The organism is Catellatospora vulcania, from assembly GCF_009720385.1.
Taxonomy (GTDB): Bacteria; Actinomycetota; Actinomycetes; order Mycobacteriales; family Micromonosporaceae; genus Catellatospora; species Catellatospora vulcania.
This window is the reverse complement of record NZ_ML769301.1, coordinates 764,244-927,897: the sequence shown is the minus strand read 5'-3', so window position 1 is coordinate 927,897 and position 163,654 is coordinate 764,244. Positions and strand designations below refer to the sequence as shown.

161 protein-coding genes, 2 tRNA genes and 4 pseudogenes (1 of these 167 running past the window's edge) are annotated in these 163,654 nt (G+C 70.3%); 74 read left to right on the top strand and 93 right to left on the bottom strand.

Annotated features, from left to right (window positions below; all coding sequences use genetic code 11):
* Positions 1-596 precede the first annotated feature (596 nt).
* Together F6W97_RS04230 and F6W97_RS04225 are read left to right on the top strand one after the other, a co-directional pair.
* Positions 597-1,553, top strand: coding sequence for a hypothetical protein (locus F6W97_RS04230; RefSeq protein WP_155368736.1), 957 nt, complete (start codon positions 597-599; stop codon positions 1,551-1,553).
* A gap of 18 nt (positions 1,554-1,571) precedes the next feature.
* Positions 1,572-2,171 (top strand): SMI1/KNR4 family protein, encoded by a 600-nt coding sequence (locus tag F6W97_RS04225; protein ID WP_155368735.1) that lies wholly within the window; start codon positions 1,572-1,574, stop codon positions 2,169-2,171.
* Here the strand turns inward: F6W97_RS04225 and F6W97_RS04220 are convergent.
* Positions 2,063-2,440: a winged helix-turn-helix transcriptional regulator gene (locus F6W97_RS04220; protein WP_155368734.1), complete on the bottom strand. Its 378-nt coding sequence runs from the start codon at positions 2,438-2,440 to the stop codon at positions 2,063-2,065. The genes F6W97_RS04225 and F6W97_RS04220 overlap by 109 nt on opposite strands.
* A 193-nt stretch (positions 2,441-2,633) precedes the next feature.
* Between F6W97_RS04220 and F6W97_RS04215 the strand changes: the two genes are divergently transcribed.
* On the top strand, positions 2,634-3,617 hold the full coding sequence (locus F6W97_RS04215; protein WP_155368733.1) for an NADP-dependent oxidoreductase: 984 nt from the start codon (positions 2,634-2,636) through the stop codon (positions 3,615-3,617).
* Positions 3,618-4,097: 480 nt separating this feature from the next.
* Here the strand turns inward: F6W97_RS04215 and F6W97_RS04205 are convergent, their stop codons facing one another.
* The 4 genes from F6W97_RS04205 to F6W97_RS04190 all read right to left on the bottom strand — a co-directional run bounded on the left by F6W97_RS04205 (position 4,098) and on the right by F6W97_RS04190 (position 8,589).
* Positions 4,098-5,039 (bottom strand): oxidoreductase, encoded by a 942-nt coding sequence (locus tag F6W97_RS04205; protein WP_230686389.1) that lies wholly within the window; start codon positions 5,037-5,039, stop codon positions 4,098-4,100.
* 1 nt (position 5,040) lies between these two features.
* Positions 5,041-5,406: a nuclear transport factor 2 family protein gene (locus F6W97_RS04200; RefSeq protein WP_155368732.1), complete on the bottom strand. Its 366-nt coding sequence runs from the start codon at positions 5,404-5,406 to the stop codon at positions 5,041-5,043.
* Between the two features lie 575 nt (positions 5,407-5,981).
* The gene (locus F6W97_RS04195; protein ID WP_155368731.1) at positions 5,982-6,833 is read right to left on the bottom strand and encodes an alpha/beta fold hydrolase; all 852 of its coding nucleotides are present in this window, start codon (positions 6,831-6,833) and stop codon (positions 5,982-5,984) included.
* A gap of 256 nt (positions 6,834-7,089) precedes the next feature.
* The gene (locus F6W97_RS04190; protein WP_155368730.1) at positions 7,090-8,589 is read right to left on the bottom strand and encodes a GMC family oxidoreductase; all 1,500 of its coding nucleotides are present in this window, start codon (positions 8,587-8,589) and stop codon (positions 7,090-7,092) included.
* A 1,115-nt stretch (positions 8,590-9,704) separates the two neighbouring features.
* Between F6W97_RS04190 and F6W97_RS04185 the strand changes: the two genes are divergently transcribed.
* From F6W97_RS04185 to F6W97_RS04130, 12 genes are all read left to right on the top strand, one after another.
* Complete coding sequence (locus F6W97_RS04185; protein ID WP_155368729.1) at positions 9,705-10,709, top strand: HD-GYP domain-containing protein; 1,005 nt, start codon at positions 9,705-9,707, stop codon at positions 10,707-10,709.
* A gap of 154 nt (positions 10,710-10,863) precedes the next feature.
* Complete coding sequence (locus F6W97_RS04180; RefSeq protein ID WP_155368728.1) at positions 10,864-12,216, top strand: GGDEF domain-containing protein; 1,353 nt, start codon at positions 10,864-10,866, stop codon at positions 12,214-12,216.
* 408 nt (positions 12,217-12,624) lie between these two features.
* The gene (locus F6W97_RS04175; RefSeq protein ID WP_155368727.1) at positions 12,625-13,095 is read left to right on the top strand and encodes a MarR family winged helix-turn-helix transcriptional regulator; all 471 of its coding nucleotides are present in this window, start codon (positions 12,625-12,627) and stop codon (positions 13,093-13,095) included.
* 228 nt (positions 13,096-13,323) lie between these two features.
* Positions 13,324-14,412, top strand: coding sequence for a hypothetical protein (locus F6W97_RS04170; RefSeq protein WP_155368726.1), 1,089 nt, complete (start codon positions 13,324-13,326; stop codon positions 14,410-14,412).
* A 258-nt stretch (positions 14,413-14,670) separates the two neighbouring features.
* The gene (locus tag F6W97_RS39975; RefSeq protein WP_230686388.1) at positions 14,671-14,889 is read left to right on the top strand and encodes an Hsp20/alpha crystallin family protein; all 219 of its coding nucleotides are present in this window, start codon (positions 14,671-14,673) and stop codon (positions 14,887-14,889) included.
* Between the two features lie 165 nt (positions 14,890-15,054).
* Entirely contained in the window at positions 15,055-16,971 is a 1,917-nt protein-coding gene (gene dnaK, locus F6W97_RS04160; RefSeq protein ID WP_155368725.1) for a molecular chaperone DnaK, read from the top strand.
* A gap of 8 nt (positions 16,972-16,979) precedes the next feature.
* Complete coding sequence (locus tag F6W97_RS04155; protein WP_155368724.1) at positions 16,980-17,510, top strand: nucleotide exchange factor GrpE; 531 nt, start codon at positions 16,980-16,982, stop codon at positions 17,508-17,510.
* Between the two features lie 9 nt (positions 17,511-17,519).
* Complete coding sequence (locus tag F6W97_RS04150) at positions 17,520-18,539, top strand: DnaJ C-terminal domain-containing protein (protein ID WP_155368723.1); 1,020 nt, start codon at positions 17,520-17,522, stop codon at positions 18,537-18,539.
* On the top strand, positions 18,536-18,841 hold the full coding sequence (locus tag F6W97_RS04145; RefSeq protein WP_155368722.1) for a chaperone modulator CbpM: 306 nt from the start codon (positions 18,536-18,538) through the stop codon (positions 18,839-18,841). Before F6W97_RS04150 ends, F6W97_RS04145 begins: the two co-directional genes overlap by 4 nt.
* Complete coding sequence (clpB, locus tag F6W97_RS04140; RefSeq protein ID WP_155368721.1) at positions 18,832-21,495, top strand: ATP-dependent chaperone ClpB; 2,664 nt, start codon at positions 18,832-18,834, stop codon at positions 21,493-21,495. Before F6W97_RS04145 ends, clpB begins: the two co-directional genes overlap by 10 nt.
* Entirely contained in the window at positions 21,495-21,956 is a 462-nt protein-coding gene (gene trxA, locus F6W97_RS04135) for a thioredoxin (protein ID WP_155368720.1), read from the top strand. The genes clpB and trxA overlap by 1 nt, the downstream gene beginning before the upstream one ends.
* Before the next feature lie 48 nt (positions 21,957-22,004).
* Entirely contained in the window at positions 22,005-23,678 is a 1,674-nt protein-coding gene (locus F6W97_RS04130; RefSeq protein ID WP_155368719.1) for an FAD-dependent oxidoreductase, read from the top strand.
* A gap of 513 nt (positions 23,679-24,191) precedes the next feature.
* Here F6W97_RS04130 and F6W97_RS04125 read toward each other — a convergent pair.
* Entirely contained in the window at positions 24,192-24,434 is a 243-nt protein-coding gene (locus F6W97_RS04125; RefSeq protein ID WP_155368842.1) for a helix-turn-helix domain-containing protein, read from the bottom strand.
* A 563-nt stretch (positions 24,435-24,997) separates the two neighbouring features.
* Here F6W97_RS04125 and F6W97_RS04120 point away from each other — a divergent pair.
* A complete protein-coding gene (locus F6W97_RS04120; RefSeq protein WP_155368718.1) occupies positions 24,998-25,513 on the top strand; it encodes an STAS domain-containing protein in 516 nt (171 codons plus the stop codon).
* Between the two features lie 583 nt (positions 25,514-26,096).
* Here the strand turns inward: F6W97_RS04120 and F6W97_RS04115 are convergent.
* Positions 26,097-26,412 (bottom strand): annotated as a pseudogene (locus F6W97_RS04115) (MerR family transcriptional regulator).
* A 755-nt stretch (positions 26,413-27,167) separates the two neighbouring features.
* Here F6W97_RS04115 and F6W97_RS04110 point away from each other — a divergent pair.
* Together F6W97_RS04110 and F6W97_RS04105 are read left to right on the top strand one after the other, a co-directional pair.
* The gene (locus tag F6W97_RS04110) at positions 27,168-27,653 is read left to right on the top strand and encodes an Hsp20/alpha crystallin family protein (RefSeq protein ID WP_155368717.1); all 486 of its coding nucleotides are present in this window, start codon (positions 27,168-27,170) and stop codon (positions 27,651-27,653) included.
* Positions 27,654-27,797: 144 nt separating this feature from the next.
* Positions 27,798-28,151: a MerR family transcriptional regulator gene (locus tag F6W97_RS04105; protein ID WP_155368716.1), complete on the top strand. Its 354-nt coding sequence runs from the start codon at positions 27,798-27,800 to the stop codon at positions 28,149-28,151.
* Between the two features lie 333 nt (positions 28,152-28,484).
* Here the strand turns inward: F6W97_RS04105 and F6W97_RS04100 are convergent, their stop codons facing one another.
* From F6W97_RS04100 to F6W97_RS04085, 4 genes are all read right to left on the bottom strand, one after another.
* Entirely contained in the window at positions 28,485-28,940 is a 456-nt protein-coding gene (locus tag F6W97_RS04100; protein WP_155368715.1) for an ATP-binding protein, read from the bottom strand.
* On the bottom strand, positions 28,930-29,799 hold the full coding sequence (locus F6W97_RS04095; protein ID WP_196278964.1) for an MEDS domain-containing protein: 870 nt from the start codon (positions 29,797-29,799) through the stop codon (positions 28,930-28,932). Before F6W97_RS04095 ends, F6W97_RS04100 begins: the two co-directional genes overlap by 11 nt.
* A gap of 141 nt (positions 29,800-29,940) precedes the next feature.
* Positions 29,941-30,330 carry a suppressor of fused domain protein gene (locus F6W97_RS41500; protein WP_407924536.1) on the bottom strand — a complete coding sequence of 130 codons (390 nt, stop codon included), beginning with the start codon at positions 30,328-30,330 and terminating at the stop codon, positions 29,941-29,943.
* Positions 30,331-30,576: 246 nt separating this feature from the next.
* On the bottom strand, positions 30,577-31,173 hold the full coding sequence (locus F6W97_RS04085) for a TetR/AcrR family transcriptional regulator (RefSeq protein ID WP_155368713.1): 597 nt from the start codon (positions 31,171-31,173) through the stop codon (positions 30,577-30,579).
* A gap of 562 nt (positions 31,174-31,735) precedes the next feature.
* Here F6W97_RS04085 and F6W97_RS04080 point away from each other — a divergent pair.
* Positions 31,736-32,311 (top strand): hypothetical protein, encoded by a 576-nt coding sequence (locus F6W97_RS04080; RefSeq protein WP_155368712.1) that lies wholly within the window; start codon positions 31,736-31,738, stop codon positions 32,309-32,311.
* 623 nt (positions 32,312-32,934) lie between these two features.
* On the opposite strand, the gene F6W97_RS04070 is transcribed toward F6W97_RS04080, so the two are convergent.
* On the bottom strand, positions 32,935-33,438 hold the full coding sequence (locus F6W97_RS04070; RefSeq protein WP_155368710.1) for a DUF6326 family protein: 504 nt from the start codon (positions 33,436-33,438) through the stop codon (positions 32,935-32,937).
* 376 nt (positions 33,439-33,814) lie between these two features.
* Between F6W97_RS04070 and F6W97_RS04065 the strand changes: the two genes are divergently transcribed.
* The 3 genes from F6W97_RS04065 (at position 33,815) to F6W97_RS04055 (ending at position 36,745) form a co-directional block, all read left to right on the top strand.
* Complete coding sequence (locus tag F6W97_RS04065; protein WP_155368709.1) at positions 33,815-34,489, top strand: TetR/AcrR family transcriptional regulator; 675 nt, start codon at positions 33,815-33,817, stop codon at positions 34,487-34,489.
* A 471-nt stretch (positions 34,490-34,960) separates the two neighbouring features.
* The gene (locus tag F6W97_RS04060) at positions 34,961-35,404 is read left to right on the top strand and encodes a hypothetical protein (protein WP_155368708.1); all 444 of its coding nucleotides are present in this window, start codon (positions 34,961-34,963) and stop codon (positions 35,402-35,404) included.
* Positions 35,405-35,428: 24 nt separating this feature from the next.
* Entirely contained in the window at positions 35,429-36,745 is a 1,317-nt protein-coding gene (locus F6W97_RS04055) for a cytochrome P450 (protein WP_155368707.1), read from the top strand.
* Between the two features lie 175 nt (positions 36,746-36,920).
* Here the strand turns inward: F6W97_RS04055 and F6W97_RS04050 are convergent, their stop codons facing one another.
* On the bottom strand, positions 36,921-37,211 hold the full coding sequence (locus F6W97_RS04050) for a hypothetical protein (protein WP_155368706.1): 291 nt from the start codon (positions 37,209-37,211) through the stop codon (positions 36,921-36,923).
* A gap of 238 nt (positions 37,212-37,449) precedes the next feature.
* On the opposite strand from F6W97_RS04050, the gene F6W97_RS04045 reads away from it, so the two are divergent.
* On the top strand, positions 37,450-38,763 hold the full coding sequence (locus tag F6W97_RS04045) for a hypothetical protein (RefSeq protein ID WP_155368705.1): 1,314 nt from the start codon (positions 37,450-37,452) through the stop codon (positions 38,761-38,763).
* On the top strand, positions 38,760-39,467 hold the full coding sequence (locus F6W97_RS04040; RefSeq protein ID WP_155368704.1) for a hypothetical protein: 708 nt from the start codon (positions 38,760-38,762) through the stop codon (positions 39,465-39,467). Before F6W97_RS04045 ends, F6W97_RS04040 begins: the two co-directional genes overlap by 4 nt.
* Positions 39,468-39,473: 6 nt before the next feature.
* On the opposite strand, the gene F6W97_RS04035 is transcribed toward F6W97_RS04040, so the two are convergent.
* The 10 genes and pseudogenes from F6W97_RS04035 to F6W97_RS03990 form a co-directional block, all read right to left on the bottom strand.
* Complete coding sequence (locus tag F6W97_RS04035; protein ID WP_155368703.1) at positions 39,474-39,878, bottom strand: GNAT family N-acetyltransferase; 405 nt, start codon at positions 39,876-39,878, stop codon at positions 39,474-39,476.
* A 57-nt stretch (positions 39,879-39,935) separates the two neighbouring features.
* Positions 39,936-40,982, bottom strand: coding sequence for an aldo/keto reductase (locus tag F6W97_RS04030; protein ID WP_155368840.1), 1,047 nt, complete (start codon positions 40,980-40,982; stop codon positions 39,936-39,938).
* Positions 40,983-41,137: 155 nt separating this feature from the next.
* Positions 41,138-41,704 (bottom strand): annotated as a pseudogene (locus tag F6W97_RS41495) (Clp protease N-terminal domain-containing protein); the annotation flags it as partial.
* Positions 41,704-41,940: an HTH domain-containing protein gene (locus F6W97_RS04020; protein WP_155368701.1), complete on the bottom strand. Its 237-nt coding sequence runs from the start codon at positions 41,938-41,940 to the stop codon at positions 41,704-41,706. The pseudogene F6W97_RS41495 and the gene F6W97_RS04020, both read right to left, overlap by 1 nt.
* 159 nt (positions 41,941-42,099) lie before the next feature.
* Positions 42,100-43,155: a hypothetical protein gene (locus F6W97_RS04015; protein ID WP_155368700.1), complete on the bottom strand. Its 1,056-nt coding sequence runs from the start codon at positions 43,153-43,155 to the stop codon at positions 42,100-42,102.
* A complete protein-coding gene (locus tag F6W97_RS04010) occupies positions 43,152-43,757 on the bottom strand; it encodes a hypothetical protein (protein ID WP_155368699.1) in 606 nt (201 codons plus the stop codon). The genes F6W97_RS04015 and F6W97_RS04010 overlap by 4 nt, the downstream gene beginning before the upstream one ends.
* A 57-nt stretch (positions 43,758-43,814) precedes the next feature.
* Positions 43,815-43,887: transfer RNA gene (locus F6W97_RS04005), tRNA-Asp, on the bottom strand.
* Between the two features lie 19 nt (positions 43,888-43,906).
* Positions 43,907-43,979 (bottom strand) — tRNA-Trp (locus F6W97_RS04000).
* Positions 43,980-44,233: 254 nt separating this feature from the next.
* Positions 44,234-45,019, bottom strand: a complete 786-nt coding sequence (gene yaaA / locus F6W97_RS03995) for a peroxide stress protein YaaA (protein WP_155368698.1) — start codon at positions 45,017-45,019, stop codon at positions 44,234-44,236.
* Positions 45,020-45,069: 50 nt separating this feature from the next.
* A complete protein-coding gene (locus F6W97_RS03990) occupies positions 45,070-45,492 on the bottom strand; it encodes a DUF1801 domain-containing protein (RefSeq protein WP_155368697.1) in 423 nt (140 codons plus the stop codon).
* A gap of 79 nt (positions 45,493-45,571) precedes the next feature.
* On the opposite strand from F6W97_RS03990, the gene F6W97_RS03985 reads away from it, so the two are divergent.
* Together F6W97_RS03985 and F6W97_RS03980 are read left to right on the top strand one after the other, a co-directional pair.
* Positions 45,572-46,015: an NUDIX hydrolase gene (locus F6W97_RS03985; protein ID WP_155368696.1), complete on the top strand. Its 444-nt coding sequence runs from the start codon at positions 45,572-45,574 to the stop codon at positions 46,013-46,015.
* Positions 46,015-46,971 (top strand): DUF1152 domain-containing protein, encoded by a 957-nt coding sequence (locus F6W97_RS03980; RefSeq protein WP_155368695.1) that lies wholly within the window; start codon positions 46,015-46,017, stop codon positions 46,969-46,971. Before F6W97_RS03985 ends, F6W97_RS03980 begins: the two co-directional genes overlap by 1 nt.
* A gap of 50 nt (positions 46,972-47,021) precedes the next feature.
* Here the strand turns inward: F6W97_RS03980 and F6W97_RS03975 are convergent, their stop codons facing one another.
* Entirely contained in the window at positions 47,022-48,218 is a 1,197-nt protein-coding gene (locus F6W97_RS03975; protein ID WP_230686408.1) for an RNA-guided endonuclease InsQ/TnpB family protein, read from the bottom strand.
* 212 nt (positions 48,219-48,430) lie between these two features.
* On the opposite strand from F6W97_RS03975, the gene F6W97_RS03970 reads away from it, so the two are divergent.
* Together F6W97_RS03970 and F6W97_RS03965 are read left to right on the top strand one after the other, a co-directional pair.
* Complete coding sequence (locus F6W97_RS03970) at positions 48,431-48,685, top strand: hypothetical protein (RefSeq protein WP_155368693.1); 255 nt, start codon at positions 48,431-48,433, stop codon at positions 48,683-48,685.
* A 63-nt stretch (positions 48,686-48,748) separates the two neighbouring features.
* Positions 48,749-49,516 (top strand): alpha/beta fold hydrolase, encoded by a 768-nt coding sequence (locus F6W97_RS03965; RefSeq protein WP_155368692.1) that lies wholly within the window; start codon positions 48,749-48,751, stop codon positions 49,514-49,516.
* Between the two features lie 67 nt (positions 49,517-49,583).
* Here the strand turns inward: F6W97_RS03965 and F6W97_RS03960 are convergent, their stop codons facing one another.
* Positions 49,584-50,003 carry an HIT family protein gene (locus F6W97_RS03960; RefSeq protein ID WP_155368691.1) on the bottom strand — a complete coding sequence of 140 codons (420 nt, stop codon included), beginning with the start codon at positions 50,001-50,003 and terminating at the stop codon, positions 49,584-49,586.
* 42 nt (positions 50,004-50,045) lie between these two features.
* Here F6W97_RS03960 and F6W97_RS03955 point away from each other — a divergent pair, with 42 nt between their 5' ends.
* The gene (locus F6W97_RS03955) at positions 50,046-50,600 is read left to right on the top strand and encodes a YbaK/EbsC family protein (protein ID WP_155368690.1); all 555 of its coding nucleotides are present in this window, start codon (positions 50,046-50,048) and stop codon (positions 50,598-50,600) included.
* 4 nt (positions 50,601-50,604) lie between these two features.
* Here F6W97_RS03955 and F6W97_RS03950 read toward each other — a convergent pair whose 3' ends face one another.
* Complete coding sequence (locus F6W97_RS03950) at positions 50,605-51,321, bottom strand: hypothetical protein (protein WP_155368689.1); 717 nt, start codon at positions 51,319-51,321, stop codon at positions 50,605-50,607.
* A 158-nt stretch (positions 51,322-51,479) separates the two neighbouring features.
* Here F6W97_RS03950 and F6W97_RS03945 point away from each other — a divergent pair, with 158 nt between their 5' ends.
* The 3 genes from F6W97_RS03945 (at position 51,480) to F6W97_RS03935 (ending at position 54,051) form a co-directional block, all read left to right on the top strand.
* Complete coding sequence (locus F6W97_RS03945) at positions 51,480-51,929, top strand: DUF3307 domain-containing protein (protein WP_230686387.1); 450 nt, start codon at positions 51,480-51,482, stop codon at positions 51,927-51,929.
* A 189-nt stretch (positions 51,930-52,118) separates the two neighbouring features.
* Entirely contained in the window at positions 52,119-53,075 is a 957-nt protein-coding gene (locus F6W97_RS03940; RefSeq protein WP_155368688.1) for a phosphotransferase, read from the top strand.
* A gap of 52 nt (positions 53,076-53,127) precedes the next feature.
* Positions 53,128-54,051, top strand: coding sequence for a 2-hydroxyacid dehydrogenase (locus F6W97_RS03935; RefSeq protein ID WP_155368687.1), 924 nt, complete (start codon positions 53,128-53,130; stop codon positions 54,049-54,051).
* On the opposite strand, the gene F6W97_RS03930 is transcribed toward F6W97_RS03935, so the two are convergent.
* Entirely contained in the window at positions 54,045-54,272 is a 228-nt protein-coding gene (locus F6W97_RS03930) for a hypothetical protein (protein WP_155368686.1), read from the bottom strand. The genes F6W97_RS03935 and F6W97_RS03930 overlap by 7 nt on opposite strands.
* Positions 54,273-54,375: 103 nt before the next feature.
* Between F6W97_RS03930 and F6W97_RS03925 the strand changes: the two genes are divergently transcribed.
* Positions 54,376-55,404: a prenyltransferase gene (locus tag F6W97_RS03925; RefSeq protein ID WP_230686386.1), complete on the top strand. Its 1,029-nt coding sequence runs from the start codon at positions 54,376-54,378 to the stop codon at positions 55,402-55,404.
* An 85-nt stretch (positions 55,405-55,489) separates the two neighbouring features.
* Here F6W97_RS03925 and F6W97_RS03920 read toward each other — a convergent pair whose 3' ends face one another.
* From F6W97_RS03920 to F6W97_RS03910, 3 genes are read right to left on the bottom strand one after another with little or no spacing between them, the layout of a single operon-like run.
* Positions 55,490-56,236 (bottom strand): succinate dehydrogenase/fumarate reductase iron-sulfur subunit, encoded by a 747-nt coding sequence (locus F6W97_RS03920; protein WP_155368838.1) that lies wholly within the window; start codon positions 56,234-56,236, stop codon positions 55,490-55,492.
* Positions 56,237-56,247: 11 nt separating this feature from the next.
* A complete protein-coding gene (locus F6W97_RS03915; protein ID WP_196278962.1) occupies positions 56,248-58,188 on the bottom strand; it encodes a fumarate reductase/succinate dehydrogenase flavoprotein subunit in 1,941 nt (646 codons plus the stop codon).
* Positions 58,185-58,817 (bottom strand): succinate dehydrogenase cytochrome b subunit, encoded by a 633-nt coding sequence (locus F6W97_RS03910; protein ID WP_230686407.1) that lies wholly within the window; start codon positions 58,815-58,817, stop codon positions 58,185-58,187. Before F6W97_RS03910 ends, F6W97_RS03915 begins: the two co-directional genes overlap by 4 nt.
* 331 nt (positions 58,818-59,148) lie before the next feature.
* On the opposite strand from F6W97_RS03910, the gene F6W97_RS03905 reads away from it, so the two are divergent.
* Positions 59,149-60,078, top strand: a complete 930-nt coding sequence (locus tag F6W97_RS03905) for a LysR family transcriptional regulator (RefSeq protein ID WP_155368683.1) — start codon at positions 59,149-59,151, stop codon at positions 60,076-60,078.
* Positions 60,079-60,150: 72 nt separating this feature from the next.
* On the opposite strand, the gene F6W97_RS03900 is transcribed toward F6W97_RS03905, so the two are convergent.
* The 3 genes from F6W97_RS03900 to F6W97_RS03890 all read right to left on the bottom strand — a co-directional run bounded on the left by F6W97_RS03900 (position 60,151) and on the right by F6W97_RS03890 (position 62,612).
* Positions 60,151-60,963, bottom strand: coding sequence for a GNAT family N-acetyltransferase (locus F6W97_RS03900; protein ID WP_155368682.1), 813 nt, complete (start codon positions 60,961-60,963; stop codon positions 60,151-60,153).
* 161 nt (positions 60,964-61,124) lie between these two features.
* Positions 61,125-61,706, bottom strand: a complete 582-nt coding sequence (locus tag F6W97_RS03895) for a dihydrofolate reductase family protein (protein ID WP_155368681.1) — start codon at positions 61,704-61,706, stop codon at positions 61,125-61,127.
* A 66-nt stretch (positions 61,707-61,772) separates the two neighbouring features.
* Entirely contained in the window at positions 61,773-62,612 is an 840-nt protein-coding gene (locus F6W97_RS03890) for a helix-turn-helix domain-containing protein (RefSeq protein ID WP_155368680.1), read from the bottom strand.
* Positions 62,613-62,800: 188 nt separating this feature from the next.
* Between F6W97_RS03890 and F6W97_RS03885 the strand changes: the two genes are divergently transcribed.
* Positions 62,801-63,574, top strand: coding sequence for a hypothetical protein (locus F6W97_RS03885; protein WP_155368679.1), 774 nt, complete (start codon positions 62,801-62,803; stop codon positions 63,572-63,574).
* The gene (locus F6W97_RS03880; RefSeq protein ID WP_230686385.1) at positions 63,571-63,903 is read left to right on the top strand and encodes a winged helix-turn-helix domain-containing protein; all 333 of its coding nucleotides are present in this window, start codon (positions 63,571-63,573) and stop codon (positions 63,901-63,903) included. The genes F6W97_RS03885 and F6W97_RS03880 overlap by 4 nt, the downstream gene beginning before the upstream one ends.
* 83 nt (positions 63,904-63,986) lie before the next feature.
* On the opposite strand, the gene F6W97_RS03875 is transcribed toward F6W97_RS03880, so the two are convergent.
* The 5 genes from F6W97_RS03875 to F6W97_RS03855 form a co-directional block, all read right to left on the bottom strand.
* Entirely contained in the window at positions 63,987-64,637 is a 651-nt protein-coding gene (locus F6W97_RS03875; RefSeq protein WP_155368678.1) for a nucleotidyl transferase AbiEii/AbiGii toxin family protein, read from the bottom strand.
* A 10-nt stretch (positions 64,638-64,647) separates the two neighbouring features.
* On the bottom strand, positions 64,648-64,998 hold the full coding sequence (locus tag F6W97_RS03870) for a hypothetical protein (RefSeq protein WP_155368677.1): 351 nt from the start codon (positions 64,996-64,998) through the stop codon (positions 64,648-64,650).
* A gap of 252 nt (positions 64,999-65,250) precedes the next feature.
* Positions 65,251-66,183: a hypothetical protein gene (locus F6W97_RS03865; protein WP_155368676.1), complete on the bottom strand. Its 933-nt coding sequence runs from the start codon at positions 66,181-66,183 to the stop codon at positions 65,251-65,253.
* A 134-nt stretch (positions 66,184-66,317) separates the two neighbouring features.
* Positions 66,318-67,214: a pentapeptide repeat-containing protein gene (locus F6W97_RS03860; protein ID WP_155368675.1), complete on the bottom strand. Its 897-nt coding sequence runs from the start codon at positions 67,212-67,214 to the stop codon at positions 66,318-66,320.
* Positions 67,215-67,264: 50 nt separating this feature from the next.
* Positions 67,265-67,789 carry a DinB family protein gene (locus F6W97_RS03855; protein WP_155368674.1) on the bottom strand — a complete coding sequence of 175 codons (525 nt, stop codon included), beginning with the start codon at positions 67,787-67,789 and terminating at the stop codon, positions 67,265-67,267.
* A gap of 68 nt (positions 67,790-67,857) precedes the next feature.
* Between F6W97_RS03855 and F6W97_RS03850 the strand changes: the two genes are divergently transcribed.
* The gene (locus F6W97_RS03850; RefSeq protein WP_155368673.1) at positions 67,858-68,316 is read left to right on the top strand and encodes a GNAT family N-acetyltransferase; all 459 of its coding nucleotides are present in this window, start codon (positions 67,858-67,860) and stop codon (positions 68,314-68,316) included.
* On the opposite strand, the gene F6W97_RS03845 is transcribed toward F6W97_RS03850, so the two are convergent.
* Positions 68,276-68,860 (bottom strand): histidine phosphatase family protein, encoded by a 585-nt coding sequence (locus F6W97_RS03845; RefSeq protein ID WP_155368672.1) that lies wholly within the window; start codon positions 68,858-68,860, stop codon positions 68,276-68,278. The two genes, F6W97_RS03850 and F6W97_RS03845, sit on opposite strands and share 41 nt — an antisense overlap.
* A 96-nt stretch (positions 68,861-68,956) precedes the next feature.
* Here F6W97_RS03845 and F6W97_RS03840 point away from each other — a divergent pair, with 96 nt between their 5' ends.
* Positions 68,957-69,145, top strand: coding sequence for a DUF1918 domain-containing protein (locus F6W97_RS03840; protein WP_155368671.1), 189 nt, complete (start codon positions 68,957-68,959; stop codon positions 69,143-69,145).
* 114 nt (positions 69,146-69,259) lie between these two features.
* Here the strand turns inward: F6W97_RS03840 and F6W97_RS03835 are convergent, their stop codons facing one another.
* Genes F6W97_RS03835 through F6W97_RS03825 form a run of 3 tightly spaced genes read right to left on the bottom strand, consistent with a single transcriptional unit; the run spans position 69,260 to position 71,254 of the window.
* Positions 69,260-70,018: a MerR family transcriptional regulator gene (locus F6W97_RS03835; RefSeq protein ID WP_155368670.1), complete on the bottom strand. Its 759-nt coding sequence runs from the start codon at positions 70,016-70,018 to the stop codon at positions 69,260-69,262.
* Positions 70,019-70,067: 49 nt separating this feature from the next.
* Positions 70,068-70,940, bottom strand: coding sequence for a hypothetical protein (locus F6W97_RS03830; RefSeq protein ID WP_155368669.1), 873 nt, complete (start codon positions 70,938-70,940; stop codon positions 70,068-70,070).
* Entirely contained in the window at positions 70,940-71,254 is a 315-nt protein-coding gene (locus F6W97_RS03825) for a PadR family transcriptional regulator (protein ID WP_155368668.1), read from the bottom strand. Before F6W97_RS03825 ends, F6W97_RS03830 begins: the two co-directional genes overlap by 1 nt.
* A 109-nt stretch (positions 71,255-71,363) precedes the next feature.
* Between F6W97_RS03825 and F6W97_RS03820 the strand changes: the two genes are divergently transcribed.
* The 3 genes and pseudogenes from F6W97_RS03820 to F6W97_RS40450 all read left to right on the top strand — a co-directional run bounded on the left by F6W97_RS03820 (position 71,364) and on the right by F6W97_RS40450 (position 73,648).
* Positions 71,364-72,515 (top strand): MFS transporter, encoded by a 1,152-nt coding sequence (locus F6W97_RS03820; protein WP_155368667.1) that lies wholly within the window; start codon positions 71,364-71,366, stop codon positions 72,513-72,515.
* Between the two features lie 35 nt (positions 72,516-72,550).
* Positions 72,551-72,961, top strand: a pseudogene (locus F6W97_RS40455) (ASCH domain-containing protein); the annotation flags it as partial.
* Positions 72,953-73,648 (top strand): maleylpyruvate isomerase N-terminal domain-containing protein, encoded by a 696-nt coding sequence (locus F6W97_RS40450; protein ID WP_230686406.1) that lies wholly within the window; start codon positions 72,953-72,955, stop codon positions 73,646-73,648. The pseudogene F6W97_RS40455 and the gene F6W97_RS40450, both read left to right, overlap by 9 nt.
* Positions 73,649-73,896: 248 nt before the next feature.
* Here F6W97_RS40450 and F6W97_RS03810 read toward each other — a convergent pair whose 3' ends face one another.
* The 4 genes from F6W97_RS03810 to F6W97_RS03795 all read right to left on the bottom strand — a co-directional run bounded on the left by F6W97_RS03810 (position 73,897) and on the right by F6W97_RS03795 (position 78,651).
* Positions 73,897-75,045, bottom strand: a complete 1,149-nt coding sequence (locus F6W97_RS03810; RefSeq protein ID WP_155368665.1) for a lytic polysaccharide monooxygenase — start codon at positions 75,043-75,045, stop codon at positions 73,897-73,899.
* 234 nt (positions 75,046-75,279) lie between these two features.
* Entirely contained in the window at positions 75,280-75,852 is a 573-nt protein-coding gene (locus F6W97_RS03805) for a hypothetical protein (protein ID WP_155368664.1), read from the bottom strand.
* Positions 75,853-76,115: 263 nt separating this feature from the next.
* Complete coding sequence (locus F6W97_RS03800) at positions 76,116-77,330, bottom strand: cytochrome P450 (RefSeq protein ID WP_155368663.1); 1,215 nt, start codon at positions 77,328-77,330, stop codon at positions 76,116-76,118.
* Positions 77,331-77,505: 175 nt separating this feature from the next.
* On the bottom strand, positions 77,506-78,651 hold the full coding sequence (locus tag F6W97_RS03795; protein WP_155368662.1) for a cytochrome P450: 1,146 nt from the start codon (positions 78,649-78,651) through the stop codon (positions 77,506-77,508).
* Between the two features lie 422 nt (positions 78,652-79,073).
* Here F6W97_RS03795 and F6W97_RS03790 point away from each other — a divergent pair, with 422 nt between their 5' ends.
* From F6W97_RS03790 to F6W97_RS03780, 3 genes are all read left to right on the top strand, one after another.
* Positions 79,074-79,784, top strand: a complete 711-nt coding sequence (locus tag F6W97_RS03790) for a formylglycine-generating enzyme family protein (RefSeq protein ID WP_230686384.1) — start codon at positions 79,074-79,076, stop codon at positions 79,782-79,784.
* Positions 79,785-79,857: 73 nt separating this feature from the next.
* Complete coding sequence (locus F6W97_RS03785) at positions 79,858-80,262, top strand: DUF4180 domain-containing protein (RefSeq protein ID WP_230686383.1); 405 nt, start codon at positions 79,858-79,860, stop codon at positions 80,260-80,262.
* A 4-nt stretch (positions 80,263-80,266) separates the two neighbouring features.
* Positions 80,267-80,698, top strand: a complete 432-nt coding sequence (locus F6W97_RS03780) for a helix-turn-helix domain-containing protein (protein ID WP_155368661.1) — start codon at positions 80,267-80,269, stop codon at positions 80,696-80,698.
* A gap of 7 nt (positions 80,699-80,705) precedes the next feature.
* On the opposite strand, the gene F6W97_RS03775 is transcribed toward F6W97_RS03780, so the two are convergent.
* Together F6W97_RS03775 and F6W97_RS03770 are read right to left on the bottom strand one after the other, a co-directional pair.
* Positions 80,706-81,662 (bottom strand): XRE family transcriptional regulator, encoded by a 957-nt coding sequence (locus F6W97_RS03775; RefSeq protein WP_155368660.1) that lies wholly within the window; start codon positions 81,660-81,662, stop codon positions 80,706-80,708.
* A 13-nt stretch (positions 81,663-81,675) separates the two neighbouring features.
* Complete coding sequence (locus tag F6W97_RS03770; protein ID WP_155368659.1) at positions 81,676-83,166, bottom strand: peptide MFS transporter; 1,491 nt, start codon at positions 83,164-83,166, stop codon at positions 81,676-81,678.
* A gap of 184 nt (positions 83,167-83,350) precedes the next feature.
* Here F6W97_RS03770 and F6W97_RS03765 point away from each other — a divergent pair, with 184 nt between their 5' ends.
* Positions 83,351-83,689, top strand: coding sequence for an RNA polymerase-binding protein RbpA (locus tag F6W97_RS03765; RefSeq protein ID WP_155368658.1), 339 nt, complete (start codon positions 83,351-83,353; stop codon positions 83,687-83,689).
* Positions 83,690-83,736: 47 nt separating this feature from the next.
* Here F6W97_RS03765 and F6W97_RS03760 read toward each other — a convergent pair whose 3' ends face one another.
* The 9 genes from F6W97_RS03760 to kdd all read right to left on the bottom strand — a co-directional run bounded on the left by F6W97_RS03760 (position 83,737) and on the right by kdd (position 93,986).
* Entirely contained in the window at positions 83,737-84,255 is a 519-nt protein-coding gene (locus tag F6W97_RS03760; RefSeq protein WP_155368657.1) for an FxsA family protein, read from the bottom strand.
* A 34-nt stretch (positions 84,256-84,289) separates the two neighbouring features.
* On the bottom strand, positions 84,290-85,075 hold the full coding sequence (locus tag F6W97_RS03755; protein ID WP_230686382.1) for a polyprenol monophosphomannose synthase: 786 nt from the start codon (positions 85,073-85,075) through the stop codon (positions 84,290-84,292).
* Positions 85,076-85,089: 14 nt separating this feature from the next.
* Complete coding sequence (lnt, locus tag F6W97_RS03750) at positions 85,090-86,694, bottom strand: apolipoprotein N-acyltransferase (RefSeq protein WP_155368832.1); 1,605 nt, start codon at positions 86,692-86,694, stop codon at positions 85,090-85,092.
* 636 nt (positions 86,695-87,330) lie between these two features.
* A complete protein-coding gene (locus F6W97_RS03745) occupies positions 87,331-88,665 on the bottom strand; it encodes a glutamate mutase L (protein ID WP_155368656.1) in 1,335 nt (444 codons plus the stop codon).
* Positions 88,662-89,042 (bottom strand): 3-aminobutyryl-CoA ammonia lyase, encoded by a 381-nt coding sequence (kal, locus tag F6W97_RS03740; protein WP_155368655.1) that lies wholly within the window; start codon positions 89,040-89,042, stop codon positions 88,662-88,664. Before kal ends, F6W97_RS03745 begins: the two co-directional genes overlap by 4 nt.
* On the bottom strand, positions 89,039-89,800 hold the full coding sequence (gene kamE / locus F6W97_RS03735; protein WP_269059661.1) for a lysine 5,6-aminomutase subunit beta: 762 nt from the start codon (positions 89,798-89,800) through the stop codon (positions 89,039-89,041). The genes kal and kamE overlap by 4 nt, the downstream gene beginning before the upstream one ends.
* Entirely contained in the window at positions 89,797-91,386 is a 1,590-nt protein-coding gene (kamD, locus tag F6W97_RS03730) for a lysine 5,6-aminomutase subunit alpha (protein ID WP_155368654.1), read from the bottom strand. The genes kamE and kamD overlap by 4 nt, the downstream gene beginning before the upstream one ends.
* The gene (locus F6W97_RS03725; protein WP_155368653.1) at positions 91,373-92,917 is read right to left on the bottom strand and encodes an amidohydrolase; all 1,545 of its coding nucleotides are present in this window, start codon (positions 92,915-92,917) and stop codon (positions 91,373-91,375) included. The genes kamD and F6W97_RS03725 overlap by 14 nt, the downstream gene beginning before the upstream one ends.
* 4 nt (positions 92,918-92,921) lie before the next feature.
* Positions 92,922-93,986, bottom strand: coding sequence for an L-erythro-3,5-diaminohexanoate dehydrogenase (gene kdd / locus F6W97_RS03720; protein WP_155368652.1), 1,065 nt, complete (start codon positions 93,984-93,986; stop codon positions 92,922-92,924).
* Positions 93,987-94,138: 152 nt separating this feature from the next.
* Here kdd and F6W97_RS03715 point away from each other — a divergent pair, with 152 nt between their 5' ends.
* Positions 94,139-95,503, top strand: a complete 1,365-nt coding sequence (locus tag F6W97_RS03715; protein ID WP_155368651.1) for a KamA family radical SAM protein — start codon at positions 94,139-94,141, stop codon at positions 95,501-95,503.
* Positions 95,504-95,585: 82 nt separating this feature from the next.
* Here F6W97_RS03715 and F6W97_RS03710 read toward each other — a convergent pair whose 3' ends face one another.
* Positions 95,586-96,446 (bottom strand): methyltransferase domain-containing protein, encoded by an 861-nt coding sequence (locus F6W97_RS03710; RefSeq protein ID WP_155368650.1) that lies wholly within the window; start codon positions 96,444-96,446, stop codon positions 95,586-95,588.
* A gap of 168 nt (positions 96,447-96,614) precedes the next feature.
* On the opposite strand from F6W97_RS03710, the gene F6W97_RS03705 reads away from it, so the two are divergent.
* The 3 genes from F6W97_RS03705 to F6W97_RS03695 all read left to right on the top strand — a co-directional run bounded on the left by F6W97_RS03705 (position 96,615) and on the right by F6W97_RS03695 (position 100,119).
* Entirely contained in the window at positions 96,615-97,178 is a 564-nt protein-coding gene (locus F6W97_RS03705; protein ID WP_155368649.1) for a histidine phosphatase family protein, read from the top strand.
* 43 nt (positions 97,179-97,221) lie between these two features.
* Positions 97,222-98,154, top strand: a complete 933-nt coding sequence (locus F6W97_RS03700; protein WP_155368648.1) for a fructosamine kinase family protein — start codon at positions 97,222-97,224, stop codon at positions 98,152-98,154.
* A 213-nt stretch (positions 98,155-98,367) separates the two neighbouring features.
* Positions 98,368-100,119, top strand: coding sequence for an FG-GAP-like repeat-containing protein (locus F6W97_RS03695; RefSeq protein ID WP_196278960.1), 1,752 nt, complete (start codon positions 98,368-98,370; stop codon positions 100,117-100,119).
* A 47-nt stretch (positions 100,120-100,166) separates the two neighbouring features.
* Here the strand turns inward: F6W97_RS03695 and F6W97_RS03690 are convergent, their stop codons facing one another.
* Positions 100,167-100,673: a carboxymuconolactone decarboxylase family protein gene (locus F6W97_RS03690; RefSeq protein WP_155368646.1), complete on the bottom strand. Its 507-nt coding sequence runs from the start codon at positions 100,671-100,673 to the stop codon at positions 100,167-100,169.
* Between the two features lie 71 nt (positions 100,674-100,744).
* Positions 100,745-101,365, bottom strand: a complete 621-nt coding sequence (locus F6W97_RS03685) for a TetR/AcrR family transcriptional regulator (RefSeq protein ID WP_155368645.1) — start codon at positions 101,363-101,365, stop codon at positions 100,745-100,747.
* Between the two features lie 92 nt (positions 101,366-101,457).
* Here F6W97_RS03685 and F6W97_RS03680 point away from each other — a divergent pair, with 92 nt between their 5' ends.
* The 7 genes from F6W97_RS03680 to F6W97_RS03650 all read left to right on the top strand — a co-directional run bounded on the left by F6W97_RS03680 (position 101,458) and on the right by F6W97_RS03650 (position 106,545).
* On the top strand, positions 101,458-102,174 hold the full coding sequence (locus F6W97_RS03680) for an SDR family NAD(P)-dependent oxidoreductase (RefSeq protein ID WP_155368644.1): 717 nt from the start codon (positions 101,458-101,460) through the stop codon (positions 102,172-102,174).
* Positions 102,175-102,202: 28 nt separating this feature from the next.
* Positions 102,203-102,442 carry a tautomerase family protein gene (locus tag F6W97_RS03675; protein WP_155368643.1) on the top strand — a complete coding sequence of 80 codons (240 nt, stop codon included), beginning with the start codon at positions 102,203-102,205 and terminating at the stop codon, positions 102,440-102,442.
* Positions 102,443-102,609: 167 nt separating this feature from the next.
* On the top strand, positions 102,610-103,902 hold the full coding sequence (locus F6W97_RS03670) for a ferredoxin reductase family protein (protein ID WP_230686381.1): 1,293 nt from the start codon (positions 102,610-102,612) through the stop codon (positions 103,900-103,902).
* 3 nt (positions 103,903-103,905) lie between these two features.
* On the top strand, positions 103,906-104,337 hold the full coding sequence (locus tag F6W97_RS03665) for an FMN-binding protein (protein WP_155368642.1): 432 nt from the start codon (positions 103,906-103,908) through the stop codon (positions 104,335-104,337).
* The gene (locus F6W97_RS03660; protein WP_230686380.1) at positions 104,334-105,104 is read left to right on the top strand and encodes an FAD:protein FMN transferase; all 771 of its coding nucleotides are present in this window, start codon (positions 104,334-104,336) and stop codon (positions 105,102-105,104) included. The genes F6W97_RS03665 and F6W97_RS03660 overlap by 4 nt, the downstream gene beginning before the upstream one ends.
* Before the next feature lie 110 nt (positions 105,105-105,214).
* A complete protein-coding gene (locus F6W97_RS03655; RefSeq protein ID WP_155368641.1) occupies positions 105,215-105,829 on the top strand; it encodes a hypothetical protein in 615 nt (204 codons plus the stop codon).
* A gap of 98 nt (positions 105,830-105,927) precedes the next feature.
* Positions 105,928-106,545, top strand: coding sequence for a hypothetical protein (locus F6W97_RS03650; protein WP_155368640.1), 618 nt, complete (start codon positions 105,928-105,930; stop codon positions 106,543-106,545).
* Positions 106,546-106,550: 5 nt separating this feature from the next.
* On the opposite strand, the gene F6W97_RS03645 is transcribed toward F6W97_RS03650, so the two are convergent.
* The 4 genes from F6W97_RS03645 to F6W97_RS03630 form a co-directional block, all read right to left on the bottom strand.
* Complete coding sequence (locus F6W97_RS03645; protein WP_155368639.1) at positions 106,551-107,003, bottom strand: Lrp/AsnC family transcriptional regulator; 453 nt, start codon at positions 107,001-107,003, stop codon at positions 106,551-106,553.
* Between the two features lie 10 nt (positions 107,004-107,013).
* Positions 107,014-108,066: a zinc-dependent alcohol dehydrogenase family protein gene (locus F6W97_RS03640; RefSeq protein WP_155368638.1), complete on the bottom strand. Its 1,053-nt coding sequence runs from the start codon at positions 108,064-108,066 to the stop codon at positions 107,014-107,016.
* A gap of 75 nt (positions 108,067-108,141) precedes the next feature.
* Positions 108,142-109,131, bottom strand: coding sequence for a quinone oxidoreductase family protein (locus F6W97_RS03635; RefSeq protein ID WP_155368637.1), 990 nt, complete (start codon positions 109,129-109,131; stop codon positions 108,142-108,144).
* 88 nt (positions 109,132-109,219) lie between these two features.
* On the bottom strand, positions 109,220-109,582 hold the full coding sequence (locus tag F6W97_RS03630) for a VOC family protein (RefSeq protein WP_155368636.1): 363 nt from the start codon (positions 109,580-109,582) through the stop codon (positions 109,220-109,222).
* A gap of 147 nt (positions 109,583-109,729) precedes the next feature.
* On the opposite strand from F6W97_RS03630, the gene F6W97_RS03625 reads away from it, so the two are divergent.
* Positions 109,730-110,791, top strand: a complete 1,062-nt coding sequence (locus F6W97_RS03625) for a LacI family DNA-binding transcriptional regulator (protein WP_155368635.1) — start codon at positions 109,730-109,732, stop codon at positions 110,789-110,791.
* Positions 110,792-110,830: 39 nt separating this feature from the next.
* Here F6W97_RS03625 and F6W97_RS03620 read toward each other — a convergent pair whose 3' ends face one another.
* The 12 genes from F6W97_RS03620 to F6W97_RS03565 form a co-directional block, all read right to left on the bottom strand.
* On the bottom strand, positions 110,831-111,694 hold the full coding sequence (locus F6W97_RS03620; RefSeq protein WP_230686379.1) for an ATP-grasp domain-containing protein: 864 nt from the start codon (positions 111,692-111,694) through the stop codon (positions 110,831-110,833).
* Between the two features lie 94 nt (positions 111,695-111,788).
* Positions 111,789-112,805: a hypothetical protein gene (locus F6W97_RS03615; RefSeq protein WP_196278959.1), complete on the bottom strand. Its 1,017-nt coding sequence runs from the start codon at positions 112,803-112,805 to the stop codon at positions 111,789-111,791.
* A gap of 203 nt (positions 112,806-113,008) precedes the next feature.
* Entirely contained in the window at positions 113,009-114,013 is a 1,005-nt protein-coding gene (locus F6W97_RS03610; protein WP_155368633.1) for a hypothetical protein, read from the bottom strand.
* 195 nt (positions 114,014-114,208) lie between these two features.
* The gene (locus tag F6W97_RS03605) at positions 114,209-115,228 is read right to left on the bottom strand and encodes a hypothetical protein (RefSeq protein ID WP_155368632.1); all 1,020 of its coding nucleotides are present in this window, start codon (positions 115,226-115,228) and stop codon (positions 114,209-114,211) included.
* 217 nt (positions 115,229-115,445) lie between these two features.
* A complete protein-coding gene (locus F6W97_RS03600; protein ID WP_155368631.1) occupies positions 115,446-116,441 on the bottom strand; it encodes a hypothetical protein in 996 nt (331 codons plus the stop codon).
* Positions 116,442-116,528: 87 nt separating this feature from the next.
* A complete protein-coding gene (locus F6W97_RS03595; RefSeq protein WP_155368630.1) occupies positions 116,529-117,524 on the bottom strand; it encodes a hypothetical protein in 996 nt (331 codons plus the stop codon).
* Positions 117,525-117,658: 134 nt separating this feature from the next.
* Entirely contained in the window at positions 117,659-119,065 is a 1,407-nt protein-coding gene (locus tag F6W97_RS03590) for an aminopeptidase P family protein (protein WP_155368629.1), read from the bottom strand.
* Between the two features lie 48 nt (positions 119,066-119,113).
* Positions 119,114-119,395 (bottom strand): antibiotic biosynthesis monooxygenase family protein, encoded by a 282-nt coding sequence (locus F6W97_RS03585; RefSeq protein ID WP_155368628.1) that lies wholly within the window; start codon positions 119,393-119,395, stop codon positions 119,114-119,116.
* A complete protein-coding gene (locus F6W97_RS03580; RefSeq protein WP_230686378.1) occupies positions 119,395-119,844 on the bottom strand; it encodes an SRPBCC domain-containing protein in 450 nt (149 codons plus the stop codon). Before F6W97_RS03580 ends, F6W97_RS03585 begins: the two co-directional genes overlap by 1 nt.
* Complete coding sequence (locus F6W97_RS03575; protein WP_155368627.1) at positions 119,841-120,182, bottom strand: ArsR/SmtB family transcription factor; 342 nt, start codon at positions 120,180-120,182, stop codon at positions 119,841-119,843. Before F6W97_RS03575 ends, F6W97_RS03580 begins: the two co-directional genes overlap by 4 nt.
* A gap of 111 nt (positions 120,183-120,293) precedes the next feature.
* A complete protein-coding gene (locus tag F6W97_RS03570) occupies positions 120,294-120,863 on the bottom strand; it encodes a DUF4126 family protein (protein WP_155368626.1) in 570 nt (189 codons plus the stop codon).
* A gap of 105 nt (positions 120,864-120,968) precedes the next feature.
* Positions 120,969-122,183 carry an ROK family transcriptional regulator gene (locus F6W97_RS03565; protein ID WP_155368625.1) on the bottom strand — a complete coding sequence of 405 codons (1,215 nt, stop codon included), beginning with the start codon at positions 122,181-122,183 and terminating at the stop codon, positions 120,969-120,971.
* Positions 122,184-122,247: 64 nt separating this feature from the next.
* On the opposite strand from F6W97_RS03565, the gene xylA reads away from it, so the two are divergent.
* Complete coding sequence (xylA, locus tag F6W97_RS03560; protein WP_155368624.1) at positions 122,248-123,432, top strand: xylose isomerase; 1,185 nt, start codon at positions 122,248-122,250, stop codon at positions 123,430-123,432.
* 294 nt (positions 123,433-123,726) lie between these two features.
* Positions 123,727-124,965 (top strand): MFS transporter, encoded by a 1,239-nt coding sequence (locus F6W97_RS03555; protein ID WP_230686377.1) that lies wholly within the window; start codon positions 123,727-123,729, stop codon positions 124,963-124,965.
* A gap of 84 nt (positions 124,966-125,049) precedes the next feature.
* Here F6W97_RS03555 and F6W97_RS03550 read toward each other — a convergent pair whose 3' ends face one another.
* Positions 125,050-125,484 (bottom strand): DoxX family protein, encoded by a 435-nt coding sequence (locus F6W97_RS03550; RefSeq protein ID WP_155368623.1) that lies wholly within the window; start codon positions 125,482-125,484, stop codon positions 125,050-125,052.
* 203 nt (positions 125,485-125,687) lie between these two features.
* Between F6W97_RS03550 and F6W97_RS03545 the strand changes: the two genes are divergently transcribed.
* Entirely contained in the window at positions 125,688-126,209 is a 522-nt protein-coding gene (locus F6W97_RS03545; RefSeq protein ID WP_196278958.1) for a GNAT family N-acetyltransferase, read from the top strand.
* A 1-nt stretch (position 126,210) separates the two neighbouring features.
* Positions 126,211-126,423, top strand: a complete 213-nt coding sequence (locus tag F6W97_RS03540; protein ID WP_155368621.1) for a hypothetical protein — start codon at positions 126,211-126,213, stop codon at positions 126,421-126,423.
* Between the two features lies 1 nt (position 126,424).
* On the opposite strand, the gene F6W97_RS03535 is transcribed toward F6W97_RS03540, so the two are convergent.
* Both F6W97_RS03535 and F6W97_RS03530 read right to left on the bottom strand, forming a co-directional pair.
* Positions 126,425-127,672, bottom strand: coding sequence for an MFS transporter (locus tag F6W97_RS03535; RefSeq protein WP_155368620.1), 1,248 nt, complete (start codon positions 127,670-127,672; stop codon positions 126,425-126,427).
* Between the two features lie 21 nt (positions 127,673-127,693).
* Positions 127,694-128,266 (bottom strand): winged helix-turn-helix domain-containing protein, encoded by a 573-nt coding sequence (locus tag F6W97_RS03530; RefSeq protein ID WP_155368619.1) that lies wholly within the window; start codon positions 128,264-128,266, stop codon positions 127,694-127,696.
* A 264-nt stretch (positions 128,267-128,530) separates the two neighbouring features.
* Here F6W97_RS03530 and F6W97_RS03525 point away from each other — a divergent pair, with 264 nt between their 5' ends.
* Positions 128,531-131,131 carry a M4 family metallopeptidase gene (locus F6W97_RS03525; RefSeq protein ID WP_230686376.1) on the top strand — a complete coding sequence of 867 codons (2,601 nt, stop codon included), beginning with the start codon at positions 128,531-128,533 and terminating at the stop codon, positions 131,129-131,131.
* A 53-nt stretch (positions 131,132-131,184) separates the two neighbouring features.
* Here the strand turns inward: F6W97_RS03525 and F6W97_RS03520 are convergent, their stop codons facing one another.
* The gene (locus F6W97_RS03520) at positions 131,185-132,096 is read right to left on the bottom strand and encodes a UTP--glucose-1-phosphate uridylyltransferase (protein ID WP_155368618.1); all 912 of its coding nucleotides are present in this window, start codon (positions 132,094-132,096) and stop codon (positions 131,185-131,187) included.
* Positions 132,097-132,226: 130 nt separating this feature from the next.
* On the opposite strand from F6W97_RS03520, the gene F6W97_RS03515 reads away from it, so the two are divergent.
* The 3 genes and pseudogenes from F6W97_RS03515 to F6W97_RS40445 form a co-directional block, all read left to right on the top strand.
* On the top strand, positions 132,227-132,760 hold the full coding sequence (locus F6W97_RS03515) for a hypothetical protein (protein WP_155368617.1): 534 nt from the start codon (positions 132,227-132,229) through the stop codon (positions 132,758-132,760).
* A gap of 694 nt (positions 132,761-133,454) precedes the next feature.
* Positions 133,455-134,741 (top strand): ricin-type beta-trefoil lectin domain protein, encoded by a 1,287-nt coding sequence (locus F6W97_RS03510; protein WP_196278957.1) that lies wholly within the window; start codon positions 133,455-133,457, stop codon positions 134,739-134,741.
* A 90-nt stretch (positions 134,742-134,831) separates the two neighbouring features.
* A pseudogene (locus F6W97_RS40445) lies at positions 134,832-135,013 on the top strand (helix-turn-helix domain-containing protein); the annotation flags it as partial.
* Between the two features lie 776 nt (positions 135,014-135,789).
* Here F6W97_RS40445 and F6W97_RS03500 read toward each other — a convergent pair.
* Positions 135,790-136,629, bottom strand: a complete 840-nt coding sequence (locus tag F6W97_RS03500; protein WP_155368614.1) for an SDR family oxidoreductase — start codon at positions 136,627-136,629, stop codon at positions 135,790-135,792.
* Between the two features lie 179 nt (positions 136,630-136,808).
* Here F6W97_RS03500 and F6W97_RS03495 point away from each other — a divergent pair, with 179 nt between their 5' ends.
* From F6W97_RS03495 to F6W97_RS03485, 3 genes are all read left to right on the top strand, one after another.
* Entirely contained in the window at positions 136,809-137,687 is an 879-nt protein-coding gene (locus tag F6W97_RS03495; RefSeq protein ID WP_155368613.1) for a helix-turn-helix domain-containing protein, read from the top strand.
* 407 nt (positions 137,688-138,094) lie between these two features.
* On the top strand, positions 138,095-139,069 hold the full coding sequence (locus F6W97_RS03490) for a hypothetical protein (protein WP_155368612.1): 975 nt from the start codon (positions 138,095-138,097) through the stop codon (positions 139,067-139,069).
* 308 nt (positions 139,070-139,377) lie between these two features.
* On the top strand, positions 139,378-139,563 hold the full coding sequence (locus F6W97_RS03485; protein WP_155368611.1) for a hypothetical protein: 186 nt from the start codon (positions 139,378-139,380) through the stop codon (positions 139,561-139,563).
* Between the two features lie 115 nt (positions 139,564-139,678).
* Here the strand turns inward: F6W97_RS03485 and F6W97_RS03480 are convergent, their stop codons facing one another.
* The 3 genes from F6W97_RS03480 to F6W97_RS03470 all read right to left on the bottom strand — a co-directional run bounded on the left by F6W97_RS03480 (position 139,679) and on the right by F6W97_RS03470 (position 141,558).
* A complete protein-coding gene (locus F6W97_RS03480) occupies positions 139,679-140,335 on the bottom strand; it encodes a hypothetical protein (protein ID WP_196278956.1) in 657 nt (218 codons plus the stop codon).
* A gap of 98 nt (positions 140,336-140,433) precedes the next feature.
* On the bottom strand, positions 140,434-140,628 hold the full coding sequence (locus F6W97_RS03475; RefSeq protein WP_155368610.1) for a hypothetical protein: 195 nt from the start codon (positions 140,626-140,628) through the stop codon (positions 140,434-140,436).
* Between the two features lie 102 nt (positions 140,629-140,730).
* Positions 140,731-141,558: a hypothetical protein gene (locus F6W97_RS03470; protein WP_155368609.1), complete on the bottom strand. Its 828-nt coding sequence runs from the start codon at positions 141,556-141,558 to the stop codon at positions 140,731-140,733.
* A gap of 184 nt (positions 141,559-141,742) precedes the next feature.
* Here F6W97_RS03470 and F6W97_RS03465 point away from each other — a divergent pair, with 184 nt between their 5' ends.
* Positions 141,743-142,822, top strand: a complete 1,080-nt coding sequence (locus F6W97_RS03465; protein ID WP_155368608.1) for a glycoside hydrolase family 18 protein — start codon at positions 141,743-141,745, stop codon at positions 142,820-142,822.
* A gap of 79 nt (positions 142,823-142,901) precedes the next feature.
* On the opposite strand, the gene F6W97_RS03460 is transcribed toward F6W97_RS03465, so the two are convergent.
* Positions 142,902-145,397 carry an ATP-binding protein gene (locus F6W97_RS03460; protein WP_155368607.1) on the bottom strand — a complete coding sequence of 832 codons (2,496 nt, stop codon included), beginning with the start codon at positions 145,395-145,397 and terminating at the stop codon, positions 142,902-142,904.
* A gap of 381 nt (positions 145,398-145,778) precedes the next feature.
* On the opposite strand from F6W97_RS03460, the gene F6W97_RS03455 reads away from it, so the two are divergent.
* Both F6W97_RS03455 and F6W97_RS03450 read left to right on the top strand, forming a co-directional pair.
* Entirely contained in the window at positions 145,779-146,900 is a 1,122-nt protein-coding gene (locus F6W97_RS03455) for a trypsin-like serine peptidase (protein WP_155368606.1), read from the top strand.
* Between the two features lie 332 nt (positions 146,901-147,232).
* On the top strand, positions 147,233-148,234 hold the full coding sequence (locus F6W97_RS03450) for a LacI family DNA-binding transcriptional regulator (RefSeq protein WP_155368605.1): 1,002 nt from the start codon (positions 147,233-147,235) through the stop codon (positions 148,232-148,234).
* Here the strand turns inward: F6W97_RS03450 and F6W97_RS03445 are convergent.
* The 6 genes from F6W97_RS03445 to F6W97_RS03415 form a co-directional block, all read right to left on the bottom strand.
* Positions 148,231-150,408: a discoidin domain-containing protein gene (locus F6W97_RS03445; RefSeq protein ID WP_155368604.1), complete on the bottom strand. Its 2,178-nt coding sequence runs from the start codon at positions 150,406-150,408 to the stop codon at positions 148,231-148,233. The genes F6W97_RS03450 and F6W97_RS03445 overlap by 4 nt on opposite strands.
* Before the next feature lie 180 nt (positions 150,409-150,588).
* A complete protein-coding gene (locus F6W97_RS03440; protein WP_155368603.1) occupies positions 150,589-151,584 on the bottom strand; it encodes a DUF1996 domain-containing protein in 996 nt (331 codons plus the stop codon).
* A 173-nt stretch (positions 151,585-151,757) separates the two neighbouring features.
* Positions 151,758-152,066: a response regulator transcription factor gene (locus F6W97_RS03435; protein ID WP_230686375.1), complete on the bottom strand. Its 309-nt coding sequence runs from the start codon at positions 152,064-152,066 to the stop codon at positions 151,758-151,760.
* Positions 152,067-152,668: 602 nt separating this feature from the next.
* On the bottom strand, positions 152,669-153,496 hold the full coding sequence (locus F6W97_RS03430; protein ID WP_155368601.1) for a M23 family metallopeptidase: 828 nt from the start codon (positions 153,494-153,496) through the stop codon (positions 152,669-152,671).
* Positions 153,497-153,680: 184 nt separating this feature from the next.
* Entirely contained in the window at positions 153,681-154,961 is a 1,281-nt protein-coding gene (locus F6W97_RS40440) for an RICIN domain-containing protein (RefSeq protein WP_230686374.1), read from the bottom strand.
* A gap of 119 nt (positions 154,962-155,080) precedes the next feature.
* Positions 155,081-156,508 (bottom strand): RICIN domain-containing protein, encoded by a 1,428-nt coding sequence (locus F6W97_RS03415; protein WP_155368600.1) that lies wholly within the window; start codon positions 156,506-156,508, stop codon positions 155,081-155,083.
* 320 nt (positions 156,509-156,828) lie between these two features.
* Between F6W97_RS03415 and F6W97_RS39970 the strand changes: the two genes are divergently transcribed.
* The gene (locus tag F6W97_RS39970; protein ID WP_196278955.1) at positions 156,829-156,993 is read left to right on the top strand and encodes a hypothetical protein; all 165 of its coding nucleotides are present in this window, start codon (positions 156,829-156,831) and stop codon (positions 156,991-156,993) included.
* A 998-nt stretch (positions 156,994-157,991) separates the two neighbouring features.
* Here the strand turns inward: F6W97_RS39970 and F6W97_RS03410 are convergent.
* The gene (locus F6W97_RS03410; RefSeq protein WP_155368599.1) at positions 157,992-161,054 is read right to left on the bottom strand and encodes an AfsR/SARP family transcriptional regulator; all 3,063 of its coding nucleotides are present in this window, start codon (positions 161,052-161,054) and stop codon (positions 157,992-157,994) included.
* Between the two features lie 133 nt (positions 161,055-161,187).
* Here F6W97_RS03410 and F6W97_RS03405 point away from each other — a divergent pair, with 133 nt between their 5' ends.
* A complete protein-coding gene (locus tag F6W97_RS03405; protein WP_155368598.1) occupies positions 161,188-161,733 on the top strand; it encodes a TlpA family protein disulfide reductase in 546 nt (181 codons plus the stop codon).
* Positions 161,730-163,589, top strand: a complete 1,860-nt coding sequence (locus tag F6W97_RS03400; RefSeq protein ID WP_155368597.1) for an ABC transporter ATP-binding protein — start codon at positions 161,730-161,732, stop codon at positions 163,587-163,589. Before F6W97_RS03405 ends, F6W97_RS03400 begins: the two co-directional genes overlap by 4 nt.
* Here F6W97_RS03400 and F6W97_RS03395 read toward each other — a convergent pair.
* Positions 163,586-163,654 carry the end of an AfsR/SARP family transcriptional regulator gene (locus F6W97_RS03395; RefSeq protein WP_155368596.1) on the bottom strand. The gene runs 2,733 nt beyond the window's last position, so only the last 69 of its 2,802 coding nucleotides appear in the window; the start codon falls outside the window, past its right edge — the gene reads right to left on this strand; its stop codon occupies positions 163,586-163,588. The two genes, F6W97_RS03400 and F6W97_RS03395, sit on opposite strands and share 4 nt — an antisense overlap.

Below are 163,654 nucleotides of genomic sequence, written 5' to 3'. Positions count from 1 at the left end.
CCGGCCCCTTCGGGGCCGTCTCCCGCCCCTTCGGGCCGGAGTGGCTAGCCGGCGACCTAGCTGCCCAACACAGCTCGTTGGACAGTCGCACACGGCTCAGTCCTGGGCCGAACTCTCGCGCTGACCCCATTTCTAATTGTTGGATTACCTGTATTTGCAATCCAAAATAGGTCGGGAGTGGACAGCCGCTCCGGAAGTTCTAAAATTCCGGTCGCGGCGATTACCGGCAGCAGTCACGAGCCCACATTTGTGGGCACGCGAGATCAAGCGCTTCGTCGAAGACCCCGGATAAGTCGTTGCGACCACCGCTGCGATCCGCGCGAGATCCGCACCGTGTTCAACCTGCCCGGACGCATCACCGACCGGCCGCTACCCGTGACGGTGACGACCGCTGGCTCGCCGGATCCGACCGCGGGCGGCCACCTGGTCACCGACGCCGAGGTGGTCAGGGCTGGCCGATGCTGACGGCAACGAGGCGCGCGTCGCCACGTGGGTCGGCTCGCTCGATTCGGGATCATCGCGCAGCCATCGATGTGCGGAATCGGCGACGCCTGGCCCGGCGGCGCGATGTCGGCGGGTCGGGGCATGATGCGCGCGTGAACATCACGTGGGAACGCTGGACGGCGCTGGACGATGCCGAGGCCCAAGCGTTGGCGAGCCGGATCGCCGATCGGGTCAGCGCTGCCTCGGTCGAGGTCGGGCCACAGGAGTACGCGGGCCGCGCTGCCCGGACTGCCGTGTTCGACGTCGGCGGCGTCCCGTTCGCACTGGTCCCGGCACGGCAGGTCCAGGTCGGCTACGACGCGACCCGGTTCTCCCCCACTCCGGAGCAAGTCGACAGCTATCACGAATCGGCCGAGGCCCTCGGCCTGCCCGACGACATCCGGGCATACGTCGCCGAGCGCACGTCGCCGCCACGGACCGTGTCGGTGCCGACGCTGCTGGTCGCCGTCGAGGCGGTACAGGCGGGGTTGACCGCGATGCCCGTCGACGAGCCGACGGTCCTGCGCCGCGTTCACGAACTGCGGCAGACGGTCGCAGTCACCGGCTCGGCGATGCCGGAGCAGGTCGAGTGGGCCGGGTTCGGGCGGGCGCTGCTGGCGCCGGACGGTTCGGTGCGCGCCGCGTGGATGTACGACACCCCGTCCTACGACGACGAGGCCGCCCGGCTCGCAGCGCTCGGCCGACGGCTGCTGACTCCTGACGAGTGGGAGTACGCCTGTGGCGCCGGTGCGACGACCCTGTTCCGGTGGGGTGACACCTATCCCGGCGGCGGTGATCCGTGGTCGGCGCGCACCGGCCCGCACCGCGAGCCGAACCTGTTCGGCCTGACCATCGGGCAGGACCCGTACCGCGACGAGCGGACCGCCGACCCGGCCGTGATCTGTGGCGGCGACGGCGGATCCATGGTGTGCGGCGGTTCAGGCGAATTCGTCTCCTGGCTCACCGTCGCGACCGCCTACCGCGACGCCGAATACGCCCAGTTCGTCCAGGACGAGGCCGAGTACCTCGACCAGATGCTCGTCCGTCCCGCCATCCCGCTGCACGACTGACCAGCCCAGGAGGCTGACATGAGCACCGACTGGTCGGGCGTACGCGAACGCGTCGAAGCCCTGGGCCGCCATCCCCACCGCAACACGATCTTCGGCGCAGACGACCATCAGATGCGCCTGGATCCGCCTCTCACCGCCGACGAGCTCGCCGACCTGGAACATCGCCTCGGCGTGAGCCTGCCCGAGGACTACCGCACGTTCCTGACCCAGGTCTCGGCGGGCGGCGCCGGCCCGGCGTACGGCGTCTTCCCCGTGCGGCGCGACAACTCGGGCACATGGCGCTGGATCGGCGACGGCAGCAACATGACCAATCTTGACCTGGTCAAGGTGCCGTTCCTGGTGGACCGCCCCTACGGTGAGATCCTCGCCCGGCTGGACGACGAGCGCCCCGACGAGGAGAAATTCGACGACATCGAGGACTTCGACACCGCCATGGAGGAATGGCAGGAGCGGCTGTACGCGGTCTTCCTCGATCCGGGGTTCACCGGCGGCGCGATCTGCCTGGTCCACTACGGGTGCGCGCAACGTGCCTGGATGCCGACGGCGTTGTCGACCGCCCAGCAGGCGAGGTGTCGTACAGCGGCGAGCAGGCTGATGCCGCGCGGGGTGAGCGTGTAGTCGACGCGCAGGGGTCTGGTGTCGTGCAGGGTGCGGGTGACCAGTCCGTCGCGCTCCATGCCGCGCAGGGTGGCGCTCAGCATGCGCTGGGTGATCGGCTCGCTGAGCCGGCGGAGCTCGTTGAAGCGCTTCGTGGTGTGCCCCAGCTGGCAGATGACCACCACGGACCATTTGTCGCCGATGCGCTCCAGCACGTCTCGCACCAGCTCGCGGCCCTGACCGTAGTTCGCCAGTTCCCGTTCGCTGGTCGAGGTGGTCGGATGCGCCATGCGTACGAGTGTATGTCGTATACCAGGTCCCACCTGTCACTCGGTTGGTACCTCTGGCAATACCAGGGCACTTTGAAGTGCCTTCTTTCCGTTCTTGCCGGTATTGCAGACACTCGAAGTTCGGTACTGATCGGGTACCTGGTAGGTGATAGACACCACTTGTGAGCTGGAGCTACATCCTCGGAGGAAGATCATGAAAGCTGTAGGTCTGCACAAGTTCGGTGGGCCGGAGGTGCTGCGGCTCGTCGACGTACCGGAACCACACGCCGGCCCGGGCCAGGTCCGGATCCGGGTGCACGCTGCCGCAGTGAACCCGGCGGACATGCTGCTGCGCGACGGCACATGGGCCATGGAACTGGAAGGGGTGCCCGCACCCTATGTACCTGGGATGGACGTCGCGGGCGTGGTCGACGAGATCGGTCCAGACACCGACACCAGCCTGCGCACCGGCGATCCGGTGATGGCGATGCTGATGCCGTTCCTGCCCGCCGACGACGGCGCCGTCGACTACCGGGGCGGCGGCTACGTGCAGTACGCGGTCCTGTCGGCGAGCTCGGTGGTACGCGCACCGGACGGGTTCGGTCACGAGGCCGCGGCGACGCTGCCTATGAACGGCCTGACCGCGCTGCTGGCCTTCGACCAGCTGGGGCTGCCGCCCGGCTCGACCCTCGCCGTGATCGGGGCCGCCGGGGCGCTCGGCGGATACCTGGTCCAGCTGGCCGCCCACGCCGGGCTGACCGTGATCGCCGACGCCGCCCGGGCCGACGAGCAGCTCGTCGGCGAGCTCGGCGCGACCGAGGTCGTGCCCCGGGGACGCGGGGTCGTCGACAGTATCCGGGCACGGTATCCCGAGGGCGTGGACGCGGTCGCCGACGTGGCGCTGTTCGGGCCGCGGCTGCTCGACGCCGTCCGTGACGGCGGCACCTTCATCAGGTTCCGGCAGGCCGAGGAGCCCGGCGGCTATACCGCCGGAAGCACCCGCGGGATCAAGGTGCTGTCCCCGTTCGTGCCCGAGTACGACGGCCGCACCGACAAGCTCGACGAGATCCGCCGCCTCGCCGGTGCCGGCGTGCTCACGCCCCGGGTCGCCGAGGTCATGCCCGCAGCCCAGGCATCAGACGCCCACCGTCGGCTCGAGGCGGGTGGGGTACGCGGGCGGTTCGTCCTGACCTTCTGACAACAGTTCGGCGCGTGCCAAAGACGCGTTCGAAAGAGGAACAACCGTGTCTGCACACTTCACCGACAAGGTCATCCCGGTCACCGGCGCGACCTCCGGGATGGGCCGGGCAGTCGCCGAGCGGGTCACCGCCGAGGGCGCCAAGATGCGCGCCCGGCATGGCCTCCTACAGCCGCCGAGCACAGCGTCATCGGACTCACCCGTTCGGCCGCGCTCGACACGGCAGCGACAGTGGTCCGGATCAACGCGCTGGTGACCGGCGGCACCCCCGCACCCGCCACCGAGGCCATGACGGCTCGGGACAGCACTGAACGGGTCGCGGGCGAGGCGCTGTCGTGACCGCCCGATGTCAGCGGCGGGCACACCCGGCCGGTGGCATCACCCAGCGCGAGCAGAACCGCGGCGATTGCTGACTGAGCCAGCCGGTGATGGCGGCCCTGCTCCGTCGGAGCGTTTCAAACGTCCAGGTCCGCTGGACGGCTATACGGTGGCAGGGAAGTCGGCCCGACGTGACAGCGCTTCGGAGTTGCGGATGTCGGCCAGGTTCTCTTCGATCGTCTTCACCACGACGTCGAACGCGCCGCTGCCCAGAACCAGCCGGTGCGGCGGCGACGCCTGGGCCATGGCGGCGATGACCGCGCGAGCTCCGCGCTGCGGGTCGCCGGGCTGCTTGCCGTCCTGGTCGATCATCGCGCTGCGGACGTCCTGCAGCATCGGCTGGTACTCGGCGATGGTCTCATCGACGGCCTCGTCGGCGAAGCCCGCATAGGCCCTGGTCCGGAACGCCCCTGGCTCGACCGCCATCACCCGGATGCCCAGCGGCTCCACCTCGTTGCGCAGCACCTCGGTGACCGCCTCGACCGCGAATTTGGAGGCGCTGTAGTAGCCGAATCCGGTCACCCCGCGCAGCCCGGCCACGGAGGACATGTTGATGATCCATCCCCGGCGTCGGGCTCGCATGCCCGGCAGCACGGCACGCGTGACCGACAGCACCGCGAAGAAGTTCAGTTCGAACATCTGCCGCACGGCGTCGTCGGCCATGCCCTCGATGGACCCGTACCAGCCCCGGCCGGCGTTGTTCACCAGCACGTCGACGGCGCCGAAATGCCCTTCGGCAGCCCTTACGGAGTCGATCACCTGCTGGTCGTCGGTGACGTCCAGGGGAAGGACCAGCACCCGGTCGCCGTACGCCTGTGCCCACTCCTTCAGCCGCTCGACCCGCCGCGCGGTCAGCACCACGCGATCGCCGGCATCGAGTGCGGCCTCGGCGTAGGCCAAACCGAACCCACCCGGCGTGCCACCGGTGATGAACCATGTCCTCATGTCTTCCCCCACCATGATCATATTCCGATGGTGACCATCCGATGGCCGAAAACTGGATACGGACGCCGCCTCAGCAATACCGCAATCGTGTGAAAACACGCTACGGTGCGATATGCAGCGCCGCGATCAGCGGGCCACGCATCGTGAACCGGTAATGCAGGTCGACCACCCCACCGGGAAAGTCTCCTTCGAGATGCTGGACGACGTCGTAGTGCATCTCGTCGATCCTGCCGGCACCGGTGAGTTCGGCGGTGAACGTGTACTCGCTCGCCGAGCGGCCCAGCCAGGTCCGAATCTCCTCCAGACCACGATAGGTGTGCCCATCGTCGGCCACCACGGCATCCTGGGTGTAGCACACGATTGCGGCACTGACGTCGCGGGCTCGATGCGCGTCGAGGTAGGTGGTGAGTTGGGCCGGCAATGCCGACGAGGCGATCGGGGTTGCCCGACTCCAGTCCGTTTTCATACGACCACTGTCAGGTCTCCCGCAAGGAGAGGGTCAACTGGCGACTCCCGGAGCGCCGGAGCAGACTAGGGGCGTACGGGCGGCGGTGACGATCGGGGAGTTCGCGACGGTAACCCGCCTGAGCGTGCGGACGTTGCTCCGCTACCACAAGGCCGGGCTGTTGCAGGTCGAGATGCGGTCAGTGCCAGCCCCTCTCGTCGCCGCCGGGGACGGCCACGTCACGCTCGACCGTGTGATCGCGGGTACGACGCGGCCATGGCCGAGCTGGATGCGGCCTTCCGACCTGCCCAGCGCACCTGACCGCCCGGTGGGCACTACGCCAACGAGCTGCTCACCCACGGCGCGGTGTCGTGTGCGTCTTCCCACCGGTCCGTGACCCACGCGCGTCCGGCCGGATCGAGGTCGTCGAGCTCGCGCCGGCCGGCCCGGTCGTGGCCGTCCACCACGGGCCGCACGACGACATCGACCAACTCCCGCAGATGCGTGCTTCGCGCTTCTGCGGGAGCTTCGCCTTGCGAGCCGTACCGGGTGGACGGCCTCCCGGATACGAACGCTGCCGGCCCCACCGGCCAGGCCTACTTGGAGGCGCCGGCCGCTTCGATGATGAGGTCGGCGACCGCGCCGGGTTGGGAGACCGGGACGGCATGGGATGCCTTGACTTCCGCGGTCTTGGACTTGGCGCGTTCGGCCATGAACTTCTGGGCGGCCAGCGGGATCGCCCTGTCCTCGGTGGCCAGCAGCGCCCATGACGGAATGACCTTCCAGGCCGCCTCGACCGCCTTGCCCTCCAGCGCGGCAGTAGCGGCCGGACGCTGCGTGACCGCCATCAAGGCCGCGGTCGGTGCAGGGACGTCGGCCGCGAAGTGCTCCCGGAACGCCTCGCGCTTGACGTACAGGTCGGTGCCCTCGCCTCCGCCGGGCAGCGGGAACGGCACCGACTGCAGGTTCGCACCCAGCGTGTTGCCGGGGAATCTGTTGACCAACTCCGCAGTGGTCTCCCCGACATCCGGTGCCAGCGCTGTTATGTAGACCAGCGCTTTCACGTCCGGATCACCAGCGGCGGCGCTCGACATGACGGCCCCGCCGTAGGAGTGCCCAGCCAGCACGATGGGGCCTTGCACGCTGTTGAGCACACGGCGCAGATAAGCCGAGTCCGTCGCCAGGTCCCGCAGTGGGTTGGCCGGCGCCACCACCGGGTAACCCTCGGCCTGCAGACGCTCGATCACGCCGTTCCAGCTAGACGCGTCGGCGAACGCGCCGTGCACCAATACCACCGTCGGCTTGTCCTGCTGCTGAACGGGCTGAGGTTCTGCGGCGCCCGCCGACGTGGTGACAGAGTTGGCAATAACAGATGCGGTCACGGCGAGAGTCGCCACCAGCACACTGGCCGCGAGCCCCGACAAACGCGATTTCGGTGTGGGTTTCATGGTTCTCCTCCGAAAAGCTTGCGCTGCGCCAGCGGCCGACCCAAGACGCACTGGCGCCAGCGCGAGAGTTTGGTCGTGCAAGACATAAGAAGGTCCAAGGGCAACTTCAGGCACGTTGCGTGACCGCCACCGCATTGAACGAGTCGCCCCGACATCGGATGCCGCGCTGCGGACGCAATGCTACGCCCGTTACGGAAGTTATCTACCGATTTGGCGTGAGCGAGGGCCGTTCAGGGCACGGAAGCGCCCAGCCTGCTCAGCCCTCTGTCCGGATCAGCTCAGCGCCGCGCTCGGCGATCATGATGGTGGCGGCGTTGGTGTTCACGCTGACAAGTGTCGGCATCACCGACGCGTCGATGACGCGGAGGTTCTCGATGCCATGCACCCGTAGCTGCGGCGTGACCACGCATTGGTCGTCAGTGCCCATCTTGCAGCTTCCGGCCGGGTGGAAATAGGTTCCCGTTCCTGTACGGACATACTCCTCGACGCCGAGGTCGCTTCCTGGCAGCAGTTCCGGTCCGCGCCACGGATCGAATGCCGCACTCGCGGCGATGGTTCGCGCCTTCTCCACGCCCTCGGCCAGACGACGCCGATCGCTGAGATCGGCCAGATAGTTCGGATCGATCAGCGGGCTGCTGTCCGGATCACGGTTCGCCAGTCGGACGGATCCTCGACTGCGGGGCACGACGGACACGCCGAACGTGAAGCTGTCTGCCGGAGAGCCGAACGCCGCCAGGTAGTGGAACGGCACATGCATGAACATGATCTGCGCGTCAGGCCCGCCGACGGCCTCACTGCTGCGATACAGCAGCGAGGTCTCCGCGTGGTTGGCGTTGCCGGGCGGAATCTGCCGCGTGGACTCGAAGACCACACCGGTCAGCGGGTGGTCCTGCAGGTTCCTTCCGACGCCGGGAAGGTCGTGCACCACCTTGACGCCCGCCTGCCGCAGTTCGTCTGCCGGCCCTATCCCCGACAGCAGCAGCAGGCGTGGTGAGTCCACCGCACCGGACGACACGATCACCTCTCGGTTGGCGCGTACGTCGACAAGTTCGCAGTTGTGTCGCACGAGGACACCCGTACAGCGGCCATTGCGCACGAGCAGGCTTGTCGCGCGCGACTCGGTCCACACCGTGAGGTTCGAGCGACGTAGCGCCGGTCGCAGATACGCGACCGCGGTACTCTGCCGCTTTCCGAGGCAGATGGTCAGGTCATGCCAGCCGGCTCCTTCCTGCACCGCACCGTTGAAGTCGCCGGTGACCGGATGACCGGCCTGTGCGGCGGCATCCACGAAGACCTGCGAAAGCGGATTGGGCGTGGCCGACCTCTGGGGCAGCATCGGCCCGCGAAAGCCGCGATACCGCAGATCCCCGTCCGGCACCGTCTCCATTCGCTGGAAGTACGGCAGGACGTCGTCATACGCCCAACCGGGCGCGCCGCCATGAGCCCACGAGTCGAAGTCGTTGCGATGGCCACGCAGGTAGACCATGGCGTTGATCGAACTGCTTCCGCCCAGCGTTCGCCCACGAGGCCAGTTGTGCTCCAGACCGCCCATCGCGCTCTGCGGCACCGTCCGGTACGCATGATCGACTTCGGTGCCCCACAGGGCGGGCCACGCCGGCGGCACGTGGATCTCCGGGCGGGTGTCCGCGGGGCCGGTCTCCAACAGCAGGACGCTCACATCCGGCTGCTCAGACAGCCGTGCCGCCAGGACACAGCCTGCTGAACCGGCACCGACGATCACATAATCGAAATCCATGCTTCCTCCGATTCACGTTCCGGTAGCCAGCGCCCACCGCGCCTGGCAACGATTACGACCATGTAGCGGCGGCGGACCCAACTTTTGACGATCGCCCGGCACTCGACTCGGTTATCGCCCCAGAACAACCGACGCGGCTGCGGACGACTTCAGATGGGGCCCATTGAAAGCTAGCGCACCGATAGCTCGTGCACAAGGTTTCTCCGCCATCATGGTTGGTGACCCTGCCGCTGGCCCGCGCAGCGATGAGTCTTTGACGCGACCGAGATGCTCTCGGCCGCCACCGCCCGCCGAATCTGGTCGGAGGACGGGCACCGACTGTCAGCCTGAGTGCCCCGCAGTCCTGGACCTACCCTGCCCAATCCTGCAGCAGGCTGCCTTTCAATCAGTTGGCGTTGCCCATCCGCCTACTGTCGGGTCTCCCCCAGAGGGAGAGTCAAGTCCTGCTCCGGGAGGGCGCAGATTGCCATAAGCGGCCGGCCCGACGATCGGGGCGATGCGGCTGACCAATGCGGGCGCTGCACCGCGTCGCTGGCGAGCGGCCGGGAGTGTGGGTGGACCCGCACCCTGGACAAACTCCCGCCATCGCGCTTGATCGCCATTCGACAGCCCGGCGGGCCGGTGAGCACCGCAGCGGAGGAATATCTCGCCCACGTACATCGTTCCGTATGCGGAACGACAGGTGAAGGTCGACCAGCAGCTTGACGACTGAGCCGCCGTCGGCACGGTGCGCAAAGGGGACGTAGGTGGGATGAAATACCCAAGTTATGGCGGTCCGAAGCCGGACGACGTGCTCACCGAGCTGACCAGCGCCGACTTCCGGCCATCGGGAGAGCGACAGATCTCGGCGCCTTGACGACGCCTTCTGCACGGTCGAGCGCAACAGCCGCAGGGCCGGCTATACGGCCCGCCTGACCGAGCCCGCGAACCCATGCGATCGCCGGCCGAGCCGCGACTTGCACGCGGCGCGACCTGGGTGGGCAGCCCATCCCGAGTTCACATCAACAAGCCGAAATCCGACCAATTACCTTGTACACGAGGATTACGTGGGCTAGGTTTTTGCATTGAGGCGGGGCCGCTGGGCGAGCTCCCGCACACACCCCGAGGAGGAAGCCATGGGCAAGGTAGTGCAGCCGGCAGTCGTGATGGTGTTCGCCGAGTCGTCCACTTTGAGCGAAGCGGTCGACCGTCTGCGGCAAGAGGGCTGTCCGGTGGCCCCCGCGAACTGGAGTTGGGAAACAGCTTCAACTGCGGCGCATGTGCAGAGGCTCCTCGGCGGTATCGACGGTGCGATGGTCCTGGTTGGGCAATCCCGCCGCAGTGCGACGCGCCCCCACACGCATGGCGACCATTCGGCCGTCATGGCACTGGTGTGCATCGAAGTACCAGCTCTCCAGGTGGGACGGAACACCGAGGAACGGTGCGAGGAGTTGCCGGGCGAGACGCTCGACGCGAACCCGGCATCGGCGCGGACCGATCGCGCGACACCGGTCGACCCCGAGGACATGCTCCCGCAGGACCTGGTGTGGATGGCCGACGAGATCGATACCGTCCTGGGGGAACGCGAGCACGGCACCGCTGTCGCCCGATGGGCCGAACAGACCGCCGCGCGACTGGGTCTTGATCGCCGGACGCAGCTGCGCACGGCAGCCGCTGGACGCCTGCATGACGTGGGCAAGATTTGCGTCGACGAGTCGCTGCTGGCCAAGCCCGGCCGGCTCACCGCCGACGAGTGGGTCGAGATGCGCCGCCACCCGGACGAGGGTGCCCGGCTGCTCGTCAAGATGAACCGGCCGGATCTGGCTCCGCTGGTCGCGGCACACCACGAGCGGTATGACGGGACCGGTTATCCGCGCGGCCTGGCCGGTGCCGACATCCCGATCGAGGCACGGATCATCGCGGTGTGCGACGCCTGGGCCACGATGCGCGTTGACCGCCCGTATGCCCGGGCGCTCGGGGTCGGCAAAGCGCGCGAAGAGCTGGAGACGGGACGGGGCACGCAGTTCGATGCCCGCGCGGTCGACGCCTTTCTCGAACTTGTCGACGAGGGCGCCATCGACGAGCCGGCACTGCTGTCCGAGTACACCAGCCGGCAGTCGGCCGGGCGCGGACACTTCTGACGTCGTGCCCGGCTCTTGAGGAAGGAGGACCGCCGAAGTGACCGCAGCACCAGGACTCGTCGATGAAGTCGCCCAGTCCATACGCTCCTGTGAATCCGTCTACCGAACGTGCAACGCGGTGGTCGACGCTGTCAGCACCCACACGGGTGCCTCGGTGAACGTTCTGCTGACCAACACCAGCTACCTGCACCTCGGCGCGAGTAGCGGAGTCTGGCACGCGCCGCGGACAGTGCGCATCAACTACGGCATGGCCGGGCGGGTACTGACCACGGGACACACCGTCACCCGTCGCACCCCTGCCGGCGACCGCACCGATCCGCCCGCAGGCCGTCCAGCCGGCTCGATGATCTGTGCTCCGGTGCGCGGCACGCGCGATACCGTGATCGGCGTCATCATGGTCGAGTTCGACCTCGTGCTGACCGACCTCAGAGACTGGGAGTCAGCGCTGACGAGGATCGGCGTGCTCCTGGGCGCCCGAATCCACCAGCTGGGTGGCCCGTCCGAGCCGAGCCCGCCCCAGTGGCTGCTCAGCCACACCTTGAACATCGCCACCGCCAACGACCTCACGGAGCTGGCAAAACGCTTCTGCCGCGCGGCGGTCGACCTGTCCGGGCTGCGATGCGCAGTGACGCTCATCCGCAGGGCCGACGACCTCGTCGGCGGCGCTCCGCCGCTCGCCGTCCTGGCGGACCACTGCGGGTCGGGGTCACGGCGACTCGTCGACGCCATCGGCGCCCTTCCGCCGGAGAGCCTGTCCAAGTTGATGGATGCCGCGGCTCGCCAGCAGGCCGCGTACTCCCGGGGCGAGGTAGGCGTCGCCGACACCGACGGTTTCGAACCACTCGCCGACGTCGGCGTGCGCACCCTGGTCACTGCGACTCTGCCGGTGAACACGCGGCATCCCGACTTCGACGCCGTAACGCTGATCATGGATGAGCTCGCGGTTCAGCCACTGCCGGACACCGCGGTAATACTGGAACTCCTGATGATCAACGCCGTCGCGTCCTACGAGCGCATGTCCACGCAGCACACGCTGCAGACTCTGGCCGACTCCGACCCTCTCACCGGCCTGCGCCACCGACGCCCACTGGCTCGACAACTGGCCTCCAGCGCTCCGTCGTCCACGGCCGTGCTCGCGATGGACATCGACAACTTCAAGGCCATCAACGACACGTGGGGCCATGACGCCGGAGACCGTGCACTCACCGAGGTGGCCGACGCCATCCGCTTGGCGCTGCGCGAGGGCGACGAGGTGTTCCGCGTCGGCGGCGACGAGTTCGTCGCGGTACTGAACGTGGCCGGCCGGGACGAGGCTGTACAGGTCGCGGAACGGTTAGCGGCTGCGGTAGCCGACGGCGGCCGGACCATCAGTGTCGGGGTGACCCTACGGCGGCCGGAGGACGTGGAGACGACTCTCCGGCGCGCCGATGAGGAGTTGTACGCGGCAAAACGCGCCAAAGACCACCTCGGTCGTGGTCGGCCACTGTCCGCACGACGTGCCGGCTAGCAGGTCCGCTAATTCTTCGCGGATGGCACCCGGCCCGCGCAGAATCGTGGTGCTGATGGTCGCCAGACCGCCGCGCCGCTGCTGACCAGTCCAAGTTCACCGTCGCCCCGGCTCGGTCGAGATCGTCGAGCACGACCAGCCGGGCGTGACACGTCGCAATGTCGGCGAGCTGTTTTGCCCGACCGCGTCGCAACGCCGCGACCGCCGGTCGGCAGCGGGCCTGGCGTGGCCGACCGATTAACTTGTGCAAGAGTAAACCGTGGTAAAGTTAGTTGGTGCTGTGAATCGCCGCGACCGAAGCGAGGCCACGTGAGCCGGTTGCGAGCACCGTCGGTCGAGCCAGATACGGACGCAGGAGGTCACGTGACACAGTCACCAATACGCTCGAATGAGCCCGACTATGCCTCAATGCGGCTTGACGACCAGTTCTGTTTCGCGCTATACGCCGCCTCGCGCGCGGTGACCAGCGCCTATCGGGTTCTCCTCGAGCCAGTAGGGCTGACATATCCTCAGTATCTCGTGATGCTGGTTCTCTGGGAGCGCAAGAGCGTCGCTGTGAAGGACCTCATTTCCGCGCTCCAGTTGGAGTACGGCACCTTGACACCGTTGATCAAGCGGATGGAGACGAACGGGCTTATCACGCGTCGACGTCGAGGCGAGGACGAACGTGTTGTCGAAGTCGCACTCACGGCGAAAGGTGAAGCACTTCGGGAACGCATCCGTTGCGCGCCGACGACAATAGGTGACGCGTCGGGACTCACCCAAGAGGAGATCGCAATAACTCGGATGCTACTTCGTCGCCTCACCGCGAATGAGCTCGCCTTCGCAGCAGCGGCGGCAACCGACCCCGCTTCAGCCATCGTAAGTTCGCCGGAGTGATGAGACCCTCACCTTGCTGGGATGATCTGAGCCGTCCCTCGCCGGGCGGGGTTGGCTGTAGCATGACTGATCACCACCGAGTGACGGTCGCTCGTCGGATCGGGGCAGGTACAGGTGCGTGACCGCGCACCGTACCGGTGGCGACGCCTCTGTCGGGGGATGCACGATGACGACGGCAACCTTTAACGACTCGGCGGGGGCGACGAGCGCTTCGGCCGGTGACTTGAGATGACCGTGATCGGACTGGTCGCGTCACCGGGTCCGGCTGCCGACCTGGCACAGAAACTTCTGTCGGACCTTACCGGCCTGATCACTGTTCGGCTGCCGGACGGAGACTGGCAGATACGGCTGGCCGTGGACCGGCTGGTCGACGCCCCAGCAGACCTGAACCGGCTGGTCGACGCCGCCCGGCGCAGGCTGCTGGACGAAGGCTGGCAAATGGCCATCTGCATCACCGATCTGCCGTTGGCGACCCAGCGCCGGCCGGTGGTCGCCCACGCCAGTGCGACGCATGCTGTCGCTGTGCTGTCCCTGCCTGCGCTGGGCGCGGTGGGTGTGACCCGCCGGGCCGCGGACGCGATCGTGCGCCTGATCGAGGCGCTGCTCGGCGACGTCGACCCAGAGAACGCGGACCTCGATGATCGTGCCATCCGGCGGCGACGGGTGGCTCTGTACCGCCGGACGCGCGAGCTCAACGAGTTGCCGGTACCCGAAAGCGGCGCCGTCGGTCTGATCACTGGCGTACTGACAGGAAATCTGCGGCTCCTGCTGGGCATGCTGCGAGCCAACCGGCCGTGGCGACTGGTTTCGCGGCTGTCCCGGGCTCTGGTCGCGGCCCTGGCCGTCGACATCCTCGCGCTGGTGACGAGCGACATCTGGCGGCTGTCGAACGCGTTGGGGGCGGCGCGATTGACCATACTTACCGTCGGTTCGCTACTCGCGGTGGTACTGAGCCTGGTGCTCGGCGCCGGCCTCTGGGAGCGGGTGCCGCCCCGGGCTGCCGGTCCCGGGATTCGCCAACAGGTGGCTCTGTTCAACATCGTCACGATTCTCACCGTGGTCATCGGCGCGGTAGCGCTGTACGGCGAGCTGGTGGTGCTGACTGCGCTGGGGGTGTTCGTGATGGTTCCGGCCGATCTGATCGCCGCTGCCCTCGGTCATCCAGTCGGTATCAGTGACCAGGTGCGGCTGGCGTGGTTGGCCAGCTCTCTCGGCACACTCGGCGGGGCGCTGGGAGCCGGGTTGGAAAGCGACGAAGCTGTGCGTGAGGCTGCGTACCGTTATCAACCAGACAACGAGCTGTCCGCCGATCGTTGACCTCTTCGGCCGCTACAGCTTGTTCCAGCCCGCGGCCGTGTTGTAGAGGTAGGGGTAGCAGGTGCGCAGCATGTTTCCGCCCGTTGACGCCATGCGCAACCCGAAGCACCCGACACCAGCGCCTTCTACAGCACCGGATAGCGGGTGCGCAGGCGCGCATCAGCCGCCACGTCGGAGTTCGCGGCCTGGGCACCGATGCGCAGACCCGGTTCACCCACGGCCACGGCCACGGACCTGTACCGGTCCGGTGACCACTACGTGCTGCACCTCGACCTGCCCGGCATCGACCCGGGCACGCTGGACGCCAGCGTCGACGGCAGCACCCTGACGATCACCGCCCAGCGCAGCCTGCGCACGGTTCTCGCGTACCGGCCTGTGCGCGATTTTTCCGGAACATCCGGATCATGTTTTATCCCGCCCATGACGGGTAGTATGAGAATTTGGTTCACATTTGGCTTGGTCGCTCCGTCGGCATGACGGTGAGGGCTTAACCAGCAGTTGGTGCTGCCGGCCCTTTACGCGTTGAGGCCTCCCCGACCTCGATTCCAGAATTACTTTTTAGGAGCTTGCCCGTACTGCCGGGTGACGGTACTTGGCACCCGGCATCGTCTGGCACGCGTCCACGTCTGGCTGGTGATCAGCATGGCAAAAGCAGTCGGTATAGATCTCGGTACGACCAACTCGGTGATCGCGGTGTTCGAGAGCGGTCAGGCCACTGTCGTACCCAACGCCGAGGGCTCACGCACCACGCCTTCGGTCGTGGCGTTCACCGACGCCGGTGAACGCCTGGTCGGGCAGCTCGCCCGGCGGCAGGCGATCCTGAACCCCAAGGGCACGATCTACTCCGCGAAACGGTTCATCGGCCGGCACTTCGACGAGATCAGCTCCGAGGCCAAGGCCGTCACGTTCGACGTCGTGCCCGGCCCGGACGGCCTCGTACGCTTCGACGTCAAGGGCAAGATGTACTCCCCCGAGGAGATCAGCGCCCAGATCCTGCGCAAGCTCGTCGACGACGCGTCCAAGTTCCTCGGCGAGAAGGTCACCCAGGCCGTCATCACGGTGCCCGCGTACTTCAACGACGCCCAGCGCACCGCGACCAAGGACGCCGGCCGCATCGCCGGGCTCGACGTGCTGCGCATCATCAACGAGCCGACCGCCGCGGCGCTGGCGTACGGGCTGGACAAGAAGGGCCACGAGACGGTCCTGGTGTTCGATCTGGGCGGGGGCACGTTCGACGTGTCCGTCCTCGACGTCGGTGACAGCGTCGTGGAGGTACGCGCCACAGCGGGCGACTCGCACCTGGGTGGCGACGACTTCGACCGCCGCCTGGTCGACCACCTGGCCGACGAGTTCAAGAACGACAACGGCATCGACCTGCGCACCGACCCGCAGGCCCTGCAGCGGCTGTTCGAGGCCGCCGAGAAGGCCAAGGTCGAGCTGTCGTCGGTCACCCAGACCCAGGTCAGCCTCCCGTTCGTCACCGCCGACGCGTCCGGGCCCAAGCACCTGACCACCACCATCACCCGGTCGAAGTTCGAGGATCTCACCAAGGACCTGGTCCAGCGCTGCCTCGGGCCGGTCGAGCAGGCCATGGCCGATGCGAAGACCACCGCCAACGACCTCGACGAGGTCATCCTCGTCGGCGGGTCGACCCGCATTCCAGCCGTGCAGGCCCTGGTACGGCGGCTGACCGGCGGCAAGGACCCGAACATGAGCGTCAACCCCGACGAAGTCGTGGCGATGGGCGCGGCGATCCAGGCCGGGGTGCTCACCGGCGAGGGGCCGGACGTGCTGCTGCTCGACGTGATCCCGCTGTCGCTGGGCCTGGAGACGCTCGGCGGGCGGATGACCAAGGTCATCGAACGCAACACGACGATCCCGGTGCGGCGCAGCGAGACGTTCACGACCGCCGACGACAACCAGTCGGCGGTGGACATCGTCGTCCTGCAGGGCGAGCGGGAGCTGGCCGCCGACAACCGGGTGCTGGGGCGTTTCCGGCTGGAGAACATCCGGCCCGCGCCGCGCGGGGTTCCGCAGGTCGAGGTGACCTTCGACGTGGATGCCAACGGCATTCTCAACGTGTCCGCCAAGGACAAGGACACCGGTGTCGAGCAGGCCATCACCATCACCGACAGCGGCAACCTGGACCGCGGCGAGGTCGAGCGGATGGTCGCCGACGCTGAGGCGCACCGCGACGAGGACGTCCGCACTCGGCAGGTCATCGACACCCGCAACGAACTGGAATCGCTGACCTATCAGGTCGAGCACCGGCTCGCCGAGCTGGGCGAGTCGGCGCCCGCGCATGAGAAGGCGCGCGCGGAGTTGCTGATCGGCGACGCCCGCCAGGCCCTCAAGGAAGAGGCGCCGATGGACCGGCTGCGTTCGCTCATCGGCGATCTGCAGCAGGTGGCGCAGGGCCTGATGGCCCGGCCGTCGGCTCCGCCGCCCGGAGCGGACCAGGGCAGGCCGACCGGACCCGCCGCAGGGGCGCGGACCGGCGCAGGCCAGCCGGGCGCGAGCGACGACGACGTCATCGACGCCGAGTTCTCACCGAGCTGAGACACGCGATGACGCACGATCCTTCGCTCGCGCAGTCAGCGCCGCAAGCCGGCTCGGCGCCTGAGGCCTCGGCTGATCCCGAGGCCCCGGCGCCGGCCGAGACCGGCCCTTCGGCTGCCGAACTCGAACTGCAGGACCGCCTGCGCCGGGCACTGGCGGACCTGGACAACGTGCGCAAACGCTGCGAGCGGCAGCTCGCCCAGGAGCGGGCTGCCGAACGAGCGCGTGTCGCGGCGGTGTTCCTGCCCGTCGTCGACAATCTCGACCTCGCTCTCGACCATGCCGACAGCGATCCGGGCGCGGTGGTCGAGGGCGTGCGTGCGGTGCGCGACCAGGCTGTCGCGGTGCTGTCGGCGATGGGTTTCGCGCGCCGAGAGGAGACCGGCGTGCCCTTCGACCCGATGCGGCACGAGGCGGTGAGCGTCGTGCCCGGCGGCGACAACGACCCCGGCACGGTGCTGCACGTGGTCCGCCCCGGCTACGGCGACAGCGATCGCCAACTGCGCCCGGCTTCGGTCGTGGTCGCCGGAAACGGCTGAGGAGCAGCCATGGCGCGCGACTTCTACGAGGTGCTCGGCGTCTCCCGCAGCGCTTCCCCGGACGAGATCCAGCAGGCGTTTCGCAAGCTCGCCCGCAAGTACCACCCCGACGTGAACAAGAGCCCGGACGCCGAGGAGAGGTTCAAGGAGATCAACGAGGCCTACCAGGTGCTGCACGACCCGAAGCAGCGGACGCGTTATGACCGCTTCGGCGAGGACTTCCGCCGGGTCCCCGAGGGGTATGAGGACATGGCCGGCGCCGGCGCGGGTCCGGGTGGTTTCCGCGGCGGCGGGGGTGGCCGCGGCGGTTTCCCCGGCGCAGGCGGCTTCCGCGGGGGCGAGCAGGGCGAACCGTTCACCTGGACCTATCAGGGCGGCGGCGAGGACGTCGACATGGAGGACCTGCTCGGCGGGCTTTTCGGTGGTCGCGGTCGTGGCGCTGGACGTGCGGCCGGGCGTGGTGCGGGCCCGATTCCGGGTGCGGACCAGGAGGCCGAGCTGACGCTGACCGTCGAGGAGGCGTACCACGGCGGACCCCGCAAGATCACGCTGGCGGGACCGGACGGTCCCCGCAGCTACGACGTCAACATCCCGGCGGGCGTCAGCGACGGCCAGCGCATCCGCCTGGCCGGGCAGGGCGGCCAGGCACGTGGCAACGCCGGCGCCGGCGACCTGTATCTGGTCGTGCGGCTGGCGCCGCACCCGCGTTACCGGGTCGAGGGACATGACATCCACGTGCGGCTGCCGGTCACGCCGTGGGAGGCGGCGCTCGGCGCGACCGTCGCGCTGCGGACCCCAGGCGGGCAGGCGAAGGTGACCGTGCCGCCGGGCACCTCCAGCGGCCGCAGACTGCGGCTGCGCGGGCAGGGCATGCCGCGCCGGCGCGGCGAGCCCGGCGACCTCTACGCCGAAGTCCAGATCATGGTGCCCAAGCACCTGACCCCCCGCGAGCGGGACCTGTTCGAGGAGCTGTCGCGGGCCTCCGCCTTCGATCCCCGCCAGCCTGAGCGAGAGGGGGCACGGGTATGAGGACGTACGCGGTGGCAGTCCCGGCCAGGCTCAGCCTCGACCGCTTCGCCCGGCGTGCCGGGTTGCACCCGGCACTTGTGCAGCGCTTCGTGGCGCTGGGCCTCATCGACGCCTCCCGCGACGCCGAAGGCCGGCTGTGGTTCTCCCCGGGCGCCCTGAGTCGCGTCGGGCGGGTGCAACGACTGCACGCCGACCTGGCCCTGAACTACTGCGCGATCGGCCTGGTCATGGACCTGCTGGATCGCATCGACCAGCTGCAATCGGCCCTGCGGGCCCGGGGAGAGAGACCGTCATGGACATGAACAAGCTGACCCAGAAGTCTCAAGAAGCGCTACATGACGCCCAGACCGCCGCGCTGCGCCTCGGGCACACCGAGGTCGACGGCGAGCACCTGCTGTTGGCGCTGCTCGACCAGCCCGAAGGCCTCGTGCCCCGGCTGGTCACACAGACCGGTGCCGACCCGCAGCAGTTGCGTGCCGAGGTCGAGCAGGACCTGGCCAAACGGCCGAAGGTCAGCGGACCGGGCGCACAGCCCGGCCAAGTCTTCGTCACGCAGCGCCTGTCGCGGGTGCTCGACACCGCCGAGCGCGAGGCCAAACGGCTCAAGGACGAGTACGTGTCGACCGAGCACCTGCTGCTGGCCCTGGCCGACGAGGGTTCGGCGTCGGCGGCCGGACGCCGGCTCAAGGAGAACGGGGTCACCCGGGAGGCGTTCCTGGCCGCGCTGACCCAGATCCGCGGCAACCAGCGGGTGACCTCGGCGATGCCGGAGGTGACCTACGAGGCGCTGGAGAAGTACGGCCAGGACTTGGTGGCCGATGCCCGCAACGACCGCCTGGACCCGGTGATCGGCCGGGATGCCGAGATCCGCCGCGTGATCCAGATCCTGTCCCGCAAGACGAAGAACAACCCCGTCCTGATCGGCGACCCGGGCGTCGGCAAGACCGCGATCGTGGAGGGCCTGGCCCAGCGCATCGTGCGCGGCGACGTGCCCGAGGGACTGCGTGACAAGACCGTGTTCGCCCTCGACATGGGCTCGCTGATCGCCGGGGCCAAGTATCGCGGCGAGTTCGAGGAGCGGCTCAAGGCGGTGCTCAACGAGGTCCGCGCGGCCGAGGGCCGGATCCTGCTGTTCGTCGACGAGTTGCACACCGTCGTCGGGGCGGGCGGCGGCGCGGAGGGTGCGATGGACGCGGGAAACATGCTCAAGCCGATGCTGGCCCGCGGCGAGCTGCACATGATCGGCGCGACGACGGTGGACGAGTACCGCAAGCAGATCGAGAAGGACGCCGCCCTGGCCCGGCGCTTTCAGCAGGTCTTCGTCGACGAGCCGTCGGTCGAGGACACCATCTCGATCCTGCGCGGCCTGCGCGAACGCCTCGAAGTGTTCCACGGTGTGAAGATCCAGGACGCTTCCCTGGTCGCCGCCGCGACACTGTCCCATCGCTACATCACCGACCGGTTCCTACCCGATAAGGCGATCGACCTCGTCGACGAAGCCTGCGCCCGGCTGCGCACCGAGATCGACTCGATGCCCGCCGAACTCGACGAGATCACCCGCCGGGTCATGCGCCTGGAGATCGAGGAAGCGGCGCTGTCCAAGGAGACCGACCCGGCCAGCATCGCGCGCCTGGACCAGCTCCGCCGTGAACTCGCCGACCTGCGCGCCGAAGCCGACGCCAAACACGCCCAGTGGGAGCATGAGCGCCAAGCCATCCGCCGGGTGCAGGACATGCGCCAGGAACTCGAACAGCTGCGCCGCGAGGCCGAGCAGGCCGAGCGGACCTACGACCTCAACCGGGCCGCCGAGCTGCGCTACGGCCGCATCGCCGACCTGGAACGGCGCCTCGAAGCCGAGGAGCAGAAGCTCGCCGACCGCCAGCAGGGCCAACCGGGCCTGCTGCGGGAGATGGTCACCGAGGACGAGATCGCCGAGATCGTCTCGGCGTGGACCGGCATCCCCGTGTCGCGGCTGCAGGAGGGCGAGCGGCAGAAGCTGCTGCGACTGGACGAGATCCTGCACGAGCGCGTCATCGGCCAGGACGAGGCCGTCCAGGTCGTCGCCGACGCGATCATCCGGGCCCGGTCCGGCATCAAGGACCCGACCCGCCCGATCGGCTCGTTCATCTTCCTGGGCCCCACCGGCGTCGGCAAGACCGAACTGGCCAAGACCCTCGCCGCGGCGCTGTTCGACTCCGAGGACAACATCGTCCGGCTCGACATGAGCGAATACCAGGAGCGGCACACGGTCAGCCGACTCGTAGGCGCCCCACCGGGATACATCGGCTACGAGGAAGGCGGGCAGCTCACCGAGGCCGTACGCCGCAAGCCCTACTCCGTGGTGCTGTTCGACGAGATCGAAAAAGCGCACACCGACGTGTTCAACACGCTGCTGCAGGTGCTCGACGACGGCCGGATCACCGACTCGCAGGGCCGCACCGTCGACTTCCGCAACACCGTCATCATCATGACCTCCAACATCGGCGCCGAACACCTGCTCGAAGGCGCCACCGCCGACGGCGAGATCGACCCGGCGTCGCGCGCCAAGGTCATGGCCGAGCTGCAGGGCCATTTCCGGCCCGAGTTCCTCAACCGCGTCGACGACATCGTGCTGTTCCACCGCCTCACCCTGGCCCAGATCGAGAAGATCGTGGACCTGCAGTTCGACGAACTGCGCGACCGGCTGGCCGAACGGCGCATCACCCTGCAGGTCAGCGAGGACGCCCGCATACTCATCGCCGAGCACGGCTACGACCCTGTCTACGGCGCGCGGCCGCTGCGCCGCTACATCGCCCACGAGGTCGAGACCCGCATCGCCCGCGCCATCATCGCCGGCGACCTGGGCGAACAAGCCGTCATCCGGATCGACGCGCAGAACGGCGAGCTGACGGTCACGTTCGAGACCGCACCGGCCCGCGAGCAGCTGGCGCACGCCGGTGCCGGACCGGGGGCGTGATGACACAGGCACCGCAGGCCACCAGAGCCGAGGTCATCGCCTGCCCGCACTGCGGCAAGCGCAACCGGGTTCAAGCCGCCGCCGCGGGAGTGCCGCGCTGCGGCAACTGCCACCAGGCCCTGCCCTGGCTCACCCAGGCGACCGACGCCGACTTCCAGGACGTCGTGGCGCAATCGTCGCTGCCCGTGCTGGCCGACCTGTGGGCGCCCTGGTGCGGCCCGTGCCGGGTGGTCGCTCCCGGCGTGGAGCGGGCCGCGCAGACCTTCGCGGGACGGCTGAAGGCCGTCAAGATCAACGTTGATGAGTCGCCGCAGACGGCGGCCCGCTACCAGGCCCAGTCCATCCCGCTACTGCTCCTGCTCGACCACGGGCAGGTACGGGCCCGCCAGGTCGGCGCCGCCCCACCCGACGCACTGCTGCGCTGGGTCGAACAGGCGCTCGCCCAGCCTCCCGCCAACTGAACCCGGGTATGCCACCCGACTTCATCACCGTCAGAGAAGGTGACCAGAATGTCCGATCCCGTACAGGAGACACCGGACCGCTACGGAGCTTATCCGCGGCTGAGCGCCGAACAGATCGACGCGCTGGCCTCACGCGGGCAGCGCCACACCACCGACATCGGCGAAACCTTGTTCCACGAGGGTGATCCGAGCTACGACTTCTACGTCATCCTGTCCGGCGCCGTGGCACTGATCGAGGGATACGGTACCCCGGCCGAACGGGAGATCAGCGTGCACGGAACGAACCGCTTCCTCGGCGAACTCAGCCTCCTGGCGGGCCAGCCGGCGTTGCTGAGCGCCGTGGTCCGCGAACCCGGCGAGGTGCTCAGCATCCCGGTCGACGACGTACGCGCCCTGGTCGCCCACGACCCGACACTCGGCGACCTCATCCTGCGGGCATACATGATCCGACGCTCGCTGCTGATCGAGATGGGCGCCGGGATCCGGATCATCGGCTCGCGCTACTCCGCCGACGCGCGGCGGCTGCGCGACTTCGCCGCCCGCAATCGACTGCCCTACCGCTGGATCGACGTGGAACAGGACCCCACCGCCGAGACGCTGCTGCGCCAGCTCGGCGTCACCCCGCAGGAGACGCCGGTGGTCATCTGGCGCGGCCAGGAGGTGCTGCGCAACCCGTCCAACGACGAGCTCGCACGGGTCGTCGGGCTAGCCGAGCCGAGCATCACCGGCTCCGACTACGACGTGGTCGTGGTGGGCGCGGGCCCCGCCGGGCTGGCCGCAGGCGTGTACGCGGCTTCGGAGGGCCTGTCCGTCGTGGTCCTCGACGCGGTCGCCGCCGGCGGGCAGGCCTCCACCTCGTCGAGGATCGAGAACTACCTCGGCTTCCCGGGCGGGATCTCCGGCGGAGAGCTGGCCGAGAGGGCCACGCTGCAGGCCCGCAAGTTCGGCGCCCGGATAACCGTGCCCGCATCCGTCACGGCGCTGGAAGAACACGACGGGCTCCACCTGATACGGCTGGCCGACGGCACCGAGATCGCAACTCGGACCGTGCTGATCACCACCGGGGCCCGCTACCGCAAACTGCGGGTGCCCCGGCTGGCCGAGTTCGAGGGCACCAGCGTCTACTACGCGGCCACCGCCGCCGAGGCCCAGCTGTGCCGCGGCGACCAGGTGGCCGTGGTCGGCGGCGGCAACTCCGCCGGACAGGCGACCGTGTTCCTGGCCGGCCACGTGGCCCACGCCCACCTGATGATCATGCACGACGACCTGAGCCGGGACATGTCGCGCTATCTCGCCGACCGCATCACCGCACTGCCCAACGTGACCGTCCACACCAACACCGAGGTGTGCGACCTCGAGGGGAACGGCCGGCTGGAGGAGGTGGTCGTGGCCGACATGAAGACCGAACACAGCCAGCGCATACCGGCCACCGCCCTGTTCGTGTTCATCGGAGCCGAGCCGTGCACCACCTGGCTGGACAAACAGATCGCCGTCGACCACCACGGGTACGTGCTCACCGGCCCCGACGTGCCCGCCGACGCCGTCACCGACCCGCGCCAGGGCACACCCCGACGGCCGTACCTGCTGGAGACGAGCCGGCTCGGCGTCTTCGCCGCAGGCGACGTACGCAGCAGCTCCATCAAACGGGTCGCCTCCGCCGTCGGCGAGGGCGCCATGGCGATCCGGTTCGTCCACGAACATCTACGCCAACGCCAGGACTGAACAGACCCGACCGAGCAGGCATCGCCGCACAAAACGGCGCAGTGCACATACCAGCCGCAACCAGCAGGACGCGCGGCGGAGTTGGAGGGACACGGATGAGTGGACCCGTACCGGCACGGCGAGAGCGCCGACCTGCTGACCCGGTTCTTGCCGCGCTGGTCGTCGGCGGGCAGGAACCACTTGCCGCCCTGTACATCGGCCAGTTGCCATCCAATTTGATGCATTCGGCATCCCTGCAGGCATTACAGCGGTCGGGGTGCGCTCACTCCGGCCGCCCGCGTGTGACCCAACCCGCGCTGGGGCTATGCACATCACCACCTTATCCAGCGCGTTTGTCGCGGTTCGGATGCGCCGACAGGCACCGGCCACTCAACATGGTCAAGTCCGCCGGCCCGAACGCCATCCGCAAAACGCCTGGGCGCGGTGTCTTGATCCACGAGAGACGACTGCTGCGTCTGTCACCCACCGGCAGGTCGCGCTGCCCTCGTGACCTGCCGGTCGTGCCGTATGCGGTCAGGCTGGCTGCATGTGGTGGCGGGCTTCCTGGAGTTGGTCTTCCAAGTGGATGATGCGGCATGCCGCGTCGAGGGGGACGCCCTGGTCGACGAGTTTGCGGGCCCGTGCGGCCAGGCGCAGTTGGTGGCGGGTGTAGCGCCGATGTCCGGCGGCGGAACGTTGCGGGTCGATCAGCTTCACCTGGTCGAGGCTGCGCAGGAAACTGCGCGTCGTGCCGAGCATCTCCGCGGCCCGGCCCATGGTGTAGGCGGGGTAGTGCTCGTCGGTGAACTTGTCGTCAAGGCCCAATTCTCACCTCCATGACGAGGGCCCCGGCGCGGAAGCGCCGGGGCCCAGGGTTGCGGGTCGAACACCATCTCCCGACCGATGTCGGCTCGTCGTACGCACCGGCCGACCAGTGGCGGCACGAGGTGCGTGGATCGCATAAGCGTGACCGAAGACCCTGCAGGGTCCTGCAGTGTCCGCCCGACCAGATCAAGGTCGATCGCGGGCGATCCCGTGGTGTTGACGGCCCTCCCTTTCCTCTGCGTTCTCTGCCACTTGCCTTCTGGTATCACCCTTACGCGAGCTCCGACAATCTAGATACGCGTGCTTTGCACGGATCTGTACTGCCATGCGGGCGATGGCAGTACCCCTGTTCTGAGCCCGCGGTCCGGGCGGTCGTCCGCTTCTTTACGTAACCGCTGTTGATAGCAGAACTTTAATCATGTGAGGAAACTATGTCTAGTCTCGCCGAGGTAGATTTTTTAGAGTGTCGCTCGTAGCCTATTGATCCGTCAGCCTGCCTCGGAAGGACGGTCCGCGTGACACGACCGCACATCACCACGGACGTCGACGACAACGGCGTCGCCATCCTGGGCGTCAGCGGTGGCATCGGCACAGGCGCCGAACTCACCGCGGCCATCGCCGCGGTCCTCGACACCCACCGGGTCACACAACTGGTCATCGACCTGGTGCGGGTTTCGTCGCTTGCCCCGGCCGGCCTGGAAGCACTCCTGGGGGGACGGGCAACGGCCCTGCGGTCCGGTGCGGCCTTCCGGGTCATCCGCCCTCAGCACCCGGTGCGGCAGATCCTGGACGCCACCGGCACGTGCCAGCTGCTCACCCGCGGGCAGGCCGCAGCACCCGAGCCGGCCGGCCGGTGCACGACCGCGGCTTCACCGCCGGGATCGAGGACGGCTGCTCCGCCCGGCGCCGGCAGCCCGGAGCCGGGTCGAGCCGCCGGGGTGGCCAAGTCGTTGCGGCCTGCTGATGCCAGCCCTAGGCTTGCGGTCAGCACCGGCGGCGCGCTGCTCGCCGGCAGGCAGGAGCAACCGTGAACATGGTGCCTACCACCCCGCCAGTCCCGGACTCCCTCGCCGCACAGAACTCAACACATCGAGGTCCGGGCTGCACGTGGCCGACGGTCTGAGCATCCGGTTGCGCACCCTGGCCGGGACGCCGCACCTGGTGGTAGCGGGCGAGGTCGAGATCTCCACCGTCCACCTGCTGGCCTCGGTCGCCCGACGCGGTCATGAGGACCAGAGCCGCCATCGAGCCGACGCTGGACCTGACCGCAGTGACATTCATCGATGACGTCGGAGTCGCCGCCGTGAACACGTGCCGCCGCCAGGCGACCACACGGGGCCTGCGATTTCGAGTCATCAACCCCTCGGCCGCCGTGTGAGCGGCACTGAACACCCGAGACCGCCGGAAGGCGGTCGCCAAAACCCCGCGTCGCCTGACGCCTACCACAGCGCTGAACCCCGGCATGACCCGGCCGCGAGGCCGACGCCGCCGATCGCGGTAGACCGTCGCCACCACGGTCATAAGCGCCAAGTGTGGACAGGCGACAGCCGTGACTCCAGCGACAGCTCGACCTCTACTCACGACGTCGAGCCGCCGTGTGTCGACACCCGCCGCTCAGCGGTCACCGGGCAGGGGCCGGCCTTCGTCCTGGTAGCGCCGGTTGAGTTCGAGGGCTTCGGAGAGCTGGTCCTCCAGGATCACGATCCGGCACGCGGCCTCGACCGGGGTGCCCTGTCCGGTCACGCACCCGCGCGGCCGGCCGCAGCTGGTAGCGCGAGTAGCGGCGGTGGCCGCCGCCGGAACGGGACGCGACGAACAGGTCCCCTTCCAGCGAGCGCAGGAACGCCGGGGTCACGCCGAGCATCTCGGCGGCCCGCCCCGTCGTGTAGACGGGATAGTCGTCGTCGTCGAACTTGTCGGCTGAGGTCATAGGCGCCCTTCCTCGAAACGCAGGCAAGGATCCCGGCGCCCTGGGGGCGCCGGGATCCTTGGGGAGATCGAGTTACATACCATCGCCGGTCACGTGCACCGGCTCATCGTGTTCCCGAACCCACCAGCTGTCACGGGTATACGGGATCGCGTGGATACGACCGGGGACCACCTTCCGTTCGGGGTCTGCGGCCCGCCGACGGTCAAGCCCGGCGGGGATCCGATGGCACTACTCCTCTCGTCTTTACCTGGACAACCTGATCAACTGATGGTCCTGCGAACTGCGGTCCTACAGGGTCTTACAACTACTGGGCTTGGCATGACCCGATCCATGCGGCCCTTCGCCCGACTCGCAGTCTCGAAGCCCCTTTCACACACCTGACCTCGCGACCCGATCCCGTCGGGCGGTCCTGCTTCCTACGTCATGCGCCAGTTCGCCTGCCGCACTCGATAGATCTTCGTTAGCAACAATGGCAACTCTACACACGTCGAACCCAGATGTCTACTAGCGCCGCCACAGATTTTCGAAATCGGCGAGGTGGCACTGTCGGCCACCGTCCAGCCAGATCCGCGCGCAAAACTCGGCCGGCCAAACGGCACGGTCGGTCCAGCTGGGCAGTTCGACGGCACCACGCCGACACTCAGGCGGACCGCGACCATGAGACGCCGCTTCTCTCGTTGAAATCTGTCCTCGTCGCAATAGAATTTATGTCGTGCGGACATCCGATCCGCCTGACACCCGGAGGTGTGTTGATCATGATCATGCGTTTCGATCCGTTCCGTGACCTGGACCGGCTCGCCGGCGAGGCGTTCGGCGCGGCCCGGACTCCCGCGCTCATGCCCATGGACTGCCTGCGTACCGCGGACAGCATCGTGGTGCGCTTCGACATGCCGGGCATCGACGCCGACAGCCTGGACGTCTCCACCGAGAACAACACCTTGACCGTGCGCGGGGAACGCCACCGCCACGACCTCGACGACGTCACATACCTGGTCTCGGAACGGCCGTCGGGAACCTACCGCCGCCAGCTGGTACTCGGCGACGGGCTGAACCTCGAGCGGGTGCACGCCGACTACCACGACGGCGTCCTGACCCTGACCATCCCGGTCGCCGAAAAGGCCAAGCCCCGAAAGATCCAGATAACCCGAGGCGACGCGTCCACGGCGATCAGCACCCACGAGGGACGCCCCATGATCGGCGGCGAGGCGGCCAGCCGCGAGCCGGCCACCGCCACCGCATGACACGCATCCCGGCGGGGGGGGGGGGGGGGGGGGGGGGGCCGCCCCCCCCCCCCCCCCCCCCCCTGCCCGCGGGGGGGGGGGGGGGGGGGGGCCCCCCCCCCCCCCCCCCCCCCCCCCCCGGCCCAGCAGGCTACGGCGGCGGACATGACCGAACCCGCACGTACCGCCACCAACACCGGCTCACTGGACGACGCCGCCTTCCCCGCCGACGCCATGGGCCCGGCAGCGAAAGCTATCGGCGTGACACCGGGATTCCTACGAGCAGCCGAGACCGCAGGGCTGTTCGAATCGCACCGCTCCGAGGGCGGCCACCGGCGCTACAGCCGCGACGACCTGCGCCGCGCGGACCGTGCCCGCCACCTGGTCGACGAAGGCCTGCGGATGGACGCCGTGGTACGCATCATCGACCTCGAATACCAGCTGGCCGCCGCCTCCGCCATGATCGAGATCCTGCGGCAACGTCTCGACCGCCGGCAGAGCAGCCCTCCGGCCGACTGACTTTCCCGAATCGCGGTCTTTCGACGCCGGCACCGGTCGCAGCCAGGCCGTCGTGGTCGGCTCCTCCAAAGAGGTCACCGAGGAGATCCCCTACGCCCGCGACCCGCCCGGCATCGACCGGTTCCACATACGGCCCGCGCGATCGGGGCGAGCTGGCCCGCGGCCTGGTCGAGGAGTCGCGGCACCGCTACGCCACCGAGATCGCGCCGACCGTACGCCGCTAGACCTCCACCTCGGCCCGCACGGCCAACGACGTGGCCGTGCAGCACAACCGGCCGAGGCCGGCGTCCTTACGACCTCGGGCTCGGCCGTGCCGGGCGTCTGAACGTGGAGTCAGCGCTGAAATGGGATCACCGCGGTCACGGTGGCGCCCGCGGATCTGCCGCCGCCTGCGGTGATGTGCATGCTTTCGGCGAAGGTGCGCACCAGCCACAGGCCGCGGCTGCCGGGCGAACCGGGTTCCGGACGCACCTTGCCCTCTACACCCGCCGGGATTCCCGGACCTTCATCGGAGATACGGCAGTAGACGACGTCAGCCGCCGCCCACAACTGCAGGCGGCCCGACCCGCCGCCGTGACGTACAGCGTTGGTGGCCAGTTCATAGGCGACGAACACGAGCACCTCGACGCGGTCGGCGGGCACTCCGGCCTCGCTGGCGTGCGCCGCCACCGCCGAACGCAGACCGACCAGTTCGGTTTCGGTGAAGGGAAGTTCCAGCAGCAGCACTGCGTCGACCGGCAGGCTGTCCGGTGCCGCATGCTGCGACTGCCGGTGGGGCTCAGTCGTCATGGCGAACCGCTGTCATGGTCACCCCTGTCAGCTCACCCAGGCCGAGCGTGGCGAGGATCGCGAATGGCATGCCCGCGCAGCGGACATTCATACGCTGCGCGCCGGTCAGACCTAGCGCAGTCTGGACGATCACCCCAGCCGTCGCGGTGTCCATGAACCTCAAGTGGGTCAGGTTCACGTCGATGTGGTCGTCGAGTGCGAGGGCTTCGGCCAGTGCCCGGGTCAGCGGCTCGATCGTCCGGTAGTCGATCTCGCCGGCGACCCTGACGCCGGTCGGCACGTGTTGGCGGCAGATGCGCAGCAGGGCGTCGTGGTGGTAGGTGACTGCGGTGACGTTCATGCCGTGGTTGTCGGCTGCCGTGGCGAGGGTCAAGGTGTCGAAACACTGCCGGTCGTACTGGCACGCCGCGGTGGCGTTCTGCCCGGCGAGCATCCGGGTCAGCCGCGACTCGTACTCCATCAGCTCTGCGACACCGTTGACCGGGCGCAGCGCCCAGCACATGTCGCCGGTGACCCGCAGGCCGCTAAACCCCTCACGGTTGGCCTGGTCGATCTGATCCTGCCACCGGCCGATGGTGGCCGCCGGGTCGAACGAGCCCTGCGGTGCGAAGAACAGCCCGCTCGGCCCGACCTCCAGCTGCCCGGAGCGGGCCGCTGCGGCGATGCCCAGGCCGCGCCCGGCCAGTTCCTCGGCCAGAGCCGCCTCGCTGACGGACTCAGTCAGACACAGCACCTTCTGTCCCAGCCCCAGACCGTCGCGGACGAACGCCGCGACAATGTCCAGCCGCTCGTCGTGGTCGGAGAACGTCAGACAGGCATGATCACCTGGCTTCAGGTCCTCCACTGACGTACCGCTCACTGCCACTCCCTTACCCCGACACAGCGAGCACCACCGTAGCTTCCCCGGAGGGTTCAGCTCGCACTACCCAAGCTCTGGCCCAGCAAACCCCTGTTCAACGCGTTCGCCGGCACCGCCCGAGACTTTCGTGTTCAGTGACCGCTATCGCCCTTTTTCGCGGTGCGGGCGGCACCGACGCAGGGTTACGTTCCTACGCTTTCTCAGGATCTGGTGCCCGTGGTTACCGGGCCACTCGGCCTTGGTGATGGGCAGCAGCCATAGCGCTCGGATGTGCCCGCCGTCTGGCAGTGGGCAGTCCTCCAGGCTCGGACCCCACGGGTAGGGCAGGCTCACCAACAGGTGGTCGCAGGCGGAGCCGGGTACCCAGGGCCGTCCGACGGGCACGGTGTGGCCGTGGTCCAGCGCGAAACTGCCACCGGACGCGTGATAGAAGTACACCATTGCCAGCGTCTGGACGTGCCGGTCCGACGCCTCCGGCGCGGCCAGCACGAACTCCAGCGCGTGACCGTGATGCCGAGTGGCCTCCCACAGGCCGGCAAAGTGACGTAGATCCAGTCATACTCCCCCGGAGCCGGGCCCAGCCGGATCACGTGAAAGCTGGGGACGCACCGGTGGATCGGACCACTCGGCGCGCCCAGCACCACAGCCTCCCGCCCGGGACATCGAGCACGCAGATGCGTGAGGAGGTGCTCTGCCGAAAGCGTGAATGCATGATCCACCGCGACATCGTGCCACCGCTGGGTCTCGCCGCCGGCCGTCGATGACGGGCAACGCGATTCAGGCCGACGTGGTGCCGAGAACTGATGCGAACGCCTGAGTGAGCGAGTCGCAGAGCGACGCTGAGTCCCCCAGGCACCCGTTCACCATCGCGCCGTCGCGGAGGATCATGAGCTGACGCGCGACCGGTACCGGGGCCGTTGAGCCGGCGTCCGCGGCGATGCTCGCGAACTCGTCGAAGATCCACTGCCGATGCAGGTCGATGGCTGCGCGTACAGGATCCCCCGCGTCGGAGAACTCGGCGGCGGCGTTGATGAACGCGCATCCGCGAAAGCCCGGGTTGCCACTGGCCTCGCCGATGCCTGCCGCCAGGGCACCCAGCGTCGCGGCGGGATCGCCCGGCCGGCGCATGCTCTGCATCCAGGCGCGCTCATCCGCCGCCTGCTGCTCCAGGTAGGCGACGACGAGGTCGCCCTTGCTGGGGAAGTGGCGATAGAAGGTCACCTTCGTGATCCCCACCTGCTCGATGATGCGATCCGCGCTCGTCGCGCGGATCCCGTCCGCGTAGAACAGCTCGTTCGCCGCCGCGAGGATCCGCGCCCGCGTCGCCGTCCCCGCCCGGCCCCGGGATGTGCTCGCTGTCATCGCGGTCTGCATATCTCATCTCCGAATTCACAGGCGCGGTTTGCGCAGGTGTACGAGGTAGTCTACCTTAGGCAAGTAGACGAACTAGTAACTCTACTTATGCCGTCACCAACCGAGGGAGACACACCATGCCTCCAACGATCTACACCACCACGTCGACCGGCGAGGGCCGCGCCGCAAGACGTGCGGTCGCCGATGACGGCCTGCTCGACGTCATCCTCGCGATCCCCGCCTCGATAGCCGGCCCCGGCGGGCGACCAACCCCGAGCAGCTCTTCGCCACCGACGGGCCCCGTGCTTCCGCTCGGGCCTGAAGCTGGTCGCGGCGCAGAGCACTACCCCGATCCAGGATTCGACGGTCACCGCCGAGATCCCGATCGGCAAGACCCAGGAGGGCGTCCTCGCCCTGAGCGCCGCGCTGACCGCGCACATCGGCATCGCGCAGCAGGCCCCGGAGGCCCTTGCCGCCGGCAAGCACCAGGTACGCCCGTGCTCGAACGCGATCCGCGGCAACATCCCCGTCACCTCACCACCACCCGATTCGGCCTGAAGCCTCAATCCATCGGAGCAACGTCATGATCACCACTGAATCCACCATCGCGCCGGCCTACGGCCACTCGTTGCGCAGGCTGTATTTCACTCGCTTCGCCTTCGCCGTCATCTGGGTGGGGATCATGTTCGGCACCGTCGCGAAGGCCACCGAGCCGAGTGCGCTGCTGACGGTCCTCCTCGTCATCTACCCGCTCTTCGACGCCGGAGCCGTGCTCTGGCAGCTGCGCGCCGACCCGGACACCCGGCGGTCAAAGGCCGCAGAGTGGATCAACGTCGTGGTCAGTGCCGTGATCGCGATCGCGATCGGCGTCTCCTCGTCGATCGCCGTCCCCGCCGCCCTCTCGGTCTGGGGCGTGTGGGCGATCATCGCCGGTGTGCCACAGCTCATCGCCGCGATCCGCAACCGTCGCAACGGCGGCCAGGTCGCGCAGATGCTCTCGGGCGGCATCTCCGTACTCGCCGGCACCGGATTCCTCACCCAGGGGCTCCAGGGCAACGGCATGATCGCGGGCGTAGCCGGCTATGCCACGCTCGGCGCAATTTTCTTCCTCGTCTCGGCCATCCGACTGAGCGCGAAGCTGAAGAAGCAGCGGGCATGAGACGCCCTTGTCAACGTCCGGCTGTCGCGATGCGCAACTGCCATCCGGCCGATGCGGCGGCTGCCGACCCACATGACGCCGCCGGGTCTGGCGGCCGCGTCTGGGACGGGAGTGTCGAGTTGACGGCCGATCTTGGTTGTTGATGGGTCAGTTGTTGGCCGGCGTGAGGCCCTCGAAGGCGATCTGAAACGCATTGAGCGGCGCCTTCCAGCGCATGGTCCACCTGTGGCGGCCGTCGCTTGCTCCATATATCTGGATCGGGCACTCTGCTCGCAGTTCATTGCCGAGGCAAGAGCAGCACCGATCACGACTCCTCACTCGTGGAGATCTAATTTGTTACGAAAGCGGCAGATACATGATCTCCATGTATCTGCCGCGGGTTGTCGTCCGTGGATAGCAGTCACCGGCCTTTCGCCAGCCAGCTCGTCGGTAGACGGCCATCGCTGGCCGTTTGGCCTCGCTGACAGCACCTCGTGCCGCTCGGGCCGGTCGGCGTCCCATCACGGGCGTCGGCCACCGGCCGGTGAGCCGCCGCCGCGGACACCGGACCGTTGGTGAGCAGGTTCCCTGTGTATACCGCGACTGAGCTGGTCACGGTCGGCCGGGTGTCCGCGGCGGCGGCGTCACGCCGTGGGACTTTGCACGGATATCTGCTGTCGAAGGTCGGTCGTCGCGGGGCCGGCTGGGACGGCGGGGGTTCGAGGCCATTTCCAGGCGGAGCGCAGGATGAAGGCCAGGAGCAGCACCTCGATTCCGATGGAGAGGCCGTAGAAGGAGGCCCAGTCCCAGGACTCCCCTGCCGCGTTGACCACCGAGTAGGGGATGTAGAGCAATGCGAAGACGAGGTTCGTGGCGCGGTTCACCCGGGCGGGCAGCGTCATGGAGAGCATCACCATCAGGGCCGGGATCGCCACGGACGCGAGCATCATGGTCAACAACGTCGGGCTGATGTCGAACTCGAAGACGACGCCGCCGCGGAGGTTGTCGATGACGCCGGGCTTGTGGAGGTGGAAGTAGTCGACGTAGATGTAGAGGAACATGAAGCTGGTCCATGCGGCGGCGAGCTTGGCCTGCACAGGGATCGGCGGGTTGTCGAGCAGGTCCGGGGCTTTCTTTCGGATGGTCATCGGTTCTTCTTTCGAGAGGAGCGGTTCCTCCGCCGGAGTGGCGGCAGGGATGTACCGAGGCCGCGCCCACCTGGACGAGCCATCGCCTCGACCGGGCAGCGGTGGCCCGACCTCGGACGACTCGAGCGCTGAGGGCGGGCCGTAGCGGTGCTGGACGGTGGCCCGCATCGTCGCCGCCCCGGCCGGACTCGCCCCCGGGCACCAGGCGTGCTCGGGCATTCGATCGCTGTTCGATTCCCTCAGAAACCTCCTCACGTCTGAGCTACGACTCTCGCCGACTCGTACACCGTACGTCGTACAGTGTACGACGCTCGTACACTGTACGATGACCGTAGGCTGGACGATTGTCAAGCCATTCGAGCGAGCGAGGAGACCCGTGTCTGCGAGGGAACAACGCCAGGTCGCGTCAGACGCGGGGCTGAGCAAGCAACGGGTGGTAGTCGAGGCGATCCGGCTCGCCGACCGCGAGGGGGTCGACGGGCTGAGCATGCGCCGGTTGGCTGGCGAGCTCGGCGCGGGCGCGATGTCGCTCTACCACTACGTGGCGAACAAGGAGCAGTTGCTGGACGCCATGATCGACATCGTGTTCGAGGAGATCGAGCTCCCGCCCGAAGAAACCGACTGGCAGTCAGCGATGCGACGGCGGGCGGTATCCGCCCGGCAGGTTCTCGCAAGCCACCCGTGGGCGATCGGCCTGATGGAGTCGCGGACATCGCCGGGGCCCGCGAACCTCCGCCACCGCGAAGCGGTCACCGCCTGCCTGCGGAGGGCTGGTTTCACGGTGTTGACGGCGACGCACGCCAACTGGTTGCTCGACAGCTACGTCTACGGTTTCGCCCTGCAGGAAGCCAGCCTGCCGTTCGACACCGCCGATGAGTTCACGGGCATGACCGAGGAAGTCTTCTTGCCCCAGCTTCCACCTGACGAGTTCCCCTACCTCAACGAGTCCGCCGCGGCGCTCGTCGCTGCCGGCTACGACCCGGCGGAGGAGTTCATCTTCGGCCTCGACCTCATCCTGGCCGCCCTCGAGCCCCTGAGAGCCTCCGCGTAGCGACGCTCGCGAACCGTCGCGCGGCCCTCTGCACCACAGACTCCGCAGAAGACGCCGAAGTGCTCCGCTGGCCGGGCCCCACACGGCTGGCGCCGCAGCAGACGTCACCGTCTTGACGGAAGCCGGTAGACGAAGAAGGCGGCAAGATCGAGAGACGCTGAGCTTGTCACTGGGCTAGGTATAGGCGAAGCAAGTCAATTAGTCCACTTTGGCCTGACCGAGACCCGGGAAGCGTGATGCCCGTGTCGGCGACGGGACGAACCTTGAGGCAAGGGCACGGTCGTGTACGCCCTCGTCAAGTGTGTGGCCCACTCGGCCGCTTCTCCCGAACCGCGCTGTCGCCTCCTTCGACCACCCGCCGACGCACCACACGCACCGGCCCGGTTGGCAAGACGGGGACCGACGGCCGACTGCAACCCGGGGCGCTCACGAGAGTCCACTCTGTTGCAACGGCGCTGGTACGCTTCGCGTATGCGTGACCTGCATACGCTGCGCGAGGCACTTCCCGGCCAGTGGCGGGTCCTGGCGACGACCTTCCCGATGTGGCTGTCGGGGCGCCGGCTGCAACCGACGTTCCGGTACGGGCTGCTCCCAGGCGAACCGTTCGCGCTCAGCGACGAGGTCTCCTACCGCACCCGCAGGGGCGCGACGAAACGGATCGTCGGCGTCGACCGGTTCGACCCGTCCACCGGGGCGTTCACCTGGCGCGGGCGGGGTCTGCTGCGCGTGCTCAGCAGCAAGTGGCAGGTAGAGCACCTGAGCGACGACCGGAGCCTGGTCGTGCTCTCGTTCGCACGGTCCCTGGTCACCCCGGCGGGCCTGGACGTCATCGGACGGGGCAGCGGGGAGCACCCGAACGCCCGAGAACGCATCCCCGCAGAGGTCCTCGTTCCGAACCTGCACTGGCTTTCCTAGCAACCGTGCCGGAAGATTCCGTGCGTGACCGTAGGCCCACTGCCGCCGATCGCAGCGGGTGTTCCGTTGCTGAGCAACGCGTTGCGGATGATGGGAGACGTCCAGCAGTTCCTTGTGGACAGCTACCGGGATCTGGGCCCGGTGTTCCGGGTGCGGGCCCTGAACCAGTCCTTCGTCATCATGGCCGGCGCGGCAGCCAACCGCTTCCTGCTCGAACACGGCGAGAAGGTGTTCACCAGCGAGGAGAGCTTCGGCGGGCTCGACCGGGAGTTCGGCATGCGAGTCCACGTACTGCGCGGCCGCCCGCACCGGCATCTGCGCGGGCTGCTCGCCACCGGCCTCTCCCGCGACCTGCTCGCCGCCCGCTGGGAGCCCGTCGCCGCCGAGACCGAGCGGATCCTTGACGGCTGGGCGAACCGGCCCGCGCTGCCCGTGGTCGACGCGTGCCAGCGGCTCGCGGCGGCTCAGCTGTCCATCGCGTACACCGGGGCGAGTTCCGCCTCCCAGTTCGAGACGCTGCGATCGGCCTTCGAACTCGTCCTCGACGTCACCATCGCCGGGAAATGGCCGGCCGCGACACTGCAGTGGCCGGCCTACCGCAGGGCGCGGGCCGCGATCCACCAGTTCGCCCGCACTGCGCTCGCCGAGCGGGCGGCCAGGCCGCGACACGCGATCCCCGACCTGCTCGACCAGGCACTCGACGCGACCGACGAGCAGGGTGCACCGTACCCGCTCGACGTGCGGGCGGGGATGGCGTTGCAGGGCTACTTCGCAGGCGTCAACACGGTCGCCTACCTCTACAGTTTCATGATCGACGTGTTGCTGCGGAACCCAGCCGTGCTCGCGCGGGTCACCGACGAGGTCGATGCCGCACAGCGCGGCGGCCCGCTCGCCTTCGACCGGCTCCGCGAGCTACCTGCCCTGCACGGCCTGGTGATGGAGACGCTGCGGGTCCACCCGCCGGCGCCCGGCTCCGCCCGGACCGCGGCGCAGGCGTTCGACTTCGGCGGCTGCCGCATCGACCAGGGGCAGCGGGTTCTTGTCGCCACGTGCGTCACCCACCACCTGCCCGAGCACTTCCCCGACCCGCAGCGGTTCGACCTCGACCGGGACTTCGCAGCTGGGCGGAAGGCAGCGGTCTATGCGCCCTTCTCGGTGGGCGGCCACACCTGCCTCGGGGCAGGGATGACCCAGGTGCTGTCGGTGGCGACGGTCGCGATGCTGGTACGCAGGCTGCGCCTGTCTCCGACACGTCCGGGACAGCCCCTGCGGATAACCTCCACGCCCGGCCCGAACCCCGGCCGGCGCTTCAGAGTGTCCGCTTCGCGGCGCCAGCATTGAGGCCTCGAACGCGGCGGCCAGGTCCTCCTTGGCGGAGACAGGTCCAGGTGACCGACCTGCGGCCGGCTGCCACTGCCGACTCCGGCAGCCTGCCACGGCGCATAGCAAGTGACGGGCGAAGGTGCGCCTTCACCCCTCGCGCTTGAGGCCTTGCGCGCTCTGGGCATCTCCTCGGTCAGGTCAGCTCGTGGTGGAGGCCGCCTGGGTCGCCGTCGACGCGCTCCGCGGCCTGAAATTCGGCCATGCGCCGGATGCTGGCCTTGAAGCCAGGATCCTGTACGAGTTCGGCCAGGTCCACCCACGCCTCGACCTGCTCGGCGGAAGGATCGTCGGGCAGCTCCGGCATCGTCGTGCGCAGCATCGCCACGACCTCCGGGTTCGCCAACGCGTCGTCCTCCAGGTGCGGCAGGGGTGGCAGCTGCTCGGCGGCGATGAGTTCGTCGCGGGCGCCGCTGGTGGCACGCACAAGTCCTGTTCCTGTGTGTCGGCGCGGCCCTGTTCCCTCCCACCTGGGCCACAGCGCGCCGACACGACCGGCATCAGCGGCACACGTGTGGCAATTGTCGACGCGCTGTCGTCACCGCCACAATGGCCGTCGCCGCCGACCTCGGCATCGAACTGCCCTTACCCCCAGTCAGATCGTGGGTGGGCAGCGGGGTCTCGGTATGCGATCTGCGGTGTTGGAATCTGTATCGTGTCCAGCTGTGGGAGCCACTTACAAAGCAGCTCAGCTCGGGGCAGACACCCTCATGACGGACGGGGAACACATCCATCCGGTGCCTCCGGGCACGCTCGATCCCGGTATCGGGTCGGTGCTGAACCGGCTGGCCGGTCGCTTCAGTGACGAGGGCGTGGTCATGGTGGACGTGGAAGCCGCTCGCGCCATGCGACTTCCTACCACGCGTGAGGGGCTGGGAGCGGTCGCCGATGATCACGAGCTCTTGCGCGAGGCGAGGTCGGCGGGGTGGGAGGTGCGCAAGCTCGCGGACTGGACGACGTTTCGGCGGGAAGGGCTCACGCTGCGGGTCGGTATCCTGCCCGCGATCGAACCTGCTGCGTTCCCGCTTCTCGACCCCGACCCCCGTGACGGTATGGGCACGGTGACGTCGCTGGCGCTCTGGCACCGGGTCACGGGCAGCGCGTACCACGGCACTGCCGGCATCGCGGGCATCGCGATCATGAGCAAGGTGACGACGGTCGGGCCGAAGAAGCTCCAGCCGACATGGAAGCCCAAGATCGAGCTCGTGCCCGGGTTCGAGGACGATTTCCACGCCGATCACTTCCGCGCTCCCGCGTCGGGTATGAGGTTCGCGCACGCCTACGACGCGAACCGGGCGTACATCGCCGCCGCCGCCAATGTGATCGTCGCGCCGTGGCAGCTCAAGCCGGGCGGTACGACGTTCGATCCGAAGTTGGGCGGCTGGTGGCTCTGTGAGCTGTCGCCGTGGAACGACAAGCGTATGCCGGACCCGGCCGGATATTCGTCCGAGAAGGGCGCGCGTTGGATCTCGACGGCGACGGTGACATTGCTGCAGGACTTGACGGAGCAGGGTGTCTACGGCGGGGTGACGATCAAGGACAGTCGGGTTTCGCAGGGCCTGGAGTTGCTGCGTCCCTGGGCGTGGAAGATGCGTGACGCCTACGCGGCCGTGCCGAGCGTCGCCGAGGACAGCCGTGACGCCGAGCGGGTCACCAAGGCGCTCAAGGAGGCCGGACGTAAGACGCTCGGCATGCTCGCCAGTGAGACGAACTGGATCTACCGGCCGGACTGGTGGTTCTCGATCATCGCGATGGATCGTGCGAATCGGTGGCGCAAGATGTGGAAGACCGGTCGGGAGCAGGGCCGCTGGCCGCTCTGGATCGATGTCGACAACGTCTGGTACGCCTCGGACGACGAGGACGGTGTCGCAGCGGTTCCGGCGGGATGGGCGCTGGACCCTTCCGGGATGAAGCTCGGCGCGTACAAGCACAAGGCGACGCGTAAGAGTCGGGCAGCGGTAGAGAGTGGTGCGAAGTGAGCACTTTGGGCGACCGGCTGGTCAGCATGATGAGTGGCCGCGAGATCCGGCAGGCTCCGATGACCTTCCGGGAGAAGGCTGAGGAGCTGCGGCGTACCGCGGGGGTCGCGAAGGGGGCGAAGATGGCGGGGGTGGACCGGCGTACGTTCCAGCGCTGGTTCGAGAAGTGGAATGCGGGCAAGGATCCCAAGCCGCGCAAGCACACCCTCGACAAGCTGGACTTCGGTGTGCGACGGGTGTGGGCCGCCACGGCTCCCGCCGACGCCGCCGTGGTGCTCGCCGTCAAGGATCGCAACGACCCCGGCCGGGCGACGCGCACCATCACCGCGAAGCAGCTCAAGCTGTCGTCCGGCACCATGCACCGGGTTGCCGAGGTGTACGTCGCCACGGGTGATCCCGAGGCCGCCGCCGCCGCGTTCCTGGCGGGCGTGGACGACCGCTTCTACCGGCGGTGGCTCACGCCGCCCAGGGGTGACCGGGAGGGCGCCGAGTGGGGGCGCGCAGGGGTCAGCGAGGAGGCGGCGGGGCACGTGCCTGAGCCGCGGCGTGCCGGTGCCGAGGAGGAGTTCGCCGAGGTGGGCCTGGACGAGATCGCCGGGCCGGAGGTGCCGGAGACGGCGTACGACGAGTTCATGGACAGCATCTATGACGAGAGTGTCGCTCAGGTGCCCGACGAGGACGTGTACGGCGGGGATGTGCAGTAGCCCAGGTCAGGGCGTCGGGAGTGGGATCAGGCCGGCGGCGGTGGGCCGGAAGCCGCAGGCTTTGAAGTAGAAGTCGCGCAGGTGGTCCTCGAAGTCGACGTGGAGCCACTCGCAGCCGGCCGCGTCGGCCTGCCGGGCGGCCTCGGCGACCAGTTCGGTACCGACGCCGAGGCGGCGGGCGTCCACGGCGACGACGGTGTCCAGCACGAATGCGTGTCCGGATCCGTCCCATGCGACGTTGATCCAGCCGACGAGCCGCGCGCCGTCGCGGGCGTTCACCCAGCCGAGGCTGTGGCCGGTGACCTGGGCCCACCAGTCGTGGTCGGACGGTTCACGGTCGAATCCGTCGGCGTGCAGCCTCTCGACCTCGGTGTTGTCGAACTCGCCGCGCCAGGTGTAGGTGATGGTCATGGGTAGGGACGATAGGGCCGAGGGAGTCAGGCCGCTCCCCCGGCCCGTGCTGTGAGGTCAGGCGGCGGCGCGCTCGTGCTGGGGCCGGCGGCGCAGTGTGCTGTCGGCCAGCGCCGGCGGGCGCCAGGCGCCGTCGGGGCGGTACAGGTTCGTGCCGGGTGGGACGATCTCGTCGATGCGGTCCAGGGTCGCGTCGTCGAGCGCGAGGCCCGCGCCTTTGAGGGCGGTGTCGAGGTGGGCCATGGTGCGCGGGCCGATGATGGTCGAGGTGACCGCGGGGTGGGCCTGGGTGAACGCCAGCGCGAGTTCGGGCAGGGTGCGGCCGAGCTCGTCGGCCAGGGCGGCGAGCTGCTCGAGGGCGTCGTACTTGGCGGCGTTGGCGGGGATCGCGGGGTCGAACCGGTGTGGGGTGAGGGCGGCGCGGCCGGTGGTCAGGTCGACGGTGTCGCGGCGGATGCGGCCGGACAGGAAGCCGGAGGCGAGCGGGCTCCAGACGAGTACGCCCATGCCGTAGCGCTGGGCGACGGGCAGGATGTCGGTTTCGATGCCGCGGGCGAGCAGTGAGTACGGCGGTTGTTCGGTGCGGAAGCGGCTGACGGCGCGGCGCTGTGCGGCGTGGTGGGCTTCGACGAGTTCCTCGGCGGGGAAGGTGGAGCAGCCGTACGCGCGGATCTTGCCGGCGCGGACGAGGTCGTCGAGGGTGGCGAGGGTCTCCTCGATGTCGGTGGTGTGGTCGGGCCGGTGGATCTGGTAGAGGTCGATCCGGTCGGTGTCCAGGCGGCGCAGGCTGTCCTCGACGGCGGTGAGGATCCAGCGGCGGCTGTTGCCGCCCCGGTTGCGGCCCTCGCCCATCGGGAAGTGCACCTTGGTGGCGAGGACGACGTCGTCGCGGCGGCCGTGCAGGGCCTTGCCGACGATGGTCTCGGATTCGCCGGCGGAGTACATGTCGGCGGTGTCGACGAAGTTGACGCCGTGGTCGAGGGCGTGGTTGATGATGCGGGCGCAGTCGTCGTGGTCGGGGTTGCCGACGCTGCCGAACATCATGGTGCCGAGGCAGTACGTGCTGACCTCGATGCCGGTGCGGCCGAGTACGCGGTAGCGCATGGTGGTGCTCTCCCCTGGTCGTGACTTCCGCGGCGGGCGGTAGCCGATCATGGAAGCCACGCTAGGTGCTGGAGTGCGCTCCAGGTCAAGCCGGGAAGGGCCGGACGTTCCCGGCCCTTCCCGGGGGGTCATTTCTTGGCGGCGGTGATGGCGGCTTCGGTGCGGGTGCGCAGGTCGTTGAGGTCGATGCCGGCGTCGACCAGGATCTTCGCGGCCAGGCCGCGGCCCTCGCGGATGAGGCCGAGCAGGAGGTGTTCGGTGCCGATGTAGCCGTGGTGCAGGCGGAGCGCCTCGCGTAGGGCCAGTTCGAGGATGACCTTGGCTCGCGGGCTGAACGGGCGGTGTCCGCTGGTGCTGGGCTGTTTGCGGCGGCCGAACAGGCCGCGTTTGGGGACCGGGGCGGGCGGGTCGAGGGCGCCGGGGCCGAAGGTCCCCTCGAGTTTGGCGCGTACGGCTTCGAGGTCGATGCCGATGGCTTCGAGGGCGGCGGCGTCGGCCGGGCCGAGGGGTTCGGCGCTGTCGGTCAGCCGCGCGATGGCGGTGACGACCCGGTCGTGGCCGAGGCCTGCGGCTGTCAGCAGGTCGTACGGGATGCCGGTGGTGGGGTGCAGGAGTGCGAGCAGGAGGTGTTCGGTGCCGATGAGGCGGTGGCCGCACTGTCTGGCCTCGGTCTGTGCGCCTCTGACGACCTCGCGTGCCGCCGTCGTGAATCGTTCGAGCATCACTTCTCCCGTCGGTCCGGCCCGGGCCAGCGGCCGGCGTGTTTCTTGTGTACGGCCTGTCGGCTGACTTCGAGGGCGTCGGCGATCTCCTGCCAGGACCAGCCTGCCTTGCGTGCGTTGCCGACCTGCAGCATCTCGAGGGTTTCGAGCAGCCGGCGCAGGGCTAGCACCGCCCGTAGGCCGACCCCGGGGTCGGCGCTGCCGGCTGCGGCGGCGAGTTTTGTCGCGTCGCTCATGATGTCAATGTAGGTTGACACCGGGCCACTTGTCAACTCGCGTTGACAGCGAGCGGGCGGGCACAACGAACTGCGGGACGTCCCCCGAGGTGGGACGTCCCGCAGTTCGTGCCCGGCGGCGGCCGATGCATGGCAGGTAGGAGGCAGCCGCCGGGAGCTCTACCGCTCCAGCAGTTGCTCGTTGAAGTCGCGGTACTGCTGCACCGCCAGGCGCAGCTGCTCGGTGTCGGTGCCGGCGTCGCCGAACGCGGCGTCGAGCTCGCGCTGCCGGTCGGCCAGCGACTCCTGCAGCGTGCGCACCGCCTCACCGACCAGGTCGCGCAGCTCCGCGGCGACCGCGGGCGGGTCGTCGACGAACCGCAGCTGTGCGGCCTGCCACCGGGTACGCAGATCCTCCGCGGCCGCAGCCGGCCACAGCGACGCCGCTCCGACGATCGCACCGACGTCCGTGGGCTCGGTCACCGGCGGGTCGACCGCGTCCGGGCCACCCACGACCTGCACTTCGTCGTCGGTGGCCAGGTCCGCGGCATCGGTCGCCACGGGCTCGTCCACCTCGTCGTCGCCGGTGAGCTCCGCGGCGGCAGCCTCGTCGACGGTCGCGCCCGGCGTGGTCAGGTCGTCGACCGCCTGATCGGCCCGGGTGGGCTCGTCGGCGGGCGTGTCGTCCCGGGCCACGACTTCGTCGTCCAGCGGGTCGGCGATGGCGTCGTCGGCCGGCACATCCACGTCGGCCAGGTCGTCGAGCGTCCTGGTCTCGCTGTCGACCGGCTCGTCGTCGGCGACGGCCTGCGCGACCGTCTCGTCCTGGACATCGTCGCCGTGCGCGATCTCGTCGGCACGCTCGTCGGGATCCTCGCCGATCGCGGCCTCGGGGTGGACCGGGTCGTCGGTGGCGTCGGGCTCGGGGTCGGCTACGTCCTCCAGGGCCGGGGTCTCATCGTCGTCATCGCGGGGCGTGGCCACATTGTGGCTGCCCTCGGTGGTGCCGTCGAAGCCGTCGAGGTCCACCGGCTCGACCGGCTCACCGTCGCGTGCGTCGGCGTGGACGACGCCGTCCTGGTCGTGGCGGTGCTCCGCCTCGGTGGCCGGGTCCACGAGTTCGCCGTCGACAACGTCGTCGGAGCGGTCCTGGCGCGGCACGCCGTCGTAGCGGTCGCGGTCCTCGTCGGAGTCGACGAGACCCTGGTTGAACTGGGCTCTGGTGTCGTAGGTCATGCGTGGACCTCCTCGTCACGGCGCGGGGTGGGAGTGGTGGATGTCGAAGCGGGGGTCGACTCAGCGGGGACCGGGTCCTCGCCGAGCAGCTGGGAGACCAGCTCGCGGTAGCGGACCACCGCGATACGCAGGTCCTCGGTGGCGGCCTCGCCGCGGCTGTTGCGGTCGGCGATCTCCTTCGCCTCGCGGTACGAGGCAAGGGTCGCGGCGTGGTCGACGGACAGCTGGGCCAGCTGCTCCTCGTCGTCGTCTGCGGGGTAGCCGCGTGCCGCGATCAGGTCGCGGACCAGCTCGTCGGCCTCCCCCACCGCGTCGGCAGGGGCGTCGATGAAGTGCGACTGCAGCGCGTGCCAGCGGACCACGAAACGGGAGTGGTCTTCCGGGGTGAGCTCCTGCAGTTCCAGCTCGGCGTGGCGGCGCTCGCGCTCGCGAAGCTCCCGCTCGGCGTCGGTCCTGGTGTCGTGCTCGGCGACGGCGCGGTCGTACTCGGGCCCGAAGCGGCGGCGCAGCGACTGGCGGCGCATGGCCGTCCAGGCGACGTACGCACCGGCCGCGAGGACGGCGAGCACGACAAGCAACATGATGATCTGTCCGGTGTCCATCGAGGTACCTCCTTCGACGAGGAGATACCCCTTTTCACGGAGCTAAACCGTGACATGCGCCGGTGACGGGATTCGAACCCGCGGTCCCCCGCTCGACAGGCGGGTGCTCTCACCACTGAGCCACACCGGCAGCGTGTGAAGTTGTGTCGCACGGGCGGCAGGATTCGAACCTGCAACCTTCGGATTTGGAAGCCGAGGCTCTGGCCGTTGAGCTACACCCGCATGCGTAGAGATGAAGAAACCGCCCGTCCCCGGTGTTCCGGGGCGCGGGCGGCGTCGGCCGTTCGCGTGGCGCTCAGCGGCGCCGGTCACCCGGGGTCGGATCATCGGTGTCGTCCGTGGACCAGGATCGGGACACGGCACGGCAGGACCATCGCTGATCGGTGGTGTGCTGCGCTCGCATCGTCGTCCTCCTGTCCCTGTCCCGGTGGTGTGCATACCGTAGGCGGTGGCGATCGCCGGGCACAAAGGATTAATCAGAGTTCGGTGACGACCACGTCTAGCTGCCAGGGGCGGCCGGGTTTGGCGGGCGGCTGCTCCTCGACGGTGTGCTTGAGGTCGCGCAGGGCGGTGGCGAGTTCGGCCGGGGTGCGCGGAGCGCTGCCGTCGAGGAGCAGGTCGCGCACGATGCGGCCCTTGGTGGCCTTGTTGAAGTGGCTGACGACGGTGCGGGCGCCGTTGCGTTCGTGCAGCACCCGCACCGTGGCGGTGCGGGCGGCTACGTCGCCGCGCGGCGTCCACGCCGGGGTGTACATCGACGAGCGCAGGTCGAGGACGAGGCCGGTGCCCGCGGCCTCGGGCAGGGCCTGGGCCATCGCGTCGCGCCAGTGGGTGCTGAGCAGGCCGACGCCGGGCAGGCGGACGCCCATGGCGCAGCGGTACGGCGGGACGCGGTCGTCGACGCGCAGTGCGCCCCACAGGCCGGAGAAGATCAGCAGCGAGCGGCGGGCGCGGGTCTTCGCCGGGGCGGGCAGGTCCGCGAGGCCGAGGTTGTCGTAGAGGACCCCGGTGTAGAGGCGGCCTGCGGGCAGCGCTTTCGCGGTGCGCAGGGCGGCGTTGCGGGCGACCTCGCCGATCAGGCCGGGGCTGAGTCCGAGCACGTTCGCGGCGGCCGTGGTCTCGGCCGAGCACAGCGTCACCAGCGCGTCGAGGGCGCGCTCGCGGGCGGGGTGCAGGGCGGGCAGGGACAGCCCTGCCAGGTCGAGCGGTTTGCCGGAGCCGGCGTCGGCCTTGCCCTCCGAGGGCGGCAGCAGGATCAGCACCGGCTCACTGTAGGGGACCTGCCGGGCCGGTCCGGCGTCGGCACGGCCGGTCAGCTGTTGATCGTCTTGCCGTGGACCTGGGTGAACGCGCTCGCGATCAGCTCGCGCAGGGCGGCGGTGTCGACGTCGGCGAGCTTCTTGACGTACACGCAGGCTTTGCTGGTGGTGACGGGGCCGAGCCGGGTGAGCAGGTCGCCGTGCACGTCGAAGCCCTCGGTGACGTACAGGACCAGGGCCTGCTTGCGGGGAGAGAAGCCGACGGCGGGCCAGTCGCCCTGCTTGCCGGAGGCGTAGACGTAGCGGTACTGCCCGAAGCCGACGATGGCGCTGCCCCACATCACCGGCGGCTGACCGGTGACGTCCTCCATCAGCTCGCACAGCGCCTGGGCGTCGGCTCGCCGCCGGGCGTCGGCGACGCCGGCGAGGAACTCCTCGACGCTCGTGTCGTTTCTCGTCGTCTTGGGCTCGGCCATGCGGCCAGAGTATGCCGACGGTCCGACAGCCGCCGGTCGGGGACAGCGCGGGCGTGTCGACGCGAAGTAGGCTCGCCCCATGACCACCCGTATCGTGCTGACCGCTCTGGTGGGCCGCACCGGCGCCGTGCTGCTGAGGATGCGCGATGAGCAGTCCGCGGTGCGGGCCAACCGGTGGAGCCTGCCCGGTGGCGCGATCCGGGCCGGGGAGACCCCGGCCAATGCGGCCCGGCGGCACATCGCCGAGCAGACCGGTCTGCCGGTCGACGGCGAGCCGGCGCTGTTCTGGCACGGTTACCTGCCGGGCACCCAGACCGACGTGTACTTCTTCGCCGTGGGAACCCCTGCCTGGAACCATGACATCGTGGCGCAGGACGGGGTGATCGCCGAGTTCGTAGCAGGCGAGGACGTGCTCAGCGGGCGGGCGTTCACTCCGGCGTCCGGGTTCGTGCTGGGCCGGTTCCTGGAATCCACCGAGTATCTGACGCTGGCGGGCCGGTTCTTCCCGGCCGGTCCGGTCTGATGCCGTCGCTGCGTACGCCGGGGCTGTTCGAGGCGCTGGCCGGGTGCGAGCGCGTCCTGATCGCCGGGGCGGGGGGCGGTTTCGACGTGTACGCGGGCCTGCCGCTGGCCCTGCAACTGCAGGCCGACGGTGTGCAGGTGCAGCTGGCGAACCTGTCGTTCGCTGACCTGAACGCGCTGGACCCGCAGGTGTGGCTGGAGCCCGACGTCGCCGCGGTCGGCCCGACGACCAAAGGCCTGGACGACTACTTTCCCGAGCGGACCCTGGCGTTGTGGCTGGAGGTCAACGGGCTGCCCTCGACCGTGTACGCGTTCGCGCGGGTCGGGGTGCAGCCGCTACGGGCGGCGTACCGGGTGCTGGTCGAGCGGTGGAAACCGGACGCGATCGTGCTCGTCGACGGCGGCACCGACATCCTCATGCGCGGTGATGAGACCGGGCTGGGCACGCCTGAGGAGGACATGACCAGCCTCGCCGCCGTCGCCGCGCTGGACGTGCCGGTCAAGCTGGTCACCTGCCTCGGCTTCGGGATCGACGCCTATCACGGCGTCAACCACGTGCAGGTGCTGGAGAACCTTGCCGAACTCGACCGGGCCGGGGCGTACCTGGGGGCGCTGTCGATTCCGGGGCGGTCGCCGCAGGCGCGGGCGTACGTGGAGGCGGTCGTGCACGCGCGGGCGCTGACCCAGGGATGGCCGAGCATCGTCAACGGGCAGATCGCCGCGGCGCTGCAGGGGCTGCACGGCGACGTGCAGTTCACCCGCCGCACCGGTGGCAGCCGGCTGTTCGTGAATCCGCTGATGGCGGTGTACTTCACCGTCGACCTGGCGGGCCTGGCGGCGCGCAACCTGCTGCTGGACCGGATCGAGGGCACGCACCTGATGCGGCAGGTCAGCGCCGCGATCGAGGCGTTCCGCAACGAGACCGACACCAGGATCCCGCGCGTCTTCCCGCATTGACCGCCGACCGGCCAGGCCGGGTGCGCAATGTGGTTGACATCCTCCCCGCCCTAACGGACGGGGATTCCCTTGGTCGCCCTCGGGCTTTCCTGTTTCACCGACGACTGCCCCCTCCGAGAGGATCCTCGTTGGGGTCTTACACCGTCTCCGCAGGCTGTCACCGCCAGTCCGGCGGCCAGGATGTTGCGGGCCGCGTTGACGTCGCGGTCGTGGACGCTGCCGCAACGGCACGTCCACTCCCGCACGTCCAGCGGCATATGCTGGGCGAGTGCCCCGCATACCGAGCACAGCTTGGTCGACGGGAACCAGCGGTCGACGACGATCAGGTCGCGGCCGTGCCAGGCGGCTTTGTACTCCAGCATCCTGCGCAGCTGCCGCCACGCCGCGTCACTGATCGCCCGAGCGAGCCGGTGGTTTTTGACCATGTTGCGTACGGCCAGGTCCTCGATCACGATCGTTTGAGTATCACGAACGAGCCGAGTGGTCAGTTTGTGCAGGTGGTCACGGCGGCGGTCGGCGATCCGGGCATGGACACGGGCAACCTTCACCCGGGCTTTGGCCCGGTTGGCCGAGCCTTTCTGCTTGCGGGCGAGGTTCCGTTGCGCGCGGACCAGCCGCTGCCGGCCGGCGCGCTCGTACCGGGGGTTGGTGATCTTCTCGCCGGTGGACAGGGTGAGCAGGCTGTCGAGTCCGACGTCGATCCCGACCGTGCCGGTGGCGGGGGTCTGTTCGATGACGTCGTCGCAGAGAAGGGACACGAACCAGCGTCCGGCCGCATCCTGCGACACGGTCACCGTCGAGGGCGTACAACCCTGCGGCAGCGGCCGAGACCACACGATGTCGAGAGGTTCGCTCAACTTCGCCAGCAGCAGCGCGCCGTCACGCCACCGGAATGCGCTGGTGGTGTACTCGGCCGAGCGGCGCGAGCGTTTCTTGGACTTGAAGCTCGGGTGCTCGGCTCGTTTGGCCCAGAAGTTGGTGTACGCGGTCTGCAGGTGCCGCAGCGCCTGCTGCAGCGGCACGGACGACACCTCGTTAAGAAACGCCAGGTCGTCGGTCTTCTTCCACCCGGTGAGCAGCGCCGAGGTCGCGTGGTAGCCCACCCGCTCCTGGCGCTGGGTCCACGCCTGGGACCTGGCCTGCAACGCCAGGTTGTAGACCAGCCGGACGCACCCGAACGTCCGCGACAGCTGCGCGGCTTGGGCGTCGGTCGGGTAGAAGCGGTACTTGAAGGCCCGCTTCACCATCCTAGACACGGCCCAGATCCTAACAGGACACACGACGGACCTTGCGTCGTGTTGCGGGCCGACGCCGGTCCGCCTTGGCAGCGGATCGGGCGATGCCTGTCCTGCTGCGCGGGCGTTCCGTTTCCTCTCCGGCCTGAAGGCCGGAGTATCCACGGAAGAAAGCTGATGAATGAGGTATCGCACGGAGTCGATCGGGCGGTTAGGTTCTGTGCATGTCCGGGGACGCGCTGATGATCGGCATTATCGGAGTGCTGCTGGGGATCCTGGTCGGCCGCCGGTGGCTGAAGATGCAACAGGCCGGCGCCGGGTACAAGTCCGCCGTCGCCGGGGTGCCCAAGGCCAAGGCGGCAGTGAAGAGCGCCCGCAAGGCGTGGATGCTCGCCATGCGGGCCGCGATGCTGGCAGCGGTGCTGATGTTCGTTTACTTCCTGGCCACCACGACGGCGGTCTTCCAGTCCGCGCGGTGACCGGGCTCACTGGGGACCGAATTCGGAGGCGGCGTCTCGCCTTGATCACTAAGGTGGCCCGCGATGACACTTTCACATGACGTGGCCGGTGAAGGCCCGACGATTGTCCTGCTGCACTCCACGGTCTGCGATCGGCGCATGTGGGACCCGCAGCTGCCGGTCCTGACCGCGGCGGGTTACCGCGTGGTGCGGTGCGACCTGCGCGGCTTCGGGGAGTCGCCCATGCCGGACCGGCCCTACAACAACGCCGACGACGTCGCCGACCTGCTCGACGAACTCGGCATCGAGCGGGCGGCGCTGGTGGGGGCCTCCGGCGGTGGCCGGGTCGCGATCGAGTTCGCGGCGCGGCGGCCGGAGCGCACGACGGCGCTGGCCCTGCTGTGCACCGCGGTCGCCGACCACGAGCCCAGCGCGCAGCTCAGCGCGTACGGGCAGCAGGAGGACACGCTGCTCGAAGCGGGCGACGTCGCCGGGGCGACCGAACTCAACGTCACGGCGTGGGTCGGCCCGCACGGCGACGAGGCGACCCGGGAGCTGGTGCGCGTGATGCAGCGCCACGCGTTCGAGGTGCAGCTCGCGCCCGCGGAGGAGGAGCACGGGTCGATCAAGCACGACGTCGACCTGTCCGCGATCACCGCCCCGTGCCTGCTGGTGTCCGGCGAGCACGACTTCGCCGACTTCCACGACATCGCCCTGCGGTTGTCGAAGCAGATCGCCGGGTCCCGGCACGTGCACCTCGACTGGGCCGGGCACCTGCCGAGCATGGAGCGGCCCGAGGCGCTGAACCCGGTGCTGGTCGACTTCCTGCGGGAGACCGTTCCCGTCAGCTGAGACGAAGTCAGATGGAAGGGGTCGGCTGTGGCAGCCGGCCCCTTCGCCGTGCGGTCGTCGCGCGGCGTCAGGTCGCGGCGAGCGCGGCTGCGATCGCGTCGGCGGCCGAGCGGGCCTGGGCCTCGTCGGCGTACTTGGTGCGGGGCCAGAAGAAGCCGCGCAGGCCGTCGCCCTTGGTCCGGGGTACCACATGGGTGTGCAGGTGCGGCACACTCTGGCTGATCTTGTTGTTCAGCGCGACGAAGGTGCCCTGGGCCGACATCGCCGACTCGACGGCTCCCGCGATCCGCTGGACCTGCTGGAAGTAGCCGCCCACGGCTTCGGCGGGCAGGTCGTGCAGGGTCGGCACGTGGCCGCGCGGCACCACCAGCACGTGACCGGGGAACACCGGCCGGGTGTCCAGGAACGCCACGACCGTGTCGTCGGCGTGCACCAGGTACGCCGGTCGCGCGCCGGCCGCGATCTCGCAGAACAGACATCCCTCCATGGCAACGCCGAGCCTATCGGGTGCCTGGGTAGCATCGGTCCCATGTCTGCTGCACCGATCGGGAACTTCGAGGCGGCCTGGCCCGCCGTGGACCGTGCCGACCTCGTCGCCGCGCCCGTGGCCAAGGCCCTGGCCGGCTGGGCCGGCGCCGAGCCCGTCGAGTCGGTCCTGGTCGTCGACACCGACCCGGAGCTGGCCGACACCGGGAACTTCGGCGAGGCGTATCAGGTGGCCCCGGAGCTGTCGGCCAACTGCGTGGTGGTCGCCGCCAAGCGCGGGCAGGACGTGACCTACGCCGCATGCATGGTGCTGGCCAGCACCCGCGCCGACGTGAACGGCCTGGTCCGCAAGCACCTCGGGGCGCGCAAGGCGTCGTTCGCGCCGATGGACGAGGCAGTGTCGCTGACCGGGATGCAGTACGGCGGCATCACCCCGATCGGCTTGCCGGAGAGCTGGCCGGTGCTGGTGGACGCCGCCGTCGCGGACGCGCCGTACGTGGTGATCGGGTCCGGCAACAGGCGCGGGAAGCTCATCGTGCCGGGCAAGGTGCTGGCGAGCCTGCCCGGCGCGACGGTGCTGGAGGGCCTCGGCCTGTAGGCCGTCAGTTGGGCAGGGCGGCCAGCAGGCCCAGCAGCTCCCAGCGCTCCTGCTCGGTCAGCGCGGCGTAGATCGGCTCGTCGCGGCGGTTCGTGTCCTGCTCGATGGACACCCGCAGCGGGTCACCGGGTGCCAGCGCGCGCAACTGCTCCAGGGTCAGCCCGGCGGCGGCCCAGGCGGCCCGGTGCGCGTCGCCGCGGTGGTGACGCAGCGCACCCATCCGGGTGCTGACCTGCATCGCGTACGACGCGCCGGGCGGCTCGTACACCGGAGCCGCAGCGTGGAACGCCGGACCGCCGGTCGCCTCGCCGGCCTTGAGCACGACGGCGAGCAGCTCGGCCAACCGCGGCAGGGCGGCCGCGCCGGGCAGCATGCCGTTGAACGTCTGGCTCCAGTGCTCCTGCGCGGCGTCGGCGATCGCCTGCTGCATCGCCAGGGTGAAGTCGCGTCCGGAATCGGTCAGCGACCACGTGCCGGCCCCGTCGACGGCCATGACGCCCTGCGCCAGCTCGTCGGTCATGTCGGAGCCGTTGTAGGTGGTGGCCGCCGCGAACGCGGCCGCGGGCATGGGCCGGGCCAGCAGGCCGAAGTAGAAGCTGCCGTTGAAACCGGGGCGCACCCCGGTCTGGGCGACCAGTTCGCGTACGCGGTCGCGGGCGGCGGTGCGCATTCCGTTGTAGACGCGGTCGAGCGCGGGCCGGACGAGCGCGGCGTAGGACATGTGGACTCCCCGTGGTCGGCGGTGCTGAACCCGACACCCTACCGAGCGCCCCGGATGAGTTCCAGGCCACATTCCACGCTCACTCCGTAGCGCAGCACACATCGAAAGTGTCGGCTGGAACGCAGCGCGGCACGCCGTCGCGAGCCACCATGGAGAGCATGTCCTCCGTACCCGATCCGATGGTGGTGGCCCGCGCGGCCACCTTCGCCGTCGTGCTGCTCGTGCTGTACGTGGGGCACCAGCTCGGCGACCACGTCGCGCAGACCGACAAGCAGGCGGAGGGCAAGTCCGGGCCGGGCCGGCGCGGCTGGGCCGCGATGGCCGGGCACCTGGCCGGATACCACGTGACGATGGCCGTGCTGCTGGTCGGCACGACCGCGGTGCTGCGGCTGCCGCTGTCCGGCTGGGGCATCGCCGCGGGCCTGGCGTTCTCGGTGGCGACCCACGCGCTGCTGGACCGCCGCTGGCCGGTGCGGGCGCTGCTGCGGGCCACCGGGTCGCCGAACTTCGCCGAGCTGACCACCCCGGTCTGCGGCATGTACGCCGCCGACCAGGCCCTGCACCTGCTCGCCCTGCTCGTGTCGGCGCTGCTGATCGTGGCGGTCTAAAGCCTGTTTCATAACTCGTTAGAGTTGTGGAACAGCGCCCTTCTCGGGCGTCCGCTGCTCACCCCGGCTGGGGTGGGTGCGGTTCCTGCCTCGTCGGGGCTGGTTTCGCGCGCGCGTGTGCGCGGGCCAGAGACTTGCAGCCGGAATATCGCGGGCGGCGCAGGTCAGCGCGCCGGTAGCCTGCCGGGCATGAACAACACTGTGACACCCGACTGGGGCCAGGTCCTGGGCTGGATCGACGAGACGCTGGCGGGGGCCGGGCTGCGGGTCACCGGGCCGGTCGAGCAGACCCGGGTGCGGCCGTGGTCGGTGCTCGCCAAGGTGCCCGTCGGCGGGCGCACGGTGTGGTTCAAGGCCAACGGCCACTGCTCGACGTACGAGGCCCGGCTGCTCGACGCGCTCGGCCGGTGGGCCCCGGGACGGGTGCTCGAACCCATCGCGATCGACGGCGAGCGCGGCTGGTCGCTGCTGCCCGACGGCGGTAGGACGCTGCGCGAGACGGCCTCCGACGACCCGGTGCACTGGGAGGATCTGCTGGCCCGGCACGCCGACCTGCAGCGCGACCTCGTGCCGCGGGCGGCCGAGATGATCGCGTTGGGCGTGCCCGACATGACCGCGTCCCAGCTGCCTGGCCACTTCGCGGACCTGCTCGACGACCCGCTCGTCGGCGGTTCGCTGCCCGCCGAGCGGCTGGGCGCGTTGCGGGCGTACGTGCCGGAGTACCGGGTGCTCTGCGAGCGGGTCGCCGCGAGCGTGGTGCCGGTCTCGGTGCAGCACGACGACCTGCACGACGCGAACGTGCTGGTCGGCGACGGATACCGGTTCTTCGACTGGGGTGACGCGTCGGTGGCCCACCCGTTCGCGGTGCTGCTGATCGCGATGCGGGTCGCCGCGGACCGCTACGACCTCAAGCCCGGCGACCCGGTGCTGGCCCGGCTGCGTGACGCCTACCTGGAGCCGTGGACCGGGTACGGCACCCGGGCCGAGTTGGCCGCCGAGGTCGAGCCCGCTGTGCAGACCGCGAAGGTGAGCCGGGCGTTGTCCTGGCAGCGGTCCCTGGAGGGCGCCGAGGCCGGGCCGCTGGCCGAGTACGGCCCCGCCGTGCCCGGCTGGCTGGAGGAACTGCTGGCGCCCAACGTCCTCTGACCGGTTCGGCGAGAGCCGCCTGGCACCGGCCGGCGGCCGATAGCGTGGGACCGTGCGGATGTGGATCGCCCATGAGGCCGGTCGGGACTTGATGGGGCCGTTGCCGGACGGCGTCGACGTCGCGGTGCTGCCCGCCGCCGATGCTCCGCTGCCGGGCGACCCGGCCGGGGTCGAGTTCTGGGTGCCGCCCAACGTGGGCAGCCCAGGGCTCGTGGACCTGGCCGCGCCGATGACCGGCCTGAAGGTGGTCCAGCTGCTCTCGGCGGGCGCCGACGCGTGGATCGGGCGGCTGCGCGAGGGCGTGACGCTGTGCGACGCGCGCGGCGTGCACGACCCGAACGTCGCCGAGTGGGTGGTCGGCGCGATCATCGCCTCGGTGCGCCGCTTCGACTACTTCGCCCGCGCGCAGGCCGCGCACCGGTACGCCGAGGGCGAGGTCACGCCGACCGGCGAGCTGTCCGGCAGACACGTGCTGATCGTGGGTGCGGGCTCGATCGGCGCGGCCCTGGCGGCCCGGCTGGCCCCGTTCGACGTCCAGGTGACCAACGTGGCGCACACCGCCCGGGATGGCGTGCACGGCGTCGCCGACCTGCCGCGGCTGCTACCGGGGGCGGACGTGGTGGTGCTGCTGGTGCCGCTGACCGCGCAGACCGAACACCTGGTCGACGCGGCGTTCCTGGCCGCGATGCCCGACGGGGCGCTGCTGGTCAACGCGGCCCGGGGACGGGTGGCCGACGCCGCGGCGCTGACCGCGGAGCTGGCGAGCGGGCGGCTCAGCGCGGCCCTGGACGTGACCGACCCCGAGCCGCTGCCGCCCGACAGCCCGCTGTGGGACATGCCGAACGTGCTGCTGACACCGCACGTCGCGGGCGCGGTGCAGGGGACGGTGCCCCGGGCGTACCGGCTGGTCGGCGCCCAGGTGCGGCGCTACCTCGCCGGTGAACAGCTCGACAACGAGGTCCGCGGCGGCTACTGACCTGGCCGTGCGGGATCAGGCTGCCCGGTGCAGCTCGGTGAGCAGGGCTGGCGGCCGGGTCGAGCCCCGCCAGCGCGGCGCCGGCGTGCTCGGCCGAACGCGGCGTCGGCGGCCGGGCCGGCTTCCTCCGTGCCGAGGGCCGCGGCCAGCTCCAGCCGGTCGGCTAGGTCCCGGGCGCGCAGGTAGCAGTGCTCGGCGGCGGCGACGGCGGGAGCGGACATGGCCGCGACGACAGCCGATCAAGATCGCCGTGGCGCTCCCCGTTTCGACGCAGGCCGCGGCGGACCGTGTACCCGTGGCGGCCTGCGGCGGTACAGTCCGGCCGTGACGGCTGAGACTTCTTCGCTTCCGCTCAAGGCGCGCCTGGCGGCGTGGCGGTACGCGTTCCTCACCACGAACCCGCCCGAACAGGGCGTGGTGGACGGGGTGACCCGCTGGCTGGTGGTGACCCGGGCCGGGGTGCTGCCGATGACGCTGACGTCGGGTCTGATGGCGGTGCTGCTGGCGGCGGTGTCCGACGCCGCCGTCGACTGGCTGAACGTGACTCTGGCCGTGGTCGGCATCGTCGTCGCGCACCTGGCGAACAACCTGATGAACGACCTGGCGGACACCGAGGTCGGCAACGACACGGCGGACTACCCGCGGGCGCTGTACGCCCCGCATCCGATCCTGGCCGGGCTGGTCACCAAGAAGCAGCTGGTCGCGGGCATCCTGCTGTGCCAGGTCGTCGACCTCGCCATCATGGTCACGCTGGTGGTGCGGCAGGACTGGTGGATCGTGGCGTTCGCGGTCGGCGGGCTGTTCCTGTCGTACGCGTACACGGCGCCGCCGCTGCGGTTGAAGAAGATCGGCCTGGGCGAGCTGGACGTGCTGCTCACCTGGGGTCCGTTGATGGTCGGCGGGGTGTACTACGCGGGCACCGGCACGCTGCCGTGGCAGGTCCTGGCCGCTGCGACGGTGTACGCGCTGCTGCCGACGACGGTGCTGATGGCCAAGCATATCGACAAGCTGCCCTACGACGGGCCGGCGGGGACGAAGACGTTTCCGGTGCTGATCGGCGAGCGGGCCGCCAAGCGCCTGACCCAGGCCATGATGATCGCGTTCTACGTGGGCGTGGCCGGGCTGGTGGCGGCGCAGGCGCTGCCGTGGCCCGCGCTGCTCGTGGTGCTCGCGGTGCCGATGCTGGTCAAGGTGGTGCGGGCGTTCGACCAGCCGGTGCCCGCCGAGCCGCCGGCCGAGAACCCGGTGTGGCCGCTGTGGTGGGCGCCGATCGCGTTCCTGCATACGCGGCGGGCGGGTGGGTTGTTGCTGCTGGGGCTGCTGGGCTGGGCGATCTGGCTCGCGGTCCGCTGACCAGCGCCGCGCAGGCCGACAACGAAGGAAGGGCGCCTTCTTAACGGACGTCCGTTAAGAAGGCGCCCTTCCTTCGTTCAAGAACTCAGCTGGCGGCGCGGAGGGCCTGGCGGTAGTCCTTGTTGAGGCGGGAGATCGTCTCCAGGGGGATGCCCTTCGGGCAGACCGAGGTGCACTCGCCGGTGTTGGTGCAGCCGCCGAAGCCGGCCTCGTCATGTGCGTTGATCATGTCGATGACGCGGGTGTTGCGCTCCGGCTGGCCCTGCGGCATCAGGCCCAGGTGGGTGATCTTCGCGGCGGTGAACAGCATGCCCGAGCCGTTCGGGCACGCGGCGACGCAAGCCCCGCAGCCGATGCAGGTCGCGGCCTCGAAGGCGAGGTCTGCGTCGGCCTTGGGCACCGGGGTGGCGTGCGCGTCGGGCGCGGAGCCGGTCGGCGCGGAGATGTACCCGCCCGCCTGGATGATCTTGTCGAAGGCGCGGCGGTCCACGACCAGGTCCTTGACGACCGGGAACGCGGCGGCCCGCCACGGCTCGATGTCGATCGTCTGGCCGTCGGAGAAGTGCCGCATGTGCAGCTGGCAGGTGGTGGTCGCCTTCTCCGGGCCGTGCGGGATCCCGTTGATGACCAGGCTGCACATGCCGCAGATGCCCTCACGGCAGTCGTGGTCGAACGCGACCGGGTCCTCGCCGTCGAGGGTCAGCCGCTCGTTGAGCACGTCGAGCATCTCGAGGAACGACATGTCCGGGGAGACGTTCTGCAGCTGGTAGGTCACCATGCTGCCCTTGTCCGCCGCGTCGGCCTGCCGCCAGATGCGCAGCTTCAGGCTCATCAGCTTCTCGGTCACTTGTAGCTCCGCTGGCTCGGGTGTACGTAGTCGAAGGTCAGTTCCTCCTTGTGGAGGACCGGCAGGTCGCCGCCGAACTCCCAGGCCGCGACGTAGCTGAAGCGCTCGTCGTCGCGCTCGGCCTCGCCCTCCTCGGTCTGGCTCTCGGCGCGGAAGTGACCGCCGCAGGACTCCTCGCGGTGCAGCGCGTCGATGCACATCAGCTCGGCCAGCTCGAAGAAGTCGGCCACCCGGCCGGCCCGCTCCAGGGACTGGTTGAGGCCCTCGCCGTCGCCGGGCACCTTGGCCCGCTGCCAGAACTCGGCCTTCAGCTCGCGGATCTCGCTGATCGCCTTGCGCAGGCCGGCGTCGGTGCGCTCCATGCCGCAGTACTCCCACATGATGCGGCCCAGCTCGCGGTGGATGGAGTCGACGGTGCGGTCACCGTTGATCGACAGCAGCTTCTCGATACGGTCCTCGACCAGCTTGCGGGCCTCGGCAACCTCGGCGTTCTCGCCGTCGAGCTTCGGGAACGGGCCCGCGGCCAGGTAGTCGCCGATGGTGTTCGGGAGCACGAAGTAGCCGTCGGCCAGGCCCTGCATCAGCGCGGACGCGCCCAGGCGGTTGGCGCCGTGGTCGGAGAAGTTAGCCTCGCCGATCACGAACAGGCCGGGGATGGTCGACTGCAGGTCGTAGTCCACCCACAGGCCGCCCATGGTGTAGTGCACGGCCGGGTAGATGCGCATCGGCGTGGAGTACGGGTCCTCGCCGGTGATGCGCTCGTACATCTCGAACAGGTTGCCGTACTTGGCCTCCACCGCGTCGCGGCCCAGGCGGCCGATCGCGGCGGCGAAGTCCAGGTACACGCCCAGACCGCCGGGGCCGACGCCGCGGCCCTCGTCGCAGACGTTCTTCGCGGCCCGCGAGGCGATGTCACGCGGCACCAGGTTGCCGAACGCCGGGTAGATGCGCTCCAGGTAGTAGTCGCGCTCGTCCTCGGGGATGTCGGCCGGCACGCGGTCGTCGCCCTTGGCCTTGGGGACCCACACGCGGCCGTCGTTGCGCAGCGACTCCGACATCAGGGTCAGCTTGGACTGGTGGTCGCCGGAGACCGGGATACACGTCGGGTGGATCTGCGTGTAGCACGGGTTGGCGAACAGCGCGCCCTTGCGGTGCGCCCGCCAGGAGGCGGTGACGTTGCAGCCCTTGGCGTTGGTCGACAGGAAGAACACGTTGCCGTAGCCGCCGGAGGCCAGCACGACCGCATCGGCGAACTCGGTGCTGATCTCGCCGGTGACCAGGTCGCGCACCACGATGCCACGGGCCCGGCCGTCCACGATGATCAGTTCGAGCATCTCGTGCCGGTCGTGCATCGTCACCGTGCCGGCCGCGATCTGGCGTTCCAGCGCCTGGTACGCGCCGAGCAGCAGCTGCTGGCCCGTTTGGCCCCGGGCGTAGAAGGTGCGGGAGACCTGCGCGCCGCCGAAGGAGCGGGTGTCGAGCAGGCCGCCGTACTCGCGGGCGAACGGGACGCCCTGCGCCACGCACTGGTCGATGATCTGCGTGGAGATCTGCGCCAGGCGGTGCACGTTCGACTCGCGGCTGCGGAAGTCGCCGCCCTTGACGGTGTCGTAGAACAGCCGGTGCACCGAGTCGCCGTCGTTGCGGTAGTTCTTGGCCGCGTTGATGCCGCCCTGTGCCGCGATGGAGTGCGCGCGGCGCGGGGAGTCCTGGTAGCAGTACGACTTGACCTGGTAGCCCAGCTCGCCCAGGGTCGCCGCGGCCGAGCCGCCGGCCAGGCCGGTGCCGACCACGAGCACGGTGAGCTTGCGCTTGTTGGCCGGATTGACCAGCTTCGCGCCGAAGCGTCGCCGCTCCCAGCGGGTCTCGATCGGGCCGTCGGGCGCCTTGGTGTCGGCGACCGGGTCACCGAGGGTGTAGTAGTCCGTCATGGTCATTTCACCAACCCTGTGAGTACGGCGAACGGAACGACGAGGAAGCCCGCGCAGATCACGAAGGCGACGGCGAACGCGGTGCCCTGCAGCACGCGCTCGCGGCGGGCGTTGCTGACGCCGAGGGTCTGCAGCCCGCTCCAGATGCCGTGGCGCAGGTGGAACCCGAGGGTGACCACGGCCAGGACGTAGAAGGCGGTGACGTACCAGCGGCCGGGGGCGAAGCCCTGCACGATGGCCGCATTGGCCTGGCTGGTGTCGGCGACCGGGTTGAACGTGCGGGTGGTCAGGTCCAGGATGTGGTAGACCACGAACAGGAACACGATGACGCCGCCCCACCGCATGGTGCGCGCGGCGTAGCTGCCCTGCACCGGCTTGCGGTGGGCGTACTTGACCGGGCGGGCCTTGCGGGCGCGGATCGTCAGCACCGCGGCCGACCAGACGTGCAGGCCCAGGGCGACCAGCAGGCCGACCCGCTGGATCCAGAGGAAGCCCGAGTGCGGCAGCAGCGGAGCGCCGATCTCGCGCAGCCAGTGCGCGTAGTGGTCGAACGCCTCCGCGCCAAAGAAGATCTTGAGGTTGCCGATCATGTGCAAGAGCAGGAACAGCACGAGAACTGTTCCCGAGATCGCCATGATGACCTTGAGGCCGACCGTGGAACGGAAAAGTCCAGGTCGGGAGAGGGTCTGATTCGCTACTGCCACGCCTCGGAGGCTAGGGCGAAGTGGATCAGGCGTCCAATGCATGGGACCCGCTGAGTCGATAGCCTGGCGCTATCTGGAAACCAGCTGCACACCTGTACGCGCGCTGAAAGATCACGTTCAGCAGCGGCGACGTGGCCAGACCCACGCAACGCCTTGTGACCCATCCCTCAGCACGTGGTCAACCTCACTGCCAGCGCAAACGGACCTTTCCGGCAGTCGAGGGCATGGCAACGCCGATTCCGATAGCTCTAGCCTATAGAGCATGCAGCTGCAGCAGCTCAAGTACTTCGTCGCGGTCGCCGACACCCGGCACTTCACCCAGGCGGCCGAACAGGCCGGGGTGACCCAGCCGTCGCTGAGCAAGCAGATCCACGTGCTGGAGACCGAGCTGGGCGCGCCGCTGTTCACCCGCTCGCGCGGCAACATCATGCTCACCCCGGCCGGGGAGGCACTGCTGCCCCGTGCCCGGCGCATCCTCGCCGACGTCGAGACGGCGCGGCTGGAGGTCCAGGAGCTGATCGGGGTGCGGCGCGGGCGGCTGCGCCTGGGCGCCACGCCCAGCCTGTGCACCAGCCTGGTCGCGCCGGTGCTGCGGCGGTACCAGGAGGGCTACCCGGGCGTACGCCTGATGCTGGAGGAGGGCGGGTCGCAGGACCTGGTCGGCAAGCTCGCCCGCGGGGGCCTGGACCTGGCCCTGATCGTGCTGCCCGACCAGGGCACCGACCCGGCGCTGCGGGCCGAGCCGATCCTGCGCGAGAGCCTCGTCGTCGCGTCGTCGGCCATGCTGCCCGCGCCCACCGAGGCCGGGGCGCTGAGCCTGTCCGAGCTGGACGGCCAGCCGCTGGTCATGTTCCGGCCCGGCTACGACCTGCGCGACACCACCCTGGAGGCGTGCCGCCGCGCCGGCTTCACCCCGACCTTCGCGATCGAGGGCGGCGAGATGGACGCCGTGCTCGGCTTCGTCGAAGCGGGCCTCGGCGTGGCCCTGGTGCCTTCGCTGGTGCTGTCCGGCCGCACCCGGCTGCGGTCCACTCCGCTGGCCCCGCCCGGGGTGCAGCGCACCGTCGCGCTGGCCCATCGGCGGGACGTGACGCCCACGCATGCGGCGCGGGCGCTGCGGGAGGTGCTGCTGGCGTATGTGCACGAGGAGTCGGCCTGGTCCCGCCTGCCCACCGGCGTCGAACCCATCTGAGACGAAGGAAGGGCACCTTCTTATCGCCATGCGTTGTAGAAGGTGCCCTTCCCATCCTCGCGGAGCGGGTGGTCAGGCGGGAGGGTCGGCGATGCAGGCGGTGGCGACGCGGACGAAGCCCTGCCGCTCGTACACGCGGGCCACCTCCTCGGATGCCGCCGACAGGAACACGGTGGCCACGCCCTGTTCCAGCGCGTGCCGGGCGAGCAGCGCCGTGACCGCTCCGCCCAGGCCGCGGCGGCGCGCCGAGGGCAGCGTGGCCACCCCGGCGATCTCGGCGACGTCACCTGCGCGCTGGTAGATGCCGCTGGCCGCCGGTCCCTGATCGGGCAGCTCGGCGAGGGCGTTGGCGCGTACGCCGCTGCGGATGTCGGCGAGCTGCCGGGCGAGCGCGTCGGCGTCGGGCAGGGTCAGCGCGGCGTCTCGCTCGGCCGGCCCGGCGTCACCGGTCCCGGTGCCCGGGGAGCCGAAGCCGATGTGCGCCACGGCGGCGACGGCGGCCAGGTCCGCGGCGGCGTCCGGGGCGTCCGCGTCGATGATGCGGGCCGGGCCGGTGGCGGCGGAGAGCCGGGCGGGGTCGAGCACGAGCAGCGGGGCGCGCAGCACGGACAGGCCGGCGGCTTCGGCGAGCGGCAGCAGCTCGGGGGTGGTCTCGTGGACCCACTCGAACGCCTCGGGCACGTCGAGTTCGCGCTGGCGGGCGCGTACGGCGGCGATGTCGGCCGCGGTCGGGGGCGGACCGCTCAGCACCGGCCGGGCGTAGAAGGGGTACGGCGTGCCCTGCCGCAGGAACAGCTCGAGGCCGCCGTGGCGTTCCACGGCGGCCCGGTCGCGGGGCACGGCGTCGTAGAAGCGTTCCAGGCGGCTCAGTAGATCGTCGGTCACCGGCTGAGGCTAGTGGCCGGCACGCACCGCGTCGCGCGGATTACCCGGCGCCGGGGCACCGCTGACGGCAGTCGACAAAGGGGCTCCGCACCGTTGAGGTGTAGTCGCTGGTCGGATGGTGGCTGGCGCGTCGGTCCCGGGTAGGTGTCGGCTCAGTTCGGTCAACGGCGCACCCGATAGCGCAGGTGAAGCACCCGGTTGCCCTGAATCACCACGTCAGGATCCGCCAGCAGGTGCTGCGCGTGGACCGACCCGAAGTAGCGCTTGCCGGACCCGAACACGACGGGTACGACGTCCATGCGCACCTCGTCGATCAGGCCCGCGGCGAGCACCTGTCCACCGACGTCGCCCGCGGCGACCTCGACCATGCGGTCACCCGCGAGTTCCTGCGCCTTGGCCACGGCTGCCTCGACGCCGTCGACGAAGTGAAACGGCGCCTCGGGGTCCCAGCCCTCGGGCCTCGGCCGGTGCGTCACGACGACCACGTGGTCGATGCCGCCCGGAGGCTTCCCGTCCCAGCCGTCCGTCATGTCGAAGACGTGGCGACCGACGATCGTCGCCCCGATCTGATCCCAATACGGCCGGGTGTAGTCGTAGGACGTCTGCGACACCTTCAGCTCGCCGCTGTCGTCCAACGGGACGTCACCGCTGGACAACCAGTCGAACAGCGGTCCGGGCTGGTCGTTCTCGTCCGCTATGAAGCCGTCCACCGACACCGAGCTGTACATGACCACCTTGCCCATGGGGCCCTCCTTCGCTCCGGGGTGCCCCCAAGTTAGCGTGTCGGGTGCTGGCGCTCTTGTAAGAAATCAATCGGCCGGCAGCGGCCAGCCGTCCAGCGCGTGGCCGGGATGTTCACTCAGGAACCGCCGCCGGACTTCGACGTACCGGGTCGGCGTGAGCCCGGTGAACTCCCGGAACTCGTGGCCGAAGTGCGCCTGGTCGAAGTAGCCTGCGCCACCGGCGAGGTCGCCCCAGTCGATCGGTCCGGCGGGGTTGATCGCGAGCACGGTGGCGGCGAAGCGGTGGGTGCGGGCCAGCCGCTTCGGCGTGACGCCGATGAGCTCCTTGAACCGCTGCGCCAGATGAGTGCTGCTGACACCGGCTGCCACGGTCAGGTCGCCGATAGCCACCGCCCCGCTGGTCGCCGCGATGACACGGCTCGTATGGCGGACGAGCCCCAGGCCGGCGGTCTCGCACAGCCGTCCCATCAGCTCCTCCTCGAGCAGCGTCAGCATCTCGTGCGGTCCGTCCGCCGTGGCCAGCCGGTCGCGCAGCTCCGCAGTGGCGGGCCGGCCCCAGACCTGCTCCACCGTCACCGGCCGGTCACACAGCTCGGCCGCGGGCATCGGCAGGAAGGGCGCCAGTCCCCACGACTTGAAGTGCACGCCGACGGACCGGGTCCGGGGTGGGTAGCCGAACTCCAACGCGCGGGTGGGCACGGTGACCACGCAGCCGTCGGCGTACTCGGCCGTCTCGATGTCGGTGCCGGCGCGGATGCGGAACGGCGCCCCGAGGTTGACGATGAGAAAACCCCCGGGCATCGGCGGCAGCGTCAGCCGGGCGTACGGCGCCGCGCCCTCCAGGTAGTAGAGGTCGTCGATCAGCCCGTCCAGCGGCGGTCGCGGCACTCTGGACACGTACTCCATGCCCACAGCATCGCCGATGCCCACCGGCATCGCGCGCCGGGATGGTGCGGCCGCGCAGCGACTGGCGTCGAACCGGCGAGATCCCGACCACGGCAGCGCCACGGTCCCCGATAACGGGCAGCGTCCCTTGCGTGGACCGTGTACTTTGCATTACAAAGTTCTTGGCCACAGTTGAGGGGAGTTCGTCGATGACCACACCGACGGCCGCGTACCCGGAGCAGATGCTCGACGAGGTGCGCAGAGTCCGCGAGCAGGCCCGCAGGCAGGCGCACGCCGGAGCGTGGTTCCCGGTCGCCGCGCTGGCGGTGCTGCTGCTCGCCAGCATCAGCCTGTACGAGGTGCCGTTCGCGCAGGTCGACCAGCTGGCCGTCACCTCCCGGTGGGCGGGGCTGCCGGACGCGCAACGCAGCGAACAGGCCTCGTACCTGTTCTGGTTCATCGGCACGCCGCTCACCATCGCGCTGATCGGCGTCTGGTACCGCTGGCGCGCCCGCCGTGTAGGAGTCCGGGTGCCCTGGCGGTGGTTCGCGATCACCGCCATGGGCGCCCTGCTCGCGCTGGCCGTGCTCGCGGCCATGCCGATCGAGCGGCCCGAGGACGCGGACCTGGTCAAGTCCTACGTGGATGTTCCGGTTCTCGACCAGATCAGGCTCGGGCTGTTCACGCCGCTGATGCCGATCGCGCTAGCGATCGTGGTGCTCGGCTGGGCCGAGCGCAGCCGGGCCGTGGCACTGTCCGGCGTCTGGGTCGGCGCGATCACCTGGTGGCAGTGCTCGCAGGGCCTGGGGCAGCTGGCCGGCTGGCAGGCCTGGGCGCTCAGCGGGTTCGAGGGTCCGGCGATGGGCGGCCAGCTGACCCTGTTCGGGCTCAACCGCCCCGGACCGACGCTGATCCTGATCGCGCTGCCGCTGCTGGTCTTCGCCGCGGTGCGCGCTGTACGCACCCGCGGCGGGCTGCGGTGACCGGCGACGACACGACGCATCCGGCGCTGGCTCTGGACGAGACCGTCCACCAGCGCTTCCGGCTGGGCATCATGGCCGTGCTGGCCGAGACGGCCGAGTGCTCCTTCACGACGCTGCGCGACCAGCTCCAGCTCAGCGACGGCAACCTGAGCCGCCACCTGCGGGTGCTGGAGGAGGCCGGGCTGGTCGAGATCCGCAAGGGGTACGAGGGCCGCAAGCCCTGCACCTGGCTGAAACTGACCCGCCAGGGCGCGACCGCGCTCCGCCAGGAGATCGCCGCCCTGGAGCAGCTCGTCGCCCGCATCCGCAACCCCGAACCACCGCACTGACCCGGCGCCCGGCAGTGCGGGAAGTAAGGAAGGGCGCCTTCTCAACGGACGTCCGTTGAGAAGGCGCCCTTCCTCCGACTCGGTCAGGGGCGGGGCCAGTCGGCGAAGGCGGCGCGGACGGTGGCGCAGGCCTGCGGGGTCAGGCCGTAGAGGTGTTGCCAGACGTCGTCGGTGAGGCGGTCCAGGCGGGCCGTCGCGGCGGTGAAGTCCTCGTCGGACAGGGTCGGGTCGGCACGCAGGCCCAGCTCGACGAGCTGCTCGCGGGTGTAGTCGCGCAGCGCGCCCGCCACGTCGATGTAGTCGCGGGGCTCGGCCCGGGTCGCCAGCGCCGCGACCTTGCCGCCGAGGACGTCCTCGACGTGCAGCACCGGGCCGATGTCCATGACGACCGTGCCGCGGTTGCGGTCGAAGCGGGCCAGGGTCAGCCGCATCACCGCGTCGTCGCGCGTGATCTGGAACTCGACCAGCTCGTCGTCCAGGCCGCCGAACACCTCGCCCAGGTCGTCGCCGTACGTCGCGACGTCCAGCCCGGCCGCGCCCAGCGCCCGCGCCACCAGCGCACCGGCGGCGCGCACGCCGCCGTCCACGTCGGTGAACAGGTCCACGTCCTCGGTCGCGCGGTGCACTATGCCGTACAGGTTGAGCGCGTGCCCGCCGCCGAGGGCGAACCCGTGCGCCTGTGCCACGCCCAGCGCGATCCGCGCGACCTCGACCTGCAGTTCCTCGACCGTCATCGGCGCGCCGTCACCGGGCGGCGACGGAGGCGCGCAGCGCCGGGTGGCGCTCCTCCCAGGCCCGGCGCACCCCGCGGGGCAGGAACAGCTGCGGCCACAGCCGGACCAGGGTCGCCCCGTCGAGCCAGGCCCGCAGCTCCTCGACGGTGCTCGCCTCGCGCAGCACGGTCTCGTACAACCACTGCAGCAGGTGCGGGTTGTCCAACTCGACGCGGCGGTCGGCCTGCCAGAACAGGCGGTGCGGCAGGACGGCGACACCGGAGGTCGGGCCGTGCAGCGCGGACAGGTCCGGGGCCACCAGCGCACGCCGGCCCGGCCGCGCACTCGGGGGCGCGGCACTGCGGCGATCGCGGCGGTCCACACACTGAGGGTAGCGGCTGACATACCCGGCGGGACAGCCGTGCGCCCCTGACCTCGCCCGGCAGTGAAGGGCACGCCGGTGACCTGCTGCTATGCCGAGCACCGTCGCGTTCGCAGGCCCACGTGCCGGGCACGGGCAGGAGGCGTACGAGCCGAGGCCCCGCCCACGACATGCGTGGGCGGGGCCTCGGAGGTCACGGCAGGCGGTCGCGGCACACCCCTGGACCTGGACGGCCCGCCGTGACTGGTCGGGTCAGCGGCCGACCTGGGCGTCGGCCGACTCGGCCGCCTGGTCGGCGACGTGCTCCGCGGCACCACGCCAGTCGCTGGTCAGCTGTCGGGCACGGTCCTGGGCCCGGCTCGCGGACTCCTCGGCCCGCTGTGCGGCGCGCTTGGCGTCCTCGGCCTGCTCACGGGCCTGCGCTGCCGACTTCTGCGCCGAGCGGCGCGCCTCGGCCGCCCGCTTGCGGGCCTGCTTCGCGGAACGCTCCGCCGCCTGCTGGGCGGCCTTCGCACGAGCGGCGGCGTGGTCGCCCGTCGACGGCTGCGACAACCCCGGCACGGGCACGGTCCGCGTGGTCGCCGCCGCCTTCAGCGCGATCGCCGTGTACGCCGAGTGCGGCCCTCGGTGGTAGCCGATGTCACGCCCGCCAGCCTGCTCGGCGTTGACGGACGCGTAGAGCACGCCCTGGCGGCTGGCCGCCGTCAGCGCAGGCACCGTGGCGGTGCCGTCGGCGCGCAGGGCGACCTCGACCTGGCGTACGGCGACACCGGGGCGGGCCGGGTCGGTGAAGTGGTCGCGCTGGTCGGCGAAGGAGAACCGGACCACGGCCGGCGCGGTCAGCTCCCGGTCGGCACGCCGCATAACATCCCAGCGGGCCGGGTCGGCGAGGCTCACCCGCACCTGGAGGCGGTCGGTGACCGTCACCGCGACCCCGTCCCCGGCGACCACCGGGAACTGGCCGGCGCTGCGGCTCCACTGGAGCTGGTACGGCTCCAGGCCGCCGCCGCGCGGCCCGGCCGTCGTCGGCGCGAGCCAGTCACCGGCCGGGAGGGCGGCGGCGCTCATCGCGGCCGGCGCGGCGGCGGGCGCGGCGAGCGCGGGCGCGCCGTGCATCAGCAGCGGGGCGGCGACGGCGGCGCTGAGTGCGGCGAACGCGGCGACGCGGCGCGGGATGAAAGCCATCTGGGTACCTCCGAGTGTCCTCGTTCGGATGCCGGCGACCTCACACGATCACCGGGCCCCTTCACGATCACTCGGATCGGCGTACCCCCGCACCTGCCGAAAGGCATGAGGGGCACCCCCCGTCGGTCAGGAGTTCACCGGCGGCGGGGGCGGGCGCGCGACGGGCGGGCCGGGCTGACGGCGTCGCCGGTGGCCGTGTGCGTGGCGGGCCAGTGCGCGGGGCGGGTCAGCGTCGGCGGCAGCAGCGTGCCCAGGTCGCCGCGGGCCGCGTCGAGCTGCGACTGGAGCAGGTACAGGCAGCCGGTGAGGTCCGCGCCCCGCAGGTCGGCTCCGCGCAGGTCCGCGCCCAGCAGATCCGCCCCGCGCAGGTCCGCGCCCCGCAGGTCGGCCCCGAGCAGGTACGTCCCGCGCAGGCTCGCCCGGCGCAGATCGGCCGCGCGCAGGTCCGCGCCCAGCAGCTCGGCCCCGGACCGGTCGGGCCCGAGCCGCCCGGCCCGGCCGCGTACCGCCGCGCTGGTCTGGCGCAGCAGGTCGGCCGCCTCGCGGCGGCGCGCGTCGACATCGAGCGCGGCCAGCTCCGCGGGCGTGCCGAGGGTGAGCTGCGCGGTCTGCGCCAGCACCCGGGCCAGGTCCGCGCCCAGCGCCTGGCCGGGCCGCAGCGACACCGCCTCGTGCAGGTAGTACAGCAGCTCGTGCAGGTGCCGCATGACCGCGAACGAGGCGAACATGTCCCTCGCCGTCGCGGGCTCGGCACGCCAGTCCCGCCCGCCGAACGTCACCTGGGCGACCTGCTGTCCCGCGCCGAAGCAGTCGAACACGGTGCACCCGGCGAAACCGCGCTCGCGCAACCCGGTGTGGATGCCGCAGCGGAAGTCACCCTGCAGGTTCGGGCAGGCCGTACCGGCCGGTTTGTCGATCGCGAAGTCGCTGGAGCGGGCGAACGCGGGCGCGACGCAGCACAGCGCGAAGCAGCGCGAGCAGTCGGCGTGCAGGCGCTCGCGCCACGGCTCGGCGGGCGGGGCGCTGGACACGGTCGTGCCTCCTGAGCCGGTCGTTCAGTGATCGCTTCCGAGCCTAACCATCACTCGCCGGTGACGCCGTCGACGGCCTCGCGGATCAGGTCGGCGTGGCCGTTGTGGCGGGCGTACTCCTCGATCATGTGCAGGTACACCCAGCGCAGCGACATGGTCTCCTGGGTCCGCTCGTGCACGAAGGTGTCGTCCAGCGACGCCCCGGCGACGGCCTCGCGGCAGGCCTGCTGCTCCGCGGCGAGCGTGGCCAGGTCGGCCTCCGCGAAGGCCGGATCGGCCAGGTCGAACGAGGCCCCGCCCCGGCCGTCGGGGTGGGCGTACAGCGACGCGACCGCTTCGCCGCGGACCCGGCGGCGGAACCAGACCCGCTCCACGTCGGCCATGTGCCGGACCAGGCCGAGAAGGGTGAGCGTGGACGGCGCGACGGACGCCTCGTGCAACTGCGCGCCGGTGAGCCCGGCGCACTTGTGCAGCAGCGTGGCCCGGTGCCGGTCCAGGAATCCCTCCAGCAGGATGCGCTCGTCGGCGACGGGCGGCTCGTCGGTGCGGGTGATCTGCGGGGCGGTCCATGTCATGTGACGCATGATGCCTGTTTCGTCCCGGCTGAGCGGAACGGGGGTGGCGCCGGTAGGCTCCGGGACTTGTGATCGAGACCGAGCGGCTCGTGCTGCGCCCGTACACCCCGATTCTGGCGGCCCGGATCGCCGACGGCGCGCCGCGGGACCCGCGCTGGGCCGACGACTACCCGTTCGACGGTGACCAGAGCGCGGCCCGGATGTACCTGCAGGCGGGCGCGCCCGCCGGGCCGTGGGTGCCGTACACGATCGAGCTGCGGGCGACCGGCCTGGTCGTCGGCGGTGTCGGCTTCCACGGGACGCCCGACGGGTCGGGCACGGTCGAGATCGGGTACGGGCTGGCCGAGTCCGCCCGCGGCCACGGATACGCCGCGGAGGCGGCGTCGGCGCTGGTCGCGCTGGCGCAGCGGCTGGGCGCGCGGCAGGTCGTCGCGACGCTGGAGTACGACAACCAGCCCAGCGCGAACGTGCTGCGCCGGGCCGGCTTCACCGAGCAGAGCCCGCTGCACTGGGTCCGGTCGGCCTGAGCCAGCCGGCGGGCAGCGCGTACTCCCAGCCGGGCTGCCACGTGAACGGTGCGGTCACCTGCTCGGCGAGGTCCGCGCCCGCCAGCAGCGCCGGAAGGGCGTAGCGGGTGGCCGCGTGCGCCACCAGCAGCACCCGACGCCCGTCGTGGGTGCCGGCCAGCTCCTCCAGCAGGTCCGCCGTGCGCGCCGTCGCCTGCCGGTAGGACTCGCCACCGGGGAACGGCACGTCGATGCGGTGCGCCCGCTCGGCGTCCAGCCGGGCGACGGGCATGCCGTTGAGCTCGCCATAGTTGATCTCGCGTAGCCGCGGGTCCGTGCGCAGTTCGACGCCGGTGCTGCCGAACGCGATCCGCGCGGTCTGCACGGCCCGGCGCAGATCCGAGCTGACGACCAGGTCGAGGCGCTCGCCGCGGCGGCGTTCCCCCAACTCGGCCGCCCTACGCAGGCCCGTCGGGGACAGCTGCCCCGGCAGCCACCCGGTCGCGAAGCCGGCCTCGTTGTCCAGCGTCGGCGAGTGCGTCTCGTAAACCAGGGACACGGTCACGCCGGGGAGTCTGGCACAGCCGTATCGGTGCCGTCGTTGCGCGAAACGTGCATCTCACCCCGATTCCTCCGGACAATGGACGAGGAGGTGGAGACCATGAAGGCAAAGGTCGGCGACACCATCGTCGTCGAGGGCACCCACGTCGGAGACCACCGCAGGATCGGGGTGATCACCGCAGTGCCGCACGAGGACGGCAGCCCGCCGTACACGGTCCGCTGGGAGGACGACCAGCACGAAGGAATCCTCTACCCAGGCCCGGACACCCACATCAAAACCGGCGCCTGACCGGCTCGGTCAGTCAAGATCGCGACGATCTTGCGGGAACTGTTGAGGGTTCGCCCGATTCGGGCGTGTCGTACCCACGGTTCGCGCAAGATCGTCGCGATCTTGGTGGTCGGGTCAGGAGCGGGTGACGGCGTTGGCGTGGATGGCGTCGTGGAGGTATTGGGTCATGCCGGGTTTGATGGCTTCGTAGGTGGCGGTGAAGCGCTCGTCGGCGAGGTACATGTCGGCCAGGCCGGTCTGGATCTCGTAGCTGCACTCGTAGAACCAGCGGCTGATCAGCTGGCGGTGTTCTTCGGCCAGTTCCATGGCCTCGGGGCTGTCGGCGGGGGCGCCGGAGTCCATCAGCGCGGTGAAGCGGCGGCCCCAGTCTTCGTTCTCCTGCTTGTTACGCAGCCAGTCGTCCTTGGTGTAGCGGGCGGTGCGGCGGCTGGACTCCTTGTAGGCGTCCGTGCCGCCCCAGCGCTGCTCCGCCTCCTCGGTGTGGTCGTCGGGGTTGAAGTCGCCGAACACCTCGAAGCGTTCCTCGGGGGTCAGGTTGATGCCCACTTTCTTCGCCTCCATCGCGAACTCGATCGCGGTGACCATCTCCTGCATCCGCTTGATGCGCCCGGTCAGCAGCTCGTGCTGGCGGCGCAGGTGCGCCGTCGCGTCGGACTGCGGATCGTCGAGGATGGCCGCGATCTCTTCCAGCGAGAACTCGAGCTCCCGGTAGTACAGGATCTGCTGCAGCCGCTCCAGGTCCGCCTCGACGTACCGGCGGTAGCCGGTGGCCGAGCGCTCGCCGGGCGACAGCAGGCCGATCTCGTCGTAGTGGTGCAGCGTCCGGACGGTCACTCCGGCGAGTTCGGCGACCTTGCCCACGGTGTAAGCCACGGTTCTCTCCTTTCCGAGAACCAGGGTCGGGTCTTCCGCTACGTGAGAGTCAAGCCGATTCGGCCGCGGTTCGCGGCCTGGTCGCGGTGACGGTCACCACCGCGAGCAGAAAAACGGTGCACAGCGTCAGCATCTGGGGCAGCAGCTTGATCACGTCCTCGAGCTGCCGGTAGGCGTCGTCCACCAGACCCGGGTCCCAGCCGCTGATGCTGGACGCCCACCACAGCGGCGCGAAACGCCGCGGGGCGCGTTCGGCGGGCAGCGCGGCCAGCACGTACACCGCGGTGGCGGCGGCCGGCAGCAGCAGGCCGCCGGCCAGGCCGACGACCCAGGCGCCGGCGGGCCGCCCGCGCCGCAGCAGCACCCGCAGCGTGTACGCGAGCAGCGCGCCACCCGCGGTCCAGCACACGACCGCGGTCAGCGAGGCGCTCAGCACCTCGCCCATCGCCTGGCCGAGCCCTGGCACGGCGGCGATGGCGGCCACGCCCAGGCCCACCGCCACGGGCACGACGAACGCCACGGCGGGGATCGGCCGGATCCGCACCAGCCACCGGCCGAGCAGCCATGCCGGCGGAACCGCCAGCAGGGTCGCTGCCGCGTACATGTGGTCACCGAACTCGTACAGTCTCGCCTGGTTCGCCACCGCGATCATGGCCGAGATGAGCCCGAGCATCAGCAACCCCAGCGCGGGCGGAACGGCGATCAGCCTGAGCACGGTCCAGCCTGCGGCACGGGCCTGCGCCATGGTCATCGTCTCCGTTCGGTGGGTGAGCCGGTCGCGCAGTGCGCACCAGGCCGTGTCGGCCAGGTCCCGGCCGGGCCGGGGGCTGTCGTGCAGCAGTTCGGCGATCTCGTCGCCGTAGCGTTCCCGGACCGCGGGCGGGTAGAGCGCGAGCACCGCGCGGATGAGCAGCGCGCGCATCAGGCGACCGCCAGTCGTCGCAGACCGTTGGCGGCGAGGGCCTTCATGCGCTGCAGTTCGGCGTTGAGCGCGGCGCGTCCGGCGTCGGTCAGCCGGTAGGGCTTGCGGCGGTCGGCTTCCGGCAGCGCCTCGATGTAGCCGTGTTCCTCCAGTCGCCGGATCGCGCCGTAGAGGGTGCCGGGTCCGGGGCGGGATCCGGTGAGCTCGGCGATGTCGTCCTGCATGGCGTAGCCGTGCTTGGGCCCGGGGGCGAGGCTGATCAGGATGTGCAGCGCGGGTTCGGAGAACCTGCCGAGGTCGGCGAGACCGGCCATGAACGCTCCTCTACTACGTTCTGCGTAGCATCGCACGGCGTAGTAAAACGGTCAACGGGCGACCAACATCACGTATCGGGGCCGGCGGCCGTGCGCTTACCGTCACCTGATGGGGCAGCCGAACCGCTGGGTCATGCTCGGACTGGGCATGCTCGCCCAGGGCGCCTGCTACCTGCCGACCGGCGCGCTGATCCTGCTGGTGCCGGCGTTGCGCGCGCAGGGATTCGGGCTCGCCGACGTGGGACTGCTACTGGGCGCGCCGAGCGCCGGCATGGTGCTGGCCCTCATCGCCTGGGGCTGGTGCGCCGACACCTACGGCGAGCGCCTGACCATGACCGTCGGGCTGGTCCTCGCGGCGGCGACGCTGGCCGCGGCGGCGTACGCCACCGGCCTGGCGACGCTCGGCGTGGCGCTGACCCTGGCCGGGGCCGCGTGCGCGTCCGGCAACGCGGCCAGCGGCCGGGTGGTGCTCGGCTGGTTCCCGCCGGAGCGCCGCGGGTTCGCGATGGGACTGCGCCAGACCGCGCTGCCCGTCTCCGGCGCGCTGGCCGGGCTCGGCACGCCACTGGTCGCGCAGGCCCACGGCGTACGCGGGGTGCTGCTCGGCTGTGCGGCGGTATGCCTGGTGGCGGCGGTAGCGGTCGGCGTGCTCGTGGTCGATCCGCCCCGGCCGGAGCGGGCGGCGGTGGTCGCGGCGGTCTCGCCGTACCGGACGGCGAACCTGTGGCGCATCCACGGGGCGAGCCTGCTGCTGGTCGTCCCGCAGTTCACGACCAGTGTCTTCGCGGTCGCCTATCTGGTGGGCGAGCGGGGCTGGTCGGAGGTCGCGGCCGGGCAGGCGGCCGCTGTCGCGTACCTGCTCGGGGGTGCGGGACGGCTGGTGTGTGGGCGGTGGTCGGACGCGGTGGACAGCCGGTTGCGGCCGATGCGGCAGCTGGCCGTGGTCAACGCGGCCGTGGTGCTGCTGGTCGCCGCGGCGACGCAGGCCGGGTCGGCGCTGACCGCTCCGCTGCTGGTGCTGGCGGTCGCGGTGTCGATGAGCGGCAACGGCCTGTCCTACACCGCGGTGGCCGAACACGCCGGGCCGGTGTGGGCGGGTCGGGCCCTGGGCGCCCAGAACACGGTGCAGAACATCGGCGCGGCCCTCACCCCCGCCGCGCTCGGCCTGCTCATCGCCCCGGTCGGCTACGGTGCCGCGTTCGCCGTCGCGGGCGCGCTGGCCCTGTTCGCCGCACCGCTGACCCCGGCAGAACCCGGCTGACCCGACCGGTTCGGCGGTGAAACTAGGCTGGCGGCGTGGTCTATGACGCGCTGAGTGATTACGAGCTGGGATTTCCGGGGCCGCTGCGGGACAAGCTGGTGGCCGCCGTGCTGGACGGGCGCAAGACGTCCTCGACGGGGCTGCTGCTCGGGTACGAGTTCGACGCCGAGCCGCTGCCGGTGCCCGGACAGCGCTCGACGCTGATCGACTCCGACGGGCAGCCGGTCGCGATTCTGGAGGTCACCGAGGTGCGGCAGGTGCCGCTGGGGGAGATCGACCTCGCGCACGCGATCGACGAGGGCGAGGGCCACCACTCGGTCGCCGAGTGGCGTGCCGGGCACGAAGGCTTCTGGCACTCGGCCGAGATGCGCGGCTACCTGGGGCAGCCGGACTTCACCGTCGACGACGGCACGGTCGCGGTCGCCGAACGGTTCCGGGTGGCGTCACTGGTCCCGGACGCGGCCGTCGTCGGCGCGGCGGTCGCCGCCGAGTCGGCCGCGCTGGTCGCGGCACTGCGGGCGGCCCCGGTCGCGGACCTGGACCGGCCCACGTGCTGTCCGCCGTGGACGGTGCGCGGCGAGTTCGCCCACGCCGCGATCGCGCTGTCGCGCACCCTGGAGATGCTCGACGCACCGGCGCCGCCGGGGCCGCCGATCGACGCGGCGCGCTACTACTCCCCCGACGAGCGGTTCAGCCCGCCTGCCGACCGGCAGCGGGTGGACACCGCGCAGGAGTTCGCCGAGCAGCGCACCCCGGCGGTGCTGATCGACTGGTTCGAGCAGCTGGCCGCGCAGGTGGTGGCCCGGGTCGCCGGCACGCCGGGATCGCGGCTGGTCACCACGCGCCACGGCGACCCGATGCGGCTCACCGACTTCCAGGTCACCCGGGTGGTCGAGCTGGCCGTACACGGGCTGGACCTGGCCGACGCCCTCGGCGTCGCGCCGTGGCTCACCCCGCAGGCCGCCGGGGTCGTCGAAGGCCTGCTGTTCGGGCTGTCCGCGCCGCGGGCGGCCCGGGAACCGGGCGTGGACCGTGCCGCGTTACTGCGCCGCGCCACCGGGCGGACGGCTCTGTCGGCCGCCGAGCACACCCGGCTGCAGAAGCTGGGCATCACCTGGCTGACGTTGGGCTGACCTGACTCCATCACCGTCACTTCCCGGACGATGTGGGCCGGTTACTCCGGGCCGGCGCCTGTTCACCGGTCTGACGATCCCGGGAACCCGATCGCCCAGCTCGCGCTCGACGTCTTGCACCACGACGCCCGTACCGGCGCCGGCCCAGATCGAGAAGCAGACTCGGCGCGCGCACCATCTCGGTCAGCTCCACATGAAGGGCGGGTGCCCCTCTGATCAAGGGGCACCCGCCGTCCTACCACTGGTGGTTACGGACTGGAGCACGTGAGACTTGGCGGGGAGTTGCTTCCCGACCAGTTCCCGAGGAAGCCGAGCGATCTTGTACCGCTGGGAGCGATGGTCGCGTTGTGGGAGGCGTTGCGGAACGTCACCACGCTGCCGCTCTGGCTATAGGTGCTGTCCCACGACTGCGTGACCGTTTGCCCATTGGCGTATGTCGCTCTGACGGTCCAGCCGTTGACGGTGGTGCTGGAACTGTTGTTTCGCACCGTGATCGCGCCTTGGAATCCGTTGTTCCATTGGCCGACCTGCGAGTACGTCGCCGAACACGCTCCGCCGGGCGGAGGGGACGACGGCGGCGGGCTCGAGGGAGGCGGGCTCGACGGAGGCGGCGAACTCGGCGGTGGGTTCGACGGAGGCGGCGAGCTCGGCGGTGGCTGCGTCTGGTCGGGACCGACGCCGGTCACCTGGCCGTTGCCCCCGTCGAAGGTGATGTCGGAGCAGCTGAAGAAGTTCTCGTTGCTGTCCGAACGCACCCACCGGATGTACAGGACCGCCCGGCCGCTGCGGCCGGTCGGCAACTGGGCGTTCCAGTAGTAGTAGTTCAGCGCACCGGGTCCGCCGTTGGACGGCGGGTTGGTGACGCTCGAGAACTCCTGAAGGTCACTCCAGGCCAGCGGCGAACTGGGATTCCAGCCCTGACGGGTGATGGCCAGGTGGAACGTGCCCGGGTGGTGTGCCCAGTTACTGTGCCGGAACTGAATATTGGCCCCGGAGGTGAGGTGGGTCAACGGCCAGTCCGTGCGAGTCGCGTTGTAGGCGGTGAAGTTGTACGGCCCGCCGGACCCGCCGCTGCACAGCTGCCCGTCCGGGATGAAGCCGACTGTGCGGCCCCCGGCATCGGAGCGCAGCACCGCGAACCAGTTGTACAACGGTGTGGTGCCGCTCGGATCGGATGCGGTCTTGCTTCCCTCGATCGCGGCAGCACATGCCGGGTTGTAGGCGGCGATCGACCCGTTGGGCCGAAGCGCATCCTGATAGCACAGCCAGGTGCGGCTGCCTGGGAACATCGTTACGCCGTGGGCCTGCGCCGGAGAAGTATTGATCACTGCGAAGCCGACGCTCGCCGTGAACACCACTGCGGCCAAGCTTGCCAGGAGCTGGCGTCTGCGATTCACCCTGTCGTCCTTTCCTCTTTGACGGAGAGGCCGACGCCTGCCGAAGAACAAGGCGCACAGGAACATCGGCCTGCAGGGAGTTGCCGACGCATGCCATGCACCTCGGCGCACACGAAATCGACCTATGTGCGCCCGTTGCTCGGCTCCCGACCGGTCTGAAGAATCAGACACCCGCAGCTTGACATGACATCGCTCCCATGACAATGCCGCGCATCGATTTCCAGAGTCCAGCGACTACGCGGCCGCCTGTTCGTAGCGCGTACGCAGGCCGGCCAACCGGCCCCATTCGACGAATCTGGCGGCTGCCTTCTGCTCCAGTTCGTCGGGGATCATCGCCCACACGCGATCCGGATCCACGCCGGACTTCGCCGTCTGGACCGCCGGTGGATCGGTCAGTGTGATGACCGCTGGACCCGAGCTGCGGCTCGCATAGTCCCACGGGGTGCCGGGCTTGACCACCGCGCAGAAGTAGACGGCATAGATGCGCTCGACGTCCTCGATACGGTCGGCGGTCGACGGTTCCGTTCCGAACGGCTCGGCGGCGCACAGGACCTTGCCCCCGTGGTCCACAGCGTGCCCGCTGGGCTCGTAGAGCTCCAGCTCGGCCGGTGAGAGCTGTTCCAGCGCCGTTTGCGCCCGGGCGGCCAGTTGGTCCGGCAGGGGGTTGGGCTGCGCGGCGAGCAGACCGGCGAGAATCCCGACCGCGACCAGCTCAGGCAGGAGCCACCAACCTTGGCGTCGCAGAAAGAGCACGAGGCCATGCTCGCATTGATGGACGGCACTGTGCAATGGAGCGGCAAAGGGCACGGGGCTGACTCATCCACCAGCCGCGACAGCTCGACTTCGCCGGGAGGCGACCGCGGCCAGGAGGAGGCGTCCGGGCTGACCGGACGGCCACCCGGCGGCCGAACGTCCTGGTCGGCAGCGCAGCACTCGGCCTCGTGCGCCCGCTCTGTGGGCAGCGGACCCAGTGGCGCAAGCCGACGCGGCCACCGGCAAGCGGCCGCCCCAGCTGCCAGCAGCCCGGCACGACCTCTGAAGCACCTACGGCCGCACATGTCTGCCCGCCGTCAACGCCTTGGCGTGACCGTGCCGCGTAGATGGGCAGGTACGGCGACTGCGCGCAACGCGACGAACGGCACCGGGCCCGGAGTCGGCTCGATGCACAGCTCGGTGGTGACCAGGCGACAGAACGCCAGCAGCTGGATGAGGCCGAGCCCGGCCCCGACGCACGACTTCGGCGCGAGTCCGAAAGGGACGTAGGCGCCACCCGTCGACGGCCGACCGCCTGACCCCGGCAGCCAGCGGTCTGGGTCGAACTCGTCGGGTCGCTCCCAACGCCGCGCGTCGTGGTGCATCAGGTACGGGCTGACCAGGTACCGCTGCCCCACCGCGAGTGACAGCTCACCGACCGACACGGGGGTGCGGACCTGGCGAAGTAAAAGCAGCGGCGGGCTCCACATCCGCAGAGTCTCCTTGACGAAGCGCGACGTCAACGGCGCGGTGGTGGGCTGGTGCAGCGCGCCTGGCTCGAGCTCCGCGAGCTCCGCCGCGATGCGCTCGGCCCAGTCCGGGTTCTGCCGCAACGCAAGGCACAGGCAAGCGGCCACCGCACCCGGCGGCCCCGCGATCGCGGTCAGCAGCGCTGTCACGGCGTCGACCGCGCGACCGTAGCCGAGCACGGGCAGCAGGTCGACCAGCGGGTCGGCCAGGTCCGGACGCCGGGGACGGCGGCCGCTTGCCCGTTCGCGGAGCTCGGCGCGGACGGTCACACCCGCGGCGACCTCGGCCCAGGCCGTTCGCGCCCGGGCCGCGCGGCCGGGCGAGGTCGGCGGCGCGGACAGCTGGGTGAAGCCGATACGGACGTCACGTCGCAAGCGTTTGTGCGCGCGTTGGCCGAGGCCGCCCACGACGGTGGGCAGCAGCGCGAAGGTGCAGACCTCATGGGCGAAGTCGACCAGGTCGACGTCGTGGCCGGACCGCGCGCGGGCAAGATCGGCCATGCGCCGGTAGAGGGCGGCGACCTCGTCCGGGCCGCACAGCCGCCGCAGCACCGGCTGCCAGGCCGCGCGGATGCGCGACCAGGGCGCCGGGCCGCTTCGCCCCGCCAGCAGATCACCGAGCGGATCGCCCACATCCTGGTCGGCGAAGTTGGCGCGGTTGACGGCGGTGGCGAGGTCGGGGTCGAGGATGGCGACGGTTGTGGCGTCGACGTCGAAGACGTCACCCTCGGCGGCGTGGCGGCGGTGTAGCTGGTCGACCAGCCCGGACTCCTCCGGCGGCATCGTGCCTTCCTCACGGTGCGGTCGTGGACGGCGCACCAGGGGACGCGCCGTCCACGAGACTTCCTTCAGATGTGGTGGTAGAGAACCCACATGGTGGACGAACCATCGTGGGCGTGGCGGCGCTTTCGCAGGTGCAGGTGCAGTTTGATTGACTGGAACAGCCGACGCACAACAATCACCTCCTCTCACGGCGACGCGGGACAAGTCGGATGCGGTGCGGCGGCGGTGCCAGCGCCGGACCGACCTGCGGCTGGCGGCCGTCATCGCAGACGGTGACGGCGTATGCGGCGAGCAGTTGTGCCAGGACGTCGGCCACCAGCCCCGTGGCCACGGCGGCGCCGGTGCAGGCGTGGGTGCCCCAGCCGAAGGGCAGGAAGGCGCCGGGTACGCCGCCACGCCAGCGGTCCGGGCGGAAGTCATCCGGATCGGACCAGTGCCCGGGATGGCGCTGTACCAGGTAGGCGCACACATGGACGGTCTGGCCGGCTTCGACCCGTGCCGGCCCGAGGTCGTGCGCTCGCGCGGCGGGGCGGCCGAACAGCCAGGCGACTGGCCAGAGCCGCAAAGTTTCGCGCACCAGCGCCGACGGCGGCGCGTCGGCCTGGTCTGGATGGTGGCCGACCAGGTACAGCGCCCACGACAGCAGGAACCCGGTGGATCCGACGGTGGCGAACAGCAGGCTCAGGAAGACCTCGACGGCCTGGATCGGGTCGTAGTCCTCGGGCAGGGCCAGCGCCACGACGTCCAGTAGGTCGGTGGCGACGCGGGCCGGACGCCGGCGCCGCCGGGCTGTCTCGGCGGCCAGCGCCGCGTACGCCCGGTGCCGCAGCAGCGCCCGACGCAGTCGCCCGCGCCGGGCTCGCGCTCCCGCGAGGACCGCGTGCGTGACGACGTCGGCGACCACGGCGCGCACCGACGGGTCGGTGCCGGGACCGAGCAGCACGGGGCCGAGATGCTCGTGCAGGAGCCGGTTCGCGGCGTCGGGCATCACGGCTTCGGGTGCCAGGTGTACGCCGGCCAGCCGCGGCAGGTCGGCCGCGTGCGTTGTCAGGTATGCCGCCAGTAGGTCCCGTGCCTCGCGCGCGATCTGCTGCTGCAGCTCGCGGGGGCCCAGAAAGCCGGTCGCGGTGGCAAAGAAGTCGGAGTGCTCGGTGAAGTCGGCGCCGACGTTGGCGAGCACTGCCTTGGCCAGCACCGGGTCGGCGATGTGCAGACCCACCCCGGACACGATGAACGTATCTCCGATGCGGCGGTGCAGCTCGGTCAGCAGCGGCAGCAGTTCCGGGCCGGCCGGCGGGGCGCTGCGGGTGGTGTGCGGCATTCAACCTCCGGGGCCCGCAGCCGACGACCCGTCCATCGGAGCACAATAATCAATCTCCGTCAATGCGTGGCAACGAGTCGGCCTCCTGCTCGATCCGCCGAGGGCACGCGCCGGTGCCCCTGCGCGGCCGCCTAGCGGGGCTGTGACCGCGGTGGCGTCGGCTACGCAGGCGGACACCCGTTGGCGCGAACGGCCAGACTTGATCGACAGGCTCGGCCACCCGGTGCTTGCGCTTCCCCGCAGGAGGCGACGCCGTAGCCGCGCCACGCTCCCCCACCGCACCGAGACGAGATCTCCGCGCGTGGCGACGCTGCGGTTGTGCGGAAGGCCCTCGCCTTCCCTGCATTCCCACAATTCGCCTCACGAGGGTAATTTAGGGAGTGATACGCTACTAGTCGGCACTCAAATGAGAAGGGCGAGGAGTGTTAAGGAATACAACGCCGTCCGAGGCTCTCGTCGGCGACCTGATCCACATCCACGCGGGGCAGGTGGAGCTGCGCGATGAGGGCACCAGGCGGACCTGGTGGGCCGATGTCGCGCCATTCCGGCTTGCGGCGCACCCGGTGACCCAGGAGCTGTACGCGGCGCTCCGCGGGTGGCTGCCGCACAGCGAGGCCAACCCGACCGGCGGCCCGCAGGCGCGGGTGCCCGTGGTCGACGTGTCGTGGCTGGACGCCGTCCGGTTCTGCAACGAGCTTTCGGCGGCCACCGGGCGCGCGCCGTGTTACTCCCTCGGCGACGACCCGGACGGGCAGGATGTGACCTGGGACCGGCGGGCCGACGGATACCGGCTGCCGACGGAGGCCGAGTGGGAGTACGCCTGCCGCGCCGGGACCGCCGGCGAGCGCTACGGCGACCTCGATACGACCGCCTGGCACCGGGCCAACTCCGGCGGCGCCGCTCGTGAGGTCGCGACCAGGCAGCCGAACGGGTGGGGCCTGCACGACATGATCGGCAACGTGTGGGAGTGGTGCTGGGACGTCTACGACCCGCGCGTCTACGGCCCGTACCGCGTCTTCCGCGGCGGCGGCTGGCAGGACCTGCCGCGCGGGTTGCGGGCGTCGTGCCGCCGCCGCAGCCATCCCGCGTTCCACATCGACGACCTGGGCTTCCGCGTCGCGCGCTCACCATGACCGACCCGGTCACGCCGGACCTCGACGACCCTGCCGCCACGGCGGCCCACCGACCCCGACCACGGAGACGAGCATGTCCACCGTCCCCACCGCTCCCGACCGGCTCCTGACCTACGACGGCGGTACCATGCTCGTCCGCGACGGCGACGGCCTCCCGATCGCCTCGACGCAGGACGCGCTGGACCTGATCGGGGCCACCTACGGCCGCGCCGACACCGTGGCGGTGGCCGCGGAGGTGTTCGCCGACGGCTTCTTCACCCTCGGCACCGGCCTGGCCGGCGAGATCATGCAGAAGTTCGTCAACTACCGGCTCAGGTTCGTCGTCGTGGGCGACGTCTCGGCGCACCTGGCCCGCAGCAGCGCGCTGCGCGCGTTCGTGCGCGAATCCAACCGGGGACGGCACATCTGGTTCACCGCGGACCTCGACGAACTCGTGCGCCGCCTGAGCGGGGCGCAGGCCGCGGCCGGGAAGGAGTGACCCGATGTCGGAGCTGTACTCGGTCGAGCAGGTCGCCGAACGCCTTGGCCTGCATGTGAAGACCGTGCGCAACTACGTGCGCGAGGGCCGGCTCAAGGCGGTGCGCATCGGCAGGCAGTACCGCATCAGCAGCGCGGACCTCGCGGAGCTGACCGGCGGGACGGTGCCCGCCACCGCGCGCGAGCAGGCCCGGCGGACCCGCCACGTCGAGGTGTCCAGCGTCGTCTCCATCGACGCGATCTCCCGCACGGACGTCGACCGGCTGACCACGCTGGTCACCACCGCGGTCGGCGGGCGCCGCGACGACGATGACGGACCGGTCCGCGTGCAGGCGGTCTACGACGAGGAGCGCGCCCGGCTGCGCCTCATCCTGCTCGGCGGCGCGGCCACCACCGCCGAGCTCCTGCGCCTGATCGACGCCCTGCTGGAGTCCTGACCACAGGTCAACTGGCCAGGGCCGAGGCGGGGCGCTGGGCGAACCATTCGATCTGTTCACGCAGGTCGCGGGCTTCGGGCACGTCGGCGAAGCGGGAGTCGCGCAGGGCGTCGCCGACGCGGGCCACCCCGGCCATGACCTCGGCGGTGCGGCGGGGCAGGTCCAGTCGCAGCACCGGGCTGAGCGTGTCCCGGGCCGCAGCCGTGTCGCCGGCCCATACCCGGGTCAGTGCCAGCACGCAGCGCGCGCCCGCCTCGTCGCCGAAGGACCGCTGCTCCGGCGTGGCCGCGGCGTACAGGGCGATCGAGCGGGTGGCCTCGTGCACCGCGCGTTCCTGCTGTCCGGGCAGGCAGGCGTACGCGTCGGCGGCATAGTGGTGCTGGCGGGCCGGGGCGAACAGGAAGATCCCGCCGATCGCGTCGAGGTCGTCGTGGACATGGTGCTCGCGCATGTCGTCGGCGCGTACCAGGGCCAGCCGGGCGGGTTCGGCCGCGCCGAGCCGGGCCAGCGCCCGTGCCTGCGAGCTGGCCAGCCACGACGACACGGACCCGGTCTGCTCGGCGGCGATCCGCGCGCCGCAGTCGGCGAACGCGGCGGCCTCCTGCGGCCGTCCGGCAGAGTACGCCAGCAGGCTCTGCAGTCCCCGGCTCCACGCGCGCAGGCCGGTGTGGCCGATGTTGTCGGCGCACACGTAGCCCATCCGGGCCAGCGACATCGCCTGGTGCCCGCGGTCGAGGTCGTGGTGGGCCTTGGCGAGCATGGCCGCCACGAGGGCCGCCAGCAGGTAGAGGTCGTGCACGTGGTCAGGCACCGGGTCGTTCTCCAGCCGGCTGAAGACGCGTTCCTGGGTCTCCAGCAGCGGGCCGAACAGCTCGGTCACCGGGTCGCACAGGCACCGCCCGGCCAGGGCCGAGACCTCGTCACGCAGCTGCTCGACGGTGATGTTCGCGGCAAGGATGGTCATCGGAAGTCGCCTCTCAGTGCACGCCGGACATCAGGTCGCCGATCCGGCGGGCGCCGAACCAGAAGCAGACGCCCACGAGAATGGCGAGCACGCCCAGGCTGCCGTAGTACGCGGCGTCGGACAGCTTGGCGCTCAGCGGCGTCACCCAGGTGTTGAGGGCGTTGCCGGCCGCGGTGGCCAGGAACCACAGGCCCATCACCTGGCTGGCGTAGCGCAGCGGGGCGAGTTTGGTGGTGACGGACAGGCCGACCGGGGACAGCAGCAGCTCGGCGCAGGTCTGGATGAGGTACACCAGCACGATCCACCACGGCGAGATCAGGCCGCGCGCGGCGAGCGCCCCTGCGGTGCCCATCACCAGGAACGACAGGCCGATGCCGAGCAGTGCCAGGGAGAACTTGACCGGCGTGCCGGGCTGGCGGCGGTCCAGCTTGGTCCACATCCACGCGAACACGGGCGCGAGCAGCAGGATCAGCACCGGATTGACCGACTGGAACCAGGCCGTGGGGATCTCGAAGCTGCCCACCTGCCGGTCGACCTTCTCGTTGGTGAACAGGTTCACCAGGCTGCCCGCCTGGTCGTAGATCATCCAGAACAACGCCGCCCCGATGAAAATCCACACGTACGCGCTTACCCGGGAGCGCTCCTGGTGGGTCAGGGTCCGGTCGCGGAACATCATGACGAAGTACAGGGCGGGCACGGCCAGCGCCAGGACGGTGAGCGCGTTCTTGACGTGGTCGGCGTTGAAGGTGCCCGCCGCGATGTCGATCGCCAGCAGCACCGCCACGACGGCCACCACGATCGCGGAGATCTTCAGGATCTTGTTGCGTTCGTGGGTCTGCAGCGGCTTGTGCGCCTTGAGGCCGACGCCCTCCAGCCGGCGGTAGCCCACCAGGTACTGGATCACCGCGATGGTCATGCCGACCGCGGCGATGCCGAACGCCACATGCCAGTCCTGCCTGGCCGCGAAGATGCCGGTCAGCAGCGGGGCGAAGAAGGCGCCCAGGTTGATGCCGAGGTAGAACAGCGTGAAGCCGGCGTCACGGCGGGACTCGTGCATCTCCGGGTGCTTGTCGTAGAGCTCGCCGACCATGGCCGAGATGTTGGGCTTGAGCAGGCCGGTGCCGAGCACGATGAGCACGAGGCCGAGGTAGAACATGGACCTGGCGGAGAACGCCAGCGCGTAGTGGCCCAGCGCGATGATGACGCCGCCCCACAGCACGCTGCGGCGGGTGCCGAGGATCCGGTCGGCGATCCAGCCGCCGGGCAGGGCCGTGAAGTAGACCATCGAGACGTAGATGGAGTACAGCGAGGCGGCGGCGACGTCGTCCATGCCGAAGCCGCCGTCGGTCAGCTCCGCGGCCAGGAACAGGGTGAGGATGGCCCGCATGCCGTAGTAGCTGAACCGCTCCCACATCTCGGTGAGGAACAGCACGACCAGGCCACCGGGGTGGCCCAGCCAGGTTTTGACCGGTTTGCCCGATGCCGGCACCGCCGTGGTGGCCATCGTGTTACCCCCGGATGTGATGTACCCCGCAAAAAAGGTCCAATCGGACGGTATCGCAACGCTAGGGCACACATGAGACGCTCTGCGGAATCGGCGGAGGCAGCGGCGTGGGTCACGGCGGGGAATCGTCGGGGCGTCCAGGTCGTTGCATCACCCGGAAGCAATACGACTGTGAGGAGCCGACATGGGCGATCGGATGTTGCGGGGAAGCCGACTGGGGGCCGTGAGCTACGAGTCTGAGCGCAACACCGAACTCGCGCCCCGTCAGATGCGCGAGTTCCTCTGTGCCCAGGGCCACCGATTCGAGGTGCCGTTCGCCGTCGAGGCAGAGGTGCCGGGGACCTGGGAGTGCAAGTTCGACGGGAGCGTGGCGCGCCTGGTCGACGGCACCGAGCCCGAGCAGAAGAAGGTCAAGCCGCCGCGTACGCACTGGGACATGCTGCTGGAGCGGCGTTCCATGGCGGAGCTCGACGAGATCCTCAACGAGCGCCTGGCCGACGTGCGTACCCGACGCGGCCGCTGAACACACACGAAGGCGCCCTCCCGAGCCGGGAGGGCGCCTTCGTGCTGTCAGTCGACGATCTCGCCCTCGATGACCTCGGTCGGCCCTGCGGGACGGCCCGCCGCGGGCGGCGGTGACTGGTGCGGCTGGTGGTGCGGGTCGTGCGGCGTGCTGACCCGCACCCGCTTGGGCCCGAACACGCTGTTCGCGGCCGAGGCCGGGATGCGCTTCTCGGTCGCGGCGCGCACCCGCCCGCGGGCGAGCCGTCGCACCGGTGGGATCAGCAGCAGCAGCCCGACGGCCGCGGTGAGCAGCCCGGGGATGACCAGCAGTAGGGCCGCGATCAGCCCGACCACGCCGTCCACGGCCTGGTCGCCGCGGGCCTGCCCGGCTTGGCGCGCGTCGCGCAGCCGCCGCCAGGCCGACAGCCCCTCCTTGCGCAGCAGCAGCACGCCCAGCAGCATCAGGCCGACAGCGATCAGCAGCGTGAAGCCGATGCCGATCACCCGGCTGACGCCCCAGAAGACGACGAACTCCACCACGCCGAGCAGCAGCACGGCCAGCGGCACCCACCGCAGTCTGCGCATCCGGTCACCTCCAGCCGGTCCGGCCGGCACGGGATCACGGCCAGCGGTCACTCGGCTTGAACATACGCCGCACGCGCTCGCGGCGGGACTGGGCACCCCACACGGTGACCTTCCACAGCGCCTCCTTGATGATGGAGCCGCTCATCTTGGACACGCCGTGCTCGCGCTCGGCGAACGTGATCGGCACCTCCACGATGCGGAAGCCGTGCGAGTGCGTACGGTAGGTCAGCTCGACCTGGAAGCTGTAGCCGCGCGAGGTCACCGTCTCGACGTCGATCTTGCGCAGCACGGGCAGCCGGTAGGCGCGGTAGCCGCCGGTGGCGTCCTTGACGCCCATGCCCATGACGACCCGGGTGTAGAAGTTCGCGCCGCGCGACAGGATGAGCCGGCGCACCGGCCAGTTGACGACCTTGCCGCCGCGCACCCAGCGTGAGCCGATCACCGCGTCCGCGCCGCGCAGCGCGTCGAGCAGCCGGGGCAGCTCCTCCGGGGCGTGCGAGCCGTCGGCGTCCATCTCGACCACGGCGTCGTAGCCGTGCTCGTGGGCCCAGTCGAAGCCCGCGATGTACGCCGCGCCCAGGCCCTGCTTGCCGGGCCGGTGCAGCACCTTGATGTGGTCGTCGGCGGCGGCCATCTCGTCGGCGATGGCGCCGGTGCCGTCGGGGCTGTTGTCGTCGGCGATCAGGATGTCGACGTCGGGCGTGGCCCGGCGCACCCGGGGCACGATCAGGCGGACGTTCTCCGACTCGTTGTACGTCGGGATGATCACCAGTACCCGGCCCACGCCGGGATACCCGATCTCCGCCTCGTTGCCGCTCACCGGGACCTCCACATTTATGCCGATCCTGCCTGTCCAGTGTCCTCCACCGGGGTGGCCCGACGCCTGCGCGCCACGCCCGCGGTGATCAGCAGCGCCACGGCGGCCAGCGTCAGCAGGTACTCCGGCCACGGGCCGAGGTCCGTCGCCGGCGTGGTGCCGGAGCCGAGGCGCAGGTCGCGCACGATCACCGCGTCGGTGTTGAAACCAGTAGCATCATGCACATTTCCGTCGGCAGTTACAAATCCGGACACACCGACAGTCGAGGCCATCAGGCTGTCCCGGCCGTGCTCGACGGCCCGCAGCCGCACCATGGCCATCTGCTGCATCGCCTCGGACTCGTCGAACGTCGCGTTGTTCGTCTGCACCGCGAGCAGCTGCGCACCCGCCCGGACCGTGTCGCGCACGACGTCGTCGTAGGCGACCTCGAAGCAGATCACGTCGCCGACCTTCGCGGGGCCGAGGGTGAGCACGCCGGGCGCGGTGCCCGCGACGAAGTCGGTACGCAGCAGCTTGGCCTGGTTGGTGATGGCCTGCGCGATCGGCTCGACGATCGGGCGCAGCGGCAGGTACTCCGCGAACGGCACCGGGTGCTGCTTGAGGTACATCTGCTCCGGCTTCGCCCCGGGCGCGAGGTCGGTCGGCCAGACCAGGCCCGCGTTGCGCGACTGGCCCTGCTCCGGGCCGGACAGCACCGCCCCGACCAGGATCGGCGCGCCGATGGCCCGCGCGGCGGTGTTGATCGCCTCGGCGGCGCTCGGGTTGCGCAGCGGGTCTATGTCGGAGGCGTTCTCCGGCCACACGACCAGGTCGGGCTGCGGGGCCTGCCCGGTGCGGACCTTCTCGGCCAGCGCGGTGGTCGCGGCGACGTGGTTGTTGAGCACGGCCTGGCGCTGGGCGTTGAAGTCCAGGCCCAGGCGCGGCACGTTGCCCTGCACGACCGCGACGGTGACCGCCGGGCCGCTGGGGGTGGTGGCAGGCAGGACCAGGCCGAGCAGGGTCACCGCGAGCGCCCCGGCGGTCGCGGCCGCGGCGCGGGCCCAGGCCCGGGTGGCGATCAGCTCCCCGATGGCGTACGCCAGCAGCCCGCCGGCCGCCGCGACGCCGAAGGTGACCAGCGGCGCGCCGCCGTACCCGGCCAGGGCCAGGGTCGGGGCGTCGGCCTGGCTGAACGCGAGCCGTCCCCACGGGAAGCCGCCGAACGGGGCACGGTCGCGCAGCGCCTCCTGGGCGACCCACAGCAGCGCGATCCCGACCGGCCACACCCACGGCCTGCGCCGGGCGAGGGGGCTGAGCCAGGCCAGCGCCATGCCCAGCAGGCCGAGGTAGGTGGCCTGGAACAGGGTGAGCAGGATCCACGGGACGTAGCCGACGTGCAGGTTCGTCCAGGCCAGCAGCGGCCCGAAGAACAGCGCGCCGGTGAGGAGGCCGAGTCCGAATCCGGCGCGCAGCCGCCGCCCGCGGACCGCGACGGCCAGCAGCGCCACCCCGACCGGCGCGGCCCACCAGAGGCCGTACAGCGGGAACGCGACCAGCAGCGCCAGCCCGGCGGCGGCCGCCAGGGCCAGGGCCACGGGCAGTCGCAGCGGCGCGTGTCCGCCGGAGGGCACGCCACCGGACACGCCGTCCGGGCCGGTCTGGCCGTCCGCCGGAGCGAGGGTCTGCACAGTCACCACGTCACCAATCTTTCGCCGCCCGGGGCGCGCAGGAACACCACCCGCGCCAAGATCAGCGGCCGGGTGCCGCTGCAAAGGCTACACAGCGCCCCCGCGCGTCCTCACGCGCTTCCACCACCCCACACCCGCGCCCGACGGGCGCACAGCGCAGCGGCCGTGCAGTTTCGGGGAAACTGCACGTTGAAGTGCGGGGATAACGCCACTTTCCCCGAAACTGCAGCCCGCTCGGCGAAGCTCGCGGGTTTCGGGGGCTCGCGGGTTTCGGGGGCTCGCGCGGCAGGGGCGGCGGGTGCGGGTGGTAAAGGCCGGGGCGCGGCCGGTAAGGCCGCGCCCCGCACTCCCAACTCCTACGGCGTCAGCGTTCGACCTTCGGGCCGATCGGCGTCCGGTGCCTGAACCGGGGCCGATCGTTTTCTACTGATCGGTGCTGCCGCCTGCCGCGCCCGCGCCGCCGGATCGGCGACGCCCGCCGGGGAACGGCGGCAGGCACGGTGGAGGACCTCACGACGGTACCGGCGCTGCCTCGCACGGTCAATTTCACGATGTGGTCACCCACCGTGACGAGCGCCGCATTCCGTTACGTCAGCCCAGCTCAGCCGCGAGCAGCGCCGCCGCGGCGTCCGGATGTTCCACCGAGAGAAGTCCCGCGGCGGCCAGAATGTAGGACGTGTCGACAGCCGTTCGGGGGGCACGCGGCAGCGGCCAGCCGCCCGCGGTGTCGCCGAGGCCCGCGCCGAGCACGGCCTGGGCGACCTGGGGCGGGCTGTGCCGCAGTACGCCGCCGGAGCCGATCGCGGTGCGCACCGCGCGCAGGTCACGCCCGCCGCGGCGGGGGCCGCCGGCCACCACGGCCTCGCCGCGGGCGTGGCGGCGCAGCGCCACGGTGACCGCGAGTTCGGCCAGCCGCTGGTCGACGGCCCGTTCGGTGCCGTCGTCGGCGACGTAGCCAGGATGTTCGGCGCGGGCCGCCGCGGCGAGTTCCAGGACCTGGGCCTCGTCCGGCCCGATGATCTTCTCCAGGGCGGCGGCGGACACGACACCGGGCGCGGACCAGCGCATGCCGAGGTCGCCCTCGACGGTGCGGGCCGCCCACATCACCCCGGCGACCTCGTCGCGTACCCCGGCGAGCTGCTCGGCGTCGGGGGTGAGCACCGAGTACACGTCGGTGGTGGCCCCGCCGACGTCGACGACCAGCAGGTCCTCCCCCGCGCGGGCGGCCAGCAGCTCGACGCCGGACAGCACCGCGTCCGGGGTCGCGGCCCGCACGAGCGAGGCGAACCGCGGCCCGCGGGACAGCTTCTTGCCGCCGATGACGTGCTGCAGGAACACCTGCCGGATCGCGGCACGCGCCGGGCCCGGGTCGAGCACGCCGATGGCGGGCAGCACGTTGTCGACCGCCACGACCGGCACGCCCGCGCCGGAGAGCAGCTCGGCGAGCTGCTCTCGGCAGTCGGCGTTGCCGGCGAGCACGGTCGGGATGCGCCAGCGAGCGTTGGCCAGCCGGGTCGCGTTGTGGGTGATCGTCTCGGTGTCGCCGCCGTCGGTGCCGCCGACCAGCAGCACCACGTCCGGACGGGCGGCGCGCAGTTCGGCGAGCCCGGCCCGGTCGAGGCGGCCCGCGGCGACGTGCACGACGCGCGACCCCGCCGACAGCCCGACCCGGTGTCCGGCCTGCGCCGTCACCAGGCGCTCGTAGCCGACGACCGCCAGCCGCAGGCCGCCGCCGGCCGACGAGCACACCAGCAGCCCGTCCGGGGCCCGTCCGGTCGCCGCCACGGCCGCGTCGAGACCGTGCAGCACGTCGGTGCCGACGGTGGTGCGGTGCGAGCCGGTGGCGACCAGTTCACCGCTGCCGGTGTCGACCAGGGCCGCCTTGGTGAACGTCGACCCGACGTCGACACAGCACAGCAGGCTCACTTGGGCGGGACCACCACGGTGCCGGTGGCCGTCACCGCGGTGACCGGCGGGTCGAGGACCTCGGCGGCCGACTCGGAACGGTCCGGCCGTCCCCGGCACACGACCCGCGCTTCGAAGTCGATGGTGCGGCTGCGGGTGCCCATCCGGGCCACCGTCGCGACGATCTCCAGCACGTCCCCGGCCCGCATCGGGGCCTTGAACTGCACGTCGGAGTACGAGGCGAACAGGCCTTCGTCGCCGTCGAGCTGGATGCACACCTCGGTCGCGACGTCGCCGAACGCGGCCAGGGCGTACGCCCCGTCGACGAGGTTGCCCGCGTAGTGGGCGTGGCTGTACGGCACGTACTTCCGGTGCGTGACCGTGAATCCGACGCTCATGCCGCCACTGCCTTCTTCCGCTCGGCCTTCTCGGTGATCAGCGCGTGGACCAGGTAGCTGGCCACCTCGCGCGGGGTGGTGCCGCGGCCGAAGATCCGGTCCACGCCGAGCTCGTCGGTCATCAGCTCGTCGAAGCGCGGGCCGCCGACGATCAGCAGCGGCCGCTTGTCGGCGGGCAGCGCCTCGCGGAACGCCGCCGACATCTCGCGGGTGTTGTGCAGGTGCGCGTCGCGCTGGGTGACGACCTGCGAGACCAGCACCGCGTCGGCCTTCTCCGCCTTCGCGGCGGCGACCAGCTCGGGCACCGTGATCTGCGCGCCCAGGTTGACGACTTTCAGCTCGCGGTAGTACTCCAGGCCCTTCTCGCCGGCGATGCCCTTGAGGTTGAGGATCGCGTCGATGCCGACGGTGTGCGCGTCGGTGCCGATGCACGCCCCGACCACGGACAGCTTGCGGCGCATCTTCTGCTTGACGACCGTGTTGACCTCTTTCGCGGTCAGCAGCGGGAAGTCGCGCTCGACGACCACGACCTTGTCGAGTTCGACCAGGTGCCGGACGCTGCCGTAGATGACGAAGAAGGTGAACCCGTCGCCCATCTGCTTGGCGTGGACCAGCATCGCCGGCTCCAGGCCCATCTTCGCGGCGAGCTGGAGCGCGGCGCCTTCGGCCTTCTTGTCGTGCGGCAGCGGCAGGGTGAAGCTGACCTGGGTCATGCCGTCGCCGGTGGTGTCGCCGTACGGGCGGACGACCGTCTTCACTGCTGCTCCTCCTTGGCCGGGGCCTCCAGGATCTCGGTGGCCGGGTTGTAGTAGCCGTCGTCGTGCTTGGCGACGCCGTCCAGGCCCTTGCCGCGGTGCGCGGGCCGCTTCATGATCCCGAACGTGCCGTCGGCGATCGCGTTGAGCAGGGTGTCGTCCTCGATCTTCTCCAGCAGGTCGATGGCCTCGTCGAGGACCTGGTGGGCGCGGCGCTGGATGAAGCCGTCCGGGGCGGGCACGAAGTCCTCGTGCAGGTTGCCGGCCGCGCCGAGCACGTAGCGCACGTTCTGCAGGGCGATGTCGCGGTCGGACAGCCAGGGCGTGACGACGGCCTCGGTCATCATGCCGACGAGCAGGATGCCCTGCCCGGTCAGCGCGCCGACCAGGTTGAAGAACCCGTCGAGCAGGTTGCCGCGGAACACGTCGCCGGTCATGTGCTTGGTCGGCGGCATCCACTTGAGCGGCGCGTCCGGGAACAGCTCCCGGGCCAGCAGCGCGTGGGCCAGTTCGAGGCGGAACGACTCCGGCAGCTCCGGATTGATCTCGAACGCGTGCCCCAGCCCGAGCTGCCAGTCCGCGAGCCCGGCCTCGTGCGCGAAGTACTCGTTGAGCAGCTGCGACACGGTGACGGTGTGCGCGGCCTCGACCGCGTCGGCGGTGGTGAGGTAGTTGTCCTCGCCGGTGTTGATGATGATCCCGGCGCGGGCGTGGATCTGGCGGGAGAACCGCTGGTCCACGAACGTGCGGATCGGGTTGATGTCGCGGAACAGGATGCCGTACATGGAGTCGTTGAGCATCATGTCCAGGCGCTGCAGCCCGGCCAGGGTGGCGATCTCGGGCATGCACAGGCCGGAGGCGTAGTTGGTCAGCCGGACGTAGCGGCCCAGCTCCCTGCTGGACTCGTCCAGCGCGGCCCGCATGAGCCGGAAGTTCTCCTGCGTGGCGTACGTGCCCGCGAAGCCCTCCCGGGTCGCGCCCTCGGGCACGTAGTCCAGCAGCGACTGCCCGGTGGAGCGGATCACCGCGATGACGTCGGCCCCCGCGCGGGCCGCGGCCTGCGCCTGCGGGATGTCCTCGTAGATGTCGCCGGTGGCCACGATCAGGTAGATCCAGGGGCGCTGCTTCGGGTCGCCGTACCGCTTGATCATCTTGTCGCGGTCGGCGCGGTTGCGGTCGATCTGCTTGATCCCGGCGGCGACCTGGCGGCGGGAGGCCTTCTTCGCCGCGGTGACGGCCTTGCCGGTGGGCAGGTCGAAGCGCACCGAGCCGGACGCGGCCTTCTGCGCCAGCAGCGTCAGCTCCGCCGGGGTCGGCTCCAGGCCGTGCTCGGCGAGGGCGTGGAACACCGGCAGCGCCACGCCGTGGCCGAGGCCGACGTCGTTGCGCACCGCGTCCACCAGGCGGTTCACCCACGGGATGCCGTCGGGGTCGGCGCCGGTGACCCCGGCCAGCCGCAGCACCGCCCGCTCCACCGAGACGGTGGTGTGCGACTGCGCCATGTCCACCACGGGCCGCCCGGCCTTGGCGGCCAGCGCCCGGGCCCGGTGCACCAGCGCCGGGTCGAGACCGAGTTTATTGCTGCTCATAGATCGTTTCTCCACGCAGGACGGTACGGACACAGACCGGCAGCTCGTCGTGCTGCTCAAGACTGGGAAGGGTGCCGGACAACCCGGCCGGGGTACGCCACACCGCGAACGTCGCCGCGGCGCCGGGCACGAGCACGCCCTCGGCATCCTTGTGCACCGCCCGCCAGCCGCCGCGGGTGTGCGCCGCGAACGCCGACTTCGCGCTCATCCGCTGATGGGTGTTGAAGTGCTGCATCGCGGCCCGGACGCTGCCCCACGGGTCCAGCGGCGTCACCGGGCTGTCCGACCCGAACGCCAGCGCCACGCCCGTGTTGTGCATCTGACCCATCGGGTTCGACGCCAGACTGCGGGCCACGCCGAGCCGCTGGGCGTACATCTGGTGCTCGCCGCCCCACAGGCGGTCGAACGCCGGCTGCATCGAGGCGACGATGCCGTACTCCACGAACGCGGCGATCAGCCGCTTGTCCATGATCTCGGCGTGCTCGACCCGGTGCCGGGCGTCGCGGAGCGCGTCGGTGCCCAGCACCTCGTCTGCGGCCGCGAACCCGGCCACCACCGTCGAGATGGCCGCGTCGCCGATGGCGTGGAAGCCGCCCTGCATGCGGTGCCGGTGGCAGTCGATCAGGTGATCGCGCACCTGCTCGGCGGTCACGTACCCGTGCCCGCAGCCGCGCTCGCCGTCGAGGTAGTCCTCGCCGAGGTGGGCTGTGCGCGAACCGAGCGCGCCGTCGGCGTACAGGTCGCCGCCCGCGCCGACCGCACCCAGCTCCCGGGCCTTGGCCGCGCCCATCAGCTCGCCCCAGAACCCGTACACCTCCGGCAGACCCTGCCCGGACAGGCGCAGCAGCTCAGTGAAGTCGTCCTCGCTGGACGTGCCGGGCCCGCCGCACTCGTGCACCGCCGCGATGCCCAGCGATGCGGCGTGGCGCAGCATCCGCATCTGCGCGTCGCGCCGCTGCACGATGGTGATCTGCCCGAACGCGGCCGCCCGCACCACGTGGTGCGCGTCGCGGCGCACCCAGCCCGATTCGTCGTAGCCGGGGGCCTCGACGGCCATGGCCAGCAGGTCGGAGGAGACCAGCGCGGAGTGGATCGACGCCTGGGACAGGTACACGCTGCGCCCGCCCGCGGCCCGGTCCAGCTCGGCCGCGGTCGGCGGGGTCTGCGCGGCGCCCCAGGTGCTCTCGTCGAAGCCGTGCCCGAGCACGACGGCCTCCGGGCCCATCCCGGAGGCGAACTCGGCGACGGCCTTGAGCAGCTCCGTCGCGCTGCGTACCGAGGACAGGTCCAGCCCGGCCAGGGCCAGGCCGGTGTCGGTGGCGTGCACGTGCGCGTCGACGAACGCCGGGGTGACCAGGGCCCCGCCCAGGTCGACCCGCAGGTCGGCGGTGGGGGCGTCGGCGAGCGGCCCGAGCCACACGAGGTGCTGGCCGCGGGTGAGCAGTGCCGTGGCGCCCGGGTCGGCGGGGCTGCGGACGACGGCGTTGTGCCAGAGCGTGGTGCGCTCGGCCGGCAAGGCGGAGATCTGCATTACGTCAGTCTGCCGTGCCGGACGTGGCCCGCGAGGCCTCGTGGTGCAGACGGGACTCGAACAGTTCCCGCACCGCGGGCACCTGCCGCAGCAGATCCAGCGCGTACGCCGCGTGGCCGGGCACGTACCCGTTGCCGACCAGCATCGTCACGTCGGCGGCCAGGCCCTCCGCGCCGAGTGCCGCAGCCGCGAAGCTCGTCGCCATCGAGAAGAAGATCACCGTGCCGCCGTCGGCGGTCGACAGGATCGCGCCGTGCTCGCAGCCGGGCACGTCCACGCAGACCACGGTCACATCCGCGGCCCTCCCGCCGAGCGCCGCCTCGACCGCCTCGGCCAGGGCCACCGGGTTGCGGGCGTCGGCCAGCGCGACCACGTCGGCCAGGCCCGCAGACTCCAGCATGGCGCGCTCACGCTCGACAGGGACGACGCCGACGGTGCGGCTCGCTCCGGCGGCCTTCGCGGCGGCCAGGGACAGGGAGCCGCTCTTGCCCGCGCCGCCGATCACGGCGACGGTCGGGCTGTCGTACTTCGCCACGACCCGGGCGGTCAGCGCGGGTGCGCCGCACACGTCCATCACGGCCAGGGCCAGCTCGGGGTCCAGGTCACCGGGCAGCACCGCGGCGATGGAGCGGGCGAACAGGATCGCGTGGCCCTCGCAGGGCACCTGCTCGCTGCCGCCGTCCCAGTGCTTGAGGCCGTCGGTGATCGACAGCGGGGTCAGCGTGAGGGAGACCAGGGTGGCGACCTTGTCGCCGACCCTGAGGCCGAGCGGCGACTGCGGGCCGACGGCCTCGACGGTGCCGATCAGCATGCCGCCGGACCCGGTGACCGGGTTCTGCATCTTGCCGCGGGCGCCGATGATCTCCAGAACCTCGGCGCGCACCGCCGCACCGTCGCCGTCGTGCTTGGTGGCCAGCTGCCGGAAGCTCGCCGCGTCGAGGTTGAGCCGCTCGACGGCGACACGCACCTCGTCCGCTCCGATTTCGGCTGAATTGTCCAAGCGAAGCGCTGCCTGGGGCAATACGCCGCTCGGTTCCAGGACCCGGTGCAGGCCGATCGGTGACGTCATTGTCCGGTTCTCCTAAAAAGTGAAGTGCACCCGCGAGATCAAAACCAATATTGCGGTTAGATTTGAGCTGTGCGGGAAATTCTACGGCAGACTAGTTGGTAGGCCGAAGAACTTCCAGTATGGTCAACGGGACCGCAAAGGAGAGGCCACCGATGAACGCTGGGCAACCCTACGAGTACCGCCGCGTAGAGCTGATCGAACCGGACTGGACCCGGTTCCCGGGCTGGCGCGACGTCACCCTCGCGCAGTGGGAGTCCGCGCAGTGGCAGCGCGTCAACTGCATCAAGAACATCAAGCAGCTGCGCGCCGTGCTCGGCGACACCGTCGACGAGCGCTTCTACGCCGACCTCGAGGCCGACCAGAAGGCTCTGGCCACGATGTCGATGCTGGTCCCGCCGCAGATGATCAACACGATGGCGCGGGAAGAGCTGACCACCGAGGCGTTCTACGCCGACCCGGTGCGGCGCTACATGATCCCGGTCGCCTCCGACCGGCTCACCGAGTGGGCCAGCCACCCGCACGCGAGCCGCGACAGCCTGCACGAGCACGACATGTGGGTCGCCGAGGGCCTCACCCACCGCTACCCCACCAAGGTGCTCGCTGAGCTGCTGTCCACCTGCCCGCAGTACTGCGGCCACTGCACGCGCATGGACCTGGTCGGCAACTCCACCCCGGCGGTCGAGAAGCTCAAGCTGACCCTCAAGCCCGTCGACCGCTACGACGCGCACATCGCCTACCTCAAGGCCCACCCGGGCGTACGCGACGTCGTCGTCTCCGGCGGCGACGTGGCCAACGTGCCGTGGAAGAACCTCGAGTCGTACCTGATGCGCCTGCTGGAGATCGACACCATCCGCGACATCCGGCTGGCCACCAAGGCGCTGATGGGCCTGCCCCAGCACTGGCTGCAGCCCGAGGTCGTCGAGGGCCTGGAGCGGGTCGCCCGCACCGCCCGCCGGCGCGGCGTCAACCTGGCGATCCACACGCACGTGAACCACGCCAACTCGATCACCCCGACGGTGGCCCGCGCCGCGAAGACGGCCCTCGAGGTCGGCGTGCGCGACGTGCGCAACCAGGGCGTGCTGATGCGCGGCGTCAACGCCACCTCGCCCGACCTGCTCGACCTGTGCTTCGCGCTGCAGGGCGAGGCGAACATCCTGCCGTACTACTTCTACATGTGCGACATGATCCCCAACGCCGAGCACTGGCGCGTCTCGGTCGGGGCCGCCCAGCAACTCCAGCACGACATCATGGGCTACCTGCCCGGGTACGCCACCCCGCGCATCGTCTGCGACGTGCCGTTCGTCGGCAAGCGCTGGGTGCACATGGTCACCGAGTACGACCGTGAGAACGGCATCTCGTACTGGACCAAGAACTACCGCACCTCGATCGAAGCCGACCAGAACGTCGACGTGCTGTCCCAGCGCTACGCGTACTACGACCCGATCGACACCCTGCCGGAGTCCGGCCAGAAGTGGTGGCGCAAGCAGATGGACGAGCAGCTCGCCGCCCAGGCCTGAGCCCGTCCCGATACGACGAAAGGCCCCGTCTCCCGCTGTTCACGCAGCTGAGGGCGGGGCCTTTGGCGACACTGCCCGCAGGTCAGGCCGGGACAGTACCCGCGACCACCCACACCGTCAGCGCCACCAGGAAGTCCTCCCGCTCGTCGGCGTCGCGGACCGCGTCCAGCCAGCGGTCCACCATCGCCGTGGCGTCGCCGTCCTCCTCCCCCACGATGTGCAGCAGCATGTCCCGATCGAAGTACGGCACCACGTGCTGCGCCTCGGCCGGGTCGGTGAAGCACATCGTCATCGGGTGGCACTCCAGCTCGTACACCTGCTGCCGGCGCAGCCGGTTGCGCAGCGTGCGGCCCATCGTCGGGTTGCACATCACGCTGTGGTGCCGCAGCCGCCACATCATCGGCGTCAGCACCTCCGCGGGCAGGCCGTCGAAGACCAGCGACTCCCAGTCGGTGTCCACCAGGCAGATCCGCCCCTGCGGCCGGGTCACCCGGATCAGCTCCGCGATCACCGCCTCCGCCTGCGGCAGGTGCTGCAGGGTGCGTTCGCACCGCACCGCGTCGAAGACGTCGGCCGGGTAGTCCAGCCGGGCCAGATCCCCGGTGACGAAGCGCACGTCACCGGCGTCGGGGTGGGTCTGATGCCACCGCTCGTAGCGGTGCGCGGCCAGCGACAGCATGCTGCGGGAGTTGTCCACGCCGTCGACCCGACCGTCCGCGCCGACCAGCAGCGCCAGTGCCAGCGCCTCCTCGCCCAGCCCGCACCCGCCGTCGAGCACGTGGTGACCCGGTTTGACGTGCATGGTCTCGCAGGCCCTCGCCCGGATCTCGGTGATCGCCCGGTAACCGGCGGCCTTGTCGAGGTACGCCACGAGCCGTGCCTGCATCTGCGGCGGGCTCTGATCGACCCGCGCGTAGTGCGGCATCAGCGGCGCGTCCGTCATACCTCAATTCTGTGAGTCCCGGAGCCGCCACAGGCGGAACCACCAAGACCAACAGTGGTGCGCGCCCGGCAGCCAGGCCCGGAGCAAGACTCACGGGTCGAAACCGCCCGGGTCGTGCTGATCACCGCTAACGTGTGCTCAGGAACACGAGCGGGGAGGATCGGCGCCATGCGAGAGATCGTGCTGGTCCGGCACGGGCAGACGGAGTGGAGCGCCAACGGCCGCCACACCTCCTTCACCGACCTGCCGCTGACCCCGGAGGGCGAACGCCAGGCCGCCCAGCTGGCCCCCCGGCTGGCCGGGCGGGCGTTCGCCGCGGTGCTGTGCAGCCCGCTGCAGCGGGCGATGCGCACCGCGGCGCTGGCCGGCCTGGAGATCACAGCCACCGATGACGACCTGCTGGAGTGGAACTACGGGGCCTACGAGGGGCGCACCACGGTCGAGATCCGCCAGGAACGTCCCGAGTGGACCGTGTGGCAGTCCGGCTGCCCCGGCGGGGAGACCGCCGCCCAGGTCGGCGCCCGCTGCGACCGCGTCCTGGAACGGGCCCGGACCATGCTGGCCAGCGGCGACGTCGCCCTCGTCGGGCACGGCCACCTGCTGCGGGTGCTCACCGCCCGCTGGCTCGGCCTGCCCCCGCAGGACGGCGCGCTGTTCCGGCTGGAGACCGCCACCGTGAACGTGCTCGGCTACGAACGCGAGACCCCGGTGCTGCTGCGCTGGAACAGCTGAGGCCGCCGGCCGCGTGCGGATCGCGGCCGGTACCGTGCCGCGGATGAGGCAGCATCCGCTGTGCGAGCAGTCCGTCGTGACGGCGGTCGAGCGGGCCGCGAGCGCGCACCGCGGGCGACGGTGGACCGTGACCGGGTTCACCGACCTTGACGACCGTGCCTCGCACCCGGCGGGCATCCTACACGGCACGCCGTTCTCGGTGTTCGTCAAGCTGGACCGGGGCCCGCGCGGCGCCGAGCAGTTCACGGCCGAGTTGCGCGGTCACCGGCTGCTGCGGGAGCGGGCCGGGGCCGCCACTCCGGTGCCGGTCGGCGACGGCCCGGTGTCCGGGGCGTTCGGTTCACTGCTGCTACTGGAGGCGCTGCCCGAGGTGCCCGCGCGGGCGCGTACGGCGGCGCAGTGGCGCTCGATCGGGCGCGCGCTGGCCACGGTCCACCAGGCCCGCGGGGAGCGGCACGGGCTGGCCGAGTTCGACGGGTTCTTCGGCCCGCTCCCCCAGGACAACCGGCCCGCGGGCACGACCTGGGCCGACTTCTACGTCGAGCGGCGGTTGCTGCCCCGGTTGCGCGACGCCGTCGACTCCGGGCACCTGCCCGCCGAGTTGGCCGCCGGGGTCACCCGGCTGGCGGCGCGGTTGCCGCAGGTGTGCGGCCCCGAGCCGGAGCCGTCGCTGCTGCACGGCGACGCACAGCAGAACAACTTCCTCACCACCGCCGACGAGGCGGTGCTGCTCGACACGTCACCCTGCTACGGGCATCCGGAATCCGACCTGGCCCTGCTGGACTACTTCACGCCCGTGCCGGGCGAGGTATTCGACGGATACCGGGAGGTGGCGCCGATCGACCCGGGCTTCGCGCAGCGGCGGGAACTGTGGCGGCTGCACGGCTACCTGGCGGTCGTCGCGGTCGACGGGACGTCGGAGTTCGGCCGCCCGTACGTCGGGCGGATCGCCGCGGCGACGGCAGGCTACCGCTAGTCCGGCGCTTCCCACTCGGCGCACCGGCTCTGCACCCCGGGCCAGGGCGACCAACTATAACAAATGGAAATCAATGAATGAAGGTAGGTTGCACCGGAGTCCCTAGGCATCGAAACTTTCCAACACCGGTGCCGTCGAGGAGGCACCATGCCTCGTGCTGGGGCTACCGGTTGTTGGAGGGTCAGGATGAGGGTCGGCAAGGTTGCACGCGTTGTGGCTTTGGCCGCGTCCCTCACCCTCGTGGCGACGGCGTCATACGCACAGGCGCCGCAGGCGAGAGCGCAGGCCCAGGCCCAGGCTGCGGAGAACTTCACCTTCGTGATGCTCCCCGACACCCAGTACGCCTCCGAATACTGGCCGGAGGTGTTCCGGGCGCAGATGCAGTGGGTGGACGACCAGCGGGCCGCCCGGAACATCAAGTACGTGCTGCACGTCGGTGACGTGGTCGACAACTCCGACCAGCTGGCCCAGTGGAACAACAGCAAGAGCGCGATGGGCCTGCCCACCGACGACGTGCCCTACATCATCGGTCCGGGCAACCACGACCTCGACCCGGGCACCGCCTCGACGACCCGCACCGCGACGCGGTACAACACCCACTACCCGCGATCGAACTTCACCGCGCTGCCGTCGTTCGGCGGAACCTACCCGGCCGCGAAGAATGACAACGCCTTCCACACCTTCACCGCCGGCGGGGCGGACTGGCTGGTGCTGGCGCTGAAATACGCGCCGAGCAACGACGAGATCGCCTGGGCGAACCAGGTGGTGGCGGCGCACCCCGGCCACAACGCCATCCTGGTCACGCACGCCTACCAGAACGGCAGCACGAAGGACAGCAACGGCACCAGGCTGTGGAACGACCTGGTGAGCAGGCACGCCAACTTCCGATTCACCTTCTCGGGTCATTACCACAACGCCGGCCGGATCAGCCAACAGGGCGTCCACGGCAACACGGTCCACCAGATCCAGGCCGACTACCAGAACAACAGCTCCCGCGACCCCAACAGCTACCTGCGGGTGTTCACCTACAACCCGACCGCCGACAGCCTGGACGTCAAGACTTATTCACCGTTCCTCAACCGGTACATGACCGACGCGACCAACCAGTTCGTCCTGAACAACATCAACCTGGTCCGGCCGCGCCGCGGCGAGCTCCTCACCGGCCGCCAGCTCGACTTCAACGACGATCGCCGCACCGACATCTTCACCACCGGTGACGGTTGGCTGTACTCCAGCGCAGCCCAGAGCAGCTGGATCGACCTCGCCGAGTCCACCGTCGGGCTCGCCGACGTGCGCTTCGGCGACTTCAACGGCGACGGCCGCACCGACGTGTTCCGGGCCACCGGCGCCGGTTGGCAGTACTCCAGCGCAGGCCAGACCAGCTGGATCGACCTCGCCGCCTCCACCGTCGGGCTCGCCGACCTGCGCTTCGGCGACTTCAACGGCGACGGCCGCACCGACGTCTTCAACGTCTACGGCACCCAATGGCGCTACTCCGACGCAGGCCAGACCAGCTGGATCAACCTGCTCAACTCGACGGTCCCACTCGCCGACCTCCAGTTCGGGGACTTCAACGGCGACGGCCGCACCGACGTGTTCCGCGCTACCGGCACCGGTTGGCAGTACTCCAGCGCAGGCCAGACCAGCTGGATCGACCTCGCCGCCTCCACCGTCGGGCTCGCCGACCTGCGCTTCGGCGACTTCAACGGCGACGGCCGCACCGACGTCTTCAACGTCTACGGCACCCAATGGCGCTACTCCGACGCAGGCCAGACCAGCTGGATCAACCTGCTCAACTCGACGGTCCCACTCGCCGACCTGCGCCTGGGCGACTTCAACGGCGACGGCCGCACCGACGTCTTCAACGTCTACGGCACCCAATGGCGCTACTCCGACGCAGGCCAGACCAGCTGGATCAATCTCCTCAACTCGACGGTGCCACTCGCGAACCTACGGTTCGGCTGAGATTCCGACGGAGAAGTCGGCATCGGGCGCACGCGGCCCGTTCGGATCTAGCCCCGCAGTGCTTCGTCGGGGGCTGCGCCGACGGCGGACAGCACACCGCTGAAGAACCGGCGGATGCACACGGCGAGCACGACCTGCAGCACGTCGGTGTCGGACAGGCCGTATCCGCGCAGCGTGGCGGCGTCCAGCTCGGTGATGGTGGTCGGATCGGCGGCGACCTTGTCGGCAAAGTCCATGATCGCGACGTCGGCCGGGTCGAGCCCCGCGCTGCGGTGGTCGGCGATGATGGCGCGCAGCTGCGGCTCGTCGTAGAAGCGCTCGCGCAGCACCTTGGCGTGGGCGAGGGTGCAGTAGTCCGACCCCAGCCGTCGCGCGGCGGCGATCGTGACCAGCTCGTACCGGCGCAGGTCCATGCCGTCGCGCACGCTGCCGGCCAGCTGTTCCCAGCCCGCGTACGCCTCGGGCCGCAGCGCGAACACCCGCAGATAGTTGGGGATGTGGCCGGTCTCGTCGGCGTACAGGGGCGACTCGGCGGGGGTGTCGAGATAGGTCATGGCCGCGAGGTTAGACGCGAGCACCCGCCGCCGCGGTCCGGGGTCGGCGATCCGTCAGTCGTCCGGCCGGGTCAGGCCCCCGCGGGCCGGGCTGCTGCGGGCACCTGGAGCAGGCCGAGGCTGTTGTGCCAGAGCGTGCCGAGCTGGGCCGGGTCGTCGAGCAGCTTCGCCAGCAGCACCCGGCCCTCGATCTGGGCGACGATGGAGCGGGCCGCGTCGCGGGTGTCGACGGCCGGGCCGGCCTGTCCGGCGTCCTTGGCCTCGACGATGACCTTCTCGATCATGTCGATCTGGGCTTCGAAGATCTCCTGGAGCCGGTCGCGGATCTCCGGGACCTGGTTGCTGAGCTCGGCCGCGAGGTTGCCGAACAGGCATCCGACGACCAGGCCCGCCTGCTGCCGACCGGCCTTCTGGAAGTCCTCGGTCGCCTCGAACAGGTCGCGCAGCCGGTCCAGGGGTGCCCGCTCGCTGCCGAGCAGTTCGCTCCACTGCTGCTGCTGAGCGGCCCAGTGCTCGTCGATGACGGTGAGCGCGAGCGCCTGCTTGGACGCGAAGAAGTGGTAGAAGCTGCCCTTCGGCACCCCGGCCGCGGCGCAGATCTCCGCCACGCCCAGCGCCGAGTAGCCGCGCTGCTCGATCAGCGTCCGGGCCGCTTCCAGGATCTTGTTCCGCGCGTCACTCGTCCTTCCCATGCCGTTGACGATACACGACCAGTCGTCTACCTTTTAGTAGACCGGTCGTCTAGTACGCCTCCGGCTCCGCGAAACAGCAAAGGAAAAGGCACATGAGCACCGAGAACAACCAGAAGGTCGCAGTGATCACCGGCGCGTCCCAGGGCATCGGCGCGGGCCTCGTCGACGGGTACCGCAAGCTCGGATACCGCGTCGTGGCCGTCTCGCGCACGATTCCCGCCTCCGCCGACCCGGACATCGTGACCGTGCAGGGCGACATCGCCCACGCCGACACCGCGGAGCGGGTCACCAAGGCGGCCCTCGAGCACTTCGGCCGCATCGACACCCTGGTCAACAACGCGGGCATCTTCATCGCCAAGCCGTTCACCGACTACACCGCCGACGACCTCGCGCAGGTCACCGGGATCAACGTCGCCGGGTTCTTCCACCTCACCCAAGGGGTGCTGCCGCACCTGCTCGCCGCCGGCGGCGGCCACATCGTCAGCATCACCACGGCCCTGGTGGACCAGGCCGACAAGAACGTGCCGTCGGTGCTCGCCTCGCTGACCAAGGGCGGCATCAACTCCGCGACCAAGTCGCTGGCCATCGAGTACGCGACGCGCGGCGTGCGGGTCAACGCCGTCGCCCCGGGCATCATCAAGACCCCGATGCACGCGGTCGAGACCCACGAGACCTACGCCGGGCTGCACCCCGTCGGCCGGATGGGCGAGACGAGCGACATCGTCGACGCGGTCCTGTACCTCGAGTCGGCGCCCTTCGTCACCGGCGAGATCCTGCACGTCGACGGCGGACAGAACGCCGGCCACTGACCCGCCCGTTCAGCAGAGAGGACCAGCCGTGCCCATCGTCAACATCCAGATCACCCGCGAGGGCAGCACACCCGGCGCGACGGCGGCCACCGCCGCGCAGAAGGCGGCGCTCATCGAAGGCGTCAGCAGGTTGCTGCTGGACGTGCTCGACAAGCCGCTGGACTCGACGTTCGTCGTCATCGACGAGGTCGAGCCGGAGAACTGGGGCCGGGGCGGCCTGCCCGTCCCGCAGTACCGCGAGCAGCAGCGCGCCCGCGAATCTCAATAGCGCGGTGGCGACAGGGGCGTGCGGTTTCCGGGTGTTACCGGGAACTGCGCGCCCCTGTCGCGACTCGCCGTGGCGTGACCCCTGACCGATTCCCCCTCCCCCGGCCGCGCGACGGAGTCCTAGGGCGCGCTGTCACCGCCGCCCTGGCCTGTGCCACCGTGCTGGTGGTGGCAGCGCTTTGGCTGTCCGACGGCGGCCCGGCCGCGCTCCGCGCCGACGGCACCGGCCTGGTGACCGCGGCCCGTCTGACCGGGCTGGTCGCCGCCGACATGCTCCTGCTGCAGGTGCTCGCGATGGCGCGGGTGCCGTGGGTGGAGCGCGCCTGGGGACAGGACCGGCTGGCCCGGATCCACCGGCTGCTCGGATTCACCTCGTTCTGGCTGATGGCAGCACACGTGGTGCTGGTCGTCGCCGGGTACGCGGCGTCCACGGACACCGGCGTGCTCGCCCAGCTGGCCGATCTTGTCGTGCGCTACCCGGGCATGCTGCTGGCGGCGGCGGGCACGATGCTGCTGGCGCTCGTCGTCGCGCTGTCGGTGCGGGCGGCCCGGCGGCGGGTGCGCTACGAGAACTGGCACCTGCTGCACCTGTACGCCTATCTCGGAGTGGCCCTGGCCCTGCCGCACCAGCTGTGGAACGGTGCGCACTTCGTCACCTCCCCAGCCGCCTGCGCCTACTGGTGGACGCTGTGGGGCGGCGCCGCCGCCGCGCTGGGAGTGTTCCGGATCGGGCGGCCGCTGTGGCTGTCGCGCCGTCACCGGCTCACCGTCGGCGAGGTGCGCCACGAGGCGTCGGACGTGTACTCGGTGTACCTGCCGGGGCGGCGGCTGGACCGGTTGGCGGCCCGGCCGGGCCAGTTCCTGACCTGGCGGCTGCGCACCGGCCGCGGCTGGAGCCGGGCGCATCCGTTCTCGCTGTCCGAGGCCCCGCGCGCGGACCGGCTCCGGTTCACCTTCCGGGCCGCGGGCGACGACGGCGCACGCCTGGCCGGGGCCGCCCCGGGCACCGCAGTGCTGATCGAGGGCCCGTTCGGCACGCTCACCGAAGGCCGCCGCCGCGGCGAGCGGGTGTTGCTGATGGCGGCGGGCATCGGCATCACGCCGATGCGCGCCCTGCTGGAGGGCATGCGGTACGCCGACAGCGAGCTGACCCTGATCTACCGGGCACGCAGCGCGGAGGAGCTGGTGCTGCGCGACGAGATCGACGCCATCGCGGCCGAGCGCGGCGCACAGGTGATCTACCTGCCCGGTCCCCCGCCGCCGGGGCGGATCTCCTGGCTGACCGCCGAGCTGGCCGAGCGCTACGCCGACCACGAGGCGCTCACCCACCTGGTCCCGGAGCTGTCCGGGCGGGACGTCTTCCTGTGCGGCCCACCGCCCTGGATGGCGGCGGCGCGCGCCGCACTGAGGCTGGCCGGGGTGCCCGCGCGGCAGATCCACGACGAGCGGTTCGGGTGGTGACCCATGCGTAAGATCACGTTCTTCCTGCTGGCCACGATCGCGGGCCTGGTCGGTCTGTTCAGCTACCGCACCAGCTTCGGCGAGGCGGTGCCGCAGGCCCGGCCCGCGGAGGCGGCGACGCCGTCGCCCGCGCCGCCGCCGACCCTGGTCGCAGGCGGCCGGACCGTCGACGGCGACGCGATTTTCACCGAGTACGGCACGGTGCAGGTCCGGGTCACCTTCGCCGGCGAGCGCATCGCCGACGTGGCGGTCCTGCAGAAGCACACCGTGCACGAGCACTCGCTGGTGCTGAACGAGCTCGCCCTGCCGCAGTTGCGCGAGCAGGTGCTCCAGGCACAGTCCGCCGAGGTCGACACCGTGTCCGGCGCGACCGCGACGAGCCGGGCCTACCTGGACTCGCTGCAGTCCGCAATCGACCGGGCGCACACCCGGTGAGCACGTTCGCACCGCCGCGCCGGGCCTGGGTCGAGCAGGTCATGGGGATGCCGGTCAGCCTCCACCTGCGCGGCCCGGGCCTGGACTCGGCACCCGTACGGCGCGGCGTCGAGGCCGTGTTCGCGCTGCTGCGCGAGACCGACGCGGTGTTCAGCACGTACCGGGTGGACAGTGACGTGAGCCGGATCAACCGGGGTGAGCTGGCCGTGGCGGACGCGCATCCGTGGGTGGGCGAGGTCGCGGCGCTGTGCGACGAGGCGCGCGAACGTACCGGCGGATGGTTCGACGCGCGGCTGCCCGGCCCCGGCGGCGGGCGCTGGTGGGATCCGTCCGGGCTGGTCAAAGGGTGGGCGGCGGAGCGGGCGGCGGGGCTGCTGTCGGGGTGGGACCGCTGCCTCAACGCCGGTGGCGACGTCGTCGTGGCGGCGGCAGGGCATCCGCCGTGGCGGGTCGGCGTGGAGGACCCGCTGCGGCCCTCGGCGCTGGCCCACGTCATCACGCTGGTCTCGGGCGCGGTCGCGACGTCCGGGACCGCCCGGCGCGGCGCGCACATCGTCGACCCGTACCGCGGCTCGCCGACCGCCGAGGTGGCGGGGGTCACCGTCGTCGGGCCGTCGCTGCGGTGGGCCGACGTGTACGCGACCGCGGCGGCGGCCAAGGGGGTGACCGGCCTGGACCTGCTGCGCGGCACCGGCTACGAGGGCCTGCTCGTCGACCGGGACGGGGCCGCCCGGGTCACCGGCGGCTTCGGCCGTGCCCCCCGCTGAGGCCGCCGGACCCGTAACATCGCCGCGAACGCCGACAGGCATGACGAGCCGCCACGTCCTGCCTGCGGCCGCAGCGTCCACACGACGCGACAGAAAGAAAGGTGATCAGGTTGTCGACAGGTCTGCGGCAGACCACGGCGGTGCATGACCACGCGCACGTCCGGCCTCCACGGCGCGGCGTGGACGTGCTGTTCGCGGCCCTCGCGCTGCTGAGCATGCTCGTGGTGTACACGATGGTGATCTGGTTGGCCGTCGTGACGGGCGAGCCCGGCCAGCGGCATCCCGACGGGCCCGAACTCGGCGACGCCGTCCGCGAATGGGGACAGGCCGCCGCGCCACTGGTGGTGCTGGTGCTCGGACTGACCACGGTCACGTTCCACCTGTTCCTGCAGCGCGGCCCGGCCGTCGACGACGGCGAGCGGCACTGGCTGACCGCGGCCCGCGCCATGGCGGGCCTGGCTATGCCGCTGGCGGTGGCGTTGATGATGCTGCGGATATACGTCCTCGCGACTGCTGCCAACCGGGACATGGCGATGAACATGCCGTACGTCGTCACCGGCGTGCTGCTGCTGCCGGCGGTGATCGCCTACCCCGTCGTGCTCCGCGGCATCCCCACCGAGCGCCGCTTCCGCGTGGCCCGGCTGATCAGCGGCGTCGGCCTGTGCGGGCTCAGCCTGGTCTTCCTGGTGGTGTCGGCGCTGCCGATCCCGTGGCCGGCGGTCTGACCGCGTCTGGGCCGCAACGCTAACGGTGCGCTAACACCACATCGGACAGAATCCGTTCGGACGACCGCGGCCGCGGTCAGCGACGATACGGTGGTGACATGACCGACCCGGCGACGGGCACGACGACGAACCTGCGCCTCGGCCTGCTCGCCTGGCCGTCGGCCACGGCGGCGCAGCGGCTGCTGCACCCGTTCCTGGCGGGCGTGGCCGGACTCGGCGGCGCCGTGGTCTTCGCGGCGATCGGCTGGACGGTCGTCGGAGTCGTGCTCCGCTCCGACCAGGAGACGATCCTGCGGTACTGGCTGTGGCACCTGGTCCCGGCGGCACTGCTCGCGGTCGGCCTGGGCATGCTGGCGGTGCAGCTGTTCCACCAGGTCGGCAGCGGCACAGGCGCCGAACGGGCATGGCTGCTCGCGGCGCAGGCGGTCGCCGCCGTCGCGCCGCTGCCGGGCCTGCTGCTGATGGTCGCCCGGCCGCTGCTGTTCCAGGGCTACGACGTGCACGAACGCTGGGGCCTGCCCGTGCTGCTGGCCGGTGCGGTGGTCCTGGCGGCAGCGGTGGCCGCTGCCGTCCGCCAGGTGCGGCGGGTGCCGGCCCGGCTGCGGCCCGCGGTGGTGCGGTTCGCCACCGGCGTGGCCGCCGCCGTCGTCGGGCTGGCCGCCATCGCGCTCACCGCGCTGTTCCTGCCCGCGCCGCTGCCGTGCTGCCCCTGGTAGGCGGCTCAGTCGGCCAGGTGGATGCGGGGCGCGCGCTGCTCGAACGGCGTGGACAGCACCACGGTCGTACGCGTGGTGACGTTGGCCGACGTGCGGATCTCCTGCAGCAGGCGCTCCAGGTCGACCGGTGACGCGACGCGTACCAGCAGGATGTAGAAGTCCTCACCGGCGACCGAGAAGCACGACTCGATCTCGGACAGGTGCGCCAGGCGCTCGGGGGCGTCGTCGGGCTGCGCCGGATCGAACGGGCGGATCGCCACGAACGCCGTCAGCGGCAGCCCGATCGCGTTGTAGTCCACCCGCGCGCCGTAGCCGGTGATCACGCCACGCTGCTCCAGCCTGCGTACCCGCTGGTGGACGGCGGACACGGACAGCCCGACCTTCTCGGCCAGGTCCGTGTACGACATGCGCCCGTCGGCGGTCAGGGCCGAAACGATGGCCTGGTCGGTCTCTTCCACGGCGCTCAAGCTACACCGACCCGCCGTTCGGGCGCACCAGCACTTTCAGCGCCTTTCGATCGTTCATAGCGGCATATCCGCCGGGCACCCCGTCGAGATCGACGGACACATCGAAGACCGGCGACGGGTCCAGCGTGCCGGCCAGCACATCGGCGAGCAGCTCCGGAATGTACGCCCGGGCGGGCGCGACGCCGCCGCGCAGCGCCACGTTGCGGCCGAACATGTCGCCGATGTCGACGCCGGCCGCACCGCCGTGCGGCACGCCCACGAAGCCGACCGCGCCGCCGTCGCGGGCCACGCCGATCGCGGTGCGCATCGACTGCTCCGTGCCGACCGCCTCGATGACCGCGTGCGCGCCCTGGCCGCCGGTCAGCTCCCGCACCACGGCGACGGCCTCGTCACCACGCTCGGGCACCACGTCCGTCGCGCCGAAGTGCCTGGCCAGCGCGGTGCGGGCGTCGTGGCGGCCCAGCGCGATGATGCGCTCGGCCCCCAGCCGGTGCGCGGCGAGCACCCCGCACAGGCCGACCGCGCCGTCGCCGACCACGGCGACCGTGCCACCCCGGCGCACCCCGGCCGCGAGCGCGGCGTGGTGTCCGGTCGACATCACATCGGACAGCGCGAGGATCTTGACGAGTTCGGGTTCGCCGAGCCCGTCCGGCAGCTTGACCAGCGTGCCGTCGGCGTACGGGACCCGCACCGCCTCGCCCTGGCCGCCGTCGGAGCCGGGCTGGCCCCAGAAGCCGCCGACCGGGCACGAGGTGTGCAGGCCCTCGCGGCAGAACTCGCAGGTGCCGTCGGACCACACGAACGGGGCCACGACCGTGTCACCGGGCTTGACCGCGGTGACGTCCGCGCCGGTGGACTCGACGACGCCCAGGAACTCGTGGCCGATGCGCTGGCCCGGCTGGCGTGCGGCGACGCCCTGGTAGGCCCACAAGTCGCTGCCGCAGATGCAGGCGTGCGTCACCCGTACCACGGCGTCACCGGGGTGCCGCAGGACCGGATCGGGCACGTCCTCGACCCGCACGTCGTGCGGACCGTAGATCACCGTTGCACGCATGTGATCATCGTAGTCGCGGCGGTTCGCCGCGGTCGCCGGGATGCCCCCGCGCGCGTCGTGGTGCAGTGGGCCCGGTCAGACCGCGAGCAGGACGCGGCCGAAGGGGTGGCCCTCGGCGAGCAGGTGCTGCGCCGCGGCCGCCTGTGCGAGCCGGAACACCTGCGCCACCGCCGGGTGCAGGTCGCCGGCGGCGAGCCGGGCGAGCAGCGTGGTGTTCGCGGCGTTCACCTGCTCGGGAGTGAACAGGGCGAACCGGAACCCGTGGATGTGGGCGTTCTTCCAGATCAGGTCGGTGACGTCGATGTCGGCGTGGGTGCCGGCGGCGTACCCGATGCTGATCAGCGTGCCGTCCACGGCCAGGCAGCCCAGCGCCTCCCCGGTGAGCTGCCCGCCGACGCCGTCGAGCACGACGTCGACGCCCTTGCCGCCGGTGAGCCGGGTGACTCCGTCGCGCAGCGACTCCTGGGACAGGTCGATCACCTCGTACCCGGCGGTGCGGCCCTGTTCGGCCTGGTCCGTGCCGGTGGCGGTGGTGATCGCCTGGGCCGCGCCGAGGACCCGGGCGACCTCGACGCCGCCCTGACCGACCGCACCGCCGACACCGGGTGCGAGCACGGCCTGCCCGGGCCGGAACGCGGCCAGCTCGGTCAGCGCGAGGTAGGCGGTGAGGTAGCCCGCCCCAGTGGTCAGCGCGGCCGCGGCTTCGTCGTCGACCGCGTCCGGCACCACGACCAGGTTCGCCGGATCGACGGCGACGTACTCGGCCCAGCAGCCGTCGGCGCCGACGCCGTAGCGGCCTCCACTCACCACCACGCGTGCGCCCCGCGGCAGACCTGATGCGCCGGGTTCTTCGACGACGCCGATCCCGGTGCCGCCCGGGCGGATCGGCAGCGGCTTGTGCAGGGCCTGGGCCAGGTGGCCGGCGCGCACCGTCTCGTCCAGCGGGCTGACCCCGGCCAGCGTCATCCGGACCAGCGCCTGCCCGTCGGCGGTGGTCGGCCGGGGCGCGTCGACAAGGTCGAGCACGTCGTAGCCGCCGAAGTGGTCGTACTCGATCGCGCGCACGGCGTGACTCCTCACCGCTCGATTCCCCACGTTCGATCATCGCAGCGGGGCGGCGGCGGGGCAGCCGGATCGGTGATCGCGGCGCGGCTCAGTGGCGCTCGCGGAGCAGGCAGAACTCGTTGCCCTCCGGGTCGGCGTACACGGTGAGGTCCTCCTGCTCGCGGACCAGCGTCGCCCCGGCGGCGACGATCGCGGCCCGCTCGTCGTCGTCGGCGACGATGTCGAGGTGGATGCGCCCGACCGGGAGCAGGTCGACCGCCTGCGCGAGCCACACGTCGGGCTCGGTGCCCGACGGGTCGTGCAGCAGCACCGACTCCCGCTCGGCCAGGCTGCGCTCGGCGAGTTTCACCGCGTCCTCCTCGACGATCGGCAGGCCCGTGACCAGGCTCCAGAAGGGCGCCATCAGGTACGGGTCGCGGCAGTGGATGACGACGGAGGAGATGTACGGCATGGCGGACACCCTAGCCGGGTAGTCGGTTCCCGCCGACCGGATAACCGAGCGGTCTTGACAGCGCTGCCTCGCCGCCGCTTACCGTGTGTAGCCGCCACCGGTTCCGGTACCGGTACCGCGAGACGGCGTGGTTTCTCGGAGGTCCACATGCGCGTGACGATCGCCGACGTCGCCCGGCTGGCCGGGGTGAGCAAGGCGACGGTGTCGCGCGTGCTCAACGGCCGCCCCGACGTCGACCGGGCCACCCAGGCCCGGATCGAGGAGATCATGGCCGAGACCGGGTACGTGCCCAGTTCCCGCGCCGTCGACCTGGCCCGCGGGCGCACCCGCACGATCGGGGTGCTCGCGCCGACGCTGCGTACGCCGTGGATGCCGGAGCTGCTGCAGGGTGTCGCCGACGTGGTGGAGCCGTCCGGTTACGGACTGCTGCTGCACTCGGCCGCGGGCGGCGGCCCGGCGCTGGAGCGGTTCGCGGCGAGCGTACGCGGCCACGCGGTGGACGGTGTGCTCGCCGTGGACCCCGGCGTCGCCCTGGAACACCTGCGTGACCTGCACCGGCAGGGCCTGCCCGTGGTCGTGGTGGACACCGGCGGGCAGCGCACACCACTGCCGTCGGTCGGCGCGGACTACACCGACGGGGGGCGGCGAGCCGCGGAGTTGCTGCTGGCCGCGGGCCGACTGCGGCTCGCCATGATCACAGGACCTGTCGAGGATCCGGCCGGAGCCGCCTGCGCCGGCGGGTTCGCCGACCTGCTGACCGGCACCGGCGCGGTGCTGCGGGCCAGCCACGTGACCGAGGCCGACGGGACCGAGCAGGGCGGCTACGACGCCGTACAGCGCCTGCTGCGTGCGCGGTTGTTCTTCGACGGCCTGTTCGTGCACGGCGACCCGATGGCCGCGGGCGCGCTGCGGGCGCTGCAGGAGGCCGGCCGCCAGGTGCCCGGCGAGGTCGCCGTCGTCGGTTTCGGTGACGTGCCGCCGGCGGCGTACACGCTGCCGCCGCTGACCACGGTGCGGGTGCCGTGGGAGGAGATGGGCGCGGCCGCGGCTCGTACCCTCATCGATCGCCTGCGCGGCGAGCCCGCCGCCGACGACCCGGTGGTGTTCGAGACCTTCCTGGTCAGCCGGGGTAGCACGCCGCCGGTGGGCCGCATCCCCGGGCAGCGCAACCGGCGGACGGCGCGTACCGCGGAGCTGCCCGCGTTCTAGCCTCCCGGAACCGGTTCCGGGACGCTGAGCTGCAAGTACTCAGTTCAGGTGGTCGAGGACAGCGGACGGATCGAGCACCGTCGGCAGATCGCTGACCTGACCGTCACCCAGTTCGACCACCCGCCAGGTCCCGTCGTCACGCAGCGCGACATCGGTGGTGACGAACGGGTGCCCGAACGCGGCCACCAGTGGGGTGATCGCCGACAGGTCGGGCTCGCGGAACAGGTCCGGGGTGTCCGGGTGCGGACCGGCCAGGACCGGCTCACCGTGCACCCACCACACCCGGGCCTCGACGGTGCGGCCGCCCTGCCGGGCGAAGTCCTCGAACCGGCGCACCACGATGCCGCCCTGCAGGAACTCCTCCTGCAGTTCGACCATGCGGGACACGACGCGATGCGCGGGCGTGACGTCGGCGAGGTCCGGGATGTAGCAGGCCTCGGCCCACTCGTGCTTGCGGGACTTGACGTAGTCCTTGACGACGCCAGGTCCGCCGCCCAGCGGCGCGACGAGCTCGGCGACCTGCTCGACGCTCGGCGACTCGCCGGGCTGCCAGGGCGTCCATACGCTGGCCGGCGTCACCGGCGCCAGGGCGGCGTACCAACCGGGCAGCTCATGTGCGGCCCGGTAGGCGGCCGCGGAGACGCGCAGGGTCACCCCTCGCCCGGCGAGCGTGTCGGCCAGCTCGGCGTAGCGGCCCGCCGGAACCATCCAGCCGCGGTACCAGACCTCGCCCAGGTCACGCGGGATGCGGCGGACCGCGGTGGCGAGGTCACCGGCCAGCAGGGCGTCATGGTCGAGCAGGGCCACGGCGCCGCCCGCGTCTCGCACGGCTCGGACCTGGGCGGCGAAGTGCGGATCGGGGCGGGTCGGGGCGAGTGGGTCGGCGCAGAAGACCACGGTCACGATCGGCGAGCCTAGTCGAGCCGGTCCAGCCGCTGCGCGAGGTTTCACGGGCAGGCCCCGCGCCGATCGGGACCTGCCGTCGTCGCCGATCGGGTCAGGACTTCCAGAGCACCGCGCGGGTCGTGCCGTCGGCGAGGTGTGCCCAGCCGACGACCTGGCTGCTGTTGTTCACCCGCGTCGCGCCGGCCTGCCCACCCGGCACGAGGCTCGGCAGGCTGTGCACCACGCCGGTCTCCGACCAGTACACCGCCCGCATGATGTTGTTGTTGCCGGTGTTGGCGCTGCCGACCGCGTCGCCGTCGGCGTTGATGCCCGTCGGCCACACCCGGTCGGCGCCCGCGGGGACCTGCAGCGGGCGGGTGGCGCCGTCCGCCTTCCACACGAAGGCGCTCTCCGTCGGCGAGTAGGTGGTGACGGTCACGTCGCCGGCCGCGTTGATGCCCCCGGACCACGCGCCTCCCGTGCCGGCGATGGTGACGGTGCCGTTCACCCAGCGAGCGGCCTGGTCCCGGTTGTCGCCGGTGATCACCCCGTTGTTATTGATCTGCGTGGGCAGGAACTTGCGCCATTCGAGGTCTGTCCCGCCGGCTGCGTACTCGACCACGGTTGTCACGCCGTTCTCCCAGCGGAATCCCCGCCGGCCGAACTCCTGGTCGTAGTAGTGGCCCACCACCACGCCCGCGTCGTTGATGTCGTTGGCGAAGCCGTCCACGGGACCGACCGGGACCATGCCCAGTCCCGGCCGCCAGAGGAACGCCCGGTAGGTGGTGTTGTCGGCCAGTGTGCTGGAGCCGACGATCCAGCCGTTGTTGTTGATCCCGATGGCGCTGACCTTCTGCCCGCCCAGCGAGCCGAGGTCGGACAGCACGCCGTTCTTCCAGCGGAACGCGCGGGCGACCTGCGTCGGGCCGCTGCCGATGGTGCTGTTGCCGACGACGACGCCGTGCTCGTTGAGGTCGGTCGCGACGCTGTCGGTGGTGCCCGGCAGCAGGCCGAGATCGGTGATCTGCGGTGCAGCCGCGAACGCCGGCGAGGACACCAGCGGCGCGGTGGCGGCCGCGATCGCCGCGGACACGCCGATGGTCAGGATTTGACGACGATCTGCCTTCAACAGGCTCTCTTTTCTCGCAGGTGTCACGGCCCCCGTAGGGCCTGATCACCGCAGTATGCAACGCCGCAGCCGGTGGGGCATCGGCGCTACGATCCGTGATGATCGTCCAATGGCGACCGGGCACTCAGCGGTTGCGCCATACTTCGCGCGGCCCGATGTCACCGTTGCGACGCAACGGCAGACACCGGGCCGTGCGAGCGGTATCAGCGCGTCCAGAGCACCGCAATGTACTCGGTGCCGGTGGCGTTCAGGTTGGCCTGCCCGACGGTCTGGCCGAGCCGGTTCACGCCCCAGGCCCCCGATCCGCCGCCCGGCATCAGGCCGGGAAGCAGGCGCGGCGTGCCGAACTCCGACCAGTACACGGCGCGGGTGGACCCGTCCTCGGCCGATCGCCAGCCGACCGTGTGCCGGCTCTCGTTGAGCCCGGTCGTCGTGGCCAGCACACCCCCGGCGGGCATGGCCAGGTGCAGCACGGTGCCGTCGGCCCGCCACACGAACGCGCCCTGCCGGGAGTCCCAGTACGTGCCGGACACGTCGCCGTTGTCGTTGATGCCGGTGGCGTGGCCGACCAGGCCGGAGGCCACCACCTGGCCGTTCTTCCAGGTGGCCGGGTCACCGGGGTACCTGTAAAGAGTGCCGCCCATCTTGCCGTGCTTGTTGATGCCCGCCGCGTCGAAGCGCACCCCGTCCGGGCCATCGATCGTGGTCGTCACGCCGCCGGACCAGCGGAAGCCGTGCAGCTCGCCGTCGAGCAGATACCGGCCGACGACCACGCCGCTGTCGTTGATGCCGGTGGCGATGCTGCTGGCGCCGAGCGAACCCAGGTCGGTCATGCCGATGCCCGGCCGCCACAGGAACGCGTGGGTGAGGAAGTCGCCCGGGGTCAGCTCGCTGTAGCCGACGATCCAGCCGTTGTTGTTGATCGCGGTGGCGACCGCGCGGACGCCGCCCAGCGTGCCGAGGTCGGTCAGCACGCCGTTCTTCCAGCGGAAGGCGTGTTCGGGCGGGTTCTCGCCGGTGCCGACCATGCTGTAGCCGACCACGACGCCGAGGTCGTTGATCGCGAGAGCCCCGCTGCAGCAGCTGCCGGACAGGTTGCCCAGGACGACGATGTGCGGGCCGGCGGCCCCGGCCGGGGCGGCTTGCAGGGACACCGCCAGCAGGACTGCGATGACCGGTACGGACAGTATCCGACGGACTGTTCTCACAGGCGCTCACTTCCTCGCGGACGGCCGAAGGCCACGCCGGGTGATGGCGTGGCCTTCACGGTGCCCTGCCGGACGCCTGTCGCGCAGTCAGCATGCTGACCGCCGCGGTCCATTGCGGACGGCTGGCTGCGATGTCGAACGGAGTAGCGGGCCGGGCGTTACCCCATGGGGCCACGCCCGGCCCGTTCGACCGCGTCAGTGGGTCCAGATCACCGCGTGCCAGTCGCCGCCGACCGACACCTGCGCGGTGCCGACCGTCACGCCGAACTTGTTGACTGCCTGCGCCAGCGTTCCGGCACCGGTGACCAGGCTCGGCAGCCGGTGCACCACGCCGGTCTCGGACCAGTAGACGGCCCTGGTCGGGCCGCTGGTGTAGTAGCTGGAGCCCACCGAGTCACCGTCGTCGTTGATGTCGGCCGGGTACGCGCCGAAGGCGCCGGTGGGCTTGGCCAGCGTCACCACGGTCCCGTCGGACTTCCACACGAAGGCGCCGTCGGTGTCCTCCCACCACGTGCCCGCGATGTCACCAGCGTTGTTGATCCCCTCGGCCCACGAGCCGCGCGGCTCCGGCGACGGCGCCGTCGTAGCGTTGCCGTTGACCAGCCTGGCGGCCATGTCACCGAGATCGCCGGCGACGACCCCGCTGTTGTTGACCGCCTGGGCCGTGAAGGTCAGGTTCATGCTCCCGGCGGGATAGTCGAGCTCGGTCATCACCCCGGCCGCCCAGCGGAAGCTCGTCGTGGTGCCGTCGACGATCGCCCGGCCGACCACCACGCCGTTGTCGTTGACGCCGGTGGCCGAGCTGTAGTTGCCGTCCAGGGCGCCGAGGTCGGTCATGCCCAGGTTCGGCCGCCACAGGAAGGCGTGCGTGGTGACGTTGTCGGCCAGCAGGCTGAAGCCGACGATCCAGCCGTTGTTGTTGACGTCGGCTGGGTAGGTCCGCGTGCCGCCCAGGCTGCCGATGTCGGTCATGACGCCGTTCTTCCAGCGGAACGCGCGCATCGGGGCGGTCTGGCCCGGTGCCCCGCTGTAGCCGACGACCACGCCGTTGTCGTTGACAGCGGTCGCGGCGCTGCAGCACGCGCCGCCGAGGGTGCCCAGATCGATGATCTGCACCGGGTCGGCCGCCGCTGCCGGGGAGGCGGGCAGTGCCACCGCACCGGCGGCCAGCACGGCCAGGGACGCGATGAGCGCACGAAGACGAGTTCTCTGCACAGGCTGTCGCTTTCTCTAGTGGGACAGAGGTTCACGCCCCCCGTGGGGCCTGATCCACGAAGTCTCCTCCGATATGTTGACGGCGCAATCGGATTGGCGACCGGTTCAACCATCCATTGTCGACAGCCAACTCGGCCGTTCGGCCGATGACGCGGGCAGGGCGCCCGGACGCGCGGCCGAAGCCGCGCGTCCGGGCACCCTGCCCGGTTCGAGGTGCTCAGTTGGTCCAGAGGACGGCGGTGTACTCGCCGCCCGTGGCGGTGAGGTTGGCCTGCCCGACGGTCTGGCCGAGCCGGTTCATGCCGAACGCCATCGACTGCCCGCCCGGCACCAGCCCGGGCAGCAGGCGCGGCGTGCCGAACTCCGACCAGTACACGGCGCGGACGTTGCCGAACTCGGTGGTGCGGTGACCGACCGTGTGCCGGCTCTCGTTGATCCCGGTCGCCTCGGCGAACTTCGCCCCGGCGGGCATGCCCAGGTGCAGCACGGTGCCGTCGGCCCGCCACACGAACGCGCCCTGCGTGGGCTCCCAGTACGTGCCGGACACGTCGCCGCTGTCGTTGATGGCGCTGGCATGGCCGACCAGCCCCGACGCCACCGTCTGGCCGTTCTTCCACCAGGCGGGCTGGCCGGAGTACTCCCCGTTGAGGGAGCCCCCGATCTTGCCGTGCTTGTTCACGCCCGCCGGGTCGAAGCCCTCCCCGGTCGGCGTGATGATCTTCGTCATGACCCCGCCGGCCCAGCGGAAGCCGTGCAGCTGCCCGTTGACGACGTACCGGCCGACCACGACACCACTGTCGTTGATGCCGGTGGCCATGCTGGTCTCGCCCAGCGAACCCAGGTCGATCATGCCCAAGCCCGGCCGCCACAGGAACGCGTGCCCGATATTGCCGTTTTCGCCGGCCAGCTCGCTGAAGCCGACGATCCAGCCGTTGTTGTTGATCGCGGTCGCCCACGCCCTGGGCCCGCCCAGCGTGCCGAGGTCCGTGATCACGCCGTCCTTCCAGCGGACCGCCCGCTCGGGGGGATTCTCCTGGGTGCCGACCTGGCTCTGGCCGACCACGACGCCGTGGTCGTTGATGGCGAACGCCTGGCTGCAGCAGGAGCCGGTCAGCGTGCCCAGCACCACGATGTGCGGGCCGGCGGCCGCGGTCGCCGGCGCGGCGGCCGGCACCACCGCCATGGTGACGGCGACAGCCGATGCTGCCAGCATCCGTCGAATTGTTCTCACGAGCACTCACTCTCTCGCAGAGGGCATGGGCACCAGGCCCAGGACTGAACAGACCGGGCTGGTCAAAGGTCAGGTGGTCCAGAGGACGGCGTGGTACTCCCCGCCGGTGGCGGTCAGGTTCGCCTGGCCGACGGTCTGGCCGAGGCTGTTCATGCCCCACGCCATCGACTGGCCGCCCGGCACCAGGCCCGGCAGCAGGTGCGGCGTGCCGAGCTCCGACCAGTACACGCCGCGGAAGTTGCCGGCCGGGGTGACCCGCCAGCCGACGGTGTGCCGGCTCTCGTTGATGCCGGTGGTGGCGGCGTCGACCGTGTTCGGCGGCGGGTTCAGGGTGAGCACCGTGCCGTTGGCCCGCCACACGCCCACCACGGCCGGGGACTGGCTCGAGTCGAAGGACACGTCGCCGCCGTCGTTGACCGCCGTGCCCTCACCGACGATCCCGGACAACACCGTGATGCCGTTCTTCCAGGTGGCGGGCTGGCTCACGTGGGTACCGGCGATCTTTCCGTTCTTGTTGACGCCCTGCGCGACGAAGCCCGAGCCGTCCGGGGTGTTCAGGTCGCTGAGCACCCCGTTGACCCAGCGGAAGCCGCGCAGTTCGCCGCTCAGGACGTAGTAGCCGACGACGACGCCGCTGTCGTTGACGTCGGTGGCCACACTCTCCCCGCCCAGCGAGCCCAGGTTGATCATGCCGAGGCCCGGCCGCCAGAGGAACGCGCGCATGCTGCCGTCGGGCAGGGTGCTCCCGCCGACGATCCAGCCGTTGTTGTTGATCGCTCCCGCACCGGACCGGGACCCACCCAGCGTGCCAAGGTCGATCATGATGCCGTCTTTCCACCGGAACGCCCGCTCGGGCGGGTTCTCGCCGGTGCCGACCTGGCTCGAACCGACCACGACGCCGAGGTCGTTGATGGCGATCGCCTGGCTGCAGCACGTACCGGTGAGCGTGCCGAGGTCGACGGCGTGCAGCCCGCCGTCGGCCGAGGCCGGGGCGGCGGGCAGCGACACCGCCAGCGCGACGGCGGCGGCTACCGATACGGACAGTATCCGTCGAACGGTTTTCACAGGCGCTCGCTTTCGTGGGGACCATTGAAGATCACGCCGAGTGACGGCGCGGTCTCTACAGTCCCCCGCGGAGCGCCTGCGACGCAGTCAGCATGCCGACCACGTCAGTCCATTGCGGACTTGTGAACGAAATGTTAAGAAGCCAGTCTGTGCATCCAGGACTCGACGTCGGACGCGGTACGCGGCAGGCCGTCGGACAGCATCCGGTAGCCGGTCTCGGTGATCAGCAGGTCCTCCTCGATCCGGAAGCCCATGCCGCGCAGCTCGGCCGGGATCAGCCCGTCGTCGGGCTGGAAGTAGATGCCCGGCTCCACGGTCAGCACGTGCCCCGGGGTCAGCGTCCCGTCGAGGTAGTGGTCCGCCCGCGCCGCCGCGCAGTCGTGCACGTCGAGGCCGAGCATGTGCCCCGAGCCGCACAGGGTCCAGCGCCGGTGCAAGCCGCTGTCGTCGTCGAGAGCCTGTTCGGCGGAGACCGGCAGGATGCCCAGGTCGGCCAGGCCGTACGCGTAGACGCGCATCGCGGCGCGGTGGAAGTCGCGGTAGGCAGCCCCGGGCACCAGCGCGGCGAGCGCGGCGTCGTTGGCCTTTCGGCACAGCTCGTACAGGTCGCGCTGCAGCGGGGTGAAGTGCCCGGAGATGGGCAGCACCCGGGTGATGTCGGCGGTGTAGAGCGAGCGCGTCTCCACGCCCGCATCGAGCAGCAGCAGGTCGCCGTCGCGGACCGGGCCGTCGTTGTCGATCCAGTGCAGCGTGGCGGCGTGCGCCCCGGCGGCGACGATCGAGTGGTAGCCGACCTCGTTGCCCTCCAGCCGGGCGCGCTGCCAGAACACGCCTTCCAGCAGCCGCTCCGAGGTCGCCTTGGCCTGCGGCAGAGCGCGCACCACGTCCTCGAAGCCGCGGGTGGTGATCGCGACGGCCTGCTCCAGCTGGGTGATCTCCCAGGCGTCCTTGACCAGACGCAGCTCGGCCAGCACCGCTTTCAGCTCGACGTCGCCGTCGGACGGCGCGACCGCCGCGTCGACCTCGGCGTCCAGGCCGCGCAGCACGAGCGTGGGGGTGTCCGGCTTGAGCGCGGCGGCCAGCTCGCCGCGGTGGCGGGTGGTCACGCCCAGGGCGCGGGTGCTCTCGCCCAGCGTCGGGCGGCGGCCCGCCCACAGCTCGCCGTAGCGGCGGTCGCGGAAGAACTCGCCGTTGTCGCGCGCCGACCGCGGACGCAGGTAGAGGGTGCTCTCGCCGTCCGGCTCGACGACCATGACTCCGTCGCTGGACTGGTCGCCGGTCAGCCACACGTATGCCGAGTGCGCCCGGAACCGGTAGTCCTGGTCATTGGATCGCGCCTGGAACGTGCCCGCCGGCACGACGATCCGGTGCCCCGGGAACGCCTGGTGCAGCCGCGCGCGGCGGGCCGGCGTCCACACCGCCACCTCGGCCTGCGGCAGGTCGTGGTGCTCGGAGTCGAGCCAGCCCGTGCGCATGAACTCGTCGAGAGCCGCCGACACGGGCAGGTCGTGGCTTCCGGTGTGGAACTTCTGCTCGGCCATGCCGGGGAAAGTACCATACCGTCTTCGGCTCCTTACACCCCCGATTCGCTACGCCGGGTGCAGGTGCAGGCTGTCGGGGGGACTCGTCGACCACTCGTCGAGCGGCTCGCCCGCGACCGCGGCGAAGATGCTCGGGGCGGCCGCCTCGAACGCCTCCTTCGAATCCCACAGTGCCAGCCCGATCAGCCGGTCGGTGCGCTCGTCGCGCCACGCGCCGATCCGGATCAGCCCGGGTGCGCCCTGCGCGGCGGCGTCGACCTTGTGCATGGCGGCCAGCAGGTCGTCGGCGTGCTCGGGCTTCGGATGGTGGACTGCCAGGTGCGCGAACATCAGCGCGCCTGCTCGGCGTACCAGCCGAGCAGCTCGGCCCAGCCCTTGCCGTAGCCCTCGGCCGACCCCGCGCCGCCCGCGCCGAACTGCTCCCAGCCGCTGTGCTCGATGGTCACCCGGGTCCCGCCGGCCACCGGCGTGAAGCGCACCTCCACCGATGTGCTCACCCCCGGCGCCCAGTCGGCGGTGCGCCAGCCGAACACGAGCCGCTCGCCCGGCTCCCACACCTGCACCCGGCCGAGCTCGTAGCCCTCGCCGTCGTCGTACACCTCGATGAACCGGCCGCCGACCTGCGGCTCGAACCTCATGCTGCGCCCGCGCTCCGGGTCGTTCCAGTAGTGGGTGCCGCGCTTCCACCAGGTGCCGATGTCGGCGGTGAAGACGGTGAAGGCGGTGGCCGGGTCGCAGGCGACCTCGATCTCGGCGACGGCGGTGCCGGTGGCGGTCATGATTCGTTCTCCCTGCTCACACGCTCGGCGTGCGCCTTGAACGCACCGAGCTGATCGGTCCAGAAGGCCTGCACCTGGTCGAGCCACGCCTGCAGCGCCACGATCGGCTCGGGGCGCAGCCGGTAGACCCTCAGCCGGGCGTCGCTGTCCACGCCGCGCTCCTCCACGATGCCGCTGCGCCGCAGCACCCGCAGGTGCCGGCTGATCGCAGGCGCAGAGATCTCGAAGGCAGCCGACAGCTCGCCCGGTCGCCGCGGCCCGTCGCGCAGCAACTCGACGATGCGGCGGCGGGTCGGGTCGGCGAGCGCGGCGAGCGTCTCGTCCAGGTCAGTAACCACAAGTGCAATTATTAACCCATTGGTTAAGCACTTGTCAACGCGAAGGCTTGGGCCACTTCGAGACCTGCCCGTTCTGCGGGGTCGCGGCCGAGCCGGCTCGCCGTCCGACAGTCAGCCGGCGAAGCTGAACTGGGGTGCGTGCTGCTCCGCCGCGTCCGCCTCGGAGTCGCTGTCGTCGGTGACCGCTACAGCGAAGGCCGCGAGGCCCACGGCGGTGACGTCCTCGGCCAGCGCCCAGTACCGATCAGGCAGGTTGGTCCGCTCGTCGAGGGCGGCCCGCACGTGGTGACCGCCGAACGCGCCCAGGCCCGCGCCGACCGCGCCCAGCGCCGCACCGGCCACCGCGCGCGGCAAGCCGCGCTCGTCGGACCAGCCCAGCAGCCCGCCGGCCAGGCCGCCTAGCGCGAGCCGGGCCAGCAACGGGCCGCGATTGAGTCGGCTGGGAGTGCTGGGCAGCTTGTCGGCGACGAGTTCGGTAGCGGCCGTGGCGACCAGGCTCTTGCGCACCAGCGGGCTGGACAGCACCTGCGACTGCACCATCGAGGAGAAGCCGCGGCCTTTCCTGCCCTTCTTACCGCCGCCCCGGCTCATGGCCACCGCAAGCGCGGCCAGCCCGAGCTGGGAACGCATCCCGGTGGCCATGCCCAGTGCCAGTGGTCGCAGAACCGTGATCGCACCCATGCGTACAGGCTATGCCCGCCGCAGCCGCACCGAGGGCTGGTCGGCACGGCTGGTCCGCCGGGCGCGACTACCAGCGCCGCGCCATCGCCTGGAACGTCGACCGGCCTACGCCGCCGACACCGCGCGCGTGGCCAGGAAACGGGCCGGGTCGTCGAGGATGGCCTGGGTGACCGCGCGGGCCGCGCCGACCAGGGCGGCGTCGGAGCCCAGCGCGGACGCGCGCACCTTCGCCGGGGCCCAGCGGGCGGTGATGACGCGCCGGGCCAGCTCGCGCTCGATGGCGGGACGCAGCCAGTCGATCAGCTCGGCGTAGTGGCCGCCGAGCACCACCGTGCCGATGTCGAGCAGGTTCACCGCCCCCGACAGCGCCACGCCCAGGGCCGTGCCGGCGTGTTCCAGCGCGTCCAGCACCGGCCCGTCGCCCTGGCGGGCGCCGTCGACCAGGTCCGCGAGCACGGCCCCGCCCGCGCGCAGACCGGCCGCGGCACGGATGGCCTCCTCGCCGGCGTACTGCTCCAGGCAGCCGCGGGAACCGCAGTGGCAGTCCGGGCCCTGCGGGTCGATGGTCACGTGGCCGATCTCGCCCGCCCAGCCGTGCGAACCACCGAACAGCTCCCCGTCCAGCACGATGCCGCCGCCGATGCCGATCTCGCCGGACACGTAGAGGAAGCTGCGCAGCCCGGTGGCGTGCCGCTCCCCCAGCGCGGCCAGCGTGGCCTCGTTGGCGACGTCCAGTGGCAGGTCGCGCAGTCCGCCCAGGTCCTCCGGCCGGGGCAGGGCGACCTGCTGCCAGCCGAGGTTCGGGGCGATCCGGATGGTGTCGCCCTCGACCAGGCCCGGAACGGCGATCACGCCGCCGGCCGGGGTCAGGCGCTGCGCCGCGACGGCGGCCACCGCCTGATCGGCCAGCTCCGCGAGCGCCTGCCAGGTCTGCGCGGGACTGTGCTCGCGCTGGTCCAGGTGGCGCACCTGGCGATGGCGTACGGCTCCCGTCAGGTCCACCGCGCACACGGCCAAGTAGTCGACGTTGACCTCCATGCCGAGCCCGGCCGGGCCGGTGCCCGCGGGCACGATGCCGGTGCCGGGACGGCCGACGCCGGAGCGGGACACGGGCTCCAGTTCGGCGACCAGCCCTCCGGCGATCAGCTCGTCGACGATCGTGGAGACGGTGGCCCGGGTCAGCCCGCTGGCCGCCGCGATCTCGGCCCGTGACGGCGGCCGGTTCGAGGCGGTGACATGGCGCAGCACCAGCGCGAGGTTGTGATCGCGCAGGCTGCGCTGGCGCACCGGATCGTCTCGGCGCGGCGGGCGGGGCGGCATGGTCTTGACAATGCCACACCCTATAAGTTCAATGGCTGAACAAACAAGATTTCAGGGAGATGACATGACGCAGCCGACTCCGGCCGACAAGTTCGCGTTCGGCCTCTGGACCGTGGGATGGCCCGGCCGGGACCCGTTCGGCGACGCCACCCGCGAGCCGATCGACCCGGTCGAGTCCGTGCACCGCCTCGCCGAGCTGGGCGCGTGGGGTGTCACGTTCCACGACGACGACCTGATCCCGTTCGGCTCCGACGACAGCGAGCGCGCGCGCATCATCAAGCGCTTCCAGGCGGCGCTGTCCGAGACCGGCATGGTCGTGCCGACGGCGACCACCAACCTGTTCACCCACCCGGTCTTCAAGGACGGCGGCTTCACCAGCAACGACCGCGCCGTGCGGCGGTACGCGCTGCGCAAGGTCATGCGCAACATGGACCTCGCCGCCGAGCTGGGCGCGCAGACCTACGTGCTGTGGGGCGGCCGCGAGGGCACCGAGTACGACGGCTCCAAGGACGTGCGCACCGCGCTCGAGCGCTACCGCGAGGGCCTGGACATGCTCGCGCAGTACAGCATCGACCGGGGTTACGGGCTGAAGTTCGCGCTGGAGCCCAAGCCCAACGAGCCCCGCGGCGACATCCTGCTCCCGACGATCGGCCACGCCCTCGCGTTCATCGACAGCCTCGAGCACCGCGACATGGTCGGCCTCAACCCCGAGGTCGGGCACGAGCAGATGGCCGGCCTCAACTTCGTGCACGGCATCGCCCAGGCGCTGTGGCACGGCAAGCTGTTCCACATCGACCTCAACGGCCAGCGCGGCATCAAGTACGACCAGGACCTGGTGTTCGGCCACGGCGACATCGTCAACGCGTTCTTCCTGGTCGACCTGCTGGAGTTCGGCGCAGCCGACGGCGGCCCGGCCTACCACGGCCCGCGCCACTTCGACTACAAGCCCTCCCGCACCGAGGACCTCGACGGCGTATGGGCGTCGGCGGCCGCGAACATGCGCACGTACCTGCTGCTCAAGGAGCGCGTCGCGACGTTCCGGGCCGACCCGCGGGTCGCCGAGGCCCGCGCCGCCGCCCGCTACGACGAGCTGGCCGTGCCGACCCTGGGCGCGGGCGAGACCTACACCGAGCTGCTGGCCGACCGGTCCTCCTTCGAGGACTTCGACGTGGACGCCCAGGCCGCCAAGGGCGGCGCGTTCGTGCAGCTCAACCAGCTGGCGCTGGAGCACCTCCTCGGCGTCAGCTGACCCATGCCGGGCCGCCGTCCCACCGCTACGGCGGCCCGTCCATGATCGCCGTTTCGGGTCAGAACCTCGGGTGCCACCGCAGTTTCCGCCCCGAAACGGCGATCATCGGCGCTGTCAGTCGTCGATCGACTGGTAGACGGTGGTCCAGAAGTCGCGGGATCTGGGCAGGCGCTGGTCGCCGGCGTGTGCGCGCCGCAGGATGAGGATCGTCGTCAGGTGCTCGGCGGTATCGCGTGACGAGGAGCACGTAAAACAGGTGCGTGCCTGCCAGGCATCCGCGTTAGCCTGCCCAGCGTGCTCTCCCGGATGATCAACCTGCTGCCCGCCCACCCGGCCACCCGCGCCCTGGTCTTCAGCACCCTCGCCGGGTCCACGTCCCGCGGCCTGTTCATCACGGTCAGCGTCATCTTCTTCACCCGCTCGGTGGGGCTGTCCGCCGGCCAGGTCGGGCTCGGGCTCACCATCGCCGCCGTGGTCGGGCTGCTCGCCGGGGTGCCGGCCGGGCACCTGGCCGACCGGGTCGGGCCCCGCCGGGTCATGGTCGCCTTCGGCCTGGCGCGGGCGGCGCTCATGCTGGGCTACCTCGCCGTACACGGATTCGCGGGCTTCGTCCTGGTCGCCGCCGGGGTGCAGTTGCTGGAAGCGGGCTTCGGAGCCGCGAACGGGGCGCTCATCGCCGGGTCGATTCCCGCCGAGCACCGGGTGCGCACCCGGGCGATGCTGCGTGCCGTCACCAACGTGGGCTGGGGCGTCGGCGCGCTGATCGCCGGGGTGGCCCTGAAGTACGACACCAGGTCGGCCTACGTCGCGATTCTCGTGGTCTGCGTCGCCCTGGCCTTGCTGGCGTCTTCGCTGGTCATGCGTGTGCCCCCCGTCGCGGCACAGCCTCGGCGCGCGTCCGGCCCCGCCCTGATCGTATTGCGGGACCGCCCGTACCTCGCGCTCGCGGCGCTCAACGGTGTGCTGTGCATCCACTACGGCATGCTCAACGTCGCCGTGCCGCTCTGGGTGGTCGAGCGCACCAACGCACCGGCCTGGGTCGTCGCCATGCTGGGCCTGCTGAACGCCACCGTCGTGGTGCTGTTCCAGATCCGGGCCAGCCGGGGCACCGCCACCGCGGAAGGGGCCGCCATCGCGCAGCGGACGTCCGGCCTGCTGCTGCTCGGCGCGTGTGTGCTCTACAGCCTCGCCGCGGGGCAGAGCGCCTGGCTCGCCACCGCCGCGCTGGTCGCCGCGGCGCTGGTGCACGTGCTCGGCGAGCTGCGCCAGGCCGCGGGCTCGTGGGGCATCTCGTTCGACCTCGCACCCGAGCACGCACAGGGGCAGTACCAGGGCATGTACGGCACCGGGTTCGCGCTGGCCGGTGTCGTCGCGCCCGCCCTGCTGGCCACTGTCGTCGTCGGCTGGGGGTGGCCCGGCTGGCTGCTGTTCGGCCTGGTCTTCGCGGCCAGCGGCGCCGCCGTGCCGGCCGCCGTACGGTGGGCGCGGCGGGCGCGTACGCAGGCCGCGACGCCGGAGCCCGCCCTCGCGTGAACCGCCCCGGGCAGAACGAGGATGGCAAGGGCACCTTCTACCTCGCATGGCGAGGTGAAGGTGCCCTTCCTTCGGTCGGTCCTGCTAGGAGGCGGTGGCCAGCGAGCCGCGTCGGGCGGGGGTGCGGCGGCGGAGCAGGGCGTCGAGTGAGAAGGCACCCGGGCCGAGCACCGCGACGATGAGGAACGACCAGCAGAACAGGGCGGCCGCCTCGCCGCCGTTGTTCAGCGGGAGCAGGCCCTGGGTCTGGTGCACCACGAAGTAGGCGTACGCCATGGAGCCGGAGCAGAGCAGTGCGGCCGGCCGCGTCGCCAGCCCCGTGATCACCAGGATGCCGCCGGTGAGCTGGATGAGCGCGGCCCACCAGCCGGGCCAGGCGGCGAACTCGACGGCCTGGCCGGAGCCGCGGTTGCCGCCGAACACACCGAACAGCGAGGCCGCGCCGTGGAAGGCGAACAGCAGGCCGAGCACGACCCGGAACAGGGTCAGGGTCAGGGCAGAGGATCGGGCAGAGGACATGAAGGTCTCCTCAGAGTGAGATCTGATGTCGTTGCCCGGACGCGTCCAAGATTAGATCGATTAATTCACACCTGGCAATGTCTGTCTCACTGGGCGAACACGGCCTCCCCCCGGGTATCGGCGCCGGCGCATATCATCGTCGTGGCGCAGCAGCAGGGCGGCCCTCGGACTTGATGGGTGGACACATGCTTCACGGCGACGGCGTGACCCTTCGGCCGGTGCTGGCGGCCGATGTGGACCGGCTCTACCGCGCGCACACCGACATCGCCAACCGCGGCGCGTACTTCCCGCTCGGCGTGCGGTCGGAGCCGGACTTCCGGCGCGAGCACGCCGAGACGGGGCTCTGGCAGCGCGAGTCGGGCACGCTGCTCATCGTCAACGGGGCAGGCGAGCTGCTCGGGCACATCGAGTTCTTCCGGCCGGTGAACTACTGGGACGCCTTCGAGCTGTCCTACCTGCTCTACGACGGCAGCTTCGCCGGACGCGGCCACGTCACCGAGGCGGTGCGGCTGCTGGTCGACTACCTCTTCGCGACGAAGAAGCAGCACCGCATCCAGCTCGTGATCGTGCCGGAGAACGGCGCGTCCCGGCGGATCGCGGAGAAGTGCGGTTTCACCCTGGAGGGCACGGTGCGCGGCGCGTTCTTCAACGACGGCCGCAGCCAGGACGTCGTCCTGTACTCGCTGCTGCGGACGGATACCCGCCCCTGGCGGGCGGGCGCCTGACGTGGCGACGCCCGGCGAGCGCGAACTCGATCCCGTCCCCTTTCTCGTGCTCGGTCTCGCCGTGCTGGCCTTCGGTCTGGTGATGGTGTGGCGCGGCGTCCGGCGGCGCAGGCGCGACCCCGGCGACTGGCTGCGGATCTTCGTGGAGGGCCTGCTGCTGACCGGCGTCGGGTCGGTCTTCGCGGTGCACGCGGCGATCCGCCTGCTGGGCTGAGTCACAACCGGCGCATCCGCGGGATCGGTGAGGCGATCAGCCACAGCACGCCGGCCAGCGCGCCGACGGTGGCGATCCACAGCGTCTCGCGTACGCCCAGGGCGGTGCCCAGCGCGCCGCCGATGACCGCGCCGATCGGGCGGATGCCGTAGTTGATGGTGCGGTGCGCGCCGGTCACCCGGGCGCGCAGCTCGTCGGGGATGACGCTGGCCTGCAGCGAGCCGCCCGCGGTGTCCAGCAGCATGACGCCGAAACCGGAAAGGAACTCGGCGCAGAACACCATGGTCAGCACCAGCCAGTGCGGCCCGTCGGCCAGCGGGATGAGGATCAGCGGGGCCGGGAACATCAGGTAGCCGAAGACGTACAGGGGGCCGACGCCGATCCGCTCGGCGATCCGCCGGGCGACGGCCGCGCCGATCAGCGCGCCGACGGCCGCGAGTCCCAGGCCCAGGCCCAGGACGTCCGGGGTGATGTGCAGTTCGGTCGTGACGTACAGGATGACCAGCGCGAGGTACATGAAGTTGAACAGGTTGAGGGTGGTGCTGGCGCTCACGGCCGCCCGCATGACCGGGTGGCGCGCGATGAAGGACATGCCTTCGCGCAGCCCGAGGCCGCGCCGGGCGCTCGGCGTCGGCTCGGTGACCTCCACCCGGGCGATCATCACCGCGGAGAACAGGAAGGACACCGCGTCCAGCAGTAGCGCGAACGGCGCTCCGACCAGCCGCACCAGCACGCCGCCGGCGCTGGCCCCGGCCACCGACGAGAACGCTCGTGAGCCGTTGAGCAGCGCGTTCGCGGGCAGGAAGTCCTCTCGCGACACCAGTGACACGAACAGGGTCGTGCGGCACACCTCGAACAGCACGCTGAACGTGCCGACGGTGAACGCGACCACGTAGAGCTGGGTCATGGTGAGCGCGTCGAGCACGTAGAGCACCGGCACGGCCAGCAGCGCCACGGCGCGGGCGACGTCGGCGGCGACCATGATGGTGCGCTTGTACGGGCGGCGGTCGGCCCAGCCACCGAACAGCAGCGAGAACAGCAGGTTGGGCGCCAGCGCGGCGGCGGTCAGGTAGCCCATCTCGGCCGGGCCGGCCTGCGCGACGAGCACCGCGAACAGCGGCAGCGCCAGTTCGGTTATCTGGTCGCCGAGCAGGGACACGCTCTGCCCGGTCCAGTAGCGGCGGAACGGGGTCTGCCGCAGCAGCGGTGGCAGCCAGCGGCGGACCGCGGGGGTGGCGGTGGCGGTCATGGGGGTGTGCGCCTCCGGGTGTCAGGGCTGATCGAACGTGGTCACGTAGTAGCTGACGTGGACCGCCCGCGCGCCGGGCGGCCGCAGGGACGGGTCGGTCTGGCGGGGCCGGTACTGCTCGAAGAGGTCGTCGATGCGACGGGACAGCTCGGCCAGCTCGTCGGCGGTCAGGAAGGCCAGGTCGTCGCCGGGGCCGGTGACGGCGCGCCAGTGCGCCGGCTCGGCGTCGCGGCGGGCCAGCCAGTTCAGGGCACGCTCGTAGAAGCGGTGGATGATCACCCCGTCGAGCTGGTCGACGGCGGCGCGGGTCTCGGTGTCGTCGGACTCGCGGCCCCATCGGGTCGTCAAGGCGGTGGCCCGCCAGGGCTTCTCCCGGGCGTCGGCGCCCTCGGCCCGTTCGACCAGGCCGTACTTGGCGAGCTGGCGCAGGTGGAAGGAGCAGCTCGGCACGCTCTCGCCGAGCAGGTTCGCGGCCTGGGTGGCGGTCAGCGGCCCCTCGCGCCGCAGCAGGCCGACCAGCGACATGCGCAGCGGATGGGCGTACGCGCGCAGCGCGACGGGATCGGAGAGGTCGACTGCCGGACGGTCGGTCATATCAGCAAGATAGCTTTAGAAAGCTTTCTCTACAATCCTCGGGCGTCACTCCCCCGCAGTCGCCTACCTGACACGTGATTCACCGAGCGGGTCGAGTCGATCACCTGATGCCGAGACAGCACCCCTTACAGCCCATCCGAGCAGGGCTCGCGAAACATCACGCATCGACGCCGCAGGATGTGAAGCACTTCCAAAGTTCTCCCGGCTTCTATATATATAGCTGTCAGTGGCTACCGCCACTTTCCACTGAGTCGGGGAGGACTCGTGAAAAGAACCCTCGCTACCGGCAGCGTCGCCCTACTCGTGGGCGCCATGCTGTCGGTGTCGGCGACCTCCGGCAACGCTGCGCCCAGCGCCCCCTCATCACCCGTCGGCATCGCGGCCGCAGAACGCGCCCTCGCCGAGCACCCGTCGGACGTGCGCGCCGCCGGCGGCGACGCGTACCGCATCGACCGCACCGTCAGCGACAGCAGCGGCACCCACGTGCGTTACGCCCGCACGTTCCACGGCCTGCGGGTGTACGGCGGCGACTTCGTCGTGCACACCGCCCCCAACGGCGTCTACAAGGGATCGTCGGTCGGCCTGGAGGCCCCGCTGACCCTGTCGACCACCCCGCAGGTCACCGCCGCCAAGGCCGCGAAGGCCGCGCGCAGCAGGTTCTCGGGCGCCGTCGCCACGGTCGGCTCCCCCGAGCTGTTCGTCGACGCCAGCACGGGCAAGGGCAAGCTGGCCTGGGAGACCGTCGTCACCGGCATGCGGCCCGACGGGCAGACCCCGTCCGAGCTGCACGTCATCACCGACGCGGCGACGGGCGCGCACCTGGGCTCGTTCGACGAGATCAAGATGGTCACCGGCACCGGCACCGGCATCTACACCGGTAGCGTCAGCATCGACACGACGCTGTCCGGCTCGACGTACCAGATGATCGACCCGGTCCGCGGCAACGGCCGCACCTGTGACATGAACAACGGCTCCTCGACCTGTACGACGTTCACCGACGCGGACAACGTGTGGGGTGACGGCACGAACGCCAACCGGCAGTCGGCCGGTGTGGACGCGCACTTCGGCGCGGCCAAGACGTTCGACTACTTCCTGAACGTGCACGGCCGCAACGGCATCTTCGGCAACGGCACCGGCGTGCCCAGCCGCGTCCACTACGGCAACGCGTACGTCAACGCGTTCTGGGACGGCGCGCAGATGACCTACGGCGACGGCTCGGGCAACAGCCGGCCCCTGGTGTCGCTGGACGTCGCGGGCCACGAGATGAGCCACGGCGTCACCGAGGCCCTGGCGGGCCTGGTCTACTCGGGTGAGTCCGGCGGTCTGAACGAGGCCACCTCGGACATCTTCGGCAACATGGTCGAGTTCTACGCGGCCGCGCCGTCCGACCCGGGCGACTACCAGGTCGGTGAGAAGATCAACATCAACGGCAACGGGACCCCGCTGCGCTACATGTACAACCCGACCCTGGACGGCTCGTCGCACGGCTGCTGGTCGACCTCGACCAACAGCGTCGACGTGCACTACAGCTCGGGCCCGGGCAACCACTTCTTCTTCAACCTGGCCGAGGGCACCGGCGCCACGTCGTACGGCACCAGCCCGGTCTGCGGCTCGGCGCCGGCCGTCGTCGGCATCGGCCGCACGAAGGCTGAGAAGATCTGGTACCGCGCGCTGGACGTGTACTTCACCTCCAGCACCCGCTACGTGAACACGTCCACGCCGGCCAACACCTCCCGCGCGTACACCCTGTCCGCGGCAACCGACCTGTACGGCCTGTGCTCGGTGGAGTACAAGACCGTCCAGGCCGCCTGGACCGCGGTCAACGTGGCCGGCAACGACGCCGCCTGCCCGGCGGGCAACGACTTCTCCCTCGCGGCCGCCCCCGCGTCGGGTTCGGTCAACCCCGGCAGCTCGGTCACCAGCACCATCACCTCCACGCTGACCAACGGCAGCGCGCAGACGGTCAACCTGACCGCGAGCGGCCTGCCCAGCGGCGCGACCGCCACGTTCAGCCCGACGTCGATCAACTCGGCCGGCGGCGCCTCGTCGCTGACCATCGCCACGGCCGCGGCCACCCCGCCCGGCACGTACGCGATCACCATCACCGGCACCGGCGCGTCGTCGACGCGGACCACGACGTTCAACCTGACCGTCAACGGCCCGCCCGGCTGCTCCGGCACCAACTCCACCGACGTGGCGGTCCCGGACAACACGACCGTCGAGTCCTCGATCACCATCTCCGGCTGCGCCGGCAACGGCGGCACGGGCAGCACGGTCGCGGTGAACATCCTGCACACCTACATCGGTGACCTGGTGGTGAACCTGGTCGCGCCGGACGGCAGCACCTACCTGCTGCACAACCGGACCGGCGGCAGCGCCGACAACATCAGCCAGACCTACACGGTCAACCTGTCCGGCGAGGCCGCCAACGGCACCTGGAAACTGCGGGTGCAGGACGCGGCGTCGGCCGACACCGGCACCATCGACACGTGGACGCTGAACCTGGGCGGCGGCGCCCCGCCGCCGTGCTCGGGCACCAACGGCACCGACGTGACGATCCCGGACAACACCACCGTCAACAGCCCGATCACGATCGCGGGCTGCTCGGGCAACGCGTCGGCGACCTCCACGGTCGCGGTGAACATCGTGCACACCTACATCGGTGACCTCATCGTGACCCTGGTCGCGCCGGACGGCAGCACCTACGTGCTGCACAACCGGACCGGCGGCAGCGCCGACAACATCGTCCAGACCTACACCACCAACCTGTCGACCGAGGTGAAGAACGGCACCTGGAACCTCCGGGTCCAGGACGCCGCCTCGGCCGACACCGGCTACATCAACACCTGGACCCTGACCCTCTAGGTCCGGCGGTTAGACAGCGAGGGCCCCGGCACGCGCCGGGGCCCTCGCCCTGTTCAGACGATCGGACGCGCGGGCGGGTCGAGTTCGGCGGCCATGCCGCGCAGCAGCGGGCCGTACTCCGGGTGCGCCAGCGCCGTGGCCATCTGGGCGACCAGGTAGTCGGCCGGGTTGCCGGTGTCGTACCAGCGGCCCGAGATGACCTGCCCGTACACGGCCCGCGTCGACGCGTAGGCGTTGATCGCGTCGGTCAGGTACACCTCGCCGGTGCGGCGCTCGTACCAGCGCTGGGTCTGCTCCCGCAGCTCGTCGATGATGCCCGGGGTGACCACGTAGCCGCCGATCGCCGCGAACGCCGACGGCGCGTCCTTCGGCTTGGGCTTCTCCATCAGGCCCGTGATGCGCATCAGGCCGCCGTCCAGGTCCTCCTTGACCACCGGCACCCCGTAGCGCTGCGAGTGCTCCGGGTCCATCGGCATCAGCGCCAGGACCGGGCAGTTCGTCGCCTCGTACGCGCGGATCAGCTGCTGGGCGCGGGGCACCTCGGCGACGAACACGTCGTCGGGCCACAGCACCAGCATCGGCTCGTCGTCGAAGTTGCGGGCCGCGTTGAGCACCGGCGTGCCGTTGCCGTACGGGCCGTGCTGGTCCAGGTAGGTGATGTGGCCCTGCTGCGCCAGCTCGGCGATCTCCTCGACGGCGTCGGCGTACGCCGTCTTGCCGTCCGCCCGCAGCTGCTCCACCAGCGCCGGGTTGGGCCGGAAGTGGTCCTGGATCAGCGACTTGCCCCCCGAGATCACGATCGTGATGTCGGTGATGCCGGAGGCCACCAGCTCGCGCACGGTGTGCTCGATCACCGGCTTGTCGCCGACGGGCAGCATCTCCTTGGGGATGGCCTTGGTCAGGGGCAGCAGCCGGGAGCCGAGCCCCGCGGCCGGGATCACGGCCCTGCGGATGGTCGAAGGCATGAGAGTTTCTCCTGGTCGGAAGTCACTGCGCGGTACACCCGACGCTAACAGGCAACCAGGTCGACAGGGCGCGACCGACCCGCGCGTCGCCCCGCGGAACCCCGCCCGCCCCTCGGGACTCGTCCACCGCATGAGACGCCTGCTCGCCCTGCTCCCCGCGGCGCTCCTCGCCGCGTGCACCGCGCCCGCCCCCTCTCCCGCCCCGTCCGCTGCCGGCCCGACGGCTGCACCGGCCGCCACGCCGTTCCCCGATGACGGGGTGGCCCGGGTGTCCTGCGACCACGTGATCGGGGTGGAGGAGCCGAGCGCGTCGACGAACCTGCCGGTGCTGCTGGACGCCGTCGCGCTGCCGGTCGGGCGGCAGCTGCAGGTCACCGAGGTCGACGGCCGCTGGTGGGCCAAGCAGGGCCTGCTCGTGCGGCCCGGCACACCCGTCGACCTGGAGATCGTCGGCGAGGCCGTCGCGACTTCGACGATCGGCTGGGGCAGCCCCGGCCCGGCGGTCACCCGCATCCGGGTCTTCTGCCCCGACGTCTACGACATGCCCGGCTGGTATGCCTTCGCCGGCGGCTACACCGTCGACCGGCCGCGCTGCCTCCGCCTGCGGATCCGCTCCGGCACCCGCGAAACCCTCGCCCACATCCCCGTCGGCGCACCCTGCTGACATGTGGTCATGCCCAGCGCACGGTCCCGTTCTGAAGCGCTGACGAGACCTGCGCCATCGACAAGGCCCGCGTCAGCATCTGAGTGGTGATCCGCGCGGTACGCCTCGAACATCGACCCGGTGGGTCGAAGTACCAAGGGCGTCCACCTGTTGAGCCAGCCGTCCGAAACGCACCCCGAAACGCGGCTCGGGCACGCCGCCAAGCAGGTAAAACAGCTTTGGGACGAAGTCCGGAGTCTCCGGGGCTACATGAACCCTAAGTACATGAATCCTAAGTACATGATCACGATGGCCGGTGAGCCGCCAGCGCCATGATCATCACGGTCGGGTGGTGACGGCAATGGTGCGGTTGCGCCTCCCGGATGAGCTGGCTGCTCTGCCCAGGCACAGCATTGCGGTCACGGTGCCAAACTGGGCCAGCACCGGCTAGTGCGCCTGCCCCCAGTGCGGCAGCGGATCGAGGTCAGACGTTCTTTGGCATTGGCAGCTTATTGACAACAAGGTTTCCAGTCACCCACGATGTGAGAGCGCTCTCACATCCGTGGAGGGACTCGAACAGGCACTTCCGCCGATCGCACGACCTCCGCCCCTGCTCGAGAAGGGCACATTCGCTGTGGAGATTCAACAAGAACGCGCACCCCGCATGGCCCGTGGCCGCGCTGTGAACCGAGTGCTGTCACGCGGCCGACGCCTCATGATCCTCCTCGCCGCGGCCGTCACTGCACTCGTCGGCAGCACGGTCGTCCAGCAGCAGCCCGCACACGCCGCGTGGAACCTCGTGTGGGCTGACGAATTCAACGGGTCCGGCGCGCCCAGCAGCGCCAACTGGAACTACAACGTCGGCAACGGCCTCAACCCCGGCCTCAATACCTTCGACGGCTGGGGCAACGGCGAGTGGGAGTGGTACCGCCCCGAGAACTGCACGCAGTCCGGCGGCAACCTCGTGATGCGCGCCAACTGGCTCACGACGCCCATCACGGTCAACGGCCGCAACTTCTACCAGACGTCGTGCCGCATGACGACGGACACGAAGAGGTCCTTCCAATACGGCCGTATCGAGGCGCGCATGGCGCTCCCCACCGCCACCGGCTCGTGGCCGGCTTTCTGGATGCTCGGCGACTCGTGCGACGAGACGTCCACTAGCGCCTACAACCCGGCGCAGACCTACTACGACCGCCTGCCCACCAACTGGGCCAGTTGCGGCGAGGTCGACATCATGGAACACGCGAACGCGAACGCGACCGTCACGAACAACATCTTCTGGGATGTGCGGACCGGCGTGTTCCCCTGGACAGCGGGTCAGAACGCCAACTACGTCGCGAACCCCGCCGTCAACAACGCCGCGGCCTTCCACGTCTATGCGATCGAGTGGACGGCCGCGCAGATCCGCTGGTACATCGACGGCACGCAGACGCACGTGATCGACACGACACCGGCGACCTTGGAGGAGTTCCGCAAGCCGTTCCACCTCATCTTCAACCTGGCGCTGGGCGGCACCTACCCTGGACAGAACCCCGTGCAGGGCCAGTTCCCGCTCACCGCATTGATCGACTACGTGCGCTACTACCAGGACGGCGGGGGCACGGGCGGGTCCGCAACGCAGATCAACGGGCCGGGCGGCAAGTGCGTGGACGTGGCCGGAAACGACACGGGCGGCAATGGCGCGGCCGTGCAGCTGTGGACGTGCCAGGGGTCTGCTGTTTCGCAGGACCAGCAGTGGAGCCGGGACGGCCAGACCCTGCGGACACTGGGCCGGTGCCTCGACGTCAACGGCGCGGGTACGGCCAACGGCACGCAGGTGCAGCTCTGGGACTGCAACGGCAGCGGCGCACAGAACTGGGTCCAGGAAGGTAACCGGTTGCGCAACCCGAACTCCAACAAGTGCCTGGACTCCCCAGGAGGCTCGACAGCGGACGGCGCGCGACTGCAGATCTGGGACTGCAACGGATCGGCCGCACAGTACTTCGTGAAGGCCGCGTGACCGCCGGCCCAGGGGCACGCTGACGGTCAGGGCGCGGGAGCGGACAGGCTCCCGCGTCCTGACCGCGTTCAGGGATACGACCCGCGCCGGGGTCTGAGCCGGCAGTTCCGCCTCGCGTACGGGGAGTCGCCGTACGCGTAACTCATGACGCGCCGGATCGAGCGCGCTACGGCGTTGTTGCGCGGCACGGACCTGTCCGTGACCGACATCTGCTTCGCCCTAATGTGCTCCTCGCTGGGCACCTCAGCACGCGGTTCACGGAGTTCGCGGGCGCCGTTGCCGACCTGTTCGCCGACCGTGGCGAGCTGCACGCGCGACGGGAGTAGACGGCCCCGACGGGCCACCGGTCGCGGTGACAGGCAGCGGGGGCGAAGCCGCCACCGTGTGCTTCTGGGACCTGGCCACCCGGCAACAGATCGGGCAGCCCCGCCCCACCGCGAACATCAGCCAAGTCGGCTGGACCCGGCTGGCAGACCGGGTTCGGCACCGCCTCTGGGCGGCGGAGGTGGGCGCCGGTCGGCAGCTCATTCGCGGACTTGGGATGGCCGGGCGACCCGGTGGTCACGTGGCCGGCGACGATTGTTGCTGGTTCAGCCGCCTCGATTGCAGGCACCGGCAGGTCATGCTTGCCGCGGCGCAGCCATGCCTTGACCACCAGCGTCGGGATCTCGAGCGCGAGAAGTACCAGGGTCAGATAGAGCAAGAAGGCGAGCCAGATGAAGCCGGGCCACGCCACCCAGGGAACTGTCTCAGCGGCCATGGTCACCGGGATGAGCAGCGCCAGCAGGCCGGCGAAGACGCTGCCGGCGATCCGGGCTCTGCGTGATCGGGTGGTGTCCCAGGCTAGGCGCTTCCAGAGATAGAGGCCGGCCAGGCAGATCGCGACGATGACCCCGATCAGGATGGCGTAGATCATTATTCCCTGGGTCCGGAATCGTCAGCTTCGCCGGATCAGTGGATCAAGGGCTGCGGCACAGTGATCAGTGCCGCAGCCGGCGATGCAGTTGATGTCAGCGCAAGGTTCTGGGCGCTGCTGGCGTGGTGTCGCTCAGGCGTCGTGGGCCAGTGACGAGGACAGCTCGCGGTGGGCGTCGGCCTGCGCGAGCAGCGTCTTGGCTTTCAGCTCCAGGACGCCGACCGCGTCGGCGCCCGCTGCCCAGCGCAGCGGCGGCTCGTCGGAGCCGACCAGGGTGATCAGCGCCGCCGCCAGCTTCGCGGGGTCACCGCCCTGCAGGCCGTTCAGGCCGCTCCACATGGTCACCGTCTGCCGGGTCCGCTCGAGGTAGTCCTCGATCGTCGGCTCGGCGTAGGTGGTCGACTCGGGAGTGAGCAGGGCGGTGCGGAAGAACCCGGGCTCGACGAGCATCGTGCGGATCCCGAACGGCGCGACCTCGGCGGCCAGGGACTCCATCCAGCCTTCTAGGCCAAACTTTGCCGCCGCGTATGCCGAGGTGAACTCCGCGCCGATGATCCCAGCGGTCGACGAGATCGTCACGACCAGCCCCGAACGCTGTGTGCGCAGCACTGGCAGCACCGCGCGGGTCACGTTCAGCGGACCGAACAGGTTCGTCTCGACCTGCGCCCGGAAATCCTTCTCGGTGAGCTCCTCGAAGAACCCGGCATAGAAGTTCCCCGCGTTGTTGACCAGCACGTCGATACGCCCGAACCGCTCCACAGCCTGCTGAACCGCAGCCTGGGCGCTCGCCGGGTCGGTCACGTCGAGCCGCACCGCCAGCAGGTCGGCCGCAGCCCCGATGGCCTGGGAAACCTTCTGCGGGTCCCGGCCGGTCGCGACCACCGCGTACCCGGCGGCGAGCGCCGCCTTCGCGATGTCCACGCCCATGCCGCGGCCGGCACCGGTGATCAGTAGAACCTTCTTCTCAGCCATGACCTGTCCTCCTCGAGTCGAAACACCACTTCGGTGATAGAGGTTCTTTCGGTTGCTGGAACCCGATCGCAGTGGTGCGACTTCCAGCAGACCAGCCCTTGTGGCAGCGAAGAAGTCACTGCTGAAGGGTGTACCGACAGCCCACCCCACAGCCGCGCGAACGGGCCTAGCCTGGAAGCGTGGACAACCGTGACGAGGTCAAAGCCTTCCTCAGCTCCCGCCGCGCCAAGATCACCCCAGAGCGCGCCGGACTGACGAGCTACAACCGCAATCGACGGGTCCCCGGACTACGCCGCAGCGAGGTCGCCGACCTCGCCGGCGTCAGCGTCGAGTACTACGCCCAGCTCGAACGCGGCAACCTCGCCGGCGCCTCCGACAGCGTCCTCGACGCCCTCGCCCGCGCCCTACAACTCGACGAAGCCGAACAGCAGCACCTCACCGCGCTGGCCCGCGCCGCCGGCCCCGCAACCCGGGCCCGCCGCAAACCCGCCACCCCGCAGATCCGACCGAGCGTGGCACGCGTCCTCGAACTCATGACCGACATCCCAGCCTTCGTCGGCAACGGCCGCGGCGACGTCCTCGCCGCGAACCCGCTCGCCCAGGCCCTCTACGCGCCCATGTTCGACGACCCCACCCGCCCCGCCAACCACGCCCGCTTCGCGTTCCTCAACCCACACTCCCGCGCCTTCTGGCGCGACTGGGACCGGATCGCCTCAGACACCGTCGCCATGATGCGCACCGCAGCCGGCCTCGACCCCTTCGACAAAGCCCTCACCGACCTCGTCGGCGAGCTGTCCACCCGCAGCGAAGACTTCCGCACCCGCTGGGCCGCCCACGACGTACGCCTGCACCGCACCGGCATCAAACAGTTCCATCACCCTACGGTCGGCGACCTCGACCTGCACTTCGAAACCATGCTCCTGACCGCGGACCCCGGCCTGGCCATGACCCTGCTCAGCGCACCGGCCGGAACCAGCGACGATGACGCGCTACGACTCCTGGCCAGCTGGGCAGCCACCCGCCGATCCGACACATTGACGACATTCCCCCGAACCTGAACTGCACCCGGGCAGCCTGGCATCGGAAGCCGAAAGCGCACTCGCAGGAATGCGAATGATCTTTATGGGCAATTATGTTCAGCATGCGGGTCGGTACGGCAGTCCGCATGGTCGGAGGTTCGTGGCCTAGCCAACGCCCATAAACAACGCCGGGGTTGGCTGATATACCCCAGGCCAACCTTGTTCGCGAGTGCGCCGGCGCCCTCACGACCGCTTCTACCGAAGCATCTGTGCGCCAGGGCGTGTCTGGTGGCGCAGTCCTTCACCCGCGAGGTCGACCTGGCTTGACGGAGGCGGTTGGAGCTGGGCTAGAGAGCGCGCGAAGTCCCCCGGCCTGAGTATCCGGCCGGATCAGCTTGAGTAGGAAAGCTCTGACGCCCACTGCGGCGGCCGAGCACGATACGGGCATGCCATTGGGTAAAGAAGAAGAAACCGCGCTGCAGCGGCTCGTCTCGGAGGGCCGGCTGACTGCGGATCAGGCCGGCGCCGTCCGGCACGCCTTCGCCGCGGCTCCGGTCAAGCAGTTCGGCTGGTTGGCCGAAGCAGGCGGCTACGCCGGGGGCGCGCTGATGGCCGTCGGTGCGTTGCTGCTGCTGGGCACCGCCTGGAATGACCTCGGATACCTCGCCAAGGTCGCCATCCTGGTAGGAGTCGCCGCTGTCATGGTCGTCGCGGCCACCGCATTCGCCGGAGCAGCGGGTATGCGGGCGACGGCCGGGGCGCGGGGCCGAGCCGCGAGCGGGTTGCTGGCCCTGGCGTCCGTCCCGCTCGCCGCGGCGGCGCTGGTCGCGGCGGATTCGCAGGTTGACGTGCATCAGCCCACCTACGCGATGCTGACCGGGCTGGGCGCGTCGATCGTCGCCATGTCGGTGCGGTCCAGCCCGTTCAGTGTCATCTGCACCGGGCTGTGGAGCGCCGGTGCGGTCAGCGTCACGCTGGTCGACCTGGCGGATGCCGAAGCACTCGGCACTGGACTCGCCCTCGTCGCGGCCGGGGTGGTCTGGATCGTGCTCAGCTTCGCCTCGCTGATCGGACCGCGGGCACTGGGGCTGCTCATCGGCGGTGCGCTTGCCATCATCGGCGGGCAGGTGCCGCTGTTCGGTTCCGCTCCCAGCGTCTGGGCGTACGGGTTGACGGGTGCGACGGCGGCGGCCTGCTTCGTGTTCTACCGCAGCACCCGGGCCACGGTGATGCTGTTCGGTGCCGTCGTGGGGGTCACCCTCGCCGTGCCGGAGCTGGTCTACGACGTCACCGACGGTGGGTTGGGTCCGGCCGTCATCGTCCTGATCACTGGCGTGGTGCTGGTGCTGGCGAGCCTGCTGGCGCTGCGATTGCGGTCCACGGCGCCGGTGTCCGCGCAGGAGGAAGGCGTCGCCGCCTAGGCGGTGTCTATTGGGTCATGGCATTTGGGCGAGGTCGCATAGCAAGATCTTGACGGTGGCGATGTCGACGGTGGCGTTGTCCATGAACTGGTGCAGCTGCTCCTCGACCAGGGCGACCGGGTGAGGTTGGCACGCCTTTACCTGCGTGACGTCGTCGACGGGCTGCTGCAGCTATGCCCAGGTTGTGTGGTGCTGGACTTCAACCTGCGCCAGAAGTGCGACCTGCGATGCGTTCGGGCCACCGGGTGGGAGTGCGTGTGCTCGTGCCTGGGAGAGACCACGGCGGTGACGACTCGGTGCGGAGATGGATGCTCGGCGGCGACACCACGCTCGTCGAGGCAACGCCCCCCGAGAGCTTCAATGAGCCCGCCGAGGAGCTGTTCACCGGCCGCTGGGAACAGCGGAACTGGCGCAACGTCCCGGGGCCCTTCCACGCCGGTGAGACTGCCAGCTTGGCCATCGGGCGGTTGGCTGCATCGGACCACATCCGCTGACGCCGATATCGGTGGCGGGTTCGGATCGGTGTGGCAGTCGATCAGGACCCAGGCTTCATCGTTGACCAGCCCGCCGCGACCCTGCCCTGCGTCCACGGGACGCCGCGACCGGCGCTTAGCCCTCGTCGACCCGGATCGGGTCGAACGACGTCCCATCCGCCGGGCCTACCTCGTGCAACTGCCCGTCCTGCACCAGGTACACGAAATTCTGCCGGGTCCGCGCGGCGAAGTCGGCCCGCTGCTCGTCGGTCCAGTCGTCGCGGTGGGTGCGGGGATACTCGGCGTAGTCCGGTTCCGTCAGCAGCCGGATCACGTAGACGGCGTTGGCGCGTACCTCGATGCGCCAACGATCGTCGGGCCACTCGCCCTCGGCCTCGATAACGCCGTCGACGACGTGGTCGAAGGTGAACCTGTCCAGCGCGGGCGGATACACCCGGCCCGCCACCGGGTCGACCCGCTCCCGCGCCCCGGTGGCATCGGGCTTCAGAAACGTACGCACCAGGTACTCCATCCAGAGATCGGCATCGTAGAACTTCTCGCGCTCGTTCCAGTTGATCGCAGTGCCGTCGGCGGTCGGCGCCCACTTGCACCAGTACCCGGGTTTGTCCGGATCCGGGTCGCCGTCGATCTCGTCGCCGTAGCCGAGGGCGTAGGGGCCGGTGGACCGGGGCTCGTGCCTGGTCTCGGCGAACGCCAGCAGGTAGTCGACCTCATGCTGGTTCAGCGCAGGAGTGATCGTCACTTGGCCGGTGAACGTGGTCTCGTAACCCATGGCGGTTCCCTTCCACGAAGCGTCGCATCTGTATACCAAGGCTGGAACGGCAGCGACTCTGATCGTGCACATATCGATCGCGACGCAACGCACCCCGTTCACGCCACGGCTTCGACCTGGAGAGTCCAGTCGGCCACGACCTGAGCGGTGCGGCCCTCGACCTGCCCGAGCAGGCCCTGCCCACTGGACAGGTCGCAGAACCTCACGTGCCACCGGTCGACCACGGTCCACCACGACTGCGTGGCATCGTCGAACTCCCCTTCGGCCTGCCCCGGCGGGTCTCGTCGATGCACAGGTCCTCGACCGGACGCCCGGACCTGGAACCTGGCCGACCGCGCAGACACGCCCGGTCCTCCTCGTTGGAGGACCGGGCGCGGTGCGTCTGAGGCGGACCGTTATCCGATGCAGATGCGCTGCATCTGCAGACTCCAGTTGCCGCCGAACGGGCCGACCTCGCGTGCCACGATGCCGCCGCCCACGGGCAGCGGGGTGAGCGTAGCGATCGACGCGGCACCGAGCGCGCCGGTGATCACGCCACCAACTGCGGACACCTGCGAGCCGTTGGGGCAAGCAGCCCCGTTGGCGCCTTTGGGCGAGGTGGGGTTGAGCGCGGAGGTGGCGTTCCAGTAATTTCTGATGGGCAGAGGGTCAGCGCAAACCGCCTGCGTTGTCAGCGTGTAGTTGCCGACGGCCGCGTTGTCGTAGGCCGTGACGGACAGCTGCGTCATCGCGGCGTCGTAGTTGACCTCGTCGATGGAGACATTGCCGAAGGCGTCGGTCAGGAAGTAACCGCCGCCAACGATGTTGTCGCCCGCAGGGCAGGCCGCGGTTTGGAACTTGTCATTCGCGTTGGAGGCTGACACCGTCTGCACCACGGACCGGTTGACGAGCGCACCGGCTGGGGCACAGACGAGGGTGACCTCGACAGTCCAGGCCACGCCTGTCGGGATGGCCTCGATGCCAGAAGCGGTGCCGCCGCCGGCGGCATCGATGTAGGCGCGAGTCAGAAGGACGTCACCAGCGCCATTGTTGACCTGTCCCATGACGCTGACGATGTCGTCACCGGGGGCGCATGCCGCGGAGATGTTCTTCGGTGAGTTGGCATTGGCCGGGCTCACGGCATTTACCTGGTACAGGCCGATGAAGGCCTGTGCTGGAGTCGCTATCTGCAACATCGCGGCAGTTGTCGCGATGGTGAGTAGCGCGGCGAGTTTGATTCTCATGTGAGCCAGGGTCGGCACGGACGTCACGGTTGCCTCACGGTGCGGTCAGTGTGACTCTCGTCGATCCGCCACAACGGCACCGTGACGGCGAAACCGATGATGGCCTGAGATCGGCTGGCCGGTCTTCCGGCTGGCCGCGCCGCACCGACCGACAACACCAACGTCACGCTGATACCGTGCTCGGATGATCACCGGGAAGACGGTTCTGGGCGCCTGTTTCCACGCCGCGGACGAGAGCACGGACCCGATCGACACGCTGCCCCCGGGCCTGCTCAGCCACGTCTTCTACGCGTTCGCCACGATCGAGGACGGGCGCCTGACACTGCCGCCACAGGCGCCTGCGCACCTCGCCGCCCTCGCCGCACGCAAGCGAGTCGACCCCGGCCTGCGGACCGTGCTGTCGATCGGCGGCTGGGGCGCCGGCGGGTTCTCCGACGCGGCCCTCACACCGCGGTCGCGGGCCGCCTTCGTCGAGCAGGCCCTGGCGCTGGCCGACGGTTTCGACGGCCTGGACCTGGACTGGGAGTTCCCTGTCTCGGGCGGCCCGGCCGAGCTGACCCACCGGCCCGAGGACCGGCGCAACGTCACGCTGCTGACCGAACAGCTACGCCACGGGCTCGGGCCGTCGCGGCTGCTGGTCGCCGCGCTGCCGGCCGGCCGCCTGCAGACCGCCGGGCCGTACGACCCAGCGGCGAGCTACGAGCTCGCGGCGTTCGCCGACGTGCTGGACTTCGTCAACCTCATGACCTACGACTTCGGCACCGGGTTCTCGGCGACGGCCACGTTCAACGCGCCGCTGGCCGAGGTGGCACAGGACCCGCTGGAGGCCGATCTGCGCCGGTGGAACAACGTCATCGGCGCCGTCGACTACTACGAGCGCCACGGCGTGCCGCGGGACAAGCTGGTGCTCGGCGTGCCTTTCTACGGCCGCGGCTTCCGCGTCGCCTCGGCCGGCGAGCAGGCCGGGCTGTACCAGCCCCAGACCGGGACCGTTGACGTCGCCGACTGGCGCGACATCAAGCGGAACCTGCTGACCGATCCGGCCTGGCAGCAGCACCGCCACCCGGTGGCCCGCTCGCCGTGGCTGTTCCATCCGGACACCCGGACGTTCGTGAGCTACGAGGATGCCCGGTCCGTTGAAGAGCGGTCCGTGTTCGCCGCAGGGCACGGGCTGCGAGGTGTGTTCACCTGGCACCTTGCCGGAGACGACGACGAACACACGCTGCTCGCCGCGATGGTGAGCCCGTTCCGGCCGGGAGTATAGACAGAAGGCCACTTCTCCACGCACCTGACCGAGGGCGCGCCCGCCGCGTCGGATCCCGGTGACATCCCGCCGGAACCAGTCATGGTTGTTCAGGGCTCGGTCCAGCACTCGGTGGCCTCGCCGCAGGACCGGTCGCACGGACCAGCCGGTCGCGCACCCGTTCCGCATCGGGATGGCCGAGGTCGTCGAAGATGCGAAGGGCGCGCTGCCAAGTCCGCACGGCGCCTGCTCGGTCGCCCAACGACCATCGGCTGTCACCGAGCCGGTGCAACGTGTCCGCTTCGTCGTAGCGGTCGCCGAGCTGCGCGATGAGGACAAGGGCCCGGCGGTAGCACGAGATCGCCCGGCGGTAGTGGCCGAGACGGTCGTGGATGAAGCCGAGGCTGTCCCAGGTGTTCGCCTCGCCGTGCCGGTCGTCGGTCTGGCGCAACAGCACCAGCGCCCGCCGGCAGTGGTCGAGTGCCTGCTCGTACTGGCCGAGTTGGGCATGGGCCCATCCCACGCCATTGTGTGCGCTGGCTTCTCCGGACAGGTGTCCGGCGACCCGGTACAGATCCAGGCCCTGCTGCGCGTGGTACAGGGAATCAGCATGACGGCCGAGCCGATCCAGCAGTGCGCCGAACGCCCGGTGGGTCCGTGCCTGCCCGGTGTGGTCACCGAGTTCGTCGAAGAGCTTCAGCGCCGCGCGGTAATGGCCCTCCGCCTCCTCCCATTCGCCGACTCGGAAGAGCGCACGGGCGAGATCGCGGTGCGCGCTCGCCTGCCCGCACCGCTCGCCCACCTGCTGCGCCGCGGCAAGGGCGGTGCGCTGAGCGGCGACCAGACCCGGCCAGTGGCCCTGGCGTTGCAGGAAGTCCACCAGGGTCCGTGCCAGCCGCCAGGCGTGCCCCTCGAACTGTGCGCGTTCGGCGTGGGCGACCGCAGCCAGGAGCACGCGGTACTCGGCGGTGAACCAGGCCAGCGCTTGGCCGTGATCGGTGATGTCCTCGGGTGCTACCCCGGGTGGGGCGTCGGCCAGGCTGATCGGATCCCAGCCAGGCTGCAACAGCAGGGCGGCCGCGTGTGCCGTGTGAAGGTAGTGGTCCAGGCCACGCTGGATCGCTGTTCGCCGGGTGTCGGGTGTGTCGATGCTTTCCACCAGCTCGGCCGCGTACCCCCGCAGCAGGTCGTGGAGGTTGAACCGGCCGGGCACATGTTCGGTGACTAGGTGCGCATGGGCCAGTTCGGCCAGCAGCCGGTGCACCTGATTTCGGGGCAGCCCGGCCAGGCTGGCAGCGGCGGGGACTGCGGTGTCCGGCCCTGGATGGCAGCCGAGCAGCCGGAACAGGCGCGCGGCGGGCGGGCTCAGATTCTGGTACGACCAGGAGAAGACCGCCTGCACGTCGGTACTGGCGTCGCCGCCGTCGAACGCGTCGAGTAGCCGCCGCGTCTCCCGCAACTCGGCGGCGAGGCTGGACAGCGGAAACGACGGATGTGCCGCTCCTCGGGCGGCGACCACCGCCAGCGCCAGCGGCAGCCGCACGCATCTTTCGATCATTTCGTTCACGGCCTGGGGTTCTGCGGTCAGCCGGTCTGCGCCGAGGCGCCGTGCCAGAAACTGCCATGCCTCATCGAAGCCGAGCAGGGCGACGCCGACCGGCACGGCGCCCTCGGCGGCGACCAGGCCGGCGAGGCGGTTGCGGCTGGTCACCAGCACCAGGCAGCTCGGGCTGCCTGGCAGCAGGGGGCGCACCTGTTCGACGTCGCGGGCGTTGTCCAGCACCACCAGCATCCGCCGGCCGGCGAGCAGGCTTCGGTACAGCCCTACCTGCGCGGGCAGGTGTATCGGGAAACGTTCGGGCGGCACGCCGAGTGCTTCCAGGAATCCGCGTAGGACCTCGGCTGGCGTCATCACGGGGCCGCTGGGGTCGAATCCGCGCAGGTTGACGTAGAGCTGGCCGTCCGGGTAACGCTCGGCGGCGCGGTGGGCCCAGTGCACCGCGAGTGTTGTCTTGCCGACCCCGGCGGTGCCCGACAGCACTACGCTCGTCGCGGCGGGCTCGCCTGAGCCGCTTGCTCCACCGATGGTGGTGGCGTCGTCGAGCTGGGCGAGTAGCGCCGTGCGGCCGACGAAGGCGGTCAGGGCCGGTGGCAACTGTTGCGGCACGGGAGCACCTGTCGCCATGCTGTTGGCCGAAGCCGGCGCGGCGCTGACTCCGGCAGCCCCGCCGGCCGGATTGATCCGGCGTCGGCCCTCCTCAACCTGGTCCCGCGCGGTGGCCAGCATGCCTTGCTCGACGCTGGTGGCCCCGAGCAGCCGGGTCAGGATGTCGAATCGCTCGGTAGGGGGCAGGACGTTTCCCGCGAAGTACTCCCCGATGATTCCGTGCGACCAGCCGGTCTTCGCCGCCAGCTGCCGGTATGTCAACAAGTTGCCGCCGTGCTGGCGCGCGTGGCGGTGCCGTAGCTTGCGCAGCAGCAGGGCCAGGTCGTGCACCGTCTGCACATCACGGTCTACCACGAGCGCGGAGCGGGTGGCCTCGGGTGCCTGGTGGAGCGCCTTCCGCGCACCGGGTCGCATCGGTTGGTCGTGCATTCGGCCTCCCCCTGCCGGCCCACCCGGCAGCCCCATGTGCTGACCCGCGAGTGGTTCAGCCTTTCCATGATCACTCGAACATCGCCGCTGCATTGAGTCCACATAGGACAGACGTCACACAGCTTGATCCATCAAGGCAGCCCACAGCTGCGGTCCAGTTCCCTACGTGGCCCGTGGCCCCGAAGCCTTGCTCGGCGGGAACCCGGGCCTGCCGCCCCTACCGCCGCCGGCGGCGATCCACCGCGCCAGTGCGGTGGCCGACACCGCTGGGGTTGCGGTGTCCAACATGTCCAACATCCCCATTGGACACATCTTCCATCGACAACAGTAACCGTCTGAGCGGATGCCGCACCGGCTCCGCCACAGGTTGGGAGAACATGAATGGCAGTCACAACGACCAGGCGACAGACCTCCGCCCGGATCCTCACGGCCTTCGCGCTGACGGCCGGCCTAGCCCTGGCTGCTCCCCAGTCCGCTGCCGCCGCCCGCGACGATGCGGGCTTCTCGGCGAAGGCCGGCGTGACGGGAGGTGCGGTGGCAGTCCACGCCGAAGCGTGGGCAGCCGGACGTGCGAAGTACGGGCGAACCGTCACCGCAGCCCAGGCGATCGACGCGTTCTGGACGCCGGAGCGCATGCGCGCGGCCAAGCCGATCGAGGAGTCGCCCGAGTACGCCCGCGCGATGGCCATGGGCGACGTGGCGGCGAAGACCGCAGCGCCACAAGCGGCCACCGACGCCCGCAAACCCACGGTGATCCCACCTTATGAAGGGGCCCTGGGCACCCCCAAGGGCGATGGCGCGTCGACGCTCGCCGTCAATCCGAACTTCGCGTCGTCCCACCCGACCGCGCGCACCAGCGGCAAGGCGTTCTTCGTGCTCGGCGGGCTCTCCTACCAGTGCTCCGGCACCGTGGTGAACTCCGCGGGCGCCGACACGGTGTGGACGGCCGGACACTGCATTCACAGCGGCGCGGGCGGCCAGGCCGCCAGCAGCTGGGCGTTCGTGCCCGCCTACGACGACGACCTGGCCAATCCGCGGCCGTACGGCACCTGGAGCGCCGTCAGCATCTGGACCATGAACGCATGGATCAACTCGTCGGCCTCGGCCGAGGACATGGGCGTGGCGATCATGGGTACGCTGAACGGCAACCACATCGTCAGCTACCTCGGTGGCCAGGGCCTGTGGACTTTCGCCGGCACGCAGAACCTGCAGAACGCGTTCGGCTACCCCGCACAGGCCCCGTTCGACGGCGGCAACCTGCTGCGCTGCAGTGGCTGGTCCTCGCAGGAGTACGCCAACGTCTGGACCGAGACGATCAAGATTCCCTGCAACTTCAACAAGGGCGCGAGCGGCGGCGGCTGGTTGCTGAACTGGGACGGCAACTGGGGCCTGGTCAACGGGATCAACAGCCGCGTCGACCAGCTGCCCAATCCCACGATCGTGGCCTCGCCGTACTTCGACCAGACGGCTCTTGACCTGTACGACTTCACCAAGAACATGTGAGCCGTCCGCAGCCGCGGATGTGATGACGATGCTGTGGGGGTGACCTGGCTCCCACAGCATCGTCGCACGCCGGGATCGGCATCCTGGATATACCGGGCCCAGGGGGCCGGTTCTGCACTCTGGGCGTTGGCGCCGCGACCGGCCGTCCCGCCCACCGCAACATCGACACATCGTCGGGCATCCTGCGGGGGATCTTCGAATACGCGCTGCCTCGGGCGACCACGCCCGTCGATAACCAGCGGGCCCAGGCGCAAGCCCGCATACATGTCAATGAATGGCAACAACTGGCAAGCGATTGCCGACTTCTGCCGCACCGTGGTTTTCTGCCTGGTATGGACAACCGCCCCCGGCGTGTCACGATCAACGACATCGCGGCAGCTACCGGCTTTGCCGCGTCAACGGTATCCCGGGCACTGTCGCGGCCTGGGCGGGTCAACGCTGCCACCCGTGATGCCATCGCGCAGGTTGCCCGAGAGCTGTCCTACGTGCCGAACACGCACGCCCGCGCGCTGACTTCGGGACGCACCGAGACGGTTGCGGTCCTGGTATCCGACGTGACCAACCCGTTCTACTTCGGGCTGATTCGGGGCACCCAGCACCAGCTCAAGGCAGCCGGGTACGCCAATCTGCTCATCGACAGCGAGAACTCCGGCGGGCTGGAGTCGCACATGCTGACCAAGATGCGGCAGTCCATCGACGGGGCGATCCTGGCAGCTTCCCGCCTGTCGGATCGGCTGCTGGCCGCGCTGGCCACAGAGCTGCCCGTGGTGGCCATAAACCGCAACGTCTACGGCGTCCCCACTGTATTGATCGATTCTCCGTCGGGCGTGGCCCAGGCCGCTGAGCATCTCATCTCGCTGGGGCACCGCGAGATCGTCTACCTGTCCGGCCCGGAGAACTCCTGGGCCAACGCAGCCCGCTGGCGCTCCCTCGTCACCACCGCCGCCAGGCATGGCCTGCCGGTACGCCGCCTGGGGCCTTTTCCGGCCGGCCGCATGTCCGGGTCGGCCGCGGCCGACGCGCTGATCAACACCAACGTGACGGCCTGCATCACCTTCAACGACCTGCTGGCGATCGGCATGCTGACCCGGCTCCGCGAACGGGGAATCGGCGTACCCAGCCAGATCAGCATCGTCGGCTGTGACGACATCTTCGGGGCCGACTTCTGCCACCCCACGCTGACCACCCTGACAGCACCCATCGAACAGGCAGGCCGGGTAGCGGTGTCGATGCTGCTGACCCGCCTGCGCGAAGGCGCGCCGGCAACACGTCAATCGATCGTGTTGCCGACGCACCTGACCGTGCGCGAATCGACGGGACCCGCCCCTGACTAGGGGAAACTCACGATGTTCACCGGCTTGACAGTCGTGCCGGTGGATGCGCCGGTGTTGTTGACGACGTGCTCGATCGAGCCCTTGCCGAACGAGATCGTCAGGAGGCTGTGGAACTTGACGTTCGGGTTGACCGGCGCCTCGAAGCCACGCTCAGCCACGATGCTCGGGTCGGCGGTGAACACACAATAACTGCCCAGGCCCCACGCCTCGTGCGAGGTGACGGAATCGGCCACCTTGTAGGCGGCATAGCCACGTCCGTCTGTGCGCCAGGCAGACTGGCTCGGCGGATCGTAGGGCATCTCGTTCTGGAAGAAGATCGTGCGCCCGCCCTGGCCGTTCCAGATGACCTGATACTTGTTGAAGTGCTCCACGAACAGACCGTAGGCAGAGACGTTGGCGCCGTTGACGATCAGGCCGGTGTCGGACGGGTTCACCGTCCACCCGACCCCGCTGCCATGGTCCGCCCGCCAGGCCCAGATGTGATCGAGGATGGTGTCGGCACTGTTGACGATCAGCGCGGTGCTGACCTTGCCCGGCCCGGCGCCTCCGACGCGGAAGAACACGTCCTGCACGGTGGTCGGGTTCGCGGCGTGGCTCACTGTCGCGCCGGCCGGCCCGATCTGCAGCAGGTATGGCGAGTTGACGGGGCCGGCGTCGAGCAGCAGGCCGGCGAGTTTGACTCCATCGACATCGGCCACCGTCATCGCGGCGATACCGTTGTCCGGGATGAGCGTCGGGTAGCCGATGCCCAGCACCACGGTGTTCGCCCGGGTCACCTTGAGCGTCTGGTTCAGGTGGTAGACACCGGGGGTGAACAGCAGGTCCTTGCCACAGGCCAGCGCATTGTTGAGGGCGCCGGCCGTATCCGTCGGCCGTGCGACATGGAACCGGGTCAGCGGCAACGAGCTGCCAGGGGTGGAACCACCCGACCACGTCGTGCCCGCGGCGTTGGTGCGCAGGTTCGGAACGAAAACGTGGTAGTCGGGGCCGTCGAGATACAGGTACGGCTTCTCCCGGATACGCGGCGTGGTCGGCAAAGTGGTGTAGGCCGGTGAGGGGAAGCCGTTGGCCGGAGCGCCGACGACGCCGGAGAACACCATGTTCCACACGGCGTTGCCCCAACTGCCGATCTGGCTGTCTCGGGTGTACCACTGCTGCTGCGAGTACGGTCCCACCCGGCCGTCGATCTTGCTGTCGGCGATGTACCCGCCGCTGGCCCAGCCGTAGCCGTCGGGGGCCAGGTTGAGCCCGCCGCGGATGTGCACTCGGCGCATCGGTGCGGCCTGCGACACCGCCCAGCGATTGTCGGTGTGGCTCGGCACGATGGCCAGGTTCTCGATCGAGCGCCAGAAGTTCTGGGTGGCGTTGCCGCCGAACCAGCCGGCGTCGACGGTGACGTCACCGTTGATCGTGACGTCGTCCGGATTTCGGCCCAGGCCCATCACCGACGTGTAGAAGCCGGTGTTGGCGTTGATGCCGCTGTAGGTTCCGGGTTTGAAGGCCACGGCGTACCGCTGGGTGCCGAACTGGGCGCTTTCCGACTCGGCGAAGATCGCATCCAGTCGGCTTTGAATGGAAGTGCTGGACATCGACGGGTCGAATACCACCACGTTCGGGCCCAGGTCCTGCGCCACCGGAGGCGGGGTCTGACAACCGCCCCCGCCTCCGTCGCCGCGGTGGACGATCAGCTCTTTGATCGAGTATCCATAGCCATTGGCCCGCTGCGTCCCGTACATGCGCAGGTAACGCCCGGTGCCGGTGGCGGTGATCGTCTGTAGGCCGCCCGGGTTGTCGGTCGCGGAATAGATCGACGTCCAGTTCGCGCCGTCGTCAGACAGTTCGAGACGAAACGCCTTGGCATACGACGTCTGCCAGTTGATGACCACCTGGCAGACCGGGGTGGCCGGACCGAGGTCGACCTGTATCCATTGCGGATCGCTGAACTGGCTCGACCAGCGGGTGCCGTCGTTGCCGTCGACGGCCCTGGCCGCCAGATAGCTGTTTCCCTGCACCGAGGACGCGGTCGCCGGCTTGTTCAGAGCAATGTTGGTGGCGGTGTCACAGGCCGCAGCGGCAGCCGCTGGGGCGCTCGCGGTGACCACCACCCCGGTGGCGGCCAGCGCCAAAGTGGTCACACCGACGGCGAAGCGCCGGCTTCCGGGTAGGACGCGCATTGGTTTCTCCCGATGGTGGACGGGCATCGCCGCAGGCAATGGCGATGCTGGGAACGGGTGCGGCGCCCGGGCCCAGGCGCCGCATGGAACCGCATGCGGTTTGCGAAATCTATGACCGGCGTCCAGAGGTGGCAATCGATTGCCGTGGTTCGCCAGCCGGATGGCAGAACTGCCAGCGGCCTACGGCTTGTGGGGGTCCACGCCGTAGCCGTTGCACTGGCGCCCACCGTTGATGCAGTGGCCGACCAGGTAAACCTGACGTGCGTCGTTCCACCCGTTCATGAAGTCGTAGTGGAACGAGTAAGCGTTGCCGGAGGAGTAGACCAGGCCACCGGTGTTTCCGCCGGGCAGCGGGTACGGAAGCTTGACCTGCAGCTGCGGCAGCGGCACCGGGTGTGACGCCGGGCAGACGCCGTTGATCGGCCAGACCATGTGGGACTTGTGATCCGCCGTGTCCAGGTCCACGCCGTTCCAGCAGCTCGGCGCCTTCATACGCATGACCAGCGAGGAACCACTCGGGCAGGATGACGGGATGGCCTTACCCTTGTAACCGGGACATTGCCATTCGCCGGTGAAGTTCGTCGCCGTGGTCATCTTCGCGTCGCCGACGACGAGCCGGAAGCCCGGCGGGAAGGGTCGCACGGTGCGGTAGTCCTTCACATCGGACTTGTAGTAGACCGTCGGCTTGTCCGGCAGCCTCACCACGCCGTTCTGCAGCAACGTCGGGAACCAGTATCCCGACGCGTCGAGGGTGTCCTCGCAGGACGTCGCGCCGCCGACCAGCGATTGTGTCGTGGAATTGGCGTTGGTCGCCGGGTTGCCGATGAACGTGTGGTTGTGGGATGCCCCCGCCAGACCCGGAAACACGATCGGGTCGTCGTTGAGCCGATGAGTGACGGTGCAGTTCGCGTGCATCTCCTGGTACGGAGCGAACGGCGGATTGTCGGCGGCGCTGGCCGGCGGCTGCCCGGCAACCGTCATCACGACGGCTGCGACAGCCACTACGGCCACGTGGAACCGAAACCTGGGCATGGTTCGAATGCTCATGACGCCTCCTTGGCGAATGTGAATTGAGCATCGACGATGGGTGATTCGGACCATAGCAACGGCGAAACCTGCTCGAAACGGGTTGCCATAAATTGCCGTAAATGCTTGCCTACGGGTGATCAGCACCATGCACTCAGCACGTGCTTCCCAGGCTCAAGAGCGCACAGCAACGAAGGCAGGATCGTGCGCGGACGCGGGCAGATGTGATCCGGCCATCGGCTGCTGGTCACACCCATTCGCAGCTGCGGTCAGCGGTCCAGCCGACATCAGTGTTCTACGAGCGGCCTGTCCGGCCCGGTTGTTCACGACGTCAGGCCGGCGTCGCGGGCAAGCAGGGCGGCCTGAACCCGGTTGGCGCAGTTCAGCTTGGCGAGGATGCGGCTGACGTACGTCTTGACCGTAGGTTCGCTCATGAACAGGCCACGGCCGATGTCGGCGTTCGACATCCCCTGCCCGACCAGCCGCAGCACGTCGACCTCACGGGCGTTGAGGCCAGTAAGCCGCTGCTCGGCCTCGGTACGCCGATCCGTGACGGCTGGGTTCACCAGGCCCAGCAGTATCCGTGTCACGGCCGGCGACAGGTAGGCGTCGCCCTCGTACGCGGCGCGCACCGCCCGGATCAGCTGCGCCGATCGGCCGGCACGTGAAGTCTGCGAGCTCGATCGGCGCCGTCCCGCTGGTGACTTCGACTACGAGGTCCACGGTCGTGGCTGCACCGCCTTACGCCGCACCGACCCGCGGATCGCCGCGGCGGGTACCCGCCCCGCTCGGCCATGCCGGCGCCGTCGTCGACGTCGGCGCCGGCTCAGCACCCTGGCTGCCGCGCAACTCCTGGGCGGCGTCGCCGGTGTTGATCTCGCGTTCAGGTAGCTTCGAGCACGTGATCGAGATTGCCGACTTCGTGCCGCACGGTCCCGTCGAACCCGAGCTGATCGGGAAGTATCGGGGCCGCGTGCCGGACGATCTGGTCGAGGTCTGGCACCCGCGACGAGTGCCTGCGCCACATCGAAGACGTCTGGACCGACATGCGGCCGGTCAGCGCTCGACGCTGACCAGCGGCGCGGCCGCGACCTGTGCGCGGCCGCGGTCCATCCTGCCGGGGCCCATGCCGGTGTGCTGCCTCCCACGGCCGCGTCAGGCTCAGACGTAGGTCCGCCAGCGCAGCGACCGGGTATCGACGATGACGACCGGCCCGCGACGTGCCCAGGTCATCTCAACCGATGCCGTCGACCGCGGCCCTCAGCGCGTTGATCGACGGATCCCAGCTGAAGTTCAGGACGGGTATGCCCGAAGCCGCGGCGTTGCTGTCGCCCCCCAGGACCACTGCCCGCGGCTTGTTGGTGCCCTGTGGCACGACGAGATACCAGTTGCCTCGCACGTTCGCGATGAACACTTCATCTACCTCCTGGTCAGGCGGGTTCGGGTTGGCGACGTCTCCGACGTGACTCTCGAAATCCACCGTCGCGCCGAAGTTCGTCGGAGCGCCGGTGTTCAGCCAGAGACTCGTGTGCACATGCGGTCCGACACCGGAGTCGCTGCCGTTCGCCGATGAGCCGGAGTAAGCGATCGTCTGGCCGCGCGACACACGTTGACCCGAGGAGACGACGATCCTCGACAGGTGAAGGTGCCGGGTGTAATTGCCATCGTCATGGGCCATCCCCACGACACGGCCGGTCGCGCCGGAAGTGTCGGTCTTCACGTAACGGATCATGCCGCTCGCGGCGGCAACGACGGGCGTGCCGGTGCCGACCGCGTAGTCGGTGCCCGGCTCCGCCGAAGGGGGCGTCCGGTTGCGGTGGTCCTGCCAGGAACTCGAGATCCGGACGTTTCCGCACGGCCGCTGATAGCCGCTGGCAGCCTGGGCGGATCCGGGCAGCAAGGCAAAGGCTGCCGACACCCCGGACGCCACCAACGCCGAGCCGGTGATGAATCCCCGTCTCGACAGTCCCCGCAGGTAGGCGATACCGCCGAGATCCTCGGGCCGCGGCTCGCCGTGGCCGACGTCCTGGGCCGGATCGGGACGGCTGTCACTGAGGATCATCAATGCAACCTAAGGCCGCTTCGGGTCCGAGGCAAGGGTTTGTTCACGATTGTTCCCGGGGACCCGTCCGGTCGACCGACCACATTGCGGCATCGAGATGGAGCCAGGCCGCATGGGCGTCGGCGCATTGCTGCGCCGACGCCCCCGTGTCGTGAACGACGACGGTCCGAGATCGTCGCGCCACCTACACCTGGGTGCGCGACCACTGCTGGTTGGCGCCGCTGCCGCAGGTGGACTGCTGGATGTCGGCGCCGTCGGCGGTGGACGAGGCGACCACGTCCAGGCACTTGCCGCTGTGGCGGGCTCTGAGCTGGAAGTAGCTACCCGTGGCCACCCACTGCCACTGCTGGTTGGTCCCGCTGCCGCAGGCATACTGGATCACATTGGCTCCGTCAGCGGTAGACGCATTGGCCACGTCGAGGCACTTTCCGCTGACCTGGCTCACCACCCGGTAGTAGCCACTCCCCGCGTCCTGGAACTGCCACTTCTGGTTCGCTCCCCCGTTCCAGGTGTACTGCTTGATCTCGGCACTGTTCGCCGTCGACGCCCCGACCACGTCCATCACCTTGGCGCTGTGACGGGCGGTGACCCGGTACTGGGGGGCGGCCGCCGGCAGCTCGGCCACCGGCAGCACCGTGCCATGCCGGCAGCCCGGACATGCGACGCTGCTCAGACCGGACCAGCTGTTGAGGTTGGAGCTGGTGGCCGACCAGATGCCGCCGTTGGTGTACTTGTCGATGTAGATCCGCCAGGTGCCGTTGGCCAGCTGGAACACCGCCGGCCCCTCGTACCCCGACGTCCACAGGCTGGCCACCGAGGTCCATCCACTGGTCAGGCTCGCACTGGTCCAGTGCTCGATGAACTTCGAGCTCTCGTCCTTGACGAAGGCGTGGTAGGTGCTGCCGGAGCGCACGACGAACGTGTCGATGTGGTTGGCGCCCAGCCCGCCCATCGCCACCGGCCCGCTCCAGGAGGTCAGCGAGCTGTTCGTGGCGGTGAAGATGTAGGGCTGGAAGCAGTTCGAGCAGGTGGTCTGCGCGATGCTCACGATGACCCGGACGGTGCTGCCCTCGACGTAGAACTCCGGCGCCCACACGAACCTCGTGTTCGCGATGCCCGAGTTGACGCTGGCCACGTGCTGCCAGGTGGTCAGGTTCGTGCTGGAGGCGATGTTGAAGTAGGTGGAGTTCGTGGTCCACGACTGGACGGTGTACGCGATGTAGTACATACCGTTGTGGTTGATGATGCTGGGGTCGCGCAGGACGCCCGACGGCCCCTGGTAGTTCGTGTCGGCCAGGACGCTGAAGTTGTTGCCGTCGGTCGACTGGTAGACCCACAGCTCCTGGTCGGCCGCGCCGTCGCCCTTGAAGGTGGTGTAGATGTAGCCGCTGGCAGCCGCTGCGGGCGACGCGACCGCGACGAGGCCTGTGACGGCGACGAGCATGGCGCCGGCCAGCCGGGCCACCCACCGGCTGAGTCTTGTTCCCGGTGTTGCAGTGCGTGACTTCACGCTTGCCTCCTCAGGCAGTACAGGGTGGTGGTGATCGCCGCGGGAACGGCGATCACCGGTTGACTGGTGACGGGTCATGACGTGGCGCGCGACCACTGCTGGTTGGTGCCGCTTCCGCAGGTGTACTGCTGGATGTCGGCGCCGTCGGCCGTGTTCGAGCTCACGACGTCCAGGCACTTGCCGCTGTGGCGGGCCCGCAGCTGGAAGTAGCTGCCCGTGGCCACCCACTGCCACTGCTGGTTCGTGCCGCTGCCGCAGGTGTACTGGATGATGTTGGCCCCGTTGGCCGTCGAGTTGCCGGCCACGTCCAGACATTTGCCGCTGTTGACGTTCATGAGCCGGTAGTAGCCGCCCCCGACGTCCTGGAACTGCCACTTCTGGTTGGCTCCCCCGTTCCAGGCGTACTGCTTGATCTCGGCGCTGTTCGCCGTCGACGACGAGACCACGTCCATCACCCTGCCGCTGTGGCGAGCGGTGATCCGGTAGGTCGGGGCCGATCCGCCGCCGGTGACGGTGCCGGTGGCGGCGTCGACGGTGATCTGCGGGTGCCAGGTCAGGCTCATGCTGGTGCTGCTGGGGAAGCTGATGGGCAGCCAGACGTACTGCGAGTCGCCCACCGGGCCGCCCCAGGCGCCGGCCCAGCGGTCGCCCATGTACAGGTAGCTGGTCGCCGATGTCCCCTGGATCGGCAGCACGTACGTCGGCTGGGAGCTGAACGTCGTGCCGTCGCCGACGTTGGTCCACCCGGTCCACGGACCGGAGATGCTGCTCGCAGTAGCGTATTTCGCCTGGTTCGGGCTCCAGCCGGTCGCGCCCGAGGTGAGCAGGAAATAGACGCTGCCACGCTTGAACATGGCCGGGGCCTCGCGGTGCGCGTCGTTCCAGAAGTTGCCGACCAGCGTGCTGACGTTCAGGTAGTCCGAGGTCAGCCGGTAGATGTGCAGGTCGTAGTTCTCGTCCGCCGCGGAGATCATGTACGCGGTGCCGTTGTCGTTGTAGAGCGTGATGTCTCGCGACATGTGCTGGCCGAGCGGGCGGAAGCTGCCGTGGTAGGTGTAGTTGCCGTCCACGGTCGCCGACGACGCGACGGCGGCGCGCGCCTCGCTGTAGTTCGACCCGTTCTCCTTGTGCATCCACATGACGAAGCGGCCCGTCGAGCTGTTGTAGATGACTTTCGGCCGCTCGATGTTCGAGACGTTGAGTTCGGCGTGCGACGACTGCGTGAGGACGTTGTTGCGGAACTCCCAGTTCTTGAGGTCCGTGGACCGGTATACCGAGACGGCACGGAAGGTGTTGTCGGCGTTGCGGTTCTCGCCGAACCAGTAGTAGTAGCCGCTCACCTGCAGCACGCCGCCACCGTGGGCGTGCAGCACGTTCCCGCTGCTGTCCCGGAACTGGGTGCCGTTGGCGATGTCCACGGGGGCCGCGCTGGCCGGCGACACCGCGAAGCCGACGGCGGCGCCGGCGAACAGGACTGCAGCTGCGGCTGCGGCTGCGGCCATCCGGATCGACCGGACGAGGCGACGGATGGGGGGCCGGGGGCGGAGGTTCTCCTTCACGCGGATCAACTTCCCTCTGTCGAAGCCGACGGCAGGTCCCTCGGCCGGGCGGGCAGAGGGAGCGCTGGATTTCAGCTGCGTGACAACAGGGTTAACTTTGCTGAATCCGCGCGCCATACTCGGTACGCAAAGGCCCACGAACGTACATAGTCGAACATCGTCCCGCCCGCTCCGCCGGCCCCGCCGGCTCTCCCGCATGCGGGGCCGAGGCGGCGATATCGAGGGCGGCGACGCATCAGGCAAGGCTTCGCGGTAGGCGCAGGATGGAAGCCGGGGCGGTTGATGGGGCGCGCACACTGCTGCCAAGAGTGATGCGCGGCTGCCTCACCTTCGGCAACAGCTTCAGCATCGCCCGGTACACAGAGAATCTGGCCCGGATACTGATGATGGAAGGCGACCAGGAAGGCGCGGCCGAACGCTCGGGATGAGCCAGGTCGTCCGGGGAACGTCACAGAATTCCGACGCATTCGTGACCAAGCTTGCGGCTGACCTCAATCAAACTCTCGGCCAGGCCGGCTATGGCGAGGCGTTCCGCCGGGGGTCAGCCTTGCCACGGCAGGTGGTGATGGAACGGCTCGCCGCACTTGCCGCTCCATAGGAATTAGTACGGCAGTCACGGTTATCCGCTGACCTGCTGTAGCCCATGGTGTGTTCCCGGTTGCCTTCGCTATCAGCTTGAACCAACTGCCAACATCGGCATGCCGCCAAGGACGCTATGCGGCTACTCGGTGACCGCATGGTTGCCCCGAACGCCTCATGATCAGCGAGATCATGGTCATCGCCTCTGGCGGCACCTCGGTCTTCTTTCATCTCCCACGGCATCTCGATCCTGAAATCGGGATACGGCTTCCACGTCGCGTCGGTGACGATGACCAGCCCCATCGAGATACCGCCGGGCGGCACCGTCCCGATCGGTTCGGGAACCCTCATCCACGCGCGGTCTATGCCCTTCTCCACCAGCAGCCCTATGAACTGGGATGCGGCTTGCCGATTGAGGTACTCGTCGGCTTCGGCGTTCCCGCGGTCGCGGTCCGGCGGAATACGGTGGTACCGGAGCTCGGCGATGACGCCCCCGGTGCTTGCTGTGCTTCTTGGCGACCGTCCTGGTCCCCTCGTTGTATGCGTCGAGGTACGTCAACTTCATGTCTGAGACGACGTACTCGTCCACCCACACCATGACCGCACCCCGTGGCTCGTCACCGCTGCTGCCAGGTAACCACAGCCGGGTCGCGTCGCGGCAAGACATCGATTGAGTCCATTCGATCCCGGTGATTCGCGTCGGCGTGGCGATTGGTGCTACGGCGAGCGCATCCCGTCCTGACCACTGCTGGCGGCGGTGCTGCCGGCTACGGGAAGGTGCGTCGTGGCCCGGCTCGATGGAACGAGGATGACGGAGGCGACCACGCCTTCTACTGCGGGCCGCCCGCTACCGGTCAACCGCGAGCAGCGCCGTCTGGACGGCCTCGGTCTCGTTGCCCAGCCGCCGGAAGATCAGGACGGCGGCGCGGGCGCTGGACCGCGCCTGCTCGGGGTCGCCGGCCAGACGATAAGCCTCCGCGAGGACGGCGAGGGCCTTGGCCTCGGCGTAGGTGTTCTGCGCCTCGCGGTAGAGCTGTGCCGAGGTGCCGAGGCGGTCCAGTGCCGCAGGCGCGTCGCCGTCGGCGAGATCGAGCCGGCCGAGCGCGTTGAGCGCCAGCGCCTGCCCGAACACGGAGTGGCTCGCTCTGCTCAGCTCCAGCCCGCGTTCGAGGACCGGCCGCGCCCTTGGGTGCCCGCTGGCGACATAGAGCGCGCCGAGGTGTCCGTGCAGGAAGGCCAGCTGCACCGGGTCCCCGGACTCCTCGGCGATGGCAATCGCCGCCACCAGCGCCTGCTCGGCCTGGTGGGGATCGCCCTGGTCGCGCCGGATGATGCCGATCAGGCCCAGCGCGACGCTCTGGTCCCGGGAGCTGCCCAGGTCCCGCGCGATGGTCAGGGCCCGGGTCGCGTAGGTGAGCGCCTCATCGTTGCGTCCCTCCTGCCGGCGCACGATGCCGAGTAGCTGCCAGACGTGCAGCTCGCCGAGGTGATAGTCCGCGGAGCGGCAGGCCTGGAGGCTCTCCTCCAGGCTTGCGACCGCCTCGGCGTGGTCGCCTCGCGTCCGGTGCACCGTCGCGCACAGGTACAGCGCGTCGGCTTCGCCCTGGGTGTGGCGTACCTGCTGGAAGAGTCGCAGTGCGGCGGCGGCGAGCTCGAGCTTGCGCCCGATGTCGGAGCCGGGTTTGGAACTGTAGAGGTCCGCGAGGTCGCGCAGCATGACCGCCTCGCCGAGCTGGTCGCCGGCGGCACGGCAGGCGGCGAGTGCGGTCTCGTGGGCGTGTTGGCCGTCGTCGAAGAGGTCACGCAGCTCGTAGAAGCTGTGGGTCGCCGCGGCGAGTCCCCACGACAGGTCGGCTCGGCCGAGTCTTGCCGCCTGGGCCACGGCCGCGGCGATGGCCGCGCGTTCCGCCTCGAACCACGCCGATGGGGAGCCCGCGGCGGCTTCGACCCCGTCGCCGCGGGCAGCTTTCGGGCGGGGCGGCCGGATGTCGGCCAAGGTCGCGGCCGCCAGGGCTGCGCTGGCGGTCTGGGCCAGGGTCAGCCAGCTGTCCAGCGCACGCTCGATCACCGCGAGCTGTGCTGCCGGTGGTTCCTGCCGGGCCGGTTCTCGCGCGAAGATCCGGACCAGGCAGTGGAGTCCGTAGCGCAGCTGGCCGACCTGGTCGACGCGGACCTCGTCGAGCAGGCGCCGGTCGACCAAAGCGCGCAGCACCTGGCGGTTCTCAGCCGTCGTCAGATCGGCGGCCGCGGCCACTGCCCAGGCCGGGAAGTCGGCGGCGTCGAGCAGGGCCAGCCGGCACAGCGTCCGTTGCTCCACGGTGGACAGGCCCTGGTATCCGGCGGCGATGGTGGTGCGCACGTCGAGGTCGCCGATGCTGAGCTCGTCGAGCCTGCTTCGCTCGTCCATGAGCTGCTGGACGAGCCACGACATCGGCGTTCCGGGCGACGCCGAGACGCGGGCGGCGGCGATGCGTACCGCGAGCGGAAGGTGGCCGCACAGGGCGGTCAGCGCGCTGGCGGCGGCCGGCTCGGCGATGACTCGTTCGGTGCCGGCTATCTGCTCCAGCAGGCTCAGTGCGCAGGCCGGGCTGAAGACATCCAGGTCGACGAAGTGGCTGACATCCAGCGCGGAGAGCCGTCGGCGGCTCACCACGACGGCGGCGCTGGGGCTGGCGCCGGGCAGCAGTGGCCGGACCTGCTGCTCGCCGGCGGCGTTGTCGAGCAGCATCAGCAGCCTTTTCCCGGCCAGCCGGCTGCGCAGCAGGGCCGAGCGTTCGTCCGTGGTCTCCGGCATCTCCGATCCCTGGACGCCCAGCGCCCGCAGGAAGCGTCCGAGCACCTCGCCCGGTGCGGTCGGCTCCGCGCTGTCGCCGTGCAGGTCGGCGTAGAGCTGGCCGTCCGGGTAGGTGTCGCGCAGCAGGTGGGCGAGGCGCGTGATGAGCGTGGTCTTGCCCACTCCGGCCCGGCCGGAGATCGCGACCAGGTGCATCGCCGTGCCCGGTCCCTGGTCGAGAACCTTCAGGCAGCCGGCGAGCTCCGCGTCGCGTCCGGTGAAATCGCCGATGGAGGCCGGCGCCTGCCACGGCGCGTCGCGGGTCACACCGGGCTGCTTTCGGCCGGCGGCCACCTGGGCCGCCGGCGGATCCAAGGCGGGCGGATCGTCGACGCCGTCCTCGGCGAGGATGTCCCGATGGGCCTGCCGAAGGTGCGGTCCTGGTTCGATGCCGAACTCCTCGGCCAGCCTGCGCCGTGCATCCACATAGGCGTTCAGTGCCTCTGCCCGCCGCCCCTGGGCGTTGAGCGCCCGCATCCACAGGGCGATGATCCGCTCCCGTGCGGGATGCTCCTGCATGAGCTGGCGCAGCGGGCCGAGGAGCTGCTCGGCCCGCCCGGCGAGCAGGTCCGCCTCCATCCGTGCCTCCAGCGCGGCGAGGTGCAGCTCGTGCAGGCGGGACGCGTAGGCAGCGATCAGCGGCGAGGTGGCCACCGCGGCGAAGGCCGGGCCGCACCACAGGGACAGGGCCGCACCGAGGAGGCGGGCCGCCCGGTCGACGTCACCGGCTCGCAGCGCCCCCTGGCCGTCCGCGGCGAGCTGCTCGAACCGGTACGCGTCCACGGACTCCCGGCCCACCTGGAGGCAGTAGGCGTTGGCCTCGGCGGTGAGGACTATCGTGCCGTCCTGGCCGATGGCTCGCCGCAGCGACAGGACATAGCCGCGCAGCAGTGACCGCGCCGAGGCCGGCGGAGCACCGCACCAGAGCTCGTCGATGAGGCGGCCGACCGGGACCGGCTCGCCGGCATGGATCATGAGGATGGCGAGCAGCGTTCGCGCCTTGCCCCCGGCGACCGCTTGCCACTCGTTCGCGCAGCGGATCTCCAGCGAGCCGAGACACCGAAACCGCAGGGACAACCTCAGCACCAACCCTCGATTGATCAACTCACCTGAATCCTACCGGGCCAGGATGTCCAATGTGGTATCGAACATCGTCACATCTGGATCAGGTTTGTATGTCGCTTGTATCCGTGCTGGCTAGCCTGCGCGGATGGCATACCTATGGATCGCGCTCGCCATCGTCACCACCATCTGCCTGCTCAATCTGCTCCTGGCCTTCGGCATGATCCGCCGCCTGCGCGAGCACGCCGCGCTGCTGTCCAAGGTGCCGACCGGGCCTACGGCCACGGATTTGATCCTCCCGGCGGGCGCGCAGATCGGCTCCTTCTCCGCCGTCACCACCGCCGGCGAGGCGGTCTCCACCGCCTCGTTCGCCGACGGGACACTCGTCGGCTTCTTCTCGCCCGGCTGCGCGCCCTGCCGCGAGCGCCTGCCCGAGTTCGTCGCCTACGCCGCTGAGCTCGGTGGCCGGGACCGGGTATTCGCCGTCGTGGTCGCCGATGTGGCCGCCGAGGCCACCGCCACCGTCGAGCAGCTGTCCGACGTGGCACGGGTGGTGCTGGAGAAGGACGAGGGACCGGTCGCCGCCGCCTTCGGCGTGAAGGGCTTCCCCGCGGTCGGCCTCGTCTCCGCCGACGGGACGATGGTGGCGAGCGGCTCCATGCTCTCCGGTCTGCCCCGGCCCGCCGCCGTATGACGACCGAGTTCACCGCCGCCGCCCCGCCCAGCCGCCGGGAGCTGCTGCGCGCGGGCAGGCTCGCGGCCGTCATCGCGCGCCGAGGGGCCGCCGCCACCACCGCCTCGTACGCCGTCGGCACCCTCGCCGGGGCGGCGGTGCCGGTGGCCGGCGCCTGGCTTACCAAGATGCTGCTCGATCTGATCACCACCGGCGGGACCGTGGCCGCGGTCACGGCGGTCGCCTGCGGCCTCGCGGTCGCGGGCCTCGCCACCGCGGCGCTTCCCCAGCTGACCCAGTACCTGCGGACGCAGCTCGACCAGCGCGTCGCCCTGCTGGCGCAGGATGAGCTCTACCGCGCGGTGGAACGGTTCAGCGGGCTGGCCTACTTCGAGAACCCCGCCTTCCTGGACCGGCTCCGGCTGGCGCAGCAGGGCGCCGCCGCACCGGCTCAGGTGGTCGACGGCTCCCTCGGCGTGACCCGGGGTGTGCTGACACTGCTCGGCTTCCTCGGCTCGCTCGCCGTGATCAGCCCGGTCATGACGCTGGCGGTCCTCGCGACGGCGGTGCCGACACTCCTCCTGGAGCTGCAGCTCTCCCGGCGGCGGGCGGCGATGATCTGGGACCTGGGCCCGACCGAGCGGCGCGAGTTCTTCTACCGCAACCTCCTCGGCAGCGTCGACGCCGCCAAGGAGATCCGGTTGTTCGGCACCGGCGGCTTCCTGCGCGGGCGGATGCTGGCCGAACTGCGGGAGGTGTTCGGGGCCAAGCGCCGGATGGACCGCCGCGAGCTGACCACCCAGGGCGGGCTCGCCGCGCTGAGCGCGATCGTCGCCGGGGCGGGCCTGGTCTGGGCCGCTCGGCAGGCGCACGCCGGGGCGCTCACGGTCGGCGACGTCGCCATGTTCCTCGTCGTCGTGCCGGGCGTGCTGGGCGCGATGCAGCAGCTGATCGTGTCGGTGGCCCACACGCACCAGCAGCTCACCGTCTTCCACCACTACGCGATGGTCGTCAACGCCGAGCCGGACCTGCCGCTGAGTGCCGACCCTCGCGCGCTGCCCGCGCTGCGGCGCGGCATCGAGCTGCGCGACGTGTGGTTCCGCTACAGCGACGAGCACCCGTGGGTGCTGCGCGGGGTGAACCTGTTCATTCCGCACGGCACGACGGTCGGGCTCGTCGGCCTCAACGGCGCCGGCAAGAGCACCCTGGTGAAGCTGGTCTGCCGGTTCTACGACCCCGACCGTGGCACCATCGCATGGGACGGCGTGGACCTGCGCGACGTGGAGATCACGGAGTTGCGCGCGCGCATCGGCGCCGTGTTCCAGGACTACATGAGCTATGACCTCACCGCCGCCGACAACATCGGGCTCGGCGACATCGCGAGCATCGACGACCGGCCGGTGCTGGTCGCCGCGGCGCAGCGGGCGGGCGTCCACGCCGCGGTCGAGGCGCTGCCCCGAGGGTACGACACGATGCTGAGCCGGATGTTCTTCGGCGAGTCCGACCAGGGCGATCCAGAGACCGGAGTCCGCTTCTCCGGCGGGCAGTGGCAACGGCTGGCGCTGGCCCGCGCGTTCCTGCGGGACAAGCGGGACCTGATGATCCTCGACGAGCCGAGCGCGGGCCTCGACGCCCAGGCCGAGTTCGAGGTGCACCAGCGGCTGCGGGAGCACCGGGCGGACCGGACGAGCCTGCTCATCTCCCACCGGCTCGGCTCGCTGCGCGACGCCGACAGCATCGTCGTGCTCGCCGACGGGGTCGTCGCCGAGCAGGGGGACCACGTGACGCTGATGGCCGCCGACGGCGCATACGCGCAGCTGTTCCAGTTGCAGGCCGCCGGCTACCAGCTGTCGGAGCCGGCGGGCCGCGGCGATTAGAACAGGAACTCGGCGGCCATGCGGTCCTTCAGGTCGCCCTCGTCGCCCCGGCTGAGCTTCTCCAG

What these genes read in the sequence shown, in the direction of transcription:
- F6W97_RS03600 (WP_155368631.1), bottom strand. Translation starts at nt 116,441, where the DNA reads ATGCTGGCAGCATCGGCTGTCGCCGTCACCATGGCGGTGGTGCCGGCC.
- F6W97_RS04125 (WP_155368842.1), bottom strand. Translation starts at nt 24,434, where the DNA reads ATGGGCCGGGCCGCGGAGATGCTCGGCACGACGCGCAGTTTCCTGCGC.
- F6W97_RS03460 (WP_155368607.1), bottom strand. Translation starts at nt 145,397, where the DNA reads ATGCACGACCAACCGATGCGACCCGGTGCGCGGAAGGCGCTCCACCAG.
- F6W97_RS04035 (WP_155368703.1), bottom strand. Translation starts at nt 39,878, where the DNA reads ATGACCATCACCTACACCTGGCGCGGCGAGTTCGACAACACCGAGGTC.
- F6W97_RS03820 (WP_155368667.1), top strand. Translation starts at nt 71,364, where the DNA reads ATGGGGCAGCCGAACCGCTGGGTCATGCTCGGACTGGGCATGCTCGCC.
- F6W97_RS04100 (WP_155368715.1), bottom strand. Translation starts at nt 28,940, where the DNA reads ATGACGACTGAGCCCCACCGGCAGTCGCAGCATGCGGCACCGGACAGC.
- F6W97_RS03485 (WP_155368611.1), top strand. Translation starts at nt 139,378, where the DNA reads ATGCTCGGCGGCGACACCACGCTCGTCGAGGCAACGCCCCCCGAGAGC.
- F6W97_RS03650 (WP_155368640.1), top strand. Translation starts at nt 105,928, where the DNA reads ATGACCGACCCGGCGACGGGCACGACGACGAACCTGCGCCTCGGCCTG.
- F6W97_RS03915 (WP_196278962.1), bottom strand. Translation starts at nt 58,188, where the DNA reads ATGACCATGACGGACTACTACACCCTCGGTGACCCGGTCGCCGACACC.
- F6W97_RS03955 (WP_155368690.1), top strand. Translation starts at nt 50,046, where the DNA reads ATGTCTGCTGCACCGATCGGGAACTTCGAGGCGGCCTGGCCCGCCGTG.
- F6W97_RS04190 (WP_155368730.1), bottom strand. Translation starts at nt 8,589, where the DNA reads ATGGATTTCGATTATGTGATCGTCGGTGCCGGTTCAGCAGGCTGTGTC.
- F6W97_RS03585 (WP_155368628.1), bottom strand. Translation starts at nt 119,395, where the DNA reads ATGTTCGCGCACCTGGCAGTCCACCATCCGAAGCCCGAGCACGCCGAC.
- F6W97_RS03565 (WP_155368625.1), bottom strand. Translation starts at nt 122,183, where the DNA reads ATGCCGCCCCGCCCGCCGCGCCGAGACGATCCGGTGCGCCAGCGCAGC.
- F6W97_RS03700 (WP_155368648.1), top strand. Translation starts at nt 97,222, where the DNA reads ATGAGGCAGCATCCGCTGTGCGAGCAGTCCGTCGTGACGGCGGTCGAG.
- trxA (WP_155368720.1), top strand. Translation starts at nt 21,495, where the DNA reads ATGACACAGGCACCGCAGGCCACCAGAGCCGAGGTCATCGCCTGCCCG.
- F6W97_RS03465 (WP_155368608.1), top strand. Translation starts at nt 141,743, where the DNA reads ATGATCACCGGGAAGACGGTTCTGGGCGCCTGTTTCCACGCCGCGGAC.
- F6W97_RS03470 (WP_155368609.1), bottom strand. Translation starts at nt 141,558, where the DNA reads ATGAGAATCAAACTCGCCGCGCTACTCACCATCGCGACAACTGCCGCG.
- F6W97_RS03780 (WP_155368661.1), top strand. Translation starts at nt 80,267, where the DNA reads ATGTCGGAGCTGTACTCGGTCGAGCAGGTCGCCGAACGCCTTGGCCTG.
- F6W97_RS03685 (WP_155368645.1), bottom strand. Translation starts at nt 101,365, where the DNA reads ATGGGAAGGACGAGTGACGCGCGGAACAAGATCCTGGAAGCGGCCCGG.
- F6W97_RS03680 (WP_155368644.1), top strand. Translation starts at nt 101,458, where the DNA reads ATGAGCACCGAGAACAACCAGAAGGTCGCAGTGATCACCGGCGCGTCC.
- F6W97_RS03500 (WP_155368614.1), bottom strand. Translation starts at nt 136,629, where the DNA reads ATGGCTGAGAAGAAGGTTCTACTGATCACCGGTGCCGGCCGCGGCATG.
- F6W97_RS03715 (WP_155368651.1), top strand. Translation starts at nt 94,139, where the DNA reads ATGAACGCTGGGCAACCCTACGAGTACCGCCGCGTAGAGCTGATCGAA.
- F6W97_RS03945 (WP_230686387.1), top strand. Translation starts at nt 51,480, where the DNA reads ATGTCCTCCGTACCCGATCCGATGGTGGTGGCCCGCGCGGCCACCTTC.
- F6W97_RS03580 (WP_230686378.1), bottom strand. Translation starts at nt 119,844, where the DNA reads ATGACCGCCACCGGCACCGCCGTCGCCGAGATCGAGGTCGCCTGCGAC.
- F6W97_RS03530 (WP_155368619.1), bottom strand. Translation starts at nt 128,266, where the DNA reads ATGACCGACCGTCCGGCAGTCGACCTCTCCGATCCCGTCGCGCTGCGC.
- F6W97_RS03960 (WP_155368691.1), bottom strand. Translation starts at nt 50,003, where the DNA reads ATGGAGGGATGTCTGTTCTGCGAGATCGCGGCCGGCGCGCGACCGGCG.
- F6W97_RS04150 (WP_155368723.1), top strand. Translation starts at nt 17,520, where the DNA reads ATGGCGCGCGACTTCTACGAGGTGCTCGGCGTCTCCCGCAGCGCTTCC.
- F6W97_RS03965 (WP_155368692.1), top strand. Translation starts at nt 48,749, where the DNA reads ATGACACTTTCACATGACGTGGCCGGTGAAGGCCCGACGATTGTCCTG.
- F6W97_RS03455 (WP_155368606.1), top strand. Translation starts at nt 145,779, where the DNA reads ATGGCAGTCACAACGACCAGGCGACAGACCTCCGCCCGGATCCTCACG.
- dnaK (WP_155368725.1), top strand. Translation starts at nt 15,055, where the DNA reads ATGGCAAAAGCAGTCGGTATAGATCTCGGTACGACCAACTCGGTGATC.
- F6W97_RS03570 (WP_155368626.1), bottom strand. Translation starts at nt 120,863, where the DNA reads ATGGGTGCGATCACGGTTCTGCGACCACTGGCACTGGGCATGGCCACC.
- F6W97_RS03875 (WP_155368678.1), bottom strand. Translation starts at nt 64,637, where the DNA reads ATGACGGTCGAGGAACTGCAGGTCGAGGTCGCGCGGATCGCGCTGGGC.
- F6W97_RS03950 (WP_155368689.1), bottom strand. Translation starts at nt 51,321, where the DNA reads ATGTCCTACGCCGCGCTCGTCCGGCCCGCGCTCGACCGCGTCTACAAC.
- F6W97_RS04110 (WP_155368717.1), top strand. Translation starts at nt 27,168, where the DNA reads ATGATCATGCGTTTCGATCCGTTCCGTGACCTGGACCGGCTCGCCGGC.
- F6W97_RS03400 (WP_155368597.1), top strand. Translation starts at nt 161,730, where the DNA reads ATGACGACCGAGTTCACCGCCGCCGCCCCGCCCAGCCGCCGGGAGCTG.
- F6W97_RS03765 (WP_155368658.1), top strand. Translation starts at nt 83,351, where the DNA reads ATGGGCGATCGGATGTTGCGGGGAAGCCGACTGGGGGCCGTGAGCTAC.
- F6W97_RS03890 (WP_155368680.1), bottom strand. Translation starts at nt 62,612, where the DNA reads ATGGAGTACGTGTCCAGAGTGCCGCGACCGCCGCTGGACGGGCTGATC.
- clpB (WP_155368721.1), top strand. Translation starts at nt 18,832, where the DNA reads ATGGACATGAACAAGCTGACCCAGAAGTCTCAAGAAGCGCTACATGAC.
- F6W97_RS03630 (WP_155368636.1), bottom strand. Translation starts at nt 109,582, where the DNA reads ATGCCGTACATCTCCTCCGTCGTCATCCACTGCCGCGACCCGTACCTG.
- F6W97_RS03725 (WP_155368653.1), bottom strand. Translation starts at nt 92,917, where the DNA reads ATGCAGATCTCCGCCTTGCCGGCCGAGCGCACCACGCTCTGGCACAAC.
- F6W97_RS04030 (WP_155368840.1), bottom strand. Translation starts at nt 40,982, where the DNA reads ATGCGCTACCGCGTACTCGGCCGCACCGGCATCGAGGTCAGCACGTAC.
- F6W97_RS04175 (WP_155368727.1), top strand. Translation starts at nt 12,625, where the DNA reads ATGCGGCTTGACGACCAGTTCTGTTTCGCGCTATACGCCGCCTCGCGC.
- F6W97_RS03445 (WP_155368604.1), bottom strand. Translation starts at nt 150,408, where the DNA reads ATGCGCGTCCTACCCGGAAGCCGGCGCTTCGCCGTCGGTGTGACCACT.
- F6W97_RS04220 (WP_155368734.1), bottom strand. Translation starts at nt 2,440, where the DNA reads ATGGCGCATCCGACCACCTCGACCAGCGAACGGGAACTGGCGAACTAC.
- F6W97_RS39970 (WP_196278955.1), top strand. Translation starts at nt 156,829, where the DNA reads ATGGAAGCCGGGGCGGTTGATGGGGCGCGCACACTGCTGCCAAGAGTG.
- F6W97_RS03440 (WP_155368603.1), bottom strand. Translation starts at nt 151,584, where the DNA reads ATGGTGCTGATCACCCGTAGGCAAGCATTTACGGCAATTTATGGCAAC.
- F6W97_RS03705 (WP_155368649.1), top strand. Translation starts at nt 96,615, where the DNA reads ATGCGAGAGATCGTGCTGGTCCGGCACGGGCAGACGGAGTGGAGCGCC.
- F6W97_RS04085 (WP_155368713.1), bottom strand. Translation starts at nt 31,173, where the DNA reads ATGCAGACCGCGATGACAGCGAGCACATCCCGGGGCCGGGCGGGGACG.
- F6W97_RS03770 (WP_155368659.1), bottom strand. Translation starts at nt 83,166, where the DNA reads ATGGCCACCACGGCGGTGCCGGCATCGGGCAAACCGGTCAAAACCTGG.
- F6W97_RS03520 (WP_155368618.1), bottom strand. Translation starts at nt 132,096, where the DNA reads ATGCCTTCGACCATCCGCAGGGCCGTGATCCCGGCCGCGGGGCTCGGC.
- kamD (WP_155368654.1), bottom strand. Translation starts at nt 91,386, where the DNA reads ATGAGCAGCAATAAACTCGGTCTCGACCCGGCGCTGGTGCACCGGGCC.
- F6W97_RS03910 (WP_230686407.1), bottom strand. Translation starts at nt 58,817, where the DNA reads ATGGCGATCTCGGGAACAGTTCTCGTGCTGTTCCTGCTCTTGCACATG.
- F6W97_RS03515 (WP_155368617.1), top strand. Translation starts at nt 132,227, where the DNA reads ATGAGACGCCTGCTCGCCCTGCTCCCCGCGGCGCTCCTCGCCGCGTGC.
- F6W97_RS03895 (WP_155368681.1), bottom strand. Translation starts at nt 61,706, where the DNA reads ATGGGCAAGGTGGTCATGTACAGCTCGGTGTCGGTGGACGGCTTCATA.
- F6W97_RS04060 (WP_155368708.1), top strand. Translation starts at nt 34,961, where the DNA reads ATGCGTGACCTGCATACGCTGCGCGAGGCACTTCCCGGCCAGTGGCGG.
- F6W97_RS03690 (WP_155368646.1), bottom strand. Translation starts at nt 100,673, where the DNA reads ATGACCTATCTCGACACCCCCGCCGAGTCGCCCCTGTACGCCGACGAG.
- F6W97_RS03775 (WP_155368660.1), bottom strand. Translation starts at nt 81,662, where the DNA reads ATGACCATCCTTGCCGCGAACATCACCGTCGAGCAGCTGCGTGACGAG.
- F6W97_RS04200 (WP_155368732.1), bottom strand. Translation starts at nt 5,406, where the DNA reads ATGAAAACGGACTGGAGTCGGGCAACCCCGATCGCCTCGTCGGCATTG.
- F6W97_RS03535 (WP_155368620.1), bottom strand. Translation starts at nt 127,672, where the DNA reads ATGACCGCCACCGCCACCCCCGCGGTCCGCCGCTGGCTGCCACCGCTG.
- F6W97_RS03985 (WP_155368696.1), top strand. Translation starts at nt 45,572, where the DNA reads ATGACCACCCGTATCGTGCTGACCGCTCTGGTGGGCCGCACCGGCGCC.
- F6W97_RS03625 (WP_155368635.1), top strand. Translation starts at nt 109,730, where the DNA reads ATGCGCGTGACGATCGCCGACGTCGCCCGGCTGGCCGGGGTGAGCAAG.
- F6W97_RS03970 (WP_155368693.1), top strand. Translation starts at nt 48,431, where the DNA reads ATGTCCGGGGACGCGCTGATGATCGGCATTATCGGAGTGCTGCTGGGG.
- F6W97_RS03510 (WP_196278957.1), top strand. Translation starts at nt 133,455, where the DNA reads ATGATCCTCCTCGCCGCGGCCGTCACTGCACTCGTCGGCAGCACGGTC.
- F6W97_RS03785 (WP_230686383.1), top strand. Translation starts at nt 79,858, where the DNA reads ATGTCCACCGTCCCCACCGCTCCCGACCGGCTCCTGACCTACGACGGC.
- F6W97_RS03710 (WP_155368650.1), bottom strand. Translation starts at nt 96,446, where the DNA reads ATGACGGACGCGCCGCTGATGCCGCACTACGCGCGGGTCGATCAGAGC.
- F6W97_RS03975 (WP_230686408.1), bottom strand. Translation starts at nt 48,218, where the DNA reads ATGGTGAAGCGGGCCTTCAAGTACCGCTTCTACCCGACCGACGCCCAA.
- F6W97_RS03490 (WP_155368612.1), top strand. Translation starts at nt 138,095, where the DNA reads ATGCCATTGGGTAAAGAAGAAGAAACCGCGCTGCAGCGGCTCGTCTCG.
- F6W97_RS04020 (WP_155368701.1), bottom strand. Translation starts at nt 41,940, where the DNA reads ATGAGCGACGCGACAAAACTCGCCGCCGCAGCCGGCAGCGCCGACCCC.
- F6W97_RS03405 (WP_155368598.1), top strand. Translation starts at nt 161,188, where the DNA reads ATGGCATACCTATGGATCGCGCTCGCCATCGTCACCACCATCTGCCTG.
- F6W97_RS03840 (WP_155368671.1), top strand. Translation starts at nt 68,957, where the DNA reads ATGAAGGCAAAGGTCGGCGACACCATCGTCGTCGAGGGCACCCACGTC.
- F6W97_RS03550 (WP_155368623.1), bottom strand. Translation starts at nt 125,484, where the DNA reads ATGTCCTCTGCCCGATCCTCTGCCCTGACCCTGACCCTGTTCCGGGTC.
- F6W97_RS03990 (WP_155368697.1), bottom strand. Translation starts at nt 45,492, where the DNA reads ATGGCCGAGCCCAAGACGACGAGAAACGACACGAGCGTCGAGGAGTTC.
- F6W97_RS03825 (WP_155368668.1), bottom strand. Translation starts at nt 71,254, where the DNA reads ATGGCCGGTCTCGCCGACCTCGGCAGGTTCTCCGAACCCGCGCTGCAC.
- F6W97_RS04195 (WP_155368731.1), bottom strand. Translation starts at nt 6,833, where the DNA reads ATGAAACCCACACCGAAATCGCGTTTGTCGGGGCTCGCGGCCAGTGTG.
- F6W97_RS03830 (WP_155368669.1), bottom strand. Translation starts at nt 70,940, where the DNA reads ATGCGCGCGCTGCTCATCCGCGCGGTGCTCGCGCTCTACCCGCCCGCG.
- F6W97_RS03800 (WP_155368663.1), bottom strand. Translation starts at nt 77,330, where the DNA reads ATGCCGCCGGAGGAGTCCGGGCTGGTCGACCAGCTACACCGCCGCCAC.
- F6W97_RS03940 (WP_155368688.1), top strand. Translation starts at nt 52,119, where the DNA reads ATGAACAACACTGTGACACCCGACTGGGGCCAGGTCCTGGGCTGGATC.
- F6W97_RS03450 (WP_155368605.1), top strand. Translation starts at nt 147,233, where the DNA reads ATGGACAACCGCCCCCGGCGTGTCACGATCAACGACATCGCGGCAGCT.
- F6W97_RS03590 (WP_155368629.1), bottom strand. Translation starts at nt 119,065, where the DNA reads ATGGCCGAGCAGAAGTTCCACACCGGAAGCCACGACCTGCCCGTGTCG.
- kdd (WP_155368652.1), bottom strand. Translation starts at nt 93,986, where the DNA reads ATGACGTCACCGATCGGCCTGCACCGGGTCCTGGAACCGAGCGGCGTA.
- F6W97_RS03665 (WP_155368642.1), top strand. Translation starts at nt 103,906, where the DNA reads ATGCGTAAGATCACGTTCTTCCTGCTGGCCACGATCGCGGGCCTGGTC.
- F6W97_RS03920 (WP_155368838.1), bottom strand. Translation starts at nt 56,236, where the DNA reads ATGAGCCTGAAGCTGCGCATCTGGCGGCAGGCCGACGCGGCGGACAAG.
- F6W97_RS04185 (WP_155368729.1), top strand. Translation starts at nt 9,705, where the DNA reads ATGGGCAAGGTAGTGCAGCCGGCAGTCGTGATGGTGTTCGCCGAGTCG.
- F6W97_RS04105 (WP_155368716.1), top strand. Translation starts at nt 27,798, where the DNA reads ATGACCGAACCCGCACGTACCGCCACCAACACCGGCTCACTGGACGAC.
- F6W97_RS03760 (WP_155368657.1), bottom strand. Translation starts at nt 84,255, where the DNA reads ATGCGCAGACTGCGGTGGGTGCCGCTGGCCGTGCTGCTGCTCGGCGTG.
- F6W97_RS04215 (WP_155368733.1), top strand. Translation starts at nt 2,634, where the DNA reads ATGAAAGCTGTAGGTCTGCACAAGTTCGGTGGGCCGGAGGTGCTGCGG.
- F6W97_RS04170 (WP_155368726.1), top strand. Translation starts at nt 13,324, where the DNA reads ATGACCGTGATCGGACTGGTCGCGTCACCGGGTCCGGCTGCCGACCTG.
- F6W97_RS03865 (WP_155368676.1), bottom strand. Translation starts at nt 66,183, where the DNA reads ATGGCTTTCATCCCGCGCCGCGTCGCCGCGTTCGCCGCACTCAGCGCC.
- F6W97_RS04155 (WP_155368724.1), top strand. Translation starts at nt 16,980, where the DNA reads ATGACGCACGATCCTTCGCTCGCGCAGTCAGCGCCGCAAGCCGGCTCG.
- F6W97_RS03415 (WP_155368600.1), bottom strand. Translation starts at nt 156,508, where the DNA reads ATGGCCGCAGCCGCAGCCGCAGCTGCAGTCCTGTTCGCCGGCGCCGCC.
- F6W97_RS04080 (WP_155368712.1), top strand. Translation starts at nt 31,736, where the DNA reads ATGATCACCACTGAATCCACCATCGCGCCGGCCTACGGCCACTCGTTG.
- F6W97_RS04015 (WP_155368700.1), bottom strand. Translation starts at nt 43,155, where the DNA reads ATGACCTACGACACCAGAGCCCAGTTCAACCAGGGTCTCGTCGACTCC.
- F6W97_RS04010 (WP_155368699.1), bottom strand. Translation starts at nt 43,757, where the DNA reads ATGGACACCGGACAGATCATCATGTTGCTTGTCGTGCTCGCCGTCCTC.
- F6W97_RS03640 (WP_155368638.1), bottom strand. Translation starts at nt 108,066, where the DNA reads ATGCGTGCAACGGTGATCTACGGTCCGCACGACGTGCGGGTCGAGGAC.
- xylA (WP_155368624.1), top strand. Translation starts at nt 122,248, where the DNA reads ATGACGCAGCCGACTCCGGCCGACAAGTTCGCGTTCGGCCTCTGGACC.
- kal (WP_155368655.1), bottom strand. Translation starts at nt 89,042, where the DNA reads ATGAGCGTCGGATTCACGGTCACGCACCGGAAGTACGTGCCGTACAGC.
- F6W97_RS03430 (WP_155368601.1), bottom strand. Translation starts at nt 153,496, where the DNA reads ATGATCCTCAGTGACAGCCGTCCCGATCCGGCCCAGGACGTCGGCCAC.
- F6W97_RS03980 (WP_155368695.1), top strand. Translation starts at nt 46,015, where the DNA reads ATGCCGTCGCTGCGTACGCCGGGGCTGTTCGAGGCGCTGGCCGGGTGC.
- F6W97_RS04130 (WP_155368719.1), top strand. Translation starts at nt 22,005, where the DNA reads ATGTCCGATCCCGTACAGGAGACACCGGACCGCTACGGAGCTTATCCG.
- F6W97_RS04145 (WP_155368722.1), top strand. Translation starts at nt 18,536, where the DNA reads ATGAGGACGTACGCGGTGGCAGTCCCGGCCAGGCTCAGCCTCGACCGC.
- F6W97_RS04225 (WP_155368735.1), top strand. Translation starts at nt 1,572, where the DNA reads ATGAGCACCGACTGGTCGGGCGTACGCGAACGCGTCGAAGCCCTGGGC.
- F6W97_RS03930 (WP_155368686.1), bottom strand. Translation starts at nt 54,272, where the DNA reads ATGTCCGCTCCCGCCGTCGCCGCCGCCGAGCACTGCTACCTGCGCGCC.
- F6W97_RS03905 (WP_155368683.1), top strand. Translation starts at nt 59,149, where the DNA reads ATGCAGCTGCAGCAGCTCAAGTACTTCGTCGCGGTCGCCGACACCCGG.
- F6W97_RS03480 (WP_196278956.1), bottom strand. Translation starts at nt 140,335, where the DNA reads ATGGGTTACGAGACCACGTTCACCGGCCAAGTGACGATCACTCCTGCG.
- F6W97_RS04070 (WP_155368710.1), bottom strand. Translation starts at nt 33,438, where the DNA reads ATGACCATCCGAAAGAAAGCCCCGGACCTGCTCGACAACCCGCCGATC.
- F6W97_RS03795 (WP_155368662.1), bottom strand. Translation starts at nt 78,651, where the DNA reads ATGCCGCACACCACCCGCAGCGCCCCGCCGGCCGGCCCGGAACTGCTG.
- F6W97_RS03885 (WP_155368679.1), top strand. Translation starts at nt 62,801, where the DNA reads ATGACCACACCGACGGCCGCGTACCCGGAGCAGATGCTCGACGAGGTG.
- F6W97_RS03855 (WP_155368674.1), bottom strand. Translation starts at nt 67,789, where the DNA reads ATGACATGGACCGCCCCGCAGATCACCCGCACCGACGAGCCGCCCGTC.